The following is a 230,686-nucleotide window of genomic DNA, read 5'->3' as shown; positions in this document are numbered from 1 at the left end:
GAAGCTGGCCCGGAAGCGATCATTCCCCTTTCGGCAGGCAAGCGCGACCGGGGGCTTGATCTTTGGGAACGTGCCGGGCAAATGCTCGGCGTTCGTCCGTATGCCAACGGTGGGATTGTAGGATCAAGTCTTTCTGGGGCTAAAAACTTCATTGATAAAAATAATGACACCATCGGTTATGGTGCCGGATACGCCGAAGGCATTCATTCATCTTTTAAATCCGTGAGCAATCAACGACAAAAAAGGTACGAAAAGCGGATGACTTCGGCCACATCCGAAGCCGAAAAGATTGCAAGACGTAGCGAAGGCCATGAACTGCGTCGTGCCATTAAGCAAGCTAAGAAATTTACCCGAGTTACCAAGTTGGTGGGCAAATTCGTTCGACCTGTTGGATACGCGATGGATGCCTGGGATATTGTTACCGCCGCGCCAAAGGATCGCGGTCGTCAGATTGCAAAAGTAGCCGGTGGAATTGGTGGTGGTATCGCAGGTGGAGCCGCTGCTGGTGCTTTGCTCGGCACATTCTTAATGCCGGGTGTCGGAACGGCCATCGGCGGCGCGATCGGCGGCCTGATTGGTGCAATGGCAGGCGAAAAACTCGCGACAGGGCTTTATGACAGCATTTTTGGCCGTCGAAACAAGCATAAAAAATATGCGCGTGGCGGCTTTATCACCCAGCCGCATTTCGGACTGGTCGGCGAAGCCGGGCCGGAAGCCATCATCCCCCTTTCGTCTGGAAAGCGGGATCGAGGTCTTGACCTTTGGGAGCGCGCTGGGCGCATGTTGGGCGTTCGTCCATACGCTTTCGGAGGGATCGTTGGCCCTGTAACTGCGCCTGGTGCGCCTGTCTTCGCCCCGGTTGCTCCGATGGCCCCGGGTGGGGCTACGTCGGGGCAGACCATTAACCTGGGTGGCATCCAGTTCTCAATTACAGTGGAGAATGGAAACGGTCAGGGTATTATTGAAGCCATTCGCGAACACGGTGATGAGATCGCCGACGAGATTGCGGAGAAGATCGGCGCACGTCTGGACGAATCGACGAATAACAGCGTGTAGGTGGTGATATCATGGACTTCTATTTGAAAGATGAAACTGGCAAGCGGCTGCATTTCCCAATGAACCCGGAACGCATAACCGCCGCCACCACTGCCCGTATTCAAACGTTTGAAGCCATTGAGCTAGGCGAGTATGCTTTGCCGCGCGGCTCCATGTTGGTGCGTATAACATTTGAGGGTCTTCTGCCCGGTGCGACTCGGAAGGATACGTCACTGGTTAAGTCGTGGCGCGATCCTCGGATCATTGCCGGGGAGTTGTCCGGTTGGCGAAACGCGGGAACGAAGCTGCGGCTGCTAGTGACGGAAACCCCGTTCAATCATGATGTGTACATCCAGACGTTTGAACACACCTGGGCGGGCGGTCATGGGGATATGCGTTATTCGCTGGAGCTGGTGCAGGCAAGGGATATCTTGATCCGTACCGAAGGACAAACCAAATCAAAGTCCATGGCGAAAGCTCTCTCGCCCTCTCGCTCCCTACCTGCATCGGCCAAAACGCATACCGTTGTGGCCGGTGACACACTTTGGGGGATCGCTAAGAAGCATCTCCGTGACGGTGCGCGGTACACGGAAATTTATAATTTGAACAAGGCGTTGATCGGTCCTGATCCTAACAAGATCAAGCCCGGTCAAGTGTTGCGCCTGCCTGGTTAGGGTGGTGCTACATGATCAATATTTCGAAAATCAAGTACGATATTGCCGTTCTTCTACCCCAGGGAGAGCGGCTTTCTTTAACCAACGTCGCTAATGGATTAAGTTGGTCAGAGCAGCCCGGTGAACTGGCAGTAAGCCTGCAATTCCGAATATTAAACCAAAAGCTAGGTGATGGCTGGCTTCACAAAAAGCTCCCCCTTGGAGCTAGGACGCTACTGCGGGCCGATTGGGGCGAGGGCTGGCAAGAGATTAACCAGGGGATCATTTTCGACTGGGAATATGAAAACGATTCAGTCGGCTCTCTTAACGTCAAGTCATACGACATACTGATCTATCTCCTGCGCAGCAAGGATGACCGATACTATCCAAACGGTACGAAGGCCCGTGTTATCGTCGAGGACATCGCCAAAGCCTGGAACATCCCCATCGGGCAGAACGATTTGCCGGACACGGCACTATCGAAACAGGTATTCCGAGGGGATACCCTCGGAGCGATGCTTGATAAGGTGCTGGAGCAAGTAAAGAAGCGCGGCGGACAAAAATACGTCGTTCGCGCAAGCGGCGGTAAAATTAATATCTTGCGTCAGGGACAAAACAAGACGGTATACCGATTTGAGGCAGACATCGTCCGCCGGATGACAGACAAACAGGACATTGAGGACCTCGTTACCCGTGTCAAAATAATTGGCAAAGAAAACAAGGCCGGACGCGCTCCGGTCGTTGCCACCTTGGACGGCAAGACAGAATTCGGCATCCTGCAAGATGTGATCTATCGTGAGCAGTACGATACCGCAGCCGCAGCTAAAGCAGCCGCCCAAGAGGTTATAAAGGAGCGCGGCAATCCGCGAAAACGGCGGACGATTGTCTCCCCTGACCTTCCGTTCCTGCGCCGAGGGGATAAAATCTTTGCCTCGGTCGGGACTATCGAAGGTCATTTTGTTATTGTGGGTATCCAGCACGATGCAGATACCCGCACCATGACCATGGAGGTTGAAGCGATATGAAAGGAAAAGGAGTGAACCGGTTGGCACAAGCGATTGACAACCGGACAGACAAACGGACCGCCGCCCCGCCGTCTATGGATTTAGGCACCATCACAGACGATGGGTTGAAGCTGGACCAGTTCGGGCCAGTCATTCCGCGCAGCGGCTACTTGATTGCAGAATGGATGGTGAACGCTCACTTCCCGACCAAATCCCGAATCTATCGGACGGCCTCGCCTATTGGACCGACCGGCGAGGATACACCGGATACAACCTATTCACAAGAAGCTCGCCTGGACTTTCTTGGAGGCGAAGATGGCGGGCATGTTCCTTCCATGGAGTTGCGGTTTTCCCCTTCTCTTCAGACAGGGGATCGCGTCCTGGTGTTGTGGGTGCGGGACGATCCGGTCGTGGTCAGTAAGGTGGTGCCAGCGGATGACTAACTTGTTTCCGACGTTTGACATGCCTGACCTTGTTGTGGACAACAGCCCCAATACGGTTCAGTATCCAGAAAGTCCGCTATATGACTTTGATGCCGGGGATTATGTCACCGACGGCGCAGGACGGTATGTGATGGCGGACGGCCATACTGCCTGGGCGCAATGGTGTCAAAAGGCAGTGCTAACAGATCGTTTCGCCTGTTTGGCCTACTCAACCGATTACGGTTCAGAGGCGCGTGCTGCCCGACGGCAACCAACGCGGGCAGCGGTGCAATCGGAAATGGAACGATCAATAACAGAAACGCTCCTGGTCGATCCTCGCACCCAAGCGGTGCAGGATTTTGAATTTCGTTTCGAAGGTGATTCCGTATGGGTTGCCTTTACGGTGGTTCCCGTGATCGGGCAGGAGCAACGTTTAGAGGTGAAGATATGACGGAACTCCCTCTTTTTTTACAGGACGAAACCGAAGAGGTTATCCGGGATAGGATGCTTTCGCGGCTTCCAGAAAACTTGGATACATCCGAAGGGTCTTTCTCCTGGGACATACTTGAGCCTGCGGCTATCGAGCTTACATTGGCCGCAGATTGGGCGAAAGAAGTTTTGCGTCGTGTGTTCGTGTCCACCACGTTCGGGGAATATCTGGATGAGAAAGGCGCGGAACGCGGCATCTCTCGCCGTCCCGCCGTTGCCTCACGGTCGTCAGGTGGTGCTGTACAATTTATTGGCGATCCCGGCGCATCTGTCCCAGCGGGATACATTGTAACAACGGAGGCAACGGATTCGAGCCCGGCCATTTTGTACCGGGTGCTAACGGCTATCACCTTGTCCGACAAACGAGAGGGGATTACCGATGTTGAGGCTGTGGAGCCAGGTCGGTCCGGGAACATCCCGGCGGGAGCGATCCGTCACCTGTCTGACCCGCTTCCCGGTATCAAGTCAGTGACCAATTTAAAACCCATCGAAGGCGGCGCAGACATTGAAAGCGACGATTCGTTGCGCGAGCGTTACTTTCTGGATGCACGAACGCCACCAGGCAGCGGTAACCGAACGGATTACGTGCGTTGGGCCTTATCGGTGCCGGGGGTCGGTAACGCGCTATGTATCCCATTATGGGATGGTCCCGGCACCGTCAAGGTGGTGCTGCTTGGTCAGGATGGACAGGCGGCTCCTGCTGTAGTTGTGGAGGCGGTTGCCGAGCATCTGACCACTGTTGCGCCGGACGTAGCCTTGGTTACGGTTATTCCGGCAAAAGAAATACTGATCGATATTTCCGTGACCGTTTTGCTTGCCTCAGACTCCACTGTCGATCAGGTAAGACGGATGATCGAAGACGGTGTACGCAATTATTTAAAGGGGCTAGCGTTTCGCGATCCGATTGTACGGTATGCCCGGATCGCAAACATTATCCTGGACATTCCACTAATCCTAGACTACCAAAATTTTCTTGTATCTGGCGGCCAGGAAAATATTGAGGTTGTCCAGGGCGATGTGGCTGTACTAGGGACGGTGAACGTGCGTGAGGCTTGACGAGATGATAAGCCGACGTGGTCCGATCATGCTCGGGTATTTACAGCGACATTTTTATAGGGACTCAAGACGCATGTTAGAGATTCTGGACACTGTCGGGATCGAACTAGATGGTGTTTGGTTTACCTTCGATGACATCCTAGATCAATGTTTCATTGATCGAGCTACCTGGGGGCTTGATATATGGGAGGAAGAGCTTGCCCTTAAAACTAACCTTACCGATAGCTACGAAGTACGTCGCTCACGGATCAAAGCAAAACTTATTGGCACAGGCACATTTACAAAACAAAATATTCTGAATCTCGCGAACGCATTCAGTAGAAAAAAGAACGCTAAGTATCTGCCATTATATGAGCAATACGCTTTTCAATTAATCTACGAAATCGGCGACCTGATTAGCTACGGTGATCTAAAGGCTGCTTTTGAACTGGTAAAACCAGCCCATCTTGCTTTACTGGTGTATATAGTTGCACACTTCGAAATTCATAATTCCATCCGGCAAGTATCCCGCCTACGCCTCCATTGTCGAGTTCCCTTTTTTGGGGGACGGCCATGGTACTTGGATGGCCTGCAACAACTCGACGGAAGCGTGAGCTTGATAGGCTGGACTGGAGAACGACAGCGGAACCGCCAACGGCTGGAAATCAGGACATCACGACACATTGAGAACAGACAGACTGGAATAGTGAAGGTCCGGCAAAATTACTGGACGCTGGACGGTAGCGTTACGCTGGATGGTAGCCGCCTGTTGAGCTCCCAGGAAAATATACTTGAGGTATAGGAGGTAGAACATGGCAGATCAAGTATGGACCGTCACCACGGCATATGCACGGGAACAAATGGCCCGTGCAAGGGCAGAAGGGACAGCCCTGACGAAGGTGGTTAAAATGGCTTTTGGGAGCGGCGGAGTAGATCAGGCCGGTAATCCCCTGCCAGTGGATGGGACGGAACAAACACTGAAGCACGAACTCCTTGTGAAGGACATCTCCAGCTATGAATTCATTGCTCCCGCAACAATTCGGTACATCTGTTCTCTAGCCGAGAATGAGTTGGCCGGGGCAAAAATTAATGAGCTTGCGCTTGTCGATACTGCTGGCAAATTTACCGCAGTTCGTACGATGACCAACAAGGAAAAGGATGCAGATATGGAGTTCATTTTTGAGATTGACGATATCTATTAAGGAGGGAGAACATGGATATCAAAGAACCACGAAAATTTGTTCCTACGGACCAGGGACATGCGGACGTGCTGAACATCCCGATAACGACATTATATGAGAATGATCAAGAGCTGGCCGCCCAAGTAGAAAGCATCCGTTCAGACCCGGCAGGCAATGGGGTAGTTCCGAAAGAGGCTTTCGATCAGTACAAGCAAGAGACACAGACGCAGATTAACACGGCTTTGCAAACGGCAAAGGATTATACGAAGGACTATGCAGCTCCCAAATCGCACACTCACCCCACATCTGACCTGCCAAGTGCCAGCACGCAAACTCGCGGTATCGTGCAGCTTAATACATCTACGAGCAGCACGGCCACGGACCAAGCTGCTACACCGAGCGCGGTCAAGGCGGCTTATGACGCAGCAAATGCGGCGGCTGCAGCAGCTGCGTCGGCCCAGAGCAAATCGGATGCTGCCAGCAACGCCGTAGGCCCGCTGACATCTTTGCTCACATCACAAAAAGGCAGTGCGGTGGCCGCAATAAATGAGATTTTTCAATCTGGGGTTGACGCAAAAAATCAAATTGTGGGCGCCGTCAACTCCAAGCTGGGTGTGGGAGCGTCCACAAGTGACCCGTGGGCTACAATAGCCCAAAAGATCACAGGCTCGAAAGCGGTACGATCTATCTTCGGTTTTGGATCGTCTGTGGAGTGGGGTATGCAAAGAAATGCTGGATACGCAAGTGCAAATTACCCTCCAAGTTATGATAGGGTTGAGCTAGATTTAGGCTCCGGGGCCGACACTAAAGATTGTTATCTATATACCCTAACACCTATAGACCTTACTGGCGTGACACAAATCTATTGCCTCGGCGTACAGCAAATCAACAGATTGGGTAGCGACATCGCTAGGGTGGTTGTTGACCCGGTGCAGCACGGAAGTTACAGCGGAGGGACTGTCGTCGCTTCAAGTGATATAGAGTTTCATGGTAGTGGATATCAGCTAGATGCTAGTATATATACAAGATTAACTGGTCGGTACTATCTAAGAATACATGCCAGAGGGACGTCGGGAAAATTGTGGCTATATAAGATGTTGCTTGTATAGTTGCTTGATGCTGACGACGAATAGGCGTATTTATCCTTATAACCGTTTGACCTTGACAAAGCAATGGAGCGTTGAAATAATGGTGTAAAGAACCATTAAAGGGTGGTAAATATGAAGAAAAGCCGCTATCTCGATTATGTAAAATTCGACAACTTAATCGTACCAATTCTGTTTATGGATTCCGACGATTATATCAAGTTAGTCGGAGAGTCGGCAGCGGGCCGAGTGGAAATTATCCATAAGCAGAAGCAGCGCCGAGCATAAGAAAAGAGGGACCGCCCCCACGGCCCCCCTCTCTTGCCTAGCTTTTCTTGCGTTGCATCTTGCTGTACGACTCGTAGGCTCGTTGCTCTTCGGTAGTCAATTTAAAAGCTTCGATGATTGCGGCTTCTTCTTTTCGGAACATCTCCCGCGTGATACGCCCCGTTGCCATTCGATCCCGGGCAACTCGTAGGAGATGCTCTTTTTTTTGAAGCTTTCTAAAAGCTTCATACACCAGTTTATCCATCTTGTTCTCACCTCCTTTCGATACTTTAATTATATACGAATATCGTTATATTATCAACGAATATCGTAAATAATGTACGATATTCGTTGATATATTTATGATTAACGGATATAATATGATCAAAGGAGATGATGACATTGCTTCGTTTGAAATTGGATAAACTGTTGTTTGATCGACGATTGAATGCGAACCAACTGTCAAAGTTGACAGGGATTCGTTATCCGACAATTTTGGATATGGAGGCAAATAAGTCAAAAGCCTGGTCGCCTGAAAACTTGAATAGAATTATGATCGCACTGGATTTAGACAGCGTTGAAGAGCTAATCGAATATGTAAAAGAAGAAAGCACAAATAGCCCCGGAAATTAAGTCCGTGGCTATTCTTGTTTTATCCGCTTCGGATACCTAAAAACAATCGTAATTTTTGCCAAAAATCTTGAGAAGTTTTGTCAAAAATTTTGCGCGGCTACACCTATAACCCTTCTTTTCTGATGATCTTTCTGCTGCCCCAGACCCGCGCATTCCCGGACACAAAAAAGAGCCCCCGCGGTCCGGCGGGGAAGCTTGCATGGGGCCGTATTATTATTGTTTGCGGATTCCTTTCAGCAAGGAGATCGATTCCACCAAGTGGTTATCGAAAATTTGCCGGGCGACCGCGAGCAAATCCTTGATCAGCGGATCGCGCAGCGAATAAATCACCGTCGTGCCTTCCTTGACCGTGTTGACCAGATTTTTGGCGCGCAAAACGGCTAATTGCTGCGACACGGCGGAGCCCTCCGAGCCGAGGATCGTTTGCAATTCATTGACGTTCCGTTCGCCTTCGCTCAGCACCTCCAAAATACGGATTCGCATCGGATGGGCGAGAGCTTTGAAAAATTCGGCTTTAAACTGCTGCAGGTTCACGTCCATCGAAATAAACTCCTTAAATTTTGAATATTCATATCTCTGAATCTTTGCATATTTATTATGATAGCATAGGAATTCATTTTGACAATGGGCAATGTTGAAGCGTTTGTGAACTGGAGCGGAACATGGTATATTTAATTGAGAATCATTATCATTAAGTGGGACCATTTAATAGATTTTCCAATATAGAAGGAGGCGGTTAATTTGTTCGTGATGACAAGAACGATAGTCGTTGAGAAAGGGAACAGCGATAAAGTGGTGGAGCGTTTCAGCAAGGAAGGGCCGATGGACCAAATGGACGGCCTGGTCGATATCAGCGTCATGGTCAACCGGAAAAGCCGGGAGGAGCATGAAGAGGTGGTGGTCGTGATCCGCTGGGAGTCCGAAGAGGCTTGGAAAAACTGGGAGAAAAGCGACGCGCATATTCAGGGGCACCGGAACAGCAAAGGCCAGCAGCCGCCGGCCTATATTGTCAGCACGACGGTGAACCTTTATGACACCCAGGTGGTGAAGAAAGGAAAGGCGTTTTTGAACGGTTAATGGTAGACTGAAGATAGAAGGTTTAATAGAGTTGCTATAACAGTTTATACATCAAGGAGATGGGTATGAAACTTGTATCGTGGAACGTCAACGGTTTGAGAGCCTGCGTGAATAAAGGGTTTTTGGACTATTTTAACGAGGCGGACGCGGATATTTTCTGCCTTCAGGAGACGAAGCTGCAAGATGGGCAGATCGAGCTTGATCTCGGCGGCGATTACGAACAGTATTGGAACTACGCGGAGAAAAAAGGGTACTCCGGCACCGCCGTGTTCACGCGGATCAAGCCGCTGTCGGTGCGTTACGGCATGGAGGAGGATTACGAGCCGGAGGGGCGGATCATTACGCTGGAATTTGAGGGCTTTTATCTCGTTACGGTGTATACGCCGAATGCGAAAAGGGATCTTTCCCGCCTCGGGTACCGGGTGGAGTGGGAGGACCGGTTCCGCGCATACCTGAAGCGGCTTGACGCGGTCAAGCCGGTCATCGTTTGCGGCGACATGAACGTGGCTCATAAGGAAATCGACATCAAAAACGCGAAGTCGAACGAAGGCAACTCCGGTTTTACCCCCGAAGAACGCGGCAAAATGACCGACCTGCTGGCGGCGGGATTTACGGACACGTTCCGTTATTTTTATCCCGACCGCGAAGGGGTGTACAGCTGGTGGTCGTACATGCCGAAGGTGCGCGAGCGCAACATCGGCTGGCGGATCGACTATTTCCTGGCATCTTCACGGCTGGAACCGCATTTGGTGGGCGCCGGCATCGACTGCCACATCATGGGCAGCGACCATTGCCCGGTAACGCTGGAAGTGTCGGAGATAACGAAGTAGTCGGGGGTTAGCAAGCCGGGCTTGTTGGCTTCCTTTGCGGACCAACTGCAAAAGCGCATTTAATTTTCCGCTAATCCCCCTCTCCAAGGCCACTCGCATGCAAAAGTGCAGTTGATTCGAGCCCATTTTATAAAAATTTGTTTTTTGAGCTAAAATGGACTGCACTTTTGCATTTGATCCACCCAATTCGGGAGGGTTCGACGAAAATCGCATGCACTTTTGCATTTCGTGGGGTCCTGGAGCTCACTTCGCCTCCACTTTGGGCTCTCTCACCGCCTCCACTTCGCATTTCACATTGCCAATCGCATTACTACTCTTTACTACAATGACACTACTGTCCTCACATTACTATCTTCAAACTGCCTCTTACACAGTTACCCCGTATTCCTGCCCTTGCACTATTGCCTTCGGATGGCTGCCCTTACATGGCCGCCGCGAACTGCACCTTTCCTGCACCTTCTCGCATTATATCGCTATCCCTGTTGATATCAGCTTTCCCTCTTAAGGCCGTGCCTCCAAAACCGGCTCCGCTGCAGCGGCGGCCGATTCCGGTTCTTTTTTCGATAGAACTTCTTTCTTCAAGAACCAGCAGATAAAATAGGCGGCGATGACAAATCCGAGCGAAATCGTAAAAATGTTCTGAAAAGCGCCGGCAAACACGGTCTGTACTTTGACCAGCAGGTCGGGAGCTAATCCCTGGGGAATTCCCCCGGTGGCGATATGGCTTGCCGTGCCGGCCGGGAGTTGGTCGGCCAGCCCGGAAACCCCGTCCGAGATATGGCGGGCGAGCAGGCTGCCGAAAACGCTAAGGCCGATCGTGGCCCCAAGCGATTGGAACAGCTGCACCGTCCCGAGGGCCACGCCGCTGTGCTCCTTGTCGACCGATTCCTGCACGATCAGATTGTCGCCGCCAAACAATGCGCCGAGCCCCAAACCGAGGATGAAAAACGTAACGACCACGTACAGCACGGTGGTGTCAATGCCGATTCTCGACAGCAGGAAAAATCCGATGATCGGCAGCGTGAAGCAGACGATAAACAAGGAGCGGTAAGGCACCTTGGTGATCAGGAACCCGTTGACGATACTGGAAGGAACCGCGCCGGCCATAAAAGCCATCATCAGATAACCGGCCGCCGTCGGGGTCAATCCCATCACATTTTGCGCAAAAAACGGGAATGCCGAGGTTCCGCCCATCACACCAAGCATCAAAATAAAGACGATCAGCGACAAAACGACGATATTGCGGTTCCGGAACAGATGCAGCGGTATGATCGGTTCTTTCACCCTTGATTCGATGCAGATGAGCAGCGCGATCAACAGCCCGGACATTACGAGCAGACCCATAATGACCGGCGACGACCACGACAAACCTTGATTGTCGATCAGCACCGGAGCGAGCAGCAGCGACAGCAGGGCAAGTACAAGCGTAACTGCGCCCGCCCAATCGATTTTTTTGCTTTCGGTTCCCCGGGACTCGCGCATGCCGATGGAAAGTACTGCCGCCGCGAGCAAACCGACGGGAATGTTGATCAAAAATACCCAGTGCCAGTTAACGTGCCCCACCAAATACCCGCCGACCGTCGGCCCGAGCAGTTGGGGCAGGATCATCAGCGGCCCGATCAGGCTCTGGATTTTGGCCCGCTGCTCCAGCGGGTATGCGTCGCCGATAATGACGAGCGCGATCGGCATCAGTCCGCCGGCGCCGATGCCCTGGATGCCGCGGCCCAGCAGCAGCACGGCCATCGAAGGGGCGATCCCGCTGACGATCGATCCGAGAATGAACAGTCCCATACAGCTGAGATAGACGCGCTTGCGTCCGTATAAGTCGGCCAATTTGCCGAGAATGGGCATAAACAGCGTGACCGCAAGCATGTATACGCCGGCCACCCAGCCGTAGAGCGACAGTCCGTGCAGCTCGCGGATAATGGTTGGCATCGCCGTCGAGACGACGGTTTCGTCCAACTCGGCGAAGATCAAGCCGATGAGCAGGCCGAGCAGGACGAGGCTTCTGTTGTTTTTCACTAATGTCATTTTCAACTTTCTCTCCATTCCTTAGTTCTTTGTGCAGTTATCGTAGTACGGATTTTTAAACTGAATTTAAACGGCAAATCAAACAGCGAGTCAAACGGCGCCAAGCCGGGCAGGGGGGCTCAAAGCGGTCCCTTGTCTCGGTCGCTTCTTATCATAGTAAAATTCGGGTATCCTCCAAAGGTCCCCGGGAATGAAATAAAACTCGGTCTCGGGAATGAGATCGAGTTGATGAAAATTGGGGGAGAGCGCGGATACTTCAACGACGCATAGGACTGAGCGATGGAGAAATCGATTTAGATATTTACTTTTTTGAGTTCGGTGTTTGCCGCCGTACCGCCAACTTGAATTTTTTCGATTTCCCGATTCATATTGACGGTCAATTTAGCTTTGATCTCCGAGGGGCGGTTCATCGTATAACCCTGTTTAAAAATCAAATCCCCTGCCCAATTGTCCGGAAGCTTTCCGTTCTTATACAAGTAACATGCCGGCGCTCCGTTGGAGACTTCGATTTCCAAATGGACTCCTCATTTCTTTAGAAGTGGTGACGGCAACATAAGTAATGCTTCTACCCGTGCTACTTGATATTCTCCTAACGGTCAACGTAAGGCAGCAATAGATCGCTTATCAATTGACAATGATAATCATTATCAATTATACTTCGTAATATCAAGCCATAGAATTAAGGAGGATAGGCATGAGCAAAATCATCATCGTTTATGCCAGTTTGACCGGCAACACGGAGGAGATGGCCGAGCTGATCGCCGAAGGGGTTCGCAGCGCCGGAGCGGCGGCGGATTTGAAAATGGTGGAGGACTGCAGCGCCGTTCAGTTGCTGGAATATGACGGCTATATGCTCGGGGCATATACTTGGGGAGACGGGGAACTGCCGGATGAGTTTGAGGATTTCGTGGACGAAATGAAGGAGTTGGACCTTCGGGGGAGCACCGCGGCGGTATTCGGCAGCGGCGATACGAGCTATCGGCTGTACTGCGGAGCCGTGGATCTGCTGGAGGAGAAGCTGAAGGAATGGGGCGCGGTTATCCCTCAGGAAAGCCTGAAGGTGGAGTATGGTCCAAGTCAAGAGGAGAAGGCGTTGTGCCGGGAATTTGGCGCCAATTTCGCCAAAAGCCTGAGCGCCGTTACCTAAGCCATGGCCCGCTGCGTGTTGGATTATGAGCTGGAGGAGTGGCTGCGGTCGCAAAAGGCGCCGGGTTGTCCCGAATGCCCCAAATTAACTTGGCAGAATCGCGTTCAATACGCCGTAAGTTACGCGATCAACGACTATTATACGCTGGAACCCGCAGTTCGCTTACATACGCCGATTCAGGTGCTCCTCAATCGGCGTTGGCCGCGGAACAAGGACGATTTTCCCGATCCGCTGCATTATTGGAAAGTATACAACGACATCGTAGGGCAACTGATCCGGATCTCGGAGCCGGATATTTACGAGCATCCAATAGCGTTATACGAAAAATGGGATACCCAGGTTGCCGAGCTTGATTTGCATTTATCCGTCATTTTTCAAACCGTCTGGCAGCGGTCAAAGGACCAAAAACCGTGGATCACCGTACAGAAGTTTTTGGTGGAGGACCACCCGGAACTCGTCAAAGCGTTTACGCACATGGCCAACGTATTTTGGAACAGCGCTTTTGGCGGGCCGCCGGATCAAATCGAAATATTCGCTCTGCTGGACGACCGCAAATATACGATTACGAAGGAGAGGCTGGATTTGAACCAATCGCTCGACTACGTGTATTTGCTGGCGGAAACGGCCGGGGAGCGGCCTTTTTTTGCCGCCCAAGCATAAATTATTTCCGAATGGACTTTAAGTTCCGTACTTCCGCGGCTACAATAACATCAAGCGAAAAAGAGATTTAAGGAGTGCGAGAACATGAACATCCAGGAGTTAAGAGAACACCGGCAGTACCCGGATAATATCGGACAAGAAACAAGCCGCGCGACGTTTGAACGCGATTATTCGCGGCTGATTCATTCCCCGACCTTCCGCCGGCTTCAAGGCAAATCCCAAGTGTTCGGCGCGGGCACGGGCGATTATTACCGCACGCGGCTGACGCATTCGCTGGAGGTGGCGCAGATCGCCCGGGAAGCGGCGCGCGCGCTGCTGCGGGCGTACCCGGAGGTGGCTGCGGACAAGGCGGAGCATCCGGGGCTGATCATCGATCCCGAGGTGGTGGAGTGCGCCGCGATTTGCCACGATTTCGGGCATCCGCCGTTTGGTCATAAGGGAGAAGAGGTGCTGGACGGCATCCTTGAGAAACTGGTGGAGGATAAAGTGAAGCAGGCGCTGGGGGAACGGAACGCCGCTCCCGAAGAGGAGCAGCATACGCGGGAGGCGATGCGGCGAAAATATGAGCATTTTGAAGGCAATGCCCACAATTTCCGGCTGATGATGTTTTTGGAGAAACGCGAAAATATCGACGGCCTGAATTTATCCGACGCCGTTCTGCTCGGTACGAACAAATATCCTTACCCCGGCACCGTGAACAAAAAAGGGCTGTACCTGCATGAGTGGGAGTACATTTCCTACATCCGGGACCGCTGGGGGATTCCCGAAGGCAAAAAGACGTTTGAAGCGCAGTTGATGGACCTATGCGACGACATCGCCTATTCGGCCCACGATTTGGAGGACGGCATCAAGGCCGGCAAAATCGAAGTGCACGAGCATTTTCTGAAAGATTCGCATATCGAGCGGCTGATTGTGGAAAAAATCATGACCCTTGACGACTTTTTCTGGGCCGGCTGGACGCCGGACAACATTTTGATCAAGGTGAAGGAAGTGCTCAGTTCGTTCCTGACGATCTGGAATACGAAGATGCCGGTCTGCGATCACGATTATTCCCGGACGCGCCGAGAGGTCAAGGCCTATTGGGTCAGCCTGTTCGTGGGCAGCCTCGGCGTGATCGACGACGGAAACTGGAAAAAGGTGACGTTCGTCAAGGAGGGCCGGGAAGACGAAGACATGCTGCGTACGGTGAGCGTGCTGAAAAGCTTCGCCTGGGTGACGATGATTCGCGATCTGCGGGTACAGCGTCTCCAGAAACGCAGCGCCTGGGTCATCAAACGGCTGTGGGACGCCTTCGTCGATCCGCAGACGTCCAAGTCGATCATCCCAGGCGACTGGCTGCGCCGATTTGACCGGGATCAGCAAAAGACGCGGCCAATCTGGACCTGGGAGCATATGATCATCGATTATATCGCCGGGATGACGGACGCTTACGCGGAGAAAATCTACAATGAGCTTTACGGGCTAAAGGTCGGCACGATTTACGATATGGATTAACGCATTTAGGATTTTACCGCATTTTGCGTCAACGCTTTGTATTGCTCATCCGTCAAATCGCCGCTGTGGTAGAACAGCTTGTAGAAACGGTTCACTTCGGCCCGGAGATCGTATTTGAAAACATCCGGATACAGTGTTTGGGATAACCAGATCATCCCGATATAACGGTTAACGGAAGGCGGAGAGCCCATCCAGCTGTACGGCGCTCCGGGCACCTCAAAGTAATTGCCGTCACGAATCGCCTTCATTTGCTTCCACGTCCCGTCGGAGGCCACACTGCCGTAAATACTCAGCGGAGCGAAGAAAATCACGTCGGGGTCCCATTGGACAATTTGTTCCAGCGAAACTTCATTGCCGCTGCCTTTGCTGGACGGGTTGTCCAGGACGGCCACATTGTCCCCGAGCAGATCGAGAATTTCGGCGTGAAAAGAACCCTTGGAAATGATATTGGTACCGGTGTCGCCTAAACTATACAGCACTTTCACTTTATGATCGCCGATCTTTTCCATCGTTTTCACGGTGTTGGTATAAACCTCGTCGCAATAATCCGCCAGGACTTTGGCTTCATCCGGCATGCCGAGCACCTCGCCCAGCGTGTTGTAGCTGCCGGCCATCGTTTTAAGCGTTGCCTCCACGAAAATCACCGGAATGCCAAGCTGTTCCTGAAGGGCGTCGAGATCTTCCGCGATGCCGTCCTTTTTCTCGCCGATATCGATGATCAGCTGCGGCTTGGCGGCGGCCAGCGCCTCCATGTTCAAATCGCCCGAACCGTAAAATTGGCCGAATACGGGCAATTGCAAATACTTGTCAGCGAGGTAAGCGCCGGCTTCGTCGCTCCATTTGCCGGACAAGCCCACGAGCTTATCCGGGGCCAGGGAGAAAAGCACGATTTGCGCCAGTGAACCCGAAGGGGCGATCCGCTCGATATTTTTCGGAATTTCCACCTCTCGTCCCGCCGAATCGGTGAACACTACGGTTTCCGTACCATCCGGCGACGGATTCGCATCTTGCCCGCCTACCGCCGATTCCGCAGCGCCGGGCGCGGCCTGTGCCGGGGCGGCCGGCGGCGATGGCTGCTCCCCTGCGGACCCGCAGGCAGCCAGCAACATAACTGTTGCCAACAACGCAATTGAGATTTTCGATAAACTAAACCATTTTCTTTTCAAGCGAAACACCATCCTCTCTCAAACCATTTTTCAAATTTCCAAAACGAACGATATCCCGCTTTCGCCTGGGCTTTATGTATCGGAAATCGCAAACCGGGGGACGCAAACGGAGATTTTCCCGTCATACAGGCGGGCCAGGTTAATGTCCACGCCGTAAAGCGAATGGAGCCTTTCTTCGTCCAGCACGCCGCGCGGGGGACCAAAGGCGGTCACCCGTCCCTCTTGCAGCGTCATCACCGTATCGGCAAACAGCAGGGCCTGATCGGGGTTATGGGTGGACTGAACCACCGTGTAACCCGCTTGCGTCAACTGCTTAACTTTGCTTAACACCCGCAGTTGATTGCCGTAATCTAGATTGGCCGTAGGCTCATCCATCAGCAGGATGCGGGCCTGCTGCGCCAAAGCTCTCGCGATCAGCACGAGCTGCCGTTCTCCGCCGCTTAGCTCCATGAACGCTCTGCCGCCCAGCCGGGAGATCCCCACTTGCTCCAGGGCTTGCTCCGCGATCAGCCGTTCTTGTTTGCCGGGGACGGAAAATACCGAAAAACTGGCCGACGTTCCCATCAGCACCATATCCATCACCGAATAGTTAAAGACAGGGGCGTGGGATTGGGGGACAAAGGCGATATGACGGGCCAGTTCACGCGGCGGCAGGGTTCGGGCGTTTTTGCCGTCGATGACGATTTCCCCGGTATAACCGGGAAGCAAGCCAAGGATGCAGCGGAATAACGTGCTTTTGCCCACACCGTTGGGCCCGAGCAGGCATAAGAGGCTGCTCCCCTGTTGGGTGAAAGTGACATTGTCCAGCACCCGCTCCTTTTTATAGGAGAAGCAAAGCCGTTCCACGCAAAGACTCAAGCGGAATCACCCGCCTTCAGAATCAGGCTGATGAAGAACGGAGCGCCGATAATCGCGGTAAGGATGCCGATCGGTACTTCGCTAGTCCACAAATTGCGGGAAAAGTTGTCCACGATCAGGAGAAACACCGCTCCGGCCAGCATGGAGGCGGGCAGCAGGCGCTGATAGTTGTTGCCGACCAGGAAGCGGGTGAGGTGCGGAATCACGAGGCCGACCCAGCCGATCATGCCGCTGACCGCCACGCTGGAGGCTGTAAGGAGCGTGGCGCATACGATGACGGCAAGCCGGACAGCTCCAGCATTAACGCCCATCGTGCGGGCCTCGGCATCCCCCAGGGTCAGCACATTGACGCGCCAGCGCAGCAGCAACAGCGGCACCAGTCCCAAAGCCATGGGAATGACAATGAAGAGGACCTCCTCTTTTTTCGTGCCCGCAAGACTCCCCATAAGCCAGTATGTAATAGCCGGAAGCTGTTCGTTGGGGTCCGCCACCATCTTAATAAAGGAGGTGCAGGCGGAAAACAGCGAGCCAACCATGATGCCGGATAAAATCAGGCCAAGCACCTGCCTGCTCTTCGTCCTTCTGCTTATGGCAAGCACAAGAAGCACGCAAAGGATGCTGAACATAAACGCGCTAATTGTAATCTCCCGCTTGCCGCCTCCGAGCAGAATAGCCAGCGCCGCTCCGAAAGCGGCCCCAGCCGAGGCGCCAAGCACGTCCGGAGCGGCCATCGGGTTTTGAAAGATCCCTTGATAGGCGGCTCCCGCCGCGGCAAGGCAGCAGCCGACGAGGCAGGCCAGGATGATGCGCGGAAGTCTGACATTGTAAAATATCGCTTGCTGCTGTGCATCGACGTTGCCCTCAGCGGGATGAACCGCCGCTAATATCAGCTTCAGCACCTCGCCGGGCGTAATCGGATATCGGCCCAGGTTCAAGGAAATCAGGATGATGATGAGCAGCAGCAACACCAGCGCCGGCAGCGTCCATCGATATCGTAAACTATTCAATCGTTTTCCCCACCTCCGTTAACGCTCATTTTTGTCGCTCATTGTAGCAATCGGCTGCATAAGTTGTCAATTGAAAATTATAATTAGATATAAATAAATATATTTAGTTATAATTAGTGATAAATGATACTGCCGATTCGCTGTTTTTTTCAGTAAATTTAAAAATAATAAATTTTTGCGGAGGATGAAGCATGAAGTTGGTTACTGTGGCGGGCCCGCCTTCATCGGGGAAAACATCCGTGATCTTGCAGTTGGCCGAAAGTCTGCGGGAGCAGCAGCAAACGCTCGGCGTCATTAAATTCGACTGTCTTACTACCTTCGACCAGCTTCGGTACAAGGAAGCGGGACTGCCCGTACAGGTAGGGTACTCCGGCAAAGTTTGCCCCGATCATTTTTTCGTCAGCAACATCGAGGACGGCGTGGAGTGGGGGAGAGGAAGCGGGCTAGATGTGCTGATTACGGAGAGCGCCGGTTTGTGCAATCGCTGTTCCCCTTATATCCGCGGCGTTTTGGCGGTTTGCGTCATCGACTGTTTGTCGGGCGTGCAGACACCGCGCAAAATCGGCATGCTCAAACTGGCGGATGTGATCGTGATCACGAAGGGAGACATCGTCTCGCAGGCGGAGCGCGAAGTGTTCCGTTTCAATGTTCGCCAGGTGAACGGCCGGGCCGCGATTCTGTTTGTCAACGGGATTACCGGCCAGGGCGCTTTTATGCTTGGCAAGCACGTAGCCAAGGCTGCCGAAACAACGACGTTAAGGGACGCGCGGCTGCGGTTTACGACCCCGGCCTCGGTATGCTCTTACTGTACGGGAGAAATGCGCATTGGCGAGAGCTACCAGATGGGTATGATGAAAAAAATGGAGTTCAGGTGATGGTTGATGATGATGAAATTTCAACGGCTGATCGAAACAAGCCCAATCGCTGAAATTGTGGAGCTGTATCCCATTGCGCGCGATTTTTTGCTTAATTTCGGCCTGGATGACCTGCCTTGGGAACGGACGCTGCTCGCAGCGTTGGAACAGGTGAATGAGGAACGCCTGCTGGAGTTTGGCTGCACTCGTGCGGAAGCCCCGTTTCAGTTTGCCGCTTTTTTGGAGACGATGCTGGAGAGCGAAACGCTTGAAAATGAAATCCGTTCGATTACGCTGCTTGGGGGCCGGGATAAAAGCGGCAATCCCGAGCAAATCAGCCTGACGATCCGCACCGGGGAGATCATCGGTATCGTAGGGCCTACGGGCTCGGGCAAAAGCCGGCTGCTTGCCGACATCGAATGCGTTGCCCAGGGCGATACGCCTACGCGGAGGCGAATTCTGGTCAATGACAGGCCGCTGGAGGACGAGGAGCGGTTTGGGATGGAGGGGAAGCTGGTGGCCCAGCTTTCGCAGAATATGAACTTTGTGGTAGACCTTAGTGTCGGGGAGTTCCTGGACATGCACGCCCAAAGCCGCCTATGCGCGGACAAAGAAGCGGTGATTCAGCAGTGCTTCGACTGCGCCAACCGGCTGGCGGGAGAGAAGTTTGGCCTGAACACGAAGGTAACCCAGCTTTCCGGCGGCCAATCGCGCGCTTTGATGATTGCCGATACGGCTTATATGAGCGCTTCGCCGATCGTTTTGATCGATGAGATCGAGAACGCCGGCATTGACCGGAAACAGGCGGTGAATCTGCTGGCCAGCAAGGATAAAATCGTGCTGATCTCCACCCATGATCCGCTGCTGGCGCTTAGCGCGGACAAACGGATCGTGATCCGGGGCGGCGGCATCCATAAAGTGATCGAAAAGACGGCTGAAGAGCGGGAGAGCCAGGTTCGGATCGAAGCGCTTGACGAGGCGCTGATGGAGGTGCGCCGCCGGCTGCGCCAGGGAGAGCTGATTATCGCCCCGGCACTTTAAGTGGGGATTGAACTACCTCTTTAGTTGAGGGGAGAGATGAATATGTGGGAATTATACGACGCGTTAATTGAAGGGATTGACGATTCCTGCACGGTGGAGGATTTGGTGTGCGGGCCCGGCACGGCCTTCGTACGCAGCAATTTGGGCTGCGGCTTTAGCGGAGTGCCGGCGGGAAGGACTAGACCGACCGTTCTTAGACAGAAAAATCCGGGCATGAAGCTGCGGGATCTTGCCGCATGCGTGAAGTCGTGGAATCTGCAGGAAGCCGGCGTCGGCCAGGCGGCGATCAACGCCTATTACAATGCCTTGCCCGTCGCCAAGGCCAATGGCGTTCCCGTTTCCGACGCCCGTTTTACGGAGGACCGGATATATGATCCGTTCATTTCCTACCAAGCGGCCATCCGGGACAAAAAAGTGGCGGTGGTGGGGCATTTTCATTATCTGGATCAGCTGTTCCGGCCGGTGTGCGACCTGTCGGTTCTCGAATTCGAGCCGAAGGAGGGCGATTTTCCGTATACCGCCGCCGAATATATTTTGCCGGAGGCCGAATTTGTTGTCATCACCAGCGCCGCGCTGACCAATAAAGCAATGCCGCGGCTTTTGGGGTTGTCACGGGGGGCCAAGGTAGTCATCGTCGGTCCCTCGACGCCTATGGCGCCGGTGCTTGAGCAGTTTGGCGTCTCCGATCTGTCCGGGATCACGATCAAGGACGGCGAGCGGGCCCGGCGTATCTGCTGCGGCCAGGAAAGCGGCAAAATTTACGCCTCGGCTCAGAAAACCAGCCTGAGGTTTCAATCATGAATAGGGGGATAACGATGCAGTTTACTTGGAATGCGAATACGGTCGGCTGGTTTAAGGCGGCCAGCGCCTACACCGGATTTCACGAAAAGCTGGCGGAGCGGCTGCGCCCCGTCATTGCGGGCAGCGAAACTTTGTTTGATATCGGCTGCGGCCTCGGGCTCCTGTCGCAGCAATGGCGTGACAGCGTGGGCAAAATCGTGTGCGTGGATATCAACGAAGCCGCCTTGGCTTCGCTGACCGAAGATATAGCCGCCAAGCAAATCGGCAATATCGAAGTGCGGCTTAACGATGCCTTTGACAGCGAGCCATGGTGCGACGTCATCTTGCTGTCCTATTTCGGCAGCCTGTCGGCCGAACGCTTTTTGCCGTATTGCCGCAAGCTGATTGTAATTGCCGATTGGGATGAAGGCAGCAACTTGACGGGACGAAGCGGGGCCGGGGCGGGCCGGGTGCGGCTCACGGCGGGCAAGCTTGAGGAGCGTCTAAGCGAAAGTGGAGTCCGCTATTCCCTGAAAGAGACGGCGCTGGAATTTGGCCAGCCTTTTGTATCCCGCGAGGACGCGGCCGACTTCTACGGGCAGCACGGTTCGCGTTTCCCTGCGGGAGCGGAAGCGTTCCTGAATCGGATCGTCCCCGTAAACCGGCCGCCCTACCGGTTTTATCTGCCTTATCTAAAAAGGATGGGGGTATTCGTGATTGAGGGGGAGCGATCAACGCAAAAAGCCGGGGATAACTAACCCTCGCCTTTTTTACCTTTTAGAATTCGCTGAATCTGAGGCGGACAGTGTCTTCCCGGCTTTTTGGGCTACTTCGTTGATCAAGAGCATAGGAGATCCCTTGTAAAACGTGCCGGTGGCATGATCTCTAAATCGGGCAAGCAACTCGACCGCTTTGCTGCTATTTCGTTTAAACAAGGAAGCATGGAAGCGTCAACGATGAAGAGGGCGTCACGATCCGGCAGGGTCAGTGTATCTACCTTTTGCACCGTAGCCGTTTCGAGCCGTGTCACAAATCGACGCCAGGTGAGGGGGCTGTTTAAAGGGACTGTCTAAAGGGTTCGTGTCTTGGTGTTCCTGCCTGCTGCCTGCCTTTGCACGATTATCCCTTTCGTTCATGGAGCAGGGGGTGGGGCTAAAGCAAGTCATGGGTTCCAAAAAAAGAGAAGAAAAAACAAACAAAAAAGATAAGGAAAAAAATGAGGCGGTTCAGGTGAGATTTTCGGCTTGATAAGGGAACGCATGTTTGGTATAATGAAATAAATGGAACTTACGTTCGTATATTCTTTATTCGGGGGCGAGTAAACATGGAGATCAATACGGGAACGGAACATCAGCCATTCAGCAGCCGTTTTAACAGCGAGCAGGACTGCATGGAAGCGCTAATCGCGATGAAGTGGCCAAACGGCTTTGTCTGCCCGCGCTGCGCTCACACCCGGTGCAGCCGTCTGACCTCCCGGCATATCCCTTTGTTCGAGTGCGGGAAATGCAAGCATCAAACATCGCCTTTGGTCGGCACGATTTTTGAAGGAACGCATCTCCCCCTGGTGAAGTGGTTTCACGCTCTGGAGTTGTTCCTGCTCCCTGACGGCATCTCGGCGCTGCGGCTGAGCAAGGTGATCCGGGTCACCTACAAGACCGCCTGGTCAATGCTGCACAAAATACGTCATTCCGTAGGGGAGTTCGATGCCCGGGAGCTGCTCTCTGGAGACGTGAAGGTGAACAGCGATCAGTATGGGCGTAATCCGTCCCAGTGTCAGCTTTCGCATCCGTACGCCTCGGCGGTCGTGGCCGGCTGCACGGTCAAGGATTCGGGCGAGCCGGAGCAGGTCAAAATCCGCCTGGTGCCAAATAAGCGGGGAGGCGAAAAGAGGGCAAACCGTCACGATCTAACCGCGTTTATTAGCGGGCATGTGGATGTCCGTACATCGGCGGTACAGTTGTTCCCTCAGGCCTTTCGGCTGTATGCGCCCTTGCGGAAAGTGGTGAGAGAGGCGTGGGAATCGCTGAAGAGTACGTATGGAGCCTTGGGACTGAAACATCTGCAGGCGTACCTGAACGAATACACCGGACGCCGCCGGTTGCGCCTGCCCGGAGGACTGCCCGGAGCGGAAGAAACGATGCGGCAGAAGTTGCTGCAGATGTGTGTGGCGATTCCGGCGATCCCTTACCGCAAGCTGATCGCGCGCCAACCCAATCAGCCCCTTGCGGCTGCGGCCTGATCGTGGACCTGGAACGGAAGGGTTAGCTTAATGCGGATCAATTTGATTGATGTGGGTTAGCATGAAGAGTGCGAGCGTTGCTCCAGATGGAAGGGTTCAGGCTACAGCAAAATCACGGTCTTTTCGTTTCCCGCGCGTCTTGTCCTTAACCCCTGTCTTGATCTCCCGTCCGGTCTGTTTCACCTCCCCTAAACCTGGTTCCTTTTCCTAAGCCCGTCTAAATTATCTCAAACCTATCTGCTTCTCCACCAAATAATTTCTTCTCCCGAGCTTGCCTGTTTCTCTGCTACCTGATCAAACGGGATAATCGTGCAAAGCGCACGGACAGCGAATGTTGATCTGCCGTAGAAGCTCGTCACTCTCGCTTAACCAAACGAAGCAGTGTTTTTCTATTTTGCAAGCTGCCTATGGGACACCAGAGCCGTTATTTTCGAAAAACAGAGGTTTGCAAAATCCCCTACAATTACAACGGCGGATTTGCGTGGCATTTGCGGCAGACCGGATAATACGATTCATTGCCGCCGATTTGGATCTGCTCGCCCGTGTAGACGGGTTTGCCGTTTTCCACCCGCAGGTTCATCGTCGCCTTGCGCGCGCAGAACCAGCAAATCGTCTTCATTTCTTCGATTTTGTCGGCGTAGATGAGCAGTAGCCGGCTTCCTTCAAAGAGCTGGTTTTGGAAGTCGTTTTTCAGCCCGAACGCCATCACCGGGATATCCAGCTCGTCGACGATCCGGACCAATTGCTTAATGCTGCCCTCGCTCAGGAACTGGCATTCGTCCACCAGCACGCAGTACAGCTTGGGGATATGGGTTCGGACGATTTCGAAAATATCGGTATCCTCGTAGATTGGGATGGCTTCCCGGCGCAAGCCGATCCGCGACGAGACGAAACCGACCTCATCGCGGTTGTCGATGCCTGAAGTGAAAATAAGCACGGGTTTGTTCTGTTCTTCGTAATTGTGGGCAACCTTCAAAATTTCAATCGATTTGCCGCTGTTCATTGCCCCGTATTTGAAAAATAACTGTGCCAATCCAAGACGTCCCTTTCTCTAATCATAATCGTCAAACATAATTATTCTATCATACAACAGCCCATCGCATAGATAAAGGAACCATGAATTACAGTATTATTTGCGATCATCGCCGCCTGCACAAATGCCCGGATCAACGGATGAACGATGCTTTTAAACGCCGAGCGTTCGGGCGGAAGGTATGGGTGGTTTCACTAACTGAACAGGTGAGTGGAGTAATGAATAGTTTGAAGGCTTCCGGAATGGCGGCATGCGCTTTAACTTGCGGATCATAATCTCGATCAATCCAATACGAATCATTCCTGTATCGCCCCTTTGCATCACATTGATTTTTCAATAAGATACCAAACTATTTTAATTGGCTGGCGATAATATCACATCGTCTCCCAAAGATTGGGCATATACTAATTTAAATTAATGGTTTGTAGAAGAGTTCAACGAGGAAAGAGCAGGTATCTGTCTATGAATTTAACCCATTCGCAAAGATTGGCCTTAGAGCATGTTACGGATTACGCGGTAAAATACAAGGAGGAGGCTCGGCAAGAGATTCGGGAGATTTTGCAAATGGCGAATATTGCTTCCGGCACTTGCGAGGCGGCCATAGATAAACTGAAGGCCCACACGCGGATCGCCATGCATTTTCATCCGGACAGACCGGACCCGATGATGCGCAGCGTTGCGGAGGCGATGCTTCAGCAGGGTTTGTACAAAAGCCAGTTCGAAACGCTGCTTTCCAGCGGCAGCGTGACGGCCTACCCCGGCGGGGCGCGGGATCAATGGGAGCAACGGCTGTTCGGAGGCGCCTATCCGTCGGAAAGCACCGTGCCAGGCGAACGGCCCAAATACGGCGCCCTGAACCTGATGCTGCATCCGGACGGGCCGGCGCCGCGGTTCGGGTCGTGTTATTTCCTGCTGGCGCCGGAAGTTACCCGCCGGGCTACCTTTACTTATATGGATTCCCACGATGACCCGAGGGAAAAAGGGACGTTGGCGGAGTTCGATATGATTTTGGCGGCTCTGCTGAAGGAGATTTTTCTGAGGGATTCCGCGCTTGGCGAAAAGGACCTGACACCGCGGAAATTTTTCGAGCATTTGCTGGCCCGGTTGGATCAGCCGTTTCCCGACCCGGCGGGGAGGGAGCTTCAGCGCAACTTGAACCATTATATCGAAGCCCAGGTACACGGCGACATTTCATTGGAAAAAGACGTCGAGGCGCTGGTGGCCGACCCTTCGTTCAAAAATGCCCCGGTGGGAGAAACGCTGGAACAACTGTGCCGCCGGTATTCGATTAAGCTATATTGGCATCAAGGCTTTGCGCTTCCGGTAGAGGAGGTGCCCAGCGATTTTCGGGGACCGGCGATGCCTTCCCTGGCAAGGCGTATTGCAGGACAAGGGCTCGTGGATGTCCGCATGGTCGGCGAGGCGGCCATGGATTTAAAGCGCGATCCTGCGGCTTGGAGCGACCGCGGCACTTATGCCGAAGTACTGCAGGAGCTTAAGCTCATGTGGCATGTGCTGGTGAAGTATGGGAAACCGGTTAAACTCCCTTGAATGGTCAAGGGAGTTAGTTTATTTGGGAGTAGGCGTACCTTGTCTACGGAAATAGCGGTAAAAAAGGGCACTATTTTTGCTAAAGCAGGGTGCTTATTCAAAATAGAGGAACTTTTTACCTTTATTATTGGAAAATGGGGGCAGTTTGGGGTTCTACCCAAGGTTTTTATCAAAATAAGACCAAAAATAGAGCTAGAATAAAAAGTGGACACCTCGTTAAGAGAAAAAGATAATGGAACTATCTGAGGAGGTGTTCACATGGGTGAACAACGGAAACGATATAACGAAGAATTTAAGAGACAAACGGTAAAATATCTCCAAGAACAGACAAAGTCGGTGGAGGACGTAGCCTTGGAGCTAGATATCCCAGCAAAGACATTGCATTCCTGGAAGGCGAAATACCGTGAGTTTAAGAACGAACCCATCACAAACGTCGAACGCGTTCGGGAACTCGAACAACTCTTGAAAGACAAAGAGCGTGAACTCCGCGAAAGCCAGCAGCGTATCGCCGATGTGGAAGAGGAACTGGCCATCGTAAAAAAAGCAGTGCACATCTTCAGCAAACCAAAGAAGTAAGGTTTCAGTTTATTGAAGATCACCGCTCCGAGTTTTCTTTGGAGAAGATGTGCCAGGTTTTTAGAGTTTCCCGGAGCGGCTACTACAAATGGCGAAACAAAAAGCCGAGTGAGCGAGCATTGCGTAAGTTACACCTGCTGAAAAGGATTACTTATCACTTCAACGATTCCGAGCAGCGTTACGGGGCCCCTAAAATCACGTACTTGCTGAATCAGGAAGGCGAGAACGTAACGGAGAGGACGATTGGTTTATACATGCGGGAGCTCGGCTTTCGCGCCTGTGTCGCACGTAAATACAAAGTGCAAACTACCGATTCTAACCATGACTTACCGATTGCTCCCAATATCCTTAACCAGCAGTTTCAAGTGAACAAACCCAATAAGGTTTGGGTTACCGACATTACGTACATTCCTTGTAGAGAAGGTCGGCTGTACCTTGCCAGCGTTATGGACCTATGCACCCGTGAGATCGTGGGCTGGCGTTTGAATGACCGAATGACAACCGATCTTGTTCTGGACGCTCTGAAGGATGCCTATGTGGCCAAAAGGCCTAAAAAAGGGCTCATTCATCATTCGGATCGAGGGAGCCAATATGCGTCCCACGAGTACAGAGAACAACTCAAAATTTACAAAATGACAGCCAGCATGAGCCGCAAAGGCAACTGCTACGACAATGCTTGTATTGAATCCTTTCACAGCATCCTCAAGAAGGAGTTGATTTACTGCAAGCGATTTAAGACCAAGCAGCAAGCCTATGACGAGATCTACCGTTACATTGAATTCTTCTACAACCGAAAACGGATCCATGGTTCACTCGGCTATTTGTCACCGGTTCGCTTTGCTGCGCAATTTAATAAGAGAAAAGTTGCTTAAAAGGGTGTCCACTTTCTTGACAGAGGTCCAAAATTACCGCTATCGCTAGGTAGTGGCTACCACCGCAAACTCACTTACTCTATAGAAGTTTTTCTTACGGCGGGTTAAGCCGCCGCCCGGGCGCCGCCGCGTTTGTTTTTGCGGATTTGCACCGCCATCACCGAGGCGACGAAACATAAGAAGCCGGCGATGACGAAAGCCTGCGAGTAGCTGCCGAGCCAGTCGCGCAGGGCGCCTGCGCCGAAAGCCGCCGCCGAAGCGCCGAGCTGGTGGGCGACGACGACCCAGCCGAAAATCATCCCGGATTTCTCTTTCCCGAACGCTTCGCCCGCAAGTTTGACGGTTGGCGGAACGGTCGCGATCCAGTCCAGGCCGTAAAAAACGGAGAAGACCACAAGCATGTAAGGCGAGGCGCTATTGAGGGCAAAGGGCAGGAACAGCAGGGACAATCCCCGCAGCCCGTAATAGCAGAACAGCAGCTTGCGGCTGTCGAAGCGGTCGGACAACCAGCCGGAAATCGTGGTGCCGAACAAATCGAACACCCCCATCATGGCAAGCAGTCCAGCGGCCGCTACCTCCAATATTCCGTGATCCCCGCAGGCGGCGATCAGATGCGTGCCGATGAGTCCGTTCGTGGACAAGCCGCAAAAAAAGAACGTGCCGGCAAGCAGCCAAAACGTCGCGTTCCCCATGGCCAACCGTAAATTTTGCAGCGGCGCGAGAAAAATATTCCCGCGAAAAGGGGCCGGCTTCACCAGTTCGCTTGAACCATACGGTGCGGCGCCCACGTCATACGGATGATTCCGCATCCACACGGCCACGGCCGCAAGCACGATTACGATGCTGGCTACGGCGGTATAAACGGCGTATCTCCAGCCGAAGTCGGACGTCAATTTGGCGAACAGCGGCAGAAACAGCAGTTGCCCGGTAGCGGCGCTGGCCGTCAGCAGGCCGACGACAAGCCCTTTGCGCTTCACGAACCACTGATTGCTGACCGTCACGCCCAGCACATTGGCCATCATGCCTGTCGCCAGCCCGGAGACAAGCCCCCACAGCAGCTCGAATTGCCATAAGGAGCGGATAAAAGGAGTCACGGCCAGGCTAAGTCCCAAAACGGCAAGTGAACATACGATGACTTTGCGGAAGCCGAATTTCAGCAGCAGTGCAGCCGAGAAAGGGCCGACCAGCCCGTAAAGAAAAATACCTACCGAAATGACGCTGGAAATGCTGCCGCGGCTCCAGCCGAATTCATGTTCGAACGGAACGAGCAAAACGCTGGGCAGCGAGCGGATGCCCGCCGATACGAGCAAAGTGGCAAAGGTCAGCAGGACGATAATCCATCCGTAATAAACCTTTGATTTGAGTTTGATGCGGTCTTGTTCTTTTGTTTCGCTCATCGTATGGTTCTCCCTCTTGTTGTATTTTGTTTGTACATACAAATTAAATAAACAGAAAACCCCAGTTTGGCTTTTTCCGCAAAAAACCGACTCTTCGGCAGGCAATGCCTTATAAACTCATTGTTTACCGTTCAATCAGTTCGCTTGCGGATTCCTGCTGCCGGGTCAGCCATTCGGCCAACTCTTTGCCGAGTATAGCCTCATAAGATGCTTTCAGCTTTTTGGAAGCTTCGAGGAGCGAATCCTTCATGGCTATGCCTTTTTCCGTCGGATACACAAGAACGGTTTTTCCCTGAACCTTGCGCTCCACCAACTGCTTTCCCGCAAGCTTGTCGATAAAACGGGTCAGCGTAGAGGGAGTAATGTACAGCTTCTCGGAAAGCTCCTTTTGGGTGATGCCGGGATTGGCGATGACGAGCCGGACCAGATAACCGTAGGCCGGGGTCAAGCCCGTCGTGGCAAACGCATCGTCGGCGAGGCGCGTTATCGCCCGGCTTAAACGGTTGGTGGTGAAGTACATACAGGTATGTAAAAACGTTCCGTCTTGTTCAGTGACTGGTTCTGGGACGGCGCTTGGTTCCTTCGGCATGGGGGTTCCTCCTTTTCTGGGCGCTGCTGCAAACCTATTTTGTATGTACAACAAAAATAAAGGAGGCGGGCGATTTTGTCAAGAGAGCAGCCGAAATTATCCGATAAGCCGCTCAAGGAAAGGGTGGATGTCTTCCGGCTGCACCGTGGGTTCGAATCTTTGCAGCACTTGACCGTCACGGCCGATCAGAAACTTTGAGAAATTCCACTTCACTCCGTTGCCGGCATAAATGTCCGGATATTTTTGCTGCAAAAAATCGCTCATCCATCGGCCGTCCGCGCTGTCCGGAGCAAATCCTTGAAAAGGCGCCTGCTCCGTTAAATATTGAAAAAGCGGGTGCGCCGCCTCGCCGCGGACGTCGATTTTCTCAAACAAGGGGAATGTTACACCGAACTCCCGCCGGCACGTTTCCCGCACTTCGCCGTTGTTCCCGGGTTCTTTGCCGTTGAACTGGTTGCAGGGGAATCCGAGAATTTCGAAGCCCTGATCCCGCCAGGTTTCGTAAAGCTTCTGCAGGCCGGCGAATTGGCGCGAGAAGCTGCATTTGCTGGCCAGGTTGACGATCAGGAGAATCTTTCCGCGATAAGCGGATAAATCAATTAGCGTTCCGTCGATCAACGCGGCTTGAAAGTCGTAAACGGACATTTTGGCGTGCCTCCTTTATTTCCGGCTTAATTCCCGGCGTTGCGAGCTTTTTACGCTCCCGCTGCATTCAGCATACCGCCAAAACCCGAAGAAGAGAAATATTTGATTGTTATATGCTTAATAGGAAATCGATATAAAAGAAGCAAGGCCGAAAGGTCATTTTCAAGAACCTTCGGCCAGCAGGCGGTTGACCAGCTTGCTCATGCCATCCCAGGAATCCTTCATCAGGAAGAGGTCCTGAATCGGCGTATTCCAGGGGCGGGGAATGCCGATCGTTAATTTGCCGGCTTCCTTGGCGGGGAGCAGATTATGCGGTCCGTCATCGATCAGCAGGTCGAAATTGACCAGGGATTTGCGTCTGGCGATAAAAAAGTTCTCATACGGAATAAAGGGCATATGGCGCTGCAGCCAGTTCCATTTTTCCGGAACCGCGGACGGCCTGGCGGCCGTGACGATAATCACGTCATGCTCGGAGGCGATTTTCCGCACTTCTTCAACCGTATGCTCGTCAAAAATTTCAAGTTCCTCGTACAAACCCGGCCGTCCGAAAAAAATGTCCTCATTGCAATCGGGATGCCAGATTTTCGTCATGTCAAAGCTGGTCATCTTCTCCATGGTCAGCGGCCGGTCAGGGTACTGCAAATTATGATAGTGTATCGCTTTGGGCACGAGATGGCAGATCGTATCGTCCATATCGATAGCTACAATTTTTTTGCGCATGGTTTAATCTCCTGATTATGTATTATGTTTTCTTTATCCAACAGTAGCGGTGCAGGTCCATAATAAAATGAAAAAGTATGAATTAATCGTAACATAAGCCGCCATTTTTTATCTATAATTGAATCAGTTCGATTCAAGTTCCAAAATTTCCAAATAGGGGAGATGGAAACATGAACACCTTGGGGAAAACACTGCCGAGAAAAAGTTTGGAGGAGCTGGGAATTTCGGCTCGCAATGTCATCGATTTTCTGGATGAAATGGAAGCGCAATCAATTGAGCTGCACAGCTTTATGCTGGTGCGCCACGGGCATGTGGCGGCCGAAGGCTGGTGGGAGCCCTACCGCCCGGAGCTTCCTCATATGCTGTTTTCACTGAGCAAAAGCTTCACCTCAACCGCGATCGGCATGGCGGTGCAGGAAGGTCTGCTGAAGCTGGACGACCCGGTGATCTCCTTTTTTCCGGATGATCTGCCTGACGAGATTTCGCCCAATCTGGCCGCGATGCAAATCCGTCATTTGCTGATGATGGGCACGGGCCATGCCGCCGATACGACGGAAGCGCTGCACGAAGCGGAGGACGGCAACTGGGTCAAGGCTTTTTTAAAGCAGCCGGTGGAGCATGAGCCCGGAACGTTTTTCTTGTACAACACCGGTGCCACTTATATGTTGTCGGCGATTTTGCAGCAGGCGTCCGGTCAAACGCTGCTTGAGTTTTTGCGGCCCCGGTTGTTTGAACCGCTTGGCATTGAACATCCAACCTGGGAAACCTGTCCGCGCGGCATCCATACCGGGGGCTATGGCTTGAAGATTACGACCGAGGACATCGCCAAGTTCGGCCAATTGTACTTGCAAAAAGGGTTGTGGTACGGCAGGCGGCTAGTGGAAGAAAGCTGGATTGAAGCGGCGGTCTCGAAACAGATTTCCAACGGGGACGGCGGGGACAGCGACTGGGCGCAAGGGTATGGCTATCAGTTTTGGCGCTGCCGTCACGGCGTATATCGGGGGGACGGGGCGTTCGGCCAATTCTGCATCGTTTTGCCAGAGCGGGACGCGGTGATTGCGATGACAGCGGGCACAAACGATCTTCAGGGCGTGCTGAACGGGGTATGGGATCATTTGCTAGGCGCCTTTGGGCCGGTCCCGGCCGTCCCGGACGGTTCGTCCGGGGAGTTGGAGCGCCGGCTGCGGGAGCTTCGTCTTGAACCGCCGCGGATGGAATGCCGCCCGGACGCCGAAAACCGGCTGAACGGGCAAAGCTACAGCCTCGAAGAGAACGAGTTGGGTCTGGCGAGCTTTCGTATGGATTTTTACGAAAAGAAGGCCAGCCTGCAGCTCAAAAACAAGCAAGGGGAGCATGCCCTTGAATTGGGCCGGGGCGAATGGGGGATCGGGCGGTCATCCCTGTCCGGGCCGGAGGAACGGGTCGCCGCTTCTTTTACCTGGCGAAACGCGGAAACGCTGCTCCTGACGATTCGGCGGATTGAAACGCCGTTTGCGCTGAGCGTCGAAGTCGAGCTTTTTGAACAGGGGATTGAAATCCGCAGTGAAATCAATGTATCCTTTGGGGAAACGAAGTTCGCTCCGATCCGGGGGAGGCTGGAATAAAGAGCAGATCCTGTCCCTTGGCCCTATCGTTGAAATAGCTGCAAAATGCACTTAAAACGAATGATTGGGTATATTGATAGAAAGCTAGCTGTATGATTTGCGAGTAATCGTCATCGCTTCAGAGAAACAGGAGGACCGACAATGAACCAGGCTGTGGAAGCTTTTTTGAATGAGGTGTGGAAAGAAGTCACCGCGATATACGCCAAAGAAAGCAAGCGGATCAATGAACCTAGCAATCAAAGCAGGCTGCAGGCAGGAATCATGGATTACCTTCAAGTAGCCTGGAGAAAAGGCAAGCATACCCGGGAAGCGGGGGAAATTCACATCGATGTCTATGAGCCGTTCTCCTGGAGCGACAGTTCCTACAAAATTGAAGCGGGCGCTTATATTACGGAGTTGAGCGACGAACTGCTGACCGAGGAGTTTTTTCCTGCCTTGTGCGGGCTTGTAGACGGTCTGTTCCGCTCGGAGGAGCTTGGTTCCCGTTTTTTTGATTACAAGTTTGAAATTGTATTTGAGTTTGAACGGGAAAGATCGAAACTAACGCTGAACCGCCAGTTGTTTAATGAGCCCAAACGGAGCCAATTGCAAAAGTCGCTGGAACAGTTTATCCAAACCAAGATTCTCTCCGATCCGCCCGTGCAGCCGGGTGAGCAGGACATGTTCTTTTTCGCCCAACATTTGGCCAATCCTGATCTTCGGGAGCGTGAAAAAACTGGCCGGAGCGGCCCGAAAAGCCCAACCGCCGCTAAAAGAAGGCCTGGAACAGCTGCTCTCGCTTTAAATGTCGGTGTTGTTGTTGGGATAAGCCGAGCCGGCCGGGGGAAGGCAAGAGCCTGCGTTCATACGCGGGCTCTTGCCTCTGCTTACATGGTAGTTATCTATAACCGAATAACCCGCCGGAATTCTATCGCCAGTATACTTTGCAGCGGCGGCGCTCAATGTGCTAAAGGTCACTGATCCGAGGAATGGCTTGATTTTGCCATTTTTGCACCTGAGGAATTGGAGAACCAGCAGGTAGGCTACCGCGTGGATCCGGCAGGCCGTTCATTGATTTCAAACGAGGAAGGAGCCTGGCAGGAGGAATGGATCGTTATCGGCCATACGCTGCTGACCGGCGATCCGATTATTGTCGACCTCGGCGAAGCAGGACATCCCGTCTCTTACTTAATGCACGGCATGGGAGAGTGGGGAGCGGGCAGCTATATCGCCGGTTCAATGCAACATTTGAGAGATATCTTCAAAAAAGCAAATAAATGGATGTCGGGCCAAAGCAGGCCGCAAACAAATCGGAATCTGCCGGTCACGTGTGCCGAGTTGGATGCCTTGGTCGCCGAAATCGCGGAGATGGACTACGCAGATGCGGAAACCTGGAAGATGCTGCTTGACCCGGCATACGAATCGGCCAAGGCGTATGAAGAGGAGATGATCCGGCAAATCCGGGCCATGAATGAACAAGGGACACAGCTCGATTGGACGAGGCCGAAGGAAACGTCCGGAAGACATTCCGATGCTGCAGAACCACGTATGCTGCGCGCTTTGCCTGGATTCGCAAGATCGTGTGATTTTCGCTCAATATGCCGATCATACCTCTTCGCGTATTGTCAGAGCCCGGAGCGGTTCGGAAGGGATGGAGGTGCTGCTTGATCAGGGCATACAAGACGTGGACGGAATCTATGTCAATGAAGAATTGGATGAGCTGTGGATCTATGATTCCCCCGTCGTACAGCTTAGAACTTACTCCACCGGGGAACCGGTCCAAAAATATGATCCTTGCCAATGGTCTTACTCACCGTACCTGATATCCAACCGGGTTTCAATTCAGCCCCAGGCAAGCATGGTTGCCATTAGCCATAAAACGAAAGTACGGCTGGGGTAACGGACCGGAGGAAAGGAAGCACCCACCCCAAGCTTGGCTGCTGAAGGCGGGTTTTGTGCTTTCCAATTCTATTGGATATTTCCAATCAGAGCGCCTGCGTCAGACCGTGGAAACGTGCCGGCCGTCCATGTTCATTCAAAAATCAGATACCAAAATATCGCAGTTTCATCGCTGTTTTTATGAATGCCCCGATATAGATGAAAATCAAACCCGCCTATAACAAAGCCGCAGCTCCGGTAAAATTCGCATGCCTTCACATTGTTGCTCTGGGTTTCCAGCATGATTCCGGGCATTCCGCCGTTATGCGCCCACCGCTTGGCCTGTTCGATCAGTTTGCGGCCGATTCCGTACCCTCTATAGTTTTTGTCTACGGCTATGTCTTCGATAAGAGCATAGTTGTTCCAGTTCCGTTTCAATACGAGACGGCCGACTGCCTGATTATCCAAGCAAGCCAAATACACGATTTGATCGGGGTTACCGATGTAGTCCGAGTAGTTTTCTTCCTCCGCGTCTTTAAATTGCGGATCCGAATAACTTTTTGTATAGCCGGGGATTTTGTTCACTGTGAAATCGATTTGCCTGCCAGTCAGGGACAAGCTGAGGGTGGAATCTACGGTAAAACTGTCGTCGATATCTTGCCAGGCATCTTCATCTGCCGTCGAGAGTTCCCGAATCACAATATTCATACAAATCCTCCTAATTCTTTACGTTGGGGCATACCTGGCGAGAGCATGGCGGGAAAGACGGGCCGCGAACTTCCCTGCTTGACGGGCAACCTGCCGCCGTCTCCAAGCCTTAGCGATGGACGGAGCAGCGGTAGCAGGCCACTTCCAATGACACCAGCCATTTTAATAATAATTGTCTTGACCCCTTTTTCACAATAGATTTACAATTAAAGGGTGATATCCATTATTTAAGGAGGGGTAACCATGTCGAAGGTAGCAGTCGTAACCGGATCGGCGGGCGGCTTGGGCAAAGGAATTGCACGGCGTCTGGCAAAGGATGGCTTCAAAATCGTACTCCACGATATCAATGAAGAACTGTTGCAAAGCGCACTGAAAGAATTCGAAGCAGACGGTTATGAAGTTCTGGCCGTCGCTGGAGACGTGTCCAAGCGCGAGGACCAGTTCAACCTGGTAAGCAAGGCGGTGGAGCGGTTCGGACGTTTGGATGTATTCGTAAACAATGCGGGGATTGACGCGGTTTCGCCGTTTCTGGAAATCGACGAGAAGCAGTTGAACAAGCTATTTTCGATCAATGTAAACGGCGTCGTTTTCGGAACGCAGGCTGCAGCGGAACAGTTTATCAAACAGCAATCCAAAGGCAAGGTAATCAACGCCTGCAGCATCGCCGGACATGAAGCTTACGAAATGCTGAGCACCTATTCCGCGACCAAGCATGCGGTCAAGGCTTTCACCCATGCGGCGGCCAAAGAATTGGCCAAGCACCAGATTACGGTAAATGCGTACTGCCCCGGTGTTGCTAAAACTAAGATGTGGGATCGCATCGATGAAGAGATGGTCAAATACAACGACAACCTGAAGCCGGGCGAAGCCTTCGAGAAGTTCTCCAGCGCGATTGCCCTAGGACGCTACCAGACACCGGAGGACGTAGCCAATCTGGTGTCCTTCCTTGCCTCGGACGATGCCGACTATATTACCGGCCAGGCCATTCTGACGGACGGCGGGCTGGTGTATCGTTGAGACGGCTCCGGCGTATGGATCAAATTTAAAAGGGGAGAGGCCCGTGTGAAGACGCGGGCTTCTTCCCTTTTAAAATCTTAAGCCTCTTCTCCCGTCGCAATCGGATTCTCCTCATAGCTAATCCAATCGCTCCAGCTTCCCGCGTACAGCTTCACCTGCGGATAGCCGAGCTTGTGCAAGGCCAGCACGTTGGGGCAGGCGCTGACGCCGGAGCCGCAGTACACGATAACCTCGCGTCCGGCATCCAGCGCATCGGTTACCGGAGCGAGCTGATCTTTGAGCTGTTCGCCGCTTTTCCAGGCTCCGCGCTCGTCGAGCAGCTCCTTCCAGAAGCGGTTGATCGCGCCGGGGATATGCCCGGCCTTGGCGTCCAGCGGCTCGGTGCGGCCGGCGTAGCGGTCGGCGGCGCGCGAGTCGACGAGCACGGTGCCGGGATCGCCGAGCGCCCGGCGAACGTCCTCCACGCCGGCCAGCATGTCCGGCCGGAGGGTAGGGGCGAAGGCGGCGGGAACGACGGTCCGCCGCTCATCGGTGACCGGGTAGCCGCCGGCCTGCCAGGCGGCAAATCCCTCGTCCATGACGTAGACTTCGTCATGGCCCAACCAGCGCAGCAGCCACCACAACCGGGCGGCGTTCAAGCCCCCTTGGTCGTCGTACGCGACGACCCGGGAGGCATTGCCGATCCCCGCCCGGCCCAGCCGCTGCGCGAGCGCTTCCGGGGCAGGCAGCGGATGCCGCCCGCCGTGCGCGCCTGCCGGTGCCGAGAGATCTTCCTCGAGATCGAGAAAGACGGCACCGGGAATATGGGCGGCGGCGTAAGCTTCGCGCCCCGCCTGCGGATGGCCGAGCTCAAAGCGGCAATCGACAATGACGAGGTCGGGTTCGTACATGCGGGCAAGGCCCCACTGTTTGGATACGATCGGTTGGATCAAAGGCGACGGATTCATCTTGAATAACCTCCTTTATTTGCGAATCTCGAAAAACTGGCAATCCCGGCGCGGGTGGTAGGTAATGTCGCTGACACCGGATTGGGTAATGATCGTCTCTTCGGTAAAGCGAATAATGTGCGTGTTGTTTTCGACGAGATGGTCGTCCCGGAAAACCCTGACGCGCTGCTTCCGGTCAAGGGCTTCCTGAAAGTCGGCGTCCGTCAACAACTCTCTTGTTATCGGCATATGTAAGGCTCCTTTTAAACGGGAGATAGCTAATCCATTTCATTGTACCCTGATCTGTCTGCCGGGGAAAGCCGGACCGGAATATCGTCGTTTTTCGTTGCCAAATTTGATTGAGGATATTTCGCCGTTTCGCTATAATATAGGGGTTTGCGATTCGCATTATGAACGGATTTAGACTAATCATGGAAGCAGGGAACTGCCAGTATGAATTCGAATGCCAAATTGTCGGCGAAATACGAAATCCTCTACATCATCGGAATCATCGCCATTTCTTTCTCTTCGATTTTTGTCCGCTGGTCAAGCGTTGACGTGTCGGTGATTGCGATGTACCGCTTGTATTTGACCAATTTGCTGATGCTCCCGTTGCTGTGGAAATACCGCGGGGAAATATTCCGGCTAAGCGCCAAGCAATGGGCGCAGCTGCTGTTTTCCGGCTGTATGCTGGGGCTGCATTTTTTGCTGTGGATGCAGTCGCTCCGGTTGACCACCGTCGCCAGTTCTACCGTTATCTTGACGTTGGAGCCGATCCTGGTCATGGTCGGTTCTTTTTTCCTGTTTGGCGCAAAAATCAACAAGGCGATGATGGTCGGCATCGGCATGGCGCTCATCGGTTCAATCGCCATCGGTTCCGGGGATTTTTCGCTGTCCGGGCAAGCGGCGGCCGGCGATTTGCTGTCCCTGCTCGGGACGATCGCCGTCGCCATCCACATGCTGGCCGGCAAGCAGCTCTTGAAGCATATCAGCGCTTTTGTCTACAATTTTCTGGTGTTTGCTGTCGCGGCAACTTCGCTGGCGGTGTATAACGCCATCTGCGGGCTGCCGTTTACCGGATATGCTCCGCGGGAATGGGGGATTTTTTTGCTGCTCGCCATAGTCCCCACTTTGTTTGGGCATTATCTGTTCAACTGGCTGATGAAATATCTCAGCGCCTCGGCCGTATCGATGGCTGTGCTCGGCGAACCGGTATTCGCTTCGCTGCTCGCCTGGCTGCTGTTGAAGGAAAGCCTGTCAGCGCTGCAGCTTTCGGCGGGGGCGCTGATCCTATGCGGGGTGTGGATTTTTATCAGGTACGGAAAAGAGACCACGAATCCCGAGCGCAAAAGCCCCAAGTCTTTATCGGCGGCGGGGGACGGGAGAAAAGCGGGCTGACCGGGAGAGATTGGCTGAGCGCAAGGCCAGCCGGATGACCGAAGGCAAGTCGAAGGATCGAAGGCAAGGGAGAATTCATGACGGTGGTATCCTCGGCGTTGCGTTGCATTCTAATAGACGGATTCCGTGGCGGAATCAGGCTTTCTATGGAGGTGGCAGCAACCCCGGGAGCAAAGCGCTGACGCCAAGCTGCCCGGGGCTGAGACGTGGGACTTGACATAATGCGGAGCGGGGGAAGGCCACTTGGGCGTCCCCCCGCTTTTTATTTTCCTTGGTTGCTGGCGATAATCATATCGACGAACAGGCCGATTTGTTCCTTGACGGCGATCGGGTCGTAGCGGTAAAACGTGTCGAAGTCATTGTAAAAGACTTTGTTGTTTTTGATCGCGTCGATGTTTTTCCAAACCGGGGAGGCTTTCAGGTTGTTCAGCGCTTCGCCGGTTTTGTCCGGGTCATAAGTCGTCAGGAACATGTAATCGGCGGCATATTCCGGCAGCGCCTCCAGCGACAGCTGGAAGGTAGATTCCTTCGGATCCCACTTTTCCGGCCCTTTGAGCTGCAGAGCGTTATACAGCGCTTGGCCTCCGCGCCCGGCGTTGTCCCCGAAAATCCACAGCTCGCCTTTGTTGGTCAGCTCATAGATCCCAAACGTGTCGTCCTCTTTAACGACGCCTTTCAGCTTTTCCCGGCCTTCGGCGGCCTTTTGGTCATAGTCGGCCAGGAAAGCTTTGGCTTTCTCGGGTTCGCCTACGATGTCGCCGAACGTTTCCACGGTGTTGTAGATGTCCGTGGTCGTACCGTAAGGAAGGTACAGCGTCGGCGCGATTTTGGACAGCTCATCGTAATTTTTGTCGTACATCACCACGATTAAATCGGGCGCAAGCTCGAGCGTTTTTTCCAAATTGACGGGGTTTGCCCCGACATCCTCGGTATTCGCCAGCAGGTCCTTGAGGAACGGATTGTTGAAGGCGTCCGGTTCGGCGCCCACCACGTTGCCGCCCACGGCCAACAGCTCCCCGGCGTAGTAGTCGGTCACGATCCGCTGCGGCTTCACCGGAATTTCGACCGGTCCCTTGACCGTATCGTAAGTACGGGTCTCGGCAGCGGCTTTTCCACCTGTATTTTGCCCGGCGGCGTTCGTATTTCCGGCCGCCTGATTGGCGCCGCCGCAAGCGGTTAATAGGATCGTTAACGCAAAAGCGCACGCGGTGATCGAAAATATCTTCTTTTTCTTGTACATATGAGCCTCCCTCTTATCCAACAGCAACATTTTCTAATCAAAAAAGATAATGATAATCATTATCACCAAATGATCTGAAAAAATCATAGCAACATCCATTTTTTCTGTCAATACGGAAGTGGTGAAATTTCCGCCGCAACGGCCGAAATATTCTATATATAAAGGCGTAAGGCGGCGCCCGGGCGAACGAACCGGATGCTAAGTCTGGAGAAGGAGAGGAGTTTCTACCGGATGTTAAGGAAAATCGCCGAAATATTGAAGGAACTGCTGGTTTTAATCATCGCTTTAACAGGTATCGCAGTGACGGTATATATGCAATACCGGTGGGATTCATTTGGCCACAGGCAGCGGGCGCTAATTGAGGAGGGGGATGCCGAGCTTGCGGCAAGCGCTTTTGATTCCGCTTTAACTTTGTACGACAGAGCGTTGGAAATAAACCCGCATAATGCAGAGGCCTTGAAAAAAAAGAAACGGTCCGAGGAGGTCATCCGCGCCGCGGATTCATTGGTCCGCAAAGGAGAAGAAGCGATGCGGTTAGGGCAGTTGGATGAGGCGTACGATTATTTTGTACAGGCTAAAAAACTGTTTCCCTTGAATCCTAACGACGGTTATCAAAGGAATCTAAGCGTTTTTGAAAAAGATTGGGTACGCACCTACTTGGACGCTCTGCAGCAATTGGATGAGAATTGGACGGCAATCAACTTGCGTCTGCAGAAGGGGGAAACCGCAACCTCGGAAAGTGTAATGAACGACATTGCGGATATGTACCCTTTGGCGCAAGCGGCTTATCGGGCATCTAGCGGCGAAAGCAAGCTGAAATCCCCCGAAGGGATCGAATTCTATGAGGAAAAACGGACGATGATTAAACAGTTGACCGGCAACCTCGTACGCTACGGCATATTTCCCGAAAATCCGAACGAAGGCTTGGCGGAGAAGGACGAATTTATCCGGAACGTACAAAATAAATACCAGGCATTTCTGGAAAGGTTGGCCGCTCGCAAGGCGTGGCTCCGAGAAAGGCATCCCGATATTTATAAATAAGGCCAAGAAGCCGGCCCTCCGCAAGGAGTTGATCGCGTTAAGGACGGGCTTCGGATTATTTTAAAGGGTGATTCCAGTCAATGGAGGGAATTGCCCCGGAAATGTTCAACAGGCTGCGGGCGTAAGCAAGCTGCAGTGAGTCCCCGTTCCGTTGAGGGAAATAAAAGCAGGCTCCCGCGATACACGCGGCAAAAAAATCGGACCAGCCGGTGTAATTGGTTTGAGCCATTTTGGCGGCTTCAAGGCAGTACCCGTTGGCCTCGGATTCCTTTAGCCAGCGCCTCCGCACGCCCGCTCTGGACAGCGCCGTCAGCAGGGCGAAATCAAAGGCCGCAATGTTGGCCGGAGGGAGGATGTGCATCCACTGGTTTACGCACTTCAGCTTATGCTCCGTTTCGCCGTCCTCCCGGAAGCTCGCCAAAAGCTGCCTGCGGACCGCCGCCGACATGGTGGATATCCGCTGCGACAATTCGTTGAATTCACAGCGGTGTCCTTCATAAAACAGCCACCTGAGCTTGGTCTCAAAACCGGCTTTATCGTGAATCCCGAGAAACGACAGCCATTCCTTCAGCCGGGACCTTGGGCAAACGTCCAGTTCATGGCAGCCGCAGAGCTGACGGTATGGCTCCGGTCCGGCGGCGAACAACGGGTACGTCATAAAATGGTAAAAAATAGTTTGATTCAAACGGGCTTTTCCCAACATGAGCATAAGTCCTTTCAGGTTCAGGATTGGCGCATCCGGCGAATTCCGCGGATTTTCCGGTATTCGAAAGCAAGCCGGTATACACTGTAAATCCACAACACCGCCAGAAAACCGAAAAGCATCAGGTTTGGTGCGATAACGGGGGAAGCTGTCTGCGGGCCGGCGACTTCCAAATAAAATGGCTGGAATTCCGGCAAAGCTTCCGCACCGGACAGCGAAGCGCTCCCGAGGTCGAAACGGTAGCTTTCGAGCAGCGCCCCCAGGGAATCGTCATCGAAGGACGGTTTCCATAGCAGCATTTTCAGCACCGCGGCTTGCAGCTCGGGCTCCAGTTCACGAACGTAACCCTTCAGGTTCTCCAACGCCGCATCATCCGGCGCTTTTGCCGCTAAACCCACCGCAAGGATCAAAGGCTTGCCGAGAAATTCCCCAAGGTATACAGTGTATTCCGGATCGCCATAGTCCATGTAATGGACGTAGGCATAATCTTCGTTCTGGAAAGCATAATCCTCGTCGCTGCGGGCATACATCCCCAGATTTAAATCTCTGATATTGCTGACCTCGAGTTGCACATAACGTTTTCCGTCCAGCGTTTCCGCATCCGGCAATCCGTTCATGATGACCGGCGTGCCGGCATGAGCCGCGGCCCAATAATACAGCAAGCAGCCTAGCAGCGACAAGGCGGTCAGGACCGAAACGGACAAATATAGCAGTACGTGGCGGTTTAAATAAAATCTCCATGAGTTGTTGCGGGAACCGGATATGCTCGCTTCGGTCAACCGGTCCGCCGCCCGCCCGTCCAAGTCGTTGATTTGCACGGCCTGCCGGAAGGATTCCGCAGCGCTGCCGCGGTCTCCGAGCATTTGATGAGCGATTCCTTGCAAAATGAGGGCTTCGTTATGGTTTGGCCAGCGGGACAGAATAAACCGGCATTCTTCAATCATCCGCTCCGGCTGGTTTGTTAACCGCCAAATTCGGATACGGTACAGATAGCCGTCGATCTCGTCCGGGACCAACTCGATCAGGCGGTCAAAATAGGCCAGCGCCTTTTGCGTGTCATCTATGCGCAGATATCGTTCTCCAAGCAGACGCAGCAAATCGGGATCATCCGCAAAAATGTCATGCGCCTGCTTCAGAAATTTCAACGCCGTTTTTAACTCGTTTCTCGCCAGGGCGTGCCGCCCTTCATCGCGAAGAAATAAAAAGCGGTCGATATCGATGCCTTCCGCCCGGAGCAGGAATTCATAGCGCAGTCCCGGCTCTTGAAGCTGCCGGATGTAATAGCTCAGGAACGAATCGGCGAAGTAGCCGCGCTCATACTGCGCCGCTTCCCGCAAGTTTTCCGCCCAGCCGAAGCTGTTTTCGAGCAGCCTCCACACCTCGGGAGGCAGAAACCTGCGCGTTTGCAGAAGCTCCAGCAATCGTCTGCCGATCACCTGCTTGGCCTCCATATTCCACATGATGTCGGAATCGAGCAGTTCCAGCCATTTCGCGGTCGATATCCGCGACGGAAAATCATCGTACAATACGGCGGCGCTGGCGATAAAATCTTCGACCGTTAGCGGCCCGTCCGGCACGGGGTGCGGGTTCCCCGGGAGTTCCTGGTGCAGCCGGGGCGGAGGGAGCACAGGCTCCGGCGCATCGCCAGGCGCATCGGCTTCTTCGTATTCAGACGGCGGCCAAAGCCGGATCCGGGGAGGAGCGGCCGTTTGCTCCGTTGCCGGAGTTTCCCGCCGCGGCAGCCCGGCTTCCGCCGGCCTGGCTTGATCCGTCCGGGCATCCGCAGTTTCCGCGCTTGCCGCCGCTTCCCCGGCTATTCGCAGGGCATGCTTCTTGGCGTAGGATACGGCGGCGTCAAACGCTTCCCGTAAAGCCTGGTACCCCTCGGGGTCGTCCTCGGGATGATGCTTTTTCAATTGCTTGGCGTACGCCCGCTTGATAAGTTTGATATCTTCCGTGCGGCCGATGCCGAGCCTTTCCCAAATGGTCATTAAAACTCGGTCCACCTTTCCAGCGAGTCAAGCTTCTGCTTGAAGATGGCGGCTTTCTTCTTGATTTCCTGTTCGTTCTGCGAGGCGAGCGCCCGCTCGAATTCAAAGATCAGACTGGCGATGTACTCGCGTTTGTCGTTTAGGGACTCCTCATACAGCCGTTCGCCGCGGGCGAGCAGCAGGCGGTTTTCGCTGCGGTCGCGCGGATGGATTTTCAAATGCTTCAGCTCTTCGAGCCGGGCTTTGATCTGTTCCGGGGAAGTTTGGCCCGGATTTTTTTCGATAATCATCGTTTTTTTCTCGCCGGTGCTTATTACCGTGACTTCTACCTCAAGCACCCCATTGATGTCGTAGGTGTAGCGAACGTCGATCTTCTCTTTCTCTTTTGGCGCGGCAGGGACCTCGATCACGAGATCGCCCAGGTGCACGTTGTTCTCTACCTTGCGGCTTTCCCCTTGATAAATGCCGACGTTCATACGCGTTTGATTATCCCGAATGGCGCACAGACGATCCACCTTGCTGACGGGAATCGGTGTATTGCGCTCGATGATGGGAAGGAAATGTCCGCTCTCGTAAACATCGTCTTTAATTTCCACCGCTATATCGGTTCCCAGCGTAAACGGGCAGACGTCGGTCAGGATCATTTCCTGCAGGCTGGCGTCGCGGTCTTTCAAGGCCACCTGGATGGCGGCGCCCAAAGCGACCGCTTCGTCCGGATTGATCTGTGAAAAGGGAAGTCTTCCGAACATTTTGCTGACGATCGATTTGATAATCGGCATCCGGGTCGCTCCCCCGATCAGGATGACGGCGTCGAGGTCCTGCGGCGTCAGCGACGCATCGCGAAGCGCCCGTTCAATCGGGTTCCGCAGGCGTAGGAGCAGCTGCGCGGCGAGCTGTTCGAATTGGCTGCGGTTCACGGTGAGCTGCAAGGTTTGGCCTTCGCGCATGAACACCATCTCCCCCGCATTTTCATTGCCTAGAACGAGCTTGCACAGCTCCGCCTGTTTGATGAGCGCCGTCTTTTCTTTGGTCGGCAGGTTGGCGTAATCAATCCCGTGGGTCTCCACAAAATGGGATAGCAGCAGTCCGGTAAAATCCTCGCCGCCAAGATAATTGTCTCCGGCGATCGACTGCACTTGCATCACGCCTTCAAACAGCTCCAGCACGGATACGTCAAACGTTCCGCCGCCCAGGTCGAAAACGAGGAACCTTGTATCCGATTCCTGCTGGTGCAAGCCGTAAGAAATCGCCGCTGCGGTAGGCTCGCTGATGAGCCGCTCCACATGCAATCCGGCCAAAGCCGCCGCGCGCAAAGTCGCTTTCCGCTGCGCATCGTTAAAATAAGCGGGCACGCTGATCACGGCCTCTTCCACCGCTTCGCCCAAATAGGCTTCGGCGTCTTCTTTTAAAGCGCGCAATATAAAAGAGGACAAATCCTCGGGAGAAAAGGGGTGCTCCCCAAGCTGATACGTTTTGTCGGTTCCCATATAACGTTTGAATGTGGAGGCCGTGAGATGGGGATGCGTGATCATGCGCTCTTTGGCGATTTGACCTACCAAAACTTCGTTGTTGTCGTCCAAGCTGACCACGGAAGGCGTCAAACGCTTGCCGAGCGAGTTGGGAATAATGACCGGACCATGCTCCGTCCAATAAGCTGCAAGGGAATTCGATGTTCCCAGGTCGATACCGATTTTTGCCATAATCATATACCTCGTATTTCGTTTTATATATACATTGTATCGGATTAGCGCGGGCGATTTTGAAATTGTTGAAAGTTTTCATTATGAAAATAACGGACTACTGTTAAACCGGGGAGAAGCTCCGTCGATAATAATAAGTTGCTGTCCCTAAAGACAGGTGAAAATTAAGGTGCCCGGTGGTGAAATGACGGTTTGAACATATGGAAAATCCTTGAGATCGATCCGACGCAGGATCAACCGCAAATTCGCAAGGCGTATGCCCGAATGCTAAAAAAATACCACCCGGAGGGATATCAGCGGCTAAGGGAAGCTTTCGACGAGGCGATGAAGCTGGCCAAACAAAAGGGAATTTTCCCGGACGATGAAGATACGGCGGAAAGGGAAGCGGAAGCTGCGGAAGAGGAAGACGAAGTTTGGGAAGAGGAGCGGACTTTACAGCCTTTAGAATTTCAGGTGTTTGAGAGGTTTGGGAGAGCGGGAGCAGCCGCCACTCGCGAAATCGTCCCCGGAGCTTGTCGCTGAATTTATAGAAGAGCTGGACGGCTTATACCTAAATTTCGCTTCCCGCTGCAATGTTGCCCTGTGGGTGGAGCTGCTGAACGGCAACGTTCTTTGGCAGCCGGGGAACCAGGGCTTGTTGGGTGCCCGGGTGCTTGATTATTTGAATGAGCACTATTTTTTGCCCGAAGCGGTGTGGGGGCTGCTGGAAGATGCCTTCGGGTTGGAGGAGAGGTTTATTCACGATCCTTCCGGCTTCGGGGAGAGATGCCCTAAGGTTTGCGAATATGCCTTTAGGAGTTCACCTGCCGCTACATTGGGATACTCCAGCCTGAGCGAAGCGGATGGGATCGATGTTGAAGCTTATCTGCATGCCCGCGAAGATTTCGTGACGGCGATGCTGGCGAATGAGCCGGATAGCGCGCGTGAAGCGTTGGAACGGGCGCTTGATATTTATGACCGCGACGCGGAAATCCTCCGCCTGCAAATCGAGTTTTACCGCCGGACCGGTGAATTGGAGCGGGCTTTGTCGGCCTGCAACCTGTGGGTTAGCCAATTCGCCGGCGATGCGGAAGTGATCATTGTCCGCGTCTCCGTACTGCTGAACATGGGACGCCCGGATGAAGCGCGGGAAGAGCTTGAACGGATCAGGCCCGCAAGGCCCGATGATGCGGAAGTTCTGTCGTTGTTGGGGCGGTGCTATCTCCGGCTGGAGCAAATGGGTTCCGCCCGCGAGGTGTACGACCGGATGTTGCGGAATAATTCGAGGGATATCGAGGCAGTTGTAGGCCTGGCCAAAATCGATGCATACATAAGCGGGCTGCCGCGGTTCGGCAAGGGCCGCCGAAAGCAAATGCGGCAGTTGAAACAAGAGTAGGGCAAGCATTCGCTGCCGGGGTTTTTAAAGAAGCTGGCCATCTTTTTATGGCTGAGAAAAGGGATTGTTTTCTTCATCATTTTGCTGCATATATTATTACCGATTGCCTGGTACTCCAATATGGAGGTTTCCTTCCCGGAATACGTGAAGCGGGAGATCGTTCCGGCCGAACCGCCTTTGGTAACGGCGAAGGAAGAGCTGAAAAACGTTCCTCCCGGAAGCGCGGTTCGGCTGAAGCTGACAAACGCGTTTTGTACGCTATTGTTTTATGTTTATTATATTTGCGGTTTATCGTGTTGCTGTTCCGAAGCAAGCGTTACTTGATGTATAAATAAACGAAGGAACGGAGGAATATCGTGACGGCTACGGCTATAATTCCCAAAAAAGAATGGAAGTCGACTGCGAATACTATGCTGTCGATCGTCTCCGTAGGGGGAGTGGCGGATTACTATATTAACAATCCTGAGAAGAGGTACGCAGGCAAACTGTTCATCAAGAGAACCTTAGCTCAGTATGGAGTGGAAAACTCGGATCAACTGAAGGAAAGTTTGGAATGGCGGCTTTCAAAAGGGATACGCTATGAATTTGAACAAATATACCGGGGGCTGTGCCTGCAGGCCGAAACGGAGCGTATCCGAAAAATCGAAGCCGAGACGAATCCTCATGTGAAGCACAGGCTGGCCGTAGCCAATTATTACTTGCGGCGCATGCCGTCCGGCGGAGTGGGGGCATATGACTTTGCCATCGTGGCAATGCATAGTTTGGGCGGAGTAGGGGTGGGCTGGTTAACGGATGCTGAAGCGGGCGCTTACGTGGAGAAGGCCGTGAGGCTGACCCGGGAGCATTATTCCAACTGGCACGACTACTGCATCGGTTTTACCGTTGGATTGGAGTTTTTTAATTCCGCCGATCCAAGCTCCTTCAGTTACGTAGAAGATGGCATGAGACGTCTAAGAAGATTGCTCAATTTTAAAGACCAGCCCGTTTGTAAAGGAGAAGTTTTTCTAGTCTAAAGAGTGTCAAAGAGACGATCAAGGACCGTCCGGATTTCCGGGCGGTCCTCTTAGGTTCAAACTGAACCTCTGACGAAAATAGAGGTAATTTATGTCGTTATTTTGAGATATCCTTCCTCTAACGCAAATTAAAGGAAAATTTTTCCGTTATTTAGGATTTTATTCGGGAAAAGGTGGATGTTTGCCCTCATTTTTCTGAAATAGAGGTAAAAAATTCCCCTATTTCTGCTGTACTCCCTTCTTAGGTGAAAATAAGGACTTTTTTTACCGTTATTCCCAGGACCACCACAAAAACGCAGGCCGTTTTAGAGCTCCGCTCCATACGCTCTGAAATTTTATAATTTAGGAACGCAGGTTGGGAACGCCCCAGCGCAAAATCAGACCGGCATGAGTCAAGCCGCCGCCAAAGCCGTACAGGAGCATACGGTCGCCGTGTTTCAACCGGCCCGCATCGAGGCCGGCCTGCAGTGCGAGCGGGATGGACGCAGAGGACGTATTGCCCATGTCCTGTACGCTTTGCAGCGTTTTGCTAAGCGGGAGCGAGGCTTTCTCGCAGATCGACTCGACCATGCGCAGGTTGGCGCTGTGCGGAACGAACCAGTCGATATCGCCGCGTTCGAGGCCGGCCTGCTCCAGGATCTGTTCGATCCCGGCGGAAACGGTGCGCACCGCCCACTTGAACACTTCGCGGCCGTTTTGCACGAGTTTCCCGTTCCCCGCAAGCGCCACTCCGTCCATCTCGTCAGCCAGCCCGGAGCGGTAAACGTGGATGCCGCCGGCTCCGTTCGTGCCCATGACGTACGCCTCGAATCCGGGCTGCTCCGGGTCGTATTCCACGAGGGCGGCGCCGGCGCCGTCTCCGAACAAAATGCAGGTTGTGCGGTCGCTGTAGTCGGTAATTTTGGACATCGTTTCTCCGGCGACGACAAGGATTTTTTTATGCAGCCCCGAACTGATCAAGCCATTGGCCATATGCAGGGCGTAGGTGAAGCCGGCGCAGGTCGCGTTGAGGTCGATCGCCCCGGCGCCTTCCATGCCGAAATGCTTCTGGACCCGGCAGGATACCGTCGGAAACGAATAATCGGGCGTCGTTGTGGCGGCGATGATGAAATCGACATCGTCCAGGGATGCACCGTAAGTTTCCCGCAGCCGTTCGGCGGCGCGAATGCACAAGTGCGAGGTAAAAACATCGTCGGCGGCGATATGGCGCTCCTTGATGCCCGTGCGTTGCACGATCCATTCATCGCTGGTGTCCACCATCCGCTCCAGGTCTTCATTGGTTAGGATCCGGTCGGGAACATACGAACCAAACGCGGTGATGCGGGCTTTCGATACGATTGACAAACGAATCACTCCTTCGAGATGTGGTTTTGTGGTTTTGTGGTTTTGTGGTATTAGTATCAAGTATTGGTATCAAGTATTAGTACCAGGTATTAAATTGAGTATAGCAGGTTTCTTTTCATTTTCCAATCGTTTTGCTGTCCACCGTTTGGATTTTAGTAGTTTGGCTTCACGGAAGCCTAAGATATACGGACGATTTTAACAGTCTTTCCGGAAGGTGGTTAAACCTCGGCTGCTATACGGAACGGTGCATGCACCGCAGCAAAAATGGTCAAAATTTGACCTTAATGAAGTAAAATAATCCCGCTGTTTGTAAGCGCGATCATGATATGCTTGAGAAGCAAACCGGTCAATACTACAACCAGTTGAGAGGAAAGGGAGAGCCTGATGAGTTCCGACAAAGAATACGTTAAAATCGCCCAGGACGTGATTAAAGGGCTTGGAGGAGAAGACAATATTATTTCCATGGCCCATTGCGCCACACGGCTGCGCCTGATCGTCAAAGACAGGGATATTATCGACGATGAGTTCATTGAAAATATCGACAAGGCCAAGGGTGTGTTTTTTACATCCGGGCAATATCAGATTATTTTCGGCACCGGTATTGTGAATAGGGTTTACGAAGCGATGATCGGACAGAATGTATCCGCCACCTCCAAAGCAGAGCTGAAGGAAAAGGCCTCGGCCCAGGATGATAACTTTTTCAAAAGAATGCTCCGGATTTTCGGCGACGTATTCGTCCCGATTATCCCGGCATTGGTAGCTACAGGGTTGTTCATGGGGGTTAGAGGGCTGGTCACGCAGCCGGCGCTGCTTCAATTATTCGGCCTTACCCCCGAGAATATTTCGGCGGATTTCTTGCTGATTACGCAAATATTGACCGATACCGCCTTCGCCTTTTTACCGGTGCTGGTCTGCTGGTCGGCATTCAGGGTGTTCGGCGGGTCCCCGTTGTTGGGGATATTGCTCGGATTAATGCTGGTCAGCCCTTCGCTGCCAACGTCCTGGGATGTCGCCCAGCATGTTAAGGAGCCGATGGTATTTTTTGGATTCATTAAAGTCGCCGGTTATCAAGGTTCGGTACTTCCGGCCTTCATTCTGGGGGTCGTGGGGGCGCTGTTGGAAAAGAGAATCAGAAAATGGGTCCCCGAAGCCCTGGATCTGATTTTAACGCCGTTTTTAACCTTGCTGGTCAGTTTAGTGCTGGGCTTGTTCGTGATCGGCCCTATTTTTCACGAGGTTGAGGTGCTTATATTGGCGGGGGTTACGGCGATTTTGAAATTGCCGTTTGGCATCGGCGGCTTGATTTACGGCGGCATCAATCAGCTTATTGTCATTACCGGACTGCACCACGCTTTGAATTTGATAGAAATCCAGATGCTGGTGGACAGCGGCTGGAATATCGTTAACCCGATCAGCTCGGCGTCGATTTGCGCGCAGGCTGGGGCAGCGTTGGCTGTCGGTCTGAAAGCCAAAAGTTTAAAAACCAAATCCATCGCCTATCCATCCTCCTTATCCGCGTTATTGGGGATTACGGAACCGGCTATCTTCGGGGTGAATATCCGCTACGGCAAGCCGTTCCTAATGGCGTTGATCGGCGGAGCGGCCGGCGGATTTTTCGCCCGGATATTCAACGTCCAGGCGACAGGCATGTCGATTACGGCCATCCCGGGGATGTTATTGTATCTGAACAATCAAATCATTCCGTATATCGCCGTCTGCATCATCGGCTTTGCGGTGGCCTTTGGCCTCACTTGGTTCTTTGGGTTTAAAGAGAGAACGGACAACAAATAAAACTTCTGTGGAGAGAAACAATGGATGACAAATTACTGCGCGAAAAACTGGACTGCCTTTCGGTTCAAGAGAAAATCGGCCAGTTGGTCCAACTGACCGGCGACTTTTTTGAAGGCGATATCGATACGGTCGTGACGGGGCCGCTGAAAAAATTAGGGCTAAATCCAAGTTACAATGTTTACAATACCGGCTCCATCTTGAACGTCACCGATCCGGAAAAAATGATCCGGCTGCAAACGAAGTATTTGGAACATTCGGCTCACCAAATTCCGCTGCTGTTTATGGCGGATATTATCTACGGATACCGGACCATTTTCCCGATTCCGCTGGCTCAAGCGTGCAGCTGGAACTTTGAGCAAATCGAGCGCGCCGCTGCGATCGCGGCCCGGGAGTGCTACGAAGAGGGCCTTCACGTGACCTTTTCGCCGATGGTGGATATCGTCAGAGACCCCCGCTGGGGGCGGGTGATGGAATCGCCCGGCGAGGATACTTTACTGGCGCGGAAATATGCGGAAAGCACGGTGGCGGGAATTCAGGGAAGGAATGCGCGGAGCGGCGCCATCCCGGCCGATAAAATCGCCGCCTGCGTCAAGCATTTTGCCGCTTACGGGGCGCCTGTCGCCGGGCGAGAGTACAATGCGGTGGATATGTCCGAGCATACGCTCAGGGAATATTATTTGCCGGGTTATCAAGCCGCCATCGAAGCCGGGGCCAAGCTGGTGATGACCGCTTTCAACACCTTGAACGGCGTTCCGGCGACCGGGAACGAATGGCTTAATCGCGACGTGCTCCGGCGGGAGATGAATTTTGACGGTGTGCTGATCTCGGATTACGCCGCGATCGAAGAGCTGATCATGCACGGTTACGCCGAAGATGAAGCTGCCGCCGCCAGGCTGGCCCTGCTGGCCGGCGTCGATGTGGATATGAAGACGGCGGTATACGCCAATCAACTGGAGCAGGTCATTTCCGGCAACGAGCATATGCTGGGGCTTTTAGATGAGGCTGTATACCGTGTTTTAAAACTGAAAAGCGATCTGGGGTTGTTCGAGGACCCGTTCCGCGGTTTGCAGGAAACCGTGCGGCGGGGGAGCAGCAGCATTCTGTCGGATGAACATAAGGGGGCTGCGCTGTCATTGGCGGAAGAATCCGTCGTCTTGCTGAAAAATGAACATGAGCTGTTGCCGCTGTCGCCTCAAACTAAGATCGCGGTAATCGGTCCTTACGCGGAAGAAAACTCCACCTTGGGCATATGGGCGATTAAAGGGGACGAGGCGGATACCGTCAACTTGAAAACGGGGCTGCTAAAGCATGCCGATCCCGCCCGGCTTTCGGTCTGCCGCGGGGCGTACATGGTCCCCCTTGATGAACGGGAAGCCCTTGGCAAATATGCGGACAAGCTGCCGGCCGAAACGGCCGGGGAGGAGGAATTGCTGCAGGAAGCGATCCGGAATGCAAACGAAGCGGACGTCATCGTTCTCGCCTTGGGAGAAAGCATTTATCAGAGCGGGGAAGGCGGCTCGCGCACGAACCCGGCGCTTCCCGAACCGCAGTTGAAACTGTTTCGCGAATTAAGCGGGCTGGGCAAGCCGCTCGCCGTAATCGTCTATAGCGGCAGACCTTTGATTCTTACCGAAGTTGCCGAGACAGCCGATGCCTTGATCCAGGCCTGGTATCCGGGGACGATGGGCGGGGAAGCGCTGGCTAACTTATTGTACGGCCAAGCCAATCCGTCCGGGAAACTGGCGATGACGTTTCCCCGCAGCGTCGGGCAGATTCCCGTTTATTACAATGAGCTTAATACGGGCCGGCCAAATTTGCCGGAAAACGGCTCATACCGGTTTGCGTCCCGATATATCGATGAAGCGAACGAGCCGCTGTATCCGTTTGGTTACGGTAAATCTTATACCACGTTCACATACAGCCTTTTGTCCGTGAGCCGGAAGGAAATGAGAAGAAATGAGTCGATCGAGATCAGCGTCGCTGTCTCCAACACCGGGATGTATGACGGCAAAGAAACGGTCCAATTGTACATTCGCGATAAGTTCGCCAGCGTGGCAAGGCCGGTGAAGGTATTGAAAGACTTCCAAAAGATCTTCCTGCGCAGCGGCGAGACCGGGACGGTTCAATTTACGATCCGCGAAGAGATGCTTAAATTTTACGGAAGCAACATGGAGTGCAAGAGCGAGCCGGGTGAGTTTGAAGTTTATATCGGGGCAAGCTCGCAGGACATTTCCTTGAGTTTTAGTTTTGTTTTATCCGGAGGAGGAACATGAATAGAAGCGATGCTTATGACTTGAAATTTCATATCACCCCGCCTCACGGGTTATTAAACGACCCGAATGGACTTGCTTTTTTCAACGGTCAATATCATGTGTTTTATCAATGGAATCCACACGGTACCGAACATAAAAATAAATGCTGGGGCCATATGGTTTCGGACGACCTGGTGAATTGGCGCAGGAAAAACGCCGCGCTGGAGCCTTCAGAATGGTATGACAAGGACGGCATTTATTCCGGCGGGAGTGTTGTTCATGATGGCAAGCTGCACCTCTTTTACACGGGAAATGTAATCCGGGACGACGGGGTGAAGGAAAGTTATCAGTGCGCGGCCGTTTCCGAAGACGGCGAGTATTTTCGCAAAATCGGCCCGTTGTTTGAACATCCCTCCGGCTATACGAGACATGTTCGGGACCCTAAAATATGGAGAGATCAAAGCGGAAGCTGGCGGCTCATTGTCGGCGCACAAACGGACGATTTAAGGGGTGACGCGCTGGTCTACAAATCCGCGGACTTGAGCGCTTGGACCTGCCAAGGCTCGTTTTTGGAACATGATCATAAGTTTGGCTACATGTGGGAATGCCCGGATGTCCTGCAATTTCCCGAAAATGATGTATTTGTGTTTTGTCCTCAGGGATTGCCGGAACAAGGAGAAAACTTTAGAAATCCTAATCAATCGGGATATATTGTCGGGAAAATAGCGGAGACAGGCAAATTCCACGGTGAGCTGGCCGATTTTCAAGAGCTCGATCGCGGATTTGATTTTTATGCACCGCAGTCGTTTAAGGTTGGCGATCGAATCATCCTGTTCGGCTGGATGAACTCTATGGACGAGGAAACGGAGAAGGCCGTTCCGACCGTTCAGGAAGGCTGGATCCACACGCTGACCCTTCCCCGGGAAATCGTGCTGGCGGACGGCAGGCTTTACCAGAAGCCAATCCGGGAATTGCAAGGGTTAAGACAGGACGGCATGCAGGGGAATATCGGCAACAATGGAGTATGGCAGCTGCCTGCTTTGCAAGCGGAACTTATCATTAATTTTTCCAAGCTCAGCGAAAATTTCCGGATGATGATCAGGGGCGCTGTGCAAATTGACTATGATCGGGAACAAAACAGTCTGACCGTCTGGAGAACCAACTGGGCGACCAGGCAGAGAGAGTACAGGAAAGCAATATTAACTCATACCCTTGCGGAAATGCGGCTATTTATAGAAAGCTCAAGCCTGGAGATTTTTGTGAACGAGGGGGAAGAAGTATTTTCCCTGCGTTATTTCACGGAAGATGCCCAGCAGCGCGCCGTTCGGCTCGAGGCTGGCGGCAATGAAGGAAAAGTCAGCATTTACCGGTTGCAACAATGCGTAGATTAAGGAGAGATTCAATTGTTCCATTGGGGCCGAAATAAGAAAGCATTGGATTCGCTGGAGATCGCATCCCCCATTCCCGGCAAGGCGGTGGAACTGAAAGAGGTTCCCGATCCTGCTTTTGCCCAGGGGCACATGGGGGGAGGAGCGGCGATTGAGCCGGCGGAAGGCAAGGTATACGCTCCGTTCGAGGGAAAAATAGCCCATCTTATGGACAAAAGCAAGCACGCGGTGATCGTCGAGCATAGGAGCGGCGTGCAGGTGCTCATCCATGTCGGTATAGATACGGTGTCGTTAAAGGGCAACGGATTTACGGCACATGTGAAGACCGGCGCGAAGGTAAAGCAGGGGCAACTGCTGCTTGAATTCGATCAAGAAGCCATTCGGGCCGCCGGTCTATCGCCGCTTAGTCCAGTCATTGTCCCGGACGGACCGGAAGCCGTGGCGAGGGTGGAAATTCACGTCGGACAGCAGGACGATGGCCATAACGGACCGTTAATGACGGTGTACTTGAAATCATAAATAAAGGGCCAAAGAAGGGCGCTCACTTTCCGCTTGCGGGATCGAGCGGCCTTCTTTATTATCTTAGGCCTATGGGATGAATTGTGGCTTGTCCGGGCAATTTACGATCAGTATAGTAGTAACTAACTAACCGATTGCTCATGGCCGGCAGATGAGGTGTCCGATGAAGAAGATATACGAACATATCGAAATCGACAGAAAAAAAATGATCAACCTGTTTATTTTTCAGGCCAGAGATACGGAAAGAGTCATTCCTATGCACTTCCACAGCAACATGGAGCTGATCTGCTGTTTAAGCGGAAATTTAAAGGTGTGGCATGAAGGGAAAATCACGGTTTTAGCGGAAAATGACGTGCTGTTCATCAACAGCAATGTCCCGCATTCCACGCAGAGCATCACGGAGAACCGGGTATTGGTGCTGCAATTTCCGGAAACCTTTTTCGCCCATGAACAAGTAAGCATTCAATTAAACACGCAAGAAGGACAAGATGAACCAACCGCGCTTTCCAAATTAAGGGAGCTGCTTATGGATATCTATGAGCTGCATTTTTCCCCGGGCAAATACGATTATATCCTTGAACAAAGCCGGATCATTGAGCTTAAATATTGGCTGGTTCGTCATTTTGGCCAAGCCGCGGATACTCCGCCGGAAATATTCAGCGAAAAGCAGCAAAAAATCAAGGCCATTATGGACTACATGAAAGAGCATTATGCCGAAAACATCAGTTTGGCCGAAACCGCGCGCATCTGCGGCTATTCCGAGGCTTATCTGTCGCGGATGTTTCATAAATACACCGGCCAGACATTTACCGAATACAAGCAGATCCTTTGTTTGGAGAAAGCCATTGATTTATTGGAAACCACGAATAAGTCGCTTACGGAAATATCCTACGAAACGGGATTTCCCAACGTAAAGTCCTTTCGGAAAGCCTTTAAGGAAGTGATGGGGAAAACGCCCTTTGAATACAAAAAGTCCGGTTTGACTTGAGAGGCGGCAAACGCCGGCCGAATTGCAGGCTTTCAAGGGGGACAAAGCCCGAAGGGCGGCGGGATAGGGAGTGGGGATCGGCGATCGTTTGTTTTGTTTGCGGAAACTGGGTTTAGGGACGGTAAAAAATAACGGAAATTCATGTACTTATTATCCAGATTCCTAGCATGTTCATCCCAATTAGCGGAATTTTATGTACTTATTTTTCTATGAATGGTCAAGAATGAGGGTATTTCCTTACGGCTCGAGAAAATAGCGGCATAAATTTCCTCTATTTCTTTTAAATGAGCTGATATCGCTGGATTAACGGCATTTTTGGCTCTTATTTTTTAGGATGAAGATACACGCCTGATTTTTTTGTCAAAAACAGCAAAGGACCGCCAGAGCGATTTTTCTGGCGGTTTTCGTACGCTGGGCTAGCGATTCGCCAGAAACGAAACAACCCCCACGCCCCGGGTTAAACGCCGAGGGAGGGTTGTTTCGTTTCGTTCATGATTAGCGGGTTGAAATGGGACAGGTGAAAACTCCCCGCCTTAATCTTGAGCCAACCGGAGCAGCGTTTCCGCCAAAATATCCGTTCCGCGCGCAATATCACGGCAATCGGTGTATTCTTCGGGGCTGTGGCTGATGCCGTCTTTGCTGGGCACGAAGATCATGGCGATCGGGGCGAATCTGCCGACCAGCATGGAGTCGTGGAAGGCTCCGCTGACCATTCTGTGGTAGGGAATCCGTTTTTGCCGGCAGGCCGATTCCAGCAGGGCGACGATCTTTGTGTCCGAACGGGTGGGCAGGTCGTCGTTGATTTGTTCCAGCGAAACCGTTACGCCGCGCCTGGTCTCGACTGTGCCGATGAATTGCCGCAATTGTTCAACGAGGCGGCGCTTGCTTTCATATTCGCTGTCGCGGATATCGATCGTGAACCGTACGTCGCCGGAGATGACGTTGGAAGCGCCGGGCAGCACTTCCGCTTTCCCTACGGTGGCGACCGTATCGGGACTGGCGGATTGGATGGCCAGCCGTTCCAACTCCAGGGAAATTTCGCAGCATGCCAGGAAAGCGTCATGCCGCAGATGCATCGGGGTGCTGCCCGCATGGCGCTGCTGGCCGGTCAAGGTCACGCGAAAATTGGTCGGAGCGGAGATGGTGTGCACGATGCCTACCGGCAGATTCAGCGATTCCAGCACCGCGCCTTGCTCGATATGCAGCTCGACCGCTCCGTGCACCTTGCCTTTAGGCACGGGAATTTCGGCGAAGCGGGAAAGATCGTATCCCAGTTCTTCCAACACTTGCGGGAGCGATTTGCCGTCCTTATCGGTCAGCGAATAGGCCTCCTCCAGCGTCAATTCGCCGGCCAGGGCCCGGCTGCCCAGACAGCCAAGCCCGAAGCGCGTCGGTTCCTCCGAGGTATACACGACCACTTCAATGCTGCGTTTGCGGGGAGCGCCGGCCTGGGTATTAAGACGAAGCGTTTTTTGGCGGAAATTCCCGAGTCCGTTCTGGCGCTGGCGGATGAACTGCGCTTCCCGCTGATCGAATTGGCGCTGTCGCCTTCCTTGGGGGAATTGCTGCAGGAGTCCCTCAATTTTATTCTGGAGAAGCACAATGACGAATTGCGCTATGCGCTGCGCATGCACCGCGACTTCTCCGCGTTGATCATGAAGGGAGGGGGGCACGATGCGATTATTCAAGCCCTGTCCGGTCTGGTCGGCGGGGAGGGGATGCTGGTGGATCAACGGGGAAGGGTGATCGGCGGTTCCGCCGGAAGGAGCGGCGCGGCGGGCACCGCCCGCCTGCAGGAACAGATTCAGGCTGCGGCGGCCGGAATGCGGAGCTGCGGCGGCAAGGTTGCGGAATTTTGTCTGCTGCCCGGCGGGGACGGGGAGCGCTGCGAGGTCATCATGCATGCGATCGAACTGCCTTATCATTCCGCATACTTGGTATTGGTGAACGCGGGTCTGGCGGAGTCTCCGCTGCCGCGGCTGGCCATTGAGCAGGCGGCGAATGTCATCGGCTTTGAACTCGTCAAACAACAGGCTTTGAAAGAGCGGTTCCGGCGCTACAAGGACGAGTTTTTTGAAGAACTGATCGCGGGGACGTTCAATTCGCGGCAGGAGATCCTGTCGCTGGGAAAACGCTACGGACTTCGGGATGCCGCCGGTTATATGTGCGCGGCCGGCAAGCTGGATGACCCGGGCAGGAACGGGGCGGAGGGGGGGAATGCCCCCTACCAGCGCCGGGATCATCTTTATGAATTGCTCAAAACGAAACTGGACGTCCACGAGCTTCCCGCCCTATTGTTCAACAGCAAGGAGATGTTTGTGATCGTGCTGCAGCGGGGCTGGGATGCCGGGGCGGGAGAGCTCCCGCTCGTCCCCTGCCTGATCCAGTTCCAGGAGGAACTGGAGCGGGAGGAGGGGCTTTCTTTTTCGTTTGGGATCGGCAATCAGGCGGAACAGGCGACTGGGCTGCCCAACGCTTACAAAGAAGCGGTCAGCGCCCTGCATACGGGCTACCAGTCCCGGCAAACCCGGTTTATTCAATATTACCGCACCAAAGAGGTGTTCGAGCTGCTGAAAATGGTTCCGGATGTGGCCTTGACCGATTTTTATCAGGAAACGTTTCAAGCCATTCTGGAGACGGACGACCGGGAACGGCAAGATTTAATGGATACGGCCCGCGTCTTCCTGGAGACGCAGGGACAGATCGGAGAAACCGCCAAGCGCCTGTTCGTTCATCGGAATACCGTGGCCTACCGCCTGGCTAAATTCGAGCAATTGACCCGCTGCAACCTTCGTGATCCAGATGATTCGCTGCGTCTTAGGCTTGCTTTTCTGGCGGAAAAACTGCTGTGAAGGAGCCGCCCCCCCGAATTTCCGCCTGAATTTCAATCTATAAAATCAATGTATCGGGTTATCTGGCTCCATAAGCCTCCCGGAATCTTGAGTTTCTCTTGGTCATGCCGGGACAGCTCCGTCCGGATTTCCTCTTCCTTGCCGAGCCTTGCTTTTTCCAGCCAGTCGGGATCCATTAAGAGGGCGCGGCCTATGCCGATGAATTCTACCCCGGTTTGCCGAGCGGCGGCGGCGTCTTCCGGGGTTCGCAGCTCCCCTGCCCCCAATAGCGGTATGCGGTCGCCGGTTATCGATTTGATGATTTCTATTCTTGGCCGCTTGTCTTCCGTTCCTCTGCGGGGAACAGACCAGAACCGGACCAAAGATACGTTCAAATAATCCAAATCCTGATCCGCCAGCACATCCACGAACTTCATGGTATCCGCCATGGTAATTCCGGGCGTCTCCCGCTCTTCGGGAGAGAACTTGTAGCCGACGACAAATGACGGATCCCCATAGGTTCTCGCGATGCGTGTAACCTCTTTAATGATCGCGAGCGGAAAGGACATGCGTTTCTCCAAGGTCCCGCCCCATTTATCGTTTCGCCGGTTATAATAAGGCGAGAAAAACTGATGAATCAGATAACCGTTGGCGCCCATAATTTCGACCCCGTCAAAACCGGCGGCAATGGCCCGTCTTGCGGCGTCTCCGAATGCTTTTATAATGGCATGGATCTCCTCCTCGGATAATTCCCGCGGAACCGGCGCGCCCGGAGCGTCAGGCGCTACTGCGCTGGCGCTTACCGTATTTCTGCTCCCTCTCGCCCCGATGTGAAAAAGCTGCAGAATCGCCTTGGCTCCATCGGCTTTGAGAGTCTGCGCAAGCCGCTGCAGCCCGGGAATATGTTCATCGGACTCGGCTCCCGGCATGCCGGGATAGCCGGCACCCGCAAGGACGGTGGTTGCCGACGTGATCGCCATTCCGACGTCCTTCACCCGGCGAGCGTAATAGCTCAATTCTTCATCCGAGATAAATCCGCCGGGAAGGGAACCGGAATGCGCCATGGGAGGCATGACAACTCTATTTTTTATACGGAGGCCGTTTTTAAGGGTAAACGGCTCAAACAGCGGTACGTAACGCTCTTTCATCGTGCAATCCTCCTCGTATTGTAAATAAGGCTCGTTTCAAGCGTAACAATTGCAGCCTGGAGCCACAAGAAGGCAATTTTTTTCTACTAAGTATCAAAGTTTAAACCTGCTCACTTTTTTTACCTTGATAAAATGCTATAATTGGCGAACAATCCATTTCAGGAAGCGATACATTTTCAGAAAGCGGTGATCGAAGTGTCTGCAACGAATTCAACGGAAGCTTGTTCATCCTTGATTGACGGTGTGTTGAAGATTCTTTCCGGCAAATGGTCTTTACCGGTGCTGGCCGAACTTGTCCATGGCAAGAAACGGTTTAACCAGTTAAAACGCAGCCTCGGGAATGTCAATGCAAAGGCCTTGTCCGACACTTTGAAGCATTTGGAGTCCCATGGAATCATACAGCGCCAGGTGGTGTTCACGGTACCTGTTACGGTCGAGTATTCATTAACGGAAAAAGGCCAATCTTTCCGGGCTGTTTTTCACGAAATGGGGCGTTGGGGCGAACAGTGGAACCAAGAGTAAAAAAAAGAGGGATTTCAACTGGCGTTTTATGTCCGGAGACGGACTCGCAAGCTTGCCGGACCGCCCCTTGGTATCGCGGATGCTGGGCGAATGTTATAATGTAGCGAGGAAAGGAGTGTTTCTTCGAACTCATTTTGGATTAGGGGAAGTTTTTAAATTATTGAACTGGAAAAGAAACAATAGGGGGAAATGAGATGTTTGTCATCATTCTTACATACACGAAGCCGCTTGAAACGGTGGATTCTTTGCTGCCGGAACATGCGGCTTATCTGGAGCGGCAATATGAAAAAGGGGTATTCATCGTTTCCGGAAGACGAGTACCGAGAGATGGCGGAGTAATTTTAGCCAATGCGGGATCCCGTGAGGAAATCGAAGCCATCATCGAGGGCGATCCTTTTTATAAGGAGAAGGTCGCTGTCTATGAGGTCCTGGAGTTTATGCCGACCCGGTTCGATTCCAGGTTCGGTGCATTTGTCGGGCCCACGAATTCCTGAGCGGCCTGACGAAAGGGAGAGGTTTTAGCCGCAGGGCGCGAGGTTAGGGAAGGCGCCGGCTTCCGCAATGTCCCGTCAACTCGGCGGTCCGGCCGGCCCGGGCCGTTTGCTTCAGGCTATGCGCTTTGTGCCGGGGAAATTAGCAAATGGTATAATGTAGCGAGGAAAGGAGTGTTTCTTAAGAACTCATGAAAACGTTGGTATTGGCGGAAAAACCGTCGGTCGCGCGGGAAATCGCCCGGGTGATCGGCAGCCGCGATAAGCATAAGAGCCATTTTGAAGGACCGAAATACGTGGTGACCTGGGCGCTGGGCCATTTGGTCGGTTTGGCCGAACCGGAGGATTACGACGGGAAATACGGGACTTGGTCCTTGGAGGATTTGCCGATCCTGCCGGGCAAAATGAAGCTGAAGGTGCTGCGGGAAAGCAGCCACCAGTTTAAGGCGGTGCAGCAGCTCATGCGCCGTCAGGATGTCGGCGAGCTGGTTGTGGCGACCGATGCGGCTCGGGAAGGCGAACTGCTGGCCCGCTGGATTATGGATATGGTGAAGTGGAACAAGCCGTTTAAGCGGCTGTGGATCTCCTCGCAGACGGATAAGGCGATCAAGGAAGGTTTTGCTTCGCTTAAGCCGGGCAGCGAATACGAGCGGTTGTACCAATCGGCGCGCTGCCGGGCCGAAGCCGACTGGATGGTAGGGCTGAACGTGACGCGGGCCCTGACCTGCAAATTCGGTGCCCCGCTGTCCGCTGGACGCGTGCAAACGCCGACGCTCGGGATGATCATGCAGCGGGAAAACGAAATCACCCGCTTCCGCTCGGAGGAGTACAGCGTCCTGCACGCCGATTTCGGCAAGTTTGAAGCGGTGTGGCGTGGAGCGGGCGGGGATTCGCGTATTTTCGCTGCGGATCAGCTGACTTCCTTGAAAAGCAAGCTTGAAGGGCGGACCGGTAAAATCGTCAAGCTCGTAAAAAACGAAAAAGCGGTGCCGCATCCGCTGGCCTATGACTTAACCGAGCTGCAGCGGGACGCCAACCGGCTGCTCGGCTTCTCGGCGAAGCAGACGTCGAACGTGCTGCAGCGCCTGTATGAGCAGCACAAGCTGGTTACGTATCCGCGGACCGATTCGCGGTATTTGACCGCGGATATGGCGGATACGCTGAAGGAGCGCTTGACCAGCGTCGCCGTCGGCCCTTACGCGCCGCTGGCCCGCCCGCTTCTTCGCAAGGCTTTGCCGCTTGGCAAGCGCATCGTCGACGACAGCAAGGTCACCGACCACCATGCCATTATCCCGACCGAACAGACCGTGCTGCTGAACGCGCTGAACGCAGAGGAACGGAAGCTTTACGATTTGATCGTGCGGCGGTTCATCAGCTTGTTTTATCCGCCGGCCCGCTTCGACCAGGTCAGCGTAACGGTGGAGGTAGGCGGGGAGACGCTTCACGCGAAGGGGACAACGATCAAAGACAGCGGCTGGCGGGCCGTATATGACGGCGAAGCCATCGACGAGGACGAAGACGACCGCGAAGAGGAGAGCGGCGCCGCGCTGCCGGAGCTGAGCCAGGGCGAGACGGTAACGGTAGCACGCTGCCGGGTTACGCCCGGCCGGACCCAGCCGCCGAAGCGCTACACCGAAGCGGCCCTGCTGACGCAAATGGAGAAGCATGGCCTGGGAACGCCGGCGACGCGGGCCGATATCATCGAAAAGCTGGTCAGCTCCGACACGATCGAGCGGCAGGGCAATTTCCTGCACCCGACCGGCAAAGGCAAGCAGCTGATCGAGCTGGCGCCTTCGGACCTGCGCACGCCGGAGTTAACCGCCCGCTGGGAGGCGGAGCTGGAACGCATCGCCCGCGGCAAAGGCAAGCCGGAACCGTTCCTGCAAGGCATTCGGGAGATGGCGGTGGGGCTTGTGCAAGGCGTGAAGAACAGCGGTGCGACCTACAAGCCGCATAATGTGTCAAACAGTCATTGCCCCGATTGCGGAACGAGGCTGCTGGAGAAAAAAACCAAACGCGGCTTGCTGCTCGTGTGTCCGGCCGAGGACTGCGGCTACCGCCGGTCCGGGGAAAAGCGGCTTTCAAACCGCCGCTGTCCGCAGTGCCACAAGAAGATGGAGCTGAAAGAAGGCAAAGCCGGGATGTACGTGCAGTGCCTGTCTTGCGGCATTACCGAGGTGCTGGGCAAAGGCAAGGACAACAAGCACATGAACAAACGCGAACAGCAGAAGCTCGTCAAGCAATACTCCAAACCGGAATCGATCGGTTCCAATTTGGGCGAACTGCTGAAGGCGGCGATGGAGAAAAAGAACAATTCGTAAGGATTGCCGCATAAAACGGCCGCCTCTACGGGACGCTACGTACTGGAGGTGATGAGGGTGCCGCATCATAAAGCGCGGGATACTGAAAACCGGCAGAACAAATCGAGCATTTTGGAGAAGACCGTCGCCGCCAAGCCGAAAAAACAGGCGGATTATCCCCCTAATCTGAACGAAATTGCAAAAAACGAAACTTGATTGAAACGATGGCGGCTCCCTTGACGGGGAGCTTTTTTTTTAAAGATTACCGGCTTGGCGCCGGCCATTAATTGCAAAACCTCAGACTGTTGAGAAAGTCCATTTTTAAAAATTTGAACACAAAATTCGGGCTCAAGACCAAAATCAGTGCTTGACAAAATAAATGATGACATAGATGGTGTTGTCTCTCCAAACCCACTTTGCACGATCATCCCTATGGTTCAGGAAGCCAAGTCACCTGGTCAAACGGGATAATCGTGAAAAGCCTCCGGATAGCGAATCTAGCTCCAGGAGTCACAGTCTGAAAACCTGCAACTAACCTTGCATCCACTTGCCCAATCATTCGTTTAATTGCATTTCGTACATTTATTTCCTCGTTATTAGCCTTATTCTTCGAAAGATGGCGGAGTAATTGCAGGTTTTACACTTATCCAAGCGCTGCGGCAGCATTTCCGGGTGAGTAACTGTACTTTTTGCAACTATACTATTCCATTCAACAATGGGGGGAAAGCTGGAGCCGGAAGCAGGTACGCTCGGGTGCGGCCATTACTTTTCTACAACTGCCGCCGGATCACTCCATGAAGTCGCCTCGAAAACCGGGAAAACTTTCTCCTTTGATCCAATGCCAATTCCGGATATTGATAGCCGCTTCACCCGGTTACAAAAACGAGGCTGCCTGCGCCCTATAAAATCCCAGCGAAAAACATAAGGAAACATAAGGACAAAAAAGGCCGTTATTCCGGCGATATCCGTCAAGTTGAGAGAAATAGAGGCATTTTATGCCGCTATTTTCCCAAGTCGGCAGATAATGCCCGCGTTCTGAACCCTTCCTAGGAAAATAAGTACAAAAAATGTCGCTACTGGAGATGAACATGCCAACGCTCCGGGTATAAGTACATAAAAGGCCGCTATTTTGAAGGCGCATGATGCCGGATTGTAGAAGCGGCCAATCGCTTCCGCTCCTATACGAGCTCTGTCAGCTTTGAGTGTATGTCTTGTCCAAAAGTGTTTTTGCTTATACGGGCTATAAAGTTATAATGGACTTAAGACAAATGTTCTCAAGCGGCGGGGAAAATAGGAAGGAGGCGGCGCATACGCGAGCGGTTTTGCTGTTTTGGTTTTTGTTTATCAATGTTGTGGCCTACTTGGTGATGTCCGACGATAAAAAGCGCGCGAAGCAGAGGCGGGAACGGATTCCCGAGAAAACCTTGTTTCTGCTGGCCGCGATCGGAGGGGCGCTCGGCGTGCTGTTGGCGATGAATGCCAAGCGGCACAAGACGAAGCATCTCAGCTTTCGGATCGGCGTTCCACTTCTGCTTCTGCTTAACGCCGTACTCTACGGGTATTTCCTAATATAAGAGGTGGCTTCTCGGTGCTGAAAACCTGACTTTTTGAACTTGCAATATAACAAAAGAGAGGTGTCACGCATGTTGTTTAACAAAATCGTTGCTGCGTATGACGGGTCGAAGGCGGCCAACAAAGCGCTGGACAAAGCGATCGAATTGGCCAAGTTGTCGGCGGATACGGAGCTTATTGTGCTCCATGTTTACGATTTCCCGCGGTTTTACGTGGCCGAGGGATATGCCCCGGTTCCGGCTTCGATGAATCAGGATTATTTCAATCTGGCGTCGAAAACGGCGGATGAGGCGGAAAATCGGCTCAAAGAAGCCGGGTTAAGCGCTAAGATGGAGCTCGTGCAAGGGCCGGCGGCGGAGACGATCCTCGAATACGCGGGCAAAAACGGAGCCGATCTGATCGTCATCGGCAGCCGCGGGCTGGGCGGCATTCGCGAGTTTGTGCTCGGCAGCGTCAGCCATAACGTCGTCCAGCATGCGCAAATACCGGTGCTGGTCGTAAAATAAGCGGATAAACATTAGGCAAGAAGGCAGTCCTTTGGGTCGATGAATGACCTGGCGGGCGGCCTTCTTTTTTGTGCGGATTTTTACTCGGGAGGGCCGGAAAGTCGGTGTGAGGTAATGTGACGCCTGTCCAATAAGCGGGCGAGACAAGTTACCAAGAAAACGCTTTAATAAAATTAATTTTAAGCCGTTAAATTCATTTTTCGTAGGATCATGTAGTTTTTTATAGTCTCTAAAGTAAGGTTGAAGTCAAATGTTACGATTACTTACATAGAACCCGCGCAGTGTCGTAATAACGATCTACACAACAAAGGAGGGCTGCGATTGATCCAGTTTCACGAGGTGGATAAACATTACGGGAGTTTCCATGTTCTGAAGGGGATTAATCTCCATGTTCAGGAGGGCGAAGTCGTAGTTGTCGTCGGCCCGTCCGGCTCCGGCAAAAGCACGATGCTGCGCTGCATCAACCGGCTGGAAACGATCACGAGCGGCGAACTGACGGTGAACGGCGTGCCGGTGAACGACCGTAAAACGGACATCAACAAGGTCCGGCGCGATATCGGCATGGTTTTTCAGCATTTCAACCTGTATCCGCACAAAAAAGTAATCGACAACATTACGCTGGCTCCGATCAAGGTGCTGCGCAACTCCAAGGCCGAAGCCGAGCAAACGGCGATGTTTTATTTGGAAAAGGTCGGCATCGCCGATAAGGCGTACGCCTATCCGTCCCAGCTGTCGGGCGGGCAGCAGCAGCGGGTCGCCATCGCGCGAGGGCTGGCGATGAAGCCGAAAATCATGCTGTTCGATGAGCCGACGTCGGCGCTTGACCCCGAGATGGTCGGGGAGGTGCTGGACGTGATGCGCGCGCTGGCCCGCGAAGGGATGACGATGGTGGTGGTTACGCACGAAATGGGATTCGCCCGGGAAGTCGCGGACCGGATTATTTTTATGGATCAAGGGCAAATCCTGGAGGAGGCCCGGCCCGAGCAGTTTTTTTCCAATCCGCGCGAAGAGCGGACGCGAGCGTTTCTTAGTCGTTTGTTAAGTCATTAAAAACGAGGGGGTTACTACAATGGCAAAGAAGAAGAGATGGAAATTGGCCGGGATCGCGATCGTATGCGCTTTGTTCGTGCTCGCGGGCTGCGGCGGCAATAACGCGGGCGGAGGCGGCGCAACCGCCGGTACTGGAGGCAACGGCGGCAATGCCGCGGCGTCGGAGGGCGGCTCCGGGGCGCTGGACAAAATCAAGGAGCGCGGAAAGCTTGTGGTCGGCGTGAAGTTCGACACGAAGCTGTTCGGCTTGAAGGACCCGGCCACCGGCAATGTCGAGGGCTTCGACATCGATATGTCCAAGGAGATCGCCAAACATATCCTCGGCGATGAAAATGCGCTCGAGCTGAAAGAGGTGACCTCCAAGACGCGGATTCCGATGCTGAACAACGGCGAGATCGATATGATCGTCGCGACGATGACGATTACGGAGGAACGCAAGAAGGAGGTCGATTTCTCCGACGTATACTTCCAGGCCGGCCAATCGCTGCTGGTGAAGAAAGGAAGCCCGATCAAGGGGATCGAGGACGTCACGGCCAGCACGACCGTGCTGGGCACGAAAGGCTCCACCTCGGTAAAAAATATCCGGGACAAAGTACCTGGCGTCAAAGTGCTGGAGTTCGACAACTATCAGGACGCGTTCAACGCGCTTAAAGCCGGCCAAGGCGACACGCTGACGACGGACGACTCCATCCTGTACGGCATGGCCGCCCAGGATGCCAATTACGAGGTGGTCGGCGAGCCGTTCACCGACGAACCTTACGGCATCGCGGTGCAGAAAGGCAACGCCGATATCGTGCAGGCCGTCAACGATACGCTGAAGGAGCTGCATGAGAGCGGAGAATACGACAAGCTGTACGAAAAATGGATCGGCAAAAAGCCGTCGCAATAATGCGGTATGCTGTATGCGGGCTGCGGCTGTCAACGTTGCGCCGGGGCGCTGTGAGTTGAGAGCGTTTTTGCCGGTCAGGGGAAGGTGATTCGGGCATGGACTTTTCAATTTTAACCGACTATTTCGGCACCTTTATGGAAGGATTTCGCGGGACGGTTGTTTCCAGCTTGCTTGCGCTCGTCGGAAGTTTTGCGCTGGGGACGCTGATCGCCGTATTCCGGATCGGGTCCATTCGCGCGCTGCGCTGGTTCGGTACGGGGTACGTCGAATTTATCCGCAATATTCCGCTGCTGCTTGTCGTATATATTTTTTATTACGGTCCGGCTGCGTTGGAATTGCCGCTGGACGGTTTTACCGCCGGGACGATCGGGCTGGCGGTTTACACCTCGTCCTTCATTGCCGAGGCCATCCGCGCCGGCATTATGTCGATCCCGCGGGGGCAGACGGAGGCGGCCCGTTCTTCGGGGCTCAGCTACGCGCAGACGATGGTCCACATCGTGCTGCCGCAGGCGATCCGGCTGGTCATCCCGCCGCTGGGCAACCAGTTTATCAACCTGATCAAAAACTCGTCCGTCCTGACGATCGTCGCCGGCCTGGATCTGATGTATTTCGCCGACATCGTCAATACCGATACGTTCCAAACGTTTGATACCTATGTATTTGTCGCTTTGTTTTATTTGGCGCTCACCTTGCCGCTCAGCTACGGGGTGCGGGTGTGGGAGCGCAAGCTGGAGCGCAAATATTAGGGGATTGGCGGCTGAAAGGAGGGGGTCCGGATGGACTTTGCCGGGGCGTATTCCGCGGAGAATCTGCAATTTTTGCTGGAAGGATTGTATTTTACGCTGCTGGTGGCGGTGGCTTCAATTGCGCTCAGCTTCCTGTTCGGCTGTATCGTCGGCGTCATTCGCTATATGCGGCTGCCGGTGCTGTCGCCGGTTTTGCTGGTCGCCGTGGAGCTGATCCGCAATTTGCCGCTGCTGTTGATCATCTTTTTTATGCGGTTCGCCCTGCCGGAGATCGGCATCAAGCTGGGGCTGGTGAGCGCCACGATCACGGGGCTGACGATCTTCGAAGCGGCGATGATCGCCGAGATCGTGCGCGGGGGGCTGGCCTCGATCGACAAAGGGCAAATCGAAGCGGCCCGCTCGTCGGGCTTAAGCTCGCTGCAGACGCTGTGGCACATCGTGCTGCCGCAGGGCTTGCGGCGCATGGTTCCGCCGCTCGTCAGCCAGTTCATTTCGTTGCTGAAAGACACGTCGCTCGCGGTCGTCATCTCCCTGCCGGAGCTGATGCACAACGCCGGCATCGTGATCGGGCACGGCTACGCCTACACGATCCCGATCCTGCTGCTGGTCGCGCTGATTTATTTTACGGTCAACTTTTTGCTGTCCCTCGTTTCCAGACGGTTGGAGGCCCGGCACGCATAAACTTAACCCTTACACGGCGTGGCATGGAAGGTATAGGCGCCGTCCCCGAAATATGGTAGTATTATGGGCAATATCTATTTGCGGGAGCCAGGTGAGAGGGGCATGGGGACGGCTCTTTTCAAATCGAAATACGTACAAATCGGCCTTGTTGCGGTTGGGACGGCGGTGGCCGGGGAACTGAAAATCAACCCGTTTGACGGCGATATTTTCAGGATCGGGCTGGGCAGCAGCGCTTTTCTGCTGTTTTTGCTGCTGATGAGGAAGCTGCCTTACGTATTGACCGGCGTCGTTACCGGCGCTGTCGTGCTGCTGTTCCGGACCGGATTGGACCAAGTGATGGCCGGCGGATGGACGGCGTTGGACAGTCTGGGCCGGCATTGCTCAGCGGGCGTCTATTACATTGTGTTTGCTTGCGGAATGCAGTTCATCAGGGCGAGGGTGGATCGGCTTTACCCGCTGATGCTGGGCGCGGTGACGGCGGTTATCGATCTGCTGTCCAATGAAGCGGAGCTGCTGACCCGGCTGCTGGTCACGGGCACGGCCGCGTTCAAGCTGAACGAGTGGACGTTTCTGATGGCGATCGCCATGCTGCGAACGTATTTCGTGACGGGCATCTACAGCAGCATCGCGGTCAGCCGGATGCGGATCATCCAGAAGGAGCAAAACCGCCGGATCGAGCAGATGCTCACCTTCAGTTCGGGGCTGTATGGGGAAGTTTTTTACCTGAAAAAATCGATCGGCACGCTGGAGGACGTTACCCTGAGCAGTTACGAGCTGTACCGGCGCTTGAGCGAGGAGGGGCGGCAGGAGCACAGGCAGCAGGTGCTGCGCATCACGCAGCAGATCCATGAGGTCAAAAAGGATTCGCAGCGGATTTTGGCCGGGTTGGTCAAGCTGACCGACCGGGAAGCGCCGGGGGATATGCCGCTGTCCGCGCTCGTTCATTTTACGCTGAAAAGCAACGGCAAGTATGCCGAAATGTTGGGCAAAACGATTTCTTTTTCGTACGATATCCGCACCGATTATGTGACCGCAAGCTACGTTTCGCTGCTGACGCTGATGAACAATTTGACCGCCAACGCGGTGGAGGCGATCGGGGAGAATGGCATGATCCATTTGGAAGTGGGCGAGCATGGGAGTTATACGGTGTTTATCGTAGCCGACAGCGGCGGCGGCGTGGCGGAGCGCGACCGCGATTTGCTGTTCGAGCCGGGTTTTACGACCAAGTTTGACCAGGAGGGTGTGGCGGCCACGGGCATCGGGCTGTCCCATGTGCGCGATATCGTAAGCATGTTTGCGGGGGAGGTTGAGGTCGGAGCATCTTCCGTTTTGGGGGGCGCGATGTTTCAGGTCCGCATTCCGACGGAAAAGCTGCGTAAGCCTGCGCTTCCGATGTAAGTTTTGTTAGTTTGCGAATTAGACTTGCGGAGCGTGCTCACAAAACTTTTGGGAGGGGTCAAGCATGGCGCTTTCTTTCTGTATCGTAGACGATGATATTAGCGCGAGAAGAATGCTGCAGCATATCATTGAAGACGGCGGGCTCGGCGAAGTGGCGGGAACGGCAGGCAGCGGGCAGGAAGGTGTGCGACAAATCTTGAGCGAGGCCCCGGACATCGTGCTGATGGATCTTTTGATGCCCGATCAGGACGGCATCGAGGCGATCGATTCACTGCGCGCCCAGGGCTGCAGCGCCAAATTCGTGATGATCTCGCAGATAGAGAATCAGGATATGGTCGGGCGGGCGTACCGGAGCGGCATCGAGTTTTTTATCCGCAAGCCGATCAACCGGATCGAGGTGGAAACCGTGCTGCGAAAAGTGAACGAACGTTACGCCATGGGGCATTATTTGGAGGAAATCCGCTCCAGCCTGAAAAAGCTGGAAGGGCTTCGCCCCGCGCCCCACGTTACGGCCGGGAAACGGGCCGTACGCGAAGCGATCCAGCCGATCCTGATGAATATGGGGCTGATCGGGGAAAGCGGCAGCCGCGACATGATCGCGATCATGGAGCTGCTGATCGAACGCGGAGCCGGCGCAAACATGCCGCCGCTGAAGGAGCTGTACCGCCAGGCGGCGGCAACGTACAAGGCGAAGCCGGAGGAGATCGCCAAGGAGGTCAAAGCGATCGAGCAGCGGCTGCGCCGCGCGCTGGCGGCGGGGCTGACCAATCTGGCTTCGCTCGGTTTGACCGACTACGGCAACCCCCGGTTTGAGTACTACGCCCCGCTATATTTCGATTTCGAAGACGTGCGGCTGAAGATGAAGGAAATCGAAGAGGGCCGGGAGACCAGCGGCGGCGGTGGTAAGGTGAAGGTCAACATCAAAAAGTTTTTGCAAGTGCTGTATATCGAGCTGCAGGAGCAGATGAACGGATAGAGTTCGCCGCTGCTTTTGCGGCTTTTTTAATGTTGATGGAACGACCGGGTGGTGATAGCGTCGGCTTTAAAATAGGGGAAATTGCCGTAAAACAGTAGTACTTGCCGTCTAAAGCAGCAATTGCATAAAATAGCCACTAGCGTTGCATTAACTTTCAATCTAGACAACTGGCAGCCCTTACATGCCAGATTTTCTGGGATTCAGATTACCTGGGATCCGGATTTTCTGGGGAAGTGATCATGTTTTCAAGCCGATAGTGCGCCCGCCGGAAATCTAACGGTTGCAGCAGCGGCTAATTTGCGAACAAAGCCTTTTTCAAAACTCTAGCAACGGTTGTGATCGCCGTTATTTGCCTGAATCTAAGCAAACTAAGCCGGATTTCAGTGAAATAAGCGCTACGGCATCCGTTACAATTTGAAATCAACGTTTTTGGAACAAATAACGCTTGTGGCAACCGTTAGAATATTGGTGCGGCTAGAAAATGTATCTTGTCAGATTTAATGCAATGCTAGTGTAAAATAGCGGTAATTTATGTGCTTATTATCCGGCGCACCAGCATGTTCATCCCATTAGCGGAATTTTATGTACTTATTTTCCTCTGAATGGTTCAGAACGCAGGAATTTCATTACACTTCGAGAAAATAGCGACATAAATTTCCCTTATTTCTCTTAAATGAATGGATGTGGCTGGAATAACGCCGTTTTTTGTGCTTATTCAACAGGCGCTGCCGCGGATTAAGATTATATATCATCTTGCAAATGCACTTTTACACTCGATCAGGCGGTATTGGCGGAATTGAACGGAAATCGCCTGTACTTTTGCACTTGGTGGAATTTCGCAGGCCGTATCGTGACAACAGGGCTCGGGTGATAAGGTACAGGGATTAGAGGAGAGACATTCCAAAAACGAACATTCGGATTTTACATTCCATTAATGTTCGGGTTTGAGTTGACATGTCGTGTCCGCCATTGGTAAACTAGTAGAGCAAAGGCGGTTCTCCGCCGAACATAATAAAGTGAGGGTTACCTCTTAAACTCGTATAATACCGGGGATAGGGCCCGGAAGTTTCTACCCGAGAACCGTAAATTTTCGGACTACGAGCGAATACGTGATGAAGGTAAGGCGGCTTAAGCACGGAAAGCTTTTTTAGATATCGGAGCGCTAAAACTTAGCGGAATAATATCCTGGTATCGGAAGAAAACTTCCGTTAGTCGCGGTCTGTCTCCTCAGAATGGACGTCGATAGACGTTTTTCTCAAGAGCCTGGGCTTATGCACCGGGCTCTCCCGTTCCCCGGGCGGGCTTTTGTTCAGCCCGATCCTGGGAGCGGCCGGCGCCCTGAGCGAGCCGCCGGCCGCCAGGGTGGTTGGCCCTTAAACGGCAACCGACAGACACCTTACCTTCCGGCTTAGTCCGCCGTATTCTCTCATGGTCCGCGAATTTCTGGAAAATACTTCGTTATTTTCAGAGGTGCGGACCTTTTTAAGTATCCGGCCTTTTTGGAACCATAGAATAATGATAGAAAGTGGGATGAGGGATGACAGCACAGGTTGCAGTGATTATGGGCAGCAAATCGGATTGGGAAACGATGGCCCATGCTTGCGGCGTATTGGAGGAGTTGCAAATTCCGTACGAGAAAAAAATCGTCTCCGCGCACCGTACCCCGGACTTGATGTTCGAGTTTGCCGAGCAGGCCGCGGGGCGCGGGCTTAAGGTGATCATCGCCGGCGCCGGGGGCGCCGCCCATTTGCCGGGCATGGTGGCGGCGAAAACGGCGCTGCCGGTCATCGGCGTGCCGGTGAAGTCGGCCGCGTTGAACGGCCTCGATTCGCTGCTGTCGATCGTGCAGATGCCGGGCGGCATTCCGGTCGGGACGGTGGCGATCGGCAAAGCCGGCGCGATCAACGCCGGGCTGCTGGCCGCGCAGATCCTCGGCGCGTTCGATCCCGAACTGATGCGCCGTGTGCAGGAGCGCCGCGACCGGATTCGCGAAGAGGTGCTGGCGAGCGGCGCGGAATTGGAGGCGGCGGAATGAGTAACGAAGCGAAGGTGATCGCTCCGGGCGCGACGATCGGCGTGCTCGGCGGCGGGCAGCTCGGGCGGATGATGGCGCTGGCCGGCAGCAATCTCGGCTACCGCTTCGTGACGCTGGATCCGACGCCGGATGCGCCGTGCGGCCAGGTGGCCGGGCAAATCGTCGCCGGCTACGACGACCAAGAGGCCGCCCGCCGGCTGGCCGAGCGCTCGGACGTAATCACGTACGAGTTCGAGAACGTGGACGCGGGCGTGGCCGCGCTGCTTGAGGAGCTGTCGTACGTGCCGCAGGGAAGCAAGCTGCTGTACACGACCCAGCACCGGCTGCGCGAAAAGCGCGCGGTCGAGGCGGCGGGCGTGAAAGTGGCTCCGTATGCGGAGATCGGCAGCGAAGAGGACCTGCGGGCGGCGGTTAAGCGCCTCGGCCTTCCGGCCGTGCTGAAGACCGCGACCGGCGGTTATGACGGCAAAGGGCAATGGGTGATCCGCTCGGAAGCGGAAATCGCCCCGGCCTACGCCGAGCTGAGTAAGGCCGGCACCGAGCTTGTGCTGGAGCAATTCATCCCGTTTGTGAAGGAGCTGTCGGTGATCGCGGCGCGCAGTCCGCACGGGGAAATTCAAACGTTCCCGGTGGCGGAAAATATCCATGTCGATAATATTTTGCATCTATCGATCGTGCCGGCCCGCGTGGAAGAACGGGTGCAGCGGGAGGCCGAAAGGCTGGCCGCGCGCATCGCGGAAGGCATGGAAGCGGTGGGGCTGCTGGCCGTGGAGATGTTTTTGACCGCGGGCGGCGAGTTGTTCGTCAACGAGTTGGCGCCGCGGCCGCACAATTCCGGCCATTACACGATGGAGGCCTGCACGACCTCGCAGTTCGAGCAGCACGTCCGGGCCATCTGCAATTTGCCGCTCGGCAAAGCGGAATTGCTCTCGCCGGTTGTGATGGTGAACGTGCTCGGCGAGCATTTGGAGGCCGTGCGCGAGGCGATGGTGCAAGGCGCTTGGCCGGACGGCGGAAGCGGGAAGGAACCGGCGGCGCGGGAAGGCGGTTTGCCGGCCGGGCGGCCTCTGCTGGGCTCCGCCCCGGAGGAAGGGAAAACGGCCGGACGGCAAGCTGGATTCCCGGTCATTCCCAAAGTACACTTATATGGAAAGAACGGAGCCGCGCCGAAGCGGAAAATGGGGCATATCAATCTGCTCTGCCGGGATGTGGAGGACGGACTCCGTTGGATAGAGCAAACCAACATTTGGAGGAATGAACGCTAATGATCGAACGCTACAGCAGACCGGAAATGAGAGCGATCTGGACGGAGGAAAACAAATTCAAGGCTTGGCTGGAAGTCGAGCTGTGCGCCTGCGAGGCTTGGGCCGAGCTGGGCGTCATCCCGAAGGAGGACGTGGCTTTGCTGCGCCAAAACGCCTCGTTCGACATCGACCGGATCTACGAAATCGAGCAGGAGACGCGCCATGACGTGATCGCCTTTACCCGGGCGGTTTCGGAAAGCTTGGGCCCGGAACGGAAATGGGTGCACTATGGCCTCACTTCGACGGACGTGGTGGACACGGCGCTGGGGTATTTGCTGAAGCAGGCCAACGAAATTCTTGAGCGGGATATTTTGAACTTTATCGATATTTTGCGGGAAAAAGCGCTCGCCTACAAAGACACGCCGATGATGGGCCGGACGCATGGCGTGCATGCCGAGCCGACGACGTTCGGGCTGAAGATGGCGCTCTGGCATGAAGAGATGAAGCGGAATCTGGAGCGCTTCCGCCGGGCCGCGGACGGAGTGCAGTTCGGCAAAATCTCCGGTGCGGTAGGTACGTACGCGAACATCGATCCGTTCGTGGAGCAGTTTGTGTGCGAGAAGCTGGGCACAACGGCCGCGCCGGTCTCCACGCAAACGCTGCAGCGCGACCGCCACGCCGAGTATATGGCCACGCTGGCGCTGATCGCCACGTCGCTCGACAAATTCGCCACGGAAATCCGCGCCCTGCAAAAAAGCGAATTCCGCGAGGTGGAGGAAGCTTTCGCCAAAGGGCAAAAAGGCTCGTCGGCGATGCCGCACAAGCGCAATCCGATCGGCTGCGAGAACATTTCCGGCCTGTCGCGCGTGATCCGCGGGCACATGGTGTCGGCCTACGAAAACGTGACCCTGTGGCATGAACGCGATATTTCGCATTCTTCGGTGGAGCGGGTGATTTTGCCCGACGCGACGATGCTGCTGAACTACATGTTGAACCGCTTCGGAAATATCGTGAAAAACTTGACGGTGTTCCCGGAAAATATGAAGCGCAACATGGGCCGCACGTTTGGCGTGCCGTTCTCCGGCCGCGTCATGACGAAGCTGATCGACAAAGGCTTCAGCCGCGAGCAGGCGTACGACACGGTGCAGCCGCGGGCGATGCAGGCTTGGGAAACGCAGCGGCAGTTCCGCGACATCATCGAAGAGACGCCGGAAATTACCGCCGTGCTGAGCAAGGAAGAGATCGACGACGCGTTTAACCCGGCTTGGCATTTGAAGCATGTGGATACGATTTTCCGCAAGCTGGGTTTGGCTGAGTAGGAAGGGCGCATCTCGGATGATAGTGGTAAAAAAATACCCCTATTTATCCGGTTTTGCGGCAGCACCGTCAAATAGCGGTACAAAAAGGCGTTATTTTCGGGGAATGTGGTCAAAATGGACGTTTGCAGCCGGAGCAGAAGAAAATAGCGCCCCATTTTACCGCTATATTGCGAATTTTGCTGAATCGCGGAGGATAGCTGCTTTTTATACCGTTATTGCAATCAATAAGCGTAATTTGAGGAGGACGGCGACATGTCATCACCGGCAATTTCCACGGCGGCGGATTTGGTGAACGCCCCGCTGCTGTATAAAGGCAAAGTGCGGGAGCTGTACGACCTTGGCGAGCATTATTTGATCGTCGTGACCGACCGTATTTCCGCTTTCGACTATGTGCTTGAGCCGGCGGTGCCGGACAAAGGCAATGTGCTGAACCGCCTGAGCGCGTTCTGGTTCGGCAAGACGCAGCATCTGCTGGAGAATCACGTGATTCATGCGGATGTGGAGCTTTTGGGGGACGTCGTTCCCGAAGCGCACAAGCCGCTGCTGAAAAACCGCGTGATGGTCACCCGTAAAGCCGAACGCATCGATATCGAATGCGTGGTGCGCGGTTACGTCACCGGCGGCGGCTGGCGGCAGTACGAGCAGAGCGGCGAGATCAACGGCATCAAGCTGCCGGAGGGCCTGCGCAAAAACGCCAAGCTGGCGGAGCCGATTTTTACGCCGGCGGCGAAAAACGACGTCGGCCATGACGAGGACATCTCCTTTGCGGAGATGGCGGACAAGGTCGGCGCGGATTTGGCGGAGCAGCTGCGCAGCCGCAGCCTGGAGCTTTACGCTTTCGCTCGGGACTACTGCGAGGAGCGCGGCATCATGCTCGCCGACTGCAAGCTGGAATTCGGGCTGGTGGACGGCAGGCTGATTTTGATCGACGAGATTTTCACGCCGGATGCGTCGCGTTTTTGGGCCAAGGAAAAATACGCGCTGGATATCGAGATCGACAGCATGGACAAAGAGCCGGTGCGCGCTTACCTGGCCGGTTCGGATTGGGACAAGAACAGCCGGCCCGATCCGCTGCCGGGGCATGTGGTTGAGGAGACGACCCGGCGTTACCGCGATATTTACCGGCGGCTGACCGGGTACGAGTTAGAGTAGGGAACAGGCAGGCGGAAAAGAAACGCAAGCGGCGGGGCGATTAAGTCCAAACAGCTGCATAAGTCCAAACAATAGGAGGAATACGAGGAACATGATTAAAGCGAACGTTTATGTCACGATCAAGCAAAGCGTACTGGATCCGCAAGGAGTAGCGGTGCAGGGAGCGCTTCATTCGATGGGCTTCAAGGAAGTGGAGAGCGTCCGCATCGGCAAATATATGGAGCTTACGCTGGACACGAACGACCGCTTTGAGGCGGAAGCCCGCGTCAAGGCAATGTGCGAGAAGCTGCTGGCCAATACAGTGGTTGAAGATTACCGTTTTGAATTGGAGGGCTGAATCGATGAAATTCGCGGTACTCGTATTTCCCGGTTCCAACTGTGATATCGACTGTTATAAAGCGGTGGAGGAAGCTTTGGGCGAACCCGTCGATTACGTGTGGCATACGGCGGCGGATCTTTCCGCGTACGACTGCATCCTGGTTCCCGGGGGCTTTTCCTATGGCGATTACTTGCGCTGCGGGGCGATTTCCCGGTTCGCGCCCGTGATGGCCGAGGTGGCCAAAGCCGCGGAGGAAGGCAAATATGTTCTCGGCATCTGCAACGGATTTCAGATTTTGACGGAAGCCGGGCTGCTGCCGGGGACGCTGCGCCGCAACATGTCGCTGAAATTCCGCTGCCATGATACGGTGCTGAGGGTCGAAAACAACGCAAATCCGTTTACGTCGCTGTACGCGCCGGGCGAAGAGATTACGATTCCGATCGCCCACGGCGAAGGCAATTATTATTGTGATGAAGAAACCTTGGCCCGGCTGCGGCAAAACAACCAGATTATTTTCCGGTATGTGAATAACCCGAACGGGTCGGTGGACGATATCGCCGGTATTTCCAGTGAACGCGGCAACGTGGTCGGCATGATGCCGCATCCGGAGCGTGCGGTGAACGCCCTGCTCGGCTCTACGGACGGCAAAAAAATGTTTACATCCATTTTGAAGGCTTGGAGGGATCGGCATGAGTCAGCAAGTGTCCGCTAAGGAACCGAATGCAGAGCAAATTGCGGAGCAGAAAATTTACAAACAGATGGGCGTTTCGGATAGCGAATACGAACTGATCTGCGGGTTTTTGGGCCGTAAGCCGAACTACACGGAAATCGGCGTGTTCAGCGTCATGTGGTCGGAGCACTGCGCCTACAAAAATTCGAAGCCGCTGCTGCGCCGTTTTCCCACCAGCGGACCGCGTGTCCTGATGGGGCCGGGCGAGGGCGCGGGGATCGTCGATATCGGCGACAACCAGGCGGTCGTGTTCAAAATCGAAAGCCATAACCACCCTTCCGCAGTGGAGCCTTACCAAGGCGCTGCGACGGGCGTCGGCGGGATTATCCGCGATATTTTTTCGATGGGGGCAAGACCGGTTGCGCTGCTTAACTCTCTGCGTTTCGGCAAGCTGGAAAGCGAGCGCGTGAAATATTTGTTCGAGCACGTCGTGTCCGGGATCGCCGGGTACGGCAACTGCATCGGTATCCCGACGGTCGGCGGCGAAGTCGTGTTTGACGAAAACTATGAAGGGAATCCGCTCGTCAACGCGATGTGCGTCGGGCTGATCGATCACGATAAAATCCAGCGCGGCGTCGCCAAGGGCGTGGGCAACCCGGTGTTTTACGTTGGCCCGCCAACGGGGCGCGACGGCATCCACGGCGCGACGTTTGCGTCGGAGGAGCTGACGGAGGAGTCGGAAGCGAAGCGGACGGCGGTACAGGTCGGCGATCCGTTTATGGAAAAGCTGGTCATGGAAGCCTGCCTCGAACTGATCGACACCGGCATCGTGCTGGGGATTCAGGATATGGGCGCGGCCGGGCTGACATGCTCCAGCGCGGAGATGGCGAGCAAGGCCGGCAACGGTCTGGAGCTGTATCTCGATCAGGTGCCGCAGCGCGAAGAGGGCATGACCGCTTACGAAATGATGCTGTCGGAATCGCAGGAACGGATGCTGTTCGTCGTTGAGCCGAAGGATGAGGCGCAGGCGCGGGAGATTTTTGAGCGCTGGGGCGTGATCTGCGCGAAGGTCGGCAAGGTGACGGACGACGGGCGGCTGAAGCTGTTCCATCACGGTGAGCTGGTTGGCGATATGCCGGTGAAGGCGCTCGTGGACGAATGTCCGATTTATGACAAGCCTTCGGCGGTGCCGGCTTATTATGAGCAGAACGCCGCGGTGGATACGCTGCGGTATGAAGAGGTCCGCGATCTGGGCGGGGCGCTTGAGCAAGTGTTGTCTTCGCCTTCGGTCGCAAGCAAAGCCTGGGTCTATGATCAGTACGACTACATGGTGCGCACCGGCACGGCGGTTCGTCCGGGCTCGGACGCGGCGGTCGTGACGGTCCACGGGACGCGCAAGGCGCTGGCGATGACGACCGACTGCAACGGCCGGTTCGTGTACCTCGATCCGGAGGTGGGCGGACGCATCGCGGTCAGCGAAGCGGCGCGCAACATCGTGTGCTCCGGAGCCGAGCCGCTGGCGATTACGGACAACCTGAATTTCGGCAGCCCGGAGAAGCCGGATATTTTCTGGCAGATGGAGCGGGCCGTAGACGGCATGGCGGAAGCTTGCCGCGAGCTGGATACGCCGGTCATCGGCGGGAACGTCAGCTTGTACAACGAAAACGCCAAAGGCGCGATTTACCCGACGCCGGTCGTCGGCATGGTGGGACTCGTGCACGATGTGGACCATATTACGACCCAGGGCTTCAAGTCCGAGGGAGACGTGATTTTCCTGCTCGGCGAAACGAAGGCGGAGCTTGGCGGCAGCGAGTTCCAAGCGGTCGTGCATGGCGTCGTTGAGGGGCGTCCGCCGCAGCTGGATCTGGCAGTTGAGAAAAAGCTGCTGGGCGCTGTGCTTGAAGCGATTCAAGGCGGGCTGGTACGTTCGGCTCACGATCTGTCCGAAGGCGGGCTGGCCGCAGCGCTGGCGGAATCGTGCATCAGCGGCGGTTTGGGCGCGAACGTCGATGTGGCAAGCGGCGGGCTGCGTGCGGATGTTTTGCTGTTCAGCGAGTCGCAGTCGCGGATTTTGCTGTCGGCATCGCCGGATAAAGCGGATGCGCTGGAGCGGCTCATCGCGGAGCGCGGCGTGCCGGTTGCGCGGATCGGTTCCGTAGCGGGCGCGGCTGCCGGGGGCGCCGGGCTGGCCATTGCAGTGGACGGGGCTTCCGTGCTGAACAAGCCGGTCGAGCAGTTGAAACGCGTCTGGGAGGATGTCATTCCATGTCTGATGAAATAATGCCGCGCGGACTTTGGACAGGAGCATATTACAACGAAGGCGCGGGACATGCGGATCCGTTCGACACGTTGCGGGAGGAGTGCGGCGTGTTCGGCGTGTTCGGTCATCCCGAAGCCGCTTCCCTTTCTTATTACGGCCTGCATGCGCTGCAGCACCGGGGCGAAGAAAGCGCCGGGATGTGCGTGACGGACGGATCGGAGTTCAATTACCACCGCGGCATGGGGCTTGTCAAGGAAGTGTTCGACCGGGACAAGCTCGCTTCGCTGGTCGGCGACCGCTCGATCGGCCATGTACGGTATTCGACGAGCGGGGACAGCCGGCTGACGAACGCGCAGCCGCTGATTTTCAAATACCGCGACGGGGATTTGGCGGTGGCGACGAACGGCAATATCGTGAACGCGCCGAAAATCCGCCGCGAGCTGGAGCAAAGCGGCTCGATCTTTCAGACGACAAGCGACACGGAGGTGATCGCGCATCTGATCGCGCGGTCGCCGAAGGATTTTGTCGAGGCGGCGAAGGACGCGCTGGGGCAACTGGTCGGCGGCTTCGCCTTCCTGCTGCTGACGAACGACAAGCTGATCGCCGCCAGCGATCCCAACGGGCTGCGGCCGCTGACGATGGGCCGGCTCGGCGACGCGTATCTGTTCTCGTCCGAGACGTGCGCGTTCGAGGTGATCGGCGCGGAGACGATCCGCGAAATCCAGCCGGGCGAAATGCTGGTGCTGGACGGCAACGGTCTGCACGAAGACCGTTATACCGAGCCGCAGCGCAAGGCGTTGTGCGCGATGGAATACATCTACTTCGCGCGTCCGGACAGCGACATGAACGGCTCGAATCTGCACGCGAGCCGCAAGCGGATGGGGCAAGTGATGGCGCAGGAGTCTTTTGTCGACGCGGACGTCGTGACCGGCGTGCCCGACTCCAGCATCTCCGCCGCCATCGGCTACGCGGAGCAGACCGGCATCCCTTACGAGCTTGGTCTGATCAAAAACAAATACACCGGCCGGACGTTCATCCAGCCAAGCCAGGAGCTGCGCGAGCAGGGCGTGAAGATGAAGCTGAGCGCGGTGCGCCGGGTCGTGGAAGGCAAACGCGTGGTGATGATCGACGATTCGATCGTCCGCGGCACGACCTCGCGGCGGATCGTGGGTCTGCTGCGCGAGGCCGGGGCGACGGAGGTGCATGTGCGGATCACTTCGCCGCCGTTCAAAAACCCGTGCTTCTACGGGATCGACACCCCGGACCGCGGCGAGTTGATCGCTTCGTACAAATCCGTTGACGAAATTTGCCGGGAGATCGGTGCGGACACACTGGAGTTTTTGAGCCCTGAGGGCTTGATCCGGGCGGTAGGCGGCGGCAACTCCGGGGATTATAAAGGCGGCCTCTGCATGGCCTGCTTTGACAATGATTACCCGACGCGGACGGATTTTGACGGGGAAGAGAAATACGGGTGTACGTGCTAAGCGGGCGTCTTGCCGGTTGCTCACAGTCTATGAGGGCTGGTAAAACTTCATGTGGCGTATAACGCAGCGGTTGGCGGTTAGGGCGAAGTTGTGTTCCGGTCTGTGTCGACTGGATCCGTTAGCACTGGCTTTAGGCCGCCCAACCATTGATAGGGTCGCAACAATTATTTCACATGATAAAATATTTTCGAAACAGCATAAGCTTAAGGTGGGTACGTCGATCAGAGTTGATTGTGCTGCTTAGGTGGGCCACATTGGATAATTCAATGAGATTTGCGGGATATGCTCATGATGAGTCCTCTGATTGGAAATATCCAATAGAATGGAAAATGAATAGTAAATATGGTAGCTTGATTGGATATTTCCAATAGATTGGCCTCGGTATGACGGAAAATGGACTTTTGAGCGAAATCTATTGGATTTTTCCAATGAAGGCTCAAAATTAAGTTCGATGTCTGTCAATCTATTGGATTTTTCCAATAAGAGCAGACAGCGGCGAGGGATATGAGCTACTCGCGGTGGCCCTTTACTACTCCCGCGGTGATTTAGCTGAACGTGCTGGCGATTGAGCTGCTCGGATAGCGATTGCGGTGGCCCTTTCGAGCTTTCCTGCAACGAGGTTTTCGAATCGGTACTATCGCCTGCCGTAATTCTAACGGTTGTCAGCGCCGTTATTTGTCTTGATTTGGGCATAAGTAGCCGGAGTTAAGCGAAATAAGCACGATGGCAACCGTTAGAATCCGAAATCAGCGTAAATGGCTCAAATAGCGGCTGTGGCAACCGTTAGCTTGGTTTAGTCTGGATGTAGTCTAGTTGATTTTGCGGTTACAAAGAAACGCATGTCCTCCAAAAAATAAACCTAAGGAGTGTGTCCTTCTCGTGTCAGAAGCATACAAAAACGCCGGCGTCGATATTGCGGCCGGGAATGAAGCCGTGGAGCGGATGAAAAAACACGTCAAGCGAACGTTTCGTCCGGAAGTGATGACGGATCTGGGCGGCTTCGGGGCTTTGTTCGGATTGAACAAAGACAAATATGAGGAGCCGGTTCTGGTCTCCGGGACGGACGGCGTGGGCACCAAGCTGAAAATCGCGTTTGCGATGGATAAGCACGATACGATCGGCATCGACGCGGTAGCGATGTGCGTCAACGACATCGTCGTGCAGGGCGCGGAGCCGCTGTTTTTCCTCGATTACCTCGCTTGCGACAAGGTCGTTCCTGAGAAAATCGAGGCGATCGTCGCCGGGATCGCCGAAGGCTGCAGCCAGTCCGGCTGCGCGCTGATCGGCGGCGAAACCGCCGAAATGCCGGGCATGTACGGCGAAGGCGAATACGACATCGCCGGCTTCACCGTCGGCGTCGTCGACAAGCGCAAAATCGTCAACGGCAGCACCATCGCTCCCGGCGATACGGTGATCGGCCTCGCTTCCAGCGGCGTGCACAGCAACGGTTTTTCGCTGGTGCGCAAGCTGCTGCTGGAGGAGGCCGGATACAGCCTGCAGGATACGCTGCCGGAGCTGGGCGGGCAGAAGCTTGGCGAGGTGCTGCTGACGCCGACCAAGCTGTACGTGAAGCCGGTGCTTTCCCTGCTCGAGCGGGTCGACGTCAAAGGCATGGCGCACATTACGGGCGGCGGATTTATCGAAAATATCCCGCGCGTGCTGCCGGAAGGCGTAAATGTGGAGATCGAATCCGGCTCGTGGCCGATTTTGCCGATCTTTGAGCTTTTGCAGCAAAAGGGCAGCGTCAGCAGCCGCGACATGTTCACCACCTTCAACATGGGGATCGGGCTGGTCATCATCGTTGCCGCCGATCAGGCGGAGGCAGCCCTGCAAACGCTGGGCGAGGCCGGCGAAAGCCCGTACGTCATCGGCAAAGTGACCGCAGGCCGCCGGGAAGTGACGTTTGCCGGGGCGGACGTGTAATGGCGGCGGGTTTTCGGATCGCGGTGTTCGCCTCCGGGCAGGGCAGCAATTTTCAAAATTTGCTGGATGCTTCCCGGGCGGGAACGCTTGGCGCAGACATCGTGCTGCTGGTGTGCGACAAACCGCAGGCGCCCGTCGTTGAACGGGCCCGCAAGGCCGGGGTCGACTGTTTTCTTTTTCAACCTAAGGACTATGCGCGGCGGGAAGATTATGAGGCGGAAGTTGCCGCGGAGCTGGACAAGCGGCAGATCGACCTGGTCGTTTTGGCCGGGTATATGCGGCTGTTGACCCCGGTGCTGGTGGAGCCTTACGCCGGGAAAATGATCAACATCCATCCTTCGCTGCTTCCGGCTTTTCCGGGCAAAAACGCGATCGGGCAAGCGTGGGACTACGGCGTTAAAGTGACTGGGATAACGGTGCATTTGGTCGACGGGGGAATGGATACGGGCGCTGTCATCGCCCAAGAACCGGTGGAGATTCTCGCCTCGGATACCCTGGAGTCGCTGGAGGCCAGAATCCATGCCGCGGAACAGCAGTTATACCCGCAAGTCGTGTCGTGGTTTGCCAAAAGCCGTATTAAGGTGAACGGCCGGAAAGTGACGGTTCTGTCGGATGAGGAACAATAGGGCATACTTTTATAGGACATAAAGTGCGCAGGGGTTTCGATATTTCCCGAGAAATATCGGGCATGATTCGCCAAATTAAAAGGAGGGGCCGATTTTGAGTATCAAAAGAGCGCTGGTAAGCGTGTCGGATAAAACGGGGATCGTGGATTTTTGCCGCGAGCTGTCGCAGTTGGGCGTGGAGATCATTTCAACGGGAGGAACAAAAAACCTGCTGTCGAAGGAAGGAGTGCCGGTGATCGGCATTTCCGATGTGACCGGTTTTCCGGAAATTTTGGACGGACGCGTTAAAACGCTGCACCCGGCCGTCCACAGCGGGCTGCTGGCGATCCGCGACAGCGAAGAGCATCAGGCCCAAATGAAGGAGCTGGGTCTGGATTACATCGACCTGGTCGTTGTTAACCTGTATCCGTTCCAGGAGACGATCGCCAAGCCGGACGTGAGTTATGAGGATGCGATTGAAAATATCGACATCGGCGGGCCGACCATGCTGCGTTCCGCGGCCAAAAATCACGCCTTCGTCAGCGTGGTTGTCGATGCGGCCGATTACGGCACGGTTCTTGCGGAAATCCGCGCGGGCGGGGATACGACGCTGGACACGCGCAAACGGCTTGCGGCCAAAGTTTTCCGCCATACGGCGGCTTATGATGCCCTGATTTCCGATTATTTGTCGAAGGTGACCGGCGATCCGCTGCCGGAACGCTACACCGTGACCTATGAGAAAATCCAGGATTTGCGCTACGGCGAAAATCCGCACCAACAAGCGGCGTTCTACCGCAAACCGCTGGCCGCGGCGGATACGTTGACCAATGCGGAGCAACTGCACGGCAAGGAATTGTCCTACAACAACATCAATGACGCCAACGCGGCGCTGCAAATCGTGAAAGAATTCGAGGAGCCGGCTGTCGTTGCGGTGAAGCATATGAACCCTTGCGGGGTAGGCGTAGGCAGCAGCATTTTGGAGGCCTATCAAAAAGCGTATGAGGCTGATCCGGTGTCGATCTTCGGCGGCATCGTCGCTGCCAACCGCATTATCGATGCCGATACCGCGACATTGCTTAAGGAGATTTTCCTGGAGATCATTTTGGCGCCGGGCTTTACCGAGGAAGCGCTGGACATTTTGACGAAAAAGAAAAACATCCGCCTCTTGAAGCTCGGCGGCCTGGAGCTCGGCAGCAAACGCAGCAGCCAGTTTGTCGTGACTTCGATCGACGGCGGCATGGTCGTTCAGGAGAGCGATGTTCATGTGCTGAAGGAATCCGATCTGCAGGTCGTCACCGACCGCAAGCCAACCGAGGAAGAACTCAAGCAGCTGCTGTTCGGCTGGAAAGTAGTTAAGCATGTGAAATCCAATGCGATCGTACTGGCCAAGGACGATATGACGATCGGCGTCGGCGCCGGTCAGATGAACCGCGTCGGTGCGGCGAAAATCGCCATTGAGCAGGCCGGAGAAAAGTCGAAAGGCAGCGTGTTGGCCTCGGATGCGTTTTTCCCGATGGGCGATACGCTGGAAGCGGCGGCCAAGGCCGGCATTACGGCGGTTATTCAGCCTGGCGGCTCGGTTAAGGACGAGGAGTCGATCAAGGTCGCGAACGAGTACGGCATCGCCATGGTATTTACCGGCGTCCGCCATTTCAAACATTAAGCCTCGGCTCCAAACGGCAGACCGCTGCGGCGTGCGGCGGCCTGCCGTTTTTCGGATTATACGCGGGGGAAATGAGTGATTAGCGTCATTACGGTCCGCTTGCGGGCTATAAGGAGGAGACGACAAATGGATATATTGGTGATTGGCGGGGGCGGGCGCGAGCACGCGATTTGCTGGAGCTTGGCGAAAAGCCCCAAAGCCGGCAAGCTTTATTGCGCCCCGGGCAACGCGGGAATCGGCCAGGTGGCTGAACTGGTTCCGATTCAGGTGCATGAATTCGACAAGCTGGCCGCGTTTGCCGAGGAGAATGGCGTCGGCTTGGTCGTGGTCGGGCCTGACGATCCCTTGGCCGATGGCATTGTCGACGTGTTCGAGACTAAGAACATTCCGGTGTTCGGTCCGCGCAAAAACGCGGCCCATATCGAAGGCAGCAAAACGTTTATGAAGGATTTGCTGAAAAAATACGGCATTCCGACAGCGGCTTACGAGAAGTTCGACAGCTATGAGCCGGCCTTGGCGTATTTGCGCAGCCGGCCGGTGCCGATCGTCATTAAGGCGGACGGGCTGGCGGCGGGCAAAGGCGTGACGGTCGCCTTCACTCGCGAACAGGCGGAAGCGGCTTTGAAGGACATTATGGTCGAGAAGGTGTTCGGTGAGTCCGGAAGCCAGGTTGTTATCGAAGAATTTCTCGAAGGCCAGGAAATGTCGATCCTTTCGTTCGTGGACGGGGAAACGGTGCGGCCGATGGCGGCGGCGCAGGATCACAAGCAGGTTTACGACGGCGACAAAGGGCAGAACACGGGCGGCATGGGCACCTATTCCCCGCTGCCGCACATCGCCTCCGGCATCATTGAAGAAGCGGTCGAAACGATCATCAAACCGACGGCCAAGGCGATGGTGGCCGAGGGCCGGCCGTTCCGCGGCGTGTTGTTCGCCGGGCTGATGATTACGCCGGACGGCAAGCCGAAGACGATCGAATTCAACGCCCGCTTCGGCGATCCGGAAACCCAGGTCGTGCTGCCGCGGCTGAAAAGCGATCTGCTCGATATTTTTCTGGCGGCGGTGAACGGCACCTTGGATCAGGCGGAAATCGAGTGGAGCGATGAAGCGGCCGTGTGCGTTGTGCTGGCTTCTGGCGGTTATCCGGCTTCCTATCCGAAAGGCCTGCCGATTGCAGGCTTGGATGAGGTGCGGGAGGCCCTCGTGTTCCATGCCGGAACGGCCCGCAACGAAGCCGGGGAATGGGTCACGAACGGCGGCCGCGTTCTGGGCGTCGTCGGACTTGGCCAATCGATCGCCGAAGCGCGGGACAAGGCTTATCAAGCTGCGGAGCGGATCACGTTCGAGGGCAAGCACAACCGTACGGATATCGCCGCCAAGGCCCTCGTATAGCGGCGGTATTGGAAGAGGATCCGCCTTCCGGGGCGCGCGAGGATAATCCGCTCTTTTTTCGCGCATGTTAAGGGAGAATGGGGATTATAGTCCCTGTCATTCTCTGATTGCGGGAGGCGGCATCAGCATGAGCGACAAAATGAAGGAAATGCTTCCGGTATCGCGTGAAGAAGTGGAAGTGAGCGGCGTATACCGGGACGAGCTGGGGCGCGAGGAGTACTTGCGGAAGGGCGGGGAATTCCCGTCCGATCCGGTGTACGGGACGATGGAGTGGGAGCTTAAAGAGCTTGCTCAGGAGAAAAACTCCAAGGGACATACCGATGACCGTTTGATTCCGAAAAAAGACTGATCCGCCCACTCTAAGCCTCTCCGGCCTGCCGGCTCATACGCCGGATCTGCCGGGGAGGCTTTTTTGCAGTTTGCTCGTTGGCGGGGATTTCCACTTTTACATCGGAAAATGACTTGAACGGAAAGCGGTTTTGGGTGTACTTTTATAAGAATGAGAGAAATCGAGCCAAAGTGAGGAGAAAGCGATGAAGCAGGCGGAACGCCAAACGGTAGGTATGGAAGATATCGTCAAAGCGCATCATGTGCTGAGCGAGGTTGTGGTGCGGACTCCGCTGCAGCTGGATGCAACGTTATCGTTAAGATACGGCTGCAACGTATATTTAAAAAGAGAAGATCTCCAGGTCGTGCGTTCTTTTAAAATCCGCGGGGCCTACAATATGATCCGCAGCCTCCAGCCGGAGGATTTGCAGCGGGGGATCGTTTGCGCGAGCGCCGGCAACCATGCGCAGGGCGTGGCTTTTTCCTGCAACGCGCTGGGAATCCGGGGCAAAATTTTTATGCCAAGCACGACGCCAAACCAGAAAGTTAAGCAGGTAAAACGCTTTGGCGGCGACCATGTCGAGGTTGTGCTGACCGGCGACACGTACGACGACGCTTATGAAGAAGCGATGAAAGCGTGCACCGAGGGCGGAATGACATTCATCCACCCGTTTGATGACCCGAAAATCGTCGCCGGCAACGGGACGATCGGCATGGAGATCATGGAGAACCTCAATGTGCCGGCCGACTATGTGTTTGTGACGATCGGCGGCGGGGGCTTGGTGTCGGGCGTGGGCACGTATTTGAAAACGGTCAGCCCGCAGACGAAAGTGATCGGGGTCGAACCGGCGGGCGCGGCTTCGATGACGGAAGCGCTAAAACAGAAGCAAGTGGTGACGCTGGAAGCGATCGACAAGTTCGTGGACGGTGCGGCGGTCAAACGCGTCGGGGATTTGAACTACGAAATCAGTGCGAAAATCCTCGACGATATCGTTCAGGTGCCGGAGGGCAAGGCGTGCACGACGATTTTGGAGCTGTACAACGACAGCGCCATCGTTGTGGAACCGGCCGGAGCGCTGCCGGTGTCCGCGCTCGATATGTATCGCGACCAAATCCGCGGCAAAAATGTCGTATGCATCATCAGCGGCGGGAACAACGACATCGACCGGATGCAGGAAATGAAGGAGCGCTCGTTGATCTACGAGGGGCTGAAGCATTATTTCCTGATCAACTTCCCGCAGCGCGCCGGCGCCCTGCGCGAGTTCCTGGAGCAGGTGCTGGGCCCGAACGACGACATCACCCGGTTCGAATATACGAAAAAGCACAACAAGGAAAACGGCCCGGCCCTGGTCGGCATCGAGCTGAGCGACAAGGCGGATTACGAAGCGCTGATCGGCAGAATGGCCTCGAAAGGCATCGCCTATACCGAGCTCAACCGGGACTTGAACCTGTTTAATTTGCTGATTTGATGGTTTCTTGCAAATTAAACTCCCCCTTGATTGGAAAAATCCAATAGAATGACGGGAATCTACCGCCATTTTGAGCGCTCGTTGGAAATATCCAATAGATTTCGCTTAAGTCGCCTGTTTTGTACCCTGCCTGGCCCAATCTATTGGAAATATCCAATCAGGGTACTGTCTTTCTACCCAATTTTCGATTCTATTAGATAAATCCAATGAGGCGGCACTATCGTTGCATTAAATCTGATCTGACAAGATACATTTTCCAGTTGCACTGATACTCTAACGGATGCTACAGGCGCTATTTGCTCCAAAAAAGTTGATTTTAAATTGTAACGGTTGCCACGGGGCTTATTTCACTTGAATCCGGCCCTTTTTGCTTAGATTCAGGCAAATAACGGCTGTCACAACCGCTAGAATTTTGAAAAGAGCTTTTTTTGGTAAATAGCCGCTGATACAACCGTTAGATTTCCAGGTAACAGTTCCGGCCAGCAGTTCCGGCCAGCAGTCCGGGCCAGTAGTAGTTCCGGGAAATCTTGAGCAAAGTTAATGCAACGCTAGGTGATGGAGCAGCGAAAAATAAGGCGATCGGCCTTTATAATGTGGCATCCAGCCTTCTCTGACAAATAGTCGGGGAAGGTTTTTTTATTTTTTTAGAGGTTGTTCAAAAAGTCATCTTTCCATGACGAAGCCGTTCATGAAGAAGATTCGACGTCGAATCTTGAATTTAGCCGGGTCAAGCATATGCTTACGACGCATTTTTTCTCCGGAAACATTTCAGTTGCTCACGTACCCAAACCAAGCCTATATTTCCGAAGCCGTTTGCTACGAAAACGTTTAGCTCCGCTACTCAGTTCCTAGCTTCATCCAACTAAAGCGTTTTGAAAAAGCGCACTTCGGAAGCATAAGCTTCGGTCCTGAAAACCCAGCTTTTTGAACACGCATTCGAAAAAGGGCTTTACAATCCCAATTCACTAGTGTACTATTTAACTATAACACTAATACATTAAGGGAGTGATCATGTGCTGCAACCAATGCGGGGAGCGAAATTCCCGAAGCCGGCGGGCTTGAGCTTAATCCACGGAATCAACGGAATCCACGGAATGCCGCCCCATCAAATTAAGACGCCGCCGAGGGCATAATGGCGGAAAGGAGCTGACCCGAACGTGGGCATCGAATTCGACAACAATCTGCCGATTTATTTGCAAATCATGAACTATTTGAAAAAGGAGATTGTTACCGGCAAGTTGAAGGCCGGGGACAAAATCCCCTCCGTGCGAGAATTGGCAGCCGAACTGCAAATCAACCCGAATACCGTGCAGCGGACTTTTCAGGAATTGGAGCGTGAAGCCGTCGTGGAAACGAAACGCGGACTCGGAAGATATGTGACCAGCGAGGAATCGAAAATTATGACGATCAAAAAAGAAATGGCCGGCGAATTGCTTGACCGCTTCATCGGCGGGATGCAGGAGCTCGGCTTCAGCAATCAGGATATCGCGGCGATTGTCGCAGAAGCCGTACAAGGCGAAGAACGGCGATAGGAGGGAGGACGATGGATCGAATGGATCAGAAGGATCAGATGAGCCGGAAGGATCGAATGGATCAGATTGATTGGGTAGATCAGACAGATCAGAAAGATAAGACAGGTCAGACAGGTCAGACAAATCGGATGGATGAACTACTGAAGCTGAAGGGCGTGTCCAAGTCTTACGGCGGCAAAAAGGCGCTGCGCGGCATATCTTTGGGCATCGGCAAGGGTAAAATCGTGGGCCTGCTCGGTCCGAACGGCAGCGGCAAAAGCACGCTGATGAAGATCGTCGCCGGTTTGATTCCGGTTTCTAACGGCCAAGTAATGGTAGACGGTACGCCGGTAGGGTTGAAGACCAAGTCGCTCGTCTCCTTTATGCCGGATCGGCCGCTGACGGAGTCGTGGATGAAGGTGCGCGACGCGGTAGGGTTTTACCGGGATTTCTACGCCGATTTTGACGAGGAAAAGGCCCGGACGATGCTGAAGTTTATGCAGCTGAATGAAGGGGATAAGATCAGTTCGCTGTCCAAAGGGATGAATGAGCGGCTGCAGCTTACGCTGACGCTGTCGCGGAACGCCAAGCTGTATTTGCTGGATGAACCGATTGGAGGCGTAGACCCGGTAGCGCGGGCTAAAATTTTGGATGCGATCGTGGAGTTTTACAGCGAGGACAGCAGTTTGATCGTTTCCACGCATTTGGTGCGGGACATCGAGCGGATTTTCGATGAAGTCGTCTTCATCCGCGAAGGGGAAATCGTCATGCAGGAAGAGGTTGAAGGCTTGCGGATGAAGTATGGCAAGAGCGTAGACGACATGTTTAAAGAGGTGTTTGCGGAATGATGAAACTGCTGAAATACGACTTGAAACGAAATGCCAATACCTTTTTGGGGATGGCGGCGATTTTGGTGACTGTGCAGGCCGCGTTGTCGATCGTCGGCAATGTCAAGGGATGGGACGACGGGCTGATTATAGCTTTCAACATCATTTTGTACGTGTCGGCGGGCATTATCATGCTGGTGCTCGTATGCAAAACCTTTGAAGCCAATATCAAGGCGTACAACCGCAGACTGCTGCCGGTCCACCCGGCCTGGACCGTACTGTCATCGCTGCTGCTCGGCCTGATTATGGCGGCTGTGTTCGTAGCGGTTGCGTTCATCCACGCTTTGTTATATCTCCATTTTAAGGGGATTCCGTACGATCTGTCTTTAGGGCTGGCAAGCGTGAAAGATTGGCTCGGGATCATCTTGGCGGCGGCGTGGGGATATAGCGTGCTGGTATTGACCGTTTTCACGGCGATCACCATCGGCGCAAGCGTCAGCATACGGGGAAAAGCGGGAACCTGGATCGGCATCGTCTCCTTTTTCGTGATCATCAACGTGATGAGCTGGCTGGAAAGCTTGTTGTTCGGGAACGGCGACTCTTCCGTTTTAAGCCTTGGGGTTTTCCGCGGGAGCACAAATGACACGCTTACGATGGCAGCGGGCGGCATCCAGTTCCTGAGCATTGCCCAGTTCTTGTTTGAAGCGGCGTTTGCGGGATTGATGTTCTACGCCACAATTTATTTGTTGAGCAAGAGAATGGAAATATAACCGAGCTAATTTAGGAGATATGGTTTATATGAAAAAAGGATTATATAAACTGGCCGGAGCGTTGTTATCATTAACCATTACGGCCTGCACCTTTCTGCCGGTGTCCGCAAGCGCTGCGGCGGCGGCCTCCGGAAGCCAGAAGGAATGGCTGCGGCAAAACGCCCATCAGCTGACGTCGCTGGAGTCCGAGGATTATAGCGATCTGGCCTTTTTAAAGCCGCTGTTAAAGGACAAAAACGTCGTCAGCCTCGGGGAAAATTTTCACCGGGTGGCCGAATACAGCAGCATCAAAACCAGGCTGATCAAATTTTTGCATGAAGAGATGGATTTTGACGTGATCGCTTTTGAATCTGGGATGGGAGACGCGGCGTCCGTATACGAAAACCGGGATTCCCTTACCCCGGAGGAGATGATGGGCGCTTCGCTTTTTCCAATCTGGCATTCCCAGGAAACGCTGGAGCTGTTCGATTATATCAAGGAGCAGGGAAAGGGCGACGATCCGCTGTACTTGGCGGGATATGACAATCAATTTACGGCCTACTTTTTGACCCAGTTTATAGGGGCGGCGATCGGCAAGCTGGACTCCGAGAAGGGAAAGGCCTTCGTGCAAATGGAATATCAGGCGATTCCGGATGTTTATGAGGTTCTTAATAAGTTCCCGGACGCTCCTTTCAGCAAGGATCCGGCTTATAAAAAGGAAATGCAGGCCGTGGTAGACAAATATGTGCCTCAATATCAAGAGACGATCAAGTATGTTGAGCAGCACCGTGACGAATTAAATGCCAAGTTGCAAGTTTTTTATCCCAGCCAGCCGCATTTTGACGCTATCATCCTGAAATCCTTACGCGACCATGTCGCCTTTCTGGAGAGCGGATTGAAGGATGTGAAGGATATGTATTCTTCCCGGGATGAGTTGATGACGGAAAATCTGGAATGGGTGATGCAGACGTTGTATCCGGGGAAAAAGGTGATTTTGTGGGCCCACAATGACCACCTGGCCAAAAATACCTCGAAAATGCGGGTCAAGCAAGACGGCAAGTGGACGAACAGTTTTACGAGCATGGGCGAACTGATGCACCGGAAGCTCGGGGATAAAATGTATGTGATCGGGCTCTACATGAATCGCGGTTCATCGGTAACGATTACTTCGGGCAAGCCTTTTACCATCCGGCCGGCGACAAAAGGGAGCCTGGAGCACCTGATCATGCAAAGCGGTTACGCGAATTCCTTTATTGATCTAAGCAAGCATAAAGTGAAGAATGCGCAGAGTGCCTGGATGTTCCGGCCGATCTACGCATCCGAGGACGGCATGACCACGGAACAGGTGCTGCCGAATGTGATGCGTTTCATCCCGAAGGAGCAGTATGACGGAATTATCGTCATCGATAAAGTGAAGGCTCCGACACCTGTACAATCCTCCGAGGAATCAAGTAACAACGAGTAAATATGAGATGGGGCCATAAGCAGCTTAGGGCTGTTTATGGCCCCTTTCCCATCATGCTTTGGAGCGCACCCGCAGCAAAACGATTTGCCCGGCCAGGCCGATCGCAAAAATGATCAGGCTGTCCCAAGGGGACACGGTAAAGGCCGGCATAATCCGGTTCAGCAGCGTTCCCAAAGCGATGAGCAGCGCCGCGCCGCCGATGTAGATGCCCAGCGCCTTTAAATCAAACCGGCGGGGACCCGAAGGCTCCGGGGATTCCGCAGATTCTGCGGGTTCGTGGGACTCTGCGGCCCGTTTGCGGCCGGGGCCGAGAAAGCGGGTGACCAGTTCCACCAACATGATCGCCAACCCGGCGATGATGAGCAGCGACGAACTGCTGATCAGCGTGTATTCCAGCTCTCCGCCAAACCATTTGCTGAAAAAGCCGGTGATCATATAAATAAAGAAAACCCAGGTTAGAGCGACCCAGGGAATCATCGTATAATAGATGATTTTATCCTTCAGGCTGCGGGGCGCGCCCGTCAGGACATCGTCCGCCAGCTGGGCGCAATAAGCCTTGGGATCATCGCCAAACAGATCCATGGCGGACACGCCTTTGTCCTGATTTTTGACAATTTGCCGCGCCAGGCTAAGCAAAATCTCCTCCCCTTTGGCTTCAGTCAGCGAACTGGCTCCGGAGCGGAAATACATCACCATTTCCCCGAAATAATTGTCGTTCTCGGCTGTCATCTGCTGCCTTAATTTCTTCGTCTCTCCGATCATTTCATGGATGTACATGAAAGTATCTCTCCTCCCAGGTCCGTACAAGTCACTCTCGAACAAACGACATTCTGCCAAAAAATTACTAATTTTCTTTCGTAGTATACTGCAAAATTTGTCCGCTCCGCAAGGGCCCACAGGAGGGAGTAGGGCGGACCAGGAATGATGGACATTTGGTGAACGAGGTATAAAATCGCCGGCTCCCTCCACACACTACTTTAAAAGAGGCGGTTCAAAAAGTCATCTTTTACGGATATAAGGACGCTGGAGTCGCCGGAGTTTCGCGCCTTATCAACTAATTTATTGCGGGAGGCAGATACAGTGGGAAAATATGATTCGGAGCAGACCCGGAGGTATTTGCTTAACGAAAACTCCCGGGGCAGTCTGGAAGAAGTCGTTTCGAACGAGGTTGACTCGGATGAAAACGCGGATTTTCTTTGCGGGGACGATTGCGGCGACGGGGAGCGCCTAGGCAATCGGCAATTCATGAAGGAGTGGGAAGGACGAGTACAAACCCATGCCTATTTTAGGCAATCTTATGAATAACCAGCGAGCTTGATTGACACGCTTTCCGGCCGGTGATAAGATAAGTTTTATAAAACACATTAAACTTATCGGAATTAAATGGATATAAGTATTTCCGGATATTCACGGGCGGGAGGCGGTTGTATGGAAAGACAGATTGCGATCAAGTATGGGAAAGAGGAAATTGCGGCGAATATCCATTATCCGTCGGAAAACAAACGGGAAGGGCGCTGCCGGCGGGCTCCGCTGGTCTTGATTTGCCACGGCTTTGTCGGCAACCGGATCGGTGTGGACCGGCTGTTTGTCAAAGCGGCCAGGGAACTGGCGGCGGCCGGATTTCTCGTGCTTCGGTTTGATTGCGTCGGCTGCGGCGAAAGCAGCGGGAGCTACGGGGAACAGGACGTCGATTCCCTGATCGCCCAAACCCGCTCGGTGTTGGATTACGGCCTCGAATCCTTTGATATCGATCCGCAGCGGGTCACGTTGATCGGACACAGCCTGGGCGGAACCGTAGCGCTGCTTGCCGCCGTAAGGGACCGCCGCATCAAAAATCTCGTCCTATGGTCTTCCGTCGGATATCCTTTTAACGATATCGTAAAGATTACCGGGCGTGAGGTATACGACAAGGCCGTCAAGCACGGGTCCGCCGATTACCTTGGCTATGACTTGACGCCGCGGTTTTTCGATTCGCTGGGTTCGTCGCAGCCATACCAGGAAGCGCTCAAGTTTCCCGGGGACGTGCTGGTGGTGCACGGCACCTCGGACGATACGATCCCGGTCGATTACGCTTTTCTGTATCAAAAGGTGTTTTGGATGCGTTCCGAAGGGCGCTGCGACAAAGAGATTATTTTTCAGGCCGACCATACGTATTCCTCCGGGGAGCATCAAGCCCGGCTCATCGGCAAGACGAGGGAGTGGCTTGACAGTCTGGAGGCGATTCAGACGGACTGGCAGCATTGGATGATCTAGGAGCAACGCGTGTGAGGGGGCGTTAAGCGCGGCGATCGGGCGATAAAATCATGCCGAACTGGTAAATAACTTCCTGTAGGGATACAATGAATATAGGATACCACCAATTTGGCGCAGGGAGGTTTGAGAGTGATGACTCAACCTGCATTGTTTATCGCACACGGATCGCCGACGCTGGCAATCGAGCAAAACGCGTACACGGGTTTTCTCCGGCAACTGGGACAAAGAACGCTGAAACCGCCCAGAGCCGTTGTTATTTTCTCCGCACATTGGGATTCTCCCGTCCAATGGCTGACGGCGGACCGCAGGCATGAAACGCTGCATGATTTTTACGGTTTTCCCGAGGAAATGTACCGGATTCAATACCCTGCCCCGGGCGATCCGGAGCTTAGCGAAGCGATCGGCGCCATGTTTCATGCCCACAATCTGCCGTATCGGCTATCCGAAGGAAGAGGGCTGGATCACGGGGCATGGGTTGTGCTGCGGGCGATATTCCCGGAAGGAAACATCCCGGTCGTGGCCTTGTCCGTCGATTCCAAGCGCTCACCGGAGGAACAGTATGCCATCGGCAAAATGCTGGCCGGACTCCGGCGGCAAAACGTTCTCATTATCGGCAGCGGCGGCTTGGTGCATAATTTGCGCCTAATCGGAGACGAGGAGAGCGAGCCGTTTCCTTGGGCTGTCGAATTCGACGCTTGGATCGGTGAGCAGCTTCAGGACTGGAATTTGCGGCTGCTGTTCGATTACGGCAAAAAGGCTCCCCATGTCCGCAGCGCCATTCCTCCCTACGGCAAGGAGCATTTTGTGCCGCTGCTTTATGCGATGGGCGCCGCCGATGACGAGCGGCGGGCCGTCAAGCTGTTTCAGGATTACCGGTACGGCAGCTTAAGCCTCAACTGCTGGAAATTCGGCGCCGGGGACGAAGCCCGTTGACCAGGCTGCAAAATATCATGAAGAAGCGCAGAACCGATTCTTTTCGGTTGCTGCGCTTTGTTTTTTTAAATCAAGATGTGAGTCTTTGCGTTTCCAAAGCGGTTTATTTCGACGTATAATGTAAAAAAAACGCATGGGATGACGGAGGTACGATGAACTTATTACGGTCTAAATTCGGAATACTACTGATCTTGTCGGTTTTCCTGCTGCTGATCTCCGGCTGCGGAGGAGCGAAGGAGGCGGTCACCCGGGAGGTTATCGCTCCCCCCGAAGCAGCACCGGAGGAGACGGAGCCGCCCCAACCTGAGGTACCCGCTTACACGGCTCCGCTTACCGGTTTGCCGGCGGAAGCGCCGGTAACCCGCCGCCCGCTGGCGGTCATGGTCAACAATGCGCCGGCTGCGCGCCCCCAGTCGGGCCTGATGGACGCCGACTTGGTGTATGAAGTACTGGCCGAAGGCGGGGTAACCCGCATGGTGGCGATTTATCAAAGCAAGGCGGACAGCGCCAAAATCGGCCCGGTTCGCAGCATTCGCCCGTACATGATCGATTTGGGGGAAAGCTATCACGGCGTTTTGGTCCACGCGGGAGCGAGCAACGATGCGTTCGCCATTTTGCAGCGGCAGCATAAAGAGGATCTCGATGAGATCACGAACGCGGGAGCTTACTTTTGGCGGGACAAGTCCCGGAAGGCGCCGCACAACCTGTACTCCAGTCCGGAAAAATTGCTCGAAGGGGCGGAGAAACGAGGATTCGCCACCGAAGATGCGAACGTGCCGGGATATACTTTTTACCGGGAAAGGGAAGGACCCGTGTCGTGGCAGGAAGCAAGCCGGGTAGAGATCAAGTTTCAACTGGACAATTACCGGGTGGGTTACGAATATGACGCGGCGAGCGGACGATATAAACGTTTCATTAACGGTAAGCCGCACACGGATCTGGAGACCGGCGAACAGCTGACGGCCGCCAATGTCGTGGTGCTGGGGGCCGAACACCGGGTGCTGGACGATGTGGGACGCCTGGACGTGAATTTGGAACTGGGCGGAGACGCGATCGTTTTTGAAAAAGGCAAAATGATTCGCGCAGAGTGGATACATAAACAAGGCGACATCATTCGCTTTATCGTGGACAATCAAGAGCTGCCATTTGTTCCTGGCAATTCTTTCATTCATATCGTGCCCGATTCGCCGGATTTCGACAGTCATATTGCCGTGGAATAGCGGGGGGCGAACTGGGGAAGTCTGTATTTTTGTGGCGAATAGAGGATAATTCTGGTTTATTCAGGCAACTTTAAGCTAAAGAACATGAAATGTTTGCGACATTATTAACCATCTTTCGACCGATTGTGTTAAGATAATCAAGGCTGTGTAATAACTGTGTAAAGCGCAGTCCGAAAGAAATACCTCATGCAGAGAAAAGGGGATACTGATGCGAGTGAAGAAGAAGGATATCTTTTTCCAGACGTTAGAGAACATGGCGGACACGATCGTGCATTCGGCGGATTATTTCGCCCAGCAGGTAGCGGAGTTCAAGGACGTGGAACAGTTCGCCAAAAAGATGAAGGAATTCGAATCCAAATGCGATGAATACACACATACCATTATCGTCGAGTTGAACAAAACGTTTATCACCCCGATCGAACGCGACGACATCATGAACCTCATCACGGCGCTGGACGATGTCATAGACGGTTTGGAGGCGTCGACTTCCCGTTTCTTCATGTACCACCTCTCCCAGCCGGACGAATACATCGCCCGCTTTGCGGAAATTCTGCGCAATTCGGCATATGAGATCCAAAAAGCGGTCCATTTGCTTTCCCAGAAAAAACTTCTCGCGATCCGCGAATACACGATCCGCTTGAACGACCTTGAGAATCAGGGGGACGAGCTGCTGCGGATTTGCATCAAGGAGCTGTTCCTGAAGGTGACGGACCCGATCGAACTGATCAAGAAGAAGGAAATTTACGAACGTCTGGAAACGACGACGGATGCCTGCGAGAAAGTAGCCAACATGCTGGAATCCATAATCATGCGTAATTCTTGAGCACTTCGCTTAACACTTGATATTCGGGAGGTTGGAATTGCGCGGGTTACACATATAGATAAACGATCTGTGCAAAAAGAAAAGATATGGATACGAGTTTACTGATCATTATCATCGTTATCATACTGGCGCTCGGATTTGACTTTATCAACGGTTTCCACGACACGGCAAATGCGATTGCGACTTCGGTATCCACCCGGGCGCTTAAGCCGCGCACGGCGATTATGCTGGCGGCGGTCATGAACTTCCTTGGAGCGATCATGTTCACCGGCGTCGCCAAAACGATCGGGGGCAGCGTGGCGGACCCGGCATCGCTGGACAACGGCCTTGAGATCCTGATTGCGACGCTGCTGGCGGCGATTATATGGAACTTGATTACGTGGTGGTTCGGCATCCCTTCTTCTTCTTCCCACGCTCTGATCGGCGCTTTGGCCGGCGCGGTGTATGTCGGCGGGGGGCCGGACAAGCTGAACTGGAACGGTTTTCGGACGATTGTCGAAGGGCTGGTTTTTTCCCCGCTGATCGCTTTTGCGATCGGTTATATCGTTATGCTGATTTTGAAGTGGATTTTTGCCTATCGCAGCCCGCATACGGTAAATAAAGGCTTCCGCTCAATGCAAATCATTACGGCGGCGCTGCAAAGCTTCACGCACGGCACCAACGACGCGCAGAAGGCGATGGGGATCATCACCTTTGCCCTGGTTACGGCGGAGTTCCAGGACCACATGGAAGTGCCGCTGTGGGTTAAAATCGCCGCGGCGACGGCGATGGCGCTGGGCACCTCGATCGGCGGCTGGAAAATCATCAAAACGATGGGCACGAAAATTTTCAAGATCGAACCGATTAACGGTTTCGCCGCGGATATGTCCGCCGCATCCGTGATTTTCGGGGCTACGCTGTTTCATCTGCCGGTAAGTACGACGCACGCCATCACATCGGCGATTTTGGGCGTCGGTTCGGCGAAGCGGTTCTCCGCCGTACGCTGGTCGATGGCCGGGCGGATCGTCGTCGCTTGGGTGATCACGATTCCGATCGTGGCCGTGATGGCCGGCGGCATTTATTTGTTGCTGTTTTAATGGTAAAAAAGGCTTCAACCTAAAAATCCGCGCTTAACGGCCGGCTGCTGGATCGACTAACCGTCGCCCTTAAAAAATAGCGGAATTTTATGATCTTATTATTCGGATTTGAGGTTGTTCATCCCCATTAGCGGAATTTTTTGTGCTTATTTTTCCTGTGAATGGTGCAGATCGCGGGTATTTCCTTGCGATTCAAACAAAAAGCGACAAAAATTCCCTCTATTTCTCTTTCAATGGGGGATACCGCCGGAATAACGACCTTTTTTGTCCTTATGTTTTCAAAGAACCGCCAGAGCGAATTGCTTTGGCGGTTTTTGTCATAGAGATGAAAGGGAAGGAGCGGATTCATGCCGGTTTAAAAAACAGAAATGCCGGGAAATGAAACCGGACTTTTTGGTGAAAATAAGGGAAAGGGGGAAACATATGTAAATATAACCGAATTGACTTTACAGGATAGGTAAGGTGGCCAGCTATGAAAAAACGGTCTTCGCTCCCGCCAAAAACATCCAGCGAAAACTCCCCATCCGATGTTACGGCCCTAGTTCCGTCGCTTGACCGGAATGTCGAGGCGATCAAAAAAATCTTAGGCGCTGCGGATGATATTGCATTCCGCTCCTTCCTGGTCGGTGGGGAGCTTAAAGCGCAGCTCGTCTATATTCCCGACATGTCAGACCGGCTGGAAATGGACAACAACGTCTTGAAGCCGCTCATGGGGATGGCCGGCGCGGAATCAACGGATTTGCAAGCGATCAAAAACCGGGTTCTGCCGGTCGGGTCGATCAAGGAGATCGCAGACGCCTACGAATGCGCCAGACAGCTGATCAAAGGCTATCCTTTGCTGCTGCTTGAGGACTGCGACCGGGCGTTGCTGCTCAAGATCGCCAAATGGGAAAAACGGTCGGTGGAAGAACCGCAGACCGAGCCGTCGCTCCGGGGCCCGCGCGAAGGATTCACCGAATCGATTTCCACCAATTTGTCGCTCCTGCGGCGAAAAATCCAAAGCGTGAACCTGAAATTAAAATCGTTCCAGTTCGGCCGCTATACCGAAACCGAGGTTTATGTCGCTTACTTGGAAGGCATTGTCCAGCCGGCCTTAATCCGGGAGGTGGAGAACCGCCTTAAACGCATCGATATGGACAGCGTGCTGGAAACCGGTTATATCGAAGAGCTGACGGAGGACACCCCCTATTCGCCATTTCCCCAACAGCAGTTTACGGAACGGGTCGATATCGCCGCGGCCGGCTTGCTGGACGGCCGAATCGTCATTCTGGTCGACGGTACGCCCAACGTGCTGATCGTACCCGTTACGCTCGTTACGCTGCTGCAGGCGGCGGACGACTATTACAACCGCTCGCTGTACTCCAGCGCGCTCCGTATTTTGCGCTATTGCACGCTGTTTATTTCGTTGACGCTGCCTGCGGTGTACGTGGCGCTGCTGAATTTTCATCAGGAGATGATCCCGAGCAAACTCTTGATGAGCATCGCCTCCTCCCGCGAGGAGATCCCGTTTCCGACCATCGTGGAAGTGTTGATGATGCAGCTGGCGTTCGAGGTGCTGCGCGAGGCCGGGCTGCGTCTCCCGCGGCAAATCGGTTCGGCGGTGACGATCGTCGGCGCGCTTGTTGTGGGCGAAGCGGCGGTGTCCGCCGGTCTCGTGTCCGCGCCGATCGTCATCATCATCGCCTTTACGGGCATCGCCGGATTTACGGCCCCTCATTACTCGCTGGAATTCTCCGTCCGCCTGCTGCGGCTTCTGCTCATTGTGGCCGGGGGAATGCTCGGAATCCTTGGCGTCATGTACGGCTTGATCGGCATAGCCATCCATTTGTGTACATTGCGGTCTTACGGGCTTCCTTATTTGTCCCCGATCGCACCGTTCGTGGCCAGCGACATCAAGGACTCGGCGATCCGGGTTCCGTGGTGGAAGATGCTTGCACGTCCGAGCTTTTCGGGGAAAGACAACCGCGCGCGCCTCGCGCCAAAACAGCGGCCCAATCCGGGAAAAGGTGGCGAAAATTGAAACCATATGCGAAATCGTAAACGGAGATCCGCGATCGGGTTGGTGATTCAACGGCTGCTGCCTTTTGCGGCCTGCGCTGCGTTTCTCTCCTTAACCGGCTGCTGGGACGGAGAGGAAGTAAACGGACTGGCGATCGTAACGAGCGCAGGTTTTGACCGGACGGAAGACGGCGCCGTCGAGCTGACCTTGGAAATCGCCGCGCCGAAGCAAGAGGAAAGCGGCGGCAAGTCTTCAGGCGGATAGCAGCAAGGCGGCGGGCAAACCTTGATCCGCTCCGCAGCCGGGGAAACGGTGGGGGATGCGGTTAATAAACTCCAAACGATGCTGCCGCGAACGATTTATTGGGGGCAGTTGGAGGTGCTGATTTTCGGGGAAGCGCTGGCGAAAGACGGGTTTCGCGAACAGCTGGATTACCTGCTGCGCGACAATGAAGTCCGTCTGCGGGTGCTGCCTTTCATCACCCGGGGCAAGGTCCGGGACTTTTTCAACTCGCCCTATTTGCTCGAACAGACCAAAGCCGACTTGCTGGAGGGCGAAGCCGTCCGCGCCTTTAACAAGCCGTTGACGCTAAACAAGCTGGTTCAGCGCTTAAACGGGGAAGAGGAAACGGCGATCCTGCCTTACATCGATGTCCCGGAACAAGGAGGAGGCGGGACAGGCGATACCCATATAAAGGGTTATGCGGTATTTAACCGGGGCCGTATGGTCGGAACGTTGACGGGGGACTTATTTCCGGGTACGAAATGGGTGAACAACCAATTGAAGCGGGATGTGGAAACGATAGAACTCGAGGGGACGTCGCCCTCGCGCATATCGCTTATGGTGATCGCCTCGGATGCGCGTTTGGTCCCTTCCCGTAAGGAAGGGGAGTGGCAAATGGGAATCCGCATCAGCTCGGAACTGAGCATTGTTCAAAATACAACCCGTCTGGTCGTGTCGGAGCCGAAGCATATTCACGAGATTGAAGCTGCGATGGCCGATCATATTCGGGAGACGGTGGAGCAAACAGTCAAGGAGTCCCAGCGGATGCGGACCGATATTTTTAATTTCGGACAAGCGATCAACCGCAAGAGCCCCCGAGCATGGAAGGAACTTCAGGCCAACTGGGAGCAGTTCTTTCCCGGGATGGAAGTTCAGGTGGCGGTCGATGTGAGCGTACGCCGCATCGGCATGAACAGGTTCCCCGCCAGCTTACCGGAAAAGGAGCGGCCTAAACGATGATGTGGCTAAAAATTGCGGCAATATCGCTGGCTGTCGTATTGATCGTCAGGTTCGAATGGCTGCGTCTGAACAAAGGCAGCGCCCGGGAACGTGCGGCGCTTATCGCCGTAGCGGCTATCGGCTGGATTTCAGCCTTGCTGCTGGTCATATTTCCGAGGCTTCCGGGACCGCTCATGCTGATCGACTGGTTATACCGGCCGCTTGCCGGCTTTAATAGGAGGATGAGGTGTCGTCTTATGGCAGAGAAAGGAAAGATTACCGCGGGACAATTAGCGTTTCTTATATATTCTTTGCTGGCGTATGACGGCCTGCTGCTCATTCCGAAAGTCACGGGCGAAGCCGCGGGCCGGGATTTATGGCTGTCGCCCGTTTGGGCCCATCTGGCCGGCTTATTCTTCCTGCTCGCCATGTTCCGTCTGGGCCGCATGTTTCCGGAGGAGACAATCATTGAATACAGCCAGCGTCTGCTCGGCAAATATCTGGGCAAAGCGGCGGGATTGGTCGTCGTATTTTACCTGGCTTACCTGACCAGCGTTATTTTGCGGATTTACGGCGACTTTATTTCCTCCGTTTTTTTGGAAATCACGCCCCCGCTCGTTTCCGCAGGCGGCATCATGGTTCTTATATCCTACACGGTCAGGGCAGGAGTGGAAACGCTGGGAAGATTGGCGCAGCTGTTTCTTCCGATTACGGTTCTCGTTTTCGCGCTGCTCGTCGTGCTTACCATTCCCGAATGGGACGTTTCGAATGTGTTTCCGATTCTCGGGAATGGCCTGGCTCCGTCCCTGAAGGGGGCGGTCGTTCCGTTCTCCTGGTTCGGGGCGTATATCGTTTTAGGGCTCTATTTGCCGCTGTTGTCGAACCGCCGGAAGGCGGCGCTTTACGGCTTGGCGGCCTGGTTCCTGCTGATGGTGACGCTTGTGGTGTCCGGCCTCGTTGCGGTCTTTCTGTTCGGGCAACACGCCATTTCGCTCAATTATCCGTTCGTCGAAGTCGTCCGGTACATCGCCGTCGGCGAATTTTTTCAGCATATCGATGCCTTGCTGTTGGCCGTATGGCTTCCCGGGACATTTATCCAATTGGCCATCTACCAATATGGCGCGACTTTGGGAATGGCCCAGTGGATCGGACTGAAGGATTATCGGGCGCTCGCCCTGCCGCTCGGATTTTTGATTTTGGTCATGAGCTTTTGGACCCCGCCCAGCAATATCGATTTTGAGCGCTATATGGCGGGAAGCCATATTTTTCTTGACTTCACGTTTTTCGTTTTCGGCCTGCTCCTGTTCCTTACGGCATGGATTCGCAGCAAGTTCGGAGCCCAAAAAGCCAAATAAGGCGCCGGGGAATAATTGCGCGAAGCGGCGTTTTCGCGTACGCTGAAATCATGATATCGAGCGGCATGAAGAAAGGGGGAAGGGTCGGCTTGATCAGAGTAATGGGGATGACGCACGACCATAAAGTCGTTCCGGACATTCCGCTGGAGCGCTCGCGTGACGAGGAGTACGTATGGATCTGGGCCGATTTTAACGAACCGTCGCCGGAGGAGGCCGAACTGCTGGGTTCTTTTTTCCGGTTTCATCCGCTGGCGATTGAGGACTGCCTGCATGTATTGCAGCGTCCCAAAATGGACTATTACGAGGATTATCAGTTTCTGGTGCTGCATGCTCTGGACCCGGACACCTTGGGCACGGTGGAAGTGAATCTGTTTATTGGGGACAGGTATCTGGTGTCGTTCCATCAGCACAGGCTGCGGGAAATGGACGAGGCATGGAAAAACATGCTGAAGCGGGCCCATGACCGGAAGGTTTGGGTGCACGGGCCTTATTCCGCGGCGTATATGGTGGTCGACAGTCTGGTGGATCAGTATTTCCCTTGCGTGTATGCGATCGAGGACGAGCTGGACGAACTGGAGAAAATGGGGAGCCGCGAGTCGGTGGAACTGCTGATGAACCAGGTGTTCGACCTGCGCAGCCGGCTGCTGAAGCTGCGGCGGACGATCGTGCCGATGCGCGACCTGATGTACCGCATCTTAAATTCGCAGCATGTGCAGGGCGATAAGGAGCCGCGCGCCTATTATGCGGACATTCACGATCATTTGCTGAAGCTGTCCGAAATGATTGAGGCCGACCGGGAAATGACCGCCGATTTGCGCGACTCCTACATTTCGCTGAATTCGAACCGGATGAACGGGATCATGAAAACGTTGACCGTCATTACGACGGTGTTTATGCCGCTGACGCTGATCGCCGGTATCTACGGGATGAATTTTGCCTATATGCCCGAGCTGTCTTGGAAATACGGTTATTTTGCTGTCTTAACCGTGATGCTGGCACTCGGCGGGTTGATGATTCTCTGGTTCGGCAAGCGGGGCTGGTTTAAGTAATGGCGGGCAGCATCGCAAGCCAAGCACCGCCGGATTAACGGCGGCGTTTGCCCGTTTTGCCGCTGCGCCCCCGGCTCCCGCCGCGGCGTCTCTGCGGGCCGCTGCGGCTTTTTTTGCGGCGGCGGGGCCGGTATTCGTCCATCCGTCCTCCGGATCCGCCGCTTTGTTTCTTTTTGCCGAACGGAAGGAGGCTGGCAATCATTTTGGCCATCGGGGCGAATTGTTGGACGGTTTCCATCACCTTTTGCACTTTGCCCACAGTGGTCAGTATCCCGTCAACGCCGCCAAGCTTGTCGACGATGCCTTTCAGATCGCCCAGATTGGGGATAGAAAGGCTGCCGGCCGATCCTGGGGAACCGCCCGCCGCCGCGCCCGAAGCGCCATCAAACGGTTCGATGGACGGCGGAGTATAGGGCGTGAGCGCCGTAGAATCGGACGGGACCGATTCGTAAGGATTTACTCCAGGGTAATAGTCGGTATACGGAAATGCCGTGGGCGCCGCGCTTTGCCGGTAAGCATGATGATGTCGCATGGTATCACTGTCCTTTTTTGATATTTTATCGGAACGCCCTTTTTTGGGGATATAGGCGTTTGTAATACTATACTTTATGAGACCCGGGCGCGGGGCGTATGGACGAATGTCCCGGTTCCGGTGGGTGTTCGCGGATTTTGGGCGTTCTTTCTGTAATGCGTGAAACCGTTAATGCTTGAAAAGGGGGACTCCGCTCGGGTACAATGGGGGTGTGGTTAAGTAACGGTAGGGGATGATTATTCAGTGCAGCTGAAGAAGTTGAATGACAAAACGATCGATCAATTATTTGAGGCTATTTTAACGTTAAAAGACATTGAGGAATGCTACGTTTTTTTTGACGATTTGTGCACGATAAATGAAATCCAATCGATGGCCCAGCGGCTGGAAGTTGCGCGGATGCTTGGCAAAGGCAGCACATACAACCAGATCGAGGCGGAAACCGGTGCCAGCACAGCGACGATCTCCCGCGTCAAGCGCTGCCTGAATTACGGCAACGACGGATACAAGATGACGCTGGACCGTTTGGGGCGCTAAGCCGATGAAGGAAAAAATTCGGACGGCGGACATGGGGCGTCCGGCAGAGACCCAGCCGCTTCAGGCTCCGCCGCATAGGGATTCGACTGCATCAAAACCGGGGGTGCTGGTGATCAGCCACGGCTCTCCCGACGATCATTGGATAGCCCTGGTGGACGAGGCTGTCGCGGAAGCGGCGGCTGGTTTGCCCGCGGAACTTCCCGTGGTGTCGGCGTTCCTGGAAATCGTCGAGGGCCGCCTAATTCAGGACGGGATAAACGAGCTGGAAGCGCAAGGAGTGACAGATTTGATTGTCATTCCTTTATTTGTATCTTCGGGCAGCACGCATATCGATGAGATCGCGTATGCGCTGGGCGTAAAGGACACGCCGGAAAAGGAAACCGATCTGGAAAGGTTTCGGGTATCCGGGCGCGTGATTTTTGGCGATCCTATAGATGATGATCCGCTGGTTGCCGAGATGGTCTGGGACAAGGTGAAGGAGCTGTCGGAAAGTCCGGATCGCGAGGTGCTGCTGCTTGTGGGCCATGGCAGCATCCATGAGGCATTTCTGAAACGATGGGAGCGGGGGATTTCCTCGCTGGCCGCCCGGGTAGGGCAAATCAGCGGGCTGGCGGCCGCCGACTATGCTCTGTTAAATCCGGACAGCGTGCGGCGCAAAGTCGGCTTTTGGTCGGAGGAGCAAGGGTATGACGTCATCGTGGCCCCTTTGTTTTTAAGCGCCGGGTATTTTACCAAGACGATGATTCCTTCGCGGTTAAACGGGTTATCGTACCGTTATTCGGGGGACGCCCTGCTGCCGCATCCGCTCCTGTCCCGCTGGATGTTGCAGCACATTTTGCATATAATGGGATCATTGACAATATGAAAATCAGGTGGCGTTAGGGATGAAAAGAGCTAGGTTGATTTATAATCCCACCTCGGGAAGGGAAGAAATGCGGCGCATTTTGCCGGATGTGCTGGAGCGTTTGGATCGCCACGGCATCGAAACGTCCTGCCACGCGACGACAGGGGCGGGGGACGCTACGCGCGAAGCTGCCGAGGCGGTCGAACGCGGATACGATATCGTCATAGCGGCCGGCGGCGACGGTACGCTGAACGAGGTCGTGAACGGCATGGCCGGGAAAAGCAATCTGCCGCCGCTCGGCATTTTTCCGCTGGGAACGACCAACGATTTCGCCCGGGCCATGGGAATACCGAGGCGCTGGGAGGATTATTGCGACCTGGTCATCGAGAATAAGACGAGGCCGATCGACATCGGCAAGGTCAACGGCCGTCACTTTATCAACATCGCCGGCGGCGGGAAGCTGACCGAACTGACTTACGAGGTCCCCAGCCGGTTGAAGACGCTGATCGGCCAGCTCGCTTATTATATGAAGGGCATTGAAAAGATGGCCAGCCTGTCGCCGACGGAGCTGATTTTTCATGCTGAGGGCTACGAGGTCATCGAAGGCGAATTCATGCTGTTCCTGATCGCCAACAGCAACTCGGTCGGCGGCTTCGAGAAGCTGGCGCCGGATGCGCGCATCGACGACGGGCTGCTGGACGTCATCGCCCTCAAGAAATGCAACCTGGCGGAATTCATCCGCCTGGTGACGATGGCGCTGCGCGGCGATCATTTCAGCGATCCGCACGTGCTGTACTTCAAGACGCGGCGGATGGAGGTCACCTCGCCGGCCCGCGTGCAGCTTAACCTCGACGGGGAGCTGGGCGGCGAGCTGCCGGGCGTGTTCGAGGTTTTGCCGCAGCATTTGCGGATATTTGCTTAGTGCTTAGGAGAAGCACTAATATGGCGTAGGCTCCCCCGCCGGGATGGCGGGGGATTTGTGCGCTGAGCGCATGTTGACGAGCCGTACGCTGGCGGCATGTTAACGAGTTGTGTGCTGGCTGGGGGCTGATTGTATGCTGGCCGCGAGTTGACGGTTTGTGTGCTAGTTGCAGGCAACCGTATGCTGACTGCACGTTGGCTGTATGTGGACTGTACGCTTGCTGCGTACTGGCTGTAGTGACTGCATAACTGACTGCACGTGAACTGTAAGCTGACCGCACGCTGGGAATGCATACTGACCGCCCGCTCGCTGTATATTGACTGTAGGTTGACTGCACATTGACTGCATATTGACTGTACAAAAAAAGGTTGCTACCAGAAACTCTCCAGCCCCCAAAAATAAGGACAAAAATGTACGTTATTCCGGCTAAATCCGTTCATTTGAGAGAAGTAGAGGCAATTTATGCCGCTATTTTCCCACGTTGCAAGAAAATGCCTGTTTTCTGGACCATTCATAGGAAAATAAGTACATAAAATGTCGTTAATGTAGGTGAACACGCTAGGACTCCGGATAATAAGTACTTAAAACGCCGTTATTTTGAAGGCCAGCGATGGTCGGTCATGCGGTAGGCAGTTGGCTGTCGTACGCTGATTTCTAGGTTGAGCCGGTTTTTTTGGGGGTAGCATCTACTGGCTCGTAACCAAACGGGGAGGAGCGGATCGCACATGGACTTAAAGTTTGGATACAATTGGCCGGGCTTGGGTTATGATGATGATAGTGAGCGCATAGACAAACCAACAAGTTTCGAGGTAAAAGAAGCCTTCGAGCTTTTCGAATAAATTTTTGGCAAAAGGTGAAGGAGCAGTTCCATGACTAAGCAACGAAAAAGCTTCAATGCCGGTTCCGGCGGTAGAGCAGGCGGAGGTACCGGGAAAGGCGGGCGGCGCTCCGGAAGCGAGCGCCCCCCTGGAAGTAGGGGACAAGCGGCTGGCAGCGGGGAGAAGCATATACGGAAAGCCGCAGCCGTAGCTGAACTTCCCGGGCTTCCTGTCGCGAAAAACGATGAACTCGTCATCGACATCATCGGGATGAATCACGACGGGGAGGGCGTGGGACGGGCCGAAGGCTACACGCTGTTCGTGGCCGGGGCGCTGCCGGGGGAGAAAGCCCGGGTCAGGGTGCTGAAGACGAAAAAGCAGTACGGCTATGCCAAATTGCTTGACGTCGTGCAGGCTAGTCCGGACCGCGTGCCGGCGCCCTGTCCGATCTACGACCAGTGCGGCGGGTGCCAGCTGCAGCACTTGAGCTACGAAGCGCAGCTGGCATGGAAGCGGCAGCATGTCGTCGACGCGCTGGAGCGGATTGGCCGGCTGCGCGTAGCGAGGGCGGCGCAGCCGGCCGAGTCAGGCGTGGTGCCCACAGCGGCACAGTCGGTAACCGCGCCTTCCGGGGCGGCCGATTCGGCCGGCAGTATGCACGGGAGAGCCATTGCGGCGGGCGGAGACGCAACCAAAGCGGTGCAGGCCGCACCTGGCGAGGGCTTGGCTGCTGCCGAAGGCTTAGTTTCAAGCGGCTTCGGTACGGATGGAGCCGCTGGTAGCGCCGATGGCAACACCGTGCCGGAGCAAGGTATTGTCGTCCGCCCGACGCTTGGCATGAACGAGCCTTGGCGCTACCGCAACAAGGCTCAGGTCCCGATCGGCGTCACCGAAGGCGGCCTGGTCGGCGGCTTTTACGCGCGGGGCAGTCACCGCATCATCGATATGGAAACGTGCCTGATTCAGCACGAACATAACGACGATGTCCTTTCCCGCGTCAAAGCGATCGGCCGCCAGCTTGGCGTCACCGCCTACAACGAGGAGACCGGGCGCGGCTTGCTGCGCCATGTCGTCGTGAAGAAGGCGTTCCGCACGGGTGAGATGATGCTGGTCCTCGTCACCAACGGGCGGGACATCCCACATGCCGACACCTGGATCGGCCTCATCCGGGAGCAAATCCCGCAGGTTGTCAGCATCTGCCAAAACGTGAACACGAAGCAGACCAATGTCATCTTCGGAGACGAAACGCGTGTCCTCTGGGGGCGAGACGTGATTTATGACTATATTGGCAAGGTACAGTTTGCCATCTCGGCGCGTTCTTTTTATCAGGTGAATCCGGTCCAAACGGAGGTTCTGTATAACAAAACGGTGGAGTACGCCGGGTTGACCGGCAAGGAAACGGTCATTGACGCCTATTGCGGCATCGGCACGATTTCGCTGTTTTTGGCTCAGCATGCAGACCAGGTGTACGGGGTCGAGATTGTCAAAGAGGCGATTGAGGATGCGCGCAGCAATGCACTACTGAACGGGATGACCAACGTGAAATTCGAGGTTGGCGCCTCGGAGGATGTTATCCCGCGCTGGAAGGAGCAGGGCATCGAAGCCGACGTTATCGTCGTCGATCCGCCCCGCAAAGGCTGCGACCCGCGACTCCTCGACACGATCCTCGAAATGAAGCCGGAGCGAGTGGTGTACGTATCGTGCAACCCCGCGACCCTGGCCCGCGACCTACGCATCCTTGAGGACGGCGGATACCGGACGGTCGAGGTCACACCGGTCGATATGTTCCCGCATACGGTGCATGTTGAAGCAGTGATAATGATGACGTATTGTGGTAAAGAGAAGAAATAGATGGGTTGTACCACAATATGTAGTGGCTTTTGGGTGAAAAATGAGCAAAAAATGGGGCTGAAAAATGCGATTTTTGTGCTTGAAAATTTGATCTTCTGCATTGACATCCCGACCATCGGGCGGTCAACGGGCCGGGAACGCACTGTGAACTCGCAACTCTCTGTGATATTACCATTTGTACAGAAGACGCGGACTTTTTTGATCCGCATTATCTGGGAGGCACACCTCCCGGAGATGGAATGTTGCTTACGCTGCAGAACATGATCGGTTTCAAGAAAGCAGCATACTACGCATACACCGGCAAGAGTATCAATGGTCAAACCGCATTGGACCTGGGCATCGTTAGTGAAGTTCTGCCCCGCGAAAAGCTACTTCCCCGCGCATGGGAGCTTGCGGAGATGATCATGCAGGCGCCGCGTTCAACGAGACATCTGTCCCATTCCATTATATCCCGTCCATGGAAACAAGCTCTGGTCAGTGATCAAGGGTTCCAGCTTGCCCACCAAATGTATGACATGGCCATTGATGAAGAAGGAGCTCTGGAGCGGCTGAAAAAAATGCAAGGACGTCTAATGGGCAAAGAGGTGTAATCGCAGTCCATTGGCGGCGTTGAAAGTGAAGGAATAATGGCAGAGGGGCTGTACTTGTCTTTAACGATAATGCTAAAGACCAAACAGCCTCTTTGCTATATTCCCTTTAAGAAAGAATGACATTTTATGCTAAAGAGGGATCGGAATGTCCGAGAGATGCATGGTGGGACCTACAAGATTCGAAGAATACTCGGAGAAGTACAAAGACTTGTTCTTAATGACCCGCAGCGGTGCTAAATGCGGCTGCCAGGCGGAGGTAGGCACGGCTTGCTATGGCATCGGCTGCGCTGGCTGAACTGTCTGGTATGGAGATTGACCAGATTGAGTATGCAGCGGAGGTAGCGTTGGAGCACCATTTGGGGTTGACCTGTGATCCTATTAACGGACTTGTTCAGATCCCTTGCATCGAGCGGAACGCCGTGGCTGCCATGCGGGCGATCAATGCGCTGAGCCTGGCAAATTTCTTGTCAAATACCCGTAAAATATCTTTTGATCTGGTTGTACAGACCATGTATGAAACAGGCTTGGACATGAGTAGCCGTTACCGTGAAACTGCAGAAGGCGGGCTCGCTAAGCTCTATAAAATAAAGGTTTAAGCCAGTTCTAGTATATGATCATAGTTATTGCCATTAATATAAAAGCTGTGAAACATTTTTCTAAGTTGTGAATTATGGATGAATCAAACATACGGAATCCTTTTTTTGTTGGAAAGGCCGCCTTGTTGTTACGCGCACACATATCTTTGGTATAATGAAAGAGAAATTCGGAAAAGAAGATAAAATTGAACAAATGGAACAATTTTGGTATATTGAGGTAGAGTCGTTTTATTTTTAAACACAGTTTTTTCTGTGAAACGAAGATTTTATGTTTGTGCCGGTGACGCCGGGATCGGGACGTTTCGGGCGGAAAGGCAGGTTCATCCTTGGCTACAAATCGTAAAGAAGAGATTGTAAAATTGCTCAGACAAAACGGGAATGCGAAAGTGGCGGATTTGAGCAAGCTATTTGGCGTTACGGAAGAAACGATCCGGCGGGATTTGGACCGGCTGGAGGCGGATGGCGTCATTTTGCGGACGCACGGCGGAGCGGTGCTCGTGCCGAAAGAGAAAGGGTTCGAACCGCCGGTATTGCAGAGGGAATCGATTCATTTGGAACAAAAAGAAGCGATCGGCAAATACGCCGCTTCCCTTGTCGAAGAAGGGGAAATCATCGCTCTGGATGCCAGTACGACGTGTCTACAGCTCGTTAAGCATTTGCCGAACAGGCCGCTGACGGTGTTGACCTATTCGCTGGCCGTTGTCAACGAGCTGATCAAGAAAAAAGAGATTGCCGTCATTTTGATCGGCGGCAACTTCGACAGCGATTCGATGGCGATCACCGGCATGTCGGCGGAAAATATGGTAGAAGCGTATCATGTGGACAAATTTTTCTTTTCCTGCCAAGGGTTCGACGACCAGCGCGGCGTGAGCGAACCCTACGAGTCGCACGCCAGGTTGAAAGAGAAAATATTGAACATCTCGGACCAACATATTTTGGTGGCGGACAGCAGCAAATTTGGAAAAAAATCATTGATCCGCCTGCTTGGCCTTGAAGAAGTGGATTTGTTGATTACGGACACAAAAATGGCGAACGCTGATGTGCAATTGTTGCAAAACAAAGGAATAAACATCGTAACAACGTCTTAAACACTCCTTGGAATCGCTGAAAAATAGACGTAAGTGACCGGGTGCTAGCATTGCATTCGGTCTTTTTTTGTTTGAATCAAAAAAATAAATGTTGAAAACAAAGATTATTATAGTGTAAAATGCAGATATGAACGCGTTTTCAATGTGGTTCAAATAAAAAAACAGAGAGAACCTCTTTTGGATCAAGAAGAGGTCAGTAAGGGAGTGGGAGAAATGGCTTTCATCGGGCCGTCCCTCATGTGCGCCAACTTCGGCAAACTGCAGGAAAATATCGAGCAGTTGGAACTTGGGGGAGTGGATTATTATCATTTCGACATCATGGACGGGAATTTCGTTCCGAACTTTACGATGGGGCCGGACATGGTGAAATCGTTGCGCGGACTCACGAAGAAACCGTTCGACGTTCACATGATGGTGGAAGCACCGGAGAGATACATCGAATTGTTTGCGAGTGCGGGTGCCGACATGATCTCGATTCACGCAGAGACGAAGACTCATCTCCAACGGGGGCTGCAGCAAATTCGCAATCTCGGGCTCAAGGCTGGCGTGGCGCTCAATCCAGCGACGCCGCTCGCGGTGTTGGAATACGTTCTGGACGTGACGGACTATGTCTGTCTCATGACGGTGAATCCGGGATTTGCCGGCCAAAAGTTTATTCCGAGCATGTACGAAAAAATATCCGACCTTAAAACGTTGATCGACCGCCGGAAAGTCGACGTAAAAATTCAAGTCGATGGAAATATTAGTTACGATACCATTCCGAAAGTGTTGGAGCGCGGGGCGGATATGCTCGTGTGCGGCACATCCAGTTTGTTCTGTGGCAATGACTTAGAGAAAAACACGATTGCGTTGAAACAATTTATTGCGGGAGAACAAAAACGGCTCAATATGAAGCTACCCGGATAAAAAAAGGGGATAATTCGATGATTACAGTGGTCGGCAGCATCAATATGGATGTCGTTACGGTAGTTGATAAATACCCATTCTATGGCGAAACGAAAATCGGTAAATCGGTCGAGATGTTGCCGGGCGGCAAAGGTGCGAACCAAGCTGCCACATGCGGCAAGCTGGGAGCGAGTGTAGCGTTGATCGGCTGTGTCGGAAACGATCAGGCCGGCGACCTGCTCGTACAGTCGTTAAAGGATAACAATGTCAGCGACGCCCTGCTCGCCAGGACGGATGAAGCTTCGACGGGCACGGTTATCGTGACGATTGACGAGACAGCGGAGAACACGATGATCGTCATCAAAGGCGCGAACGAGCGGCTGACGAAGGCTCACATCGACGCATGCGAAGAACGGATTAAAGAGAGCAGCGTGCTGCTCGTGCAAATGGAGGTGCCGCATGACGTCGTTCTGTACGCGATGGAGACCGCGAAAAAGCATGGCGTTTATATCATCCTGGATCCCGCGCCAGCGGAGGGTTTAACGCTTGACATGGTGAAACATGCGGATCTTATAACGCCGAACAGGCAAGAGACGAGACATTTGACCGGCATCGACGTCACCGACGAGGCGTCGGCGAACGAAGCGGCGAAAAGGTTCGAACAAGCAGGCGTCAAGAGCAGCATCATTAAAATGGCGGAACAAGGTTCCGTACTATACACGGAAGGGCAAGCCTTCAGGATCGAAGGTATTCCGGTCGATGCGGTCAGCACGGTGGGAGCGGGCGATTCGTTTGCCGGCGCTTTGGCCGCTGCATTGGACGACGGCGCGACACTTCCGGAAGCGGCGCGGTTCGCGACCGCGGTGAGCGCGTTGAAAGTGACGCGGCTCGGGGCGCAAAAAGGCCTGCCGACGCGGACCGAATTGGAAGCGTTTTGCCGAGAACACGGGATTCCCGTTGATGTGCGGAAAAACGAGGGAGGTGTATCGTAATGGAATATTTGCTGGAAATGCGCGGTGTAAGCAAGACGTATCCCGGGGTCAAAGCGCTGGACAACGTACAGCTGGCCATTAAGCCCGGCGAGGTGCACGCCTTGATCGGCGAAAACGGAGCGGGCAAGTCGACGCTAATGAAAATATTGGTTGGAGCCGAGCGACCGGACAACGGAGCGGACATCGTGTTCGAAGGGGAAAAAGTGCAATTCCAAAAGCCGATCGATGCGACGCTTCGCGGTATAGCGATGATTTATCAGGATTTGAGTTTATTTCCGAACCTATCGATCGCCGAAAACATCTGTATCGGTCGTGAAAGCGCCAGTAAAGCATTGTCACGGGTGCCTTGGAGCCGCATGAAAATACTTGCGGAGCAGGCGCTCGCTGAGCTCGGACTTGAGGTTGACGTGTCCATGCCGCTGGAAAAACTGAGCATTGCGAAACAGCAATTGGTGGCGATCGCACGATCCCTCATCTTCGACTCGAAGCTGATCATCATGGACGAGCCGACTTCATCGCTCTCATCGGGCGAGGTAGAACAATTATATAAAATCATCGAAAATTTACGCGCGAAAGGCATCGCCATCATTTATATCAGCCATAAATTGAAAGAGTTGTTCAGAGTTGCACATCGGTTCACTGTCCTGCGCGACGGCAAATTCGTTGGCAGTTACGACAAAGAAGAACTGGATGAGGACAAATTGATCGGATTGATGGTCGGCCGGAAAATCGAGATGGTAGAACGGCTGGACGTGTCACAAGCGGGCGCGGAAGTGCTTCGCGTCGAAGGGCTGTCGAAGCGCGGCAACTTCAAAGACATTTCGTTTACGCTGCGCGAAGGTGAAATCGTCGGCATTACGGGTCTCGTCGGTTCGGGGCGGACGGAGCTCGCTCAGGCGTTATTCGGGCTGAACAAGCCGGACTCCGGCGTCGTTTACATCTCGGGCAAGAAAGTCGACATTAAATCGTCGGGCGACGCGGTGAAGCACAAGATGGCTTATATCCCCGAAAGCCGGCAAACGCAAGGGCTGTTTTTGCGCCAATCGATGATCGACAATATTTCGGTGACGGTGTTGGGCCAGATGAAAAATAAGCTCGGCCTCCTCGATCGGGCGAAAGAAGAGCGGCTTGCGAGCGATTTCGTTAAAATTCTCGACATTCGTCCGCCGATGCCGGAGATGAACGCCGGGCAATTGTCGGGGGGCAACCAGCAGAAGATCGTCATCGCCAAATGGTTGACAACCGAACCGAAAATATTGATTATCGACGAACCAACCAACGGCATCGATATCGGTGCGAAGACGGAAATTCACCGGTTGCTGCGGCGGCTGCTCAACAAAGGCATGGGCATCATCGTCATTTCCAGCGAACTGCCGGAAGTGCTCGCGGTAAGCGACCGCATCCTCGTCATGCGGCAAGGACGCCTATCCGGTGAGCTCGACATCAAAGAAGCGACGCAAGAGAAAATTATGAATCTGGCGGTCCTGGGCTCGCATCACCAACAAACCCAAAACGCTTAGGATTGTAAGAATAAGGGGCAGGTGGAAGAAGTGAAAGCGTTATTTCGTTCCAAAGAGACGGGGATTCTCGCGGTTCTGCTGTTTTTATGCGTCGTGCTTAGCGTCATGAATCCCGTCTTTTTAACGGGCGGCAATCTTCATGATATTTTAAAAGCGAACGTCGTACTTGCCATTTTGGCAATGGGAATGACGCTGGTAATTATTACGGGCGGGATCGACGTGTCGGTGGCCGCCGTCACGAGTGCATCCATCGTCATTACAGGGCATTTGATGGCCAGGCTGCCGGACTCGCCGTTGTCCGTAATCATCGCGTTTGCGGTTTCAATTTTGTGCGGCATCGTGTTTGGACTCATCAATGGCTTACTCATTTCGAGGGTGAAAATTCCGCCGATCGTTGCCACGCTCGGCATGATGAGCATTATCAATGGCAGTATTTTGTATTTCACCAACGGCATGTACATGAACAGCAGCAACTTCCCGGCAGTTTTCATCCGGTTCGCTGATCTAAAAATCGCCGGCATTTCGATATTGGTTTATTTGATGCTGATCATCACTGTTTTGACCTGGTATGTCATGAAGCATACCAAAATCGGCCGTTCCGTATTCGCGATTGGGGGCAACCCGGTGTCCGCGGTGCGCGCCGGCATAAGCTTGGAGCGGACGCAGATGTTCGTATATGGCTACGTAGGTTTTATGGCGGGCGTCGCGGCGATGGCGCAGACGATGTATACGAAGTCGGTCGACCCAAACGGTATGCTCGGTTTCGAAATGACCGTCATTTCCGCAGTCGTGATCGGCGGTGCGAACATTCTCGGCGGCAGCGGTTCCGCGTGGGGGACGTTTCTCGGCGTGTTGCTGCTCGGCGTCATGCAAAACGGTCTCATTCTGACGCACATCGATACGTACTGGCAAAAAATCGTCGTCGGTATCGTCATCTTGACGGCTGTCAGCTATGATGTCATTCAGCGCAAACGCGCCGAGTCGAAACTGATGAAAGTCGAAGTACAGGAGTAGGGAGGAGCGGCGAATGAAATTCAAATTTTCCAAAGAATCGATACTCGGTGTCATTTTACTCGGAATGTTCATTCTTATGGCGGTTGTTGCACCGGGATTTTTGGACCCGTACAACTTGAGCAACATGATGTTCCAATTGCCTGAGCTTGGCATATTGGCGCTCGGCATGATGGTTGTCATTGTGACTTCCGGCATCGATTTATCGATCACATACACCGCCGCCTTCGCCGGTGTTATGTCCGCACTTGGCTTGGCTTCCGGCATGCCAACGGCGCTGGCGGTCGCCATCGGCGTCGCGATCGCGCTATTGTGCGGATTGCTTAACGGATTTTTCGTCTCAGTCATCGGCATCTCGCCGATTTTGGTCACGCTCGGAAGCATGGTACTGTTCGAAGGCGTTATTTTGACGATTACGAAGGGCAACGCCATCTCCGGTTTTCCGGAATCTTTCAGCTTGCTCGGCAACGTGTCGGTTGGCCCGATTCCGCTGCCAGTCATCATTTTTGCGGTGATTGCGGTAATCACGTCGGTGATGCTCAACCGGACACCGTGGGGGCGCAGCGTATATAAAGTGGGCATCAATCCGATCGCCGTCCAATTTTCCGGCATTAATGTCAAGAAAGTGTTAATGGGCGTCTATTTGTTCTCGGCATTTATGGCGGCGATCGCCGGGCTGATTATGATCTCGCGCTACAATTCGGCGAAGGTCGACCTGGGTTCCTCGTATTTGCTGCTTACCATCTCTGCTTCGGTACTCGGCGGAACGGAAATTTCGGGCGGTTACGGAAAAGTGGTCGGCACAGTGTTCGCAGTTGCTATTTTCCAAGTGATGTCCAACGGGCTAAACTTGCTTGGAGTGCCGCGGACGATCGTCGACATTCTGATGGGCATCATTTTGATCGCCGTGCTGACGCTGAATTATTTCTCGGCCAAGCAGGTAAGCAAAAAAGCTTTAAAACAAGCGTTGAGCTCGAAGGCATCGGCTTAAATTGATCCTGTCCATCTCTCGAAGGGCATGAATCATAAATTCATTCTTATAAGAAAAGGAAGGGGCAATTAGAGATGAAGAAGTTTTCCAGTGTTATTGCGACAGTATTGGCAAGCATGCTCGTGCTGTCGGCCTGCGGCACGAATTCGGCGACGTCTGGCGGCGGACAAGAGGAGAAGGGCGGGGAGATCAAAATCGCGGTCGTGCCGAAAGTGATCGGCATCCCGTACTTTAACGCATCGGAGACCGGCGCGAAAAAAGCGGGCGAAGATCTTGGCGTCAAAGTGATATACACGGGCCCGACCCAAGCGGATGCGGCACAGCAAGTCAAAATCATTGAAGACTTGATTTCGCAAAAAGTCGACGTCATCGCGGTGGCGCCGAACGACCCGGCATCGCTCACGCCGGTGCTCAAGCGCGCAAAAGAACAAGGCATCAAAGTGATGGACTGGGATACGCCTGCGGATCAATCGGTCGTCGATTTGTCCGTTCATCAAATTGACGACGAAATCTTCGGACGCACGGTAACGGATAAATTGGTCGAAAAAATGGGCACCGATTCCGGCGAAATCGCAATCTTGACCGGCGGCATGTCGGCGGCGAACCTCAATACGTGGATCGACTGGGCGAAAAAGCAAGCGGAAGAAAAATACCCGAATTTGAAGCTCGTCAATGATAAAATCGCGACCGACGAGAAGCAGCAAGTCGCTTACCAAAAAACGCTCGACCTGTTAAAAGCATATCCGAATTTGAAGGGAATTATGGCGTTCTCGACGGTCGCTCCGCTCGGCGCGGCGCAAGCGATTCAAGAGAAAGGCCTGCAAGGCCAAGTGGCGCTCGTCGGCGCGTCTCTGCCGACCGACTCGAAGCCGTACATCTTGGACGGTTCGATGTCTTCCGCGCTGCTCTGGAACCCGGAAAGCCTCGGCTATTTGACGGTTTCCTTAGCGAAAGACTTGGTTAGCGGCAAGCTTCCGACCGATGGGCAAGAGGTGCCGGGCGTAAGCAAAATTCAAGTGAAATCGGACAACAAAACGGTCATCATGGGTCCGCCGACCGAATTTACGAAAGAAAACGTCGAACAATTTAATTTCTAATGAAGCAAGCCGGAAGCGGATCGCCTTACATTTGGCGGTCCGCTTTTAAGGGAATAAGGAATGGAGTGAGATGCGCATGTTCGAGCTGCTGGATCCGCGTGTCGATGTGATCTTCAAGCGAATTTTTGGAAGTGAGCGTAATAAGGATGTGTTGCTGGCTTTTTTGAACAGCACGTTTCGCGAGGCAGGCGAATCGCCGCTAACCGAGATTGTACTGCTCAACCCTTACACTGAGCCAGACAGTCCGAATGATAAGCAGTCGATTATGGACATCAAGGCCAAGACAGCCAAGGGCTAACTTTTGAATATCGAAATGCAATTGTTCAACCCGTATCAATATGGAAAAACGTACACTGCTCCTAGATGATATTGAGATTCACATCATCGAGCTGACCAAGCTGAATGAGCATGCAGCAGAGCTTGAAGAAGGCGGTCTGGTGAACTGGCTGCTGTTTTTAAAGGGTGTAGATAAATCAAATTGGGAGGTGCTGACGATGAAGGAGCCGATGCTGAAAAAAGCGATGGATACGCTGGAGTTTCTGAGCCAGGATCGGGCAGCGCGCATGGCTTATGACGCCCGAATGAAGGCGCTGAGCGATGAGAAATCCCGAATTGAGGGAGCCAAGACGGAAACAAGCAAAGAAATTGCCATCAGACTTCTGAACAAAGGGGTAGATCTGCAAACTGTTTCGGAAGCAACGGGGTTGTCTATGGAAGAAGTCAAAGTGCTGAGACAGTAAGCAAAAATGTACTCCCTACATCACCATCCAAAGCTAAAACTCGACGACAGCCGCAGGGCTGTCTTTTCTTTTGCCAAATATAATTTATCCGGGTACTTGTTGACCAGTTTATGAACAAGGTTGAATTCGGCATGCCCGAATAATCCCGGCTCATAGTTTGAGGTGTTTTCCGCTTCCTCGATGATCGCATTTTCACGAATCATAAACTTTAAGTCGGTATAAGTCGATTAAATAATTAGGGCTTATATACATAAATTTCTATATTAGAACATACCTAGCAGTGAACTTAAGCCGAGGCGTAGAAGCCGTATCTAAAAATAGAATTCATTACAGGAGGTAAGCTATGAATAAGAGAATAGGCATTAGATTTTTAGTTGTAATTATGATGATTTATGTATTTGCTTTTAATCTGGGTGGGAAAACTGTAAAGGCAAATTCCGTATATTATGTTTCTACAACGGGGAATGACATTACTGGAACCGGTACACTATCAAATCCATGGAAAACCATACAAAAGGCAGCAGATACCATGAAAGCCGGAGATACCTGCATCATACGAGGTGGTACATACCGGGAAACAGTAACACTTCATACTTCCGGAACTTCTGCAAATCCCATAAACTTTAAGGCTTATACAGGAGAGAACGTAACGGTATCCGGTGCCGATCCGGTTACTGGCTGGGAAAATTACTCCGGATCCATCTATTATGCGGAAATGACGGGTTCCCTTGGAACAAAAAATCAGATATTTGTTAATAAGCAATTGCAATTTGAAGCCAGATGGCCCAATTCACCAACACTTGATCCCTTAAATTCAACATATGCAACCGTTGATTCCGGCTCCACTACAACCATCAAGGATGGGGACTTAACTCAGGCACCTGGATACTGGGTTGGCAAAACGGTTTGGAGTGTTCCGGGAACAGGCTATAAATCTTATAAAAGTACCATTACCGGCTCAAGGGACGGCTCCATTACCTTTGATCAAATGGCTGCTGCAGCGACAGGCGGTAACAGCTATTATATTACTGGTAATCTTGAAGATCTTGACAGTGCGGGAGAATGGTATTATGACAGCATTACTGGCAGACTTTATTTATGGGCCCCTGGTGGAGTTGATCCGAATACTTTGACAGTAGAAGCAAAGAAGCGGACTTATGCATTTGATTTAAGTTCCCGCTCTTACATAAATATTACCGGAATTAATATCTTTGCCTCCAGCATTAAAATGTCTAATTCTAATTACTGTAAAGTTTCTAATATGATTGCGGAATATGTCAGTCATGATTCGGATGTTACCAGACAATACAGTACAGGGATATTTATGTCCGGTACCAATAATGAGCTTAGAGACAGTACTTTGACCTACAGTTCCGGTAATCTGGTGAGTATAGAGGGAACAGGAAATAAAGTAATTAATAATCTTATTCATGAAGCCAATTATTCGGCAGCGGATATTCCGGCAATCTATCTATTGGGGGCAAACCATCTAATCAGTCATAATACGGTATATAACGCTGGGCGTCACCTGATATTTATGCCTACCCAAAACAGCCGGATACAATATAATAATCTGTACAATGCAGGAAAGCTGACAAAAGACTGCGGAATACTCTATGAATTTGCCTGGGATGGGCAAGGGACGGTAATTCATCATAATTACATCCATGATAATCTGGCAAAGAATTATTCCGGCACGGGTATCTATCTGGATAACGGTAGCAAGGGCTATATTGTGCATCATAATGTTGTATGGGGAAACTATACAGGGATAAGATTGAATACACCCAGTAATTTTAACCTGATATATAACAATACCACCTACAGTAACGGAAATGTAGGATATTGGGGAAGTAATTTTCAGTCAGATATGTACGGCGACAGAATTTTCAACAATATCTTTACTACAGCCTTTAAACTGCCTGGTACTCATATAGAGGGAAATAATATTACCTCAGAAACCAATCCGTTATTTGTGAATCCCACAGCATATGATTTCAGGCTGCAGTCCACTTCTCCAGCTATTAATGCAGGGGTTGTAATATCCGGAATCACGAATGATTATGTTGGTGCGGCCCCGGATATTGGAGCATATGAGTTCGGTGGAACTGACTGGACGGCCGGGCATGATTTTTCTTCACCTCCGGACCCGGTTTTTGAGAGTGTCAGCTTACTTTATGTTAATAACGTAAGGCAATCTGATTTCGAGAAAGGGATAATCTCACCATGGGCAGCAACATATTCAGATACTGCTGTAAGCGTACCGGTACCAAGAAGCGGCTCTAAGAGTGTTAGATTGGGACCCGGAGAAGATGGTATCGAGCAGGTACTTACAGGGCTAAGTCCTAATACCAGCTATGTGTGTACCGCTTGGGTGAAGGCAGACATAGGTGAGCAGATTCAGATTGGCGTTAATGGCTTTGAAGGAACGGATGCATCTGCAACATCTGACAGTACATCATGGACAATGGTAAACATTCCTTTTACAACCGGAGCAGGCGCTACCAGGGCAACAGTGTATGCTTACAAGAAGCCTGGCACAGCATATGTTTATGTGGATGATTTTGGGGTAGTTGAGCAATAAATTGTCGGAAAGTAAGAAAAACCAAGACTGCCTTGGGTCAGATGGATCAGGAGGGACGCCCTTGCTGCGGCACAGCCCCTTATGGCTATCGCCTTGAAATATCTGTAGGTTTATTGGTGTTAATAATGGGGAATACGGATAAGTTTGAGATGATAGCTAATAAGTATGACACCTCTGAAAGAATTCAAATCGCAAAGGTATCATCAAATACCAATATTTTTATGGCTCAGGTTTTACTCCATATTCATGATGTTGAGTTAGTTTTATCAAGATTATATGAGGTTCTAAATGAAAGCGGACATTTACTAATCGTAGATTTTAATAAAAATGAAAAAATAGTTTCTGATATGGTCCATAACGGGTTTGATCAGGCAGAGTTAACTGACATGATGACAAAAATCGGATACAGGGATATTCAATCTAAAACTTTCTATACCGGAAGTAAAATATTCATGGGTTATGATGCATCTTTGTTTATCCTTGATTCTCGGAAATAGAGTATTCGCCAAGGCCCCATCAGGCCTGAGCGGATGTGAAAAAGCTAAACAATCGGCCTATCCATTTGTCTCCAGCCAGTCGGCGCATCTTATACCACTTAATGCTATGACGCCGGATGATCGGCATTCCTTTGTGTCATTTTGTTCCTGATCATCGTCGGAATCGCCCTGGCTTTTGCAAAAGAAAAAGCCTTGTACACATCTTGGCAAAAACTGTGTTGTCTTAATCCAAAGACGATGCAGTTTTTTTATTAAGTTTGAACTGAGTTCACAAAATAGTAATAACTTTTGACTTTATATTGCTTTTTATTACAAAATCAAACATAAAAGTAATTTGAACACATAATCTTAGAGGTATATTATAGTAAAGAGTATTAACCACAAACTGGAAGAAAGTTTAACTTTTGAAACGAATGCGGGTGAAAAAATTGAGTTTATCGAATTTCGAATTTTCATTCTCCCAACCTAAGCAAGGCCTGTTTAAGATGGGCGATAACGATTTTAAGATTGTCACGGAGTACGGGAGAGAAAGGAAAGTAAATTTTAATCAGCTCTTGGTATATTTGTTTTCGGAAGGAATGAATAATTCTTTGGAGGTAAGTGACAACATCCGGAGATATGATGCCGACTTCGATATGTCCATCCATGAAATTAACGATCTATTGAATCAACTGGTTGAAGAACAATTTCTGAAGTTTGAACCGAGGAAAAAAGAGTTGCACAAACATTATTCTTATAATCCCGTGAAGATATTGAATTACGCCAGATCCGTTTCTGCCGCGAAAAAAACTAACGAATTTATTTCTTTAGGGAAATTAGAGTTGGCCGTTACCCATAAATGCCCGTTTAATTGTACATATTGCAGCAAGAAAGAATATAACCCCTCAGAACAGTTATCTTTAGAGGAAAAGAAAAAAGTAATTTACGAAGCTTATGAGTTGGGAGCACAAACGATCGCTTTAACAGGCGGGGAACCTTTGCATGATGAAGTTGCGGAGGAAACTTTTGAACTAATTGGTTACGCATCTGACTTAGGTTACAAAAGAAAAGTATTGTTGACAAGCGGGTACCATATCGACAAATATTTTCAATCCATAGTTAATTCGCATCTGGATGAAGTTCAGGTCTCCTACAATATGAGTTGTAAGTTTTACGAAGATAGAGTCCGGAACCAATATATTGAAAAGAATATTAAACAAATAAGCGGATTAATGGATTACGGTATCCGTTTGGGCATATGCAGCGTTTTGACAAATGAAAGTATTGGTTTCATCGATGAGATAATTAAATTCTGTTTAGAGAATAAACTATATAGTGTTTACTTCTATCCGGTGATGCCGGTTGGGGATGCCAAGAATATATGGAATGAGATCAAATTGGATGTGTCGGACTTGAAAAATGCACTGGCATTAATCAAAGAAAGGAGGGAGGAGCTCAAACAAAGGCTGTATATTTCCGCGCCGCAGTCGTTTTTGCAGGATGAGAAACCGCTGCAAATTTGCGAGGGCGGAATGTATATGCTCTACGTTACCGAAAGCGGCGATACGGCTGCTTGTGCTTGTTCCGCTGCTTCGGGTTTCAATGTCCGCGATTATTCCTTGTCTTGGATCTGGAAGGAATCCAGATATTTTGACGGATACAGAATTGTTAAATCAGTAAACAGCTTATGCCAGAATTGCGATGATTACTCTCTTTGTATAAATAGTTGCGTTTGCAGAGAGAACTTGGCCGCGCGGAATTTTAAATTTAGCTCCGGAAAATGTGCACTCATTACGGAAAATTTAAAAATCAACGAAATAGGATCGGTGATGGAATGAAGACAGGACTTTTTATACGCAAATATGATGAGGTTGAATGGGAAAAGATGAACAAAAATAAATGCCTTTTTCTTGGAAGCGAGGGATGTATTTACAAACTGCCGCATAAAAATGAAATTGTTGATCTGAAAAATAAGATTAAAGATATGGAAATCCATATCATTACTCCTCTTGTGTCGCAAATGAACTTGCAATTGGCCAAGGATGCGATAGATGACTTGATTTCCGCGAACGCCATAGATTCAATAACTTTTAATGATTACGGCGTGCTTTATTACGTTGCGAACAAGTATAAATACTCAAATATAAAGTTTTACCTCGGGAGGTTATTGACCAAATCGTTCTCCGATTGTCCTTGGTCGGATCATCTGAACAGAAATGAGGAAGACTTCGTCAAAAAATACATGAATGGTTTCGCGCTGAATGACCCCAGGAAAATTAAAATGTTTAAGGACATGGGGATCGAAGGAGCTCATCTTAGTGCAAACCATAAAAATGCGGAGGGATTAAAAGAAATTGCGCAAAACGGATTCGATATCATAGTCCATTTAAATACGATCATCGGATCTTCCAGCAGAATCTGCAGTCAAGCCCAGTATCATAGTTTGAGCTATCCGGCATGCAAGGATAAATGCGAGAAACCGGCCGTACTTAGATTGTCCAAAGTATGGAGTCTAAAAGAGGACGGATATATTGAACCAAGCAAGGAAGTAAAAAGGATGGTTCCCGATTATTATGTTGCCGGAAATATAACCTACTACCGAAATCCCGATCAAGAGCTATTACTGGATATGTCCCATTTAATCACGTACGGTGTTGAGGATAGTCATTTTGGGACTTATGTTTATGCTTGACTTTGTGAAAATTATAACAATCACGTTTTTTCGGTTAGGAGAGATTATTTTATGAAGGTAAAAGCTCCTGTGATTTCATTTGATTCAGCCAAGAAAATGCTGGAAGCAGGCGCGGGCGAGATTTATCTTGGCGCCTCTAATGGGGCATTTAAAAATATCGCTTACAGTGCACGAGGGAATTCCAACGTCCATAACTCCCGGATTACGATTGACGAAACCGAATTAAAAAAGACCGTCGATTTGGCTCATCGGCATAATGCGAGTGTCAGCTTTCTTACAAACCTTCCGCAATTCAGTTTGCCAAGTGAGGAGAGAAGCAGAATCGAACAAAATTTTATCGAATATATCCAAACCGGAATACAATGTGGCATTGACAATGTGGTTGTTGCGGATATCGGCCAGTATTTATTGATAAGGGAGCATAATATCGACATTCCATGCTTTGCAAGTGTTTATTTGGCTACGATAAATGCGGAGCAGGTGAAATTTTTTAAAGAGCTTGGGTTTAGAAGAGTCACACTCGAATATCAAATGCTGACCCAGGAGATCAGGGAAATTTGCCAAGTCGAAGGTATAGATATAGAAGTTTTCGCGAACTTCGGGGGAACATTCCTAAACGGAAGATGCAGTCTATACCATAATATGGGCGAAGAGCTTGATTTCGGCTTTCCGTGTAAATCCAAATATGATGTCATCACCGAAGATATTCTGGAGAAGGACTATCCCTACTATGACAGTAACCTGTATTGTTCTTTATGCAGTGTAGGGAAGCTGTATGAGATGGGGGTTACTACGTTGAAAATTACCGGCAGGGAGATACCCAGCAAAGTAACGGAAGATATCGTCCGAACGTATTCCAAATGCATTCAGTATCTAGAAGATAATATGGATTATATGACTGCAAGAAATTTAGCGTTCGATGAGTGTAAAGACTTCTGGAATAAATGGTGTTCAAAGAAGCGATGCAAATACATTAAGAACCGTGTAACGAGTTCATACGTGTAGCGCCCTAGCAAAAGCATTACATATTAATGGAGGAAGGAATTATAATGCTTATCGCTTTTTGCGGGATTGACGGATCGGGAAAGAGTACGCATGTTGAATTCTTGGCGGAATGGTTATCCCGGCAGCAACTAAAAGTAAAAAGGTTCAAACCGATTAATTCAGATAACGATTTTTTAACTTACCTTCAAACCATCGGCAAAAACTATAGTGATTTATACAATGAAGCTATGCCCAGAGAGCACAGGAGCATACTGCTTGCATTTGAATTGTTTCAACAGAGCGAGGCGGTGAAAAAGTGGCTGGCCGAAGACTATATCGTTGTGGTGGACCGCTGGATATACTCCCATTATGCATACGCTTATGCTCGAAATATCGAAACGAAAACCCTGCATGCAATGTTGGATAGTTGTCTCAAACCCGATTTGGTATTTCTGTTGGACGTTCCGGTATATACTTCCTTACAACGGATCGATGAACGAGGCCCAAAACGGTCGATGAATGAATCCGAGGCGATTCTCGAGAAAGCGAGGGAGAGATTTCTTCAACTAAAGGATGCACATCAATTCATCCTTTTGAATACGGCCGAGCCGCTGGATGAAATAAGAAATCGGATTCAAAATGAAGTCGGTCATAAACTCAAAGTCCGAATCGAGACTTCGGGGGGGATTTAGATGCAAGGTCCACATACCGAACAAGTTGTTTTCCAACATATTCCCGATTCTATATTAGAGAACGCCATCGTCTATTTGGCCGGGTCTACCATCGAGGGCTTCGGGAATGCCACTTCTGACGTTGATGTTTTTGTGATTTCCGAAAGTTTGCCGTCCGAGGAGGAATTAAACCGCTTAGGTGGTAATGCATCGGCAATCAAGGAGAACCTCACCATTGTTCAAAATATTGTGGTTGACGATACGAGATATGATTTTACTTATGTAAGAACGGAAGATTTTGTATCTCTCATAACGAAGTTGAACCTTTTTAACCCCCGATCGGATGAACGGCCCGGTGAATTTGATAAAAACGGGATCGATTTCCTGCATCGTTTACGATTTTCAAGAATGTTAAAGATCCCCGACGAGAAGCAAGAGTTGATTGGAAATGTTAATTTTAATCATTTGAATTTGTACTTGGCAATGACCGAAGCCTGGCTCTATTCGCACGTCGTTGAGGATTTGGAGGGAGCCTACCGTTCAAGGGATTTCGGGACTGCGTTTTTTGGAATCAGGAAGCTGCTTGAGGTAAGTCTGACCATGTATCTTGCGCTTCACGGGGAAACAAACCCGAATCCCAAATGGCTTTATCGAAAGCTTCTGCGATATTGCAAAGACAGAAATGATATGGGACTGCTGGAGAAGTATATGGAGTTACAAGGACACACTTATGATGAAAGTACGATTGCCGGACATTTGAAAAACGGACTAAAGTTTTGTCAACATCTTAACGAGCGTTCGCAGGACTTAATCAAATTACAAATTGAGGAGTGAAATCAATGAAGTATGAGAAGAATCATTTCGTCCAATTAAGAGTTATTTCGGGGAAAACTTACGCCGTCCACAATAATGACGTATATCTATTCGATGAAGTTGAAGAAGCGATATGGAAATTAATTGATAGCGATACGACAGAGGAACAAATTGCAACGATTATTTCAAATAAATATCAAGTTCCTTTTGAAGAAGTACACCAAGATGTCCGGGAATACTTAACCGAGCTATTCCATGCCAACATGATTGAAAAGGTAAACTAATATGCTTATCCCTATTTTGTGAAGAAGATGTCCTGAGAAAAAGAATTGGATCCAATTTTTTTATGATAGGCATAATGAATAATTTTGTTGTGAATGGAGGTGAATGCAATGTATAAGAAGCCGAAACTGAAAAAGGTTGCCTCGCCGGCCGCATCTCAAAAAGCGTAAACTCGGATAAATAAGCAGCAAATTTTTCGAAGGACACCTTCTTCCTTAAGTAGAGATAAGAAAGAACTGGTTGGGGATCGATATGATACAGCAATTGGCGTATTGTCTAATTATTTATTTTTCGGTGTTTTACTGCAGCCAGTTAATACGAAAATATATACGAAATTTTCGCGGCGCTTCGTTTGTTAGAATGGTCTTGTTTTTCGTCCCCTATATCTTGCCCCTCTTTGTATTTAATGTGGTGGATTCTATAACTGCCGTAACGGAAAAGGGGACAGTTTTGATTGGCCTTCTTCTGGCCATAGTTCCCTCGATCATAGCCTTAATCGTTCAATTTAAAAGTTTCAAAGTGTTTTTAAGCAAAGACATATATTATTTAATAAATCCTATTTCTCTGGAACAATTTTTATTGATTGAAGCTTCCTTGCTTGGAAGCGTGATCGCCGAGGAACTATTTTATAGGAATTTGATTCCCGATGTGCTGAATTTATGGAAAGAATCGTATGTCGCAATCATTGCTTCATTGTTGTTTACACTTTCTCATTTTTTGCAAAAGGACACGCGCGAGACGTGTACTTTATCCACTTATTTCATTTTATTTCTTCTTGGACTAAGCTGGATTTCCAGTATTTTGTATACCGGTAACATTATTTTTCCCATGCTCGGCCATTTGATCTATAACTTACCGAATATTATTATCGCCGTTTTTAAATTTTATTTGCCTTCCAGACTTAAGTAAAGCGGTTAAGAAGGAATGAGAGAACCAATGAAGTTTTTCAGTCTCGACATTAATGTGAAGATCAGATTGATTGAAAGATTTCTAACACAAATTGTAGCGAATGCGATTCAGCCCTTTATGGTCATTTATTTTTCGTATACGCTAGGGGCCAAGCTCGCAGGTGTTCTGCTTGCCATTAACGTTATTCTGTCTTTTATATCCGGATTTTACGGAGGTTATTGGTCCGACCGATTCGGCAGAAAAAGGATCATGATTCTAAGCGAGATTGTGCGATTTTTCGCAGTGTTTACCATGTTTCTGGAAAGTACGGCCTTATTCGATTCGGCTATGGTCGTGTATTTCGCCATGGCCATAAATTCTATTGCTTCGGGAATATCAGGGCCGGCAGGCGAGGCCTTAATCGTAGATTCAAGCAGCTCCGAAGAAAGAAAATACATATATACGATCGACTATTGGTTATGGAATCTTTCGCTTCTGGCGGGAAGTGTAATTGGGGGGTTCTTCTTTAAAGAATACAAACATATCCTAATGCTTTGCTTGACCTTAGTTTCCATCATATCCATCATTCTTTTGGTGTTTTTTATTAAGGAAACAATTGGAAAAACGGAATTGCAGCCTGTAGAACTAAAAAAACGGTTCTGGCCGCAATTCCTTCTTAACTATAAGACGGTAAGCATGGATCGGATATTTCTCGTTTTTCTCATCGCTTCTCTGCTGGATTTATCGGTACAAACGCAAACCAGTAATTTTATAGCAGTACGTTTGGTAAATGAAATCAGCGAACAGAAGCTGTTTAGTTGGGGAAATTGCAACTTTTTAGTCGACGGATATAATTTATTCGGAATGCTGAATACCTTAAATGCTGTAATTGTTACTGTTTTTGCAGCCTTGATTTCATATCTGACGGGCAAGATAGGGCCCAAATACGCGATAGTTGCCGGTATGCTAATATATACGACGGGGTATTCGATCATCAGTTACGAAACAAGACCGTGGATTTTGTTCGCCATGATGGCCGTCGTTTCCTTAGGAGAATTAATCTATGTCCCGCATAAACAAGCCTTAATGGCCGATATTATTCCAAACGATAAGCGGGGGTCGTATATGGCTATGAACGCTGTCACCACGCGTGGGGCGGTCATGTTGGGCAGCCTGGCGGTAACGCTTGGAGCCGTTGTTCCCAAATATGTGGTCTCCTTGGAGATATTTATAATCGGTATGGCAAGCATTTGGTTCTTTTTTAAGCTGTTATCGACTATCTTTCCGGCAGAAATCTCCAAATCGAAAGAGGCGGACGCAAATATCGATTTATAGAACCAGGCATTTCCGAATCTTTTATGAATCACCCCATTCTAATATGGTGTGCTGTGCCGTTGACTGGTTGAGCGGGATATTTTGTTAGCAAATATGCCTGGAAAGGTTGATGTAAAACTCTTTGATATTTGCGGCTTTGTCGAACTCTAATTCGTGCTTTCCCGCCCTTGTGGTCACATTGATTTTATTAGTCAGGGAAAGGGTTCCAGTTACTTATGATTTTCAACTGGACAACCTATTTTATGAAGAGAAAAATCGTTCGTATAGCGTTATTGATTTCGATGATGCTGTTTATAGTTGGTATGCTCACGACATTATAACGGCTCTTGATGATTTTCTTGGCGATGATATGAACTTGGATAATCCTCAAGTGAAATCGTTTCTAAAGGGTTACAGTTCGGTAGTTCCGCTGGGCGATGAGGACATTAACCAGTTTACGTATTTTCAAAGGTTCATGAAGTTATATAGGTTTGCAAAATTGTTGAGATGAATTGAGACGGGGATTTCGAGAGCAACGCGGGTCGGACTTTTGGCGCTGAAGCGAGAACCCGAAAATTAAGAAAGGAATCGGCTTATGATTACCATTTATGATTGGTTTGGCTATGAAATGCCGATAAAGGAACGTTATCAGTTAATAAAAGAAGCTGGATTTGATGGCGTTTTATTATGGTGGAGTGAAGACTTTGGCCGGAACGATTACCTTAACGGACCGCAAATTGCGCAGGAAGCGGGTCTTTTTATAGAGAATATCCATACGCCAATCCAAAACCAAAACAACCTCTGGCTTGACAATCTGGACGGTGAAGCCTTAACCGATTGTTATTTGCAATGTCTTGCAGATTGCGCCGAATTTGAGATTCCGACAATGGTGGTGCACCTGCCCGATGAAGATAATCCACATAACGCATTGGGATTGAATAGAATCTTGAGAATCACTGAAAAAGCTGAACAGCTTGGTGTCAATGTTGCGCTGGAGAATTTACGGAACCTTACCAATTTGGCATATGTGCTGGAGCAAGTAGATTCCCTGTGTATCGGATTCTGTTATGACTGCGGACATCACTACCGCTACTATCCGGGCAATGATTTATTATCCACGTACGGTTCCAGGTTAATGGCACTACATTTACATGATAATAATGGAAGTTATGCCCAACACGGGTTACCCTTTGATGGCACGATTGATTGGTCAATAACCATGAAAAAAATTGCGGAAACGAATTATTCAGGAGCGACTGCAATAGAGGTCATGAATTGGGATTATGAGGATTTATCGGCTAAAGACTTTTTACATAAAGCGTTTGAACGTGCAAAAAGGTTGGAAGCATTAAAACACTAACTAGTTGTATGAGGGTATAAAACTAATACAATAAAGAATCTGATCTATAAAAACGATAGATTTTCCGCCAAGACCCCATCATGCCTAAGCGTCATCTTTTTTGTACATTCAAGGCATATCGAAACGGTTTGTTCCTTAATTTATGAAGGTTTTTAGCAGGTGTATGGGATAATAGGGGACGAAATGGGGACGCGAGCTAAATTCGCGTCCCCATTTTAATATGTTTTAATAAAATTTTGTTCGTTTGAAGCTAACAGAACAGAGCAATATCTAGTTTATATGGTGTTGCAGCATATCATTACCTTGTCAGTTCCTTGAGAGCATCCTTATTCTCATTAATGATTTCATACATTTGCAGTTCTAATTTTGCTCATTTTTGGATTTAAAGAAGTTCAATGGAATCAATAATTTCTAGCATTTTGTCCTCTGGTAGTGTTAAAAAGTCATTTATTATTTTTTCCTCTCAGACTCATTTCTACATCTCTAAGTTCATATTATTCAGCAAAAGCGAAGCAAAATTAACAGCACAGGTGTTTCGTCTGAATCTAGGACTGTTTTGCTTAAAGTTAGACATGGAAAATATAACTCCATCTTGCATGGTATAATATACCTATAATACTGAAGTATAATAAAACATAATTACGCAGAGATGAAAAAACTCTTTGCTGAAAGGATAGATATATTATGGCAAAGGAAAATGCTTTTCTTGATGATAACCAAGGGCTTAGTGAGGATGTAGCGGACTCTTTTGACTTTGATGAGTTGGAAGAGAAACTCCAAAGCCAATTAGAAGAAGAGCTTGCTGATTTGGAATTTTTGGCAGACGAAAAGGAGAAAATAGGAAACCCGGACAACCTTGGAAATGTCATTATGGATGTTGTTTGGGAGCAGTTTATGAATCAAATTGCTGTCACCGCTGGGGAGGATTTTATTAAAGAGAATAATGGCCTCAAACTTGATTTACGAGATGAAGCTCATATTCAAACAACAGAAAATTTTGCGAATGGAAACATTGCAACACATAATACAAAAATTTACTATCAAGAGCGATATGATAGTTGGCAAAGTAATTTTCAGAAGGATCCTAACACAGAGCATAAGACTAGCAATTTTAGATACAATGAAGACCAACAAGTGTGGGAAAAACATGATACAAGAATCGACTCGTGGAAAAAGGTGTTAAATAAAGGATCACGTGATGATTTTGATAAAAGGCGCCCGACTGGAAAAGATACAAATAATACCAATATGGATCACACTGTTTCGGCAGCAGAAATTATTCGAGATCCCGCTGCTAATGCACATATGACAAGAGAAGAACAGGTTGCTTTTGCAAATAGCGAGAAAAACCTTAACCTAATGGATTCTGCAGCAAACCAGTCTAAGGGCGATTCGACTACGTCGGAATGGCTAGACAGCGAAAGAGATGGAAAAAAAGCAGCAGAACGATTTAATGTAGATGAGGAAGCTCTGCGTAAAAAAGACAAAGAGGCTCGTGAAGAATACGAAAAGCAGAAAAAAGAAGCTGAGAAGAAATCTATCGAGGCAGGGAAACAGTCTCAAAAGGAAGAAGCATTTCGTATTGGCGGTAAAGCACTTAGAGCGGTGCTCATGCAGTTGCTTGCTGATTTGGTTAAAGAAATTATCGCTAAGTTAGTTAAGTGGTTTAAGTCTGCTAAAAAGGGCCTAGATACCCTTCTAGATAGCTTAAAAGAAGCTATTCATTCCTTCATCAGTAAAATGAAAACACACTTGATTAATGCAGGAAATACTGTGTCTAGTACTGTTGCAACAGCGATTTTAGGTCCTATTTTTGGAACCATAAAAAAAGTATGGATGTTGTTAAAGCAAGGTTGGAAATCGCTTAAAGACGCTGTCAATTATATAAAGAGCCCTGAGAACAAAGGTAAACCTATTAGTCGTCTCCTTCTCGAAACAGGTAAAATAATTATTGCAGGATTAACTGGAGCTGGAGCATTAGTGCTTGGCGAAGCTATCGAAAAAGGGCTGATGACAATTCCTATATTTGCCATAGAAATACCTTTGATTGGTATCCTTGCAAATATTATAGGTATTTTTCTAGGTGCTGTAGTTGCTGGGATTATAGGTGCTATTGCGATAAATCTTATTGAAAAAAGAATTGAAAAAAGCCAGAAAGCAGATGTTGTTAAAGCTCAAGTCGAGAAGAGCAACGAGGTTCTAAATCTTCAGCACCAAGTCCGTATTGTAAGTGAGGTAAACCTTGAACATACCAAGGCAAATGCAGCGAAGGAGATAAAAGATCGTCATGTTGCTGCAGCAAATATGATGAGTGAATCTCTAAAAAATATCGCTGCAAATTGCGAGGATGATGAATCTATACAGAACACATTTGACGATATCGATAATCTATTTGACGAACTAAGTGAGGAATAAAGATGAATGAATTAGTTATAAAAACCCACAATTTCGAACTAGCAAAAAGAGGGTTGAAAGAATTTTCGCAAAAGAAGACAGATGAGTTAAAGATTGATACTGTTAGAACAGACGGAGGATTTCTGGGTCTTGGTGATCATAAGGTTACAGGATCCGAATTAAATAGTAGACTCAGTACTATTCAACAGCATTTAATCGATTTAAATACTACGAATAATAGAACCATCAAAGAGTTTGGTCAGGTATATAGTGCATTAGAAGCGTTGGATAAAGACTACATTCAAGCTATTTTGATATCTATCAAAGCTACTGAAAAAACCAGTGAACGTATTCAAGCAACGCAAGAGCAAATAAAAAAGATTGTTGATGATCAGAAGAAAACACTTGAGGTCCTAAAAAAGTTTAAGCAAAAACTGGATGGTTACGCCCATCTTGAAGACATAGATAAAATTTGGAGTGATTTCCAGGAATGGCATAGTGAAATTACTACATTATCAAATTTAATTAGTAGTACGATGGCCATCAGCAAAGCAAATGCACAAAAAGCGGAAGATATAGAAACAGTATTAAAGGCTACGGAAACGAAATTAAATGATCTATCAAATCAGTTAAATCAACAGATTGTAAAACTTGAAGCCATCATCGCTTTTATTAGTGAGTTAGAGAAAATTGTCCACTTACAAGATATCGACGAAATGTGGGATTCTTTATCAAATGCGCATACTTCTTTGACGAATATCAGCAATGAGTTGAGTTCCTTTAAGGATACCGCATCTAAACAACAATCTGACATAGAAACACTTCTATCCTTTATGGAAAATCTGTCTAGTTGTGAGCATTTGAACGATATAGATGATATTTGGAATTCCAGCGAGATGCATTCTAGCCAATTGTCTGAATTGGAAAAGCAGAGCGATGAAATAAAGAGCATTGTTCAATCGATTAAGGAAAACACTGATGCTTCAATCGCAAGTGTTGTTGAAAAGAATGATACAGCTGTCCAGATGTTAACTAAAAAAATCAAATATGCGTATCTACTTGCAGGTGGATCATTTGGGCTTGCAATTATTGAGTTGATTGTGATTCTTTTGAAGGTGGTATGATGGATAAATACAAGAGCGTGTTAATAAATAATGCATCAAAATTAGATGCTATTACAGATGCCTGTGGTGAGATTACAAAGCTTGCATCTTCTATAATTGAGGATAACAGTAGGGCGGCTACGGTTTCACTTCTTAAAAAAATATCAGACGTAGTAGATAATCCTAAATACCAGATTGAAGTAAAGCGTGTAGCCCAGTTGTTAAACTCAAATTTAATTGAATACTATGGCTATACAACATTGCAAAGCATTTGCAAACCAGATACAGTGATAGCGGAGGATACAAGAACTTTGCAAGAACTGTTGGGCGAGCTAAACGCCCTTGTTGGTTTGGAGACAGTTAAAGCTAAGGTTAATGATTTAATTGCTTATCAAAAAGTTCAAAAGCTACGTAGAGAGAATAATCTTCACTCCTCAAAAAACACTTTGCATTTAGCCTTCACAGGAAATCCGGGAACGGGAAAAACAACGGTTGCGAGAATTGTTGGTAGAATCTACAAACAGATAGGGTTGCTATCAAAAGGACATTTTATTGAAGTGTCTAGAACAGATCTTATAGCAGGATATCAGGGCCAAACAGCACTTAAAGTTAAGAAAGTAATAGAACGTGCAAAAGGCGGAGTATTATTTATTGACGAGGCTTATAGTATTACTGAAAATGATCACAGTGATTCTTATGGAAGAGAGTGCCTGACGGAACTCACTAAAGCATTAGAAGATTATAGAGATGATTTAGTTGTTATTGTTGCTGGTTATACAGAACCAATGAATAAGTTTTTTGAATCGAATCCGGGGTTAAAATCAAGATTTAATACATTCATTGAATTTGAAAATTATCAGGCTGAAGAACTAGAAGAAATCTTGATAAGTATGTGTGAAAAGAACGACTATCGATTAAGTGAGGAAGTTAGGAAAAGTGTAAAAGCCTTTTTTGAAAACGAGATAAGTAAAAAAAATGAGAACTTTGCAAATGGTCGTTTGGCGCGTAATTTATACGATGATTTAGTTATGAATCACGCTAGAAGAGTAATAAACATAGCTAATGTGTCGAAAAACGATTTGTCTGTAATTACAGCTAGTGATTTTGAAGTTTTGAGCTAGGGAAGTAGCAAAGCGTCATGGAAGCTTGAAGTAAGTTATCGATTAATTCTATCTGCATCTGGCCTAATCGAGACCAAAGTAAAAAAAACAGAAAGTATTCGGCGCCTTGGGCACGACATTCCTTTGTGTCATTTTGTTCCTGATCATCGTCGGAATCGCCCAGGCTTTTGCAAAATAAAAAACCTTGTACACATCTTGATAAAACTGTATTGTCTTAAATCCAAAGACGATGCAGTTTTTTTATTTTGTAATAGGAACGAGCAAATAAAAAAGTTATATCGAATGGGATTTACCATCGAACATTTATCTCGAGAATTTGGATTGGCATATAAAACAGTTCGAAAAATTATATAAAAAGTGTAAAAAAAAGGGGGGGCGTGGTTAATTCTACGCCCACCTAAACCTTGGTGTAGAATGATTATAGATAAAGTCGGAATACTTTTGTACGGATTTAGCATATACAATACTCCTTAAAGGGAGAATAAAATTATGTCTATAAAATTTAGAAATTATACAAAACAAGCAGGTATTACAGAGGATTATCATCGAGTTAGGTTTTTTTTAGTTGGACTGGGATATTCTGAGTTTACATATGCAAGATGGGATTGGATGGCAACACATGGTTATCTTGATAAGCCTTCGGTTGATAAGATTGGCATATAGGAGGTTGATAATAATATTGCTGTCAACTGGGAGAAGCATTTTGTCTAACTTTGCCGGAGTACACATTACTGAAAAACGAAATGTTAATGTATTCAGCGGAAAAAACTTTCAGGGAATCAGGATTTTGGAATTGTCATAAAGGGGCACAGATTATGAATTACAAGATAGCGCTGCCCAGCTAGGTTGCAAAAATATTTTCACAGGTCTATGGAGCGTGAAGAAATGGATAAGCAAAATAAATAAATTGTTGATTTTTTTGAATTGGAGATGAAGAATGTATGACTGTACAACAGGTTATTGATCAAATAAATAAAGAACTTAGTGGAGTTAAGGGCATCGTGGGCGTAGTATTAGGAGGTTCGCGAGCAAGAGGAACTAATCATGCTACTTCTGACATTGATATTGGGATTTATTATGATGAAGCGGCAGGCTTTGATGTCAGTGAAGTTGGTAAGATCGCTACAAAATTGGATGATGAACATCGGGGAAATATCATCACATCTTTAGGAGAATGGGGTCCATGGGTAAATGGCGGGGGATGGCTCATTGTTCAAGGATATCATGTGGATTTTTTATTCCGTGATGTAAAACGTGTATCACAGGTTATGGATGACTGTTTGATGGGAAAGGTTTCTCCCAATTATCAGACTGGACACCCCCATGCTTATATTAATGTTATGTATTTGGGTGAAATCTCAATTTGTAAAGTATTATCTGACCCCACCAATCAAATAGCCGAACTAAAAGCTAGAACCATGCCGTATCCAAAACCATTAAAAGATGCAGTGATTGGATATTTTATGTTTGAATCATCCTTTTCCTTAATGTTTGCTGAGAAAAATTTAGATAAGGATGACATTTCGTACGTTGCAGGCCATGCCTTCCGCTCTATTTCATGTCTAAATCAAGTGATATTTGCATTAAATGGGGAATACTGTATCAATGAGAAAAAGGCAGTTCGGATGATTGAAGGTTTTAATACAAAACCTAATGATTATAAGAAAAAGATAGATCAAATTATTAATTTGATTTCCTCAAATCAAGACAGTACAAAGGAAGGTATTGAAATACTTCAAGAACTCATTTCAGAAACAGAAAGATTATTAAATATATAGTTATTCATAAGAGATAATTCAACATAAAAGAAGACGCCCGGATTCGTTCGGCCGAGCGTCTTTTTGTCTTGTACCGTAGATATTCATCGTCGTCGTATTTCCATGCCCGAGCCGTTCCGGTATGATCTTCGCATGAACGTCTGGTTAATGAGCAATGTAGCCGATGTATGCCGTTGCCGTTGACTGGTTGAGCGGGATATTTTGTTAGCAAATATGCCTGGAAAGGTTGATGTAAAACTCTTTGATATTTGCGGCTTTGTCGATAGTTGGCGATAAGGCATTGGGTACCATGATGGATATAAACTGAAGATGAGTAATATAAATATACAAAGTCCGCGAAGTTCGCGGACTTTTGTGCGCTTGGCCGCGCGCAGACCCGTTTTAGCTTTCAGTAGCAGAACTGCCTTCGTCTTGTGTATCTTCTTTCTGTGATATTTTCATCGGTTTAATAAAGAATGACAATACTAAAGCAAAGAATGCCAAAACGGTGGAGAACGTAAAGGCAACTGAGACCCCATGAATCATTGGATTGGGAAGTTTTTGCTGAACGGCAGCCGCTGTATTGTTCGTCATAACCGTAACCAGCAAGGCTGCTCCAACAGAAGCGGCCATTTGCGTCAACGTGTTACTCATTGCGGTTCCATGTGGAATCAAATGGTCAGGCAGTTGGTTTAATCCGGCCGTCATGACTGGCATCATCATAAGAGATATTCCGAACATTCGTATGGCGTAAATCACCATCATATAGATGTATGGCGTTGAAGCGGTCATGTTACTGAACAAGAACGTCATACCTACTAAGATAACCGAACCAATAAGAGCCAACGGTCGTGCTCCAACCTTATCAAAGATCCTCCCGGTAATCGGCGACATTATCCCCATCACAATCGCACCAGGTAACAACAGCAAACCCGATTCAAGCGGTGTAAAGCCTCTTGCCGTTTGTATATAAAGCGGAAGAAAGAGCTCTACGCCGATCATCGTCACCATAACAACCATACCGATAAATAAGGTCAATGAGAAGGTCCAGTTTTTTAACACCCTGAACTCAAGCATCGGTTTTTCAACAGCCAGCTGCCGCCAAATAAACAAACCAATTGCGACCGTACCGGTAATCAAAGTAATGACCACTTCTGAACTGTTCCAGGCATGATTACCTGCGCTGCTGAAGCCGTACAACAATCCTCCAAATCCAAGGGATGACAAAATAATGGACATGATATCAATTTTTGGACGGGTCACTTTCGTAACATTTTCAAGCATAAACGAAGCAAAAATGATGATAAGTACAGCAATTGGGAAAATCATATAAAAGAGGGCTCGCCATGAAAAGTTACCAACAACCCAACCGGAAAGTGTCGGTCCAATCGCAGGAGCAAAAGCCATTACCAGTCCCACCATACCCATTGCTGACCCACGTTGCTTAACAGGAAAAATCATTAAAAAGATCGTTTGCATTAACGGGAGCATGAGCCCGTCACTTACCGCCTGTAGAATCCTCCCGAATAATAAAACAGGAAAGTTTGGTGCAATAGCAGCCATCAATGTCCCGGACGCAAACAGGCACATGGCAGTAATAAACAGTCTTCTTGTCGAAAATTTTTCTATTAGAAAAGCAGAAACCGGAATCAACACCCCGGTGACAAGCATGAACCCGGTCGTTAACCACTGAGCTGTATTGGCGGAAATGGATAGATCCTTCATGATTTGTGGCAAAGCGGTATTGAGCAGCGTCTGATTTAACATGGTAACAAAAGCACCTGCAAGCATAACTACCACAAGTACATTCCGCTTAAACGTTGGAAGAGACTGTTCTTTCCCCATGTTGGTTTCCTCCTATTATCTTCTTGTATTGTGTTAAGGGTGCCAAAAAAATAAGCATTCAATATACTTTGAGTATATATTTAAACTCGAGGTTTACTTGATCCATATTATACTTGAATGACCAAAAAATCAATCACTAAATATACTCGGAGTATACATTTAAACATATAGTATGTGGTGTATAATGTTAGCAGAAAGGATGATAATGATGCAGGTGAAAAAATCCGATATATTAATTACGGCTCTTCGTCTTTTTATTGAACAAGGTTATCATGCCACATCAATCCAGGACATTCTTGACAAAACCAATATTTCAAGAGGAACTTTTTATAAACACTTTCAAACCAAAGGAGAACTATTCAGGGATGTACTCGTGTATTCCGAAGAAAAAATGTATGTGGATCGTGATCAACTTTTAGTCGGACAGGATGAAACGAACAAAGATATCTTTATTCGTCAGTTAGAAGTTATGATGAACTATCGCATAGAAAAAAAAGTAGATGCATTGCTTATGGATGCTTTAGTTTCCAACGATAATGAAATTATTGCTTTCTTAAAACAGATCAGGCAACAATGGGCATATTGGTTCTTCACAAGGATGAAGCAGATTTACCCAGAATATCGAGATTATATTGCTGATGCTACAATTTTTTTAACGGGGATTCTGCATAATGCCAACGAAATAAATAATGTTCAAATCCAACCAAAACCTATGATTGAAATTTGCAATTATTGTTTTAGTCTAGTAGATGAAGTACTTTCATTACTCAAACATAAGCGACTACGGCTATTTAATATTGAAGATTTTGAACAGTCTTTACTTAGTATAGGACAAGTAGATTTCCCTTATAATGACCTCATGTTAAGTACTGGGAATTTAAAAAAATTAATTGAGAAACTTCCTGCGAATAACGATAATAGGCAGCACGCCCTTGATTTGTTACAATTTGTGCAGAATGAAGCAATGTCTGAAAATCCGCGGAAAGCCGTAATCTCAAGTTGTTTGAAATCTTTAATGAATATAAAAAGTATTATGAATACTGATGAATTGGTAATTTATATGAATACATTAAAAAAGCTAGGGTTCTATCCTGTGGACCTGAATCCGTGATGAAATAGAGTCCGTTTTCCCAGTACGGAGACTTAGCCCCTGCTGGCATTGTGCTGGCAGGGGCTTTTTTTGTTTAATGCAATTTGGTGATTGCTACGAATATAAGTCGAGTACAAAGAATGAAGGTACGATTATTTTAACGAGGAGTGGCCCTGATCTCTGCAACGGGATGATTTCCTTGATTGACCTTCATACTGATTCCTCCATTATTCTATATTTTTCAGGATTTGTTCCGTCATTTCCAAGGTGCTCAACGTGGAGTATTCTTCCATCATGGACAGCTTCATACAACCAACGGCCAAGCAAAGCAGGTGGTGTCGGAATTATATCACGAAGATAGAATTCCCCCGGATTCAGCTGTTCGTTAATTTTGTCGTTAGGGTTTAGTTTTTCGATTTTCTCTTTCATTTCCTTGAAAAGGGTTGCATACGTATTTTTGCCATTTAACGCCCTTGATTTACAAAATTCAGCAACATTCGGATAACCCTCGGCAATTGCCTGCGCTTTTAAGTCTGCATGTTCATCGTCCGTAATGGTGAACTGTATACGATAACCCAATCCAAGAAATCAACAGAAAATGTATCCGGGCCAATGATCGAGGAGGCTTCCCCCCCTTATCTTGAAAATGTTGGGTAAGTATGCTTCACTCCAGGGTTTATGATATACTCGTTTAAATGTAGACCATTAACACTTACAGACGTTTGATATAGAGAGGTTTTTGATATGACAGAAAATTTTTGGCGTAATTTACCGCGGCCTTTTTTTATACTGGCGCCCATGGAGGATGTGACGGATGTTGTTTTTCGCCATGTCGTCAGTGCAGCGGCCAGACCGGATGTGTTTTTTACGGAGTTTGCGAATACGGAAAGCTATTGTCACCCGGAGGGGAACCAAAGTGTGCGCGGGCGTTTGACGTTTACTGAGGATGAGCAGCCCATGGTAGCGCATATTTGGGGAGATAAGCCGGAATATTTTCGTCAAATGAGCATCGGTATGGCGAAGGAAGGTTTCAAGGGCATCGATATTAATATGGGGTGTCCTGTGGCGAATGTAGCGGAGAACGGGAAGGGCAGCGGCCTGATCTGCCGTCCGGAAACCGCAGCGGAACTTATCCAGGCCGCCAAAGCCGGGGGACTGCCCGTCAGCGTAAAAACAAGACTTGGTTTTAGTAGCGTCGACGAATGGCGCGGCTGGTTAACCCATATTTTGCAGCAAGACATTGTGAATCTGTCCATTCATCTGCGGACAAGAGAAGAAATGAGCAAGGTAGCCGCGCATTGGGAGCTCATCCCGGAGATTAAGAAGCTTCGTGATGAGGTGGCTCCGGATACCCTTCTGACCATTAACGGGGATATCCCTGACCGCCAGACCGGCCTCAAGCTGGCTGAGCAGTACGGGGTGGATGGGATTATGATTGGGCGCGGTATTTTTCATAATCCGTTTGCCTTTGAGAAGGAGCCGAGGGAACACAGCAGCGAAGAATTGCTTGATTTACTGCGGTTGCATCTGGATCTCCATGATCACTATTCAGCACTGGGGCCGCCGCGTTCCTTCAGCCCTCTCCCCCGCTTCTTTAAGATATATGTCCGCGGATTTCGAGGGGCGAGCGAATTAAGAAACAGCTTAATGAACGCAAGGTCCACAAGTGAAGTGCGCGCGCTGCTCGATGAGTTTAGAAACAAGGAGCATGCCGGAGCGGAGGAACGTGGGGATTAAGTAATTCCTAACGAACGTGAGGAGAATAGAAACAGACTTCAAGAGCATGAGGATCGGATGGATGGAGAGGGGCAAACCCGGAGCCAGCAAGCCTTTCCTCTGTTTTTATATGGAGGGGGAATTTACATGTCCTGGAGCAAATTGAAGCAGCAGCTGGAGAGCTTTCTCAGTCCTGCGTTACAGGGAAGGGTGGAATACCGCGCACCGGGTTATCGTTATTTACCGGATAAATCAGGGATTTGTTATATCTCGGTTGATAAGAAGAACATCCTTAATATGAGTGATAAGACGAACTTCATCAGATGGTACCAAACGGAGCTGGAAATCAAGAATGATCCTGAAATTCAAATTCCGATCACCAGTGACGACATTGAGGCGGTCAGAAAAGATACCAAAGGACCCGTGCCGGAGGATCGCTTAATAGTCATTGCTCGAAGCAGAAAAAGCTCTGAACATGCAAAAGAGCTTTTGTCCGCTCAGGCTTCATTAAGTAAATCCAATTTTATCGTTGTGGCTAATAAGTTCTTATCTACGTCTGTAGAGGATAGCATGGAGAGCCATGAAATCCTATTGAATATTCTAGCTTTGGTGGACAGAAGAGTTGGGAAAAAGCGGATTTTAAACATGTCCGATCAGATGAAGTTAAAGCATCCCATTGTGCAGTATTTTTATGAACTACGGCGTAAAACATTATGAGTAGGCTACTCCCTGTTTTTTTTATATATACATAATTTAAACTATAATAAAGTTGTGGTATAAAGAGCTGAGGTAGAATGGAGCAAATGCGTAATTTTTGAAATACGTATGAGGGAGGATCTAACATGACAAAGAGTAATAGAACCAACAACGCAAAGGCGCTGTCACCAGAACAGCGTGAAGAGCTGCTCGGAACATTGAAATCCCGATTCGAGAAAAACATGAGCCGTCATAATGGCCTTGAATGGGCTAATGTTCAACTAAAGCTCGAAGCTAATGTTGAAAAACTGTGGTCGCTCAATGAAATGGAGAGAACTGGCGGCGAACCGGATGTTGTTGGTCATGATAAAGAGACGGACGAATATATTTTTTATGATTGTTCAGCGGAAAGTCCTAAAGGTCGCAGAAGTGTTTGTTACGACCGTGAAGCGCTGGAGTCAAGAAAAGAACATAAACCGGAGAATAACGCCATTGATATGGCTGCTGCCATGGGCATTGAGCTTTTAACGGAAGAACAATACCGGGAGATGCAGGAACTTGGAAAGTTTGATACGAAAACATCGAGCTGGGTGAAAACACCCGCTAATATTAGAAAACTCGGCGGGGCCATCTTTTGTGACCGTCGCTACGAGACTGTCTTTGTGTACCACAATGGAGCGGAATCCTACTATGCTGCCAGGGGGTTCCGCGGCTCGTTAAGGGTCTGAATTTTAGAGGGAAGCCGGATTCAGGCGGGGGAGCCATATTCATAGACAAAACAACTTCATAGGAGATGTCTCATAAATCATGTTAAAGAAAGAAGTCGCGTATATTCGCAAGCAATTTAAGCTGGATCACGAAAAGCTGCACATTTTCGATATTCTTAATGTGTATATTATGAAGGAAACCAATGAAATCTATCATTACGAGCGTCAACCGTTCGAACTGCTGGACAGGGAGAAGCAGGAACTGCATATGGGCAATTTCAAAAAGCTGCTGGCCGGGGAATTGGATCAAAAGCTGTTTGAGTTAAAGCTTCATGAGGACGCGGAGACGCCTACGCGGGTACTTCTTCATCAAGGTCTGGTGACCGGCGACCCCGAAGAATGGCAAGATCTGATGCTCCTGCTGGTAGAGAAAATGCTGGCGGATACCCAATATGAACGGGATACGGTGATTACTTTCGTTCGCGGGCAATATTTCAAGCCGACCAAGGCCAGGAATGAAGAAGCCGAGGAGAGCGAAAACGACGAAATGTTCGCCAATCCGTTCATTCTGTGCAGCATAAATTCTACGGAACAACAGAAGAAAACGCTTATGTTCGATTATGTCGAGCGGGAATTCAAGTATAACGTCATCGTAGATCCGATCATTAAGTTAAGTTCGCCGGAGCAAGGCTTTTTCTACCCCAGCGTGACGGATGGCTATTCCGATGTGAATCGTATTCTTTATTCCTCGGGCAGAGCGCATGAGCCGAATCAGCATTTCATCGAGGAAGTCTTGAATGCGGAGAAGAGCGTGACTGCGTTAGAAGAGAGGGCCATTTTTGAGGAGATCGTGAAAGAAGTAACGGGAGATCAGCTCGATGCCTCGACGATCGCGAACGTATACGAGGAAATTCATCAAGTCATCGAAACCCACGAGGAGGAAGAACCGCCGAAGCTGGATTATAAAGATGTGGAACGCATGCTGACGGTGAGCGGCGTGGAGAACGTGACGACGGAAAAGGTGGAACGGGCGTTTCAAACGATCGTTGACGATAAAAACTATGAAATCAAAGCGAGCAGCGTTATTCCGAAGTTCACTTCGAAATCGATTAAGATCGATACGAAGATAGCCACGATCTCGATCAGTCCTCAAGATTTAAAGTACGTGAGACAGGTGAATTATCAAGGGAAACGCTGCATCTTGATCGAGGTTGACGAAGACGCCGTGATTGAAGGATTTACGCTCAGTACGGAGACGTTGTAGATCGATTTTAAAGATGAACTTAGATAAATAAGAAAAAGTTTAGGTTCAACCTAATCATCAGTGCTTGACAGTCAAGCCGGCAACAGACCGTGTGGTTTGGAGCGAGACTCGTTATCCAGAGGCTTTGCACGATTATCCCGTTTGATCGGGTGACTTGGCTTCCTGAACCAGGGGGATAATCGTGCAAAGCGGTTTGAAGAGACAACACCCCCTATCACCGTCATCATTTATTTTGTTAAGCACTGATTTTGGTCTTGAGCCAAAGTTTATTTAAAATAAATTTAATATGAAATCAAGGGGCTAAGTTTTAGGTTGACTCTATGACCTGTAGACTTAGCCTCTTTCCAGTCTAATCAAAAATTTCAAGAAAGTAGAACTTATGTCCTATTGGGATTATTTTCATATTTATGTATTATTAGAATTGTAATAAGTTTAAGCGCTTTTAATTATGGAATGAACTTGAAGTATTTGTGAAAACAAAGGGGGGGAATAGTGCTGAAAAATATCGAAAATGAGCAACACGGGAAAATATCAGAAGAAAAATACAAGGAGGTTTGAAAATGACTAATAGAAAGTTTTCTTTTAAAGCCACATCACTTTTGGTAGTTTTAGCAGTATTCTTATCCACCTTTTGCGCAGTCTTACCGGTGAGCGCAGCCGCTAGAGGAGCATGGGCTCCAAATACTGCATATGCAGTAAATGATACAGTAACATATAGTGGAAGTACTTATACCTGTCGTCAGGCACATACTTCCCTCGTTGGTTGGGAACCACCCATTGTTCCTGCTTTATGGGAGAAAGGCGGCAGCGGAACGACACCACCAACGACACCACCAACGACACCACCAACAAATCCTTCAGTAACAAAGCCATCCGAAGTTCCAAGCCACATATGGACATATGCAGTGAATGCGGACAATAAATTCGGTAAAGGCGGAGATTTTGCTTTATTGCTGAGTGCTGTGATCAAAAAGGAAAGCAGTTTTGGAGCAGGTTTACCAGGCAGTCCATCAGCCGGCGACGGATTGATGCAGGTAGAACCAAACACACGTAATGCTTATTTATCGCAATTCAGCTCAAAATTTGGCCGCGCTTATAATCACAGCAGTGAACAAGATCAGGTTTATTTGGGCGCCCTGATTTTAAATGAAAAGATTGTTAAATTCGGCAACATATATAACGGCTTATTACACTATAACGGAGGAGATTACTGGTATCCGGGAGCTACAGATTCTTATGGCCGTCCTATTCTGGCCAATCAATACGCAGATGCGGTTTACGCTACTTATAAGGGCTATGGCGGTAAGAACTAAGGCATTATTTATCCATTAGATGTAAAACTATCAATATCGAATAGTTTAAAAAGATAAAGTAAAATCGGGCTGAAAAATTGCGTTTTTCAGCTCGATTTTTTAGTGTTTTTATAGATAACATTCAGTATCCATCCAATTTAGAATGCTTTTCCGCCTATCAGGGCAGCCTGTCAAATTTGTTTTCCTGGGCATCGATTAACGCCAGCTTGTAATTGAGCTTTTCCAGCGTTTTTATCAGTCGTGTTATTTGTTCCTCCACTCTGCTTTTTTGGTTGGCCAGCATCGTTTTTCTTAAAGGAAGTGTCCGGTCCCCGCTCTTGTACAGCTCAACATATTGTTTTATTTCCGCCAAAGGCAAACCTGCTGAACGAAGCGCTTGTACCATCTCTACACAATCGACGTAGTGGTCGTTGAATTTACGCACCCCGTTAGCATCCCGGTCAACCGCCGGCAATACGCCTTCCTTCTCATAAAAACGCAACGTATACGGGTTAATGCCCGTTTTTTTCACCACTTCCTTCATCGTATAAGCCATAAGCGTTCGTCACCGCCTTTGAGTGTTAGAGTTACTCTCGTTTATTTTACAATCTGAACTTGCTATTAGTCTATCATCCCCTTGTCCATAAGGGATCGAGTTTTGGATTTGACTTAGAGCGGCTTCAACCCGGTAAGCTAAGGTAGAAATAACAAAAATGATGAAGAGGAGGATCTTCAATGACCAAAACGGTATTGATTACCGGGAGCTCGACCGGACTAGGGAATACGGCAGCGAAGAAGTTTGCCAATGAAGGATGGAACGTGGTTGCGACGATGCGCAAGCCGGACCGGCGCTTGGCGGAGGAAAATCCCGACCGGATTTTCGTAACCGAACTTGATGTGACTAAGCCCGCCACCATCGAGGCGGCGATTGCGGCAGGGATCGCCAGGTTCGGCCGGATCGACGCCGTCGTGAACAACGCCGGAGTCAGCATCCTATCGATCTTTGAAGCCACACCGATGAATGTGATCCGCGGGATTTTTGAGACCAATGTCTTTGGTGTCATGAACGTCATACAGGCGATTACCCCTTATTTTCGCGAGCAAGGGGGCGGAACCATCGTCAATGTCACTTCGAACGTGGGTTTTGTATCCAATCCGCTTCTGACGGTCTATGTGGCGACCAAGCATGCAGTCGAGGGGCTGTCGGAATCGCTGTCGTACGAGCTGGAATCGCAAAATATCTCCGTCAAACTTGTGGAACCCGGAGCTATGCGAACCACGAATTTCGCTTCGAACACGATGGCTGCCGCGCAGGACGTATCCATTCCACAAGCGTACAAGTCTTATTTTGATCATATGATGAACTCCATGATGAATTATCCGTTTGATAGTGCGGATGAGAACCAGGTTGCGGATCAGGTTTACGCCGCTGCGTGCGATCCGTCGAACCGGCTGCGTTATCTCGCAGGTCCGGACGCGGAAGAAACGGCTAAACTGAGATGGTCCCAGTCGGAAGAAAAGTACATGGCAACCATGCGGGATCTGCTGGGGCAAACGGCGTGGCGAAACAGCCAGGGGTGACATTCAATGAAGATGGAAGAAAGAGTACATCCGGAACTTAAAAATATGTTTTCCCTTTTACCGGAAGTCGTTTACACCAGGGAGAATTTAGCGGCCAAAAGGAAAGAGATGCAAGAGTTTGCTGCCGGTACGGCAGCCTCGCTGCCTGTTGGTGACGCAGTTTTGACCTCGGAAAGATATGTTCCGGGCGCGGCGGGGGATCCGGATGTCCGGATCAAGATTTACGAACCGAAAGTGAAGAATGGACCGCTTCCGGGCGTTCTATATATTCACGGCGGCGGCTATATCCTCGGTTCCGCCGATATGATGGACCCTGCTTTGCAGTATTTGGTATCGGAAATCGAATGTGTCATCGTTTCCGTGGATTATCGGCTGGCTCCGGAGCATCCTTTTCCGGCTCCGCTTGAAGATTGCTACGCCGCACTCCAATGGTTCTCCGAAAATGCTGAAGAACTGGGGAGCGATTCATCCAGAATCGCGGTTGTGGGCCCCAGTGCCGGCGGTGGATTGACGGCTGCTGTTTCCCTTTTGGCAAGAGATCGAAACGGCCCTTCGATCCTGTTCCAAATGCCTCTTTATCCGATGCTTGACGATCGAATCATAACCAAGTCCAGCAATGAAATCACGGATGACAGAGTGTGGAGCAAAGCCAAAACCCAATTGGCATGGGAAATGTATCTAGGGGAACAAGGTGAAGCATCCCCCTATGCCGCACCGGCACGCGCAGCCGATTTGTCGGGACTTCCGCCTACGTACACTTGTGTCGGTGACCTGGATCCGTTTCGCGATGAAACCATCGACTATGTACTAAGGCTAACGCAGGCCGGTGTGCCAACGGAATTTCATTTGTACCCTGGATGTTTTCATGGCTGCGAAGAATACTTTCCTTCTGCCGAGATCAGCCAGAGGATGATACAAGAATATCACGCGGCTTTAAAGCGTGCCCTACACAATTGATTGGTTATCCGGAAAGAGAGAATAATTCATCAAGTGTAGATATCATAGTTGAAAATTGTGATAGCCATTGTTATACTGTCTCTATCTGAAATGAACGGAGGGTTATGTGTGATAGATTCTTCCCGATAAGCAAACATTAATGTACATTGCATTAATTTGAGCTTTCTTTTAACTCTGCCTGTTAGCAGAGTAATCGGGATGAGTCTGTCCATATGCTGTCTTGTTCATTTATAAGTGTAAGTATAAAGTGTTATCTCCAATGTTTTTCTGGGGTAGCTTCTTTATCTTTGCTGTTAACATGGACTCATATGGATATTCCTATTCGATTACGATTTGCACAGGCAGAGAATTGCCTGTGCTTTTTATTTTTCAATAGGAGGAATTTCAATGACAACACAAAAGCCCGATAAACTCACGGATAGAAATATTGGAAAAAGGCGCGTCTGGTTTATTACAGGGGCGAGCAAAGGTCTTGGTTATGCATTCACCAGTGCGGCTTTAGAAGCAGGGGATCAAGTTGTGGCTGTGGCAAGAACCATTGGTAAATTAGAAAAGCTGCAGGAGCAATATCAAGACTCGTTACTGTTTTTGAATCTCGATATAAGGGATCGGGAGGCTGTCTTTGCAACTGTTAAAGTAGCTGTAGAACATTTTGGACATCTTGATATCGTTGTGAATAACGCGGGTGTTATGACTTTAGGCATGGTCGAAGAATTGAGTGAAAGCGATGCAAGAGACTTGATGGAAACCAATTTTTTCGGTGCTCTTTGGGTCTGTCAGGCTGTGTTTCCTTACCTGCGCGAACAGAGGGCAGGGCACTTGATTCAGATTTCCAGTATCGGGGGATTGATTTCTGGTCCAATGTCAGGCTTATACAGTGCAAGCAAATTTGCGCTAGAGGGATTGAGTGAAGCTTTGGCACAAGAAGCTGCCCACTTTGGGGTGAAGCTCACGATGGTGGAACCTGGCGGCTACTGGACAGATTTGTATACAGCAATGCGTTACAGCAATCCGCTGGACGCCTACGATTCCCTTAGGGAAGAATTGGCGAAACAGTATGCGGAAGGCTCGCTAGATAGCGATCCCATCTTAGCTGCTGAGGCTCTTATGAAGTTGGTGGAAAGCGAAAATCCTCCCTTAAGACTGATCTTGGGAAGTATGATCTTTGACCTCGTTAGGAACACCCATCAAGAGCGCATAAAAACATGGGAAGATTGGGAATCTGTAAGCAGATCGGCTGAAAAGGGGATTCCCGCGCCGGAAGGATATGGCGGCACACAAAAGTAGTGTCGTATCGTACAGCCGTCCTTTAATAGGGCGGCTTTTTGCATTATGGAGACGCTGCCGAACCCGTTATGACCTCGCTTCTTCGGCGGTTTCCGTGCATTTATATAAAAAATAGGGGGGTAACTTCTTTAATTTGTGAAGTGAAATGTATGCGCTTTCCTTCTATAATTTTCTAGTAAAGGGGGTGACAGTAAGATGTTCTCGGCATATAACACAGGATAAGCGGTGTACCGCAAAAAGAAGCAACCGGCAAGAAGTAGGGTAGAGGTTAAAGTGGCGATAAAAAATATTTGAGGAGGTAAATGCATGTTTAAGTTTAACAAGAAAATTTTAACGGTATTTACGGCAGCTTTAATGAGTTTTAGCTTGTTGGCGGCAACCTCAAATGCGGCGACAGACTATTGGCAATATTGGACCGATGGCGGCGGGACAGTCAACGCGGTCAATGGGTCCGGCGGCAATTACAGTGTCACATGGCAAAATACCGGGAATTTTGTTGTCGGTAAAGGCTGGACTACCGGATCGCCATCCAGAACAGTAAACTACAATGCCGGTGTCTGGGCGCCGTCCGGCAATGCGTATTTGACGCTTTACGGGTGGACGAGAAACTCGCTCATCGAATATTACGTCGTGGATAGCTGGGGTACTTACAGACCTACCGGAACGTATAAAGGCACCGTGAACAGCGATGGGGGCACCTATGACATATATACGACGATGCGCTACAACGCACCTTCCATTGACGGTATACAAACATTCCAGCAGTTCTGGAGCGTGCGGCAGTCAAAGAGACCAACCGGGAGCAACGTCTCTATCAATTTTGGCAACCACGTAAATGCATGGAGAAATGCAGGAATGAATCTGGGAAGCAGCTGGTCTTATCAGGTATTGGCGACGGAGGGTTATCAAAGCAGCGGGAGCTCCAACGTAACGGTGTGGTAAGCGGTTAATCAGTGGTATTGTCTAAGGCCGGACGGTCTCGCGGCCGACGGCCTTAACTATTTCAGCAAAAGGTACTTATTTACATACTATAGGACGGCCTATGGCTTTAAAGGAGGAGATAGCAGTGAGAAGGCTATTGATTTTCCTTTTAATAGCAATCATGTTTGTGGTTAGCGCTTGTTCGCAAGAAAAGACTGACAAGAACAACAGCCTTGTATTCGTCAAAGGCGGAGCTTTTAAGAACACCAAGTCCAATTACTATGGAAAAGATGTAATCCTATCGGATTTTTATATCGGCAAATACGAGGTCACTCAAAAAGAGTGGGTCGAGGTCATGGGAAGCAACCCTTCACAATTCATAGGCGACAATATGCCGGTAGAAATGGTAAGCTGGTATGACGCTGTTGAGTACTGTAATAAACGGAGTATAAAAGAGGGCTTAGTACCTTACTACAATATAGATAAGAATAAAAAGGACCCGAATAATCAGAGTGATTACGATAATATAAAATGGACCGTAACGATCAATGCCGGCGCTAACGGTTACCGATTGCCGACGGAAGCGGAGTGGGAATACGCCGCGGGCGGCGGCCAAATAAGCAAGAGCTACACCTACAGCGGAAGCAATAACGCGGATGAAGCAGCCTGGAATTGGCGAAACGCCGGAGATCAATATTTATCCGGAGACTGGAACTGGCCCATCATAGAGAACAACAATAGTAAAACAAAAGCTGTCGGCGGCAAGAAACCCAACGAGCTGGGGCTTTACGATATGTCGGGCAATGTACGGGAATGGTGCTGGGACTGGTACGGGGACGATTTGGATTATAGTAGCGGCGGATCTTACCGGGTTGTAAAGGGCGGCGGTTGGGTCGGCGACATTCACAGCATCGAGTTGTCTTTTCGCGGCAAGTTCGAGGCGAATGGCTTTGGGGCTGATCAAGGTTTGCGGGTGAGCCGGGGGGAGTAGGCGGTAACAGGACAATCCCCAGGGATTCACATACGAATAAGTATGTTGAATCCCTAAAGTTTTATAAGGTACCCTTTCAAATCTTGATATCAAGGTTTTTTTTTGTTTAGATGTTTTTATAACGACCACTTGTGAATCACTTTTAATTAGACTCGGTAACAAACCGGTTGGTTATAATTGCTTATTAAGGGGGTGTAGATTTGAAGTATTCCGTTATTCCGATTCCGTATCTGCCGGGATGTCCAATCCATTTCATGATGAATGATACTAACTCCGAAGAGCTCCATCAACACTCAGGTCTGGAAATCATCTGGCTCTTTACTGGAAAACTGAAAGTGACAATCGGCCCATATGATTATCATCTACATGAAGACGATCTTCTGCTAATCAACCATTTCGAATCCCATCGCGTCATTCCGCAAGCCTTGAATACTCGCTTTATTCAATTGCATATGGATAGCCTTTTTATATATAAACATAATCACGATTTTTACAGCTTGAATTATGATCTGAAATCCTTCAAAAATAGTGAAGACAATCAACATCCGTATGATGTTGTTCGTATTTTATTCAGTCAATTGATTGCCTATCCGAATAAAGGGAGTCGGGCAAAGAACAAATATGTTCTTCGATTGCTCGGATACTTAACGTCTCGTTTCAGTAGAAAGCTCCCCACGCCGGAACCGGAAAATCGTGCTTTGAATAAAGATTTTAATATTGTCCAGCAAATATTGAACAGGGTTGAACTGGATTTCAAAGGGAAAGTTACGTTAAATCAAATCGCAAGGGAGCAGCATTATAATTCATCTTATCTGTCGGACATCTTCCGGAAAAACGTCGGGGTTACTTTTAAAGCTTATTTGGAAGAAGTTCGGATCAGGTATTCTTTGTTTTTGCTGCAAAACCAGGGAACATCCATTATGAACGTGGCCTTGTCTTCAGGCTTCAGCGATGAAAAAAGCTATTATAAAGCCATCAAAAGTAAATTTTCGTTAACCCCGCTACAGTTGCGCAAAAAGTATCAAGAGGGGAATAACGACGGCCCGGATTTGCTCGGAGCTTCCAACGAGCCATTGATTCATCACTACGCTTCGCTTCCGATCGAATTAAAAACAATAGAGGAACATACGATCCATTCCGCCATTGTCAAAGATATTCAAGCGGATGGATACGAATTGAAGCAGGTGTGGAACAAAATGATGAACATTGGATCCGCCAATACGCTGTTAAATCAAAATATTCGCGATCAAATCAAAGAGATGCGGGAAGAAATCCCAATCGAATATTTACGTTTTGAAGGCGTATTCAACCAGGAATTGGACGTGATTCAGAAAGATCGAGAAGGGTTGAAATTCAATTGGAAATTTATTAACAACATTCTGGATTATATGCGGGAGCTTGAACTCAAACCATTTATTTGCTTAAGTTACATGCCGCTTTTATTTGCCAGCAAAAGCACCAGTTTTTTTAATTATCAGGGAAATACCTCTCCCCCCAAAGAAATGAGTCAATGGCTATCCCTGGTTCAATCCTTTATGATGAATTGCATAAATCGTTACGGCCTTGATACGGTTTCGGAATGGTACTTTCAAATATGGACCGAGTTTCCGGTGCATGGTATTCATTGGAGCGGTACGCTGGAACAGTATTTCGAATTATATAAGCAAACGGCGCTGCTCATTAAGGGAATATCTCCATCGCTCAAAGTGGGACCTGCAGCGGAAAACTTCCATACGGACGATCAACTTTCTGAGAAACTGCTCGAATTCTGTCAAGAAAATGCGGTGCCCCTTGATTTTTACAGCTGCAATATTTACCATAATCGCGTCAAATTTAAAGATTGGCTGGAACGGTCCCAAACAAGTCCTGTTGATATTAAGGTAATTCCGTTTCAATATGAAGCCAAAAATCATACCAAGCATTTGCTGGAAAAGACGCATCGCATGCTGAAAGCTCACGATAAGGAGGATATGGAATTCATCGTAACACGCTGGAACTTTAGCTGGGATGTGACGAACTTCCTTCACGATACGGCCTTTATGGCCACTTTTATTATCGATAATATGCTTGATCCAGCGGCGGTGCATGCCAAGGCCATCGGTTTTTTATCGGCTTCCGATATTCTCTATGAATGGGATATTAAAAGCAATCCCTTTTTCGGGGGGACAGGGTTGGTTAATACGGAAGGCATCAAGAAATCCGCGTATTATGCCTTCGTCTTCTTATCTAAGTTAGGCGGCACCGTGTTTGCCAAAGGCAAAAATTATATCATGACCAAACAAGGAGGTAATATCCAAATTTTAGCTTATAATCACACCTACCCTGACCAATTGTTCATGAAGGGAGATCAATCGGAGCAGCATTCTTATGATATTTTTGAGGAATCCAATGATATGCTATTTAATATTCACCTTCAAAATATATACGGAACGTATAAATGCAAACAATACAGCCTTAACCGAAAGCATGGATCCGCTTATGACGAATGGATTCGCATGGGCGAATACGCCGATCTGAATCATGAAGAAACGGATTACTTGAAAAATATATCCAGACCTTCTCTGCAATTAAAACAGCTCACCTTAACAGGCGATTTTCATCTTACTTTGCATGTTCCGGTTCATGGGATTGAATGCATCATCTTAAATAAGTTCTATAAGTAAGAGTTGAAAGACTACTTTTTAAAAGTAAACCAAAGAATTCCCTGGATCATTTGGGGGAAATTCTTTGGTTTTTTATTTTTTCTTGCGGATATCCGCTGCACTTGCGCTTATCTTCCTATCACTTGCCCAAGAAATCGGAAGGAATCATGGACGGATCTGCATTAAAATTTGTTTGAAAGCGGTTTTATAGAGATTTGAAAAACAGATTGGAGGAGATATTGGATGAAGGCCAATAAACAGGTTCGCTTGTCTTATACCGCGAAGGCGAAGAAAATCGTCAGCCAAATGAGTTTGGAAGAAAAAGTATATCTCATGAGCGGAAGAGTCTCCATGGAAGAGATGCTGGAAGATTTTAAGGTGAGACATTACAACTGGCGACCTTATCCCGCCGGCGGAAATGACCGCTTGGGAGTGCCGGAAATGAAATTTGTCGACGGCCCGCGTGGAGTCGTATCCGGCAACAGCACCTGTTTTCCGGTAGCTATGGCAAGAGGCGCTGCCTTTGACCCGGAACTTGAAGAGCGCATTGGGCATGCAATAGGCAAAGAGGTTCGTGCGCAAGGCGGCAATTTTTTTGGCGGCGTTTGCATTAATCTCCCGTATAACCCGGGTTGGGGCAGAAGCCAGGAAGTCTACGGCGAGGAATCGTTCCACTTGGGCGTCATGGGCTCCTCTTTGGTAAAAGGCGTTCAGGGAGAAAATGTAATCGCTTGCGTGAAGCATTATGCTTTCAACAGCATGGAATGGGCTCGATTTAAGGTAAGCGTCACCGCCGATAAACGAACGGAACGCGAGGTTTTTTTGCCGCACTTTAAGGATTGTGTAGATGCGGGTGCCGGCAGTGTGATGAGTGCTTATAACATGTACCACGGAATTCATTGCGGGCATCATGATTATTTGTTAAATCGGGTTTTGAAGGATGAATGGGATTTTGACGGCTTTGTCGTCAGTGATTTTGCCTGGGGTATCAAAGATACGGTCGAAGCGGCAAATGGCGGTATGGATGTTGAAATGTGCCATACGAAATTTTTTGGCGACAAGCTGGTTGAAGCCGTAAGGAACGGCCAAGTCAGTGAAGAAAAAATCGATGAGTCGGCAGTAAGAATTGTCCGTACATTACTGGCATTTACAGAAGCAGACAAGGATACGTACGGGAAGGACCTGATCGCAAGCCAAGAGCATATCGCATTAGCGCTGGAAGCGGCCGAGAAGTCTATGACCTTGATGAAAAACGATCACCATGTCCTGCCGTTCTCAAAAACGAAAACAAAGCGTATCGCGGTTATTGGCGAACTCGGCAGCAAAGGAAATATCGGCGATCATGGTTCAAGCCGTGTGTTTCCGCCATACGTTGTTACACCGCTCCAGGGGATCGAACGTTTACTTCCAAATGCCGAGGTGATCTTCAATAACGGTAAAGACCTGGAGCAAGCGAAGCAATTGGCGAAATCCGTTGATGCCGTTGTCTTTGTCGTAGGATACGACCACGATGATGAAGGGGAATCCGTCACGAACGAAGATGCCGATTTGAAGGCGGGTGGGGACCGTAAAAACAGTCTTGGTTTGCATACGAAAGATATTGAACTGATCAACGCGGTTGGCCCCGTTAACCCAAACTCTGTTGCGGTATTGATCGGCGGCAATATGATCATGATTGAAGAATGGAAGCCGTCGGTTTCCTCCATCCTGATGGCCTACTATCCGGGAATGGAAGGCGGCACCGCCATAGCCAAAACGTTGTTCGGCGACGTCAATCCGGGCGGCAAACTGCCTTTTGTGGTACCGGCGAGCGAAAGCCATCTTCCCCAAGTGGATTGGGATGCAACCGAGATCAAATATGACTATTATCACGGATATGCCAAATTGGAGAAAGAAGGCATCCAGCCTTCCTTGCCATACGGATTTGGTTTATCCTACACCAGCTTTGCGATTTCTAATGCTTCCTTCAAAACAATGGATAATCAAATCATCGCTGCTTGCGAGGTTGAAAATACAGGGGACGTAACGGGCGACGAAGTCGTGCAACTGTATGTCGGTTTCGCCAACTCCAAGATAGATCGGCCAGTTAAAGTTCTGCGCGGGTTTAAGCGGATTACGCTGAAGCCGGGTCAAAAAGCGAAGGTTGAAATCGCCTGCCCGGTTGAAAAAATCAAGTGGTTCAATCCTGCCGCAAACCGGTGGGAGCTTGAAGAGATGGCCTATGAAGTGTACATCGGAACCAGCAGCACGGAGAAGGATTTAATCAAGGGAAGTATTTACTTACACTAGTTTCTCCTTGAAAACGTTCCCATCAGGAGGGTGCACAATGGCGACAAGAGAAGAGTCGAATCAAAAGTTGTCCTTATTGGAAAAAGTAAGCTACGGTTTGGGAGATACGGCTTCAAACTTGATTTATGCGGTGGTTACCACTTATTTAACTTTCTATTTTACGGATGTTTATGGCATTGGCGCTGCCGCCGTAGGAACGCTATTGCTGGTTGCAAGACTTGTGGATATGCTGGACAGTCCCATTTTCGGCATCTTTATCGACAAGACGCATACCAGATGGGGGAAATCAAGACCGTGGATTTTATGGTCCTGTTTTCTGTTCACCATCGTGACGATCCTGTTGTTTATGGGACCTGAGTTAAGCGCGTCCGGGAAGCTGGCGTATGCCTACATTTTCTATATTGCTTCCAACATCCTGTATACCGCCGTTAACAATCCGTTAACTACCTTGCTTCCGAGCTTGTCCAGCGATGTTCAGGAAAGAACGGTAGCTAACTCCTTTCGGATGTTTGGCGGGCAACTGGGCGGATTGCTTGTCAATCTGACGTTATTGCCGCTTGTCGCATTTTTCGGGAATGGGGATCAGCAAAAAGGCTTCTTCCATACGATGATTCTGTTTGGCGCAGTGGGACTTGTGATGTTCCTGATCACATTTTTCAATACGAGAGAACGGGTTCAGGATCGATCCGGGGGAAAATCATTGCCTGTACGAGAGAGCGTCAAGGCGATAAAAGGCAATATGCCATGGTTTGCCGGGGTTTTAGTGGGCGTCGTATTTTTTATCTTGTACGTGGTGAAATTGTCGTCGGGCATTTATTACATTACCTACAATCTGAATCAGCCTGACCTCGTTACTACGGCCAATACGCTCGGCTCGTTGACGCTGGTGGGAATTATCTGTGTGCCGTTCTTATCCAAGAAGTTCAGTAAAAAAACGTTGATGATCGCCGGAATGGCCATCAGCATGCTCGGTCAGTTGATTATTTATCTTGGCGGTAATAGTACGGCCATGGTGCTTACGGGTATAGTCATTGGCGCCGTTGGTCTAGGCTTGCCGGTCGGGTTATTGTTTGCACTCATTGCCGATACGGTTGACTATGGCGAATGGAAATCGGGCGTCCGCGCGCAAGGCTTGCTTGCTTCTACCGCTTCCGGGATCGCGATTAAATTAGGCTCCGGTCTTGGCGGAGCGATTCCGGCTTGGTTGCTTGCGGCAGGGGGTTATGTTGCCAATCAAACTCAGACGCCATCCGCACTTCATATGATAGAAATCAGCTTTATTTGGCTGCCGATCCTTTTATGTATATTGTCGATTCTCATCTTGGTTTCTCTGTACCGGTGGGAGAAACCGCATCATGAGATTGTTGCGGAATTGGAAGCGAGAAGAGTTCAATAAAATCGCGAAACGCAAACGAGCTCTCTTTCCCGACGAAAGAGAGCTTTCTTTTTCACCAATCCACCTGCTTGTAATCCTTTAAAAATACCCCGGTCCAAGGGCGCTCCGCATCTTTTCCTTCATAGATCGGATCGCAGATTCTGGCCGCGGCATCCTCAAAGTCCAGAGGCAATTCGATCGCCTTGCGGGCCTTCGCCTGCTCCGGGAACTGGTTCGACACCCATCCGGGATCCACGGAGGTAATGAAGATACGATCCTTTTTATATTCCTTGGACATGGTTAGAGTCATCATATTCAGCGAGGCCTTCGCCATGTTGGTGTGAACGTGGTAGCCTCCTTTTCTTTTCATTTGAAAACGGCCTTCCGCCGCGGATACATTTACGATAAAACGGTTTGGATGCGGACTTCGTATCATGGCGTCTTTCAGTTTGGTATTGATTAAAAAGGGCGCGGTCACGTTGATCAATTGAACTTCGAGCATCTCCACCACGGAAATTTGCCGGGACTCGGCCGTCCATGAATTTTGAAGCTGGGAAGAGGAAGCCGGCAAGCTTCGTTCCGGATTCAGCAATTGCAGATACGGGGAATCCGCCGTTTCACTGCTTATCGGATTGGCAATGCGGGGAAGAGCGGTTCCTCCGGCAAGTTGCGGAGACCCTTGTCCGCCAAAAAGCTGTTTTTGGAGTTCCGCTTCTTTTAGCATCAACCCATCGTATTCCTCGGGGGACATTCTCACCGTCTGCGCAGCATTATTGATAATAATGTCGATGTAAGGGAACTCCTTGTTTATGTAGCGGGCAAACATCTCGACTCTTTCGATTTGGCGAAAATCCAACCCGTAAATATGAATACGATCCTTCCAAGTGTCAAAGTCGGGCTCTTTGATATAACGCTGCAGCGCATCGTACGGAAACCGGGTCGTTAAGATAACCCGTACACCATCGCGGAGCAGACGCAGCGCCGTATGATAGCCGATTTTTGTCCGGCCGCCCGTCACCAGAGCGATATAGTTGTCCAGGTGATGCCTGGCTGTCCGTTTCAGCTCATTGTATTCGCCGCAGGCCCGGCATAGCTTGGTATAGTGGTCGTGGACGACCGGATTCGGTTCTTTGCATATATAGCATCTAAATTTTCGGCCGTTTTCCGTTGCTGTTCCCGGGTTCTTCATCTTACCACCTTGAGAAATAATTTACATCCATCATAACATATGATAAAATTTTCTCACACAGTAGCTTAATTAAGGCGCCTGCCTCTCAAGCAGGAGATGAAGGTCTCAATCCTTCCTGTGTAGGGTGATAGTTTAACGAGAACACCTTCCCGCTAAGAAGGAGATGGAGGTTCACTCCTCCTCACCTTTCAACCGTTAAATTGGAGAAGCCCTTCATTCGTTTTTTGCGAGTGAAGGGCTTTTTTAATGTTATGATCTGTCTCTAACCCAACTATCATGCAGCCACTTCTCGGTAACTCTACCGTTGACCCATTTGATTTCTTGTTCAAAGGTAATGGCTTTTCCGTTTTTTACTAGGGTGCTTTCATCATGTTTGTCGATCCATAAGTTATCCAATTTTGCAAATAGGCCCGGCTCAAGCATGCCTAAAAATTGTTGTGCGCTTGCTTTGGCAGCTTCTTTCGTTGGAAGTTCTCCCTCCGCCAAAGTTTTATCCATCCAAGTAAACCCCAGGAGTTTATTGCTGCTTTTTGTTATAACAAATGAAAAATGTTCGCCTCCCGGACCATGGTTTGCGCCGGATGCTTTTTCATAGCGGAACCACCAGACATCTTCAGCGTTTTGCTTTTGGCCTTGAACAGTTTTCAGGACATATCCGTCCGGAATCGTTACCTCATGCGAAATATTTGGTTTGCTCTTTTCCTTCCTTGGACTTGTATCACTTTGAATTACCATTTGCTTTAACCAGAAACGAAGCCAGCAATCCGCTGCCTATGATGAATGCCAATACCTCAAAAGTTAGGATAAAACTTCCGAACTTCATCAGGTTCATTGCGGCGATGGGCCCAAGAGTAGCGCCAATAAACAATATGAAAGTGTATAGAGTAACGCCGATCACTCTCGCTTCACCTGCGATGCTTCCGATTAACGTGATCAGGGTAGGTACGGAAATCGCTATACCCGTAACAAAAACGATGCTCATACCAATCAGAATCGGGAGATTGGAGCTGATTCCAATGATGACGAGACCCGCTGTCGCTAAGAGCAGCCCGCCTTGTAAAACACGTTTGGCGCCAAATTTACCGGCTAACCGCCCGGCAAACGGAGATGCTAACATCCCGACAATTCCGGCGGCCCGCACCAATAGAATTTGGTTGCTGCTTAAGGCAAAGGGAGTTTGGCTTAAATAATTTCCCAGCGTGCTGTACATTCCCACAAAAGAAAAAAGAAGCGTGATCGTTACGAGGTAGCAAAACAACAGCGATGTATTCGAAAATACAGCCCGGATCTGTCGGAATGTACTCCCCATGCTTACTTGATTCTTTTTGACTTCTCCTCTTGGAACCAAGCCCCCGAACAAAATAGCCGACAGCAAATAGATTCCCCCCAAAATATAAAAAACATAGGACCAGCCAAGATTTATGCTGATCATACTGCTGAAAACCTGGCCGATAATGCCTGCCATCAAGAAACCTGTACTGACAAAACCAATGGTTGTCACTCTTTTTTCAATCGGATACAGTTCCACGATATAAGCAAGGACAACGGGACCAAACGATGCGGCGGCAAAGCCTTGAACGGCTCGGAGCAGGATCAGCCCCGGCAGGCTGTGGACAAGTCCAAGCAAAGGAGATAACAGGCATAAAGCGACCAAACCGTAAAGCATCGTTTGTCTTCTTCCGTACTTTTCCGATAATGTCCCAAAGAAAAGAAAACCGATGGCGTAGGTGAACGAGAAAGAGCTGCTTACCCAGGATGATTGCGACGGTGCTGCATGAAACGCATCCGCAAAGATGGAGACCAAAGGAATCGTGATGTAAAGGCTCGATACAACCGCCAAACCGCACCAAGTCAGTATGGCCGTTATCAGAGAGTAGTTGTATTGATCCGATTTTGCATGAATTTTTTCAACAAGCTGTGTCAATGAGAGGTCCTCCTTAATTGCAAAACCACCCTCCGGAATAATCCTCCAGGTTATTCGCTTCGTTGCTGTGAAATGTCCGTGATGCGGCTTTTTTCCAAAAATTCAGGGTCAGCGGCGATTGCTCCGGCTTGCCCCCAATTGGTCAACGGCGTTTCCCGCAGGATCACCAAAACCTTATCGGGAGGCAGGTTAAAAAGATTTACAGTAGCATCGGTTAGTGCCTTAATCCATTCCTTTTTTTGTTGCTCATTAAAACCTTCCCAGCAGTCTACATTGATAATAGGCATAAATAACATCTCCTTAGTAATTGATTTGCGACAAACGTATAATCACAACATTCATTGTAACTAAATTACAATCAATGTCAATATAAAACTAAAATTTGTAGCTGATCGTCATTTGAGGTAAAATATCTTCAAAGCAATATTTTCATTATTTTCATTGAAGGTGATGACATGAACTCGAACGAAGAGCTTAAAAATATCCTTTTGGATTTCGATTTATTGGGCAAATTGGTTGTCGGGATAGGTGAAGTATCTGAAATTTCAGGCGTTCCCACCAGACAAATAAGGTACTGGGAAGAAAAAGGGATCATCCATTCATCAAAAGAAACCGAGGGGACCACGCGAAAATATGATTATTTGAACGTGAAAAAAGTTCTTTTAATCAAGGAGCTCTTGGATGATGGCTATACTTTGGATGCGGCGGCGAAAAAAGTGGAAGATCGAATGAAAAACATCAGCGAAGCGTTTGCGAAGTTAGCGCAGCGTTCGGAATGAGCTGGAGAATGCAGAAGGGCAGCGGCTCAAAAAGATGGCAATCCATAAGAAACGAAGGATCGTCGTTCATGCTATGATACGTGTAAATTCATGATCGAGGTGGATGAACGATGACCGAAAAAATATCCAAAGGCCGTCTCTGGACGGGGCGAATTATGAGCGGTATTGTCATTTTGTTTATGTTGTTCGACGGCATATCCAAGCTTTTTAAGCCGGCCGTCGTTGTGGAGGGCACGCTGACGCTCGGGTTTGCCGAGCATCATATCGTAACCATTGGCATCCTCGCGCTTCTCTCTACCGTGCTGTACGCCATTCCGAGGACGGCCGTCCTGGGTGCGGTACTGCTGACCGCTTTTTACGGCGGTGTGGTCGCCACGCAAATTCGCGTGGACGCTCCCTTGTTTTCGCATACGCTGTTTGCGGTTTATATGGCGATTCTTGCCTGGGGAGGACTGTGGCTGCGAAACGATAAGGTTCGCCGCTTGTTTTGGTAATTGATTAGGTGGGAGTTAGCGGAGAAGTGGAGATTGAAAGAAACGTCGGTAACCCCGGTGTTCTTTTTTTGACAGGATATGGGGATGTAATCAGGGGAATACTTTTAAAAGTAATTAAGATAAAGAATAGAAATATGCTACAGTATTAATTTATATTAATAATATGAGAGGAAAGGAGCGGTGCCTATGGAACATAGATTGCTTAAACTGTTGCAGGAAGAAAAAGAGATGCACTTAAAGGGAGGCCTGTACCATCAGACCCAGATTAAGCTTGCCTATAATTCCAATCGTATTGAAGGAAGCCGGCTTTCCGAGGATCAGACACGGTATATTTTTGAAACCAATACTATTCATATGGAGCAGGAAGAAGCGGCAAACGTTGATGATATTATTGAAACGGTAAATCATTTTACCTGCTTTGATTATATGTTGGACCATGCAGCGGAGGATTTATCTGACGAAATGATCAAAGAGTTTCACCGTCTCCTAAAGAGAAATACCTCGGATGAAAAAAAAGAGTGGTTTCGTGTTGGAGATTACAGAACGCGACCCAACGTAGTTGGGGATAGCAAGACGACAGCACCGGGAAAAGTTGAAGGTGAAATCAAAAAGCTGCTTGCTGCTTATCACCAAATAAAGCAGGTTACCGCCCAGGATATTATAGAGTTTCATCATAAGTTTGAAAGCATTCATCCTTTTCAGGATGGGAACGGCCGGGTGGGCAGGATAATTATGTTCAAAGAATGCCTGAAGCATGATATCATGCCTTTCATTATTGATCACGAGTATAAGCTTTTTTATTATCGGGGATTAAAGGAGTTTCAGGTAGAAAGAGGGTATCTAATCGATACGTGTTTATCGGCACAGGACCGGTATGCGGCCATGGTGGCTTATTTCTTTCCGGACTTTAAACCAAAAGAATAGCATATGAAGCGTCCTTTCAGTGCTTAAAGTTGAGGGCGTTTTTTAGCTGGCGGTTTTTTGTCCCATACAAGGCCGTTATCTGTCAACCAATAAATGACAAAAAGAGGTATGATAAGACTAGAATGAATGATTCGTCTTGTTTTATTTGAAAATTATGCCTGAAATCGATCTTATAGTATTTTTGAAAAATAATCCAACAAATTGCGAATTTCGTTGCCATTTTGGGCACAAAAGTTATAATAAGGTACATAAAGCAAGGGAAGTTGCATATAATATTAGCGGCAGAAAGGAGGTCAACGGTATGGCTACAAGTAGCATAACAAAAGACATTGTTATCAGGGACAAAAAAGCGAGCCAACAGTTGATTTCTGCGCTTGAAAATGCTGACGGTAAATGCTCCCAAGAAGTTTCTTACTCTAAAGCGCATAAAGAAATCCGAGGAGAGAAGATTAAGGAGATCTTTAAGTAACATTGGTCAAGGGCTTCTTAGAAATCCCCTTGCTTGATATGATTAAGCAACTAGGAGAGGAGAAAACAAAACAAATCCTCTCTGATTTTTCATGTCCAAAAGGACAAGACGTAGAATATTTTTTAAAGAACCGTGCAATTGAGTTTGCTAAGCAGAGCATTACACAGACTCAACTGGTTTTTCTACAATATAAACAAGAAACTCAGTTATTGAAGGTTCACAATCCATCCCGCTTATAAAAAGTTTAATGTGGCTCGAACATCATATTGTAACCATTGGCATAGGAACGTCGGTAGCCCCGGCGTTTTTTTTATACACTACACAAGAAAATATCGCCGCTTCATTTGTGAAAAGTTTACATTTTGTTGTAAACCTTATCTGGTGTGGTTAGTATAACAGGCTGATAATGGACTTATCGGGAAAACCATTTTCATAGGAGGTTAAGCGCGATGCCATTTCCACTTTGGTTTCAAGACGCGATAAAACAGAGGGTGGACGACGCTTCGGCCAGGATCGAACGCCATCCTGATGTGTGTAAACTCCGTGCCGAAGAACGCACAGCTTTTAATGCTATGTTTCCTGGGATAGATAAAATGAAACTGCCAGAGTTTATGGACTGGGAGGATAAACACCACTTCAGGCGGGCTTTAGAAAATGAACGTTTGTACATGCAGGGGATGATCGACGGCGTACAGCTTGTTGTTGCGTTGTTTAACGATCCTCTTTTCGTGTCCGACAAACCAGAGACAACATCGAATACGTCAAACTCAGATGCAGACTGATTATGGGGACCATTTAAGCAAATCGGTCAAATGAAAAAGGGGGCGGGAGGAAGCCCCTTTTTTCGTGCTTGAGATGTAGTGCAACATAATCTACATCGGCCCCCCGTTATGTGTAGGCGGGTCCTCCTGTTCCATCTCCGGACCAAACTCGTCAACTGCCGCGGCGGGATTGCCGTCTTGATTCCACGCGTCCTTCGTCATAAACGCCTTTGTTCGTCCTTCATTGGTCGAGTCTTTGGCCTTTGCCTGCTCGAGCTGGTTTTCTGCTTTTTCACTGTCGTTCATAAGGTGACCTCCTATAGAAATTTTGTCTTTTCACATTTTTCGTTTATTAGCATTTCTCAAACATTTCTTAAGTAATTCATAAACAAATTCTCGGTAAGGTAGGGGGCAGATAAAAACAACAATGATTTCGGGATAGGAGAGGGGATTAACATAGTATATGACGTCAATGTGACGGGAACCAAAAACATTGTGGACATGTGCGCTACCAAACAGGTGAAAAAATTGGTGTATGTCAGCTCCACCGGGGCCATTCTTGAAGCGCCGCACGGTCAGGTGATCCGGGAGCCGGAAGTGTTTTTCCCGGATCAGGTGGTCGGCTATTATGCAAAAACCAAGGCCATCGCCACGCAATATGTGTTGGAAGCGGTGCGCGGCAAAGATCTGGATGCCTCCATCATTTATCCTTCCGGTATATCCGGACCCGACGACAGCGCCTTCGGGCCATTCACGAGTTTTGTGATCCGTTATTGCCAAGAACAAATGCCCGTGGGTGTTGAAGGCTCCTTCAACGCAGTGGATGTCCGCGATCTTGCGGACGGCGTAATCGCTTGCACGGAGCAAGGGCGAAAAGGTGAGGGGTACATTTTGAGCAATGAGATGGTAGCGATGCGGCGGATGTTCGACCTGATCAGCGAAGCCAGCGGTGCCAAGCGGGTCGAGACCATTTTGACGCCGGAACAGATGCAGGCCATGCCGCAACACCGTTTCGCCCAATCCGAAGGCGGGGCCAATCTTGAGGCTTTGAAATTTGAAATCTACAACTTAACCCGCAATAATCAGTTCTCTTCCGAAAAAGCACGGCAGGAGCTCGATTTCCGCACAAGACCGTTTCAAGAAACCATCGCTGACACGGTGGAGTGGCTGCGCAGCGAAGGGAAACTAACGATAGCCTCACCGAATAAATAAACACCAAGGGCATTGGGATTAAAAAATCCCGATGCCCTTGGTTGTATACTCAGCGAACGTATTAAATCGAATTCAAAAAAGATTGAATATAGGGGAGCGCGGCGCCTATAGGCACACCGTTTTCCGGGGAACGGCTGATATGAATAAATGGTTCATGGCTGGGAAACGCCGTTCTTTCATCAACTTTCTCATGCAAAATATCGATATCCTGCTGCTTTAAGTAAGGAGAAATATGGCCGCCCAAAATAAACTCCCGGTTGATGACCAGGTGGATATTGTTGATCGAAAAAGCCAGGTAATCCAAAAACGCATCCCATCGCTCCGCGTAAGGAGAAACCCCGGAACGTACTTGGCGGAAGAAAGAATCCAAGGTTTCCCCTTCTTCCAACAGCGCGCTTACCGAGCTGCGGGTTTCCATACAGCCCTTCTTGCCGCAGTAACAAGGAGCGCCGTTTGGCTCAATCGTCATATGTTCCACCGTTCCGCTATGTCCTTCTTTGCCCATCTCAATTTGGCCATTGATGATAATGGCGCCTCCGAGATGCCTCCCAATCGACAGGTAGACCGCGTCGCCAATGTCATTTCTAACCCACAGTTCTGCAGCCGCGGCTCCCTTGGCATCATGCACAAACATGCAAGGATACTTGAGATGCCGCGCAAACACATCAATCTCCAGTCCTGTGCAATCCAAGATCTTACCGTATGTGATTTTTTGTCCGTCGGCGGAGGTTAAGGCTTGCACGCCAAATCCGATGCCGAGCACCCGATCTTCCGGCACATCCAGAGACGAGATGAAGGATTGCACGGCATCGCTTAACTCCTTGTAATAACGGTCCCCGTTGGCATAGCCAAGCGGCAATTCCATTTGCCGAAAGACGATGCCAAGCAAATCAACCGCCAAGATCCGCACGGACTCTTTCTGAATTTCCACGCCGATACTAATTCGGGCTTGAGGGCATATGGCATAAGCGGCTGCGCGCCGGCCGACGGAAGATTCAAACAACCCGCTTTTCTCGATCAGTTTTTCCTCTTCCAAACGCACCAGATTTTGCGTAACGGTCGGCAAGCTCAAATGAAGCTGGTTGGCGATTTCCTGTTTTGAAAGTTTTCCATGTTGATAAATGAGATGGTAAATCGCCGAGTAATTGTTCTTTTTTATATCTTTAACTGCGGTGTTATGGTCCATGAAATCTTACCTCATATTTTTATAAAATACTTTTGCAAAAAAGATTTATGTAATCCTAGTTTAACTATATCATAGCGGCTTATACGGCAACAACTTTGGCGGGATATTTGCAGGGTGTTTGCAGGGGGGGGGGCAGGATATTTACAACTCGTCATAAGGTTCAGCCAACTTATGCATATTGACGGCAATAAAAAACGGCTATATTATATAAACATATTTTATAAAATAATTTTACAAAATAACTTCATTGAACAGGAGGGTATCTAAATGGGCATCATCGAAAAAATGAGACTGGACGGGAAGAAAATTTTCGTTACCGGCGGCGCAAGAGGAATCGGTAAAAGCGTGGCCACCGCCTTTGCCGAAGCGGGAGCGGATGTGGCGATTGTGGACCTGGATATCGCGGAGGCCAGAAAGACCGCTGCGGAGCTTGAACAAGGCCATAAAATTAAAGCGTTTGCAATCCGGGCGGATGTAACCAAACCCGAAGAGGTGGACGCCATGATCGGGGAAGTGCTGAGCGTTTTCGGGCGTCTGGATGTCGCCTTCTGCAACGCCGGAATTTGCCTGAATGTCCCGGCCGAGGATATGACGTACGACCAGTGGAGAAAGGTGATCGACATCAACCTGACCGGGGTATTTCTGACCGCGCAGGCAGCCGGAAAGGTCATGTTAAAACAAGGCGGCGGTTCGATCATTAATACGGCTTCGATGTCGGGACATATTGTGAATGTGCCGCAACCGCAATGCTCCTACAACGCCTCCAAAGCGGGAGTGATCCAGCTCACCAAATCGCTGGCCGTGGAATGGGCGTCAAGAAATGTGCGCGTGAACTGCATCAGCCCCGGATATATCGGAACAGAGCTGACCTTGAACTCTCCGAGCCTAAAGCCGTTGATCGAACAATGGAACAGCGTTGCGCCGCTGAAGCGCATGGGGAAACCGGAAGAACTGCAGTCCATTTGCGTTTATCTTGCCGGGGACACCAGCAGCTTTACGACGGGAGCCGATTTTGTCATAGACGGTGCTTTTACTTGTATTTAACGGATTGCAAAAATCCGGCCTTTGCGAAAGGAGACTAACGCATGCACTATTTACTGGGAACGGATATTGGAACATCGGGCACAAAAACGATATTGGCGGATACAAGCGGAAATGTGGTCGCCCAGGATTTACAGGAATACGACGTATTGACCCCAAAGCCCTTATGGGCGGAGCAGTGGCCCGAGGTGTGGCTGGAGGCGGCGAAGACGTCGATTAAAAATACGGTACGGAAAGCGGGAATTCCGGCGGAAAAAATTCACGGGATCGCCATCAGCGGACTGTACGGGGGCTCCGGGGTTCCGCTGGGCGACAATATGGAGCCGGTCCGGCCGTGCATGATTTGGATGGACCGCAGAGCGGAAGAAGAGACCAAGTGGGTCTTGGACCGGATCGGCGAAGAAAAACTGCTGGAAATTACCCATAACGGGGCCGACCCCTATTACGGCTATACGAAAATATTATGGATGAAACACCATGAACCGGAAAATTGGCGGAAAACCAAGCTTTTTCTCCCGCCCAATGATTACGTCATCTATAAACTGACCGGGAACATTGCCATCGACTATTCTTCCGCGGGCAATATCGGCGGCATTTTTGATATGAATACCCGAACCTGGTCGCAAGAAATGATGGACGCCATGGGCATACCGCTGTCCATGATGCCGGAAAATCTCGTGGAATCCACGGATATTGTCGGCGGATTAACGAAAGCGGCGGCGGACGAATTGGGCCTTTGCGAAGGGATGCCGGTGATCGCCGGCGGGATTGACTGCGGCGCCGCCAATATCGGTCTCGGTGTATTGGAACCCGGGGTTTATGCGGCGGCCATCGGAACTTCGATGTGTGCGGCATTCATTTCCGATCAACCGCTAAAGCGAAAAGATCTCATCGTTTGGCCCTATTTATACGATGCCAAAAAACTATCCTACTATTTCGCCGGCGGGGCCACGGCGGGAGCGATCGTAAAATGGTTCCGGCAAACGTTGTGCCAATTTGAACTCGAAGCGGAAAAAGCCGGCGGGAAAAACGCGTACGACGTGTTAAATGAGCAGGCGGCCCAAATCCCGGCCGGCAGCGAAGGGCTGATCGTGCTTCCTTATTTTATGGGGGAGAGAAGCCCGATTTGGGATTCGGACGCCAAAGGAACGATCGTCGGACTATCGTTGGCGCATACCAAAGCCCATATTTACCGGGCGTTTCTGGAAGCGGTTGCGTATTCTTTGCGGGAGGCGATGGAAGCCACCGGTGAAAACCTCGGCGAGTATATCCTGATTGCCGGCGGTGTAACGAAGTCAAAACTGTGGCGGCAAATCTTTGCCGATGTGACCGGTTATCCGGTGGTCTGCCCGGTGCATGATGTCGAAGCGAATATGGGCGATGTGATGCTGGCCGGAATCGGAACAGGCCTGCTCTCTTACGAGGATGTGAAGAAATGGCCGGTTTTGGACGAGAAGGTGATGCCTAATCCACAGCACCGCGAGAAATATAACGGTTATTACGAGGTCTACAAATCGGTTTATCAACATTTAAAGCAGGATATGAAAACGCTGACAAAACTTTCTTGAAGCGAAGGCGGAATCCTAAATTGCTGAAAAAGGACAGGTGAGCCAATGAATAAATGGAAAACTAGAATCGGTTATGGGGCTGGCGATTTAGGGTGCAACCTGGTATTCAGCACCATGGCCTCTTATTTGATGATTTTTTATACGGATGTCTTCGGAATCACGGCCGCTGCCGCGGGCACGTTAATGCTGGTAACCAAAATCATCGATGCTTTTGCGGATACGGGCATGGGCTTGTTGGTGGATCGCACGAAAACGAGATGGGGGCAAGGAAGACCCTATTTTCTGATCGGCGCCGTTCCTTTTACCGTATTTACCATCTTGACGTTTGTGGTTCCCGATGTAAATATGACCGGAAAACTGATCTGGGCCTATTTCTCGTTTACTTTGTTAAACATTGCTTATACGGTTGTCAATATCCCGTTAAACACGATCGTGCCCAGATTAACCGCGGATAATCACGAGCGAAACTGGCTGGTGTCCACCAGAATGATCTGCGCGCTGATTGGGACGGCTTTAGTGATGTCCATTACAACACCGTTAGTAAATTCCTTTGGCCAAGGAGATACGCAAAAGGGCTTTTTGCTCACCATGAGCCTTTACGGCATTGCGGCCATGTTCATATTTATTTTTACCTTTATGAACACAAAAGAGGTTGTCCCTCCGACCGTGGCGCCCGGGAAGTCTTCTTTTAAAGAAGACCTGAAAGGATTGACGGATCAGAGCATTTTATTCTTTATCGTGAATTTCCTCTATTTTGCGCTGTTTGTTATCCGCAATACGACCGTCATCTATTATTTTACGTATAACCTCGAACGGACGGACTGGCTCACCTTTGCCGGCCTGTTCGGCATTTTGTCCGGGCTGCCGATGCTGCTTATTTTACCTTGGCTGCAAAAGCGGATATCCAAGAAAAACGTCATGCTTCTAAGCATCGCTATCTATATTGCGGGGGATTTAATCCTTTATTTCGGAAAGTCATCCGCCTTGCTGCTCATCGCGGGGCTGGCGATCACCGGGCTCGGTATTTACGGCATCTTCGGCGTCACGTTTGCGATTCAGCCGGATGTCATCGATTATTCGGAATATAAAAAGAACCGAAGCATTTCCGGTATGATTGCGGCTTTCCAAGGCTTTTTCGTCAAAGGAAGCATGGGGCTGGCCAGCGCTTTAATCGGAGTGATCCTGAACATGGGCGGTTATGTCCCCAATGCCGAGCAAACGGTAACCGCTTTAAAATATATTGAATTAACGTTTATATGGATTCCGCTAATCATCTGCATCTTCATCGGAATTACCGTTTGGTTCTATAAGCTTGACGGCAAGCGCGCGGAAATGGATGTGGAGCTGGAACGGCGCCGGGCGATGTCCGGGGGGAATGCGGTTGGTTTTTAATTGGCTTGAGGGAGGCAAAATGCCTCCCTTTTTACCGCAGCTGCCTTCTTAAGTAAACGTAAACCGTCAGCGGCGCGAAGACGGCGATCAGAAGCAGACCGGCGCCGATGCCGGACGCCAGGTCGGACGCGCCGGCCGTGCCATGCAGCAGTTCCCTTGTCAGCTGGACGGCAATGCTGATCGGATTCAAATGACGTCGTCCCGCTGTATACCGTCATCGGCACCACCGTCAGCACGAGAATGCCCGGCAGCAGGTACTGGATATACTCCGTGACGGAACCGGTGATCGCCCCGCCGAACAAAAAGGCGAAGATGAGCAGCATGACGATCGGCGACAAGACCGCCTCCATGGCGAAGCCGAAGCCGTTGTTTCGCATGTGATACAGCGTTCTTCGCATGAACGGCGCTGTCGCGGCGAGGCCGCCCGGACTGCGGCGCGGCTTCCTCGCTCCGGTTGCCTGGGTGATATTCATGCTGACGATGCCTCCTTTCCGTGAGCGGCGGTGAGCGCGAAGAACACGTCATCAAGGCTCGGGTCGCCCATGGTAAAATCGTCGATCGCCGCCCCGTGGCCAAGCAGCGTGCCGATAACGGCGTGCGCCAGCCCGGTTTCCTGGACCGCTACTTTCACGATCGACCCATCCTCGTTCGCTTGGCCGGCCACCCCATGCTCGCTTGCGAGCAGGCCGCAGACGCCGGCGGGATCGGTTCCCGCCGCCAGCCGGATCGTCAGCGTCTTGCCGCCGCTGGAAGCTTTGAGCTGTTCCGGCGCGTCCATGCTAAGAATGACGGCTTCATGGCTTCCTTCATTCGCCAGCGCCGGATGCAGGCTGGCCAGCTTCCGCATCGCCGATGCCGCCGTCCCGCCCATCGCTCCTTCCATCGCCTTCAAAAGCGAATAGATCACCGACAAGTCTTCGAGCGAGAAGTGCTGCCGCGTCAGGAAAAATCCGTTCATCAGCTCGAATCCGCCATCCGCGCCGGTGAACGAGGCGACCGGGATGCCGGCCTGGTTGATCAATTCGACGTCACGGTAGACGGTGCGCACCGACACTTCGAACTTGCCGGCCAACTGCGCGGCGGTTACCCTTTTTTTAGCCATCAACTCCAGCGTGATTCCGAGCAAACGGTCCAATCTCACGGCCATCGCCTCCTCTGTCGATAAACTTGTGCAGGTCATCTGAGAACGATCCTACACTAATAATTCTGACAACATGGTTGTCAGGGTTGGAGATGCAACAATTTTCCTCTTAAGGTAAGCTGTCATTAGTCCCGCAAACATTTCTTAAACATTTGCCTGTTACGATAATTCCACTTGCGGAGAAATGAGGTATTATTATGATCAATATACTTATCAAAACCCGGTCGGCCCTTCAACTTTCATTGGAAAAATCCATTCTATTGGATAGTCCAATTATAATACGCCTAATATAACTACGATTGATTGGAATCTGAAGGAAAGTGACGCATTTTGGCGAAATACCTACTTGCCTTAAGAAAAGATATCTTTTTCCATAAGAGGAGGAAAACAACCATGGCGAGTAGGGTACGCGCAAGGTCTAAAGCAACTTTTTTACGGATGGCGGCTGCGTTTTTGGCGGTCATTCTGGCAACAACGGTAATCGCCATCGCTGCCGCGCCGGGCAAGGTTTTGGCGGCAGGGGAGAATCTGCTGACGAATCCCGGATTTGAAGCCGGGGATGCCGCTTGGGAGAAGTGGGGCAACCCGGTGGTTGCGACGGCGGAAAAACATACCGGATCGGCGTATGGGTTAAATTTGCCGGCACCGGCGCGACCGGCCATACGATTTCGATGGAGTATTTCGGTTCCCAGCAGGGAAAAGAAAGCCTGAAATTCTCCGGATCGACGGACTGGGAGTATCAACAAATTTTATTTACCCCCGCTGCAGGCGTGCAGTATGCCCGGGTATCTTTTTGGAATAACACGGCGGTCGATTATTTTATTGACGATGCGGTGATTCGGGAATATGCGGACGAAGAACCGCCAACCGCACCCGGCAAATGGGAGACCGAGCTTATAGAGGACGGTCTTAAGCTGACCTGGACGGGTTCAGCGGATGATTCCGGCGTGGAGGCATACCAGCTTTCCTACAAGAAAACGGAGGATTCCGGCTGGCAGAACGTGAGCGTCCCCCATGTGGAGGGACAAACCAAGTACACCTATAGCCTCGAAAATCTGGAAGCCTATCAGGTATATGCCCTCAAGCTGACTGCCGTAGACGAGGCGGGCAACATCTCGGACGCCGTTATTGGGCTGGAAGCCACACCGGGCCCCAACCTGGTGGAAAACCCGGGGCTTGAGACCGGTTCCGTGTCCCCTTGGGAGGTATGGAAAAACCTTGAGACCACCACGGACCATCCGCACAGCGGACAATACGCCCTGAAGATCAAAAATCTGACCGGCGGCGGCACCAAGAAAATAAACGTAACGCCCGATACCACCTATTTGGTCAGCTTTTGGACCCGGTTTGCCGGCGAGCCGGTCACAAGCTTCGGGCTAGATTTCAGCTTATTCGGGCCAACGGAAACCAAGGTGCCGATAACTGCCCCGGTCAGCACGGAATGGACCAAGACCGAAGAGCGAATTCATTCCGGAAGCGGCGACAAGCTGATGAGGCTGGCCATGTGGAATACGACGGGCGTAGACATGTTTATGGATGATGTTTTTGTAGGGGCCCTGCCTGAGCTTCCTGCAAACCTCAAACCCAGCGTCCCGGCCAATGCCAAAGTAAACGGAACGGACTGGGTATCGGCGGACCTGGAGTGGGAGGCGTCGGAAGGACCTTATGGAGTCAAGGCTTATACGGTATCCTATAAGGAAGAGGGGGGAAATGAGGAATGGCGGACGGTAACGGTTCCCGCTGTCCAGGGGCAGACGTCTTATTCCTATAAACTGGAAGGCTTATCTCCGGAAACGGCTTATGACATTGAAATAAAAGCGGTCAGCGAAGGAGACCTGGTTTCGGAGGGAGCGGTTTTGCGGGCAGCCACAAGCCCTGTGAGGGCCTCCAACCCGGATGCCTCCGCCGAGGCGCTATCTCTGCTGGAGCGATTGTATGACACCACCGGGAACGGTATTTTTACAGGACAGCACAATTACTATGAGGACCCCTCCAACTGGTACAATAAAGCAGCCGAAATAACCGGCGTGTATCCTGCCTTATGGGGCTCTGATTTTGCCTATTACACAGGCGGCGACTTTGCGGGCTTAAGACAAAAGATGATTAATACCGCCATCGCCAAAGCCCAAAGCGGCGCCATGATCACCTTGACTTATCACCAAATTCGTCCTTTTGATCCTAAAACTGCCGGATGGGAAAGCGTAAAAGCGAAGGTAACGGAGGAGCAGATGGAAGAGATCGTTCCCCCCGGTACGGACCTGTATAATCAATGGGCAGCCCAAGTGGACGAAGTAGCCGGTTACCTGACCCAGCTTAAGGATGCGGGAGTTCCCGTGTTATGGCGGCCTTACCATGAAATGAACGCAGAATTTTTCTGGTGGGGCGGACGTCCGGAGCTTTTCAAGCAATTATGGGTCAATATGTACGACAGGTTCACCAATGTTCATCATTTGGATAACTTGATCTGGGTATGGAGTCCAAACGCGGAAAGCGAATGGGCTTATGACTCGGCTCCTTATTACCCCGGACACGATTATGTGGACGTGCTGGCCATGGACATCTACAATAACGACTACAAAGACGCCTATTACGAAAAACTGGTGGAACTCAGCGGCGGAAGACCGATCGCCATCGGCGAAAACGGAGAGCTGCCCGACCCTAAGGTCTTAAAGGAACGGCAACCCCGGTTTGTCTACTTTATGACCTGGTCCGAATACCTGACGAATAAAAATTCCGTGGAGAAAATCAATTCGCTGTATCACGATGCGCGTACGATAAATAACGGAGGCAGTGGCCTTTGATTAATGAGCCTGGCACAAAAAATGTGTCAGGCTTTTTCAAAGAGAATTGGCAAGAAATGCCGGAAGGGCGTTGAAAGCTTGTGGACAGGGAAGCTGATGTCAGGGAAGGCTGATGGGTTGGTCGACAGGATTAACATCCACTTGCCGGTGCTTTGCACGATTATCCCGTTTGATCAGGAAGCAGAGAAGAAGATACATTCAGGAGAAGAAGATACATTCAGGAGAAGAAGATATATTTGGAAGAAGTGGATATGGGAGAAGCAGACCTGTTCGAGATCATTAAACCTGTTTAAGATCATAGACAGGTTTATGAGAAGGGAAGCAAGCCTGAGACGGGAGGAATCGGGCAAGACACAAGAAAAAATGAAAAGACCGTGATCTTGCTGCAGCCTGAGTCTGTTTGCAGAAACGTTTGTACCGTTCAAGCACTTCTATCAGGCCGCAGCCGCAAGGGGCTGGTTCGGTTGGCGCGCGATCAGCCGGCGGTAAGGAATCGCCGGAATCGCCACACACATTTGCAGCAACTGCTGCCGCATCGTTTCTTCCGCTCCGGGCCGTCCTCTTTGCAGGCGCAGCCGGCGGCGTACGGTGTACTCGTTCAGATACGCTTGCAGATGCTTCAGTCCCAAGGCTCCATACGTACTCTTCAGCGATTCCCACGCCTCTCTCACCACTTTCCGCAAGGGCGCATACAGCCGAAAGGCCTGAGGAAACAACTGTACCGCCGATGTATGGACATCCACATGCCCGCCAATAAACGCGGTTAGATCGTGACGGTCTGCCTGCCCTTTTTTCGCCTCCCCGCTTATGCGGCACCAGGCGGATTTTGACTTGTTCCGGCTCGCCCGACTCTGTGACCGTGCAGCCGGCTACGACCGCCGAGGCATACGGATGCGAAAGCTGACACCGGGACGGATTACGCCCATACTGATCGCTGTTCACCTTCACGTCTCCGGAGAGCAGCTCCCGGGCATCGAACTCCCCCACGGCATGGCGTATTTTGTGCAGCACCGACCAGGCGGTCTTGTAGGCGACCCGGATCACCTTGCTCAGCCGCAGCGCCGAGATGCCGCCCTCAAGCAGGAACAACTCCAGGGCCTGGAACCACTTCACCAGGGGGAGATGCGTTCCTTCAAAAATCGTGCCGACCAAAGGCGATGTTTGATGCTTGCACTTTCCGCACTCGAACAAGGGAATATGCCGGGAAGTCAGGCGGCTGCACCGGGTGTAAGTGCAGCGCGGGCAGACGAAGCCGTTTGGCCACTTCATCGCGATTAGCGCCTCCATGCAGTCCTGCTCGCTGTTATAACGGCTGCTGAATGGCTGAAGTTCCGTTCCCGTATTGGCTTCCATATCCGTTTACCTCCCGAATCAAGAATACACGAACATAGGTTCCATTTATTTCATTATACCAAACACACGTTCTCTATTCAAGCCGAAAATCTCACCTAAACCGCCTTATTTTTTCACCCTTTCTTTTTCTGCTCTCTTTTTTCTTTATCCCGTTCACTACCCCCCCCTCTGCCCCTCTGAACGAAAGGGATAATCGTGCAAGGCAGCATGCAGATACACCAAGGCACTAAGCACCAAGACACCAAGACACGAACGCTATAGACAGCCACCTCAGCCGTAATTCAAATTTAAATGAATACCTTGCTGAAAGTTAACCATCTTATATTACAATAGATAGTGTAACGGGTTGAAAGGGGGCTCCCGCTGTGAGAGAGTCGGATAACCATGCCGTCGTTCTTTTTGACGGCGTATGTAATTTTTGCAACGGATCGGTGCAGTTCATCATTCGGAGAGATCGGGCTGGTTACTTCCGGTTTGCTTCGCTGCAGTCGGATGCGGCGAAGTCGCTGCTCGCAGGGCGGGCGGAAGCACCCAGTCTTGACTCGATCATTTTGATTGAAAATGACCGGGTGTTCACCGAGTCCACCGCGGTACTTCGAATCGCTAGAAAGCTGGACGGGATCTGGAGAGGAGCGGCCCTGTTCCTCGCTGTCCCCAAACCGCTCAGGGATTGGGCTTACCGTCTATTTGCCCGCAATCGATACCGCTGGTTCGGCAAACGCAGCGAATGCATGTTGCCGACGCCGGAGCAGCGCCAGCGATTTTTAAGCATGGATGAAGCGGGGAAGTTTTGAGTCTCAAAAGGGGGATCTTAGATTGATTCGACACTTATGCGGATGGAATATAGGCCTCCTCCACTTCGACCTTACGTTCATTCCCAACCAATTTGTATTTTACATCAATGACGGCCCCCTCTTGGTAACGGGGAATGTGAACGACGGATATAAAGGTTTTCACCGTGGCCCGGAAGGTCTGGCCGTCCTCCTGCGTAACGGTCAAATCGAGCTGGATGCCCGGACGATCATTTATACTGGATGAAGTCTGCTGGACGGAATGGATGAGCGCTTTTGCCCGGATTCCGTTGTCCAAGATATCCTGACGCTCCCGCTGGGTTTTCTGGTTGGCACGGAGTGTCTTTAGGGCGGCAATTAAAGTTAACGAACCCGTGATCAACCCGAATACGATGAGTAAGCTAACAATCGTTGTTTCGCTCATGTCAAACCTCCCGAATAAAATAGGTCAAGTTGAGATCAGCACCCCTAACGATAATACTCATTTCTCACATTTTCATGCATTGCCAACGGCAAAACAAGGTACTAAACGACCATCCAAGAAACAGAGAAGGTCGTTTAGTCTCCAAACTCCTTATCAACCGCAGCCAAGGCGGCGCCGATGACCTGGTGCATGTCATAGTATTTATAGGTGGCCAAGCGGCCGCCGAAGATCACGTTTGCCTCCGCGTCGGCCAATGCCTTGTATTTCCTGTAGATTTCATTGTTTTTATCGTCGTTGATCGGGTAATAAGGCTCGTCTCCCGGCTTCCACTCTGTGGGATATTCGCGGGTAATGACCGTCTTGTCCTGCGTTCCGAACTCAAAGTGCTTATGCTCGATGATTCGCGTATACGGTGTTTCTCTATCCGTATAATTGACCACGGCATTGCCTTGATAATTGGCGGTGTCGCTCAATACGGCCGTCTCGAACCGCAAACTCCGGTATTCCAGAACGCCGTAGGCGTATTCGAAATATTGGTCGATCATGCCGGTATAAACGATCTTTTTGGCCAGTTTTTCGTACGCTCCCCGGTCATGAAAGAAATCGGCATTTAACTTGACGTCTGCGTCTTCTAGCATCTTTTGGATTATAGCCTGGTAACCGCCGATCGGGATGCCTTGATACGTGTCGTTAAAGTAATTGTTGTCATAAGTAAAACGGACGGGCAGGCGCTTGATGATGAAGGAAGGCAGCTCTTTGGCGGATCTTCCCCACTGTTTTTCCGTGTAGCCTTTGACCAGTTTTTCGTAGATATCGGTTCCGACCAGAGAGATGGCTTGCTCCTCCAGGTTGCCCGGTTCCGTAATGCCGGCGGCTTTCCTTTGTTCGTCGATTTTCCGTTTAGCTTCATCCGGGGTGGCAACACCCCATAATTTGTTGAACGTATTCATATTAAACGGGAGATTGTAGATTTCCCCTTTGTAGTTGGCGATAGGCGAATTGGTATAGCGGTTGAATTCGGCAAACCGGTTCACGTAGTCCCATATTGCTTTACTGTTGGTGTGAAAAATATGAGCGCCGTATTTGTGCACTTGAATGCCTTCGACCTCTTCCGTATACACGTTTCCGCCGATGTGGTTTCTTTTATCGATAACCAGGCACTTCTTGCCTCTTTTTGTGGCCTCATAAGCAAAGACGGCTCCGAACAAACCCGCGCCGACGATTAAGTAATCATACATGTGGAAACTCCTTGTAATGTTTTACTCCCATCACATCTTAGCATAATCCCGCGCCGGCAACTACAGCGCTCCGGCAAAATTATGCTATACTATTGGCTAATGAGTGTCCGGGACGGGGATGTAGGGGGTTTTAGCCGGAATGAATACCGAAGCATTGGAATATTTTATCAAAGTTTACGAGAAAAAAAGCGTTACGGCCGCAGCCAAGGACTTGTACATAACTCCGCAAGGCATCAGCAAAACCATCAGGCAGTTGGAGATGGAGCTGGAGACCGAATTGTTTTACCGGGGCCCGCGGGGGATGGAAGCGACCAAAGCCGGCGAGCTGCTGCATGCCCGGGCCAAGCATATCCATTACCTGATCGAAGACATCAAAAAAGAGATTCGGATCATGAACGGGAGAAAAGGGACTTTAAACGTGGTGATAACCTACTCGATCTCATCGGTTTTGCCGGTGGATTTTTTGTATCGGTTTTCGGCGCATTATCCCGAAATTCAAATCAAGCTTAAAGAATTCCCCGACGAATATCCCTTGACGAAGATTTTTCAGGAGGAAGCGGATGTCGGGCTGGTGATCGGAATCGAAGAGATGGACGATTGCGAATTCGAGATGCTGGTCCGCGGTGAAGTCGTCGTTGTCGTTGCGAAAAGCCACCCCCTGGCCGGCAAAGATGAAATTTCCGTCAAAGAGCTGGCGAACGAAGCTCTGGTCGTTAAAGCTGCGGGCAGCGGCAAGGAAAACGGATTTGTCGAGAAATGCCTGGAACAGGGCTTTACCCCCAATGTGATCCATGAGTTCGGCAATATTATATCGGCTCATCGGCTGTGCGAGCGAAATGGGGCCGTGGCCGTTTCGATCGATTTTGTGGAGGACTCCCTTAACAATGACAACCTGAAACGGATCCGGCTGATGGAAAAGATCCCCCAGGATATTTATCTCGTATTCCGCAAAAGAGGGATCCAATCGAAAGCAATCGCCTTGTTTCAAAGCTATGTAGCGGATAAATGCAAGTCGTTTTGACGGAAATAACGACCCGTCGAAACGGCTTTTTTCGTTATAAACTAAAAGTTGCTTCCCCCTAACGATTGGTTGATAGTTATTTTGGCCGCGATGGAGTACCCTTAGCTAAGGGTACCCATCAACTTGCAATCATGAAAGCACATACAAAATTTTTGTGATTGTGGCAACTTGGTTTATTTACATAGGAGGCGAAGAAGTGAGCAAGTCAGGCAAAGGCAAGAAAACTTTTACGGCATGGGCGGCATTGTTTTTGGCGCTGGCCGTCGGTGCGGTTGTAACCGTTTCAATGGCATCGGTTGCAAAAACGATCCAAATTCTGCTCGTTGCGGCCGTTATTGTTTCCGTTGTTGTATTGGTTAGCGGTTTCATGTGGGCGAGACGGAACCCCACGGAGCGAAAAGGATTAAGAAGAATGCTGATGGCGCTGCTTAGTTTAGGGCTGGTCATCGTGATTGGCCTCGACGTGGCCGTATACAAGTATCAGGTTGTCGTTAACCAATACCTGACCAAAGCGAAAATCGATGAGGAGGCGCTGGCGAAGGCTTCTGCGGATTCCAAAGCGGTTACGGAGCAAATCGAAGACGAGGGGATCGTGCTGCTCGAAAATAAAGAGCATGCCCTGCCTCTGGATATGAACAACGCCAATGAGAAGAATGTAAATATTTTTGGCCAGGCTTCCGTAAAAATGATTTACGGCGGCAGCGGCTCCGGTTCGGGCGATGAAAGCGCGAACGTCACGATTCAACAGGGCCTGGAGAAGGCCGGGTTTAAGGTCAACAGCGAACTCACCGAGTTCTATAAAGCCCACGCCCCCGCAAAAAAGAAAACGGACACGTTTAACCTGGACGGCGGCGACTATACGCTCAGCGAACCGGCTACCGGCGATTTCAGCGAGGAACTGCTGAAAAATGCGGAGCAATTTTCCGATGTGGCGGTCATCGTGCTCTCCAGATCGGGCGGCGAAGGCGGCGACCTGCCGTTCGAAACGGCCGAATACGGCGGTTCCAAAGACCGCCATTACCTCGAGCTGTCGGAAGCCGAAGAAAAGATGATCGACATGGTCACTTCGCGCGATTTCGCGAAGGTGATCGTGGTGATCAACTCCAGCAACGCGATGGAACTCGGGTTCCTGGAAAACAAGGGGATCGACGCCGCGATTCTGATCGGCGGTCCCGGATCGACCGGCAACAACAGCGTCGGCAGCATTTTGGCCGGCAAGGTGAATCCGTCGGGCCGTCTGGTCGACACCTACGCTTACGATGTAACGACATCCCCGGCTTTTTACAATGCGGGCGACTTCAGGTACTTGAATACCAAACATAAATCCGTAGACAAATTCGGCAAAGAGAGCGAAAAATACCATGCGTTCGTCAATTACGCCGAAGGCATTTACGTCGGCTACCGTTATTATGAAACCCGGTACGTCGACAACGCGACAGGCCAAGTGGACGAGGCGGCGTACCGCAAAACGGTCCAATACCCGTTTGGTTACGGCTTAAGCTATACGAGCTTCACGCAAGAGATTACGGACTATCAAACCACAAACGATAAGATTACCGTCGAGGTCAAAGTGACGAATACCGGCGATACGGCCGGTAAGGATGTCGTGCAGCTGTACTACACTCCGCCTTATTATGAGGGCGGCATTGAAAAATCCCATGTCGTGCTGGGCGCGTTCGATAAAACGGAAATCCTCGAGCCGGGCGCTTCCGAGACGGTGACGTTGGAGATTCCGGTGGAAGATATGGCGTCTTACGACTACAAAAATGAAAAAGCGTATGTGCTGGAAGCGGGAACTTACGGAATCAAGCTGATGAAAAACGCCCATGAGACGATCGACTCCAGAACGTATGAAGTGAAGGACACGATCGTTTATGGCGGAGACAACAAACGTCCTTCGGATCAAGTCACGGCAACAAATGTGTTTGATGATGCGCTCGGCGGCTTGACCTATGTGTCCAGAGCCGATTGGGAAGGCACCTTGCCGGCGCAGCGGACTCCGGAAAAGGAAGCTTCGCAGGAGCTGGTCCAGGCTTTGGAAAACAAGCAGGTGACCGACAACCCGGACGATCAGGATATCGTTTTTGCCAAACACGGTCTGGAACTGGAAGATATGGCCGGGCTGGACTATAACGATCCGAAATGGAACGAGCTGCTGGAGCAGCTGTCCGTCGAGGAAATGGCGCAACTGATCGGATTCGGCGGCTACGCCACCCAGCCGGTCGCGTCGATCAACAAGCCCGGCACGACCGATCTGGACGGCCCGGCCGGGATCAATGCGCTGCTCACCGGTATTAACGGCGTGCAGTTTATGAGCGAAGTGGTGCTGGCGTCGACATGGAATGTGGATCTCGCCCAAAAAATGGGCGAAGCTCTCGCTAACGAAGCGCTCGTTTACAGCGTGACCGGGATGTACGCGCCGGCCATGAACATTCACCGCACGCCGTTCTCGGGCAGAAACTTCGAATATTATTCGGAAGATGCGTTCCTTTCGGGCAAGATGGGGTCTTATGTGGTGCAGGGAGCCGCATCCAAAGGCGTGTATGCTTACATCAAACACTATGCCCTGAACGATCAGGAAACGAACCGCGACGGCGTGGCCGTATGGACCAATGAGCAGGCGGTTCGCGAAATCTACTTGAAGCCGTTTGAAATTTCCGTCAAGCAAGGGAAAGCAACGGCCGTCATGTCCGCCTTTAACCGGATCGGCACGACATGGGCGGGCGAACATTACGGCCTGTTGACCACCGTGCTGCGCGATGAATGGGGCTTTAGAGGCATGGTCATCACCGACTGGGACATGTTCCCGCATATGGATGTGGACCGGGCGATCCGTGCGGGGGGCGACCTGATGCTGACGACGCTCGGCGATAAGCCGACGAAACTGAGCACGGACACGAACACCGGCAAACAGGCGATGCGCAAAGCGAGCCACAACATCCTTTATACCGTGGCGAACAGCAAAGCTCTGGAAATCAACGCCGCGCCGTATCCGTACTGGCTGCTGCTGCTCGGTCTCGGAAACATCATCCTTCTGGCCCTGCTGACCCTCGGGTTCTATAAAGCGGCGCACCGGAAGGCCCGCAAAATCGAAGCGGTTGAAACGCAAAACCAAAATATATAGATAGGCCTTAGGCGGTAGCTGATTAAGTCGGCTACCGCCCAAAGGCTAAAATGGGGTATTCGGAGATGAAACACAAACACTTGATAAAGCAGATGACATTGGAGGAGAAAGCTTCTTTAATGTCGGGGAAAGATTTCTGGCAGACGCAGGATATCCCGCGCCTGGGAATCCCGAGCATTTTTCTGGCGGACGGACCGCACGGCATTCGCAAACAAGCGGAGGCTGCGGACCATCTGGGCTTGAACCCGAGCCTTCCGGCCACCTGTTATCCGACGGCCGCGACCGTGGCCAACAGCTGGAATACCGAACTTGGAGAGAAGCTCGGCGAATATCTCGGCAAAGAGGCGGTCAGCCAAAGAGTGCATGTACTGCTGGGGCCGGGCGTAAATATGAAGCGAAATCCGCTGTGCGGAAGAAACTTCGAATATTTCAGCGAAGACCCGTATCTGGCCGGGAAACTGGCGGCGGCTTATATCCGGGGCATTCAGTCGCAGGGCATTTCCGCCTGCGTGAAGCATTTTGCCGCCAACAATCAAGAAGAAAGACGGATGTCGATCGATACGATCGTCGATGAGCGGACGCTGCGGGAAATTTATTTGACCGCGTTTGAAATCGCCGTGAAGGAAGGCGGGACCAAGACGGTAATGTCTTCCTATAACATGCTGAACGGCGAGTATACGAATGAGAACATTCATTTGCTGCGCGAAATCCTGCGCAAGGAATGGAATTTTGAAGGGGTTGTCGTCACGGATTGGGGCGGCAGCAATGACCGCGTGGCCGGCCTGATCGCCGGAAACGAGCTGGAAATGCCGACGACGGCCGGGGAAACCAATGCGGAAATTGTCCGGGCCGTACAAACCGGAGAGATCAAGGAAGAAGTATTGGACGAATGCGTGGACCGGCTGCTTGAACTGATTTTTTCCACGGAGGAAGCGTTCAAGACAGCGGATAAACCACAGTTTGACGTGGATCGGCATCACCGCGCGGCCCAGGAAGCCGCCGAAGAATCCATCGTGCTGCTGAAAAATGAAGGCAGTATATTGCCGATTCATCATGGCGTGAAAGTAGCGATCATCGGCGAGTTCGCCAAGGAAGCGCGTTATCAGGGCGCCGGCTCTTCGATCGTCAACCCGACCGTGCTTGACCACACTTTGGACGGTTTGGCGGAAGCGGGCTTGACGAGCGTCGGGTATGAACCCGGATTTGAGCGGTACGGAAAAAGAAGCCGGGGGAAAATCGCCAAAGCGTGCGACCTTGCCAAGCAAGCGGATGTCGTGCTGTTATATATCGGTCTGGACGAGGTGACCGAAGCCGAAGGCCTGGACCGGCAAAATATGAAGCTTCCCGAGAACCAGGTCGAATTATTGAATGCTTTGTATGAGGCAAATCCGAACATCGTGGCGGTGCTATCCTGCGGCTCCGCGGTGGAAATGCCGTGGATCGGCAAGGTAAAAGGCCTGGTGCACGGCTATTTGAGCGGTCAGGCGGGAGCCAAAGCGATCCTTGGAGTACTGACCGGGAAGGTCAATCCTTCCGGAAAATTGGCGGAAACGTATCCGCTCCGTTATGAGGATACGCCGTCCTACTATCATTTTCCCGGCAAGGAAGTCAGCGTAGAATACCGGGAAGGCCCCTATATCGGCTATCGTTACTATGATACGGCGAAGGTGGAGGTGCTTTTCCCGTTTGGATATGGCCTTAGCTATACGGCTTTTGCCTATTCCGATGTGCAGGCGGACCGGGATGGGGTCACTTTTAAAATCACGAACACGGGAAGCATGCCGGGGAAGGAAATCGCCCAGCTCTATGTCGGCTGCAAATCGGGGGATGTTTTCCGGCCCAATAAAGAACTGAAGGGATTTGCCAAGGTATTGGTCAATCCGGGCGAGACGGAAACGGTCACGATCCCGTTTGACGACAAGACGTTCCGTTATTTTAATGTAACAACAAACGGTTGGGAAATTGAAGGCGGGGAATACGAGATTATGATCGGGGCTTCCAGTGCGGATATCCGGCTGACCGCAAGCCTTCACGTAGAAGGAACGGGAGCGCCGCTTCCTTACGAGCAGGCGAAGCTTCCTTCCTATTATTCGGGCCAAGCGAACCAAGTCGGCCAGGAGGAATTCGAACGCCTGCTTGGGCGGAAAGTCCCGGCTGCCGCCTGGGACCGCACGCAGCCGCTCGGTTACAACGATACGATTGCCCAATGCCAGTACGCCAAAGGCTTTGTTGCCAGATTGGCCTTTCGCCTGATGTCTTTTGCCCATTGGTTTTTGTGGAAAACGGGCAAAAGAAGCACGGCCAACCTGATCATGATGTCGGTCTATCATATGCCGTTTCGCGGCATTGCCAGAATGACCGGCGGGCTCGTGAACATGCCGATGCTGGACGGTCTTCTGATGATGGTCAACGGTCATTTCTTCAAGGGGCTTAAGCATTTTCTGAAAGAGAGAAGCAAGATGCTGAAGGCCGCCAAGCCGAAGGTCGTCATACCAGCCCAAGCCACAAAAGGAGAAGAAATATGAGCGGTAGAAAAACAGCGGCCGGGCCGCTGGGCCTTTGGGCCCGATACAAAGAAAAACATCCCCATATTGCGCAGTTTCTGTTATTCTTTATATTGAGCAATGGCATTACCGTCCTGCAGTTGTTTTTAATGCCCTTATTTAAGAGTCTGTTCGCCCGCACGTCTCTAGTAAACAGCAATTTTCAAATTTTGCAGTTTGGGCATAACTTTGACGGCAGCCTTTACTATGTATTCGATTATGCGGCGGGTCCGCTGGCCGCGGGCGGCGGAGGCGGCCTGGCCTATTTTCTCGCCGTGCAAATTACGATTGCGATCGCCCAGATTCTCAATTTTTTTGCGCAAAGAAGCATTACGTTCAAATCGAACAGCAACATTTGGCAGGCCGCGTTCTGGTACGTCGTCGCTTATATCGTGATCACGCTCGGCGCCGCGGCGGCTCAAGGCTTCTACAAAGCGCCGATCTACAACCTGTTCATCAATACGTGGGGATGGGGCGCCGCCGGCGAGACGACGGCCGACGTGATTACGATGATTATCAACAGCGCTATTTCGTTCTGGGTGTTCTTCCCGATTTTCAAAGTCATTTTCAAGCAGGAACCCGAGAAGCAGGAATAGTTAAAGTGCGATTAAAGGTAGTGTGAGTTGAGTCATGAAATTATTATCCGTAGTTATCCCTTGCTACAATTCGCAAGACTACATGAGGTACTGCATCGAATCGCTGTTGCCTGGGGGAGAGCGGGTGGAGCTGCTGATCGTCAACGACGGTTCCGCGGACCGGACCGGGCAAATTGCCGACGAGTATGCAAGCCGTTATCCCGGGATCGTCAAAGCGATCCACCAGGAAAACGGCGGCCACGGGGAAGCGGTCAACGCCGGGATTCGTCATGCGGCGGGCTTATATTTTAAAGTCGTCGACAGCGATGACTGGGTGGATGTCCGGGCGTATCTGAAAATCTTGGAGACCCTCAGCGCTCTAACCGGGGAAGATAAACATGTGGACATGCTGGTCAGCAATTTCGTCTATGAAAAAGAAGGCAAGAAGTACAGAAAAATCATGAAATACGACGATGTGCTTCCGGAAGGCCGGATTTTTACGTGGGATGATATCCAGTGTTTTCGCAAAGGCCAATACATGTTAATGCATTCCGTCATGTACAGGACGCAGCTTCTCCGGGATTGCCGGCTGGAGCTTCCGCAACACACCTTTTATGTCGACAATTTATTTGTGTATACGCCGCTGGCGCATGTCAAAACGCTTTATTATGTCAACGTCGATTTTTACCGGTATTTTATCGGCAGGGAAGGCCAATCGGTCCAGGAGAGCGTTATGATCCGCAGAATCGATCAGCAGATTAAAGTCAATAAACTGATGATCGACCAAGTACGGCTGGATATGATCGAAAATCCGAACCTGCGCCGCTATATGTTCAGGCATTTGGAGATCGTCACGGTCGTATCAGTGATTTTGTTGATCCGCTCGGGAACGGATGAACATCTTAAGAAGAAAGATGAACTATGGGACTATATTAAAAATAAAGATATCAAGCTGTACCAGGATCTGAAATACGGCCTGATGGGAAGATTGATCAATTTGCCCGGACGGGCCGGCCGCCGCATTTCCGTGGGGGCGTACAAGATTTCGCAACGATTGGTCGGGTTTAACTAACGTGGGGAGCAGGGGCCTGTAGGGTGTCCTGCTTCTTTTCCTATATTAGAAAGTAGGGAGAATCTATAGTAGAATATCTTTGAATATACCGCCTATCATACAGAAGAGGAACCAAAGATGAAATATAAAGAGATCATTGCACAAATGACATTGGAAGAGAAAGCGTCTTTAATGTCGGGGAAGGATTTTTGGCAGACCCAGGACATCGAGCGCCTTGGCATTCAAAGTATATTTCTTGCCGATGGACCACACGGTATCCGGAAACAGGCGGTAGCGGCGGACAAGCTGGGCCTTAATGAAGGCGTGCCGGCCACTTGTTATCCCACGGCGGCGACGGTGGCCAACAGCTGGAACGTGGAGCTGGGAGAAACCGTAGGGGAGTATCTCGGGGAAGAAGCGATCGCGCAAAAAGTCAGCGTTCTGCTCGGGCCCGGCGTCAACATGAAGCGGAATCCCCTGTGCGGCCGGAATTTTGAATATTTCAGCGAAGATCCTTATTTGGCCGGTAAAATGGCGGCGGCTTACATTCGGGGCATTCAGTCGCAGGGCATTTCCGCTTGCGTCAAGCATTTTGCCGTCAACAATCAGGAGAAGCGGCGGATGTCGATCGATGCCATCGTCGATGAAAGAACGCTGCGGGAAATCTATTTGACCGCCTTTGAAATTGCGGTGAAGGAAGGCAAAACGAAGGCAATCATGTCTTCTTACAATAAATTGAACGGTACCTACACGAACGAGAACTTACATATTATGCAGGATATTTTGCGCGGCGAGTGGGGGTACAAAGGGGTTGTGATCACGGATTGGGGCGGGAGCAACGACCGTGTGGCCGGACTTTTGGCCGGAAATGAACTGGAAATGCCGACAACCGCGGGCGAAACCGATCGGGAGATTGTCCAGGCCATTCGCAGCGGAAAGATCCCGGAAGAAGTATTGGACGAAAACGTGAACCGGCTGCTTGAGCTGATTTTTACCAGCGGAGAGGCTTTTCGGCGGCCGCATTTGGAGTTTAATGTGGAGTATCACCACCGGATGTCCCAGAAGGTCGCGGAAGAGTCGATCGTACTGCTGAAAAACGAGGGGAATATTCTACCGCTCAAATTCGGCAAAAAAGTGGCGGTGATCGGCGATTTTGCGGAAAACGCCCGGTTTCAAGGAGCGGGTTCCTCCATCGTCAATCCGACCATTTTGGACCACACCCTCGATTGTTTCGAACAGTCGGGCATCGTCAGCATCGGCTATGAACCCGGTTTTGAGCGCTACGGCAAGAAGGACCGGAAAAAAATCGAAAAGGCCTGCGCCCTCGCGGCGCAAGCGGATGTGGTTCTGCTGTATATCGGTCTGGATGAAGTGACGGAGGCCGACGGCCTGGACCGGCAGAGCATGGGAATTCCGGAGAATCAGATCGAACTGCTGGACGCTTTGCACCAAGTGAACCCGAATATCGTGGCGATTCTGTCCTGCGGTTCCGCGGTGGAAATGCCGTGGATCGGCAAGGTGAAAGGGCTGCTGCACGGATATTTGGGCGGGCAGGCCGGAGCCAGGGCGATCCTGCGGGTGCTGTCGGGAGACGTCAATCCATCGGGCAAGCTGGCGGAAACGTACCCGCTTCGCTATGAGGACACCCCGTCCTCCCGGTATTTTCCCGGCAATGAAACGACCGCCGAGTACAGGGAGGCCGTCTATATCGGTTACCGCTATTACGATACGGCGGACGTCGACGTGCTTTTTCCTTTCGGATACGGACTGAGCTACACCACGTTCGAGTATTCCGACCTGCAGGTCGATAAGGCGGGGGTGACGTTCAAGCTGACCAATACCGGCGCCGTTGCCGGGATGGAAGTCGCCCAGCTGTACATCGGCTGCAGCTCCGGGGAAATTTTCAGGCCCCGCAAGGAATTAAAGGGGTTTGTCAAAGTGTTTATCAATGCCGGCGAATCCAAGACGGTGTATATTCCGTTTGACGACAAGACGTTCCGCTATTTTAACGTAAAAACAAACGGGTGGGAAATCGAAGAAGCGGACTATACCATCATGGTTGGCGCATCGAGCGCGGACATTCGGTTGACGGATACCCTATTTGTGGCGGGAACGGCAGCGCCGGCGCCTTATGATAAAGCGAAGCTTCCGTCCTATTATTCGGGCCGGATCACCGATGTCGGCACCGCGGAATTCGAAAACCTGATCGGGAGAAAGGTGCCGGTTTCCACCTGGGACCGGTCGAAACCGCTGGGGTACAACGATACGATTGAGCAATGCCAGTATGCGCAGGGCGCCTTCGCCAGGCTGGCCTATCATGCCATTGTGTTTGCTTACTGGTTCCTGAGAAAAATAGGCAAACGCAGCACGGCGAATCTGATCATGATGTCGGTTTATCATATGCCGTTTAGAGGAATCGCCAGAATGACCGGCGGCGTCGTTAATATGCCGATGCTGGACGGGATTTTGCTGATCGTTAACGGGCATTTCTTTAAAGGGCTGGCCCATTATTTAAGGGAAAGAAAAAGAAAGCTGAAGCGGAGAAAGACGAAATCATAATCGTTAACGGAAGGAGCAAGGATAGGGATGTCTAAACCTGTAATGAACATCGCATTAGTGTGCGGACCGGATTGCGATATGGAAACACAGGCGGTGCGCGCCGCGCTGGAGCTTTTTGGCGCGAGGGTGTTTACGTATTGGATCGGCCGGCCCAACGATTTAATCGCCGTCCTGTCGGGGGAGGACCTGTACGCCGGGACGGATATGATCGTCCTCTGTTTTCACGGCGATGAAGGAAAATTCATCATGCCGGAATTGGGCGAGGACGTTTACGAGGAAGGGGAGCCGCAGGGGGACTTTGGTCCGGCCGAGATTTTGCGCTATGCCAAGCTGGACGGGAAGATCGTCATCGGCAACGGATGCACGCTCGGCGACAAGGAACTGGCCCGGGCGTTTCTCGGCCGCGGCTGCCGCATCTATATCGGCCCGGACGATTATCCGGACGGCAATGATGCGCTGATGTTCGTGCTGAGATTTTTCTATGAAATGATCCAACATGGAAAGAGCGCGGAAGAGGCTTATGCCCTGGCCGTAACGATGAGCGAGGAGCTGCCGATGTACCGGTTGTACCAAGGTTTCGAGTTGATTTAATGCTAAAATGTTGTCAAAATGATTAATAGTTGGTTTCAAGGAGTGGTGTCATGTCTGTTACGATTCAAGATATTGCCAAAGAGGCCCAGGTTTCGGTCGCAACCGTTTCCAGAGTGATCAATAATTCCAAAGCGGTTAGTCCGGAGCTGAAAAAAAGAGTAAATGATGTAATTCAAAAAAGAAACTTTAAGCCGAATTCCTTGGCAAGAGGTTTAATCATGAATCAAACCAACATTATCGGGATCATCGTTCCGGACATTTCAAATCCGGTATTCGGTGCCTTGACCAGGGGGATTAACAGCTTCTGCCAACAGAAGGGTTATACTTTAATGGTCTGCGAATCGGGGGGACAACAGGAGAAGGAAATCGAATTATTAGGGATATTGGCCAATAAAAAGGTTGATGGGGTTTTGTTTGCGGGAGTCGACGTGAATTCCACCTTGGTGGAAGAAATGAAAAGGAAAGAGTACCCCATCGTCCTGGTTACCCAGGAGGCTTCGGAAGGAGAAGAAGTGATTCACACGGTCACTCATGACAATATCAAGGCTACGTATGATGCGGTCTCTTTTCTTATTGAAAACGGGCATACAAAAATAGCTTTTATAGGCGGTCCGGAAAACGATTATTCATCCGGGCAAAAACGTTTAACAGGGTATGAGCTGGCGCTGAAGGAACACAACATTGAAGTTCCGGATTCTTATATCGAGCATGGGAACTTTTCCTTCGAATCCGGGTATGATTGTATGAAAAAAATATATGAGGAAAACAGCATTCTGCCAACCGCCGTCATGGTATGCAACGATGTTATGGCGATTGGGGCTATCCGGTTTTTGAAAAATGCGAAGGTTTCGGTACCTGCCGATATTTCCATTATGGGGTTCGATGATTTGGAGTTCGGTAAATATTTCAGCCCCGAATTGACAACGGTTCGAATCTCTTACTTCGATGAAGGGCTGAAAGCGGTCAAAACTCTGTTCAAGCTGATTCATCAGAAGCAGCAGGCCATACCGAAAACTCAATTTATTCCGCACAAAATCATAAGAAGAATTAGTGTGCGCAAAATATCTCTTTGAAAGGCACAAAATTTCTATTGATTTTTACCAAAAATTCGAGGTATAATATACCCACATCAGGAAAAGGTTTTCCTGAAATTGATTCGGAAAACCTTGCTTCTGGGGAAATAAGGGGGGATTAGCGGTAAAAATGAGTGCCATTTTTTTTAGTATTAGGAAAAGGTTTTCCTGAAACGAAATCAAAAGGGGGAATACATTTTTTTTAGCCGTTAAAGAAAGCGTTTCCTATTTTTTTGTCGGAAGTTTGCAATCTATACTTTGATGGGGGTACTTTCATGACACTGTTAAAAGGGAAAAAATTGTGGTTGCCTTTAATTGCGGGTTCTCTTGTTTTTTCGTTGGCAGGATGCGGCGCGAATTCGGCCAAAACGGAGCCGGCATCAAACGGAGCAAAGGACCCGGTGACCATCACCTTTTCGTTTGACCAAGGAATCGGGCAGCCGGCGCAAACGCTTGTCGATGAATATAACGCAAGTCAGGATCAATACGTTGTCAAAACGAAAATTTTGCCGCAGGATGCCAATGTGGTTCACGATGATTTTGTGAATAAACTGGCCTCCGGCGATAAAAGCGTGGACGTTATGGCTTTGGATGTCGTTTATGTGGCGGAGTTTGCGGCGGCCGGTTGGTTAACCGATCTAACCCCGTATTTTGATCAAGCGACGCAGGATAAATATTTGCCGGGTACCATTGAAACGGCAACATACAACGGTCAACTTGTCGCTTTTCCGTGGTTTACAAATGCAAGCGCTCTCTTTTACCGTAAAGACGTGCTTGATCAATTGGGTGTAGAACCTCCTGCTACGTATCAAGGCTGGATGGATCTGCAAAGTAAAGTGCAAGGCATGAACGATGTTCAATACACAGGGGTTTTTCAAGCTGCTCTGTCCGAAGCGTTGGTATGCAACTGGGTTGAATATGTAGCCAACAACGGTGGAGAGATCCTGGATGCATCAGGCAAACCGGTTGTCAATTCGGAAAATAATATCGAAGCGACGCAAATCATGCTTGATATGGTCAAAAGCTATGCTCCCGAGGGGGTAACGACTTATACGGAGCCGGAAAGCGAGCAGGTATTCTTGGACGGCAAAGCGCTTTTTATCCGGGATTGGTCCGGGTTCTGGAGCCAAGCCAACAAAGAAGGTTCCAAGGTAAAGGATAAAGTGGGCGTTGCCGCTCTGCCGGTTGGCCCTAAAGGAACCGAGTCGCATTCCACTTTAGGCGGTCTGAATTTGGTGATCAATAATTCCATCGATGACGAGCATAAAGCGGCTGCCGTCGACTTTATCAAATATTTGTCCAGCGAAAGCGTACAGAAGAAAATGAATCTGATCGCGGCCCAACCGCCGGTGTTAAAAGAGGTTTATCAAGATCCCGAAGTTTTGAAAGCGAATCCATTCTACGCGGATTTCTATGACATTATTATGAATGGGAAAGCAAGACCGATGTCTCCTCATTATTCTAGAGTTTCCGATTCGATTCAACGTAATATCCATGCGGCGCTGTCGGAACATATCGATATTAAAACGGCTTTGGACACCATCCAAACCGACCTCGAAGCATTAAGCAAATAAAGAAATAGACGGACATGGACTGTAGGCAGGGTATATAAAGTTGAATAATTATTTAGTTCAACTTAAATACCCGCTTCGCTGCAGTCCATGCCGCCAGAAGGAGTTAATGAGGGAATGAAGAGTTTACAGCAAAGAAAGGAAACTAGAGATGCCTGGCTGATGATGTTCCCTGCGCTAATCATTTTATCGGTCATTGCGGTTTATCCGATTTTAAGGACATTTTGGTTAAGTCTGCATGAAATGGTGTTAACGGATCCGGGCTCGGGATATCCATTTGTCGGTTTGAAAAATTATTCCGATATCTTTCGGGACGAACGAGCGGGGGCTTCCATATTTTTTACTTTTAAATTCACGCTTACGACTGTTTTTTTAGAATTAATCGTCGGTTTTGCTGCGGCGATGATTATGAACAAAACGTTTAAAGGCAGAGGAATGGTTAGAGCGGCGATTCTGATCCCATGGGCGATTCCGACCACCGTATCGGCCCTGATGTGGAAATTTATATATAATGACCAGTACGGTTTGTTTAATGATGTGCTGTACAGACTTGGGATGATCGACGGCTATAAAGCCTGGTTAAGCACGGAAAGCGGTACATTTATGGCGCTGGTTATTGCGGATGTCTGGAAGACGGCTCCGTTTATGGCGCTGCTCATCTGGGCGGGGCTGCAAATGATTCCCGGCGATTTGTATGAGTCGGCGAAAATCGACGGCGCCAATGCTTTTCAGGCGTTCGTAAAAATTACTTTGCCGATGGTCAAGAGCACCGTGCTTGTCGCTCTTCTGTTCAGAACGATCGACGCGTTCAGGGTATTCGATTTGGTTTCCGTAATGACCGGCGGGGCGAACGGTTCGGAAAGCGTATCTTTATATGCTTACGCCCACCTGATGAAGTTCCTGAATTTCGGCTATGGTTCAGCGCTGTCGATTCTGATCTTCTTGGTCGTATTTGCCATTAGTCTAATTTATATGAAATTAATTGGTAAAAATCTGGCCTAATATTTTCGGAAAGGAGGGAAGCTTCAATGGATTTGAAAATATCACGGACATTAAAGTCGAGCTTATTATATGTCATGGTTTTGATCTTTTTAGGCTTTATTTTGTTGCCCTATATCTGGCAATTTTTAACCTCGATCAAACCGCTTGCGGAAATATCGGCGATCCCTGCCAAATGGGTGCCCAGCAAAATTAACGTAGAATATTATTTCAATGTGTTTCAGAAACATCCGTTTGCCAGGTATTTATTCAACAGTGTGATTGTAGCGACGATGACTACGGTTGTAAGCATTTTAATCGGCGCATCGGCATCCTATGCCTTGGCGAGACTGCGCTTTAAAGGGAAAAAAGTCATCCTGCTGTCCATCCTGACGATTTCCATGTTTCCGACGATTTCCACAGTCAGCCCTTTATTTTTAATTTTGAAAAATATGAACCTGCTAAATACGTATGCCGGGCTAGTTATCCCTTATACTACATTCGCCTTGCCCATGGCGATCTGGTTATTAACGAATTTCTTCAGTCAACTGCCGAAGGGCTTCGAGGAAGCGGCAACCATTGACGGTTGTTCCAGACTGCAAACTTTTTTCAGGATTATGCTGCCGCTCATTAAACCCGCTACCTTTTCGGTTGCTCTATTGGTTTTTATCAATGCTTGGAATGAGTATATTTACAGTTTGACTTTTATGACGGACGACAGCATGAGAACGGTGCCGGTTGGAATTGCGCTGTTTCCCAGCAATTATGAACTCCCATGGGGCGACATGGCGGCGGCGTCGATTGTCGTAACGGTTCCGCTCATTGCGTTGGTTTTAATATTTCAGCAGAAAATCATTGCCGGCTTAACCTCCGGGGGGATTAAAGGATAAAACATCAAAGGGAGAATGAGGATGAGCAAAATAAGATTTGGGCTTATAGGTTCGGGGTGGAGAGCCGAATTTTACATTCGTATTGCAAAGGCCATTCCCGAGAAATTCGAATTAACCGGGGTGGTCATACGAAATCGGGAAAAAGGGGAGGAGTTTGCCCGAAAATTCGGAGTAAACGTCGTCCAATCGTTGGACGGGCTGCTCAAAAGCCAGCCCGATTATGTGGTGTTATCCGTCAAGAGAGGTTTTGTTACCGATTATTTAATCGACTTATTTAAAAGAGGAATCCCCGTATTGTGCGAGACACCTCCGGGAGAAACGATAGAAGCTTTGGAGGAGCTGTGGGAACAGTCCAACAAATACAACGCCAAGGTTCAGATTGCCGAGCAATACTTTGTACAGCCGCTGTATGCCGCTTGGCTAAAGGTGATTCAAGACGGCAAACTCGGAGAAGTCAGCAATATGAATCTCTCGTCCTTGCATGGGTATCACGGCGTCAGCATCATCAGAAAGTTTTTGAACGCAGGTTATGAAAATTGTATAATCCGCGGGAAAAGGTTTTCCTTCCGAGTGACGGAAACCTACGGGCGTGAAGGCATGGACTTTGACGGGAAGATTTTTTCCTGTACAAGGGACCGTTTAACTTTGGAATTCGAAAATGGGAAGGTCGCGTTTTTCGATTTTTCCGATCCGGCCCAGTACCACTCGTTTATCCGTACCCGCCAACTGACCGTGCAAGGCGTAAGAGGCGAAATCGATGACTTGACCGTACGATATCTTACGCCTAGCAACGTGCCGGTAACGCAGGAATTAAACCGTATCGACTTAGGCAAATACAATAACCAGGAATGGGCTCACTACGGAATCATGTTGGGTGAAGAGTTCGTTTATAGGAATCCGTTTGCGAACGCTCGATTGAACGATGATGAAATCGCCGTGTCTACCTGCTTGGAGCGGATGGGCGCATACTTGGCCACTGGAACCGAATTTTATTCATTAAAAGAAGCGCTGCAGGATACTTATATTTCTCTGATGATGGACGCGGCGCTTAAAAGTCCGCATCAAGAAGTAAAAACGACAACAAGAGTATGGGCTCATTAAGCGGATTTCGGGGGACGGACATGTTTAATTTTGATCATCCAATCGAGCTTCAAAACAGCAACGGCAACGATCTGTTCATGGCGGGAGAAATTCTGATCGATATGATATCCGCGGATTATACTGATGATTTTACGTGCAGCACATACCAGAGATTTTTTGGCGGATCGCCCTCCAATATTGCGATGAACGCCAAGAAATTAGGGATTCAGGCTATTGTTGCGTCGGCGGTGGGGGGAGATGGCTTAGGCTCCTATTTAATCAATGAGTTAAAAAACGCCGGCATAGACACGGGGTGTGTTCAAAGGTTAGCGGATTACTCCACAAGCATGGTCGTCGTAACCAAAAGCCAAGCCACGCCGACTCCTGTGTTTTACCGGGGCGCGGACTATCATTTGTCATACACCGCGGAGCTTGAAGCGGCTTTGCTAAATTCCAAAATCGTACATTTCTCCTGCTGGCCCCTATCCAGAACACCGGCGAGGGGCACCATTGAAAAAATCATAACAACAGCTCAAATGAATCGATTATTGGTCTGTTTTGATCCAAACTATCATCCGATGTTATGGGAGAACGGCGAGGACGGAGTCGGGTATGTGAAGTCCCTCCTCGGAAGGGTGGATATTGTAAAGCCGTCCGCAGACGATGCGGAAAGATTGTTTGGCAAACAAACGCCCGAATATTATATGGAAACGTTCCTGGAGCTTGGCGCCAAACTCGTTATCCTGACCTTGGGAAAAGACGGCGCCCTGGTTTCCAACGGTTCGGAAACGGTCCGCTTCGACACCTTGGCCACCTCGGTGGCGGATACGACGGGGGCGGGAGATGCTTTTTGGTCGGGATTTTACGCGGCGGTGGTGCAAGGGCATACGATCAGACAAGCCTTAACCCTGGGGTTTGCAGTCAGCGCCTATAAATTGAAATATACCGGCGCCATTGCCGATTTGCCAAAGCTGGAAGTCATAAAAGACATGTATGGATTACGGGAGGAATAAAAAGTGGCGGTCCATAATCAAGTGCAACTGATCACGTATCCGGATTCGTTAGGAGGTGATTTAAAAACGCTCAACCGCGTTCTTTCCGCGTATTTTCCGGATATTTTTAAAGGCGGGGTCCACATTCTTCCGCCGTTCCCTTCCTCGGGAGACCGCGGTTTTGCTCCGCTTACGTATCTGGAGATTGATCCGCACTTCGGCACCTGGGACGATGTCAAAGCGATTGGCGAAAACTTTGACGTATTGGTCGATTTGATGGTCAATCATATTTCGCGGCAGTCGGAGTATTTTCAGGATTTTCTCGCAAAAGGCCGAAAATCGGAGTACGCTGATTTTTTTATTACGCTGGATAAGATTTGGCGAGACGGAGAACCGGTACAAGCGGATATTGAAAAAATGTTCTTGCGCAGACCGCTGCCGTATTCGGCCTTTACCATTGGAGAAACCGGCCAGGAAGAAAAGGTGTGGACGACGTTTGGAAAAACCGATCCCTCCGAACAAATCGATTTGGATATAAACTCGCCGCAGGTCAAGCAGCTGTTTACCGATTTCTTTACGCATTTTAAAAGGCATCATGTGAAAATCGTACGTCTTGACGCTGTCGGATATGTCGTTAAAAAATTGGGCACGAGCTGCTTTTTCGTAGAACCGGAAATCTACGAATTTCTCGATTGGATCAAAGAGCTTGCCGATTCCTTGGACATTGAATTGCTGCCTGAAGTGCACGCGCATTACTCTGTCCAGTACAAACTGGCGGAACGGGGCTATTGGATTTACGATTTTATTTTGCCGTACCGGATCCTGGAAGCATTCATTAATAAATCGGGGGAATCGCTGAAGCAATACTTGAGGACTCGTCCGCCTAAACAGTTTACGATGCTGGATTGCCATGACGGCATTCCGGTCAAGCCGGATTTGGACGATTTGCTGGATACCCAAGAAGCGAGGAAATTAGTCGATATCTGTTTGGAAAGAGGAGCGAACCTAAGTTTGATTTTATCGGACGAGCATAAAGCCGAGGATGGTTTTGATGTTCATCAAATCAGGTGCTCGTACTACTCCGTTCTAGATGGCGATGACGATGCCTATTTGGCGGCGCGGGCGCTGCAGTTCTTTACGCCGGGCGTGCCCCAGGTGTATTATGTCGGACTGCTGGCCGGGGAAAACGACCTGGAAAATGTGAAAAAAACCGGGGAAGGGCGGGAAATCAACCGCCACAATTTTACCCTTGGGGAAATCGAACAGGCTTTGGAAAAAGCAGCGGTTCAGAGATTGTTGAAATTGATCCGGTTTCGCAATGAATTTGCGGCGTTTAACGGGGAGTTCCAAGTGCTTGACTCCGCGGCGGATGAAATTCGGCTTTCCTGGCAAAAGGATGAAACGCGGTGTACCTTGTTCGTTGATCTTAAAACGAATCAGTCGGTCATCGATTATACGGATGAAAATGGAGCTATGAAACAATATTTTATATAACAGAGGATGTGCTTGAGATGACAGTATTGCCGATTCATAATCACGGGTTGAACGCAAGCCGGCTTATTTTTGGATGTATGGGGCTTGGCGGAGGCTGGAGCCGGGATCCCGTTCAAGCAGAACATGTAAAGCAGGCGCATGAAGCGGTGGAGACGGCTTTGGGCAGCGGAATCAATATGTTTGATCATGCGGATATTTACGCGTACGGAAAAGCCGAGACCGTCTTTGGCCAGGTGTTGCAGGAAAAACCGGAGTTAAGAGAAAAAATGATCATTCAATCCAAATTAGGAATTCGCTTTCCGGATGAAGTCAGGGGCATTCCGGCGCGTTATGATTTTTCCAAGGCCTATATTTTGGAGAGTGTGGATGGGATTCTTTCCAGACTGGGGATTGACTACTTGGATATTCTGCTCTTGCATCGTCCGGATGCGCTCATGGACGCGCGGGAAGTAGGGGAAGCCTTTCATCAGTTAAAGGCAGCGGGAAAAGTCCGCTATTTTGGCGTTTCCAATATGAGCGCCGGGCAAATTCGTTTATTGCAGGCCCATTGCAGTGAAAAGCTGGTGATAAACCAACTGGAGCTGAGCTTGCACAAAATCGGCTGGCTTGAAACCGGCATCCACGTGAATCAAGACGCGGCGAAAAACAATATTTTTCCCGAGGGTACGCTCGAATATTGCCAATTGGAAAACATTCAGCTCCAAGCCTGGGGTTCGCTGGCCAAAGGCTTATATTCAGGAGCCAGCCTGGAGAATGCCAGCGAAAGTGTGAAAAATACGGCTCAACGGGTTAAACGGCTGGCGGAAGAGAAGCAAGCATCGCCGGAAGCGATCGTGCTTGCGTGGCTGATGAAACACCCCGCCGCCATCCAACCGGTCATCGGAACAACCGCCCCATCCCGAATTAGGGCGTGTGCGGAAGCCGAAAACATCGTATTGAGCCGCGATGAATGGTACAGTTTATACGTTAGTTCTCGAGGCGTGGGTTTGCCTTGATTGGAATCATTCCGAATTTAAACGAACAAACGCTTGGGCCTGTTGTGCCCAAGCGTTTTCTTTTGCCGAAGGAACTGCTGCAAAGCTATTGCTGCGCCTTCACATATTCCGCCGATTTGATCCCGGCTTGGCGGCCGAAAATGATGATTTCCGCCACGGAGTTGCCGCCGATCCGGTTTTGGCCGTGCAGGCCGCCGGTTACTTCGCCGGCTGCAAACAAGCCCGGAATGGCTTGGCCTGCTTTATTCAACACTTCCGTGTTGGTGTTGATTTTTACGCCGCCCATCGTGTAGTGGATGCCGGGGCCGATTTTGATGGCGTAGTATGGACCCGCGGACAAGTCGTTGTCCATCCCGGTCGTTCTGGAGAACTCGGCGTCGTTTTTGTTCTTCACCGCGCCGTTCCACGTATCCAGCGTCGTTTGCAACGCATCCGCCGGCACGCTCATTTGCCCGGCCAATGCCTGGGTGGAATCCGCTTGGAGCACAAAGCCCATCTTTTCGTATTGCTCGATCGCTTTCACGCGCGATTTGACGCCGGAATCGAATACGAGATAAGCGGATTTTTCCGGCAGTTTATTAATCGCCGCCGTGACATTGTCCCGGGTGTCCATCTCGTTGGTGAACCGTTTGCCTTCGCTGGACACGAGGATGGCGCCTTCTCCGCGAACGGCTTCCCCGATCAGATACGATTTTTCCTGCTGCACGGTCGGGTGAACCTGGATTTGATCCATATCGACCGTCGTGCCGCCGAGTTTCTCGATCATCTGAATGCCGTCGCCGGTGCTGCCGGTCTGGTTCGTGGTCACATATCCTTGCAAATCCGGCCGCACCTTGGAGATCATGTCCATATTGGCGCCGAAACCGCCGGTCGTCACGACAACGGCAGCCGCGGCGATCGTTTTTTCATCCGTTTGGTTGAAAAGAACTTTGACGCCGTTCACTTTGCCGTCTTTTTCCGTAATCTCCTTGACGTCGGCGTTCACGAACAGCGGGATTCCTTGTTCTTTGACGTTCTTCAGCAAGCCGTTGACAAGGTATTGCCCGACGGCGGAGCCGTCTTCGGGACGGTGGGTGCGTTTTTCGCTCATCCCGCCCGTAATCGTAATATTGTTCAAGCGGATTCCGATCGAATCCAGCCAATCGATCGCCGCCGCGGAATTGTCCACGAAGAAGCGGAGCATCTCTTTGTCGTTGGTGCCATGGCCGCCCTTTAACGTCTCTTCATAAAATAAATCGTTGCTGTCTTCAATGCCTTGCTCTTTTTGGAATTTCGTTTGGGAAGCGTTCATCCCCGACGAAGCTTTCGTCGTATTTCCGCCGGCCACCGGCATTTTCTCGAAAATTACCGGATTCATCCCGCCGGCTTTCGCTTCAAGCGCGGCCGTCATCCCGGCGCCGCCCGCGCCGACGATGATGAGATCGTATTTGTCCTTAAGCTGGTCGATTGGCGTATAGCTATTCGTTTCGGACGCGCCCGAGACGGCTTCGGCTTCTTTGGCCGTGTCCTTGTTCCCGGCGTTTTGGCTCTGGTTTTGGCCTTGGGTCTGGTTCTTGGTCTGATTTTGGTTCCCGCCGCCGCATCCCGCCAGTACGAGAACGAGCGAGAGAACGAGGATCAGCGCTGTTGTTGTTTTCTTGGTCATGATTACCCCTCCACTTTCTATGCCTGTTGTTCCCGTTTACTATAACATGATTGTTTGCAAAGTTTTGTGAACAAATTCACAAACCATGTGAAACAATTCATAGTCCGGAAAGCAAACAACGCCGCAGTATAATAAGTTGAACTAATGATTGTACGTGATAGGGCCGTGTGAAATGTTCTTACGATCGCTGTTGCTCACAGATTTCTTTAATCAACTAAATTCGAATGTTGTAGAAATCCGCTCACAAAGGCGACCACTACCGTTTCTTCAGAATCATTTCACACTCTTGCCTGATTCCCGTATTTCTTTAGTTCAACTTATCTTGATCGGCAGCGTTGTTTGCTTATTTCTTCTTGGCAGGTGTCCATTTGTGTCCGCAGTTCATACAGCCGTTTACAATCGTGCTTCTTCCGACAAAGCCAACCAATATGCTGACAGGCAATGAAAAGAATATAAAAACGAGCCCGAGTGGCCCCAAAAAGCCAAAAGCCTTAGCTGTGTGTATATTGGCGGAAATGAACATCACGCCGCTAAGCACAAAGAGGAAAACGCCGAAAAGAATCATAGTGATAAGACAGGTAAACAGGTAGGCGAAGCTGTACCCCCGCTTGTTGGCAACGATCTGCGGAGATTTGCATTTCCGGCAGACAACGGTCTTTTGGTTTGCGCTGCTGGCCGGATATCCCGCTCCTGCGGACGCAGCGGCGGACGCGCGGCTTGGCGTATTGCCGGCCGCTCTGGCCTGCCCGCCGGCCGTTCGTCCGGCTTGAGGCGCGGATGATCTTTGCGCCGGGCTTGCGGTTGGTTTCGATGGACGCTGCACTTCCGTAGATTCCCTCCAATTCACAATTCCAGGTCTATAGACCTATTCGACAAATGCTTCCAAAATCCTTCTAAAGACTGAGCGTAACCTGGTTCCTGCCGTTATTTTTGGACTTGTACAAGGCCGTATCGACGGATTCGATAATTTGCTCTTTCACAATGTCCGATGATTGGGTCGCGACCCCTGCCGAGAAGGTCATCGTAATAGGTTCACCGCGCTCTTCCGGAACCGGAATGGAGGTCTCGCGAACTGTTTTGAGCAGCCTGATGCCGATTTTTTCCGCTTCCTGAAGCTCGGTCTCAGGCATTAATACGGCGAATTCTTCTCCGCCCCAGCGGGCCACAACATCGGTATCCCGCACATGGCTTTCCAGTTGCTTGGCTATCGTCGACAGCACCAGGTCCCCAAAGGGGTGACCGTATGTATCATTGATGTCCTTAAAATGATCCAGATCGATCAGCATTAACGAAAGCGGGCGGCCATAACGGTTGGAGCGAATGATTTCTTCGTCAAGACGCCGCTCGAAATGCCTGCGGTTCGCCAGCTTGGTCAGATCATCGGTAACCGATAGCTCGTACAGTTTCTTCTCGGCGATTTTTCGGTCGGTAATATCATTTAATACGACGATAATGCCGCTCACCAGTCCGTCATCTTCGACGGGATAGGTATCCGCCAAAAACGTGGAAGCCCCCTGGCCGTCCGGAAATTGGAGTTCTAACTGCTCCGTTTTTTTGCGCCCGGCCAATAGCTGGAAGATTTGATCCACCGCTTCGCCGGATACTTTTGCGCCGACTTCCCAAAAAAAGTGCTCCAACACCTCGTCTTGTTTCATTCTCAAAAGCCGGCACATCGCCGGATTGCACAAGTCGACTTTTCCGGTGCGGTCGATTCCGATCATTAAGGCGCGGGAGTTTTCCACGAAAATGTTCTGCTTGTTGATGAGCCTGGACCTTACTTTCAGCGCCCGATTCATGATGAAGATGAGCAGCGTGCAGATCCCCACCTCCAACACCCCCGAAAAAACCGCATCGATGTGGATAGCACTCAGGCGGGAAAGAACGTTGATCGCGCTGATCGCGACGCAGGACAACAAGACGATGATCGACTCTTTGAGCGAGAAAAACAATAACACCAGAATGATGGGCACGATAAAAATCTCAACGCTGAACACGTGGGCCGAGTGTTGAGTTCTGAGAAAATCCCAGGCGTAGCTTAACACGAGAATAATGCCAAGCATCAGGCGAATCGCGAAATTTCTTTTCCTTGGGAACGATTTCATCCATAGAGGCGAGGCTACGAAATAGGTAAACACGATCAGGAGCGCGATGGCGAGCAATTGGATCGGCAGCGAAATATGCCCGTAAAACTTGATTTCGATGAAAAGAAAACACGCATATAATAAAAGAACGGCGGCGTTCTTTAAAATGTTGACGATGATATTTTTTATTTTCTCCATCTCCTCGGACAACCATGTTCATGTCGAAAATTGTAGCGTCCTGGAAAGGGGTACGTCAATGAAAATCTTTGATCCGGAGGGACAAAGTTTCCAAGCGGGAGCATCCGCTCATTTCCTCCCGCATGACATGTTTGCCAATGGAGAGATAGTCTCGCGGCTTACATTTCCTTTTGGTATTTGTTCATATAATAAAGGCCGATTGCGGTATGGAGCAGAAAAACGGCTACCACCGCCAGCGTGACCCATAAAGGGGCGGAAATGAGGATCGTCATGTAAGCAATGCCCATAATGAGCCAATGGGTGATGTCGCCGGCTTTCGCTTTGGCCCGATAGCGGATCATCGTGTTCCGCTCATCGCTTATTTCGATTTCCGTCTGCTTTACGAGCTCGGGATTCCTGGATTCAAACCGTTTCATATAGAGCTGCGCCACACTCATCCCGATCAATCCCGCCCCGACGCCGACCAGCATTCCGGATACGGCTTTTACCTCTTCGCTTTTGAAACCGAAGCTGGCCGCGATGCAGCAAATGCCCGCGATCAACGCAGCTATATAAACCGATGCTTTTATCTTCATGATGTTTCCTCCTCATAGATGAAAATGTCTTCTATACTCATACCGAAGTAGCGGGCAATCTTGAAGGCCAGGATGATGGACGGATTGTACCGCCCGTTCTCCAGCGAGCCGATCGTTTGCCGTGAAACCTTGAGCGCAGCAGCCAGATCTTCCTGACTAATCCCGTCCCGTTTGCGTATTTCCTCAAGCCTGTTTTTCACAGATTCACCTCAAATGCTTGAAATGGAAAGTTAACTTTACATCAAAACTAACACACTCAAATGCGAAATGTCAAGTTAGCTTTCCATTTCGTTATTTACTATAATTGCCCGGCTGAACTTCTTTGGCGTGAGTTAGCGTCATTTCGGTCGGGATTAGGCCGGGAAATACCAAGGAGGGAGGAGTATGGGGTGAAATCCCATACTCCTCCCTCCCTTTGCGTCCAACGTTGAAGTCAGATCCAGACGACCACGCTGCCAGCGTTATTCTTACATAGCTTCCATCTTCTGCGCCGTGTAAAGGCGGTAGTAGAGACCGCGGCGGGCGATCAGCTCGTCGTGCGAACCGCATTCGGCGATGCCCTTGTCCGAGACGTACATGATCCGGTCGCAGTTCTTCACGGTGGACAGCCGGTGCGCGATGATGAACGAGGTGCGCCCTTTGAGGAGCTCGTTCAAGCCTTTTTGCAGCAGCCGTTCGGTTTTGGCGTCGATGGACGAGGTTGCTTCGTCCAGGATGAGAATGCGCGGATCGGCGAGCAGCGTCCGGGCAAACGAGATGAGCTGGCGCTGCCCCTGGGACAGCTTCGAGCCGCGCTCGTTAACCTCCGTCAGGTACCCGTGCTCAAACTCGCGGATGAACTCGTCGGCGCATACCGTCTTGGCGGCGGCGATAATTTCCTCTTCGGTGGCGTCAAGCCGGCCGTAGCGGATATTATCCAAAATCGTGCCGGAGAAAATAAAGCTGTCCTGCAGCATAATCCCCATTTGGCTGCGCAGCGACTTCAGCGTCACCTGCGAAATGTCTTCGCCGTCGATGAGGATCCTGCCGCCCGTTACGTTATAGAACCGTGAAATCAGGTTGACGACGGTCGTCTTGCCCGCCCCGGTCGGGCCTACAAGCGCGATGCTTTCCCCGGCTTTTACCTCGAAGGAGAGGTTCTCCAGGATGTTGAGGCCCGGGTCATAGGCGAAGGTGACGTTGTCAAAGGTCACATTGCCTTTCACCTGCGGCAGTTCCTTCGCATTCGGCACGTCGCTGACGGTGACCGGCTCATCCAGCGTTTCGAAGATCCGTTCCAGATAAGCGACGGCGTTGATAAAGCTGTTGTACAGGTTGGACAGGTTCAAAATCGGCTGCCAGAAGCGGGCCGCATAGTTGCTCATCGCCAGGATCACGCCGAAGGTCACCTCCGCCGGATTCAGCGCGAGCAGGCCGATCAGATAAATCAGCATCGTCACGATCGTCGCCAGGTTGTCGACCGAAAACGGGATCAGCGCGTTGTAGTGGATCGCCCGCATCCATTCGCGCCGGTAATTGCCGGCCAGCCGCGTGAAAATCCCCTCATTGCGCTGCTCGCGGGAGAAAATCTGGGTTACGCGAATGCCGCTGATGCTCTCCTGCAGGTAAGCGTTCATGTTGGAGCTTTTGTTCGATACCGCCTGCCACGACCGGCGCTGCTTGTTTTTGATCATCAGCATGATGCCGAGGAACACGGGCAGCCCCGCTAGCGTGATCAGCGAAAGCCGGACATCGACGGCAAACATGAACGCGGCGATGAAGATCAGGTTGAGCAGTTCCAAAATAAAGTTGATGATGCCGTTGGACAATACGTCGGATACCGCGTTGACGTAGTTGACGACCCGGATCAGGATTTTGCCCTGCGGCCGGTCGTCGTAATATTTGAACGGAAGCTCCTGCAAATGCTTGAACAGGTCCGTCCGGATGTCGAAGATGATGTCCTGGCCGACGCTCGTCATAATGCGCGAGCGCACCGTCGCCAGGATCACGCTGACGACGATCGTCGCCAGCATCAGCGCCGACCAGCCCAGCAGGGGAAGGACGGCCTTCTCGGGAATCGTCACGTCGACGACGTGCTGCATGATCAGCGGGGCCGACAGCCCGATCGCCGCGGACAAAGCGCTGAGGGCAAAGGCGACGAGCATCGGCTTTTTCTGTCGCTTGATATAGACCATTGCACGCCGGAAATGCTTGATGTCAAATGGCGATTCCAGGTTTTCGTCGATGTCGAATTTATTCCTTGCCATTTGCCGTCACCGCCCTTCCAACGCCTTCGTTTTGCAGCATAAACACATCGTAATAGTAGCCCCGCTTCGCCAGCAGCTCGGCGTGGGTTCCTTCCTCGATCACGCGGCCGCCGTCCAGGATGAGGATGCGGTCGGCTTCCGCGGTCGTGGACACCCGCTGTGCGATGATGATTTTCGTACACGGATATTCCAGTTCGCGCAGGCTTTTCTGGATATGCTCTTCGGTTTCAAGGTCGACCGCGGAGGTCGTGTCGTCCAGAATCAGAATCGGCCGCCGCACCGCCATGGCCCGGGCCAGTGCGATCCGCTGCTTCTGGCCGCCGGACAAGCCGACGCCGCGCTCCCCAACGATGGTGTCGTATCCCTCGGGCATCTTGACGATAAAGTCGTGCGCCGCGGCGAGCCGGGCGTATTCCATCGTCTCCTCCTCCGGCAGGTCGGGATCGCCGAAGGCGATGTTGCCGTCGATCGTATCGGAGAAGAGCAGCACGTCCTGGGTCGCCACGCCGATGTTCCCGCGCAGCTCGTCGAGCTCAAGCTGGCGCACATCCGCGCCGTCGACGAGCACGCGCCCTTCGGTCGCATCGTAAAAGCGCGGGATCAGGTTGACGAGCGTCGTTTTGCCCGATCCGGTCGAGCCCATGATGGCAACGGTTTCACCCGGCTCGACCGTAAAGCTCACATCGTCCAGCACCAGCGCGTTGTCGTATTTAAAGCTGACATGCTCGAACTCGATCCGGCCTTCGTAACGCCGGGGCTCCTCCGCGTTGTGCCCGTTGACGATCTGCGGTTTGGCGTAATAGATCTCCACGATTTTGGTCAGGCTGGCGAAAAAGCGCTGAATGTCATTGATGATGATGCCGATGTTGCGCATCGGGTTGGAGACGGCCCACACCAGCGCGGCAAACGCCGAATATTCCCCAAAGGTGATTCGTCCGTTCATTACGAACAGCCCTCCGGCGATCATCAGGATCACGTTGAACGCTTGCGCGAACGTCTCCAGATAAGGAAAATAATCCAGCCATACGAGCGCGGCCGCTTTGTTGGCCTTTGAGAAGTTTACGTTTTTCTCGGTGAATTTCTCGATTTCGTAGTTCTCGCGGGCGAAGGCTTTGACGACGCGGTTGCCCGAGATATTTTCCTGAGTCGTCGTGTTCAGTTGGGACAGCCGTTCGCGCAGGTCCACATACATAGGGCGAACGCGTTTCGCAAACATGTAGGCCACGATGAAAATCGGCGGCGACAAGATCAGCAGCCACCAGGTCAGCACGGCGTCAATGGTGAAAAAATAAACAACCGCAGCAACGAAAATCGTCAGCGATTCGATGATCGTTTTGATAATCCACGCCATCGAGTGCCGAACCATGTCCAGATCGCCTGTCATCTTGGTCATGAGATCGCCGGTGCGGTTGTGATCGTAGTAATGCATGTCCTGTTCCTGGATTTTGTTGTACAGATAAATGCGGACGCGGTACAGCATGTTTTGCGAGGCCCGCTCGTACTGCATCATCGTTAAGTAAGCCAGACCCGTGCGCAGCAAGGAAAAGCCGACCATTCCCAGGCAGAGCATAATCAGCAATTGCCGTTCCTGCGTCAAATTCTGCATGGCGTCGGGCCCGGCGATAAACGTATCGACGATACGCTGGCCTATGTACGGATTCACGATCGTCAGCGAGGAGCCCGCGACGGAAAGGATGAGAGCCAGTATGTACCTTGCCCTGTCCCCGCGCAGATTTTGCCACAGCCATTTCAGTTCGAACATTTGATCACCTGTTTCTGTTTGTTCTCTCATTCAAGCTGCAAAAATGTCCTTCCATTTTGCAAATCATGGTGATTATACCATAACCGTCAGAAGGTAAAACCCGCATATTCCAGCATGTTGCCACGTATGACTGCGTTTTCTTCACGGAATCATCCCATTGCTTTTATTTCGTTACATTATTTAGGATATGAACGGGATATTACGTTTTTTGACCGGTTTGATTAAAAAAGATGAAGAGAGGGATTTCGCGGGTGATCGACGGCATCACCGTAACCCCGCTGTCCCGGGACGAGCGTGAAGCGGTCTGCCGGGTTTTTGCGCCGGCCCCCGGGCCTGGAATAGCGGACAATTATGCTCTTATTTCTTGGCGGAACCGGGTTATGAGCAAAACAGAGGCATAGAAGGTTCTTATTTTCGGTGGACCAGGTAAAATAGGGGGCGTTCGAGGGGGGATGCGAGAAATAGGTACAAAAAATGCCGCTATTGATTCGACAAAGGCAATGGTGCCGAAATAAGGACAAAAAATGCTGCTATTGGGAGTTGCGTATATCGGGATTTACATATAATTGAAAGCCGCTGGTCCGTTCAGCGGTTTTTTCGCGTTTTTCGGCAAAGGATTGTCACAAAATAAACTACCTAAAATTTAGAAATAGTGCGGCGTTTTTTACATAGATTTAACATTGGGAAGAGGACACCCATAAGGCGAACAAAGGCGGCGATACCGGCATATCCTGCAAGCGCTTACCCATTGATATTTAGGGGTATCTTGCACATTTCATTTTTTTCGGCATGAACTAAATCCTGTTCATTATCATCCTTTTCCTTACAAAAAAAAGCAGCGGCGGAATTATTAACTTGCCGTGATCGGGAAGCGGGTTTTCTAAGCGGGCTATTTTGCCGTTTGTCTTAACGAAAATTTAATGCCCCCTTAACGATGCATGAATTGAATGAAGTCAGGCTAAAGCGTATCATTTCCTTCGATTATCAATACTTTGACAGGGAGGGAGTTTGGGAGTGAAAAATAGGGTTGCGCTGACAAGCCGGGTGCTTGCGGCGGTTGTGCTTTTAACCTCGTTGTTCTCGGCGGGGTATGTTCCGGTCCGGCCGGCGCTGGCGGAGTCCGGGGACGTTAATGTGTTTGCCGGCCCGGGCGTAACGGCCTCGGCAAACGGAGAGATATCGGGAGGTTATGCCCCGTCTAAAGCGATTGACGGAAATTTTACAGGCAGTAAATGGTCTTATGAGGGAGATATGTTGTCTCCTGACGCGCAGAACCCTTATTGGCTCAAAATCGACGCGGGCGCCGAAGCGGCGGTACACAGGTTCGTGGTGGCCCACGCGGGCGAACCGGCCGACTTCAATACCCGCGATTTTACGATCGAAACCAGTTCCGATGACGTGCATTGGACAACCGCGGTGACGGTGACGGACAATACGTACGGCACGACGGAGCATGAATTGAATACACCGGTGACGGCCCGTTATTTCAAGCTGAACATCACCGATCCGGGGGATGCCAACGAAAGCGGGAACTATCAGGCGAACATCTATGAGTTTGCGGCTTACGGCTCGTTTGGGGAAAATCCGGCTGCCGTACCGGTGACCGGCATTACGCTGGACAAGCATAACCTGGAACTGGCGGTGGGCGGCACGGACCGGCTGACGGCGACGGTTGCGCCAAGCGATGCGGCCAATGCCGCCTATACGTGGTCGTCGGATGACCCGGCCATCGCCGAGGTGAATGCCGACGGCCTCGTTACGGCCAAAGCGCCGGGGACAACCCGGATCACCGCGACCACGGAGGATGGCGGTTATAAAGCATCCGCGCTGGTCACCGTCGCGGCGGCGAAAGCGGCAGAAGCTCTTGCGGCCGGCCAACTGATTGCAAACAACAGCGAGTGGACCTATTTCGACAACGGTACCGATCAGGGTACGGCCTGGCGCGCCGCCGGCTTTGACGACAGCGAATGGAAAACGGCTCCGGCTTCGCTCGGGTATGCCGGCAGCGGCAAACCGCAGCCGACGACCGTGATCGAATACGGCCCCAGTGCAAGCAATAAATACATTACGACTTATTTCCGCAAGGAATTCCAGGTAGCGGACGCGGACGCGATCAAACAGCTTTCCGCGGCTTTGATCCGCGACGATGGCGCGGTCATCTATTTGAACGGCCAGGAGGTGTACCGCACGAATCTGCCGCAAGGCGCCATCACGTACACTACGCTTGCTCCCGAAGCGGTGGGCGACGAGCGGGACGAGGAGCTTTTCGAGATCGATCCGTCCCTGCTGGTTGACGGCACGAACGTGATCGCCGCGGAAGTCCATCAGCAGCGCGCCGACAGCTCCGACCTGTATTTTTCACTAGAGCTGAACAGCTCCGACACGGAACCGCCCGCACTTGGAACAAGTCAAGGGCTGCTTGCCGAATATTACACCAATAACGGCGATCTGCCATTTAATTTTGTCGAACACAAAGCGACCATCGTCGACTCGCAAATCAACTTCACGAATCTCGACCCGGTCCTGCAAACCTGGGCGGGCAGACAGGACGACGCCAACGTGCGTTGGACCGGGCAAATTATGGCGCCGGAATCGGGCGATTATACGTTTTATATGATCGGCGACAACGGGTTCAAGTTGTGGATCGACGATAAAGTCGTCATCGACCATTGGGTGAACGACTGGGACAACGAGCAGACCAGCCAGCCGGTGACCCTGGAGGGCGGCGTCAAATACAAATTCAAGGTGGAATATTTCGAGGATTACGGCGGCTCCAACCTGTATTTGCGCTGGTCGACGCCGAACATGCTCAAGGATATCGTGCCGGCGACCGCTTTTTATTTGCCGGAAAACTATACCGGACCGGTCTCGGGCAACTTGGCGGCCGACGGCCTGACCGTTTCGCTTAACCTGATGGAGGACTTGAGCGATTTGCCGTCCGCTTTGAAGGACCATCTAACGGTGAAAGCCGGCGGCAAAGAGCTTAAAGTCGAAAGCGTGGAGCAGGGCGCCGATCCGACCGTGCTTAAGCTTAAGCTGGAAGATACCGTCAAGCCCAAAGAAATCGTAAATGTCGTTTACGACGGGCAAGCCGGGCTGCAGTTTGCCGGCGGCGGAAACGTAGGCGGCTTTACCTTCAGTCCGGTCAATCAATCCGAAGCCGTGGACTATTCGCCGAAGGATATAGCGATGTCCCTCTACGGTGACGCGAAAACGACCCGTTCGTTTGCCTGGTATACCTCATATGAGGTTCCGGATAACGCGCCCGCCAATATTCTGGACAGCATCGTGGAAGTCGTGCCTGCCGATCAGGATTTTGATTCGGCGGCGGTGATGCGTTTTGTCGGCGATCCTAAAGAAACGCAGATCCTTAAGAACTTAAATCTTGGCAGCACCACCGGCTCTTTTATCAGCCACAAGGCGATCGCGACGGGCCTCACTGCCGGAACGGCCTACAAATACCGGGTGGGCAGCGACGGCAACTGGAGCCAAACCGGCCGCTTTACGACCGAGGGGAATAACGAGAACGAATACGATTTCCTGTATATGACGGATTCGCAGGGCGCGAATACCGAAGACTACCGCGTCTGGGCCAATTCGCTCAAGAATGCCTTGGACGACTATCCTGACGCAAGATTTCTGGTTATGCCCGGGGATTTGGTGGATGCCGGAGCGAACGAAGGACAGTGGAGCGACTATTTCGGCCAGCCTCAGGATTTGCTGATGAATCTGCCGCTGATGGCGACGATCGGCAACCATGAGGGGCCGAACAACAACAATTTTTTCTATCATTTTAATCTGCCGGACGACTCGCACACCGATCCCAAACCGAGAGGCACGGTCTATTCCTTTGATTACGGGCCCGCTCATATCATGGTATTGAATACCGGCGATATCCCTTGGGACGCGGCGCAGACGAATTCGTTCAACAAGCAAATCGAGTGGCTGCGAAAAGAAGTGGCTCAAACGGACAAAAAATGGAAAATCGTAGCCTTCCACAAAGCGATATATTCCGTGGGCAATCACGCTACCGATTCCGATATCGCGGAGTTGCGGAAGAAGCTTTACCCGGTGCTGGACGAGTTGGGGATCGATCTTGTTCTGCAAGGGCATGACCATACGTTCATGAGATCCTATCAAATGTACAACAACCAGCCCGTTACGGATGTGCAGACGGACGCCAACGGCCGGCTGATCAATCCGGACGGAACGCTGTATATGATCAACAACTCGCCGGGACGAAAATACTATCAAATCAATCCAAATGCGGACAAGTATTACGCCGCGGCTTATCAGCAACCGAATAAACCGATCTATTCGGGCGTTCATATCACGGAGGACAGCCTGACCATCAACACCTATATTTCGGGTGAAGATACTCCGTTCGACAGCTATACGATCGTCCAAAACAGCGAAAAACCAAATCCGGTTGAAGGGCTGTCTGCCAAGATGGTAGACGGCAAGAAAACAGAGCTTTCCTGGACCAAACCGGCCGACAAAAACGCCGATGACGCAGTTCGAGGCTTCCGGATTTACGAAGTGAACGGTAGACTTGGCCCGAATTGGAGCGTCTACGTACCGGCAGTTGAAGGCCAAACGGACTATCAATACACAGTCGACAATACGGATCCTGCTTTAACGTACGAGTTTGCGGTCAGAGCGGTGGATAAGCGGGACAATTCGGACATTCGAACGGCCGTTTTGCAGGGCGATGTGCCGCCGGCGCCGACCGCTCCGGTGGTCGATGACGCGCGCAACACGTTTGGCTGGACCCTGGTTCCCGGTTATGACGAGCTGTCCGCTTACGAATACAGCGCCGACGCCGGCAAGACCTGGCAGCCGGTAACGGCCAACCCGCAGCCGGTGGGGGATCATGATTATCCCGCAGGCACGGTGCTGGTGCGCGTGAAAGGGGACGAAGCGGCAGGAACCGAGGCCGGTTTGCCGCTGGTTTCGGATAAACCGTTTACCGCGAACGGCGTTCGGGATACGTATGCCCTGTCGGGCACCTTGAAAAGAGAAGACCAGCTCCGGGTGGACGTTGAGGTCGAGCGTTTGGCCGATTACAGCGGACCCGCCTACGTGGTGTTTGAGCTGCTGAACGGAAACGAGCCGCTGCTGATCAACGCCATTCCGCTGCAGGAGGACAAGCTGAATGTTTCCCAATATTTTAATGTCAGCGGAGATAAGTACAGTGTCAAAGTGTTTGTGTTCGACGAGTTCAACAGCAACCTTGAAGTGCCGCTCCAACTGGCGAGACCGGTTGTGTTTCAGTAACGGGCAGAAAGAGAGGACAATACGGTGAAAAAATATGTGGCGGCCATCCTGGCGTTCCTGTTCGTACTTGCGCCGATTTCGGTCTACGCCGCGGCTTCCTTCACGCTGGAGTTAAGCGTGAAGGAGGTGCAGCGCGGCGGCGAAATTACACTTTCCGGAACGGTGGCGGACGAAACGGACGACGTCGTGGTCAAAATGGTGAGTCCGAATCAAACGGTTTTGTATATCGATGTTATCTCTGCCGAAAACGGCGTTTATTCGAAGACGGTGACGATTCCGGAGACGGAAGACCTGGCGCCCTCCGGCGTTTATACGGTCGTTGCCGGCAACGGCGGTTTGACGCAGTCCGGCACGTTTACGATTCCGGGCAAAGGCGGAAATAATCCCGAGCCTCCGGGTGAGGGACCTTCCAGACCAAGCAAACCGAGCGGAGGCTCGAATTCGAGTCCCGTAACAACGGCTCCACCGGCGAATAATTCCGTTTCCAAGGACATTCCGCCGGCCGCGGGACAGGTGAGCGGCGCAAACGTTCAGCCGGAATTGGCCAAGGACGGCCGATATATCGCCGGCAGCGACGCAATCGCGAAAGCCGCAGAGCAAGCGAAAGGCGCGGTAACGATCGAACTGCCCGCAGCGGCTGGAGAATCCGGCAGCCCGCTGGAAATTCCTGCGAAGTCCTTGAACGCCATTAAGGATAAAAATCTGGACCTCATCGTCACAACGGATAACCGCACGGTTCGTTTCCCTGCCGGCTCATTTGCGGTCTCGAACGATGATCTGTCGCGAGTCCGTGTCGTGCTGAACGCGGCCTGGAGCGATGAAGCCAAGGCGGTGGTCGAACAGTCGCTGCGCGTAAGTCCTGACTATACATCCACCGGCGTTGTGCTCTCCGTCGTGATTCAGCTAATCTCCGGCGACAACGTGACGGAAATCCATCAGTTGGACAAACCCGCTGTGGTGACGCTGAAGCTGACGGAAGAGCAGGCGAAGCGGATTTCCGCGGATCTTGCCGGCGTTTATTATGCGGACGGCAAAACGCTTGAATATACGCCGGGTACGGTGAAGAACGGAACGTTTAACTTTACCGTCGGGCATTTTTCCTATTACACGATTCTGCAATACAGCAAAACATTTGTGGATTTAGTCGGGCATTGGGCGGAAAGCTCCGTCAAATCGCTGGCCGCCAAGGGGATCGTGAAAGGCGTCGACGCGAACCATTACGCGCCGGGACGCAGCATTACCCGCGCCGAATTCGTCGCCTTGATCATGCGGACGCTTGAGCAATCGGACAAACCGCTGGCAGACCAGGGCGCCGAGGGGACATTTACGGACGTGCCGGCCGGCCAATATTACACCCGGAATGTGGCCGACGCAGCGGCGCTTGGCATCATTACCGGATACAACGGCAAATTCCGGCCGAACGACCAAATTACCCGCGAGGAAGCGGTCGTTGCGCTGGTCCGCGCTGCGGATTATTTCAACCTGGCGGCAACGAACGGAGGTCAGCCCGCTTTTGCCGATGCCGGCAGCATTTCCGGCTGGGCGAAGGCCGCCGCCAGCAGCGCATGGAGCAAAGGCCTGATTCAAGGCGACGGGAAGAAATTCAGCCCGGACCGGGCCGTGACCCGCGCCGAGGTTGCTGTTATGGTTAAACGGCTGATTACTAACAGTTCTCTATAATAGGTAGTTCAAAAAGTCATCTTTTGATCACGAAGCAGGGTCAAGTAGCGGACTCGACATCGAATCTTGAATTCAGCCGGGCCTTCCGTTGCTCACGTACCCAAAACGTACGCTCCGCTACTCAGTCCCTAGCTTCATCCAACCTTCTCGGTGCTGAAAACCTGACTTTTTGAACTTACATTATACATGCGAACAAGAGGAGGAGAACCAAACGCGATGAAGAAGAGGATTTTTGCAGCGCTCATGACGGTGCTGCTGCTGTGCGGCTTGATCGAGTCGATGATTCCGGGCGCCGTTCCCGTTTCCGCCGCGGCCGCGGGACCTGCGGTCCAGGGAGAACCGACGCGGAACGTCGCTTTGAACGCGTCCGTGACGGCCTCGGGGCAGTGCAACAGCAGCGAAGCCGCCAAATTTGCCATCGACAGTAAAACCGACACGAAATGGTGCGACAATACGAACGCCAAAATCAAATGGCTAAAGCTTGATTTGGGCCAAGTGTACAACATCAACGAATGGGTTGTCGTCAACGCGGGCATCAACGAAAGCAACAGCCCGTTCTGGAACACGAAAAATTTCCGCTTGCAAAAAAGCGATGACGGCAAAACCTGGACGGACGTCGACGTCGTGCAAAACAACGCGCAGACGATTGTCGACCGCTATTTGCCGGAGCCTTTTTCCGCCCGGTATGTCCGGTTCTACGTGAGCAAAGGAGCACATGACTCCAATACCGTGCGCTTGTATGAGCTTGAGCTGTACGGGGTTGATGCCGGTCAAACGCCGGCTTATCCGCCGGCCAACCTCGATCCGGTCGACTACGTGGACCCGTTCATTAATACGCTCGGCGACAACGGCCAGACGAACCCGGGACCGACGATGCCGTTTGGCCTCGTTTCCCTAGGGCCCGATAGCGATGGCGGAGCGTTCAGCGGGTACTACTACCAGGATAAGAACTTGAAGGGTTTCTCGCACCTGAGATTCAGCGGCGCAGGCTGCAGCGGGGCGGGCGGCAATATTTTGATGATGCCGGAAACCGGCTCTTTCACGAAAAACGTCAACGAGTACAAGCAAAAATACGATAAAGCCAGCGAACAGGCTTCCGCCGGATATTATGCGGTAAACCTGAACTCCGGTGTCGGCGTTGAGTTGACCGCTTCGGACAATGTGGGCTTTCACCGCTACACGTTCCCGGCATCGGCAACGACCGGCTCCGTGCTGGTCGATCTGTCCAACTCGTATGCCGGCATGATCGACGCCAATCTTAAAGTGGAAAACAACAATGAAATTTCCGGCATGGTCAAATCGAAAAACGTCTGCGGATACGGATATTACGTCATGTATTATTCCATCCAGTTCGATCATGATTTCGACTCCTACACGTCCTGGCAGGGCGATGCGACGGGAACGGACGCGGTGCGCAGCGGCGCAAACAGCGGCGTGTGGGTGAACTTCGCAAACGCCGCCGGCAAAGTGATTCAGGCGAAAGTGGGCCTGTCGCCGATCAGCGTGGAACAGGCGAAATACGAGCGCGATCACGACATCGAGGGCTGGGACTTCGACGCTCAGCACACCAAGATTCGCGGCGCTTGGAGCGATTTGCTCGGCAAAGTGGAGATCACCGATGCCGACGAAGAAAACAAACGGATTTTTTACACGCAAATGTACCATACGTTCCTTCATCCGAAAAACGTAACCAGCTCCGCCGGCACCTTCAAAGCAGGACGGGACGAAAACACGATCCGGCAGGCTTCCGAGCTGGGCGACGATTTTGAATACTACAACGGCTGGGCGACTTGGGACGATTTTCGCAAATACGCCCTGTTCTCCGTGCTGACGCCAACGGAATACAACAACATGGTGAAATCTTTGGCGGATCTGTACGAGACACGCGGCACCTATACGCAATTTGGGGACGGATACTGGCCGAGCCCGACAGTGCGGAACGAGTTTAACGGCGCGGTCCTTCTGGACGCATATGCCAAGGGATTCCGCGATTTTGACGCGTACACGGCGCTGAAGGGCATGGGCGTCGACGTGAGCAACTTCGGCGATCAGGATAAAGTGTCGGGTCAGTTGGAAAAAGCAAAAAGCGGTTATTTTCCGATGAAACTGGCCGAGCTGCTCGGGGACAAAGCGACGTACGAGAAATACAAGCAGGTAGCTCTGTCTTACAAGGACCTGTGGAATCCGGATCAGGTCGACGAAAACGGCGACAAGATCGGGTTCTTTACCCCGAACGGGATAACCGTTAGCAGTGGGGATGTGACGGCGGTGGACAGATACGCCTACCAGGGCAACCTGTGGCAGTACCGCTGGTCCGCTTCGCAGGACATCAAAGGTTTGGCTGAACTAATCGGCGGCAAAACGAAAATGGCCGAGCAGTTGACGGACTTCTTCATTAGAGACGAATATATGGCCGTCAACGAGCAGGATTTGGACGCGCCGTATTTGTTCAACTACCTGGGTTATCCGTATTTGACCCAATATTTTACCCGCGAGTATACGACGGAAGTGGTGACGCATAAATACCATAACCACGGGGCGTATTCCTATCCGCTGAAATCGCGCCTGTACCGGGCCGACCCGGAAGGCTACCTGCCGTCGATGGACGATGACGCGGGTGCAATGGCTTCCTGGTTCGTCTACAGCGCGATGGGGCTGTTCCCCGCCAATCCGGGCGACGCGGCTTTCCTGATCGGATCGCCGATTTTCTCGGAAGTGAAGCTGCATCTGGACGGCGGCAAAACGTTTACGATCAAAGCGAACAATGTGTCCGGCAAAAACCGCTTTATTCAATCCGCCACGCTGAACGGCGGGGAATTTGATCAAGCCTGGATCAAGTACGAGGATATTATGGCCGGCGGCACGCTGGAATTCGACATGGGTTCGGAGCCGAACACCGCCTGGGGCGCCAAGGCCAAAGCGGCACCGCCGATGACCGACTACGGCACCGATTTCGACAACTCCTTGTCCCGTCAAGCGCTGATCGCCGAAGGTTCGGCCTGGAAATACTACGACAAGGGTCAATACGCCGGCGACGGCTGGACAGGCGCGGCCTATGACGACAGCGCGTGGAAGTCGGGTCCGGCGCCGCTCGGATACGACAACAAAGGCTACGCGAAAACAGTCGTCAGCTATGGGCCGGACGGCAACAACAAGTACCCGGCGACATATTTCCGCAAAACGTTTGAGGTTGCGGACACCGCAGGCATCCTCGAACTGGACGCTACGCTGGTCCGTGATGACGGGGCCGTTGTGTACCTGAACGGGCACGAAGTCATTCGTACCAATATGCCAACCGGACCGGTTAGCTATAACACGTACGCCAATGCGACCGTTAATGACGAGCGGGACCGGAATGTTTTCCAAATTGATCCTTCGCTTCTGGTGAAAGGCACCAACGTGCTGACCGTAGAGGTGCATCAGGTGAATGCGACCAGCTCGGATATCGCCTTTGACTTCGGTCTTGTCGCGGTGAAGGAAATGGCGAAGCCGGCCGCGCCGACCGGACCGGTCGTGGACGATACGGCCAACACGTTCGGCTGGACTAACGTGCCGGGCTTCGAGCAGCCGTCCGACTATCAATTCAGCACGGACGGAGGCCGCACCTGGACGATCGCCACCGCCAATCCGCAAATCGTGGGCCCGGTCGCTTACGGCGCGGGCGTTGTGCAGGTGAGAATCAAGGCGAACGAAAGCCTGGGCGTAACCGCTGGGGAGCCGCTGCTTTCGGATGCTGCATACACCTCCGACATAAAATGGGACGTGTTTGACCTGAACGCCGATGTCAAACGGACCGGCAATATGGTCGTTGACGTGTCAGGCACGCTGAAAGGCGCTTATGCGGATTCGGCCGTTGCCGTCATCCAATTGATGAACGGCGGCCAACAGGCTTTTGTATCCAGCGCGGTGCCGGTGGCAACCGGAAACTTTGATCTGACGCAAAGCTTCAATGTCAACGCCAGCAAATATCAGGTAAATATCTACCTGGTCGACAAATACGACGGCAACATTTATGATTCGCTCTGGCTGGCCGAGCCGATCGTCTCGCAGGCCGAACCGCAGCCGGACCCGGGTACGCCGGGCGGCGAAGAGCCGGGACAGCCGGGACAGCCGGGCGAAGAAGAGCCGCTGCCGGAACCGCTGCCGGTACCGGTGAAAACGCCGGATGTGCCGGAACCAGCGGTGGAGCCGGAACCGCCGGCGGAAACGCCGAATTTCGAGGCGGCGGACGGGAAGTTGGCCATTCAATTTGAGGCTTACACCGGCTTGTCATCGGATAAGCACCCTAACGGCGCCCCGTTAGGCACGGAACCGAACAACGGCGGGACCGTGGTCAAAAACACCTTTAACGGCGCATGGCTGGCTTATCAACGCGCGGACTTCGGAACCGCGGGGATGAACCGGATTCAAGTGGTTTATGACGCCCCGACCGGGAGAGCGCCGGCCGACGCCAGGGCGGAAATCCGCCTAGGCTCGGTAGACGGCACCCTGATCGGCACCGTAGCGCTGACGAATACCGGCAGCAGCTGGGGAACGTACCGGACCGCCGCGGCGAACCTGAACACCACCGTCACCGGCGTCCAGGATGTATATATCGTGCTGAAAGGCACGACGACGGGTGATCTTCCGTATATCGGCAATTTCGACAGCTTTACGTTCGACAAAGTCAGAAGCGATTATGCCAAGCTGGAATTGGAAACCTTTGACGCATGGTCGACGGAGCTTAACCCGGCCAAAGGCACGCCGCTAAAAACGGAAAACGGAAAAAGCGGGAAGCAAGTAGCGAACACGTTCAATGGGGCGTGGCTTGCTTACAAAGGAATGGATTTCGGCAGCGCGGGCGTCAATCAGTTCGCGATCGAATACTCCGGCAACAGCAACAGCGTCCCGGCCGATGCCGCCGTTGAAGTTCGTCTCGGCTCCGTGAACGGAACTTTGGCCGGCAAGGCAGCCGTACCGCCGACGGCTGGCTCCTGGGGAACCTATAAAACGGCAACCGCCGAGTTGAACCGGACCGTCACCGGCGTTCAAGACGTTTATCTCGTGCTGACCGGTACGACCGATTCGAAATATACCTATATCGGGAACTTCGATAACGCCAGCTTTTCGCTGAAGACGGCGGAACCCGAGCCCGAGCCTAAGCCGGAACCGGGAGAGCCGAATGTGACCGTGGAGTTCGAAAGCTACAGCGGCTGGACGACGGAGGTCAGCACCTTCGGCAAAGGCGGGCTGAGGACGGAGAAGAACAACGGGAACAACACCGTCGTGAACAACACTTTTACCGGTGCGTGGCTGGTGTATAATGACGTCGATTTCGGCACCCAAGGGAAAAATTACATCGAGATCGAATATGACGCTCCATCCCAAAAAGCCCCGGCGGACGTCGTGGCCGAAATTCGCCTGGGGGATAAGGACGGCGAGTTGGTCGGACAGGTCCAACTGCCGAATACCGGCAGCGGTTGGGGGACGTACAAAATCCAAGGCGCCGCGCTCGATCAGACGCTGCCCGGCAAGCAAACGATCTGCGTCGTACTGAAAGGCTCGACGACGTCCGGACTGCCCTACGTGGGCAATATGGACCGAATGATTTTCTCCAAGCGGTAAAAATAAAAGGAGCCGTACCCCGGAAGCCATCTATGGCAGACCTGCTAGGGGGCGGCTCCTTTATTTTTGGATGAGAAGTAAGGAAACAACGGTAAAAAGCTCCATTTTCGGCTTAACCTAGAAATCGGAGCTTGACCGCCTGTTGCCGAAAAGCAACCACCCGTCGGCCTTGTAAAATAGCGGCAATTGATGTGCTTATTATCCGCAGCCGAGCATATTTATCCCCGTTAGCGGCATTTTTTGTCCTTATTTTTCTATGAAATAGTCCAAAACGCCCCATTTCCATATGACGGGGGAAAATAACGACATAAATTGCCTCTATTTCTCTCAATGAACGGATATCGCCGAAATAACGACACTTTTTGCACCTATTTTTTATAGCTGTTTATTTGAATCAACCAGCCGGCCTGTGCGGCAGCGATTATTCCGGCTCTCCCGACAGCAGTCTAAGCAAATTCTCGGGAATGTTGATCTTGCGGTCGTCGATCAGCAGCTGAAATTCGCCTGCCGCGGCGGCCTGATTAGCAAGCTTGATCTCCTCCATCTCCCGCTGCAGCTGCTCCATTTTTATATCCAGCTCGTACGCGGTGTCGGCGGCTTTTTTTAAATCCTGAAGCAGCCGCTCCGGGACGGACTCATTGTATTTGTAAAAAATTTTGTGCTCCAGGCTGGCCCAGAAATCCATGGCGATCGTACGGATCTGAATTTCCACGCACACCGGCTCTTCGCCGTCCGACATGAACACGGGAACCTCGACCAGCATGTGCAAACTTTTGTAGCCGTTCGGTTTCGGGTACTTGATGTAATCCTTGATCGACAGCACGTTTAAATCCTTCTGGTTTTGCAGCATTTGGCTGATCCGGTATATGTCCGAAATGAAGGAGCAGGTGATCCGGATGCCGGCGATATCGTGGATGCTGCTTTTGATGCCGTCCAGGGAGAGCGGACCGCCTTTGCGGTAAATTTTCCTCATGATGCTCTCCGGGGATTTGAGGCGCGATTTCGTATGCTCGATCGGATTATAGTCGTGCAGCATTTGAAATTCTTCCTGCAGAATCTCGATTTTCGTCTCCATCTCGTGCAAGGCGAACTTATACATCATCAAAAAACGGGTCAGCTTTTTCTGTAAGGCTCTCATTTGTTCCAAGGGTAAAGAAATATCGGTCATGTTTACCGTCCTTTTTTGGCTAAGAAGTCTGAAAATAATTCAATAAGTTTATTATACCGCAGGGGGGAAGGTAGATTCCAGAAAGGGGGATGCTATAATGGTAAATATAGTTAAGGAGGGGGGATATGCGCTTTGACACCATCGAACAATTAAAAAAAGAGCCGGACGCAGTTCGGCCATTCCCGCCGGCGGCCGTCAAAAATCTGGACGAGGTATATCGGATAGAATGGACGTACAACTCGAATGCGATTGAAGGCAACACGCTTCCCCTCTTTGAAACGAAGCTCGTGCTTGAGGAAGGTTTAACGATCGGCGGCAAAAAGCTGCGCGAGCATTTTGAAGTCGTCAATCACTCCGAAGCTATCGATTACGTTAATCGCATTAGGACCACTGCAAATAGGGGGAATATCATGAGAACGGAAGACCAAATCAAGCGCAAACTATATGAATTAAAACAACTGTCGGCCAAAAGAGCTAATGACCCTGTTGTACAAGCCCAGATTGAGATGCTGGAATGGGTGTTAAACCAGCCGATCGAGAAATACCACGTTTAAGAGGTTGTTCAAAAAGTCATCTTTCCATGACGAAGTCGTTCATGAAGCGGGTTCGACGTCGAATCTTGAATTCAGCCGGGCCTTCCGTTGCTCACGTAGTCTCAACTACGCTCCGCTACTCAGTCCCTAGCTTCATCCGACCTACAGCGTTTTGAAAAAACGCACATCGGAAGCATACGCTTCGGTCCTGAAAACCTGACTTTTTGAACACGAACTTTAAATAAAAGTTTGGTATAATAAATTGGGTATGATAAATTTGGCATAATATAGAATGATTGGCACATGTTAAAACCGAATATGAACAAAAACCATGTAAGGAGCGATCGCAATGGCAAACATCGTTTTTATCTCACCGGGCAAATACATTCAGGGCGCAGGCGCTTTGCAGGAACTGGGCAAACACATTAAAGAGCTGGGCCGTAAACCGCTGATCATTGCCGATGAGGTGGTTTGGGGCATTACCGGGGACGTGATCAAGCAAAGCTTGTCCGCGGAGGGCAAGGAGTTTCATTTCGTTTCTTTTAACGGCGAAGCTTCTTCCAATGAAGTGAACCGCATCGCCCAGGAGGGGCGGTCGCAATCCGTCGATTTCGTCATTGGCGTCGGCGGGGGCAAAACGCTGGACACGGCCAAGGCCGTTTCCGACGAACTGAAATCCAAAGTGGTGATCGTTCCGACCACGGCGTCGACCGATGCGCCCACAAGCGCTTTGTCCGTAATCTATAGCGATGCAGGGGTATTCGAGTCCTACCGGTTTTACCATAAAAATCCCGACTTGGTTCTGGTCGATACCGCCGTTGTGGCTAAAGCGCCCGCCCGCCTGTTCGCTTCGGGGATCGCCGACGCGATGGCAACTTGGATTGAAGTGCGCGCCACGGTAAAAAGCAACGGTACCGCCATGTCCGGGGGTAAAACGAGCATTGCCGCGCAAGCGATTGCCCAAGCCTGTGAAGAAACGCTGTTCAAGTACGGAATTCCCGCTTATCAAGCTGTGCAAAAAGGGCTGGTTACCCGGCATGTGGAGGCGGTTGTCGAAGCGAACACCCTGCTGTCCGGCCTCGGTTTCGAAAGCGGCGGTTTGGCGGCGGCCCACGCGATCCACAACGGATTTACGGTGTTGTCCGGCGATATCCATCACTTAACCCACGGCGAAAAGGTAGCCTACGGCACGCTGGTTCAATTGATGCTGGAACTGCATCCCGAGGCGGAGATCATCAAGTATATTGACTTTTACCAGGAACTGGGGCTTCCGACAACCTTGAAGGAACTGCACCTGGAACATGTGACTTTTGAGGAACTGCTGAAAGTGGGCCAAGCCGCCACGCAGCCGAATGAAACGATGGTGAATCTGTCGAGCGAAATCACGCCCGAGCAAGTAGCCAACGCCATCTTGGCGGTTGATGTGTTGAGCAAGCAGGTGGGATCGGCTTAAACCGATCGGTTCAGCGTTATATCGCAGGGCGAAATCAGCCGGAGAAAATCCAAAAAGCGGAAGTGCATGCAACTCGTGCGCTTTCGCTTTTTCTTTGTACTTTAGTTACTTTGTTCTAATTTTCAATAGTTAACTTTTTGTAACTTATTCCGGAAAAATAAGCACTATTTTTTTGGAACTTCAGTCTTATCAAGGTCATAAAAGTTACAAAATTTTAAGTTATAAAGTCCTACAATAAAACGGTTACTTATATTATTTTCCAGATATGTGAATAGGCATTCCATTTTTTAGGTAGTGCATTCAGCGAATTTTTAGCTTAACGTTTTATTTAGGCATGCGGGGGCGGCGGTTCAAGCCGAGAGTACGCACCAGAAAATGATGGCATTCGTCGGTCGGCAGATAGGACGCTCCCAAACACGCCCGGGATAAGAAGCGTTACTAAATCTTATTTTTCACGTGTGAGCAATTTGTATTAAGCGTTTGAACACGTAATTTGCCCAATGCATGTCAGCTCCATCGGTTGCTCCGCCTGCGTACATACCGTTAAGAGACGGAGAGGAACTGGGGCAACCGACGAAAAAATTTGCAGCATCCGATTATGCATAAGGAGGAGAACAACCAGTGAAAAAAACATCACAAATGCTGTTTCGTATGATGCTCGCTGCAGTGATCGTTTCGGCCGCAATCATTTCGCCGTTCGGCACGGTCAAAGCAGCCGGGACAAATGCCGAACAGCCTTGGTTCGACATGTCCAAATCCCCTGAGGAGAGGACCGAGCTGCTGCTTCGGGAAATGAAGCTTGAGGAGAAGATCGATTTTGTAACGGGGGACGTTAACAACAACTACGGCTTTTACAATGCCCCGATTGAACGCTTGGGAATCCCCGCGTTGACCATGGCCGACGGTCCGACCGGCGTCCGTGTGGCGAACTCCGAAATTCAGGGTAAAAAATCAACGGCTTTTCCGACGCCGATCGCGCTGTCAGCCACCTGGAATACGGAAACGGCGGCGCGCTACGGAGATCTGGTCGGCAATGAGGCGTATAATACGACTCATAACGTCTTGCTTGGACCGGGTTTCGATATCGCACGGCTGCCTTGGGGCTCCCGCAATTTTGAATCGCTTGGTGAAGACCCGCTCCTGCAATCGAAGCTTGGGGTCGAATATGTGAACAGCGTGCAGAAATATCCGGTGATTGCCACCGCCAAGCATTATTTGCTGAACAATCAAGAGACGGACCGGTTTGCGGTGGACACCCGGGCAAGCGAACGGGCGATTATGGAAATTTACTCCCGCCCGTTTGCGGCTGCGGTGAAAGAGGCCGACCTCGGTTCGGCCATGTGCTCCTTCAATCGGATCAACGGTGTTTTCGCCTGCGAAAATGAGACGGCGCTGACGAAAATTCTTAAAGACCGCCTTGGCTTTAAAGGGTTTATTATGAGCGACTACGGCGCCAATCTAAGTACGGCGGAGTCGGCGCTGGCCGGCCTCGACCTGGAAACGCCGGGCAAGCCTTATGGCGAATGGGGAGACAAGCTGTTGGCCGCCGTTAAGAACGGCCAGGTCGGAGAAGATGTAATCGATGGAATGGCTCGAAGAATCTTAGTACAGATGTTCGATAAAGGATTGTTCGATAAGCCTGCCGTGAACGTGCAAATCCCCGCCAAGGAACATGGCCAAGCCGCGCTGGAAATGGCCGAAGAAAGCATGGTGCTGCTCCAGAACGAAGATAACGCGCTTCCGCTGCATGCGGACAAGCTGGACTCCATCGCCGTCATCGGCCCGGATGCGGACAGCTACGCTACGGTTGGCGGCAGTTCCCTGGTCCAGCCGACGTATACCGTAAGCCCGCTGGAAGCGATCCGGGAGCAGGCCGGAAAAGGAGTTCAAGTGGAGTATGCGCCGGGAACCGACCCGATCTCCACCGGAGATATCGTCAACGGCCCGTCCGCGGTGCCTTCTTCCATGCTGTTCCCGGCAAGCGGCAAATCATCCGCTTACGGGTCATCCAAAGAATCGGGACTGCATGGGGAATACTGGACCAACAACAAAATGGAAGGCGAACCGTCCCTAACCCGAACGGACCGCCAAGTCAACATGAATCTCGGCTTTTATAACTATGATGGGCTGAATGGGCAATCCCAGAAGTTGACGAAGCTGCCCAACGAATATAACGGCATGATGTCAGCGCGTTGGACCGGCTCGATCGCCGCGCCCAAAACCGGCGAGTATACGTTGTCCATTACGAGCATCGGATCCGGCAAGCTGTATTTCGACGGCGAGTTGTTGATCGACAACAAGGGCGAAAAGGTGGAAACAAGCAAAGCCAAGGTGAACCTCACCGCCGGAGAAAAACACGACGTCCGCATCGAATACCGCACGGATTGGCCGGACAACCTGGATTCCGATTTCGGCGGACTGATCCGGTTCGGATGGGAACCGCCGGCCGGAGCGGTCGATGTAACAATGCAGAAGGCGGTTGATCTCGCCAAGCGTTCCGATGTCGCTATCGTCGTGGTTCGCACTTATGAAAGCGAAGGGTATATCGACCGTTCCGATTTGGAGCTGCCGAACAACCAGGACCAATTGATTGCCGAGGTGGCTGCCGCCAATCCGAACACCATCGTCGTTTCGATGAGCGGCCGGGCGGTCGAAATGGACACCTGGCGGCAGAATGTTAAAGGCATCCTGCAAGCCTGGTATGCCGGGCAGGAACAAGGTCATGCCATCGCGAACATTTTGTTCGGCAAAGTCAACCCTTCCGGCAAGCTGCCGGTGACTTTCCCGGTGGACGATGAACACACGCCGGTGTCGACCGAGCAGCAGTTCCCGGGCATCGACAGTAAGGCCGATTACAGCGAAGGCGTGATGGTCGGTTATCGCGGTTACGAGTTTAGCGGCATCAAGCCGGCGTTTGCCTTCGGACATGGCTTGTCGTATACGAATTTTGAGTACCGCAACGCGAAAGCCAAGGTAAGCGGCAATAAAGACGACCGTAAAATCAAAGTATCGCTAAATTTGCGCAATACCGGCAAGGTTACGGGGGCGGAAGTGGTGCAAGTGTACACCGGTAAGCTGCCGGCCGCAGTTGAAACGGCGCCGAAACAGCTGGCCGGATGGGCCAAGGTCGAGCTTCAGCCGGGCAAGCAGAAGCGGGTGGAGATTGAACTGGATCCCCAAGCGCTGTCTTATTGGGACGAGCAGTCGGGCGAATGGGTGATGCCGCAAGGCAAAGTTCCGATTTATGTCGGCAGCTCTTCCGAGGATATTCGCCTGAATACCAGCGTGACCGTCGGAAGCCCGTCGGGGAAATAACATCTTGTTGCACGCCCGTCATCCGCTTAAGGACGGAATAAAAGAGTAGCGGAAAGAGCCGCAGCACTTTGCTTCGGCTCTTTCTGTGTATAAGCAAAGAGAAAGGGGGAGGCGCTTATCCGTTACCGGGTTGTTTTGACTTTTATCGCGTGTGTTGTTGTCCTGCTGTTCCTGCAGTTGTCCCGCACCGGCTTTTCGGCCGGCGAACTGACTGTGGAATCCTGGCTGACGACGCCCGATCGAAATAATCTGTTGACGCCCCAGCCGGTATCGGTCTTCAGCGGGACAGGCAAATACGGCGACGCGGTCATCGAAGTGGATGCCGGCCGGCGATATCAGACGATCGAAGGGTTCGGCGCGGCCGTTACCGGTTCAAGCGCTTATTTGATCGGCGGGAAGCTGTCCGCTTCGCAGCGCGAGGCGCTGCTGGACGATTTGTTTACGGACCGCGGAATTCGCCTCAGCTACGTTCGCCATACGATCGGAGCGTCCGATTTTTCGGTGGATGAATCCGGCAAGCCGAGCAGCTATACCTATGACGATGTTCCTCAGGGGGAAACGGACTTTGAATTAAACAACTTCTCTGTTCAGCGGGACGCCCGGGTCATCGACCTGATGCGGGAAATCGTCAATAAAAATCAACAGCTTAAGGTCCTCGGCACTCCCTGGACCGCTCCGCCCTGGATGAAATACGGGGAAACCGTATATAACGGCTGGTACTTGGATTATACCGACGAGCGGGTCTACCGCGCATATGCCGATTATTTTGTCAAATATATTCAGGCATACGAAGCGGCGGGCGTTCCGATCGATGCGATTACGGTGCAAAATGAACCCGAATTCACCACCCCGGATTATCCGAGCATGAGCATGGGGGCGGAGGAGCAGGCGAAATTTATCGGCGGCTACCTCGGCCCGGCCATCGAGCAGAGCGGGCTGGGCACCAAAATTATCGCCTACGATCACAACTGGGATCTCGGCGAATCGTATGCGCGAACCGTGCTGGGCGACGGGGAGGCGAGCAGGTATACTGAGGGGACGGCTTATCACTGCTACGGCGGCGAGCCGAATGTGATGACCAGGATTCATGACGCGTTCCCGGACAAGGCGGTCTATTTTACGGAATGCAGCGGCGGGAGCTGGAGCGAGGATTTCGGGAGCAACCTGAGCTGGCTGATGTCCAAGCTGCTCATCGGCGCCACCCGCAACTGGGCGGAGACGGTGCTGCTCTGGAATTTGGCCCTTGATCCGGAGGGCGGTCCGGTAAATGGGGGCTGCGCGGATTGCCGCGGCGTCGTGACCATCGACCCGGAGAGCGGTGCGGTAACCCGGAATGCGGAATATTACGCGCTGGGCCACGCCAGCAAATTCGTAGGTCCCGGAGCGGTCCGGATCGAATCCTCGCCGGCCGAAGCGGACATCGAGAACGTGGCGTTCCGCAACGCGGACGGCACGATCGTATTGATCGCCGCCAATACCGGCGAGACGCCGCACACCGTCAAGGTGGTCTGGAAATCGCGTTCATTCGTCTACTCGCTGCCCTCACATTCAGCGGTCACGTTCAGGTGGCCGGGCTAAGATTTAAGAAATAGGTTTTTAAACCGGCCGACGGAAAAATTTCATAATTCATCCGGCCAGAGCTCGCTCCGGTGCAACACCTCAAGTTATTAACGGCGTCTGCACCGCATCGAGAGTCCGTAATAATATTAAACCTATTATTCTGGGCAAGCGAAGCAGATCGTTTCTGGCGATCCCCCAAGCATTCTCTTTCGAGAGCATCGGTAAAGACGGACGCGCTCTTTGTCTCGGAGAAACCGTGATCCTGACCGCTGAGATCAATCCGTTTATCACCCGTCTTAGAAAGCATAATATAAAGGTAACGGCCTTGCATAACCACTGGCTTTTTGATAAACCCAACCTTTGGTATATTCATTTTGAAAAGAAAGAGAAACCCTTGGTATTTGCCAAAGAAGTTCGCAATGCGTTGGACGTTTTGACAACCCGGATTGTAACACCGTAAGGAATACCGACGTTGCTTAGCTGCCATATAAAAAGTCCTCAAACCCGTTGGATCGGTTTGAGGACTTTGTCATTTTACGGACCTTTGCCGCGGCGCAATCGGGCGGTCTCTATCGATCATTCTCATCCACGGACACGATCAGTTGATCGACCGTAATTTCCAAAGCATTGCAAATCTGCTCCAGCGTGCGGATATAGACTCTGTCCACGGAATCGGAACAAAGATGGTTGATGGTCGCAATCCGCATATTCATCGACAGGGCGAATTGTCTTTGCGAAATATTCCGTTCGGCAAGGATTTCCCGTAAGCGTATACGAATTTTCATAGTTCCTCCATTACCTTAAAGAGTAAACGCAATTATTATAGCATAGTTCGGAAAAAAGTGTATTGACCTATACCCTTAAGAGTAGTATATTGGCAATAGGAATTTTACTCTTAAGAGTAATAAATTTTGGGAGGTGAAATCCATAGCTAAAGAAAATAGGGCGTCCTTTTTCGGAAAATCCGAAAGAAATCCGTCTTACGGTGCGGCTTGATAAGAGGCATAATGATATCCTCGAACGCTATGCAGCAAAGCATAAGGTGACTAGAAACGAGGCTATGAGACGGGGCATCGAGAAACTGGACGACCATGCATAAGAAAGGGAAGTGGCTCACTCCCACAAAAGAATTCGCCACTTCCGCCACGCAGTTGCCTGATCGACAGACTGCACCCTAAATTTAACATGTGTATGTCTTTCTTTCAAGGCGCCGCGACCCACTACGAAAGGAAGATGAAAATGAAAAGCATACTGGAAGCCTTATACTGCGGTGAAATCCACCCGGAGGCAACGATTGTCCCTGCAAATCCCGAGTACCGAGCCGTAAATCGAAAACTATCCGAGGCCATACAAATGTGGAAAGAGAAGCTTAGCTTTCGCCTAATGAGTTTAAGCAGCTTGAGGTTATGCTGGATTTACGTCTCGAGTCGGAATCGTTATTGGCTGCAGCTTCTTTTGTGAACGGCTTTCAACTGGGGACGCTGATGATGATCGATGTGTATTCGGCTAAGGATGGGCTTGGGTTGTAGTGTAGATAACGATCGTTAGATACGCCGAGATTGCACCGACGTAAGTCCGAGTGA

Annotated in this window: 208 protein-coding genes, 1 tRNA gene, 4 pseudogenes and 1 riboswitch (1 of these 214 only partly in view); of the genes and pseudogenes, 167 read left to right on the top strand and 46 right to left on the bottom strand. The window is 51.1% G+C overall.

Annotation, left to right across the window (positions count from 1 at the left end):
* The 9 genes in view from DYE26_RS17900 to DYE26_RS17855 are tightly spaced (at most 11 nt apart) and all read left to right on the top strand, a layout consistent with a single transcriptional unit that may run on beyond the window.
* Positions 1-1,056: the end of a tape measure protein gene (locus tag DYE26_RS17900; protein ID WP_036625962.1), read on the top strand. The gene continues 2,841 nt to the left of window position 1, outside the view; the window shows 1,056 of its 3,897 coding nt (coding positions 2,842-3,897); its start codon lies beyond the left edge, outside the window; it ends in the stop codon at positions 1,054-1,056.
* An 11-nt stretch (positions 1,057-1,067) separates the two neighbouring features.
* Positions 1,068-1,709, top strand: coding sequence for a LysM peptidoglycan-binding domain-containing protein (locus DYE26_RS17890; protein ID WP_036625959.1), 642 nt, complete (start codon positions 1,068-1,070; stop codon positions 1,707-1,709).
* Positions 1,710-1,720: 11 nt separating this feature from the next.
* Positions 1,721-2,713 (top strand): XkdQ/YqbQ family protein, encoded by a 993-nt coding sequence (locus DYE26_RS17885; protein ID WP_036625957.1) that lies wholly within the window; start codon positions 1,721-1,723, stop codon positions 2,711-2,713.
* Complete coding sequence (locus tag DYE26_RS17880; protein WP_036625954.1) at positions 2,710-3,135, top strand: hypothetical protein; 426 nt, start codon at positions 2,710-2,712, stop codon at positions 3,133-3,135. The genes DYE26_RS17885 and DYE26_RS17880 overlap by 4 nt, the downstream gene beginning before the upstream one ends.
* Entirely contained in the window at positions 3,128-3,565 is a 438-nt protein-coding gene (locus tag DYE26_RS17875; protein ID WP_036625951.1) for a DUF2634 domain-containing protein, read from the top strand. The genes DYE26_RS17880 and DYE26_RS17875 overlap by 8 nt, the downstream gene beginning before the upstream one ends.
* Entirely contained in the window at positions 3,562-4,659 is a 1,098-nt protein-coding gene (locus DYE26_RS17870; protein WP_036625948.1) for a baseplate J/gp47 family protein, read from the top strand. The genes DYE26_RS17875 and DYE26_RS17870 overlap by 4 nt, the downstream gene beginning before the upstream one ends.
* Before the next feature lie 4 nt (positions 4,660-4,663).
* The gene (locus DYE26_RS17865) at positions 4,664-5,440 is read left to right on the top strand and encodes a putative phage tail protein (RefSeq protein WP_036628790.1); all 777 of its coding nucleotides are present in this window, start codon (positions 4,664-4,666) and stop codon (positions 5,438-5,440) included.
* A gap of 10 nt (positions 5,441-5,450) precedes the next feature.
* On the top strand, positions 5,451-5,840 hold the full coding sequence (locus DYE26_RS17860; RefSeq protein ID WP_036625945.1) for a phage tail-collar fiber domain-containing protein: 390 nt from the start codon (positions 5,451-5,453) through the stop codon (positions 5,838-5,840).
* Between the two features lie 11 nt (positions 5,841-5,851).
* Complete coding sequence (locus tag DYE26_RS17855) at positions 5,852-6,928, top strand: phage tail protein (RefSeq protein ID WP_051985696.1); 1,077 nt, start codon at positions 5,852-5,854, stop codon at positions 6,926-6,928.
* A 301-nt stretch (positions 6,929-7,229) separates the two neighbouring features.
* On the opposite strand, the gene DYE26_RS17850 is transcribed toward DYE26_RS17855, so the two are convergent.
* Positions 7,230-7,436, bottom strand: a complete 207-nt coding sequence (locus DYE26_RS17850; protein WP_036625944.1) for a hypothetical protein — start codon at positions 7,434-7,436, stop codon at positions 7,230-7,232.
* A gap of 137 nt (positions 7,437-7,573) precedes the next feature.
* Here DYE26_RS17850 and DYE26_RS17845 point away from each other — a divergent pair, with 137 nt between their 5' ends.
* Positions 7,574-7,804 carry a helix-turn-helix domain-containing protein gene (locus DYE26_RS17845; protein WP_036625942.1) on the top strand — a complete coding sequence of 77 codons (231 nt, stop codon included), beginning with the start codon at positions 7,574-7,576 and terminating at the stop codon, positions 7,802-7,804.
* 213 nt (positions 7,805-8,017) lie between these two features.
* Here the strand turns inward: DYE26_RS17845 and DYE26_RS17840 are convergent, their stop codons facing one another.
* Positions 8,018-8,344: an ArsR/SmtB family transcription factor gene (locus tag DYE26_RS17840; protein ID WP_036625940.1), complete on the bottom strand. Its 327-nt coding sequence runs from the start codon at positions 8,342-8,344 to the stop codon at positions 8,018-8,020.
* 201 nt (positions 8,345-8,545) lie between these two features.
* On the opposite strand from DYE26_RS17840, the gene DYE26_RS17835 reads away from it, so the two are divergent.
* Positions 8,546-8,881 carry an antibiotic biosynthesis monooxygenase gene (locus tag DYE26_RS17835; RefSeq protein WP_036625938.1) on the top strand — a complete coding sequence of 112 codons (336 nt, stop codon included), beginning with the start codon at positions 8,546-8,548 and terminating at the stop codon, positions 8,879-8,881.
* A 65-nt stretch (positions 8,882-8,946) separates the two neighbouring features.
* Positions 8,947-9,711: an exodeoxyribonuclease III gene (locus tag DYE26_RS17830; protein ID WP_036625937.1), complete on the top strand. Its 765-nt coding sequence runs from the start codon at positions 8,947-8,949 to the stop codon at positions 9,709-9,711.
* Between the two features lie 501 nt (positions 9,712-10,212).
* On the opposite strand, the gene DYE26_RS17825 is transcribed toward DYE26_RS17830, so the two are convergent.
* Positions 10,213-11,742, bottom strand: a complete 1,530-nt coding sequence (locus tag DYE26_RS17825) for an MFS transporter (protein ID WP_115311243.1) — start codon at positions 11,740-11,742, stop codon at positions 10,213-10,215.
* Positions 11,743-12,035: 293 nt separating this feature from the next.
* On the bottom strand, positions 12,036-12,257 hold the full coding sequence (locus tag DYE26_RS17820) for a PhzF family phenazine biosynthesis protein (protein WP_051985694.1): 222 nt from the start codon (positions 12,255-12,257) through the stop codon (positions 12,036-12,038).
* Positions 12,258-12,436: 179 nt separating this feature from the next.
* On the opposite strand from DYE26_RS17820, the gene DYE26_RS17815 reads away from it, so the two are divergent.
* From DYE26_RS17815 to DYE26_RS17805, 3 genes are all read left to right on the top strand, one after another.
* Positions 12,437-12,889: a flavodoxin gene (locus tag DYE26_RS17815; protein WP_036625936.1), complete on the top strand. Its 453-nt coding sequence runs from the start codon at positions 12,437-12,439 to the stop codon at positions 12,887-12,889.
* 15 nt (positions 12,890-12,904) lie between these two features.
* Entirely contained in the window at positions 12,905-13,549 is a 645-nt protein-coding gene (locus DYE26_RS17810; RefSeq protein WP_124333569.1) for a hypothetical protein, read from the top strand.
* An 84-nt stretch (positions 13,550-13,633) separates the two neighbouring features.
* A complete protein-coding gene (locus DYE26_RS17805) occupies positions 13,634-15,043 on the top strand; it encodes a deoxyguanosinetriphosphate triphosphohydrolase family protein (protein ID WP_036625935.1) in 1,410 nt (469 codons plus the stop codon).
* Positions 15,044-15,048: 5 nt separating this feature from the next.
* On the opposite strand, the gene DYE26_RS17800 is transcribed toward DYE26_RS17805, so the two are convergent.
* The 3 genes from DYE26_RS17800 to DYE26_RS17790 form a co-directional block, all read right to left on the bottom strand.
* Positions 15,049-16,209, bottom strand: a complete 1,161-nt coding sequence (locus DYE26_RS17800; protein WP_036625934.1) for an ABC transporter substrate-binding protein — start codon at positions 16,207-16,209, stop codon at positions 15,049-15,051.
* A gap of 72 nt (positions 16,210-16,281) precedes the next feature.
* Complete coding sequence (locus DYE26_RS17795) at positions 16,282-17,067, bottom strand: ABC transporter ATP-binding protein (protein ID WP_036625933.1); 786 nt, start codon at positions 17,065-17,067, stop codon at positions 16,282-16,284.
* On the bottom strand, positions 17,064-18,074 hold the full coding sequence (locus tag DYE26_RS17790; RefSeq protein WP_051985692.1) for a FecCD family ABC transporter permease: 1,011 nt from the start codon (positions 18,072-18,074) through the stop codon (positions 17,064-17,066). Before DYE26_RS17790 ends, DYE26_RS17795 begins: the two co-directional genes overlap by 4 nt.
* A gap of 191 nt (positions 18,075-18,265) precedes the next feature.
* Here DYE26_RS17790 and DYE26_RS17785 point away from each other — a divergent pair, with 191 nt between their 5' ends.
* The 5 genes from DYE26_RS17785 to DYE26_RS17760 all read left to right on the top strand — a co-directional run bounded on the left by DYE26_RS17785 (position 18,266) and on the right by DYE26_RS17760 (position 22,988).
* A complete protein-coding gene (locus DYE26_RS17785) occupies positions 18,266-18,949 on the top strand; it encodes a GTP-binding protein (RefSeq protein ID WP_036625932.1) in 684 nt (227 codons plus the stop codon).
* A gap of 9 nt (positions 18,950-18,958) precedes the next feature.
* The gene (locus tag DYE26_RS17780) at positions 18,959-19,969 is read left to right on the top strand and encodes an ATP-binding cassette domain-containing protein (protein WP_036628780.1); all 1,011 of its coding nucleotides are present in this window, start codon (positions 18,959-18,961) and stop codon (positions 19,967-19,969) included.
* A gap of 42 nt (positions 19,970-20,011) precedes the next feature.
* On the top strand, positions 20,012-20,770 hold the full coding sequence (locus DYE26_RS17775; protein ID WP_036625931.1) for a DUF364 domain-containing protein: 759 nt from the start codon (positions 20,012-20,014) through the stop codon (positions 20,768-20,770).
* 14 nt (positions 20,771-20,784) lie between these two features.
* Entirely contained in the window at positions 20,785-21,507 is a 723-nt protein-coding gene (locus DYE26_RS17770; protein WP_051985691.1) for a class I SAM-dependent methyltransferase, read from the top strand.
* A 566-nt stretch (positions 21,508-22,073) separates the two neighbouring features.
* A complete protein-coding gene (locus DYE26_RS17760; RefSeq protein ID WP_115311242.1) occupies positions 22,074-22,988 on the top strand; it encodes a transposase in 915 nt (304 codons plus the stop codon).
* Between the two features lie 463 nt (positions 22,989-23,451).
* Here DYE26_RS17760 and DYE26_RS17755 read toward each other — a convergent pair whose 3' ends face one another.
* Positions 23,452-24,021 (bottom strand): thymidine kinase, encoded by a 570-nt coding sequence (locus DYE26_RS17755; protein ID WP_036625929.1) that lies wholly within the window; start codon positions 24,019-24,021, stop codon positions 23,452-23,454.
* A 462-nt stretch (positions 24,022-24,483) separates the two neighbouring features.
* On the opposite strand from DYE26_RS17755, the gene DYE26_RS17750 reads away from it, so the two are divergent.
* The 3 genes and pseudogenes from DYE26_RS17750 (at position 24,484) to DYE26_RS17740 (ending at position 27,020) form a co-directional block, all read left to right on the top strand.
* Positions 24,484-25,572: a DUF3626 domain-containing protein gene (locus tag DYE26_RS17750; protein ID WP_036625928.1), complete on the top strand. Its 1,089-nt coding sequence runs from the start codon at positions 24,484-24,486 to the stop codon at positions 25,570-25,572.
* A gap of 39 nt (positions 25,573-25,611) precedes the next feature.
* Positions 25,612-25,773 carry a hypothetical protein gene (locus DYE26_RS33515; RefSeq protein ID WP_172531704.1) on the top strand — a complete coding sequence of 54 codons (162 nt, stop codon included), beginning with the start codon at positions 25,612-25,614 and terminating at the stop codon, positions 25,771-25,773.
* 57 nt (positions 25,774-25,830) lie between these two features.
* Positions 25,831-27,020, top strand: a pseudogene (locus DYE26_RS17740) (IS3 family transposase).
* 104 nt (positions 27,021-27,124) lie between these two features.
* Here DYE26_RS17740 and DYE26_RS17735 read toward each other — a convergent pair.
* The 4 genes from DYE26_RS17735 to DYE26_RS17720 form a co-directional block, all read right to left on the bottom strand.
* A complete protein-coding gene (locus DYE26_RS17735; protein ID WP_036625927.1) occupies positions 27,125-28,417 on the bottom strand; it encodes an MFS transporter in 1,293 nt (430 codons plus the stop codon).
* Between the two features lie 124 nt (positions 28,418-28,541).
* Positions 28,542-29,006 (bottom strand): MarR family winged helix-turn-helix transcriptional regulator, encoded by a 465-nt coding sequence (locus tag DYE26_RS17730; RefSeq protein ID WP_051985689.1) that lies wholly within the window; start codon positions 29,004-29,006, stop codon positions 28,542-28,544.
* Positions 29,007-29,102: 96 nt separating this feature from the next.
* On the bottom strand, positions 29,103-29,651 hold the full coding sequence (locus DYE26_RS17725) for a glutathione peroxidase (RefSeq protein ID WP_036625926.1): 549 nt from the start codon (positions 29,649-29,651) through the stop codon (positions 29,103-29,105).
* Positions 29,652-29,813: 162 nt separating this feature from the next.
* Positions 29,814-30,371: a 5' nucleotidase, NT5C type gene (locus tag DYE26_RS17720; protein WP_036625925.1), complete on the bottom strand. Its 558-nt coding sequence runs from the start codon at positions 30,369-30,371 to the stop codon at positions 29,814-29,816.
* A gap of 170 nt (positions 30,372-30,541) precedes the next feature.
* Between DYE26_RS17720 and DYE26_RS17715 the strand changes: the two genes are divergently transcribed.
* The 4 genes from DYE26_RS17715 (at position 30,542) to DYE26_RS17700 (ending at position 33,854) form a co-directional block, all read left to right on the top strand.
* Positions 30,542-31,975, top strand: coding sequence for a serine hydrolase domain-containing protein (locus tag DYE26_RS17715; protein WP_036625924.1), 1,434 nt, complete (start codon positions 30,542-30,544; stop codon positions 31,973-31,975).
* Between the two features lie 141 nt (positions 31,976-32,116).
* Entirely contained in the window at positions 32,117-32,935 is an 819-nt protein-coding gene (locus DYE26_RS17710; protein ID WP_221928476.1) for a DUF6138 family protein, read from the top strand.
* 90 nt (positions 32,936-33,025) lie between these two features.
* Positions 33,026-33,622 carry a hypothetical protein gene (locus tag DYE26_RS17705; protein WP_124333574.1) on the top strand — a complete coding sequence of 199 codons (597 nt, stop codon included), beginning with the start codon at positions 33,026-33,028 and terminating at the stop codon, positions 33,620-33,622.
* Entirely contained in the window at positions 33,606-33,854 is a 249-nt protein-coding gene (locus DYE26_RS17700) for a hypothetical protein (RefSeq protein ID WP_036625923.1), read from the top strand. Before DYE26_RS17705 ends, DYE26_RS17700 begins: the two co-directional genes overlap by 17 nt.
* Positions 33,855-33,985: 131 nt before the next feature.
* On the opposite strand, the gene DYE26_RS17695 is transcribed toward DYE26_RS17700, so the two are convergent.
* Positions 33,986-34,540, bottom strand: coding sequence for a GNAT family N-acetyltransferase (locus DYE26_RS17695; protein ID WP_036625922.1), 555 nt, complete (start codon positions 34,538-34,540; stop codon positions 33,986-33,988).
* Between the two features lie 243 nt (positions 34,541-34,783).
* Between DYE26_RS17695 and DYE26_RS17690 the strand changes: the two genes are divergently transcribed.
* The gene (locus DYE26_RS17690) at positions 34,784-35,557 is read left to right on the top strand and encodes an acetoin reductase (RefSeq protein ID WP_036625921.1); all 774 of its coding nucleotides are present in this window, start codon (positions 34,784-34,786) and stop codon (positions 35,555-35,557) included.
* A 77-nt stretch (positions 35,558-35,634) separates the two neighbouring features.
* Here DYE26_RS17690 and DYE26_RS17685 read toward each other — a convergent pair whose 3' ends face one another.
* Positions 35,635-36,504 carry a sulfurtransferase gene (locus DYE26_RS17685; protein ID WP_155621525.1) on the bottom strand — a complete coding sequence of 290 codons (870 nt, stop codon included), beginning with the start codon at positions 36,502-36,504 and terminating at the stop codon, positions 35,635-35,637.
* A 15-nt stretch (positions 36,505-36,519) separates the two neighbouring features.
* Complete coding sequence (locus DYE26_RS17680; RefSeq protein ID WP_036625920.1) at positions 36,520-36,732, bottom strand: hypothetical protein; 213 nt, start codon at positions 36,730-36,732, stop codon at positions 36,520-36,522.
* Positions 36,733-36,936: 204 nt separating this feature from the next.
* Here DYE26_RS17680 and DYE26_RS17675 point away from each other — a divergent pair, with 204 nt between their 5' ends.
* Positions 36,937-37,881: a DMT family transporter gene (locus DYE26_RS17675; RefSeq protein ID WP_036625918.1), complete on the top strand. Its 945-nt coding sequence runs from the start codon at positions 36,937-36,939 to the stop codon at positions 37,879-37,881.
* Between the two features lie 262 nt (positions 37,882-38,143).
* Here DYE26_RS17675 and DYE26_RS17670 read toward each other — a convergent pair whose 3' ends face one another.
* Positions 38,144-39,121, bottom strand: coding sequence for an iron-hydroxamate ABC transporter substrate-binding protein (locus tag DYE26_RS17670; RefSeq protein ID WP_036625917.1), 978 nt, complete (start codon positions 39,119-39,121; stop codon positions 38,144-38,146).
* A 231-nt stretch (positions 39,122-39,352) separates the two neighbouring features.
* Between DYE26_RS17670 and DYE26_RS17665 the strand changes: the two genes are divergently transcribed.
* The gene (locus tag DYE26_RS17665) at positions 39,353-40,162 is read left to right on the top strand and encodes a tetratricopeptide repeat protein (RefSeq protein WP_036625914.1); all 810 of its coding nucleotides are present in this window, start codon (positions 39,353-39,355) and stop codon (positions 40,160-40,162) included.
* Between the two features lie 55 nt (positions 40,163-40,217).
* Here DYE26_RS17665 and DYE26_RS17660 read toward each other — a convergent pair whose 3' ends face one another.
* The 3 genes from DYE26_RS17660 to DYE26_RS17650 are packed head-to-tail and all read right to left on the bottom strand — an operon-like array spanning position 40,218 to position 44,556.
* Complete coding sequence (locus DYE26_RS17660; RefSeq protein WP_164815206.1) at positions 40,218-40,847, bottom strand: DUF1266 domain-containing protein; 630 nt, start codon at positions 40,845-40,847, stop codon at positions 40,218-40,220.
* 38 nt (positions 40,848-40,885) lie between these two features.
* Entirely contained in the window at positions 40,886-42,856 is a 1,971-nt protein-coding gene (locus DYE26_RS17655; protein WP_036625910.1) for a J domain-containing protein, read from the bottom strand.
* A complete protein-coding gene (locus tag DYE26_RS17650; protein ID WP_036625908.1) occupies positions 42,856-44,556 on the bottom strand; it encodes a molecular chaperone HscC in 1,701 nt (566 codons plus the stop codon). Before DYE26_RS17650 ends, DYE26_RS17655 begins: the two co-directional genes overlap by 1 nt.
* A 192-nt stretch (positions 44,557-44,748) precedes the next feature.
* On the opposite strand from DYE26_RS17650, the gene DYE26_RS34890 reads away from it, so the two are divergent.
* From DYE26_RS34890 to DYE26_RS17630, 4 genes are read left to right on the top strand one after another with little or no spacing between them, the layout of a single operon-like run.
* On the top strand, positions 44,749-45,078 hold the full coding sequence (locus DYE26_RS34890) for a J domain-containing protein (RefSeq protein ID WP_036625906.1): 330 nt from the start codon (positions 44,749-44,751) through the stop codon (positions 45,076-45,078).
* The gene (locus tag DYE26_RS17640) at positions 45,023-45,931 is read left to right on the top strand and encodes a tetratricopeptide repeat protein (protein ID WP_036625903.1); all 909 of its coding nucleotides are present in this window, start codon (positions 45,023-45,025) and stop codon (positions 45,929-45,931) included. The genes DYE26_RS34890 and DYE26_RS17640 overlap by 56 nt, the downstream gene beginning before the upstream one ends.
* 47 nt (positions 45,932-45,978) lie before the next feature.
* Positions 45,979-46,266 (top strand): hypothetical protein, encoded by a 288-nt coding sequence (locus DYE26_RS17635; RefSeq protein ID WP_124333577.1) that lies wholly within the window; start codon positions 45,979-45,981, stop codon positions 46,264-46,266.
* Between the two features lie 21 nt (positions 46,267-46,287).
* Complete coding sequence (locus tag DYE26_RS17630) at positions 46,288-46,944, top strand: DUF1266 domain-containing protein (RefSeq protein ID WP_036625897.1); 657 nt, start codon at positions 46,288-46,290, stop codon at positions 46,942-46,944.
* A 342-nt stretch (positions 46,945-47,286) separates the two neighbouring features.
* Here the strand turns inward: DYE26_RS17630 and DYE26_RS17625 are convergent, their stop codons facing one another.
* Complete coding sequence (locus DYE26_RS17625) at positions 47,287-48,282, bottom strand: ketoacyl-ACP synthase III (protein WP_036628772.1); 996 nt, start codon at positions 48,280-48,282, stop codon at positions 47,287-47,289.
* Between the two features lie 390 nt (positions 48,283-48,672).
* Here DYE26_RS17625 and DYE26_RS17620 point away from each other — a divergent pair, with 390 nt between their 5' ends.
* The 5 genes from DYE26_RS17620 to DYE26_RS17600 all read left to right on the top strand — a co-directional run bounded on the left by DYE26_RS17620 (position 48,673) and on the right by DYE26_RS17600 (position 55,226).
* Positions 48,673-50,079: a sucrose-specific PTS transporter subunit IIBC gene (locus DYE26_RS17620; protein WP_036625894.1), complete on the top strand. Its 1,407-nt coding sequence runs from the start codon at positions 48,673-48,675 to the stop codon at positions 50,077-50,079.
* Positions 50,080-50,099: 20 nt separating this feature from the next.
* Positions 50,100-52,352, top strand: a complete 2,253-nt coding sequence (gene bglX, locus DYE26_RS17615; protein WP_036625892.1) for a beta-glucosidase BglX — start codon at positions 50,100-50,102, stop codon at positions 52,350-52,352.
* Positions 52,349-53,722, top strand: a complete 1,374-nt coding sequence (locus DYE26_RS17610; protein WP_036625889.1) for a glycoside hydrolase family 32 protein — start codon at positions 52,349-52,351, stop codon at positions 53,720-53,722. The genes bglX and DYE26_RS17610 overlap by 4 nt, the downstream gene beginning before the upstream one ends.
* A 12-nt stretch (positions 53,723-53,734) precedes the next feature.
* Entirely contained in the window at positions 53,735-54,238 is a 504-nt protein-coding gene (locus DYE26_RS17605; RefSeq protein ID WP_036625887.1) for a PTS sugar transporter subunit IIA, read from the top strand.
* 163 nt (positions 54,239-54,401) lie between these two features.
* Positions 54,402-55,226: an AraC family transcriptional regulator gene (locus DYE26_RS17600; protein WP_036625884.1), complete on the top strand. Its 825-nt coding sequence runs from the start codon at positions 54,402-54,404 to the stop codon at positions 55,224-55,226.
* 533 nt (positions 55,227-55,759) lie between these two features.
* Here DYE26_RS17600 and DYE26_RS17595 read toward each other — a convergent pair.
* The gene (locus DYE26_RS17595) at positions 55,760-56,644 is read right to left on the bottom strand and encodes a Zn-dependent hydrolase (RefSeq protein ID WP_240534189.1); all 885 of its coding nucleotides are present in this window, start codon (positions 56,642-56,644) and stop codon (positions 55,760-55,762) included.
* A gap of 54 nt (positions 56,645-56,698) precedes the next feature.
* Here DYE26_RS17595 and DYE26_RS17590 point away from each other — a divergent pair, with 54 nt between their 5' ends.
* Positions 56,699-58,078, top strand: a complete 1,380-nt coding sequence (locus DYE26_RS17590; RefSeq protein ID WP_230877192.1) for a helix-turn-helix domain-containing protein — start codon at positions 56,699-56,701, stop codon at positions 58,076-58,078.
* A gap of 32 nt (positions 58,079-58,110) precedes the next feature.
* Here DYE26_RS17590 and DYE26_RS17585 read toward each other — a convergent pair whose 3' ends face one another.
* Entirely contained in the window at positions 58,111-59,205 is a 1,095-nt protein-coding gene (locus DYE26_RS17585; protein WP_036625881.1) for an NADH-dependent flavin oxidoreductase, read from the bottom strand.
* A gap of 195 nt (positions 59,206-59,400) precedes the next feature.
* Between DYE26_RS17585 and DYE26_RS17580 the strand changes: the two genes are divergently transcribed.
* The 30 genes from DYE26_RS17580 to DYE26_RS17440 all read left to right on the top strand — a co-directional run bounded on the left by DYE26_RS17580 (position 59,401) and on the right by DYE26_RS17440 (position 92,750).
* Positions 59,401-59,727 (top strand): winged helix-turn-helix transcriptional regulator, encoded by a 327-nt coding sequence (locus DYE26_RS17580; RefSeq protein WP_036628767.1) that lies wholly within the window; start codon positions 59,401-59,403, stop codon positions 59,725-59,727.
* Positions 59,728-59,921: 194 nt separating this feature from the next.
* Positions 59,922-60,221, top strand: coding sequence for a YciI family protein (locus DYE26_RS17575; RefSeq protein WP_036625878.1), 300 nt, complete (start codon positions 59,922-59,924; stop codon positions 60,219-60,221).
* A gap of 188 nt (positions 60,222-60,409) precedes the next feature.
* Positions 60,410-62,539, top strand: coding sequence for a DNA topoisomerase III (locus tag DYE26_RS17570; RefSeq protein ID WP_036625876.1), 2,130 nt, complete (start codon positions 60,410-60,412; stop codon positions 62,537-62,539).
* 57 nt (positions 62,540-62,596) lie between these two features.
* Complete coding sequence (locus tag DYE26_RS33510; protein ID WP_164815205.1) at positions 62,597-62,734, top strand: hypothetical protein; 138 nt, start codon at positions 62,597-62,599, stop codon at positions 62,732-62,734.
* A gap of 1,052 nt (positions 62,735-63,786) precedes the next feature.
* Positions 63,787-64,092, top strand: coding sequence for a DUF1294 domain-containing protein (locus tag DYE26_RS17565; protein WP_051985687.1), 306 nt, complete (start codon positions 63,787-63,789; stop codon positions 64,090-64,092).
* Between the two features lie 69 nt (positions 64,093-64,161).
* Positions 64,162-64,596: a universal stress protein gene (locus DYE26_RS17560; RefSeq protein WP_036625873.1), complete on the top strand. Its 435-nt coding sequence runs from the start codon at positions 64,162-64,164 to the stop codon at positions 64,594-64,596.
* Between the two features lie 321 nt (positions 64,597-64,917).
* Positions 64,918-65,646 (top strand): amino acid ABC transporter ATP-binding protein, encoded by a 729-nt coding sequence (locus tag DYE26_RS17555; RefSeq protein ID WP_036625872.1) that lies wholly within the window; start codon positions 64,918-64,920, stop codon positions 65,644-65,646.
* A 19-nt stretch (positions 65,647-65,665) separates the two neighbouring features.
* The gene (locus tag DYE26_RS17550) at positions 65,666-66,535 is read left to right on the top strand and encodes a glutamate ABC transporter substrate-binding protein (protein WP_036625870.1); all 870 of its coding nucleotides are present in this window, start codon (positions 65,666-65,668) and stop codon (positions 66,533-66,535) included.
* Positions 66,536-66,630: 95 nt separating this feature from the next.
* Positions 66,631-67,281, top strand: a complete 651-nt coding sequence (locus DYE26_RS17545) for an amino acid ABC transporter permease (protein WP_036625868.1) — start codon at positions 66,631-66,633, stop codon at positions 67,279-67,281.
* Positions 67,282-67,311: 30 nt separating this feature from the next.
* A complete protein-coding gene (locus DYE26_RS17540; RefSeq protein WP_036625865.1) occupies positions 67,312-67,962 on the top strand; it encodes an amino acid ABC transporter permease in 651 nt (216 codons plus the stop codon).
* A 102-nt stretch (positions 67,963-68,064) separates the two neighbouring features.
* Positions 68,065-69,360, top strand: a complete 1,296-nt coding sequence (locus DYE26_RS17535) for a sensor histidine kinase (protein ID WP_036625863.1) — start codon at positions 68,065-68,067, stop codon at positions 69,358-69,360.
* A 64-nt stretch (positions 69,361-69,424) separates the two neighbouring features.
* A complete protein-coding gene (locus tag DYE26_RS17530) occupies positions 69,425-70,336 on the top strand; it encodes a response regulator (protein ID WP_036625861.1) in 912 nt (303 codons plus the stop codon).
* 1,016 nt (positions 70,337-71,352) lie between these two features.
* Positions 71,353-71,454, top strand: a riboswitch (purine riboswitch).
* A 419-nt stretch (positions 71,455-71,873) separates the two neighbouring features.
* Positions 71,874-72,371, top strand: a complete 498-nt coding sequence (purE, locus tag DYE26_RS17525) for a 5-(carboxyamino)imidazole ribonucleotide mutase (RefSeq protein ID WP_036625858.1) — start codon at positions 71,874-71,876, stop codon at positions 72,369-72,371.
* A complete protein-coding gene (gene purK, locus DYE26_RS17520; RefSeq protein ID WP_036625856.1) occupies positions 72,368-73,636 on the top strand; it encodes a 5-(carboxyamino)imidazole ribonucleotide synthase in 1,269 nt (422 codons plus the stop codon). Before purE ends, purK begins: the two co-directional genes overlap by 4 nt.
* On the top strand, positions 73,636-74,934 hold the full coding sequence (gene purB / locus DYE26_RS17515; RefSeq protein WP_036625854.1) for an adenylosuccinate lyase: 1,299 nt from the start codon (positions 73,636-73,638) through the stop codon (positions 74,932-74,934). Before purK ends, purB begins: the two co-directional genes overlap by 1 nt.
* Positions 74,935-75,186: 252 nt before the next feature.
* Entirely contained in the window at positions 75,187-76,086 is a 900-nt protein-coding gene (locus DYE26_RS17510) for a phosphoribosylaminoimidazolesuccinocarboxamide synthase (RefSeq protein ID WP_036625852.1), read from the top strand.
* 91 nt (positions 76,087-76,177) lie between these two features.
* Complete coding sequence (gene purS / locus DYE26_RS17505) at positions 76,178-76,423, top strand: phosphoribosylformylglycinamidine synthase subunit PurS (protein WP_036625850.1); 246 nt, start codon at positions 76,178-76,180, stop codon at positions 76,421-76,423.
* Positions 76,424-76,427: 4 nt separating this feature from the next.
* Positions 76,428-77,117: a phosphoribosylformylglycinamidine synthase subunit PurQ gene (gene purQ, locus DYE26_RS17500; RefSeq protein ID WP_036625848.1), complete on the top strand. Its 690-nt coding sequence runs from the start codon at positions 76,428-76,430 to the stop codon at positions 77,115-77,117.
* On the top strand, positions 77,095-79,356 hold the full coding sequence (gene purL / locus DYE26_RS17495) for a phosphoribosylformylglycinamidine synthase subunit PurL (RefSeq protein WP_036625846.1): 2,262 nt from the start codon (positions 77,095-77,097) through the stop codon (positions 79,354-79,356). The genes purQ and purL overlap by 23 nt, the downstream gene beginning before the upstream one ends.
* A complete protein-coding gene (gene purF / locus DYE26_RS17490) occupies positions 79,341-80,819 on the top strand; it encodes an amidophosphoribosyltransferase (protein ID WP_036625844.1) in 1,479 nt (492 codons plus the stop codon). Before purL ends, purF begins: the two co-directional genes overlap by 16 nt.
* Before the next feature lie 879 nt (positions 80,820-81,698).
* Positions 81,699-82,742: a phosphoribosylformylglycinamidine cyclo-ligase gene (gene purM / locus DYE26_RS17485; protein ID WP_036625842.1), complete on the top strand. Its 1,044-nt coding sequence runs from the start codon at positions 81,699-81,701 to the stop codon at positions 82,740-82,742.
* Complete coding sequence (purN, locus tag DYE26_RS17480; protein WP_036625839.1) at positions 82,742-83,368, top strand: phosphoribosylglycinamide formyltransferase; 627 nt, start codon at positions 82,742-82,744, stop codon at positions 83,366-83,368. Before purM ends, purN begins: the two co-directional genes overlap by 1 nt.
* A gap of 94 nt (positions 83,369-83,462) precedes the next feature.
* Positions 83,463-85,010 (top strand): bifunctional phosphoribosylaminoimidazolecarboxamide formyltransferase/IMP cyclohydrolase, encoded by a 1,548-nt coding sequence (purH, locus tag DYE26_RS17475; RefSeq protein WP_036625837.1) that lies wholly within the window; start codon positions 83,463-83,465, stop codon positions 85,008-85,010.
* 126 nt (positions 85,011-85,136) lie between these two features.
* The gene (gene purD, locus DYE26_RS17470) at positions 85,137-86,402 is read left to right on the top strand and encodes a phosphoribosylamine--glycine ligase (RefSeq protein ID WP_036625835.1); all 1,266 of its coding nucleotides are present in this window, start codon (positions 85,137-85,139) and stop codon (positions 86,400-86,402) included.
* 127 nt (positions 86,403-86,529) lie between these two features.
* Positions 86,530-86,751 carry a hypothetical protein gene (locus DYE26_RS17465; RefSeq protein ID WP_036625832.1) on the top strand — a complete coding sequence of 74 codons (222 nt, stop codon included), beginning with the start codon at positions 86,530-86,532 and terminating at the stop codon, positions 86,749-86,751.
* Between the two features lie 184 nt (positions 86,752-86,935).
* Positions 86,936-88,198: a threonine ammonia-lyase IlvA gene (ilvA, locus tag DYE26_RS17460; RefSeq protein WP_036625830.1), complete on the top strand. Its 1,263-nt coding sequence runs from the start codon at positions 86,936-86,938 to the stop codon at positions 88,196-88,198.
* A gap of 1,157 nt (positions 88,199-89,355) precedes the next feature.
* Entirely contained in the window at positions 89,356-89,730 is a 375-nt protein-coding gene (locus DYE26_RS17455) for a GntR family transcriptional regulator (RefSeq protein WP_036625828.1), read from the top strand.
* A 128-nt stretch (positions 89,731-89,858) separates the two neighbouring features.
* Positions 89,859-90,557, top strand: coding sequence for an ABC transporter ATP-binding protein (locus DYE26_RS17450; protein ID WP_036628765.1), 699 nt, complete (start codon positions 89,859-89,861; stop codon positions 90,555-90,557).
* Positions 90,554-91,306 carry a hypothetical protein gene (locus DYE26_RS17445; RefSeq protein WP_036625826.1) on the top strand — a complete coding sequence of 251 codons (753 nt, stop codon included), beginning with the start codon at positions 90,554-90,556 and terminating at the stop codon, positions 91,304-91,306. The genes DYE26_RS17450 and DYE26_RS17445 overlap by 4 nt, the downstream gene beginning before the upstream one ends.
* Positions 91,307-91,334: 28 nt before the next feature.
* On the top strand, positions 91,335-92,750 hold the full coding sequence (locus DYE26_RS17440; RefSeq protein ID WP_036625825.1) for an erythromycin esterase family protein: 1,416 nt from the start codon (positions 91,335-91,337) through the stop codon (positions 92,748-92,750).
* A 51-nt stretch (positions 92,751-92,801) separates the two neighbouring features.
* Here DYE26_RS17440 and DYE26_RS17435 read toward each other — a convergent pair whose 3' ends face one another.
* Complete coding sequence (locus DYE26_RS17435) at positions 92,802-93,527, bottom strand: DUF1129 family protein (protein WP_036625823.1); 726 nt, start codon at positions 93,525-93,527, stop codon at positions 92,802-92,804.
* A 303-nt stretch (positions 93,528-93,830) separates the two neighbouring features.
* Here DYE26_RS17435 and DYE26_RS17430 point away from each other — a divergent pair, with 303 nt between their 5' ends.
* The 11 genes and pseudogenes from DYE26_RS17430 (at position 93,831) to corA (ending at position 104,679) form a co-directional block, all read left to right on the top strand.
* Complete coding sequence (locus tag DYE26_RS17430) at positions 93,831-94,055, top strand: hypothetical protein (RefSeq protein WP_036625820.1); 225 nt, start codon at positions 93,831-93,833, stop codon at positions 94,053-94,055.
* A 123-nt stretch (positions 94,056-94,178) separates the two neighbouring features.
* Complete coding sequence (locus tag DYE26_RS17425) at positions 94,179-95,003, top strand: alpha/beta hydrolase family protein (RefSeq protein ID WP_036625818.1); 825 nt, start codon at positions 94,179-94,181, stop codon at positions 95,001-95,003.
* Positions 95,004-95,135: 132 nt separating this feature from the next.
* Positions 95,136-95,936 (top strand): dioxygenase family protein, encoded by an 801-nt coding sequence (locus DYE26_RS17420; RefSeq protein WP_036625816.1) that lies wholly within the window; start codon positions 95,136-95,138, stop codon positions 95,934-95,936.
* A gap of 152 nt (positions 95,937-96,088) precedes the next feature.
* On the top strand, positions 96,089-97,156 hold the full coding sequence (locus DYE26_RS17415; RefSeq protein ID WP_036625814.1) for a DUF3048 domain-containing protein: 1,068 nt from the start codon (positions 96,089-96,091) through the stop codon (positions 97,154-97,156).
* Positions 97,157-97,364: 208 nt separating this feature from the next.
* A complete protein-coding gene (locus DYE26_RS17410) occupies positions 97,365-97,979 on the top strand; it encodes a DUF47 domain-containing protein (RefSeq protein ID WP_036625812.1) in 615 nt (204 codons plus the stop codon).
* Positions 97,980-98,065: 86 nt separating this feature from the next.
* On the top strand, positions 98,066-99,055 hold the full coding sequence (locus DYE26_RS17405; RefSeq protein ID WP_036625809.1) for an inorganic phosphate transporter: 990 nt from the start codon (positions 98,066-98,068) through the stop codon (positions 99,053-99,055).
* 142 nt (positions 99,056-99,197) lie between these two features.
* On the top strand, positions 99,198-99,437 hold the full coding sequence (locus tag DYE26_RS17400) for a hypothetical protein (protein ID WP_036625807.1): 240 nt from the start codon (positions 99,198-99,200) through the stop codon (positions 99,435-99,437).
* A gap of 90 nt (positions 99,438-99,527) precedes the next feature.
* On the top strand, positions 99,528-101,075 hold the full coding sequence (locus DYE26_RS17395) for a spore germination protein (RefSeq protein WP_036625804.1): 1,548 nt from the start codon (positions 99,528-99,530) through the stop codon (positions 101,073-101,075).
* Positions 101,076-101,081: 6 nt separating this feature from the next.
* Positions 101,082-102,296 (top strand): annotated as a pseudogene (locus tag DYE26_RS17385) (Ger(x)C family spore germination protein).
* Positions 102,293-103,630 (top strand): GerAB/ArcD/ProY family transporter, encoded by a 1,338-nt coding sequence (locus DYE26_RS17380; protein ID WP_240534187.1) that lies wholly within the window; start codon positions 102,293-102,295, stop codon positions 103,628-103,630. The pseudogene DYE26_RS17385 and the gene DYE26_RS17380 overlap by 4 nt, the downstream one beginning before the upstream one ends.
* Before the next feature lie 89 nt (positions 103,631-103,719).
* On the top strand, positions 103,720-104,679 hold the full coding sequence (gene corA / locus DYE26_RS17375; RefSeq protein WP_036625798.1) for a magnesium/cobalt transporter CorA: 960 nt from the start codon (positions 103,720-103,722) through the stop codon (positions 104,677-104,679).
* A 34-nt stretch (positions 104,680-104,713) separates the two neighbouring features.
* Here corA and DYE26_RS17370 read toward each other — a convergent pair whose 3' ends face one another.
* Entirely contained in the window at positions 104,714-105,211 is a 498-nt protein-coding gene (locus DYE26_RS17370; RefSeq protein ID WP_036625797.1) for a hypothetical protein, read from the bottom strand.
* 243 nt (positions 105,212-105,454) lie between these two features.
* Between DYE26_RS17370 and DYE26_RS17365 the strand changes: the two genes are divergently transcribed.
* The 32 genes and pseudogenes from DYE26_RS17365 (at position 105,455) to DYE26_RS17215 (ending at position 138,150) form a co-directional block, all read left to right on the top strand.
* Positions 105,455-105,745 carry a YerC/YecD family TrpR-related protein gene (locus tag DYE26_RS17365; RefSeq protein WP_036625794.1) on the top strand — a complete coding sequence of 97 codons (291 nt, stop codon included), beginning with the start codon at positions 105,455-105,457 and terminating at the stop codon, positions 105,743-105,745.
* A 4-nt stretch (positions 105,746-105,749) separates the two neighbouring features.
* Entirely contained in the window at positions 105,750-106,610 is an 861-nt protein-coding gene (locus DYE26_RS17360; RefSeq protein ID WP_227872727.1) for a sirohydrochlorin chelatase, read from the top strand.
* Positions 106,611-106,629: 19 nt separating this feature from the next.
* Positions 106,630-107,511, top strand: a complete 882-nt coding sequence (locus tag DYE26_RS17355; protein ID WP_036625792.1) for a diacylglycerol kinase — start codon at positions 106,630-106,632, stop codon at positions 107,509-107,511.
* An 869-nt stretch (positions 107,512-108,380) separates the two neighbouring features.
* Positions 108,381-110,180, top strand: a complete 1,800-nt coding sequence (gene rlmD / locus DYE26_RS17350) for a 23S rRNA (uracil(1939)-C(5))-methyltransferase RlmD (protein WP_082207930.1) — start codon at positions 108,381-108,383, stop codon at positions 110,178-110,180.
* Between the two features lie 167 nt (positions 110,181-110,347).
* A complete protein-coding gene (locus tag DYE26_RS17345; protein ID WP_306436776.1) occupies positions 110,348-110,770 on the top strand; it encodes an enoyl-CoA hydratase/isomerase family protein in 423 nt (140 codons plus the stop codon).
* A 145-nt stretch (positions 110,771-110,915) separates the two neighbouring features.
* Positions 110,916-111,065 carry a hypothetical protein gene (locus DYE26_RS34260; protein ID WP_227872715.1) on the top strand — a complete coding sequence of 50 codons (150 nt, stop codon included), beginning with the start codon at positions 110,916-110,918 and terminating at the stop codon, positions 111,063-111,065.
* Complete coding sequence (locus DYE26_RS17340; protein WP_036625790.1) at positions 111,043-111,366, top strand: L-serine ammonia-lyase, iron-sulfur-dependent, subunit alpha; 324 nt, start codon at positions 111,043-111,045, stop codon at positions 111,364-111,366. The genes DYE26_RS34260 and DYE26_RS17340 overlap by 23 nt, the downstream gene beginning before the upstream one ends.
* 326 nt (positions 111,367-111,692) lie before the next feature.
* On the top strand, positions 111,693-112,454 hold the full coding sequence (locus tag DYE26_RS17335) for a DeoR/GlpR family DNA-binding transcription regulator (RefSeq protein ID WP_036625788.1): 762 nt from the start codon (positions 111,693-111,695) through the stop codon (positions 112,452-112,454).
* 213 nt (positions 112,455-112,667) lie between these two features.
* The gene (gene rpe, locus DYE26_RS17330) at positions 112,668-113,360 is read left to right on the top strand and encodes a ribulose-phosphate 3-epimerase (RefSeq protein WP_036625786.1); all 693 of its coding nucleotides are present in this window, start codon (positions 112,668-112,670) and stop codon (positions 113,358-113,360) included.
* Positions 113,361-113,377: 17 nt separating this feature from the next.
* Entirely contained in the window at positions 113,378-114,331 is a 954-nt protein-coding gene (rbsK, locus tag DYE26_RS17325; RefSeq protein ID WP_051985686.1) for a ribokinase, read from the top strand.
* Positions 114,331-115,851, top strand: a complete 1,521-nt coding sequence (locus tag DYE26_RS17320) for a sugar ABC transporter ATP-binding protein (RefSeq protein ID WP_036625783.1) — start codon at positions 114,331-114,333, stop codon at positions 115,849-115,851. Before rbsK ends, DYE26_RS17320 begins: the two co-directional genes overlap by 1 nt.
* Before the next feature lie 30 nt (positions 115,852-115,881).
* Positions 115,882-116,865: an ABC transporter permease gene (locus DYE26_RS17315; RefSeq protein WP_036625782.1), complete on the top strand. Its 984-nt coding sequence runs from the start codon at positions 115,882-115,884 to the stop codon at positions 116,863-116,865.
* Positions 116,866-116,878: 13 nt separating this feature from the next.
* Positions 116,879-117,853 carry an ABC transporter permease gene (locus tag DYE26_RS17310; RefSeq protein ID WP_036625780.1) on the top strand — a complete coding sequence of 325 codons (975 nt, stop codon included), beginning with the start codon at positions 116,879-116,881 and terminating at the stop codon, positions 117,851-117,853.
* Between the two features lie 74 nt (positions 117,854-117,927).
* Positions 117,928-118,950 (top strand): autoinducer 2 ABC transporter substrate-binding protein, encoded by a 1,023-nt coding sequence (locus DYE26_RS17305; RefSeq protein ID WP_036625778.1) that lies wholly within the window; start codon positions 117,928-117,930, stop codon positions 118,948-118,950.
* Positions 118,951-119,026: 76 nt separating this feature from the next.
* Positions 119,027-119,690, top strand: a pseudogene (locus DYE26_RS17300) (Rpn family recombination-promoting nuclease/putative transposase).
* Between the two features lie 343 nt (positions 119,691-120,033).
* Positions 120,034-122,274: a right-handed parallel beta-helix repeat-containing protein gene (locus tag DYE26_RS17290; RefSeq protein ID WP_036625774.1), complete on the top strand. Its 2,241-nt coding sequence runs from the start codon at positions 120,034-120,036 to the stop codon at positions 122,272-122,274.
* Between the two features lie 41 nt (positions 122,275-122,315).
* The gene (locus DYE26_RS17285) at positions 122,316-122,771 is read left to right on the top strand and encodes a class I SAM-dependent methyltransferase (RefSeq protein WP_230877193.1); all 456 of its coding nucleotides are present in this window, start codon (positions 122,316-122,318) and stop codon (positions 122,769-122,771) included.
* Between the two features lie 413 nt (positions 122,772-123,184).
* Positions 123,185-124,588, top strand: coding sequence for a radical SAM protein (locus DYE26_RS17280; RefSeq protein ID WP_036625768.1), 1,404 nt, complete (start codon positions 123,185-123,187; stop codon positions 124,586-124,588).
* Positions 124,585-125,442, top strand: coding sequence for a hypothetical protein (locus DYE26_RS17275; RefSeq protein ID WP_036625766.1), 858 nt, complete (start codon positions 124,585-124,587; stop codon positions 125,440-125,442). The genes DYE26_RS17280 and DYE26_RS17275 overlap by 4 nt, the downstream gene beginning before the upstream one ends.
* Before the next feature lie 51 nt (positions 125,443-125,493).
* On the top strand, positions 125,494-126,447 hold the full coding sequence (locus DYE26_RS17270; protein ID WP_036625764.1) for a peptidase U32 family protein: 954 nt from the start codon (positions 125,494-125,496) through the stop codon (positions 126,445-126,447).
* Between the two features lie 44 nt (positions 126,448-126,491).
* Positions 126,492-127,118: a dTMP kinase gene (tmk, locus tag DYE26_RS17265; protein ID WP_036625762.1), complete on the top strand. Its 627-nt coding sequence runs from the start codon at positions 126,492-126,494 to the stop codon at positions 127,116-127,118.
* A complete protein-coding gene (locus tag DYE26_RS17260; protein WP_036625759.1) occupies positions 127,119-127,931 on the top strand; it encodes a nucleotidyltransferase family protein in 813 nt (270 codons plus the stop codon).
* A gap of 5 nt (positions 127,932-127,936) precedes the next feature.
* The gene (locus DYE26_RS17255) at positions 127,937-128,194 is read left to right on the top strand and encodes a PqqD family protein (protein ID WP_036625757.1); all 258 of its coding nucleotides are present in this window, start codon (positions 127,937-127,939) and stop codon (positions 128,192-128,194) included.
* Between the two features lie 250 nt (positions 128,195-128,444).
* Entirely contained in the window at positions 128,445-129,101 is a 657-nt protein-coding gene (locus tag DYE26_RS34885; RefSeq protein ID WP_371860956.1) for a CPBP family intramembrane glutamic endopeptidase, read from the top strand.
* Positions 129,102-129,116: 15 nt separating this feature from the next.
* Positions 129,117-130,415: an MFS transporter gene (locus tag DYE26_RS17245; protein WP_082207927.1), complete on the top strand. Its 1,299-nt coding sequence runs from the start codon at positions 129,117-129,119 to the stop codon at positions 130,413-130,415.
* A 169-nt stretch (positions 130,416-130,584) separates the two neighbouring features.
* Positions 130,585-130,905: a phosphotransferase gene (locus DYE26_RS17240; RefSeq protein WP_227872735.1), complete on the top strand. Its 321-nt coding sequence runs from the start codon at positions 130,585-130,587 to the stop codon at positions 130,903-130,905.
* An 84-nt stretch (positions 130,906-130,989) separates the two neighbouring features.
* A complete protein-coding gene (locus DYE26_RS17235; protein ID WP_036625749.1) occupies positions 130,990-131,754 on the top strand; it encodes a sugar phosphate isomerase/epimerase family protein in 765 nt (254 codons plus the stop codon).
* Between the two features lie 684 nt (positions 131,755-132,438).
* Positions 132,439-134,169, top strand: a complete 1,731-nt coding sequence (locus tag DYE26_RS17230) for an AI-2E family transporter (protein ID WP_036625748.1) — start codon at positions 132,439-132,441, stop codon at positions 134,167-134,169.
* Between the two features lie 2 nt (positions 134,170-134,171).
* Positions 134,172-135,272 carry a hypothetical protein gene (locus DYE26_RS17225; protein ID WP_036625747.1) on the top strand — a complete coding sequence of 367 codons (1,101 nt, stop codon included), beginning with the start codon at positions 134,172-134,174 and terminating at the stop codon, positions 135,270-135,272.
* Positions 135,272-136,372 carry an AAA family ATPase gene (locus DYE26_RS17220; protein ID WP_036625745.1) on the top strand — a complete coding sequence of 367 codons (1,101 nt, stop codon included), beginning with the start codon at positions 135,272-135,274 and terminating at the stop codon, positions 136,370-136,372. Before DYE26_RS17225 ends, DYE26_RS17220 begins: the two co-directional genes overlap by 1 nt.
* A 489-nt stretch (positions 136,373-136,861) precedes the next feature.
* Positions 136,862-137,035, top strand: a complete 174-nt coding sequence (locus tag DYE26_RS33505) for a hypothetical protein (RefSeq protein WP_155620770.1) — start codon at positions 136,862-136,864, stop codon at positions 137,033-137,035.
* 278 nt (positions 137,036-137,313) lie between these two features.
* Positions 137,314-138,150, top strand: a complete 837-nt coding sequence (locus DYE26_RS17215) for a nucleotidyltransferase domain-containing protein (protein ID WP_036625744.1) — start codon at positions 137,314-137,316, stop codon at positions 138,148-138,150.
* A gap of 381 nt (positions 138,151-138,531) precedes the next feature.
* Here DYE26_RS17215 and DYE26_RS17205 read toward each other — a convergent pair whose 3' ends face one another.
* Positions 138,532-139,974: a DHA2 family efflux MFS transporter permease subunit gene (locus tag DYE26_RS17205; RefSeq protein ID WP_036625742.1), complete on the bottom strand. Its 1,443-nt coding sequence runs from the start codon at positions 139,972-139,974 to the stop codon at positions 138,532-138,534.
* A 208-nt stretch (positions 139,975-140,182) separates the two neighbouring features.
* On the opposite strand from DYE26_RS17205, the gene DYE26_RS17200 reads away from it, so the two are divergent.
* Complete coding sequence (locus tag DYE26_RS17200) at positions 140,183-141,085, top strand: TetR/AcrR family transcriptional regulator (RefSeq protein WP_036625741.1); 903 nt, start codon at positions 140,183-140,185, stop codon at positions 141,083-141,085.
* A 189-nt stretch (positions 141,086-141,274) separates the two neighbouring features.
* Here the strand turns inward: DYE26_RS17200 and DYE26_RS17195 are convergent, their stop codons facing one another.
* On the bottom strand, positions 141,275-141,643 hold the full coding sequence (locus DYE26_RS17195; protein ID WP_036625739.1) for a hypothetical protein: 369 nt from the start codon (positions 141,641-141,643) through the stop codon (positions 141,275-141,277).
* Between the two features lie 165 nt (positions 141,644-141,808).
* On the opposite strand from DYE26_RS17195, the gene DYE26_RS17190 reads away from it, so the two are divergent.
* The 5 genes from DYE26_RS17190 to DYE26_RS17170 all read left to right on the top strand — a co-directional run bounded on the left by DYE26_RS17190 (position 141,809) and on the right by DYE26_RS17170 (position 146,760).
* Positions 141,809-142,801, top strand: coding sequence for a tRNA dihydrouridine synthase (locus DYE26_RS17190; protein WP_036625737.1), 993 nt, complete (start codon positions 141,809-141,811; stop codon positions 142,799-142,801).
* 126 nt (positions 142,802-142,927) lie between these two features.
* On the top strand, positions 142,928-143,497 hold the full coding sequence (locus tag DYE26_RS17185) for an SF0329 family protein (RefSeq protein ID WP_036628759.1): 570 nt from the start codon (positions 142,928-142,930) through the stop codon (positions 143,495-143,497).
* Between the two features lie 125 nt (positions 143,498-143,622).
* A complete protein-coding gene (locus DYE26_RS17180; protein ID WP_036625736.1) occupies positions 143,623-144,204 on the top strand; it encodes a DUF4256 domain-containing protein in 582 nt (193 codons plus the stop codon).
* Between the two features lie 79 nt (positions 144,205-144,283).
* On the top strand, positions 144,284-145,447 hold the full coding sequence (locus DYE26_RS17175; protein ID WP_036625734.1) for a DUF4317 domain-containing protein: 1,164 nt from the start codon (positions 144,284-144,286) through the stop codon (positions 145,445-145,447).
* Between the two features lie 560 nt (positions 145,448-146,007).
* Positions 146,008-146,760: a carbohydrate-binding protein gene (locus tag DYE26_RS17170; protein WP_036625732.1), complete on the top strand. Its 753-nt coding sequence runs from the start codon at positions 146,008-146,010 to the stop codon at positions 146,758-146,760.
* 157 nt (positions 146,761-146,917) lie between these two features.
* Here DYE26_RS17170 and DYE26_RS17165 read toward each other — a convergent pair whose 3' ends face one another.
* Positions 146,918-147,295: a MerR family transcriptional regulator gene (locus DYE26_RS17165; RefSeq protein ID WP_036625730.1), complete on the bottom strand. Its 378-nt coding sequence runs from the start codon at positions 147,293-147,295 to the stop codon at positions 146,918-146,920.
* A 179-nt stretch (positions 147,296-147,474) separates the two neighbouring features.
* On the opposite strand from DYE26_RS17165, the gene DYE26_RS17160 reads away from it, so the two are divergent.
* The 8 genes from DYE26_RS17160 to DYE26_RS17125 all read left to right on the top strand — a co-directional run bounded on the left by DYE26_RS17160 (position 147,475) and on the right by DYE26_RS17125 (position 158,803).
* The gene (locus DYE26_RS17160) at positions 147,475-148,320 is read left to right on the top strand and encodes an SDR family oxidoreductase (RefSeq protein ID WP_036625729.1); all 846 of its coding nucleotides are present in this window, start codon (positions 147,475-147,477) and stop codon (positions 148,318-148,320) included.
* A 6-nt stretch (positions 148,321-148,326) separates the two neighbouring features.
* Positions 148,327-149,277, top strand: coding sequence for an alpha/beta hydrolase (locus DYE26_RS17155; protein WP_036625727.1), 951 nt, complete (start codon positions 148,327-148,329; stop codon positions 149,275-149,277).
* Between the two features lie 387 nt (positions 149,278-149,664).
* Positions 149,665-150,564 carry an SDR family oxidoreductase gene (locus DYE26_RS17150; RefSeq protein ID WP_051985685.1) on the top strand — a complete coding sequence of 300 codons (900 nt, stop codon included), beginning with the start codon at positions 149,665-149,667 and terminating at the stop codon, positions 150,562-150,564.
* Between the two features lie 306 nt (positions 150,565-150,870).
* Positions 150,871-151,506, top strand: a complete 636-nt coding sequence (locus DYE26_RS17145) for a glycoside hydrolase family 11 protein (RefSeq protein ID WP_036625726.1) — start codon at positions 150,871-150,873, stop codon at positions 151,504-151,506.
* 124 nt (positions 151,507-151,630) lie between these two features.
* Positions 151,631-152,476 carry a formylglycine-generating enzyme family protein gene (locus DYE26_RS17140; protein ID WP_036625725.1) on the top strand — a complete coding sequence of 282 codons (846 nt, stop codon included), beginning with the start codon at positions 151,631-151,633 and terminating at the stop codon, positions 152,474-152,476.
* 200 nt (positions 152,477-152,676) lie between these two features.
* Positions 152,677-155,139: a GH39 family glycosyl hydrolase gene (locus tag DYE26_RS17135; RefSeq protein WP_036625724.1), complete on the top strand. Its 2,463-nt coding sequence runs from the start codon at positions 152,677-152,679 to the stop codon at positions 155,137-155,139.
* Positions 155,140-155,361: 222 nt separating this feature from the next.
* Positions 155,362-157,407, top strand: coding sequence for a beta-glucosidase (locus DYE26_RS17130; protein ID WP_036625723.1), 2,046 nt, complete (start codon positions 155,362-155,364; stop codon positions 157,405-157,407).
* 37 nt (positions 157,408-157,444) lie between these two features.
* A complete protein-coding gene (locus DYE26_RS17125) occupies positions 157,445-158,803 on the top strand; it encodes a glycoside-pentoside-hexuronide (GPH):cation symporter (protein WP_036625721.1) in 1,359 nt (452 codons plus the stop codon).
* A 52-nt stretch (positions 158,804-158,855) separates the two neighbouring features.
* Here DYE26_RS17125 and DYE26_RS17120 read toward each other — a convergent pair whose 3' ends face one another.
* The gene (locus DYE26_RS17120; protein ID WP_036625719.1) at positions 158,856-159,971 is read right to left on the bottom strand and encodes an SDR family NAD(P)-dependent oxidoreductase; all 1,116 of its coding nucleotides are present in this window, start codon (positions 159,969-159,971) and stop codon (positions 158,856-158,858) included.
* Positions 159,972-160,025: 54 nt separating this feature from the next.
* On the opposite strand from DYE26_RS17120, the gene DYE26_RS33500 reads away from it, so the two are divergent.
* Positions 160,026-160,094: transfer RNA gene (locus tag DYE26_RS33500), tRNA-Glu, on the top strand.
* A gap of 126 nt (positions 160,095-160,220) precedes the next feature.
* Here DYE26_RS33500 and DYE26_RS17115 read toward each other — a convergent pair.
* Genes DYE26_RS17115 through DYE26_RS17105 form a run of 3 tightly spaced genes read right to left on the bottom strand, consistent with a single transcriptional unit; the run spans position 160,221 to position 162,182 of the window.
* The gene (locus tag DYE26_RS17115) at positions 160,221-160,706 is read right to left on the bottom strand and encodes a YcdB/YcdC domain-containing protein (protein WP_051985684.1); all 486 of its coding nucleotides are present in this window, start codon (positions 160,704-160,706) and stop codon (positions 160,221-160,223) included.
* Positions 160,690-161,895 (bottom strand): MFS transporter, encoded by a 1,206-nt coding sequence (locus DYE26_RS17110; RefSeq protein ID WP_082207925.1) that lies wholly within the window; start codon positions 161,893-161,895, stop codon positions 160,690-160,692. Before DYE26_RS17110 ends, DYE26_RS17115 begins: the two co-directional genes overlap by 17 nt.
* A 50-nt stretch (positions 161,896-161,945) precedes the next feature.
* Positions 161,946-162,182 carry a tautomerase family protein gene (locus DYE26_RS17105; protein ID WP_051985683.1) on the bottom strand — a complete coding sequence of 79 codons (237 nt, stop codon included), beginning with the start codon at positions 162,180-162,182 and terminating at the stop codon, positions 161,946-161,948.
* A gap of 168 nt (positions 162,183-162,350) precedes the next feature.
* On the opposite strand from DYE26_RS17105, the gene DYE26_RS17100 reads away from it, so the two are divergent.
* The 6 genes from DYE26_RS17100 (at position 162,351) to DYE26_RS17080 (ending at position 165,343) form a co-directional block, all read left to right on the top strand.
* Positions 162,351-162,674: a MerR family transcriptional regulator gene (locus DYE26_RS17100; RefSeq protein ID WP_036625716.1), complete on the top strand. Its 324-nt coding sequence runs from the start codon at positions 162,351-162,353 to the stop codon at positions 162,672-162,674.
* A gap of 110 nt (positions 162,675-162,784) precedes the next feature.
* Positions 162,785-163,168: a DoxX family protein gene (locus tag DYE26_RS17095; protein WP_036625715.1), complete on the top strand. Its 384-nt coding sequence runs from the start codon at positions 162,785-162,787 to the stop codon at positions 163,166-163,168.
* 186 nt (positions 163,169-163,354) lie between these two features.
* Positions 163,355-164,092: a Fic family protein gene (locus DYE26_RS17090; protein ID WP_036625714.1), complete on the top strand. Its 738-nt coding sequence runs from the start codon at positions 163,355-163,357 to the stop codon at positions 164,090-164,092.
* 301 nt (positions 164,093-164,393) lie between these two features.
* On the top strand, positions 164,394-164,561 hold the full coding sequence (locus tag DYE26_RS33495; RefSeq protein WP_164815204.1) for a hypothetical protein: 168 nt from the start codon (positions 164,394-164,396) through the stop codon (positions 164,559-164,561).
* A gap of 2 nt (positions 164,562-164,563) precedes the next feature.
* Entirely contained in the window at positions 164,564-164,800 is a 237-nt protein-coding gene (locus DYE26_RS17085) for a hypothetical protein (RefSeq protein WP_036625712.1), read from the top strand.
* A gap of 210 nt (positions 164,801-165,010) precedes the next feature.
* Complete coding sequence (locus DYE26_RS17080; protein ID WP_036625711.1) at positions 165,011-165,343, top strand: hypothetical protein; 333 nt, start codon at positions 165,011-165,013, stop codon at positions 165,341-165,343.
* Positions 165,344-165,433: 90 nt separating this feature from the next.
* Here the strand turns inward: DYE26_RS17080 and DYE26_RS17075 are convergent, their stop codons facing one another.
* Positions 165,434-165,628: a hypothetical protein gene (locus DYE26_RS17075; RefSeq protein WP_036625709.1), complete on the bottom strand. Its 195-nt coding sequence runs from the start codon at positions 165,626-165,628 to the stop codon at positions 165,434-165,436.
* A gap of 132 nt (positions 165,629-165,760) precedes the next feature.
* Between DYE26_RS17075 and DYE26_RS17070 the strand changes: the two genes are divergently transcribed.
* A complete protein-coding gene (locus tag DYE26_RS17070) occupies positions 165,761-166,534 on the top strand; it encodes an NAD-dependent epimerase/dehydratase family protein (RefSeq protein WP_082207923.1) in 774 nt (257 codons plus the stop codon).
* Between the two features lie 61 nt (positions 166,535-166,595).
* On the opposite strand, the gene DYE26_RS17065 is transcribed toward DYE26_RS17070, so the two are convergent.
* Complete coding sequence (locus DYE26_RS17065) at positions 166,596-167,720, bottom strand: ROK family transcriptional regulator (protein WP_036625707.1); 1,125 nt, start codon at positions 167,718-167,720, stop codon at positions 166,596-166,598.
* Between the two features lie 267 nt (positions 167,721-167,987).
* Here DYE26_RS17065 and DYE26_RS17060 point away from each other — a divergent pair, with 267 nt between their 5' ends.
* Genes DYE26_RS17060 through DYE26_RS17050 form a run of 3 tightly spaced genes read left to right on the top strand, consistent with a single transcriptional unit; the run spans position 167,988 to position 171,721 of the window.
* Positions 167,988-168,764 (top strand): SDR family oxidoreductase, encoded by a 777-nt coding sequence (locus DYE26_RS17060; protein WP_036625705.1) that lies wholly within the window; start codon positions 167,988-167,990, stop codon positions 168,762-168,764.
* 41 nt (positions 168,765-168,805) lie between these two features.
* Positions 168,806-170,329, top strand: a complete 1,524-nt coding sequence (locus DYE26_RS17055; RefSeq protein ID WP_036625703.1) for an FGGY-family carbohydrate kinase — start codon at positions 168,806-168,808, stop codon at positions 170,327-170,329.
* A 45-nt stretch (positions 170,330-170,374) separates the two neighbouring features.
* On the top strand, positions 170,375-171,721 hold the full coding sequence (locus DYE26_RS17050) for a glycoside-pentoside-hexuronide (GPH):cation symporter (RefSeq protein ID WP_036625701.1): 1,347 nt from the start codon (positions 170,375-170,377) through the stop codon (positions 171,719-171,721).
* A 31-nt stretch (positions 171,722-171,752) separates the two neighbouring features.
* Here DYE26_RS17050 and DYE26_RS34255 read toward each other — a convergent pair whose 3' ends face one another.
* Positions 171,753-171,911: a hypothetical protein gene (locus tag DYE26_RS34255; RefSeq protein ID WP_227872713.1), complete on the bottom strand. Its 159-nt coding sequence runs from the start codon at positions 171,909-171,911 to the stop codon at positions 171,753-171,755.
* A 279-nt stretch (positions 171,912-172,190) separates the two neighbouring features.
* Positions 172,191-172,862, bottom strand: a complete 672-nt coding sequence (locus tag DYE26_RS34250; protein WP_240534185.1) for an HTH domain-containing protein — start codon at positions 172,860-172,862, stop codon at positions 172,191-172,193.
* Positions 172,863-173,255: 393 nt separating this feature from the next.
* Between DYE26_RS34250 and DYE26_RS34245 the strand changes: the two genes are divergently transcribed.
* Together DYE26_RS34245 and DYE26_RS17030 are read left to right on the top strand one after the other, a co-directional pair.
* The gene (locus DYE26_RS34245) at positions 173,256-173,573 is read left to right on the top strand and encodes a hypothetical protein (RefSeq protein WP_155620026.1); all 318 of its coding nucleotides are present in this window, start codon (positions 173,256-173,258) and stop codon (positions 173,571-173,573) included.
* Complete coding sequence (locus DYE26_RS17030) at positions 173,534-175,663, top strand: glycosyl hydrolase (protein ID WP_240534246.1); 2,130 nt, start codon at positions 173,534-173,536, stop codon at positions 175,661-175,663. The genes DYE26_RS34245 and DYE26_RS17030 overlap by 40 nt, the downstream gene beginning before the upstream one ends.
* 279 nt (positions 175,664-175,942) lie before the next feature.
* Here the strand turns inward: DYE26_RS17030 and DYE26_RS17020 are convergent, their stop codons facing one another.
* A complete protein-coding gene (locus DYE26_RS17020) occupies positions 175,943-177,016 on the bottom strand; it encodes a transposase (RefSeq protein WP_244927438.1) in 1,074 nt (357 codons plus the stop codon).
* Between the two features lie 365 nt (positions 177,017-177,381).
* On the opposite strand from DYE26_RS17020, the gene DYE26_RS17015 reads away from it, so the two are divergent.
* Entirely contained in the window at positions 177,382-177,810 is a 429-nt protein-coding gene (locus DYE26_RS17015) for a thiol-disulfide oxidoreductase DCC family protein (protein WP_036625691.1), read from the top strand.
* Between the two features lie 34 nt (positions 177,811-177,844).
* Here DYE26_RS17015 and DYE26_RS17010 read toward each other — a convergent pair whose 3' ends face one another.
* A complete protein-coding gene (locus tag DYE26_RS17010) occupies positions 177,845-178,231 on the bottom strand; it encodes a hypothetical protein (RefSeq protein WP_036625688.1) in 387 nt (128 codons plus the stop codon).
* 134 nt (positions 178,232-178,365) lie between these two features.
* Positions 178,366-179,469, bottom strand: coding sequence for a UDP-galactopyranose mutase (gene glf / locus DYE26_RS17005; protein ID WP_036625686.1), 1,104 nt, complete (start codon positions 179,467-179,469; stop codon positions 178,366-178,368).
* A gap of 139 nt (positions 179,470-179,608) precedes the next feature.
* Between glf and DYE26_RS17000 the strand changes: the two genes are divergently transcribed.
* The 15 genes from DYE26_RS17000 (at position 179,609) to DYE26_RS16930 (ending at position 200,006) form a co-directional block, all read left to right on the top strand.
* Positions 179,609-180,490 (top strand): LysR family transcriptional regulator, encoded by an 882-nt coding sequence (locus DYE26_RS17000; RefSeq protein WP_036625685.1) that lies wholly within the window; start codon positions 179,609-179,611, stop codon positions 180,488-180,490.
* A gap of 196 nt (positions 180,491-180,686) precedes the next feature.
* A complete protein-coding gene (locus tag DYE26_RS16995) occupies positions 180,687-183,614 on the top strand; it encodes a beta-glucosidase (protein WP_240534183.1) in 2,928 nt (975 codons plus the stop codon).
* A gap of 65 nt (positions 183,615-183,679) precedes the next feature.
* On the top strand, positions 183,680-186,139 hold the full coding sequence (locus DYE26_RS16990) for a beta-glucosidase family protein (RefSeq protein ID WP_036625683.1): 2,460 nt from the start codon (positions 183,680-183,682) through the stop codon (positions 186,137-186,139).
* Complete coding sequence (locus tag DYE26_RS16985) at positions 186,136-186,753, top strand: hypothetical protein (RefSeq protein WP_036625681.1); 618 nt, start codon at positions 186,136-186,138, stop codon at positions 186,751-186,753. Before DYE26_RS16990 ends, DYE26_RS16985 begins: the two co-directional genes overlap by 4 nt.
* Before the next feature lie 34 nt (positions 186,754-186,787).
* Positions 186,788-187,804 (top strand): glycosyltransferase family 2 protein, encoded by a 1,017-nt coding sequence (locus tag DYE26_RS16980; protein WP_036625679.1) that lies wholly within the window; start codon positions 186,788-186,790, stop codon positions 187,802-187,804.
* Positions 187,805-187,921: 117 nt separating this feature from the next.
* Positions 187,922-190,342: a beta-glucosidase family protein gene (locus tag DYE26_RS16975; protein WP_036625678.1), complete on the top strand. Its 2,421-nt coding sequence runs from the start codon at positions 187,922-187,924 to the stop codon at positions 190,340-190,342.
* 27 nt (positions 190,343-190,369) lie between these two features.
* A complete protein-coding gene (locus DYE26_RS16970) occupies positions 190,370-190,933 on the top strand; it encodes a hypothetical protein (RefSeq protein WP_036625677.1) in 564 nt (187 codons plus the stop codon).
* 50 nt (positions 190,934-190,983) lie between these two features.
* Positions 190,984-192,006: a LacI family DNA-binding transcriptional regulator gene (locus DYE26_RS16965; protein WP_036625676.1), complete on the top strand. Its 1,023-nt coding sequence runs from the start codon at positions 190,984-190,986 to the stop codon at positions 192,004-192,006.
* A 275-nt stretch (positions 192,007-192,281) separates the two neighbouring features.
* A complete protein-coding gene (locus DYE26_RS16960) occupies positions 192,282-193,580 on the top strand; it encodes an ABC transporter substrate-binding protein (protein ID WP_051985680.1) in 1,299 nt (432 codons plus the stop codon).
* 114 nt (positions 193,581-193,694) lie between these two features.
* Positions 193,695-194,579, top strand: a complete 885-nt coding sequence (locus DYE26_RS16955; protein WP_036625674.1) for a carbohydrate ABC transporter permease — start codon at positions 193,695-193,697, stop codon at positions 194,577-194,579.
* A gap of 26 nt (positions 194,580-194,605) precedes the next feature.
* A complete protein-coding gene (locus DYE26_RS16950) occupies positions 194,606-195,445 on the top strand; it encodes a carbohydrate ABC transporter permease (protein ID WP_063836329.1) in 840 nt (279 codons plus the stop codon).
* Between the two features lie 21 nt (positions 195,446-195,466).
* Positions 195,467-196,546: a Gfo/Idh/MocA family protein gene (locus DYE26_RS16945; protein WP_036625673.1), complete on the top strand. Its 1,080-nt coding sequence runs from the start codon at positions 195,467-195,469 to the stop codon at positions 196,544-196,546.
* A 20-nt stretch (positions 196,547-196,566) separates the two neighbouring features.
* On the top strand, positions 196,567-197,538 hold the full coding sequence (locus tag DYE26_RS16940) for a carbohydrate kinase family protein (RefSeq protein ID WP_036625671.1): 972 nt from the start codon (positions 196,567-196,569) through the stop codon (positions 197,536-197,538).
* Positions 197,539-197,541: 3 nt separating this feature from the next.
* Positions 197,542-199,011, top strand: coding sequence for a sucrose phosphorylase (gtfA, locus tag DYE26_RS16935; protein WP_036625670.1), 1,470 nt, complete (start codon positions 197,542-197,544; stop codon positions 199,009-199,011).
* 17 nt (positions 199,012-199,028) lie between these two features.
* Positions 199,029-200,006, top strand: coding sequence for an aldo/keto reductase (locus DYE26_RS16930; RefSeq protein ID WP_036625668.1), 978 nt, complete (start codon positions 199,029-199,031; stop codon positions 200,004-200,006).
* 85 nt (positions 200,007-200,091) lie between these two features.
* Here DYE26_RS16930 and DYE26_RS16925 read toward each other — a convergent pair whose 3' ends face one another.
* The gene (locus tag DYE26_RS16925) at positions 200,092-201,651 is read right to left on the bottom strand and encodes a flavocytochrome c (RefSeq protein WP_036625667.1); all 1,560 of its coding nucleotides are present in this window, start codon (positions 201,649-201,651) and stop codon (positions 200,092-200,094) included.
* Between the two features lie 608 nt (positions 201,652-202,259).
* Here DYE26_RS16925 and DYE26_RS33490 point away from each other — a divergent pair.
* Complete coding sequence (locus tag DYE26_RS33490) at positions 202,260-202,421, top strand: hypothetical protein (protein ID WP_155620020.1); 162 nt, start codon at positions 202,260-202,262, stop codon at positions 202,419-202,421.
* A 123-nt stretch (positions 202,422-202,544) separates the two neighbouring features.
* Here DYE26_RS33490 and DYE26_RS16915 read toward each other — a convergent pair whose 3' ends face one another.
* From DYE26_RS16915 to DYE26_RS16895, 5 genes are all read right to left on the bottom strand, one after another.
* Positions 202,545-203,930, bottom strand: coding sequence for a sensor domain-containing diguanylate cyclase (locus tag DYE26_RS16915; protein WP_051985678.1), 1,386 nt, complete (start codon positions 203,928-203,930; stop codon positions 202,545-202,547).
* A gap of 158 nt (positions 203,931-204,088) precedes the next feature.
* A complete protein-coding gene (locus DYE26_RS16910) occupies positions 204,089-204,505 on the bottom strand; it encodes a DUF2178 domain-containing protein (RefSeq protein ID WP_036625664.1) in 417 nt (138 codons plus the stop codon).
* Complete coding sequence (locus DYE26_RS16905; RefSeq protein WP_036625661.1) at positions 204,502-204,705, bottom strand: helix-turn-helix transcriptional regulator; 204 nt, start codon at positions 204,703-204,705, stop codon at positions 204,502-204,504. Before DYE26_RS16905 ends, DYE26_RS16910 begins: the two co-directional genes overlap by 4 nt.
* Positions 204,706-204,972: 267 nt before the next feature.
* Positions 204,973-206,751: an ABC transporter ATP-binding protein gene (locus DYE26_RS16900; protein ID WP_036625660.1), complete on the bottom strand. Its 1,779-nt coding sequence runs from the start codon at positions 206,749-206,751 to the stop codon at positions 204,973-204,975.
* Positions 206,738-208,513 carry an ABC transporter ATP-binding protein gene (locus DYE26_RS16895; RefSeq protein ID WP_036625659.1) on the bottom strand — a complete coding sequence of 592 codons (1,776 nt, stop codon included), beginning with the start codon at positions 208,511-208,513 and terminating at the stop codon, positions 206,738-206,740. Before DYE26_RS16895 ends, DYE26_RS16900 begins: the two co-directional genes overlap by 14 nt.
* A 1,014-nt stretch (positions 208,514-209,527) precedes the next feature.
* Between DYE26_RS16895 and DYE26_RS16890 the strand changes: the two genes are divergently transcribed.
* From DYE26_RS16890 to DYE26_RS16880, 3 genes are all read left to right on the top strand, one after another.
* A complete protein-coding gene (locus DYE26_RS16890; protein ID WP_036625657.1) occupies positions 209,528-213,790 on the top strand; it encodes a PA14 domain-containing protein in 4,263 nt (1,420 codons plus the stop codon).
* A 24-nt stretch (positions 213,791-213,814) separates the two neighbouring features.
* The gene (locus DYE26_RS16885; RefSeq protein WP_036625655.1) at positions 213,815-215,470 is read left to right on the top strand and encodes an S-layer homology domain-containing protein; all 1,656 of its coding nucleotides are present in this window, start codon (positions 213,815-213,817) and stop codon (positions 215,468-215,470) included.
* Positions 215,471-215,686: 216 nt separating this feature from the next.
* A complete protein-coding gene (locus DYE26_RS16880) occupies positions 215,687-221,074 on the top strand; it encodes a glycoside hydrolase domain-containing protein (protein ID WP_036625654.1) in 5,388 nt (1,795 codons plus the stop codon).
* A 421-nt stretch (positions 221,075-221,495) separates the two neighbouring features.
* On the opposite strand, the gene DYE26_RS16875 is transcribed toward DYE26_RS16880, so the two are convergent.
* Positions 221,496-222,242: a GTP pyrophosphokinase gene (locus DYE26_RS16875; RefSeq protein ID WP_036625652.1), complete on the bottom strand. Its 747-nt coding sequence runs from the start codon at positions 222,240-222,242 to the stop codon at positions 221,496-221,498.
* Between the two features lie 125 nt (positions 222,243-222,367).
* Between DYE26_RS16875 and DYE26_RS34880 the strand changes: the two are divergent.
* The 5 genes and pseudogenes from DYE26_RS34880 to DYE26_RS16850 form a co-directional block, all read left to right on the top strand.
* Positions 222,368-222,616, top strand: a pseudogene (locus DYE26_RS34880) (cell filamentation protein Fic); the annotation flags it as partial.
* Positions 222,617-223,124: 508 nt separating this feature from the next.
* A complete protein-coding gene (locus DYE26_RS16865; RefSeq protein WP_036625650.1) occupies positions 223,125-224,228 on the top strand; it encodes a glycerol dehydrogenase in 1,104 nt (367 codons plus the stop codon).
* A 621-nt stretch (positions 224,229-224,849) separates the two neighbouring features.
* Complete coding sequence (locus DYE26_RS16860; protein ID WP_036625649.1) at positions 224,850-227,543, top strand: beta-glucosidase; 2,694 nt, start codon at positions 224,850-224,852, stop codon at positions 227,541-227,543.
* Between the two features lie 135 nt (positions 227,544-227,678).
* Positions 227,679-229,121: a glycoside hydrolase family 30 protein gene (locus DYE26_RS16855; protein ID WP_240534181.1), complete on the top strand. Its 1,443-nt coding sequence runs from the start codon at positions 227,679-227,681 to the stop codon at positions 229,119-229,121.
* A 43-nt stretch (positions 229,122-229,164) separates the two neighbouring features.
* Positions 229,165-229,563: a DUF1259 domain-containing protein gene (locus tag DYE26_RS16850; RefSeq protein WP_082207922.1), complete on the top strand. Its 399-nt coding sequence runs from the start codon at positions 229,165-229,167 to the stop codon at positions 229,561-229,563.
* Between the two features lie 109 nt (positions 229,564-229,672).
* Here the strand turns inward: DYE26_RS16850 and DYE26_RS16845 are convergent, their stop codons facing one another.
* Positions 229,673-229,888, bottom strand: coding sequence for a helix-turn-helix domain-containing protein (locus DYE26_RS16845; protein WP_036625643.1), 216 nt, complete (start codon positions 229,886-229,888; stop codon positions 229,673-229,675).
* A 400-nt stretch (positions 229,889-230,288) separates the two neighbouring features.
* Here DYE26_RS16845 and DYE26_RS34690 point away from each other — a divergent pair, with 400 nt between their 5' ends.
* On the top strand, positions 230,289-230,564 hold the full coding sequence (locus DYE26_RS34690) for a DUF6809 family protein (RefSeq protein ID WP_326847784.1): 276 nt from the start codon (positions 230,289-230,291) through the stop codon (positions 230,562-230,564).
* The gene (locus DYE26_RS34560) at positions 230,510-230,632 is read left to right on the top strand and encodes a DUF6809 family protein (RefSeq protein WP_255310232.1); all 123 of its coding nucleotides are present in this window, start codon (positions 230,510-230,512) and stop codon (positions 230,630-230,632) included. Before DYE26_RS34690 ends, DYE26_RS34560 begins: the two co-directional genes overlap by 55 nt.
* Positions 230,633-230,686 lie beyond the last annotated feature (54 nt).

Source organism: Paenibacillus macerans, from assembly GCF_900454495.1.
Taxonomy (GTDB): Bacteria; Bacillota; Bacilli; order Paenibacillales; family Paenibacillaceae; genus Fontibacillus; species Fontibacillus macerans.
The sequence above is the reverse complement of the archived record's forward strand: the minus strand, read 5'-3'. Positions and strand labels throughout refer to the sequence as shown.

Bases quoted from the DNA above. Each gene is read 5' to 3' on its own strand.
- DYE26_RS17770 (WP_051985691.1), top strand. From the start codon at position 20,785: ATGCAGTTTACTTGGAATGCGAATACGGTCGGCTGGTTTAAGGCGGCC.
- DYE26_RS17115 (WP_051985684.1), bottom strand. From the start codon at position 160,706: ATGGTAATTCAAAGTGATACAAGTCCAAGGAAGGAAAAGAGCAAACCA.
- DYE26_RS16990 (WP_036625683.1), top strand. From the start codon at position 183,680: ATGAAACACAAACACTTGATAAAGCAGATGACATTGGAGGAGAAAGCT.
- DYE26_RS17395 (WP_036625804.1), top strand. From the start codon at position 99,528: ATGAAAAAACGGTCTTCGCTCCCGCCAAAAACATCCAGCGAAAACTCC.
- DYE26_RS17775 (WP_036625931.1), top strand. From the start codon at position 20,012: ATGTGGGAATTATACGACGCGTTAATTGAAGGGATTGACGATTCCTGC.
- tmk (WP_036625762.1), top strand. From the start codon at position 126,492: ATGCTTATCGCTTTTTGCGGGATTGACGGATCGGGAAAGAGTACGCAT.
- DYE26_RS17340 (WP_036625790.1), top strand. From the start codon at position 111,043: ATGGCATCGGCTGCGCTGGCTGAACTGTCTGGTATGGAGATTGACCAG.
- purN (WP_036625839.1), top strand. From the start codon at position 82,742: ATGGCGGCGGGTTTTCGGATCGCGGTGTTCGCCTCCGGGCAGGGCAGC.
- DYE26_RS17405 (WP_036625809.1), top strand. From the start codon at position 98,066: ATGGATACGAGTTTACTGATCATTATCATCGTTATCATACTGGCGCTC.
- DYE26_RS17665 (WP_036625914.1), top strand. From the start codon at position 39,353: ATGTTAAGGAAAATCGCCGAAATATTGAAGGAACTGCTGGTTTTAATC.
- DYE26_RS17785 (WP_036625932.1), top strand. From the start codon at position 18,266: ATGAAGTTGGTTACTGTGGCGGGCCCGCCTTCATCGGGGAAAACATCC.
- rpe (WP_036625786.1), top strand. From the start codon at position 112,668: ATGGCTTTCATCGGGCCGTCCCTCATGTGCGCCAACTTCGGCAAACTG.
- purL (WP_036625846.1), top strand. From the start codon at position 77,095: ATGAGTCAGCAAGTGTCCGCTAAGGAACCGAATGCAGAGCAAATTGCG.
- DYE26_RS17225 (WP_036625747.1), top strand. From the start codon at position 134,172: ATGAATGAATTAGTTATAAAAACCCACAATTTCGAACTAGCAAAAAGA.
- DYE26_RS17145 (WP_036625726.1), top strand. From the start codon at position 150,871: ATGTTTAAGTTTAACAAGAAAATTTTAACGGTATTTACGGCAGCTTTA.
- DYE26_RS17425 (WP_036625818.1), top strand. From the start codon at position 94,179: ATGGAAAGACAGATTGCGATCAAGTATGGGAAAGAGGAAATTGCGGCG.
- DYE26_RS17410 (WP_036625812.1), top strand. From the start codon at position 97,365: ATGCGAGTGAAGAAGAAGGATATCTTTTTCCAGACGTTAGAGAACATG.
- DYE26_RS17680 (WP_036625920.1), bottom strand. From the start codon at position 36,732: ATGCCGATAACAAGAGAGTTGTTGACGGACGCCGACTTTCAGGAAGCC.
- DYE26_RS17215 (WP_036625744.1), top strand. From the start codon at position 137,314: ATGACTGTACAACAGGTTATTGATCAAATAAATAAAGAACTTAGTGGA.
- DYE26_RS17830 (WP_036625937.1), top strand. From the start codon at position 8,947: ATGAAACTTGTATCGTGGAACGTCAACGGTTTGAGAGCCTGCGTGAAT.
- DYE26_RS34245 (WP_155620026.1), top strand. From the start codon at position 173,256: ATGGCGAGTAGGGTACGCGCAAGGTCTAAAGCAACTTTTTTACGGATG.
- DYE26_RS17815 (WP_036625936.1), top strand. From the start codon at position 12,437: ATGAGCAAAATCATCATCGTTTATGCCAGTTTGACCGGCAACACGGAG.
- DYE26_RS17105 (WP_051985683.1), bottom strand. From the start codon at position 162,182: ATGCCTATTATCAATGTAGACTGCTGGGAAGGTTTTAATGAGCAACAA.
- purB (WP_036625854.1), top strand. From the start codon at position 73,636: ATGATCGAACGCTACAGCAGACCGGAAATGAGAGCGATCTGGACGGAG.
- DYE26_RS17535 (WP_036625863.1), top strand. From the start codon at position 68,065: ATGGGGACGGCTCTTTTCAAATCGAAATACGTACAAATCGGCCTTGTT.
- DYE26_RS17150 (WP_051985685.1), top strand. From the start codon at position 149,665: ATGACAACACAAAAGCCCGATAAACTCACGGATAGAAATATTGGAAAA.
- DYE26_RS17550 (WP_036625870.1), top strand. From the start codon at position 65,666: ATGGCAAAGAAGAAGAGATGGAAATTGGCCGGGATCGCGATCGTATGC.
- DYE26_RS17280 (WP_036625768.1), top strand. From the start codon at position 123,185: ATGCGGGTGAAAAAATTGAGTTTATCGAATTTCGAATTTTCATTCTCC.
- DYE26_RS17585 (WP_036625881.1), bottom strand. From the start codon at position 59,205: ATGAAAGAGCGTTACGTACCGCTGTTTGAGCCGTTTACCCTTAAAAAC.
- DYE26_RS17695 (WP_036625922.1), bottom strand. From the start codon at position 34,540: ATGAATATTGTGATTCGGGAACTCTCGACGGCAGATGAAGATGCCTGG.
- DYE26_RS17860 (WP_036625945.1), top strand. From the start codon at position 5,451: ATGGCAGATCAAGTATGGACCGTCACCACGGCATATGCACGGGAACAA.
- DYE26_RS17530 (WP_036625861.1), top strand. From the start codon at position 69,425: ATGGCGCTTTCTTTCTGTATCGTAGACGATGATATTAGCGCGAGAAGA.
- DYE26_RS17875 (WP_036625951.1), top strand. From the start codon at position 3,128: ATGACTAACTTGTTTCCGACGTTTGACATGCCTGACCTTGTTGTGGAC.
- bglX (WP_036625892.1), top strand. From the start codon at position 50,100: ATGGATGACAAATTACTGCGCGAAAAACTGGACTGCCTTTCGGTTCAA.
- DYE26_RS17200 (WP_036625741.1), top strand. From the start codon at position 140,183: ATGCAGGTGAAAAAATCCGATATATTAATTACGGCTCTTCGTCTTTTT.
- DYE26_RS16910 (WP_036625664.1), bottom strand. From the start codon at position 204,505: ATGAAGATAAAAGCATCGGTTTATATAGCTGCGTTGATCGCGGGCATT.
- DYE26_RS17465 (WP_036625832.1), top strand. From the start codon at position 86,530: ATGAGCGACAAAATGAAGGAAATGCTTCCGGTATCGCGTGAAGAAGTG.
- DYE26_RS17700 (WP_036625923.1), top strand. From the start codon at position 33,606: ATGGAGGTGCTGCTTGATCAGGGCATACAAGACGTGGACGGAATCTAT.
- DYE26_RS17635 (WP_124333577.1), top strand. From the start codon at position 45,979: ATGGCTGAGAAAAGGGATTGTTTTCTTCATCATTTTGCTGCATATATT.
- DYE26_RS17120 (WP_036625719.1), bottom strand. From the start codon at position 159,971: ATGAAGAACCCGGGAACAGCAACGGAAAACGGCCGAAAATTTAGATGC.
- DYE26_RS17370 (WP_036625797.1), bottom strand. From the start codon at position 105,211: ATGCGACATCATCATGCTTACCGGCAAAGCGCGGCGCCCACGGCATTT.
- DYE26_RS17685 (WP_155621525.1), bottom strand. From the start codon at position 36,504: ATGAATCCGTCGCCTTTGATCCAACCGATCGTATCCAAACAGTGGGGC.
- DYE26_RS17000 (WP_036625685.1), top strand. From the start codon at position 179,609: ATGAATACCGAAGCATTGGAATATTTTATCAAAGTTTACGAGAAAAAA.
- DYE26_RS17435 (WP_036625823.1), bottom strand. From the start codon at position 93,527: ATGTACATCCATGAAATGATCGGAGAGACGAAGAAATTAAGGCAGCAG.
- DYE26_RS34560 (WP_255310232.1), top strand. From the start codon at position 230,510: ATGCTGGATTTACGTCTCGAGTCGGAATCGTTATTGGCTGCAGCTTCT.
- DYE26_RS17570 (WP_036625876.1), top strand. From the start codon at position 60,410: ATGAAAACGTTGGTATTGGCGGAAAAACCGTCGGTCGCGCGGGAAATC.
- glf (WP_036625686.1), bottom strand. From the start codon at position 179,469: ATGTATGATTACTTAATCGTCGGCGCGGGTTTGTTCGGAGCCGTCTTT.
- DYE26_RS17690 (WP_036625921.1), top strand. From the start codon at position 34,784: ATGTCGAAGGTAGCAGTCGTAACCGGATCGGCGGGCGGCTTGGGCAAA.
- DYE26_RS17565 (WP_051985687.1), top strand. From the start codon at position 63,787: ATGTTCTCAAGCGGCGGGGAAAATAGGAAGGAGGCGGCGCATACGCGA.
- DYE26_RS17305 (WP_036625778.1), top strand. From the start codon at position 117,928: ATGAAGAAGTTTTCCAGTGTTATTGCGACAGTATTGGCAAGCATGCTC.
- DYE26_RS17650 (WP_036625908.1), bottom strand. From the start codon at position 44,556: ATGGCAAAAATCGGTATCGACCTGGGAACATCGAATTCCCTTGCAGCT.
- DYE26_RS16895 (WP_036625659.1), bottom strand. From the start codon at position 208,513: ATGTTCGAACTGAAATGGCTGTGGCAAAATCTGCGCGGGGACAGGGCA.
- purK (WP_036625856.1), top strand. From the start codon at position 72,368: ATGAGTAACGAAGCGAAGGTGATCGCTCCGGGCGCGACGATCGGCGTG.
- DYE26_RS17095 (WP_036625715.1), top strand. From the start codon at position 162,785: ATGACCGAAAAAATATCCAAAGGCCGTCTCTGGACGGGGCGAATTATG.
- DYE26_RS17220 (WP_036625745.1), top strand. From the start codon at position 135,272: ATGGATAAATACAAGAGCGTGTTAATAAATAATGCATCAAAATTAGAT.
- DYE26_RS17100 (WP_036625716.1), top strand. From the start codon at position 162,351: ATGAACTCGAACGAAGAGCTTAAAAATATCCTTTTGGATTTCGATTTA.
- DYE26_RS17065 (WP_036625707.1), bottom strand. From the start codon at position 167,720: ATGGACCATAACACCGCAGTTAAAGATATAAAAAAGAACAATTACTCG.
- DYE26_RS16915 (WP_051985678.1), bottom strand. From the start codon at position 203,930: ATGGAGAAAATAAAAAATATCATCGTCAACATTTTAAAGAACGCCGCC.
- DYE26_RS17420 (WP_036625816.1), top strand. From the start codon at position 95,136: ATGACTCAACCTGCATTGTTTATCGCACACGGATCGCCGACGCTGGCA.
- DYE26_RS17030 (WP_240534246.1), top strand. From the start codon at position 173,534: ATGGAGTATTTCGGTTCCCAGCAGGGAAAAGAAAGCCTGAAATTCTCC.
- DYE26_RS16925 (WP_036625667.1), bottom strand. From the start codon at position 201,651: ATGACCAAGAAAACAACAACAGCGCTGATCCTCGTTCTCTCGCTCGTT.
- DYE26_RS16945 (WP_036625673.1), top strand. From the start codon at position 195,467: ATGAGCAAAATAAGATTTGGGCTTATAGGTTCGGGGTGGAGAGCCGAA.
- DYE26_RS17780 (WP_036628780.1), top strand. From the start codon at position 18,959: ATGATGAAATTTCAACGGCTGATCGAAACAAGCCCAATCGCTGAAATT.
- DYE26_RS16970 (WP_036625677.1), top strand. From the start codon at position 190,370: ATGTCTAAACCTGTAATGAACATCGCATTAGTGTGCGGACCGGATTGC.
- DYE26_RS16960 (WP_051985680.1), top strand. From the start codon at position 192,282: ATGACACTGTTAAAAGGGAAAAAATTGTGGTTGCCTTTAATTGCGGGT.
- DYE26_RS17020 (WP_244927438.1), bottom strand. From the start codon at position 177,016: ATGGAAGCCAATACGGGAACGGAACTTCAGCCATTCAGCAGCCGTTAT.
- DYE26_RS17735 (WP_036625927.1), bottom strand. From the start codon at position 28,417: ATGAGCGAAACAAAAGAACAAGACCGCATCAAACTCAAATCAAAGGTT.
- DYE26_RS17440 (WP_036625825.1), top strand. From the start codon at position 91,335: ATGAAAAAAGGATTATATAAACTGGCCGGAGCGTTGTTATCATTAACC.
- DYE26_RS17270 (WP_036625764.1), top strand. From the start codon at position 125,494: ATGAAGGTAAAAGCTCCTGTGATTTCATTTGATTCAGCCAAGAAAATG.
- DYE26_RS17175 (WP_036625734.1), top strand. From the start codon at position 144,284: ATGTTAAAGAAAGAAGTCGCGTATATTCGCAAGCAATTTAAGCTGGAT.
- DYE26_RS17170 (WP_036625732.1), top strand. From the start codon at position 146,008: ATGACTAATAGAAAGTTTTCTTTTAAAGCCACATCACTTTTGGTAGTT.
- DYE26_RS17075 (WP_036625709.1), bottom strand. From the start codon at position 165,628: ATGAACGACAGTGAAAAAGCAGAAAACCAGCTCGAGCAGGCAAAGGCC.
- DYE26_RS17890 (WP_036625959.1), top strand. From the start codon at position 1,068: ATGGACTTCTATTTGAAAGATGAAACTGGCAAGCGGCTGCATTTCCCA.
- DYE26_RS17155 (WP_036625727.1), top strand. From the start codon at position 148,327: ATGAAGATGGAAGAAAGAGTACATCCGGAACTTAAAAATATGTTTTCC.
- DYE26_RS17180 (WP_036625736.1), top strand. From the start codon at position 143,623: ATGACAAAGAGTAATAGAACCAACAACGCAAAGGCGCTGTCACCAGAA.
- DYE26_RS17290 (WP_036625774.1), top strand. From the start codon at position 120,034: ATGAATAAGAGAATAGGCATTAGATTTTTAGTTGTAATTATGATGATT.
- purE (WP_036625858.1), top strand. From the start codon at position 71,874: ATGACAGCACAGGTTGCAGTGATTATGGGCAGCAAATCGGATTGGGAA.
- DYE26_RS17655 (WP_036625910.1), bottom strand. From the start codon at position 42,856: ATGACCATTTGGGAAAGGCTCGGCATCGGCCGCACGGAAGATATCAAA.
- DYE26_RS17285 (WP_230877193.1), top strand. From the start codon at position 122,316: ATGGATCAGGAGGGACGCCCTTGCTGCGGCACAGCCCCTTATGGCTAT.
- DYE26_RS17260 (WP_036625759.1), top strand. From the start codon at position 127,119: ATGCAAGGTCCACATACCGAACAAGTTGTTTTCCAACATATTCCCGAT.
- DYE26_RS17880 (WP_036625954.1), top strand. From the start codon at position 2,710: ATGAAAGGAAAAGGAGTGAACCGGTTGGCACAAGCGATTGACAACCGG.
- DYE26_RS16875 (WP_036625652.1), bottom strand. From the start codon at position 222,242: ATGACCGATATTTCTTTACCCTTGGAACAAATGAGAGCCTTACAGAAA.
- DYE26_RS17230 (WP_036625748.1), top strand. From the start codon at position 132,439: ATGGCAAAGGAAAATGCTTTTCTTGATGATAACCAAGGGCTTAGTGAG.
- DYE26_RS17125 (WP_036625721.1), top strand. From the start codon at position 157,445: ATGGCGACAAGAGAAGAGTCGAATCAAAAGTTGTCCTTATTGGAAAAA.
- DYE26_RS17675 (WP_036625918.1), top strand. From the start codon at position 36,937: ATGAATTCGAATGCCAAATTGTCGGCGAAATACGAAATCCTCTACATC.
- DYE26_RS17510 (WP_036625852.1), top strand. From the start codon at position 75,187: ATGTCATCACCGGCAATTTCCACGGCGGCGGATTTGGTGAACGCCCCG.
- DYE26_RS16900 (WP_036625660.1), bottom strand. From the start codon at position 206,751: ATGGCAAGGAATAAATTCGACATCGACGAAAACCTGGAATCGCCATTT.
- DYE26_RS17165 (WP_036625730.1), bottom strand. From the start codon at position 147,295: ATGGCTTATACGATGAAGGAAGTGGTGAAAAAAACGGGCATTAACCCG.
- DYE26_RS34690 (WP_326847784.1), top strand. From the start codon at position 230,289: ATGTGTATGTCTTTCTTTCAAGGCGCCGCGACCCACTACGAAAGGAAG.
- DYE26_RS17710 (WP_221928476.1), top strand. From the start codon at position 32,117: ATGAACCAGGCTGTGGAAGCTTTTTTGAATGAGGTGTGGAAAGAAGTC.
- DYE26_RS17235 (WP_036625749.1), top strand. From the start codon at position 130,990: ATGATTACCATTTATGATTGGTTTGGCTATGAAATGCCGATAAAGGAA.
- DYE26_RS17855 (WP_051985696.1), top strand. From the start codon at position 5,852: ATGGATATCAAAGAACCACGAAAATTTGTTCCTACGGACCAGGGACAT.
- DYE26_RS33495 (WP_164815204.1), top strand. From the start codon at position 164,394: ATGGCTACAAGTAGCATAACAAAAGACATTGTTATCAGGGACAAAAAA.
- DYE26_RS17055 (WP_036625703.1), top strand. From the start codon at position 168,806: ATGCACTATTTACTGGGAACGGATATTGGAACATCGGGCACAAAAACG.
- rlmD (WP_082207930.1), top strand. From the start codon at position 108,381: ATGACTAAGCAACGAAAAAGCTTCAATGCCGGTTCCGGCGGTAGAGCA.
- DYE26_RS17320 (WP_036625783.1), top strand. From the start codon at position 114,331: ATGGAATATTTGCTGGAAATGCGCGGTGTAAGCAAGACGTATCCCGGG.
- DYE26_RS16975 (WP_036625678.1), top strand. From the start codon at position 187,922: ATGAAATATAAAGAGATCATTGCACAAATGACATTGGAAGAGAAAGCG.
- DYE26_RS17885 (WP_036625957.1), top strand. From the start codon at position 1,721: ATGATCAATATTTCGAAAATCAAGTACGATATTGCCGTTCTTCTACCC.
- DYE26_RS17850 (WP_036625944.1), bottom strand. From the start codon at position 7,436: ATGGATAAACTGGTGTATGAAGCTTTTAGAAAGCTTCAAAAAAAAGAG.
- DYE26_RS17670 (WP_036625917.1), bottom strand. From the start codon at position 39,121: ATGTACAAGAAAAAGAAGATATTTTCGATCACCGCGTGCGCTTTTGCG.
- DYE26_RS16880 (WP_036625654.1), top strand. From the start codon at position 215,687: ATGAAGAAGAGGATTTTTGCAGCGCTCATGACGGTGCTGCTGCTGTGC.
- DYE26_RS17275 (WP_036625766.1), top strand. From the start codon at position 124,585: ATGAAGACAGGACTTTTTATACGCAAATATGATGAGGTTGAATGGGAA.
- DYE26_RS34885 (WP_371860956.1), top strand. From the start codon at position 128,445: ATGATACAGCAATTGGCGTATTGTCTAATTATTTATTTTTCGGTGTTT.
- DYE26_RS17865 (WP_036628790.1), top strand. From the start codon at position 4,664: ATGATAAGCCGACGTGGTCCGATCATGCTCGGGTATTTACAGCGACAT.
- DYE26_RS17620 (WP_036625894.1), top strand. From the start codon at position 48,673: ATGAGTTCCGACAAAGAATACGTTAAAATCGCCCAGGACGTGATTAAA.
- DYE26_RS17205 (WP_036625742.1), bottom strand. From the start codon at position 139,974: ATGGGGAAAGAACAGTCTCTTCCAACGTTTAAGCGGAATGTACTTGTG.
- DYE26_RS17160 (WP_036625729.1), top strand. From the start codon at position 147,475: ATGACCAAAACGGTATTGATTACCGGGAGCTCGACCGGACTAGGGAAT.
- DYE26_RS16955 (WP_036625674.1), top strand. From the start codon at position 193,695: ATGAAGAGTTTACAGCAAAGAAAGGAAACTAGAGATGCCTGGCTGATG.
- DYE26_RS17050 (WP_036625701.1), top strand. From the start codon at position 170,375: ATGAATAAATGGAAAACTAGAATCGGTTATGGGGCTGGCGATTTAGGG.
- DYE26_RS17450 (WP_036628765.1), top strand. From the start codon at position 89,859: ATGGATGAACTACTGAAGCTGAAGGGCGTGTCCAAGTCTTACGGCGGC.
- purD (WP_036625835.1), top strand. From the start codon at position 85,137: ATGGATATATTGGTGATTGGCGGGGGCGGGCGCGAGCACGCGATTTGC.
- DYE26_RS17760 (WP_115311242.1), top strand. From the start codon at position 22,074: ATGGAGATCAATACGGGAACGGAACATCAGCCATTCAGCAGCCGTTTT.
- DYE26_RS17805 (WP_036625935.1), top strand. From the start codon at position 13,634: ATGAACATCCAGGAGTTAAGAGAACACCGGCAGTACCCGGATAATATC.
- DYE26_RS17255 (WP_036625757.1), top strand. From the start codon at position 127,937: ATGAAGTATGAGAAGAATCATTTCGTCCAATTAAGAGTTATTTCGGGG.
- DYE26_RS17715 (WP_036625924.1), top strand. From the start codon at position 30,542: ATGAACACCTTGGGGAAAACACTGCCGAGAAAAAGTTTGGAGGAGCTG.
- DYE26_RS17360 (WP_227872727.1), top strand. From the start codon at position 105,750: ATGAAGGAAAAAATTCGGACGGCGGACATGGGGCGTCCGGCAGAGACC.
- DYE26_RS17870 (WP_036625948.1), top strand. From the start codon at position 3,562: ATGACGGAACTCCCTCTTTTTTTACAGGACGAAACCGAAGAGGTTATC.
- DYE26_RS17545 (WP_036625868.1), top strand. From the start codon at position 66,631: ATGGACTTTTCAATTTTAACCGACTATTTCGGCACCTTTATGGAAGGA.
- DYE26_RS33505 (WP_155620770.1), top strand. From the start codon at position 136,862: ATGTCTATAAAATTTAGAAATTATACAAAACAAGCAGGTATTACAGAG.
- purS (WP_036625850.1), top strand. From the start codon at position 76,178: ATGATTAAAGCGAACGTTTATGTCACGATCAAGCAAAGCGTACTGGAT.
- DYE26_RS17380 (WP_240534187.1), top strand. From the start codon at position 102,293: ATGATGTGGCTAAAAATTGCGGCAATATCGCTGGCTGTCGTATTGATC.
- DYE26_RS17725 (WP_036625926.1), bottom strand. From the start codon at position 29,651: ATGTCCGTTTACGACTTTCAAGCCGCGTTGATCGACGGAACGCTAATT.
- DYE26_RS17080 (WP_036625711.1), top strand. From the start codon at position 165,011: ATGCCATTTCCACTTTGGTTTCAAGACGCGATAAAACAGAGGGTGGAC.
- DYE26_RS17355 (WP_036625792.1), top strand. From the start codon at position 106,630: ATGAAAAGAGCTAGGTTGATTTATAATCCCACCTCGGGAAGGGAAGAA.
- DYE26_RS16865 (WP_036625650.1), top strand. From the start codon at position 223,125: ATGGCAAACATCGTTTTTATCTCACCGGGCAAATACATTCAGGGCGCA.
- DYE26_RS17750 (WP_036625928.1), top strand. From the start codon at position 24,484: ATGAATTTAACCCATTCGCAAAGATTGGCCTTAGAGCATGTTACGGAT.
- DYE26_RS17540 (WP_036625865.1), top strand. From the start codon at position 67,312: ATGGACTTTGCCGGGGCGTATTCCGCGGAGAATCTGCAATTTTTGCTG.
- DYE26_RS17245 (WP_082207927.1), top strand. From the start codon at position 129,117: ATGAGAGAACCAATGAAGTTTTTCAGTCTCGACATTAATGTGAAGATC.
- DYE26_RS16985 (WP_036625681.1), top strand. From the start codon at position 186,136: ATGAGCGGTAGAAAAACAGCGGCCGGGCCGCTGGGCCTTTGGGCCCGA.
- purQ (WP_036625848.1), top strand. From the start codon at position 76,428: ATGAAATTCGCGGTACTCGTATTTCCCGGTTCCAACTGTGATATCGAC.
- rbsK (WP_051985686.1), top strand. From the start codon at position 113,378: ATGATTACAGTGGTCGGCAGCATCAATATGGATGTCGTTACGGTAGTT.
- DYE26_RS17445 (WP_036625826.1), top strand. From the start codon at position 90,554: ATGATGAAACTGCTGAAATACGACTTGAAACGAAATGCCAATACCTTT.
- DYE26_RS17840 (WP_036625940.1), bottom strand. From the start codon at position 8,344: ATGGACGTGAACCTGCAGCAGTTTAAAGCCGAATTTTTCAAAGCTCTC.
- DYE26_RS17575 (WP_036625878.1), top strand. From the start codon at position 59,922: ATGTTTGTCATCATTCTTACATACACGAAGCCGCTTGAAACGGTGGAT.
- DYE26_RS17825 (WP_115311243.1), bottom strand. From the start codon at position 11,742: ATGACATTAGTGAAAAACAACAGAAGCCTCGTCCTGCTCGGCCTGCTC.
- DYE26_RS17610 (WP_036625889.1), top strand. From the start codon at position 52,349: ATGAATAGAAGCGATGCTTATGACTTGAAATTTCATATCACCCCGCCT.
- DYE26_RS17185 (WP_036628759.1), top strand. From the start codon at position 142,928: ATGTCCTGGAGCAAATTGAAGCAGCAGCTGGAGAGCTTTCTCAGTCCT.
- DYE26_RS17090 (WP_036625714.1), top strand. From the start codon at position 163,355: ATGGAACATAGATTGCTTAAACTGTTGCAGGAAGAAAAAGAGATGCAC.
- DYE26_RS17130 (WP_036625723.1), top strand. From the start codon at position 155,362: ATGAAGGCCAATAAACAGGTTCGCTTGTCTTATACCGCGAAGGCGAAG.
- DYE26_RS17010 (WP_036625688.1), bottom strand. From the start codon at position 178,231: ATGAGCGAAACAACGATTGTTAGCTTACTCATCGTATTCGGGTTGATC.
- DYE26_RS16930 (WP_036625668.1), top strand. From the start codon at position 199,029: ATGACAGTATTGCCGATTCATAATCACGGGTTGAACGCAAGCCGGCTT.
- DYE26_RS17415 (WP_036625814.1), top strand. From the start codon at position 96,089: ATGAACTTATTACGGTCTAAATTCGGAATACTACTGATCTTGTCGGTT.
- DYE26_RS17310 (WP_036625780.1), top strand. From the start codon at position 116,879: ATGAAATTCAAATTTTCCAAAGAATCGATACTCGGTGTCATTTTACTC.
- DYE26_RS16965 (WP_036625676.1), top strand. From the start codon at position 190,984: ATGTCTGTTACGATTCAAGATATTGCCAAAGAGGCCCAGGTTTCGGTC.
- DYE26_RS16940 (WP_036625671.1), top strand. From the start codon at position 196,567: ATGTTTAATTTTGATCATCCAATCGAGCTTCAAAACAGCAACGGCAAC.
- DYE26_RS17720 (WP_036625925.1), bottom strand. From the start codon at position 30,371: ATGCGCAAAAAAATTGTAGCTATCGATATGGACGATACGATCTGCCAT.
- DYE26_RS16980 (WP_036625679.1), top strand. From the start codon at position 186,788: ATGAAATTATTATCCGTAGTTATCCCTTGCTACAATTCGCAAGACTAC.
- DYE26_RS17600 (WP_036625884.1), top strand. From the start codon at position 54,402: ATGAAGAAGATATACGAACATATCGAAATCGACAGAAAAAAAATGATC.
- DYE26_RS17560 (WP_036625873.1), top strand. From the start codon at position 64,162: ATGTTGTTTAACAAAATCGTTGCTGCGTATGACGGGTCGAAGGCGGCC.
- purF (WP_036625844.1), top strand. From the start codon at position 79,341: ATGTCTGATGAAATAATGCCGCGCGGACTTTGGACAGGAGCATATTAC.
- DYE26_RS16950 (WP_063836329.1), top strand. From the start codon at position 194,606: ATGGATTTGAAAATATCACGGACATTAAAGTCGAGCTTATTATATGTC.
- DYE26_RS17190 (WP_036625737.1), top strand. From the start codon at position 141,809: ATGACAGAAAATTTTTGGCGTAATTTACCGCGGCCTTTTTTTATACTG.
- DYE26_RS17060 (WP_036625705.1), top strand. From the start codon at position 167,988: ATGGGCATCATCGAAAAAATGAGACTGGACGGGAAGAAAATTTTCGTT.
- DYE26_RS16845 (WP_036625643.1), bottom strand. From the start codon at position 229,888: ATGAAAATTCGTATACGCTTACGGGAAATCCTTGCCGAACGGAATATT.
- DYE26_RS34260 (WP_227872715.1), top strand. From the start codon at position 110,916: ATGTCCGAGAGATGCATGGTGGGACCTACAAGATTCGAAGAATACTCG.
- ilvA (WP_036625830.1), top strand. From the start codon at position 86,936: ATGAAGCAGGCGGAACGCCAAACGGTAGGTATGGAAGATATCGTCAAA.
- DYE26_RS17730 (WP_051985689.1), bottom strand. From the start codon at position 29,006: ATGCCGAAGGAACCAAGCGCCGTCCCAGAACCAGTCACTGAACAAGAC.